Origin of the sequence: Pseudomonas poae (genome assembly GCA_028869255.1) — a bacterium.
Classification (GTDB): Bacteria; Pseudomonadota; Gammaproteobacteria; order Pseudomonadales; family Pseudomonadaceae; genus Aquipseudomonas; species Aquipseudomonas poae_C.
In genome coordinates this window covers 3,917,492-4,148,177 of sequence record CP110972.1, presented here as the reverse complement: position 1 = coordinate 4,148,177, position 230,686 = coordinate 3,917,492, and the positions used below count along the sequence as shown (strand labels likewise).

Genomic DNA, 230,686 nt, shown 5'->3' with positions numbered 1-230,686 from the left:
GGGATTGGTGGTCAGTTCCAGCTTCAGCGCGATATGTTCGCCGATGGTGCGCACCAGCAGTTCCTCCAGCGAGCGGATATGCGCGTTGATATCGATCGGCCGGGTGTCCAACGGTTGCTGGCGGGCAAAGGCCAGCAGGCGGTTGGTCAGGCCAGCGGCGCTGAGGGCCGAGCTTAGTGCCGCATCGGCGTAGCCCACGACTTTGTCGGTGCGCTGGGTTTCGATGCGTTTTTTGATCAGCTCCAGGCTGGTGATAATCCCGGTCAGCAGGTTGTTGAAGTCGTGGGCGATGCCGCCGGTCAGCTTGCCCAGGGCGTCCATTTTCTGCGCCTGCAACAACTGCGCCTCGGTCCGTGCCAGCTGGTTGGTGGCGTTGGCCAGCTCGGCCTGTTGGTGGCGTTCGCGGTGACGGTGCTCGGTGACATCCTCCACAAACACCAGGCTCAATTCGGCGCGACGATAGGGCGAAATCTGCCATTCGGTCTCGCGCAGTTGGCCGTCGACCTTCATTTGCAGCGTGCCCTTCCAGCGTTCACCGGCCGCCAGGCGCTGGCACAGCTCCTGGATGACGGTGAGCTGATCGGCGGCAAAGCACTCGAGCAGGGCATCGGGGTTGAGGTTGTCGTGAATCAGCTGGGCGAAGGCGTGATTGCATTCGTGGACCTTGAGCTGTGCATCCATCACCGCAATCGGCGCGCTGATATTGAAGAAAATCTCGCGAAAGCGCGCCTCGCTTTCACGCAACGCATATTCGGTGTCGCGCACGCGCAGCAAGGTGCGCAGGGTCGCCAGCAGCACATCGGGGTCGACCGGGTGGATCAGGTAGGCATCGGCACCGGCGTCCAGGCCGGTGATGATATCGCCGGTCTCGATCGAGGCCGCCGACACATGCACCACCGGCAGCAGGGCCGTGATCGGATCGGCGCGCAACACGCGCACGATGTCGAAGCCGCTCATGTCCGGCAGGTTGACGTCGAGGATCAGCCCATCGATTTTTTCGCTGGCGATCAGGTCCAGCCCCTCCTGCCCGGTGCCGGCTTCGAGCACGTGGTAGTGATGGCTCTCCAGGCGGCGGCGCAGGGCATAGCGGGTGGCGGCGTTGTCGTCGACGATCAGCAGTTGGATGTCACGATTCATCAACAGGCCCGCCATTAATGGAAAGAGGAATGATCACAAAGAACATCGAGCCCACGCCAGGGGTGCTTTCCACGCCGACCTGACCGCCGAGCAGCTCGGCAAAGCGTTTGCACAGCGACAGCCCCAGGCCGGTACCGCGCAGGCGTTTTTGCAACGGTGAGTCGATTTGGGAAAAATCCTCAAACAGGTTGTTGTGCAGTTCGGCAGGGATGCCCAGGCCGGTATCGTGCACGGCAAAGCGGATTTCCTGCTCGCCGACCCTGTGCGCCGAAACCCGCACTTCACCTTGCACCGTGAATTTCAGGGCGTTGGAGATGAAGTTGCGCAGGATCTGCGCCAGCTTCTTGTCATCGGTGTAGAGCTTGGGCAAGCCGACCGGTTCTTCGAAGATCAAGTCCACCGACGAGGCGTCGACAATCGGCCGGAACATCCCGCGCAACGCCGAGAACAGGTCGAACATGTCAAACCAGGCCGGTGAGATGGTGATGCGCCCGGCCTCGATCTTGGCCAGGTCCAGCAAGTCGTCGACCATTTCGCGCAGCTCGCGTGCCGAACTGCGGATAAACCCCACCTGGGTGTGTTGCTCCGCGCTCAACGGGCCGTCGAGCTCATCGGCGAGCAAGCTGGTGATGCTCAGGATCGAGCCCAAGGGGGTGCGGAACTCATGGCTCATGTACGACAGGAAGCGGCTTTTCAGGTCCGACGCCTGGCGCAGTTGGTCGGCCTGCATGTCAAGCTCGGCATACAGCGCCAATACGCCCTGGTTGGTTTCGTCCAGTTCGGCGCGCAGCGCATCGGCTTCCTGGTGCAGCCGTTGCACCTGCTCTTCGAGGGGGACAGTGGTTTCAGCCATCGATGGCCTCCAGGGCAATCACGAACACGGTGACGTCATCCCGGCCGCGACAGAAATCACGGTGCAAGATGGCGGCGATCAGGGCGGGGTGGCGGTGGGAGAGCCCGGGGTAGTCGGCCAGGTTCCAGCGTGACTGCAGGCCGTCGCTGTAGAGGATCAGCAGCTGGCCGGTGACCTGAGCGTAGTCGAAGGGCTGCGCCTTGCGAAACTGCACGCCGACGATGCCCGGGTGGGAGGCCAGCCCGCGTGACTTGCCGAGGCCGATCAGGCTGGCGCCGATATTGCCCACCCCGGTAAAGCGCAGGCTGTCGGCCGTGGCGTCGTACTGAGCCACGGCCACGGCGGCGCCGCGGGTGCCGGTCATGCCGATATGCAGGTCGTTGAACAACACCTGCGCGTCCTGAAAGGCATCAGCGGCAAATACGGTTTCACCGGCGTGCGCCGCACGCTCGGCTTCGCTGCCATGGCCCAGGCCGTCAGCCACCATCACGCTGAAGCGGCCGGGTTCGATTGCCAGGTGCCAGGCGTCCCCGCAGGCCGGGTCGTGGTGCAGGGAATGCTGGCTGACGCCGTAGCGGATATCCTTCGCGGCCGATGACCGGGGGTACAGGCGGGCCAGCATCGCCGTACCGCGCTGATCGGCGAACACATCGAACACCTGGGCCACGCGGGCGATTGCGCCCATACCGATACCCTGGGTGCCACCGGTGGAAAAGCCGTCCACCAGGCAACTGTCCAGATCAAAACCCTGGCCACGGTCCACGGCAATCATCTCTACACCCTGGTTGCCGGTGGCGCGCAGGTGCAGTTCGCCGTGGGCGGCGTGCTTGAGGATATTGCTGGCAAGCTCGGTGGCCACCAGCGCCACGCGCCCGGCGTCGGTTTCGTCAAACCCCAATTGCTCGGCAAGCTGTTGCGCGGTGCGCCGGGCATGGCCGATCTGGCTGACATCTTCGATCAACAGCACCTGGGTCAAGGCGCTGGGAATATTCACGTCCATCGGGTGATCGTCACGCGGGTGCCCTTGCCGGGTGCGGTATCCAGTTCAAACTCGTTCACCAGGCGCTTGGCGCCGGTCAAACCCAGGCCCAGGCCGCTGCCGGAGGTCCAGCCGTCGGTCATCGCCAACTTGAGGTCGGGGATGCCCGGCCCTTCATCGCGAAAGGTCAGGCGCAGGCCGGGTCGGTGGTCTTTCTCGACCACCGCCCAATCCATATAGCCACCGCCGCCGTACACCACGGTGTTGCGCGCCAGCTCACTGACGGCGGTCACCAGCTTGGTCAGGTCGATCAGGCGCATGCCGCAGTCCTGGGCCAGCTTGCGCACCAATTGTCGGGCCAGCACCACGTCCTGTTCGATGAGCACTGGGTGAGTGCCACTGCTGGCCTGGGTCATGAGTGGTCTACCCGGTCACGCAGCAGTTTCATGCCGCGCTCCACGTTCAGCGCGGTCGCTACGCCAGGCAGGGTCATGCCCAGTTCCACCAGGGTAATGGCCACCGCCGGTTGCATGCCCACCAGCACGGTCTGCGCATCCATGATGCGCGACAGGCCGGAAATGGTGCCGATCATGCGGCCGATAAACGAGTCGACCATGTCCAGTGCCGAGATATCGATCAATACACCGCGCGCCGAGGTGCGGCTGATGCGTTCGGACAGGTCGTCCTGCAAGGTCAGCGCGAGTTGGTCATGCATGTCGACCTGGATGGTCACCAGCAGGAATTCGCCCATCTGCAAAATAGGGATGCGTTCCATGCTTAAACAGCCTTGCTGACGCTGACGCCCAGGCGTTTGAGGGCCAGCGCCAGGGCGTCCGCCAGGTTGGCCTTGGTCACCACGCCTTGCAGGTCCAGCCCCAGGTGCACGATGGTCTGGGCGATTTGCGGGCGCACGCCGCTGATGATGCAGTCAGCGCCCATCAGGCGGATGGCGGTCACGGTTTTCAGCAGGTGCTGGGCCACCAGGGTGTCCACGGTCGGCACACCGGTGATGTCGATGATGGCGATTTCCGAGCCAGTGTCGACGATGCGTTGCAGCAGCGATTCCATGACCACCTGGGTGCGTTGCGAATCCAGGGTGCCGATCATCGGCAGTGCCAGCACGCCGTCCCACAGCTTGACCACGGGGGTGGACAGTTCCAGCAGCTCTTCCTGCTGGCGCTTGATCACCGACTCTCGGGATTTCTGGAAGGTACGGATGGTGTGCATGCCCAGCGCATCAAGCAGCTCGGAGATTTCCCACAGCTGTTCGGCCAGTTGCGCCGGTTGCTCGGCGTATTCACGCTGCAGCAAGGCGAACAGCGGGCCCTTGAGGGCGAAGATAAAGCTGGCGGTCTGTTGCGAGTCCTGGCCGATCAGCGCTCGGCTGTGGGAGAGTTTTTCCAGAAACACCCGGGTCTCGGCCCAGACTTCCTGGCCGACCTGCTGGGAGCCGCCGTGCTGGAGTGCGGCGATCATCAGGTTGAGGAAGTCGCCGGCCTGCTGCCTGGCGTCCTCGGCCTTGAGGTTGCGTGTGGCCCCTGAAGCTTCGAGGCTGGCAACCCATTCAGTCAACAGGGAAGGGCGATGGGTGTGCAGTGCCTGGATGGTATGAGCTTGCAGAGTTGCCACAGGTAGCCTCCTTGGATGTCTTGAATGAATGACAGTCAATTTATACTAAATTGAGCGATTTAGAATTGTTTCGGCGGATTTCGTTCATTCGCCGTAAGCCGCCTGTGGCGGGCGCTTCAGGCGAATTTACGGTTCGCCTGCCCTGTTTAGTTAGCGTGCACTCAACAGCCAGAGGATAATGCCGCCCATTCCCGACTCAACTGGCTCCCCCCGTGATCATCAACTTCGACCTCAACGACCTCCAAGCCTTCCGCGCCGTGGTAGACAAGGGCAGTTTTCGCGGCGCCGCCGAGGCCATCCGTATCTCGCAGCCGGCCCTCAGCCGGCGTATCGAAAAGCTTGAATCGGCGCTGGATGTGAAGCTCTTTGAACGCACCACACGGCGGGTCAGCCTGACCATGGTAGGCCGCGCCTTCCTGCCGCAGGTCGAGCGCATGCTCGACGACCTCGACATTGCCTTGATGGGCATCAGTAATGTCGCGTCCACCCGCATGGGCAACGTGACCATTGCCTGCGTGCCGTCCACTGCGTACTACTTCATGCCCCACGTGATCTCCGAATTCCACAAGCTGTACCCGAAGATTCGCCTGCGAGTGCTGGATGCGAGTGCCGGTGAGGTGTGCAATGCGGTGGAAAGTGGCGAGGCGGATTTTGGCGTGAGCTTCAGCGGCAGCCTGGCCGATGAAGTGGAGTTCGAGCTGCTGTTGCAGGAGCGCTACGTGCTGGCGTGTCGGCGCGATCACCCGTTGGCCGGGCGCGAGAGCGTGACCTGGGCCGAGGCCTATGAGCACGACTACATCACCGTGGATAAAACCTCGGGCAACCGCTTCCTGCTGGACCAGGCGTTACGTGGCGTGCGGGTGAAAAAACCGAGTATCTGCGAGACGCACCACGTGACCACGATGATCGGGCTGGTGGAGGCGGGGTTGGGCGTGGCGATGGTGCCGTCGATTGCCATGCCGGCGTGCGATCACCCGATCCTGCTGAGCGTGCCGCTGGTGGAGCCGCAGGTGATGCGCAATGTGGGCTTGATCAAGCGCCGCGGGCGGACATTGCCACCGGCGGCGCTGGAGCTGGAGCGGTTGGTGCGGGAGATGCCGTTCCGGTCAGCGTGACACCGAGTCCAGGCCGGTGGATTGCACCACCCGTTGCGCCTCGGGCGAGGCCAGGAACTGCAGCAGCGCCTTGGCCTGCGCCGGGTGTTCGGCGTTGACCGGTATGCCCGCGGCAAAGCGCGTTACCGATTGCACGTCTTCCGGGATCTTGCCGACGTAAGTCACACCCTTCACCGGCAACAACTCCGCCACTTGCTGCAAGCCCACCTCGTAGTCACCCTTGGCGACCTGCTCGGCCACCGGGATGCGTTCGATCATGGTGCCCTTGGCGGGCATTCCGAGTTTCTTGAACAACTCCTTCTCGACGTACACGCCGCTGGCGCTGTCCGAGTACGCCACAGACTTGGCTTTACTCAGCACGGCTTTCAGTTCGGCGTCGGTGCCGATCGCAGGCTTTGCCGCGCCTTCCTTCACCACCAGGCCAATGCGCGAGTCCGCCAGTTCCACGCGGGAGGCGGGGTCGACCTTGCCCTGTTTGATCAACTCATCCAGCGCGTAGCCGACCATGATCACCACGTCGGCGTGTTCGCCACGGGCCAGGCGGTTGGGAATCGCTTCCGGCGCCTTGCCCATCGACGGGCCGAGGATCGTATCCAGGCTGTCGCCGCTGTGCTGGGCGTATTGCGGGCCGAGCAATTTATACGCGGCGGTGAAACCACCGGAGGTCATCACCTTGAGCTGTTCGGCCTGGGCCGTCAGCGCCAGGGCGCCGAGGGCCAGGGCCGTCAGGGTCTTGAACAGCACCTTCATTGTGCGGCTCCCTGCATCACCTGCCCGCGAGCGTTAGCGCGGCGGTAGAGCGCCAGGGTCGAGCACAGGGCGCACAGCGCGGCGAACATCATCCAGTAGGCCGGCGAGGCTTTGTCTTCGGTGATGTGGATAAACCAGGTGGAAATCGCCGGGGTAAAACCACCGAAGATCGCAGTCGCCAGGCTGTAGGCCAGGGAGAAGCCCGCCACACGCACTTCAACCGGCATGATTTCGGTCAGGGCCGGGATCATCGCGCCGTTGTACATGCCATAGAGGAAGGAGAACCACAGCAGGGTTTCCAGCATATGGCCGAAGCTTGGGGCGTTTACTACGTAGGACAGCGCCGGGTAAGCCGTGAGAACGGTCAACACGGTCATGGCGACCAGCACCGGCTTGCGGCCGAAACGGTCGCTCAAGGTGCCACCGATCGGCAGCCACACAAAGTTCGACACGGCCACCAGCAAGGTCACCAGCAGTGCATCGGAGGTGCTCAGTTGCAGCACGGTTTTGCCGAAGGTCGGGGCGTAGACGGTGATCAGGTAGAACGCGGTGGTCGTCATCGCCACCATCAGCATGCCGCCGATCACCACGGTCCAGTTTTTGACCAGGGTCGCCAGCACTTCGCGCATGGTCGGGCGATGTTTGCGGTTGGCGAACTCTTCGGTTTCTTGCAGGTTGCGACGCAGGATGAAGATGAACGGGATGATCACGCAACCGATGGCAAACGGAATGCGCCAGCCCCAATCGGCCACCACGGCCGGTTCCATCCACACGTTCAGGCCATAGCCGAGTGCGGCGGCGACCACGATGGAGATCTGCTGGCTGCCGGATTGCCAGCTGGTATAGAAACCCTTGCGGCCGGGGGTGGCCATTTCGGACAGGTACACCGACACACCGCCGAGTTCCGCACCGGCCGAGAAGCCTTGCAGCAAGCGGCCCAACAGCACCAGCAACGGCGCCCACAGGCCAATGGTGTGATAGCCCGGCACCAGCACGATCAGCAGCGTGCCGCTGGCCATGATCGACAGGGTCACGATCAGCCCTTTGCGGCGACCGACATCGTCGATGTAGGCACCCAGAATAATCGCGCCCAGTGGACGCATCAGGAAGCCCGCGCCGAACACGGCGAAGGTCATCATTAATGACGCAAACTCATTAGCGGCAGGGAAGAAGGCGGCAGCGATGTAGGTGGCGTAGAAACCGAACAGAAAGAAGTCGAACTGTTCGAGGAAGTTGCCCGAAGTAACGCGGAATACCGCACCAACTTTCGAACGGGCAGAGTCGGGCCGGGTAGGGCTAGTCATGGTTTTGTGTCTCCAGCGTTCTTTTTAAAGTGCTTGTTTCGCTTAAGACCTGGAATAGTGGCTGACACATTTAGAAATGATAAGTGACAAATTTGGATGGATTGATGTGCATTGGCTATCAATCGACCGCTTAGTCGAAGACGCATACGGTCAAACTGTGGGAGCGGGCTTGCCCGCGAAGGCGGCGTGTCAGTCAACCAAGGTGTTGGCCGGCCCACCGCCTTCGCGAGCAAGCCCGCTCCCACCGTTGTTTTGGTGCGCCATCAGCATTGGGAAACTATTTGACATATTTGATTTGTGATCACATATTGAAGCCATAAGAACGACAACACAGGTTTTGCCTCATGACAGATGGTCCGCTCCTCCTGCCCACCCTGCGCCAGGTGTCCCGCGATACCTTGCAAGACCAGGTCTATCGCCAGATCCGCGAAGCCCTGATGAGTGGCCGTTTCCAGCCCGGCCAGAAACTCACCATTCGCGGCCTCGCCGAAGCCCTCGGTTCCAGCCCTATGCCGGTGCGCGAAGCCCTGCAGCGCCTCAGCGCCGAAAACGCCTTTGAAGTCACCGAAACCTCCCGTCTGCGAGTACGCCTGATGACGGTCGACCGTTTGCGCGAAATTCGCGATGCGCGGGTCGCCCTTGAAGGCTTGCTGGCGGAAAAAGCCGTGCTGCGCCTGCAAAAGGCCGACCTCGACGAAATCACCGAGCTGTGCCGGCAGATGCAGCACGCGGCGGATGAAGTCGACGTGTCCCGCTACCTGTGGACCAACTTCGCCTTCCACCGGCGTATCTACGCGGTGGCCCAAGCCGAGTTGACCATGGCCGCCGTGGAAAACTTCTGGCTGCACATGGGCCCGTGCTTTGCGCTGGTCGCCCCGGATAAAGCTCACCTGCAACGCTCGATGGAGGCGCATACGCGCATCGTCGAAGCCCTGGCCGCCCGCGATGGCGCCGGTGCCCGTGCGGCGGTGACCGATGACATCATGCAGGCCGCCGATTCCCTGGCGCGCCTGCTCGTCAAGAGCGACCGTGCGCGGTCGTCTGCTTCAGGAGGTAAACGTGCATGAGTGTCCTACAACGGCTGCAGCCCTATCCTGGGTTACGTGTGTTGATTTCCGGCGGGGCTGCCGGCATCGGTGAAGTGTTGGCGGCGGCGTATCTGGAGGCCGGCGCCCAAGTGCATGTCTGCGATGTGAGCGAGCCGGCGCTGGCGGCGTTTCGCGATAAATACCCGGGCACCCTCGCCACGCGTGCCGACGTCAGTGATGCGGCGCAGGTCGAGGCGGTGTTCCAGGCGCAGCGCGAGCATTTCGGCGGCCTTGATGTGCTGGTCAACAACGCCGGGATCGCCGGGCCCACCGGCGGTATCGATGCGATCAGCGACGCCGAATGGCAGGCCACCATCGCTATCAACCTGACCGCGCAATACCGCTTCGCCCACCACGCGGTGCCGATGCTCAAGGAATCGTCCCACGCCCATCTGCTGCATATCGCCTCGGTGGCGGGGCGTCTCGGCTACGCCTGGCGTACGCCGTATGCAGCGACCAAATGGGCGATTGTCGGCCTGATGAAATCCCTGGCGGCGGAACTCGGCGAAAGCGATATCCGCGTGAACGCCGTGCTGCCCGGCATCGTTGAAGGCCCGCGCATGGACGGTGTGATTCGCGCCCGTGCCGAACAGGTCGGCGTGCCCGAGGCCGAGATGCGCCAGGAATACCTCAACAAGATTTCCCTAAAGCGCATGGTCACCGCCGAAGACGTCGCGGCCATGGCGTTGTTCCTCTGTTCGCCCGCCGCCCACAACGTGACCGGCCAGGCGATCAGCGTCGACGGTAACGTCGAGTACCTGTAAGCCACGGAAGAACACACAGCGCTGGACCCAGGATTTTTTTCATAAGAATAAAAGTCGGAGAATCGTCATGTCCAAAAAACGCCCCGTGATCATCACCTGCGCCGTCACCGGTGCGATTCATACGCCGTCGATGTCGCCGCATTTGCCGATCACTGCCCAGGAAATCGCCGACGCCGCCATCGGTGCGGCCGAGGCCGGCGCGGCTATCGTCCACCTGCATGCCCGCGACCCGATTGACGGCCGCCCCAGTCAGGACCCGGCGCTGTTTGCCGAATTCCTGCCGCACATCAAGGCTGCCAGTGACGTGGTGATTAACATCACCACCGGCGGCGCTCCGACCATGGGTGTGGAAGAGCGCCTGCAGCCGGTGATGCAGTTCAAGCCCGAACTGGCCTCGCTGAACATGGGCTCGATGAACTTCGGCCTGTACGAAATGCTGAACCGCTTTAACGAGTTCAAGCACGATTGGGAGCGCCCGTACCTGGAAGAGAGCGACGATCGGATCTTCCGCAATACCTTCCGCGACATTACCCACATCCTCAATTCGTGCGCCGAGAACCGCACCCGTTTTGAGATCGAGTGCTACGACATCGGCCACCTGTACACCGCCGCGCACTTCCTGGAACGCGGCCTGCTCAAGCCGCCGCTGTTTATCCAGTCGGTGTTCGGCCTGCGTGGCGGCATCGGCGGGCATCCGGAAGATTTGGCGCACATGCGTCGCACCGCCGACCGCCTGTTTGGCGACGACTACGTGTGGTCGATCCTCGGTGCCGGGCGTGGGCAGATTCCGCTGGCGACCATGGGCCTGTCCATGGGCAGCAATGCGCGGGTCGGCCTGGAGGATTCGCTGTGGGACGGTCCGGGCAAGCTGGCGGCGTCGAATGCCGACCAGGTACGGCGCATTCGCACGGTGATCGAAGCCCTCGGCCATCGGGTCGCCACGCCGGATGAAGCGCGGGAAATCCTCGGGCTCAAGGGGCGTGACCACGTCAATTTCTGACGATATCAGAGGCCGCTTCATTCATGGCGCGGCCCGCATCCCGCACAACAACAATAAGGGGATAACACCATGCGTATCGAAGTGCTGGTAGACGTCAAGACCACCCTGGGCGAAGGCCCGGTATGGGACGTCGAACAACAACGGCTGTACTGGATCGACAGCGCCGACGGCCGGGTGCTGCGCTGCACCGATGACGGTCGCGAACTGCGCGCCTGGGACGTGGGCCAGAAAATCGGCTCCATGGCCCTGCGCCACAACGGTGAGTCGGCCATCGTCGCGCTGCAAAATGGCCTGCACAGCCTGGAGCTGGCCACTGGCGAGTTGGACCTGATCGAGGACCCGGAACCGCACCTGCCGAACAACCGCCTCAATGACGGCAAGGTCGACCGCCAGGGCCGCTTTGTCTTCGGCTCGATGGACACCCTGGAAGACCGCGCCAGCGCAAAGCTCTATCGCCTGGACGCCGACCTCAGCCTGCACACCCTGGACGAAGGCATCATCGTGTCCAACGGCCCGTGCTGGAGCCCGTCGGGAGAAACCCTGTACTTCTGCGACACCTGGTCCGGCGAGATCTGGGCCTACGACTACGACCTGGCCAGCGGCGATGTGAGTAACCGCCGAGTGTTCGCCAAGGTCGACACCTCCAGCGGCGGCGCCGCCGACGGCTGCACCGTGGATGCCGAAGGCTGCCTGTGGCAAGCGCTGGTCTACGCCGGGAAACTGGTGCGTTACAGCCCCGACGGCCAGGTCGATCGGATCATTCAAATGCCGGTAAAAAAGGTCACCAGCCTGACCTTCGGCGGGCCGAACCTCGACACCCTGTTTGTGACCTCAATGGCCAAGCCGCCGCTCCCGCGTTTTCCGGCCGACGGCCAGCAGCGGGGCGCGCTGTTCGCCATTACCGGGTTGGGCGTGCAAGGAATAGCCGAGCGACGTTTCGCCCGCTAGCGCGTTTGTTTGACAAGGCACCTTCCTTCGCAACCTTGTGTCAGTGCGCGCCCTCGCGCGCCTGGAGAGGCCCATGGCAACTTTAAAAAAAGCGTCGCTGCGTAATATTCACCGGCATTCCTGGGTGTCGCTGCTGGTCTGCTGGATGATCTGGATTCTTAACGCCTACGACCGAGAGATTGTGTTGCGCCTGGGGCCGACCATCTCCAAGCATTTCGATTTGTCCGCCGACCAGTGGGGCACCGTGGCCACGGTGGTCATGCTGGCCCTGGCCGTGCTGGATATTCCCGGCTCGATGTGGAGCGACCGCTACGGTGGCGGCTGGAAACGCGCACGCTTTCAGGTGCCGCTGGTACTGGGCTACACGGCGATTTCGTTTTTGTCCGGCTTCAAGGCGTTGAGCGGCAACCTCGCGACGTTTATCGCCTTGCGCGTCGGCGTCAACCTGGGTGCGGGCTGGGGCGAGCCGGTGGGCGTGAGCAACACCGCCGAATGGTGGCCGGTGGAGCGTCGCGGGTTTGCCCTGGGCGCGCACCACACCGGTTACCCGATCGGTGCGATGCTCAGCGGCATTGTCGCCAGTTTTGTGATCACCGTGTTTGGCGAGGACAACTGGCGCTACGTGTTCTTCTTCGCCTTCGTGGTGGCGCTGCCGCTGATGATTTTCTGGGCGCGTTATTCCACCGCCGAGCGGATTACCGCGCTGTACGTCGACATCGCCGCCAAAGGCATGACCCCGCCGGACAGCGCCCCGGCCAGCGCCGTGAAGGGCGAAGCCTGGCGCACCTTTATCGCCACGTTGCGCAACCGCAATATCGCGCTCACGGCGGGCAACACGATGCTCACGCAAGTGGTGTACATGGGCGTGAATATCGTGCTGCCGGCCTACCTCTACAACATCGCCGGGCTGTCGCTGGCGGAGTCGGCGGGGATGAGCGTGGTGTTCACCCTCACCGGCATTCTCGGGCAACTGGTGTGGCCGTCGCTGTCGGACATCATCGGCAGGCGCACCACCCTGATCATCTGCGGGGTGTGGATGGCGGCGAGTGTCGGCGCGTTCTACTTCGCCAATACCCTGACCTTGATCGTGGTGGTGCAACTGCTGTTCGGCCTGGTAGCGAATGCGGTGTGGCCGATCTACTACGCGGTGGCCTGCGACTCGGCCGAACCGTCGGCGACCTCCACGGCCAACGGCATCATCACCACCGCGATGTTCATCGGCGGCGGCCTGGCGCCGGTGCTGATGGGCAGCCTGATCGCCATGGGCGGCGGCTGGACCACCTTGCATGGCTACACCGTGTGCTTCTTCGTGATGGCCGGCTGCGCCTGGGCGGCGCGCTGCTGCAACTGTTTTCCCATCGCCCGCCGGCGTTGGTTGTGCAACTCGACTCCTAGAACAACACCGATGCGCCCCCCAGCCTGGCTGGCGGGGCGCCCAGAGGAATTGCCGATGACTACCGCCACCCACGCCCGCGAGCCGCAGGCGTTGAACAAACTGATGTTCGCCAAGCTGATGCCCTTGCTGATCATCGCCTACATCCTGAGCTTTCTGGACCGCACCAACATTGCCCTGGCCAAGCATCATCTGGACGTCGACCTGGGCATTTCCGCTGCGGCGTACGGGCTGGGCGCCGGCTTGTTTTTCCTGACGTATGCGCTGTCGGAGATCCCCAGCAACCTGATCATGCACAAGGTCGGCGCACGCTTCTGGATCGCCCGCATCATGGTGACCTGGGGCCTGATCTCGGCGGCCATGGCCTTTGTGCAGGGCGAGACCTCGTTCTACGTGCTGCGCCTGTTGCTGGGCATCGCCGAGGCGGGGCTGTTTCCCGGTGTGATGTTGTACCTGACCTACTGGTTCAACCGTGAACAACGGGCGCGGGCCACCGGTTACTTCCTGCTCGGCGTGTGCTTTGCCAACATCATCGGCGGCCCGGTGGGCGCGGCCTTGATGCGCATGGATGGTCTGCTTGGCTGGCACGGCTGGCAATGGATGTTCCTGCTTGAAGGCTTGCCGGCCGTGGCCTTTGCCTGGGTGGTGTGGCGCAAGTTGCCGGATCGCCCGAGCAAGGCGCCGTGGTTGTCGGCCGAAGAAGCACGCGGGATCGAACAGCGCATTGCGCAAGAAACCGAGGAAGGTGCCGGGGAGGGCGGGCACTCGTTGAAAAACTGGCTGACCCCGCAAATCCTGCTGGCGATCTTGGTGTACTTTTGCCACCAGATCACCGTCTACACCGTGATTTTTTTCCTGCCGAGCATCATCAGCAAGTACGGCGAGCTGAGCACCATGAGCGTCGGCCTGCTGACCTCGCTGCCGTGGATTGCGGCGGCACTCGGCGCCGTATTGATTCCACGGTTTGCGACCACGCCCGGGCGTTGCCGCCGATTGCTGGTCACCGGCTTGCTGACCATGGCGCTGGGGTTGGGCATCGCTTCGGTGTCGGGGCCGGTGTTCAGCCTGCTGGGCTTTTGCCTGTCGGCGGTGATGTTCTTTGTGGTGCAGTCGATCGTGTTTCTTTACCCGGCCTCGCGCCTCAAGGGCGTGGCGCTGGCAGGCGGGCTGGGCTTCGTCAACGCGTGCGGGCTGCTGGGCGGGTTCGTCGGGCCTTCGGTGATGGGCGCCATCGAGATGAGCACCGGCAATGCGATGAATGGCCTCAAAGTGATTGCCGTGGTGCTGGTGATCGCCGCGCTGGCGGCCCTGCGTTTGCGCCAGGGCCAGGAACAGGCGCCGACTTCGCAGGGGGTTATGAAACCAGCAACGAAATAGGAAACCCTGACGCCAGCACCAGGTACGCCCCCACCGCCGCCAGGCACAGGCCCACAAACACCCGCAACAAGGTGCGGGCGGTGGGGTGGGCGATAAAGCGGATAACCCAGAGACAGAACCCGGCCACGATAATGGCCAAGGCGAGAATGACCAGCACGATGGTGTTCCTGCGACCTTGAAGAGCTGATTTATAGTCCCAAAGCTGCCCGATGAACAGTGCGCACATAGACGCAGCCCCTGGGGCTTTCTAAACTGCGGCTAGTCTTGGGAATGGGCAGGCGCCGATGAATCGCAATGAATTACGCAAGGCCGACATCAACCTGATGGTGGTGTTCGAGGCGCTGATGCTGGAGCGCAACGTGACGCGGGTGGCGGAGAAGCTGTTTCTCGGCCAGCCCACCATCAGTTCAGCCCTCAACCGTTTGCGCACCTTGTTCAATGACCCGCTGTTTATTCGCGTCGGCCACCGCATGGAGCCCACCGCCCGCGCCGAAGAAATCATCCAGCACCTGTCGCCGGCCCTCGATTCATTATCGTCGGCCTTGAGCCTGACCCACGATTTCGACCCCTCCATCAGCACCATGACCTTTCGCATCGGCCTGTCGGATGATGTCGAGTTCGGCCTGTTGCCGCCGCTGCTGCGTGCCCTGCGCCAGGAAGCGCCGCAAGTGGTGTTCGTGGTGCAACACGTGGACTATTGGCGGATTCCCGATCTATTGGCCTCCGGGGATATCACCGTCGGCATCACCCAGACCCGTGGTCTACCGGCTAATGCCAAGCGCAAATTGTTGCGCCATATCCGCCCCCGGTTATTGCGCGCCGACGCCAGCGACACGCCGCTGACCCTCGACGAATATTGCTCACGCCCGCATGTGCTGGTGTCCCACACCGCCAACGTGGCCGGGTTCGCCGATGAGTGGCTGGCGGAAATCGGCCGCAAGCGCCACGTGGTGTTGTCGGTGCCGCAATACAGCGCGCTGCCGGCGTTGCTGGCCGGCACCGACCTGATCGCCAGCCTGCCGGACTACACCGCCGAGGCCATGGCAGTGTCGGGCAACCTGTTCTGTGAGCCGTTCCCGTTCGAGACGCCCACCCTGGATTTATCCATGGTCTGGCTCAGCCATGTGGACACCGACCCGGCCGAGCGCTGGGTGCGTTCGCGCCTGGAGGCATTCATGAGTGACCGTGGCCTGGCGGGCAAACCCTGACTGACAGAGCTTTCATGCCTGGGGCGGAGTGCCTCGTGCTATATATCTACGACTCTTCCTACTACAAACCTGGAGAAACCCATGCCGCACCTGCACCTGGAATACACCGCCAACCTGACGGGCCTCGCCGTCGAGAAAACCTTGTTGCGGCTCAACAACGTGCTGATGGCATCCGGGCAGTTTGGCTCCGAGTTCGATATCAAAAGCCGCGCAATCAAACTCGAGAGTTTCCAGGTGGGCACCTCCCTCAACCCACGCGCCTTTATCGCGGTGAAGCTGTCGCTGCTCAGCGGGCGTTCACCGCAGGTCAAGCAGCAGTTGTCGCAAAGCCTGTTGGCGGCATTGCAGGATATGGGCGATTGGCCGGCGGACGTGCAGGTTCAACTGAGTGTCCTGCTGGTAGACATGGACCGCGACTCCTACAGCAAAGTCGCCATCGGCTGACGCGCAATACGCTGTGGGGTTATAACAGCCCTTGATCCGCGCACACCTTCACCACCTGCTCACGAAACCAGGTATTGGCACTGTCCTGTTCACTGGTTTCATTCCACTGCATATCCAGGGTAAACCCCGGCAACCCGTTCGGTGCTTCGCAATGGCCGAACACCGTGGCCGGGGCCAGCAGCTTTTGCACGCGGCGCGGCAGAGTGACGATAAAGTCGGTACCGGTAATCATCTTCAGCGCCGCGCTGTAGCTATTGGCCCGGGCAATCACCTGGCGCTTGTGAGCCTGGCGCGCCAGCCAGCCGTCGACCATGTTGGTGTCGGAGGTCCAGGGCGTGGGGAACACATGGCGCCGTTCGACGAAGGCTTGCAGGCTGAACACCGACTCGCGAGGCGCCGAGCGTTTGTCGAAGACGCACACCAGGTCGTCCTCCAGCAACATCTGGGTTTTGAAGTCCTTGTGGGCCCGGTGAAAGTGCGGGCCGAAGCAGATCACCAGGTCCAGGCGGCCTTCGCGCAGGTCGTCGGCGGGGATGTCGGTTTCCAGCTTCTGCACATTGACGATCACCGGCAAGTCGGCACGGTCGAAGTTTTTCAACAGGCGCGGCAGGATCAACTGTTCGAAGTATTCCGGCGCGCACACGTTGAACGTCACGGCCTTCTGGGTCGGGTCGAACGCCTGGCCACCGGCGTGGCAGAGGTTGATGCTTTCGAGGATTTTCTGCACATGGCCGTACATGGTCGTGGCCTTGTACGTAGGGCGCATGCCCGCCCGCGTGTTGATAAACAGCTCATCCTCGAAACTGGTGCGCAGCTTCTTCAGGCTGTAGCTCACGGTGGACTGGCTGACGAACAGCGTTTCTGACACCTCGGTAACGCTGCTCTGGTCGTAGACGGCGATAAACACCATCAAGTCCTGCATATCGAGCTTTCTGAGCAAGTTACTGTTTAGCATCCATTCCGTCCGATAAGCCTTGCGCGACAAGCACAAAAGCTTAACGGAACGGACGTGCCAATAGAAAGCTCTGTAGGGCGTTTCTATGTTTTGAGTGGGACAAATACTGTTTGCAACACGACGTCAGCGAATATGCTGCGTGTAATAGCGTGGATTGAAGCGCGTGACGATCAACAGCATTACCACCACCACGGCGGTCAGCGCCCACCAAGCCCATTCGAAGCTGCCCAGTTGGTCACGGATGATTCCGGCAATCAGTGGCGACAGGCCGGCGATCAGGTAGCCGATGCCTTGCACAAAGGCGGTGAGGCCACCGGCGCGGCGCGGGTTGTCCAGGTGGTCGAGGGACAAGATCAGGCTCATCGGGAACAGCCCGCCGATGCCCAGGCCCAGCAGGCACGGCCACAGCAGGCTCAAGTGTTGCGGGATGAGAATCAGGCCGCAGAACCCGGCGATGATCAGCACCAGCAACACCGCGACCACACCGCGTTTATCCTGACGGCGGTTGGCGATGGCTGGGGTGACCAGGCCGGAGACCACTTCCATCGCCGTGAGAAAGCCCAGCAGCAAACCGGCGTTCTGTTCACTCCAGCCCAACTCCACGTAGTACGGCGCCAGCCACGCCAGCACACAGGTATAGGACGCGGTGCCGAGGCCAAAAAAGATCGCCAGCAACCAGGCACGGCGATTACCGAAAAACCACTCCTGTGGGCCGGAGCCGGCGTGCGGCAACGGCGGCAATACCGAGCGCTGGGCGTACCAGAACACCAGGGCCAGCAGCGCGAGGGCGGCCCAGATCGCCAGGCCGATGCGCCAGCTGCCGGTCTGCACCTGCACGAACGGTGCGAAGGACGCCGCCAACGCGGCGCCGCCCATGATCGCGGTGACGTACAGCCCCATAAACAGCGAAACGTTGTCGCTGAACCGCGACTTGATCAACGCCGGCATCACTGCCTGGATCAGCGCAATCCCGACACCGGCTGCGATTGCGCTGACAATCAGCTCCAGTGCCGAGTCCAGAAACAACCGCGATAGCGTGGCCAGGCCGATCACCAGCAGTGACACCACGATGCTGCGGTGCTCGCCGAAGCGCTTGGCCAGGCCCATGCCAAAGAACATCGCCAGGCCCATGGCCATGACCGGCAACATGGTCAGCAACGCCGCGCTGCTGAAGCTCAACGGCACGTCGCCGCGAATCGATGACAACAGCGGGCCAACGGCAGCCATCGATGGGCGCAGGTTAAGGGCGACCAGTACAACGCTGATCATCAGCCAGAGGGCGGTGGTGGGTTTTGCGTGAACGTTTTCCATGGGCAAGCCTTGAATGAACAAGGGCGAATCAGGCCATGGGCGGGGAGGGGGGCAAATGAGAAAGTCGCAGGGGCTATCTAAAAAATACAGATCACTGCCAGTGGGCTTTGTGTGGCGAGCGGGCTTGCCCGCGTTGGGCTGCGAAGCAGCCCTGAAAACCATACGAAGAGAAATGTCTGATACACCACATTCCTGCGCACTGGGGCCGCTTCGCGCCCCAACGCGGGCAAGCCCGCTCGCCACAAAAAACCAGTTGCCACAAAACGAGGTGATCAGTTCGCCCGGATCACATGCTTGATCTCCTGAAACGCCGCCAACCCCCATGGCCCCAGCTCACGGCCGAGGCTGCTCTGCTTGTAACCGCCCCACGCCGTCTGCGCGAAGATCACCTGCGGGGCGTTGATCCACACCATACCGGCCTGCAAGGCATTGGCCACGCGCTCGGCGGTTTCGGCGCTGGCACTGACCACACTGGCCACCAGGCCGAAATCGCTGTCGTTGGCCAGGGCGATGGCCTCGGCCTCCGAGGCGAAACGCCTTACACACAGCACCGGGCCGAAGATTTCCTGGTTCCACAATGCGCTGTCCAGCGGCACCTCGGTGAACACCGTGGGGCGGATGAAAAAGCCCTTGGGCAAGTCTGCCGGACGCTCCCCGCCACACAGCAAACGTGCGCCATCCGCAATGCCACGCTGGATATGCCCCAGCACCCGCTGGTACTGCGTACGGTTGATCAGCGCGCCCATTTCCACATCGTCGGCAAACGGGTCAGCCACGCGAATCCCTTCAGTCCGCGCCTGCAAGCGCCGCAGGAATTCATCGGCCAGGCGGTCGGCCACCAACACGCGACTGGTGGCCGAACACATTTGCCCGGCGTTGAAAAAACCACCGCCACACGCCAGCTCCACGGCCAGGTCGAGGTCGGCATCGGCCAGCACCAGCAACGAGGATTTACCGCCCAGTTCCAGGCTTACACCCTTGATGGTTTCTGCGGCGCGTTGCATCACCTGCACCCCCACGGCGTTGCTGCCGGTGAAGGAAATCTTCGCCACCCGGCTGTCCGCCGCCAGCGGTGCGCCAACGGCCAGGCCCGTGCCGCACACCAGATTGAATACGCCGGCCGGGAAGCCTGCATCGGCAATGATCCGCGCCAACTGCAGCTCCGCCAGCGGCGTGACCTCCGACGGCTTGAGCACCACGCAGCAACCGGCGGCGAGGGCCGGGGCGAGTTTCCAGGCGGTGGTCACCATCGGGAAGTTCCACGGCACGATCAGCCCCACCACGCCGCAGGGTTCGCGGCGCAGGCGGGCGCTGAAAGCCTCGCTGGGCAGCTCCACCGCCTGGTCTTGCGCGGCGTCCATCTGTTCGGCAAGGCCGGCGTAGTACTCGAAGGTGGCGATCACGTCGTCCACGTCGATACCCGCTTCAAACAGCGGCTTGCCGTTGTTGCTCGACTGCAACCGCATCAGTTGTTCGCGTTGCTCGCTCACACCGTGGGCGACCTTGCGCAACAGCGCGCCACGATCACGGCCGGTGCTTTTCGACCAGTCGCCAAAGGCCGCGCCGGCGGCGTCGACCGCCTGGGTCACGGTGCTCGCATCGCCAACGCTGACCCGGGCCAGCGCCTGCTCGGTGGCCGGGTTGATCACCTCCAGCACCTCATGGCCTGCCCGCCAGCTACCGCCGATGTACACACCGTTCAATACTGTGCTCATAGCGCGACCTCCTTCATCCAAAGTCCCTGGTCGATTTCAATCAGCGTCGGCCCCTGGCGATCAGCAGCGGCGCGCAATGCGCTGCGCAACTGGTCTACGCCGTGCACGCTTTCAGCTGCCGCCCCCAGTGCCTGGGCCACGCCGATAAAGTCCGGGGTGTAGATGTCCACGCCGACCGGCTCGATGGCGCGGTTGAGCATGTACTTTTTAATCTCTTCGTAGCCCTGGTTATTCCACAGCAACACGATGATCGGCGTGCGCGCTTCCACCGCGCTGGCCAGTTCCGGCAGGGTGAATTGCAGCCCGCCGTCGCCGATCAGGCACACCACCGGTTGCCCATCCCCACGCCCCAGCCAGGCGCCGATCGCGGCCGGCAACGCGTAGCCCAGGGTGCCGTAGCCGGTGGACGAGTTGAACCAGCGGCGCGGGTGATCGAGGTTCAGCGTGAGGTTGCCGCTGTACACCGGCTGGGTCGAATCGCCCACCAGTACGGCGTTGGGCAACGTTTGCAGTACGGTGTTGAGGAACAGGGTTTGTGCGCGGGTCGCGGCGTCCCAGGCGGGCGTCAATTCGGCCCACAAACGGGCCACGCGGTGCGCGCCCCAATCGCCGGTCCGAGCGGCCAAGGGCATGCTGTTCAGCTCAGCCAGCAAGGCCTCGGCGGCGATCTGTGCGTCCGCCACCAGCGCGACCTGGGGCGGGTAGTTGCGCACGGTCTGGTCCGGGTCGATATCGATGCGCAGCAGCGCGCCGGGGATTTCAAAGCCGCCGGCAAAGGTCACGTCATAGTCGGTTTCCGCCAGCTCAGTACCAATCGCCAGCACCACGTCGGCTTCGGCGACCAACGCACGCGTGGCGACCAGGGTCTGGGTCGAGCCGATCAGCAACGGGTGGCTGGAGGGCAGCATGCCCTTGGCGTTGATGGTCAGGGCCACCGGTGCGCCGAGGGTTTCCGCCAGGCGTGTCAGCGCCGGGGCTGCATCGATGGCACCGCCACCGGCGAGGATCAGCGGCCGCTTGGCGGCGGCGAGCAACTGGCTCATCTGCTTGACCGCCGACGGCGCCGCACCGGCCCGGGCCACACTCACGGGCTCACTGGCGAGCAACGCATCGGCGTTTTCCACCAGCACGTCCAGCGGGATCTCGATGTGCACCGGGCGCGGTCGCCCCGCCTGAAACAGCGCAAACGCCCGCGCCAGCACGCCCGGCAACTCCGCCGCCGACATCAGGGTGTGCGAGAACGCGGCCACGCCGGCCATCATCGCGCCCTGGTTCGGCAGCTCATGCAGCTTGCCGCGCCCGCCGCCCAGTTGGCTGCGCGATTGCACGCTGGAAATCACCAGCATCGGGATCGAATCGGCGTAGGCCTGGCCCATGGCCGTGGTGATATTGGTCATGCCGGGGCCGGTGATGATGAAGCACACGCCGGGTTTGCCGCTGGTGCGCGCATAGCCGTCGGCCATAAAACCGGCGCCCTGTTCGTGGCGCGGGGTCACGTGCCGGATGCTCGAGCGGGCCAGGCCGCGATACAGCTCCACGGTGTGCACGCCGGGGATGCCGAACACTTGGTCCACGCCGTAGCTTTCCAGGAGGTTGACCAATACTTCGCCGCAGGTCGCCATACATGTCGCTCTTGTTATGGATTCAAGGCGCTATTGGAGCGGCTGGCCCGTAGCGGCAACAATCGATAAAAAGTCATACTAGCCATGTCCTCACGTCATGGCTCGCCCCTTATGAAACGCCTTCCGCCATTGCCTGCATTGCACACGTTCTGGGTCACGGCCCAGTGCTGCAATTTCACCCGTGCCGCCGAGCAACTGCACATCACCCAGGGCGCGGTGAGCCGGCAGGTCGCCGGGCTGGAAAGCCACTTGGGCTATGCCTTGTTCCAGCGCCAGGCGCGGGGGTTGAGGCTGACCGAGGAGGGCCGTGAATGGTCGCTGCGGGCGCAGCACGTGTTTGGCCTGCTCGGCGACGCGGTGGAGCAGATCGGCAGCCGCCGCGAAACCCTGCAACTCAAGGCGTCCACCTGCGTGATGCGCTGGCTGCTGCCGCGCTTGATGCAGTGGCAGAAGGAGCGGCCGGACGTGCCGGTGGAACTCACCACCACCGTGGCCTACACCGTGGACTTTCGCCGTGAGCAATTCGACGCGGCGGTGATCTATGCGCCCATCGCCGAGCAGTCGGTCGAAGCGCGGCATTTGTTTGATGAGCAACTCACGCCGGTCTGCGCACCGGTTTTGCTCGAGCGCTTGCGCACACCGGCGGATCTGCAACAACAGGTGCTGCTGCACCACGCGGGACGAGCGGGATTGGGCGTTGTGGCTTAAGGCGGCGAACACACGCTTGAGCAACCTGGCCCAGGGGCATCATTTCGAAACCCTGGATCTGGCGATGACGGTGGCGTCGCAAGGTTCAGGCGTGGCGATTGGCGACAGTGCGTTGATTGGCGAGGACCTGAAGGCCGGGCGGTTGGCGACGCCGTTTGAACTGCGGGTGCCGACGGGGATGGGGTATTACCTGGTGTACCCGTCGGGGACTGAGCCTTCGGCGGGCCTTGAAGCCTTGATGGCGTGGCTGGTGGGCCAGGCGCAACAGCCCTGACGCCGAAGATCAAAATGTGGGAGGGGCTTGCCCCCGATGAGGGTGTGTCAGCCAAAACTGTTCCAACTGACCCACCGCCATCGGGGGCAAGCCCTCCCACATTTTTGACCGCGCAGGGTCAGTAACCCACGGTAAAGCGCTGGCGCGAGTGCTTCGGTGTTTCCACTTCGTCGATCAAGGCAATGGCATAGTCGGCGAAGCTGATCCAGCTGCGGCCCTCGCTGCTTACCAGCAAGTCATCCTGGCCCAGGCGGAATTGACCGGTGCGCTCGGTTTCAACGAACTCGGCCGACGGCGACAGGAAGGTCCAATCCAGCTCTTTTTCCTGACGCAGCACGTCGAGGAACGCAGCACCGGCACTCGCTTCGGTTTTGTATTCGGCAGGGAAGCCTTCACTGTCGATCACCCGACCGCCGCCCGGCAGCAGCAACGAACCGGCGCCGCCTACCACCAGCAGGCGTTTGACCCCGGCTTTTTTCACCGGGCCGATCACCGCAGCAGCCGGCAGGGTGGCAAAGTGCGCCGCACTGATCACCACATCACTGCCGCTGATGGCCTGTTGCAGTTGGTCGGCGTTCAACGCATCGACCTGTTTGGCGGTCACACCCGGCTTTGCGCCAATGGATTCAATATTGCGTGCGATGGCCACAACGCTATGCCCACGACGCAGTGCTTCTTCCAGCAGTTGGCTACCGGCGCGGCCGGTGGCACCAATGATTGCGATCTTGCTCATGACGTTCTCCAATACGTTAAGGTTTAAAACCATTCACCACTTCATTTCGCCCTTGGCGACTTTGGCACTCAGTTCCAGCGAGCTTTCGTCGGCGAGGGTGGGGTAACGCTTTTTCATGGCTGCGATCAGGGCGGCGGAGTCTTTGGTCTTGGCGGTCTCGTCGTCGAAGGCTTGGATGTAACCGGCAGTAAAGGTCACGGATTCAAGCGTCGGCGTGCCCAGGTAGTGACCCGGAACCACGGTGCGCGGTTTCAGGTTTTCGATGCGTTGCAGGGTAGCCAGCCAATCCTTGTGGGATTTCGCGGTTTGGGTGTCGGCCATCCACAGATGGATGTTTTCCGAGACCACCACACCACCGACCACCGCCTTGATCGACGGGATCCAGACGAAGCTGCGATCCGGCTGCGGGCCGTCCAGGCCGATCACCTCCAACGACTGGCCTTCCAGGCTCAGGCTACGGCCTTGCAGCACTTGCGGCAGGATGGTTTTGCCCGGCTTGTCGGCGCCCATTTTCGGGCCCCAGAACGCGAGTTTGCCGGCCACGGTGGCCTTGATATGGTCGACCACCGGTTGTGGGGCCACGACCTTGGCGTCGGGGAACGCGGCGGTCAGGGTGTCGAGGCCGAAGTAGTAGTCCGGGTCGCCGTGGCTGATGTAGATGGTGGTCAGGTGCTTGCCGCTGGCACGGATCTTCTGCACCAACTGCTCGGCCTGGCCCTTGCCGAATTGCGCGTCGACCAGGATCGCATCCTTGGCACCGCTGACCAGCACCGAGCTGACCGGGAAGATCGCCGCTTCGCCCGGGTTGTACACGTCAAGGGTCAGGTCGGCCGCCGCCGCGTGGGCGGCGAAGGCCAGGGCGGCGGTGGCCAGGGTCAAGCGCTTGAGGGTCGAAAACATCGGGCAGCTCCAGCAGTGATTAAAAGATGCCCAGAGCTTAGTTGCACCAAACACAACTAAAAATGCGATGCTGGAACATAGTTTGTTTCTGAAAGCGTGCAAATCATGGATCGTCTTCAAGCAATGCGGGTGTTTGTAACGGTGGTGGACCTGGGCAGCCAGTCGGCCGCCGCCGATCAACTGGAGCTGTCGCGGCCGGTGGTGTCACGCTATCTGGCGGAGCTTGAGGATTGGGTCGGCGCCCGCCTGATGCACCGCACCACGCGCAAGCTCAGCCTCACGGCGGCCGGCATCGAAATGCTGCCCCGCTGTCGGCAGATGCTGGAGTTGTGCACCGACATGCAAGCGGCCGTCCGCGAGCCCGATGAAGCGCCGCGTGGCCAGTTACGGCTGAGTGTCAGCAGCTCGTTCGGCCAGGCGCAGTTGGCGGATGCCGTGGCCGAGTACGTCAAGCGCTACCCGTTGGTGAGTATCGACATGCAGATGCTCGACCGCACGGTGAACCTGGTGGATGAGCGTATCGACCTGGCCATCCGCACCAGTTTTGAGCTGGACCCCAACCTGATCGCCCGCAAGCTCACGCTCTGCCGCTCGGTAATCTGCGCATCGCCGGCGTACCTGCTGGAGCACGCGCCACCTCGGCAGGTGCAGGACCTGGTGGGGCACAATTGCCTGACCCACTCGTACTTCGGCAAAAGCCTTTGGCATTTCACCGAGCAGGGCGAACCGGTGTCGGTCGCGGTGCAGGGCAATATCAGCGCCAATGAGGCGACCACGCTGTTGCGGGCGACATTGGCGGGGGCGGGGGTGGCACGGCTGCCCAGCTATCAGGCGGGTGACTATATCCGCAGCGGCGAATTGATCCGCTTGCTGGCGGACGCCGAGCCGCAGCAAATGAATGTTTACGCGGTGTACGCCTCGCGCAAGCACATGTCGTTGGCGCTGCGCAGCCTGCTGGATTTTCTGGTGGTGAGGTTCCCGCAAGAGCCGGTGTGGGATATCGGTCTCTAAGCCGACATAAGCCTGTTGAATGGCGACCAATAATGGCAACTCGGCCTGACTGACCTATGCTTTAAACAGCACCTGTGTAGATCCGTTCAGAGGTCTGTGCCATGACTCTAAAAATCAGAAAGTACCTGATGATTTTCCTGTTATCCGCCCTGGCCACCGCGCTGTATGGCACGGCCGCCTACCGCGTTGAACAGACCCGTATGCAGCCGAGCTTCGCGATCAGTTGCCATCAGGATCAATGCGTTCCACACACTGGTAGTTTCAGCGCGCTACGCTGACGGCGTTCCAGTGTGGGAGCAGGCTTGCCCGCGGGTTCGCGAGCAAGCCCGCCTTTAAACCAGCGGTGTGTCTGTTTTCAGTTGTTCACGGAACGCCTTGGGCGAAAACCCGACCCGTCGACGAAACAGCCGAGAGAAATTGGTTGGGTCGGAAAACCCCAGCACCTCTGACATTTCATTGATGGTCATGCTGGTGTAGGTCAGCAGGCGCTTGGCTTCGAGCAATTGACGGTCATGCATGATCTGCAGCGCAGGCTGCCCGCCCAATTCGCGACACGTCCCGTTCAGGTGTGAGACCGAGATCCCCAGTTTGTGGGCCAAGTCCTCAATCTTCGGGTGTTCACGGTAATGCTGTTCGACCAACTGGGTGAAGCGCCGGAAGTACTCATGGCCCCTCGGCGCCCGTGGATGATGCCGCTGGGCTGCCTGGCGGCTGATCCATACCAGCAACACGCTGACCAGCGCGTGCATCATCATGTCCCGGGCCGGTTGCTCATCGGCGTATTCGTCCTGCAAACGGGCGAACAGGCTGTTGAGGTAGTCGCTGTCCTTGCCCGCGGGGTAGCTGCCCCGTGTACGCAAGCCATCTACCGTCGCGCCCAGTTGCGCTTGCAAATGGCTGACCAGCGGGGCCGCCAGCGTCACCACGTAGCCTTCGACATCTTCGGCAAACCGAAAGCCATGCACACACAGCGGCGGCAGCACCTGCAAGGTGGCTTCGCTGAGGGTGGTGCGTTGGCCTTCGATCTCCAGCTGTGCCTGGCCTTTGTGCACGTACAGCAATTGGCACAGATCCGCGTGCCGGTGGGGCTGGATTTCCCACTGGTATTCCCGACTGCGCCGGGAAATGGTTTCACAGTGCAACAAATCGGGGGTCGGCCATTGTTGGCTTTCCCCGTAAAGCTTGAAGACCGGAATCGCGGTTTTGGTCATGGTTTCAATCCGATACTCAGAAGAGTGGTGCGGTAATCGCCCCGATTGGCAAAAAGCGCAGGCTTTGGCTCAGTTTTCACCTTCTTATGCCGGCCACTCAAGTGAAAAATGTCAGCAACAACACCAATGACAACTCTTTCACTCGATCCGTTCGGGTGGAACTTGCGGGGCATAACAATAATGAAAATCCTGAAAACCCAAGTCGCCATTATCGGCGCCGGCCCATCCGGGCTGTTGCTCGGTCAACTGTTACACAACGCCGGTATTCAAACCTTGATTCTTGAGCGCCAGACGGCCGACTACGTGCAAGGCCGCATCCGTGCCGGGGTGCTGGAGCAAGGCATGGTCGACCTGCTGCGCCAGGCCGGCGTCAGTCAGCGCATGGACACCGAAGGGCTGGTGCACGATGGCTTTGAGCTGGCGTTGAATGGCCAGCTCACCCATATCGACCTCAAGGCCCTGACGGGCGGCCAGTCAGTGATGATCTACGGCCAGACCGAAGTCACCCGCGACCTGATGGCCGCCCGCGCCGCCGTCGGTGCCACCACCTTGTATGAGGCGCGCAATGTGCAGCCTCACGGTCTGAAAAGTGATCGACCCTGGCTGACCTTCGAGCATCAGGGCGAGGCGTTTCACCTGGAGTGCGACTACATCGCCGGGTGTGACGGTTTCCACGGTATTTCCCGCCAGTCGATACCGGCTGAGTCGCTGGAGGTTTTCGAGCGCGTCTATCCCTTCGGCTGGCTCGGTATTCTTGCCGACACGCCGCCCGTGCACGCTGAACTGGTGTACGCCAAGCACTCACGTGGTTTTGCCCTGTGCAGCATGCGCTCGCCGACCCGCAGCCGTTATTACCTGCAAGTACCGGTTGAAGAGCCGCTGGATGAATGGCCGGACGAGCGTTTCTGGGATGAACTGAAAAGCCGTCTGCCCGGCCCCCTTGCCGAACAGCTGGTGACCGGCCCGTCGATTGAAAAAAGCATCGCGCCACTGCGCAGCTTTGTGGTGGAACCGATGCAGTACGGGCGCCTGTTTTTGCTGGGGGACGCGGCGCATATCGTGCCGCCCACCGGGGCCAAGGGCTTGAACCTGGCGGCCAGCGATGTGAGCACGCTGTTTCGGATTTTGCTCAAGGTGTACCGCGAGGGGCGGGTGGACTTGCTGGAAAAATACTCGGCGATCTGCCTGCGCCGCGTGTGGAAGGCCGAGCGTTTTTCGTGGTGGATGACCTCGATGCTGCACCAGTTCCCGGAGGCGGATGGCTTCAGCCAGCGCATTGCCGAAAGTGAACTGGCGTATTTCGTCAGCTCCGAAGCCGGTCGCAAAACCATTGCAGAAAATTACGTCGGCCTTCCTTACGAGGCTATTGAATAGCCTGCTATCGTATTGAGCATTCCCGTGGGCCCTCTTTTCCCATGGGCCCTGCTCGAAGGTTCTGCCGTGACTCAGCTCAGTCAGCCCGCTCCACCTCTGCCCGCCGTACGCAGCGTCCTCGCTTCATTGATGATGGCGATCTTCCTTGGCGCCCTGGACCAGACCATCGTCGCGGTGTCCATGCCGGCCATTTCCGCGCAGTTCCACGACGTCAACCTGCTGGCCTGGGTGATCTCCGGCTACATGGTGGCGATGACGGTGGCGGTGCCGATCTACGGCAAGCTCGGCGACCTCTACGGGCGGCGGCCGATGATGCTGATCGGCATGGGCCTGTTCACGTTGGCCTCGCTGTTCTGCGGCATGGCGCAAAGCATGGAGCAACTGGTGCTGGCGCGGGTGCTGCAGGGCATCGGCGCCGGCGGCATGATTTCGGTGAGCCAGGCGATTATCGGCGACATCATCGCGCCCCGTGAGCGCGGCCGCTATCAGGGCTATTTCAGCAGCATGTACGCGGTGGCCAGCGTGGCCGGGCCGGTACTGGGCGGCTACATGACCGAATACCTGTCGTGGCGCTGGGTATTTTTGATCAACCTGCCCTTGGGCGCGGGCGCCTGGTACGTGGCCCATCGCACTCTGGTGGGGTTGCCGGTACCGCAACGCAAGCCGGTGATCGACTACCTCGGCACTGTGCTGATGATCATCGGTTTGACCGCCTTGTTGCTGGGCATTACCGAAATCGGCCAGGGCCATGATTGGCGCGACAACGCAGTGCTGGGGCTGCTGGCCTGTGCGCTGGTGGCGCTGACGGTGTTTGTCTGGCATGAGCGCCGTGCCCGCGAGCCGTTGTTGCCGATGCACTTGTTCGTCAACCGCAGCGCGGTGTTGTGTTGGTGCACGGTATTTTTCACCAGCTTCCAGGCGATTTCCCTGACCGTGCTGATGCCGCTGCGCTTTCAGACAGTCACCGGCGCCGGTGCCGACAGCGCCGCCTTGCACCTGTTGCCCCTGGCGATTGGCCTGCCCATCGGCGCTTATTCCGCGGGGCGCATGACCTCGGTGACCGGGCGCTATAAACCGATGATCCTCAGCGGCGCACTCTTGAGCCCGCTGGCGATTCTCGGCATGGCCTTCAGCGCGCCGCAGGATGTGCTGCTCACCGGCGTGTTCATGCTGCTGTGCGGGATCGCAGGCGGCATGCAGTTCCCGACGTCGCTGGTGGGTTCGCAAAACTCGGTGGAGCAACGCGACATCGGCGTCGCCACCAGCACCACCAACCTGTTCCGCTCCCTCGGCGGGGCGGTGGGGGTGGCGTGCATGTCGGCATTTCTGCTGGCGTTGTTGCAGGATTCGAGTTTCGCGCATTTGGCCAGTGGGGCGTTGGGCGGCGAGGGCAGTTCCGGCAATGTGTTGCTCGATGGCCTGAACGCCGCGCCAGGCCCGGCGCAGGATGCGCTGCGCGGCGAGCTGGCGCTGACGTTCCGGCATTTGCTGATCGTCAGCGCGGCGGTGTCGCTACTGGGGCTGGCGGCGGCGATCGCGATGCCCAATCGGCTGTTGCGCGGGCGAGAGGACAAGGCTCAATAACTGGCACGACAAAGGTCAAAAAATGTGGGAGCTGGCTTGCCTGCGATAGCGGTGGTTCAGCTCGCACATCTGCCACTGAAACACCGCTATCGCAGGCAAGCCAGCTCCCACAGTTAATTGCATTGCAATCCGGATCAGGGGCTGTAGTACCCGACCGCCACCATGAAATGCTCGGCCTTGCGCACATACGCATGTTTGTTCTCAACCTTGTCGGTCACCGGGTTTTTCCAGCGGTACTTGTATTCACCCTGGTCCTGTTCGGCCATCAGCTTGAGGATCGGCTCGCCCACTGGCTTGCCGTCGGGGTCCTTGATCTTGCTGAAGTCAGTGTTGACCAAGCGCAGGTTAGTGCCGTGGGCCACATAGCGTTGGGTGTTGAGGTCCACCACAAACACGTAGAGGTCATCCTGCAGGAAGCCGCCCTGCAATGAATTGATGGCTTTGAGCGTGCCCGTTTCATCCTTGAGCAGCGCGTTCACCGCCTTGTTGCGCAGTGCCCGGGCCTGTTCCGGGGTGGCTCGCGGCAGGTAATAACCGACCGCCAGGATCCTTTCGCCAACGCGCTGGAAAAACACATGCTTGTGTTCGACCTTGCCGTCGTTCCAGTTCTGCCAGCGGTAATCGGCCTGCTGGATGCCCTGGTCTTGCGGCACCTTGAGTGCGTCCTTGAAGGACTGGCGCAACTCCGGCCCCAGTACCTCGGACACATCGCGACCGATCAGCGCGGAAGACGGTCCGCCGCTGGCCAGCAGTACGCCCTGGGTGTCGACCACAAACACATAGCGGTCCTGGTCGATAAACTCGCCCTGACGGCTGAAGGCGGCAAACGCTTTGTCGCCGTTGGTCTGGTAGTAGGCCAGGGCTTTTTCCAGCAACGCCTTCGCCGCCTGGGCCTCTTGATCCTGAGTCGTCGCGGCGTGCACCTGGCCGAAACACAACAACAGCAGCAGCCCGCTGATTCGGAGCAGTCCCTTCATGTCCCGTCCCTCATTATTATTGATGTGAGCAGAGCTTAGACGGCTGTGGCTCAAGGCGCTGCCAACCATTGATTGACGATGCCGTCGTACACCCCGGTCGCCACGCTCAGGTGTAACCACTGGTCGACGTAGCTTTTCCATGCCACATCATCGCGTGGCAGCAAGAAAGCTTTTTCGCTGTACTGCATCTGCCGCTCCGGGTTGACCGCGCACAGCCCAGGCTTGAGCTTTTGCTGGTAACGCGCTTCGCTGGCGTCGGTGATCATCACATCGGCCTTGCCCGCCAGCAATTCGTCGAAAATGGTCACGTTGTCATGCAGGCGGATTTGCGCCTGGCCCAGGTGTGTCCGGGCAAACACTTCGTTGGTGCCGCCTGCCGGTTCGATCACCCGCACCTGAGGCTGGTTGATCTGCTCGACCGTCTGGTAGCGCTGCACATCGGCGCAGCGCACCAGCGGGATCTTGCCGTCGACCCCCAGGGACTGGCTGAAGAAGGCTTTTTTCTGACGCTCCAGAGACACCGAAATACCGCCCACGGCGATGTCGCAGCGCTGGGCCAGGAAGTCCGGCATCAGGGTTTTCCAGGTGGTGGGCACCCATTGGATGTTTGCGTTGAGGCTCTTGGCCAGGGACTCGGCCATGGCAATGTCGATGCCTTCGTAGCGGCCATCGGCGCGCAGCGAGGTGTAGGGCTTGTAGTCGCCGGTGGTGCAGACGCTGAGCGTGCCGCGCTGCAGCACTTCGTCCAGGCGCGAGGGCGTGGGGTCGGCCAGTGCAGTGGTTGCCAGGCTCGCCAGCACGCACAGGGTTATTGTTGTTTTCATGCGATCGAGTCCTTGGGGCATGCTCGGGGGCGGTCATTATTTCCAGCACGGCGGCCAGCTGGCAAGGGCCATGAATGTTTAGCCAAGTGGCAACCAAACTCCATCAACCCTGAATTTAACCCCCTATGCAGGCATGTGACGCTGGCGGTTATCTCTGGCACTGTGATTCCCACATGCACGGCTCCTGCGACACTCACCCTGCGACACTGCCGTCCGATCTCGCGTTCTGGGCCCTGTTCCATTGCCGACACGCACGCCCACCAGATACCTCATTCCTGCGTTGATCCATCTCCTGGATGGCGCGCACCTGCGCGCCTGCCCGACACAAACGTATGAGAATGCCCATGAGTGTTTTTGCCTGCCTGCACGAAGCCCACACCTTCCTTGAACAGCACCCGGACATCGAGATGTTCGAGCTGTTTATCCTCGACAACAATGGCGTGCCCCGTGGCAAGTTGCTGCACCGCGACGAACTGCTGGCGGTGTATGAGAGCGGGCGGCCGTTGCCCAGCACCCTCCTCGGCCTGACCATCAATGGCGATGACGTGGAAAACTCCGGGCTGGTGTGGGAGGTGGGTGATATCGACTGCCGTGCCTACCCGATCAGCGGCAGTTTGCAGCGCATGCCGTGGCGCCTGATCCCGACGGCGGCGGTGCAAGTCAGCATGCACCCCACCGAGGGCTTGCCCGCCACCGTGGCCGACCCTCGGCATTTGCTCGCCAGGGTCATCGACGGCTTGAAAGCCGACGGTTATTACCCGGTGATGGCGGCGGAGCTGGAGTTTTACTTGCTTGACCAGAAGCCCGACAGCAATGGCCGGCCACAACCGGCACGGGATGTGGACGGAATCGCCCGCGCTCGACCCAGGTCTACGGCCTGCGCGAGCTGGAGCAGATCGAGCCGTTTCTCGCGGATTTGTACAGCGCCTGCAAACTGCAAGGCATCCCGGCGCGCACGGCGATTTCCGAATACGCCCCGGGCCAGGTGGAGATCACCCTGGAGCATCGCGCCGATGCCTTGCAGGCGATGGACGAAGCCGTGCGCTACAAGCGCCTGGTCAAGGGCGTGGCGCATAAACACGGAATGACCGCGTGCTTTATGGCCAAGCCGTTCGATGACCTGGCGGGCACCGGTATGCATATGCACGTGAGCCTGGCGGACGCCCAGGGCAATAACCTGTTCGCCAGCGAAGCCGCCGACGGCACGCCGTTGCTGCGCCAGGCGGTGGGCGGCATGCTCAGTACCTTGCTCGATTCGTTGCTGCTGTTCTGCCCCAACGCCAACTCCTATCGCCGGTTCCAGACCAACAGTTACGCGCCGCTGGCCGCCACCTGGGGTGTCGACAACCGCACCGTCAGCCTGCGCGTGCCCGGCGGCCCGGCCTATTCGCGGCATATCGAACACCGCATTTGCGGCGCCGACGCCAACCCCTATCTCGCAGCGGCCGCGATCCTCGCCGGTATCCACCGGGGCATCCGCGAGCAACTCGACCCCGGCGCCCCGGTGGAAGGCAACGGTTACGCCCAGGCCACGGCATTGCTGCCCACCGACTGGCTGACCACCCTGCGTGCGCTGGAAGCCTCAGACTGGGCGCCAGGGGCTTTCGGCGCCGAGTTTCTCGCTGTGTATTTGGCGGTGAAACGTGCCGAATACCGGCAGTTCATGGGCGAGGTGGGCGAGCAGGATTGGCGCTGGTACTTGCATCAGGCGTAAATGAACCGAACGGTGTGGCGAGCGGGCTGTGGCGAGCGGGCTTGCCCGCGTTGGGTGGCGGAGCCGCCCCAATAAGGCCGGCCCCATCCGTTCAGACAGAATGCGGTGAATGTTTTTAGGGCAGCTTCGCGCCCCAACGCGGGCAAGCCCGCTCGCCACAGCCCGCTCGCCACAGCCCGCTCGCCACAACACGCCCGCTCACTGCAGCGAGGCGGGCGTGAGGGCTTCGACCTTTTTTTCACGTTGTAGTGGTTAAGCTGCGAATCAAGGTCATTCACCACCGTTTAACTCCTATGAGCCCGTGATGTCGCCACAACCTCCTTCCTCTATAGAGATTGAATTCGCCGAACGCTGTGACCGTGAGCATGCCAGGGTCTGCGGCGATACACGCCCGCCGGGGACGCTTGAGCGCCTGGCGGCGTGGCGCGATGAACGGTTGGTGCGCCACGCCTTGAAAGTGGCCGGCGAACCGGGGCTGATCCTTGATCTGGCCTGTGGCTCGGGGCGCTTCTGGCCGGTGTTGGCGGAACACGTCAACCGGGTGATTCTGGCGTCGGACAATTCCCAGACCATGCTCGACCATGCCGTTACCCATCATCCGGCGGCCTTGCTCAAGCGGGTCAAGACGTTTCAAGGCTCGGCATTTTCCATCGGCTTGTCGGCGAATGCGGTGGACTGCATTTTCTGCCTGGAATTGTTTCGTCATGTGCCCAGCAGCGAAGGGCGCCTGGCGTTGCTGCGCGAGTTTCACCGGGTCAGCCGTGACACGGTGATCGTGTCGGTGCAGTCGCGTACCCCGGTGGAGGAGGAGTTTCGTCAGGCCGGCTTCAAAATCCTCAAACACCAGGAGTTCATGCCGGGCTCGCACCTGTGGCGGGTCTACGTTCTGCGTAAGAGAGGATAACTCCCGCCTGTCGGACTATTCTCTATGTCTGTCGGAGTTTTCATGGTGGCCTGTGCACTGCGGGTGCTCGCAAGTCCCTTTCGCGATATATACTGCGCGCCATTCTTCAAGGGAGAGCCGTGTGGCCATCGATATTCACTGGATCTGCGACAACGATAGCCTCGGCCAGCATTGCGCCGAATGGCAGCAGTTGCCATTCGTCGCCCTCGACACCGAATTCATGCGGGTCGACACCTTTATCCCATTGCCGGGCTGATCCAGATCGGCGATGGCGTACGCGCTTACCTGATCGACCCCCTGACCATCGACAACTGGCAACCCTTGGCCGCTTTGCTGGAAAACCCGGCGGTGATCAAGGTGGTGCACGCCTGCAGCGAAGACCTGGAAGTGCTGTTGCGCCTGACCGGCAGCCTGCCGGTGCCGCTGTTCGACACGCAATTGGCCGCCGCTTACCTGAACCTCGGTTTCTCCATGGGCTATTCGCGTCTGGTGCAGGCCGTGCTGGATATCGAGCTGCCCAAGGGCGAGACCCGCTCCGACTGGCTGCAGCGGCCGTTGTCCGAGACGCAAATCAGCTACGCCGCCGAAGACGCCGTGCACCTGGCCGAGGTCTACACCCGGCTGCGCCCGCGTCTGTCGGAGGATAAATACGCCTGGGTGCTGGAAGACGGCGCCGAACTGGTGGCCAACCTGCGCCGCGAGGTCGACCCGTACGAGGTGTACCGCGACGCCAAGCTGGCGTGGAAGCTCTCGCGTGCCCAGCTCGCCGTATTGCGTGAGCTGTGCGCCTGGCGCGAGCAGCAGGCGCGTGCCCGTGACCTGCCGCGCAACCGCATCATTCGTGAACACTCGTTATGGCCCCTGGCCAAATCCCAGCCGGATAACCTCGCCGCCCTGGGCAAGATCGAAGACATGCACCCGCGCACCGTGCGTCAGGATGGCCAGTTTCTGCTGGACCTGATCAAGCGCGCCGGCAGTGTCTCGATCGACCAATGGCCGCCTGCGGTGGCCGAACCGCTGCCGGTGGACGCCGCCACGCTGATCAAGCAACTGCGTGCCCTGGGCCAGACGTTCGCCGAGCGCCTCGACATGGCGCCCGAACTGATGCTGCGCAAGAAAACCCTCGAAGCCCTGGTTAAAAGTGGCTACCCCGATGGGCCTTACCAATTGCCAGACTCGCTGCGTGGCTGGCGCCGCGAGTTGATGGGCCAGGCGCTGCTCGACAGCCTGGCCACTGCCGGAGAACAGCCTTGAAACGTATTTGCTCCATCTATCGCAGCAAGAAAAAAGACGGGATGTACCTCTACGTGCTCAAAAGCGATGCCCTGGAGCGCGTACCGGAGCCGCTGATGGACGCCTTCGGCAAGGCCCATCACGCGTTTGACATGGTGCTGACGCCGGAGCGCAAGCTGTCCCGCGAGGACATCACCGTGGTCCTGGAAAACCTCGACAAGCAGGGCTACCACCTGCAAATGCCGCCGGCCGAAGACGAGTACATCGAGCACTTGCCTGAAGAGCTGCTGCGCCGCAACGACCCGATGTGATCGGGCAGTGCCCTGTTCGGGGCACTTTTTTCAACGCAATTGTATGAGTGGGCGGTGGCCGTAAGGATGCGGGCGGCCGTTTGCACTGTTTTTGAAAGGTTTGAACCATGCGTGTTCTGATTGCTGAACAGGATTACCCGCTTTACGCCCAACTGCTGAACGAGGCGGCGCCGGACCTTGAGGTGCTGACCAGCGGCGACTCGGCCGAACTGTCGCGTCTGGCCGCAGACTGCCCGGTCTGGCTGGGCCAGCCGGATCTGCTGGCGACCCTGTTGCGCCAGGGTCATCAGCCGCAATGGCTGCAATCGACCTGGGCGGGTATCACGCCGCTGCTGGCCGAGGGTTTGCCGCGTGACTACCGCCTGACCCGTGCGGTCGGCATCTTTGGCCAGGTCATGGCCGAGTTTGTCCTTACCTATATGCTCGGCCACGAGCGCGAAGTGCTGGCGCGGCTGGTCAGCCAGGTGGAACGCAAGTGGGACAGCCGCATGGGCCAGAGCCTGGCGGGGCGCAAAGCGTTGATCGTGGGCACCGGTGATATCGGCCAGCGTGTTGCCGAATTCCTGCTGCCGTTTGGCGTGAAGCTATATGGCATCGCCAGCACGGCACGCGAGCAGGCGCCGTTTATCGAGGTTGCCGGGCTCGATCAACTGGGCCGGCTGGTGGGGGAGGTGGACTACGTGATCAACCTGCTGCCCAACACGCCCAATACCCATGACCTGTACGACGCGGCACTGTTCAAGCAATTCAAGCCGACCGGGTTGTTTATCAATGTCGGGCGCGGTGTGGCCGTGGTGGATGCCGACTTGGTCGAGGCGTTGAAAGAAGGGCACCTGGCCGGTGCGGTAATCGACGTATGTCGTCAGGAGCCATTGCCGCAGCGCCATCCGTTCTGGACTGCGTGGGGGCTGCTGTTGACCGGGCACAGCTCGGCACCGACTTCGCCTGCAATGATGGTGGAATTGTTTGTGCAAAATCTGCGGGCGTATGAAGCCAAGGAAGTTTTGCGCGGAGAGGTCAGCTTCGAACGCGGTTATTGACGGTACGCCGGCGGGCGTATTTGTTCACATTTGGTCATGTACACATATCCTGACAGTCAAGTTGGAACCTCCCAGGCAGGACTTTCCACAAAGTGACCGCAGAGGACGCAAGGTTGCGCCCTGTGGTTCCACTTGACTAAGGACAGGTTCCAGCATGACGACTCTTGCTTCGCCCGCGATTCATCCGCGCCCGATGGCGCACCTTGTTACACACGATAACGCACAGCTTCAAACTCTCGCCGGCCAACCCAACCCCCTGGCACAGCCGCCTGCCTCGGCCCTGACGCTTGCACTGGGGGACCGCTGCAACCAACGAAACCCTGGTCGAAAAACTCCAGGGCATCACCCGCACACTTCCCGCGCAACGGGTGCCCGATGCGTCGTTGACCATGAGCAACGCCAGGGCCCAGATGGAAACTGCGCTGGCCTCGCACTTGAAAAGCACCATGATGTACGTGTGCGAAGACTCCTCCTTTCCGGCACTCCAGCCGCTGCCTGCCAACCGCTTGATCAGTCTTGAGGCGTTTATCCTCGCCAGCGGTATGCCTGTCCCGAAAACCCTGAAAGCCCTGTCTGATCTAACCGAGGAGCTTGCCCTGCAAGCGCGGGCCCATCCCCTGGGCAACCTCAGTGGCGGGCAGCCCTCCACTCAGGATCAGGACAGCATCCTCGACGTGATGCACAGCAACACCAGCGGCTTGCCCGGCCTGCCTTTGGTCGACAGCGCGAAGGGCGCCCTGGGGTATTTGCTCAGCGGCAGCTCGGTACTTGAGGCCGATCTGAAAACGCCGGTCAAGGCGATGGAGAAATTGCTCGGCTCCCCCAAGGCACAGGCGTTGGGGCAGGCCATCCAGACCCGGCTGGGCATCGCCGCCACTGAGGGCGCCGGCCATGACTCTGTGATGACGGCCATCCATCTGGGCCTTGATCCGCAACCCCTGACGACGGCCACCCGCACGCATGTCGCCGGTTTTGACTTGGCGCAGAGTCAGCATTGGGGGCAGCCCGCTTCGGTGGTAATCGAAGAGCTGGCCAGGCACCTGATCGAAACAGGCCGCGCCAGTGAGCAAACCGCGAATCTGGCAGCGTATCTGCTGTTGGCCAAAACCGCGCCGCAATACCTGGTCAAGGACATTCCGGCTCGCGTGACCTACGCCAGCGTGCTCTGGGCACAATTGGCGATGGCCGTGGCCAGGATCGAAGCGCACACCCCAGGCGCTACGCTTGGCATGGGCTATGCCGAGATTTTGCTGGCTGGCGAACAGCTCAATGCCGACCCGGACTTCAGCCAGCAAATGGCCTATCAGGTGCTGAAGGAATGGGGCATCGCCAACGGATTTATCGCCAGCGCCGAGCAGGCGCCCTCAGCGAGTGATATGGAGCGGGTCAGGGCTGCCTATAACGGCCATCTGAGCACATTGAAAAGCACCAGCACCTTGTTGCAAACGCCCATTCCCAGTCGGGAATCGATGGCGCTGGCCCAGCTTGAAGCGGCTTTTCCTGAGCTGGATGCCAGCCTGTTCAAGCTGCGTAACCTGCAGAAGGCCCGGTTGAAAGAAGGCCGGCCCGGTCTTTACCCCGGCATGCGCTCGATGCTGGATATCGTCATGGAAGGGGGCAAGCTGGGGGCGAAGACCATTGGATCACCAACGATAAGCGCCTTCCCATCAGCCGATTCTGCGACCTGTACACCGCCGGTAAACTGGGGGTGGCTGCGTCGTTCAAAGCCGCGTACGACAACGCCATCAAAGCCCACGAAGAGGGCAGCACGGTGCGGCCCGTAACCTGATTTGCACCTTGCCAATGGAGGACCGCAAGAACCTGGAGTTCGGCAAGCTGGAATTCTTCCATACCAACCAATACAAGATCGGCGTTGACCTGTTGGCCCAGCCTGCTCTGCACCTTAGAGGGCATACATTGGAGGTGAAAACCACGAGAAACGGGCAAGTCAATTTCTATGTCATCGACACGCGACGCGGCACCCTCGAGAAGCAAAACTTCCTGATTGCCAGCCGCACCGAGCCTTATACCGCCCAGAAACTTGAGACGCGCAACGCGAATATCCTGTCGCGCACCGTGCTGGTTGCGCCCGATAGCACAGCATCTTTCCAAGAGCGACCGGAGGCGGCAGGCCAGCCTGATAGTTTTAACTCCAGGCGCAGCCACGCCATCGCTGACGTGTTCGTGAAGTCCCTCGACCTGCATAACGACGACCTGCTGAGTGCGGCCAGGGGCGTCACGGCCGATGATCAGGACAGTGCGCGCAATACGGCGATTTCCGAGTTCTTTCTAAATCTCATCCCGCTACGCTCGGCCATCGTCAATTTTCAACATGGCAACGTCGGCCAAGGCCTTTTTGACCTGGGCCTGGATGTCGTCGGCCTGGTGACGGTGGGCGCCGGCAAGGCTGCGCAGGCAGGCAAGGTCTTGAGCAAGGCGGTGTCGTCGGTGGGGCATGCGGCCAAGGCGGCGAGGTTTGTCGGGGCGAGCATGGTTGAAGCCTTCAACCCCTTGAGTGGAGTGGGGGATTTGTTGGCAAGCGGCGGCAGGTTGGCGGTTAAAGGAGGGCGTTATGCTGTGGGGAAAGTGGCCGGGCGGCTCAATACTTCCGTGCCGGATGGCGAACTGAGTAACGCGCTGTTTCGCCAATTCAACGTGCCCGAGTCGAAAGTCGCCGGGCTCTCACGTAACAGCCAGGGCGTGTATGTCGGCGCCGATGGGCATCTGTCGCATATCCGTCATACCGACAGTGCGGGTCACACCGCCATTTACGAAGTGCGCCAGGTTGTGCGTAACGCGCAGGGGAAGGTGCAGGCGCGGGTGTATCACAACAATCGGCAGACATCGCTGCTGGTCGAGCAGGTCGAGGGTGATCAATGGCGGCGGCTGGGGCTTCTGGGCGGCACTCCACCTTCGATCAAAAACGACCTTGGGCCCGTGATCGGCCAAGGTGGCGAGGGAATTGTTTACGCAAGCCTTGATGGGAAACGAGCCTACAAGGATTTTGGGCCTACCTCGTCAACCGTCGACAACGTTCACGAGCTTTCCGAAGTTGAATACCTCAACAAATATTATGGCGACGGGTTTGCCCGTACGGCTGTTGAAGACGGCCGCCTGTATTTGGTGATGGGGCGTATAGACGGGGTGGATCTTTCTTACTTAAAACGAGGCACTTTGCCGCCTGAGGCGCGCCCATTGCTGGCGGATGCATTTGCACAAATGGAGGCTAAGAATATCTACCATAACGATATGCAGCTGAAGAACTACATGTACTCAGCCAAGGACAATAAGGTTTACCCGGTCGACCTGGATGCAATGCAGGCTGAATGGATGCCGCCGTTTTTAATGCAGATGTACGAAAGAAATAAGCAAAAAGTCCTCAGCGAATATGCCGCGCTTTTCGCATAGGCGCCTTGAGCCGCTGGCGTGTAACCCTGCATGAGTTGCCCCGTACTAAGGGGCAACTCATGGTGGGCGGTCAAAGGCTGAAATCACCTTCCGAGACCAGCTCGCTCAACGGTTTGCGCGGGCTTGGCGTTTCACGACCTTGCAGGTATTCCGGCAGGGTCGATTTGTCCCCCAGCTTGCCGACGGCCACGGCTGCGTGCAGCGCATACCCTTCTGGAATCTTCAGCTCTTTGCGCGTCAGCTCCTGATCGAAGCCGGCCATGCCGTGGGTGTGCCAGCCGCTGATGCTGGCTTGCAGTGCCAGGTGGCCCCAGGCGGAACCGGTGTCGAAGGTGTGCCACAGCGCCGGGGTTTCTTCGGTGGCGCCGGGGGCGATGAAGTCGGTTTTCGAGGCGATGATCACCAGGGCCGACGCATGCTGCGCCCAGTTACGGTTGAATTCATTCAGCAGGCCCAGGAAGCGCTCCCAGTCCGGCGTGTCACGGCGTGCGTAGAGAAAACGCCAAGGCTGCGAGTTGTAGGCCGACGGTGCCCAGCGCGCAGCTTCGAAGAAGCTCAGCAGGGTTTCCTGCGGGATGCTCTCGCCGGTAAAGGCGCGAGGCGACCAGCGGTCGGTGAACTGGGTGTGGATCGGATAGTCGGCAACACGGGTCATGAGCAGTTCCTGATCGTCAATTCGGCGTTCAAAGCTACTGCGCGGCCGCTAGACTGACAAGTGTTGTTACACCGCCAGTCGTAAGCGCTTGGTTATAAGGGACTAGGGCACTAGACTGGCGGCCTTTTAATATACCGCTACCGATGCAGAGCCATGGCCGCCAAAGTCGAACCTTTCTGGATACGCAAAACCCTTGAACACCTCGACTGGGAGGAGTGGGAGTCGTTATGCGACGGCTGTGGCCTGTGCTGCCTGCAAAAGCTTGAGGATGAAGACGACAACAGCGTCTATTACACGCGCATCGCCTGCAAGCTGCTGGACCTGAAAACCTGCCAGTGCACCGACTACCCCAACCGCCGCGCCTCGGTGCCCGACTGCATCCAGCTCACCCCTGGCCAGGCCGATCAGTTCAAATGGCTGCCGCCGACCTGCGGCTACCGCTTGGTCAGCGAGCGCAAGGACCTGCCGTTGTGGCACCACCTGGTTTGCGGCGACCGCGACGCTGTGCACCATGAACGCATTTCCCAGTCCGGGCGCATGCTCAGCGAAGGCAGCGTGCCCGAAGATGACTGGGAGGATTACCTGATTTTCCGCGCGGGTTGAAACGGAGTGTGTATGAGGGTGGGAATCAAGCTGGCGGCAAGCCTGGTGTTGCTGACGCTGAGCCAGACAGGTTGGTGCGCGAACAAAGTCGACCTGGATTATCACGTCAAATTCCTGCCCCAGAGTGATCAGGCCGAGGTGCGGGTGAGCCTGTCCCAGGGCTCGGCGGTGCGCAGCCTGAACTTCGACCTGGGCCACGACGGCGACTACAGCGACTTCAAGGCCGATGGCCAGTGGAGCGTCAAAGACCACCGTGGCCTGTGGCAGCCCGGCGCCAGCAAGGCCAGCCTGACCTATCGCGTACGGCTCACCCATGCACGCAAGCCGGGTATTTATGAAGCGCGGATGACCCCGAGTTGGGCGCTGTTTCGCGGCGAAGACCTGGTGCCGCCCGCACGCCTGGACCAGCAGGACGGCGTCGAGCTGGTCTCGCGCCTGGTGTTCGAATTGCCGGCGGGCTGGAGAAGCATCGAAACCGCCTGGCCGCGCATCGGCAAAAACAAGTTCCGGATCGACAACGTTTCGCGCTTGTTCGACCGGCCCACCGGCTGGATGCTCGCCGGCAACCTCGGCAGCCGTCGAGTGCGCCTGGGCGAAAGCGAGGTGACGGTGGCCTCGCCCAAAGGCCAGGCCATGCGCCGCATGGATGTGCTGACCTTGCTGACCTTTGTCTGGCCGCAAATTGAAGCGGCGTTCCCGCGTCACCCGGCCAAGCTGTTGGTGGTGGGCGCCAGCGACCCGATGCGCCGTGGCGCCTTCTCGGCACGGGACTCGATCTACCTCAACAGCCGCACGCCGCTGGTCAGTGAAAACGGCAGCAGCCCGCTGATCCGCGAAGTGGTGCAGGCGATTGGCCGCTTCAACGATCACGACACCAGTGACTGGATCAGCGAGGGCCTGGGCGAGTATTACGCCATCGAGCTACTGCGCCGTGCCGGTGGGATCACCGATGAGCGGTATCAGGCGATACAGGCGCGATTGACCCGGGAAGGCAAGGACGTGACCAGCCTGCGCGGCGAGCACATCAGCGGCGCGACGCTGTCACGGGCGGTGCTGGTGCTGCAGGAACTGGACCGCGAGATCCGCGTGAAAACCCACAACAAGCGTTCCCTGGATGATCTTGCGCAGGCGGTGATGCGGGCCAACAGCATTACTACGGCGGAATTTGTGCAACTGGCCGAGAGCATCCTTGGCGAGTCGTCGGTGGTGCTGGACTCAAAACTGCTGCGCTGATCCGAAACCATGCACCAAGCCAAAATGTGGGAGGGGGCTTGCTCCCACATTTGATTGGGTTCAGCCGAACTATTTGGTGGCTTTCTCGGCCGCCACTTCGGCTTTGGTCTTCAAGTTCTTCAACTCGGCACCTGCGCGTTCGATCTTTGTGCGCACGCTGTTCATTTCCTGGCGACCCTGTTCCAGCTTGTCCTTGAGCGAGCTGTGCCCGGTAAAGCCACGGGCCAGGGCCACACCGCCGATCGCCACCTGAATCAGGCCGAAAATCCCGCCACGGCGCAGGCCTTTGCCCACCATCATCACGCCACCGGCGACGGAGCCGATGCGTTCCCAGCCATGTACGTTCTGGGTGGGCCGGGTTTCAAACGGGGTGTGCTCGATGATAGGTCGCAAGGTTTTGCTGTCGCTCATGATCCGTCTCCAACAAGGGCAAATGTAAATAGCTGACTGTTTGTGGGCACCGGATGTTCCAAAAATATCAGTACTTGGGGCCCGAACGGGTGTTGTTGCCCTTGGCCAGGCGGTCGTAGAGCACCACGTTGACGGTGGCGGCGAGGTTCATGCAGCCGGTGGTCGGGATGTACACCACGTCTTCACACCAGTCGCGGATCTCTTTATCCAGCGAGCCGTCTTCGGGGCCGAAGATATACAGCGCACGGTCCGGGTGGGTGTATTCGGGCAGCGGGCGGGCGCCTTCCACCAATTCTACGGCGACCGGGATGCAGCCCAGCGGCAGGATCTTTTTCAGGTCGTCGATGCCGATCAGCGGAATGTCGTGGTGGACTTTCTTGGTGTCGGTGATGAAGTCCCGCGCACGCTCGTAACGCACCCCGGTGTAGAACACCGAGGCCACGCCGTAGCAACCGGCGGCACGCATGACCGAGCCGACGTTTTCGGGGGATTTGGGGTTATACAGACCGATGCAGCTGTAGCGTTTATTGCCCACGGGGAAGGGTGCCTTGGAGAAAAACGGCGATTATACGGTGATTAGGCGGGGTGCGGTGTTGTCTGGGCGCTCGCTATCGCGGGCAAGCCCGGCTCCCACAGGAGAATGCATTCCACCTGTGGGAGCTGGCTTGCCTGCGATGAGGCCGGAACAGCCAGCGACGAACGTCAGTCGTCTTTTTTCATCAACCCCGCCAACGCCGCGAACGGGTTGTGCGTGGCCTTGGCAATCGTCGGGCTGCTGGTGGAGCCTTCGCCGAAGTACTGCTGGTCGGTATAGCGCGAGTGTTCGTTGTCGTGGCAGTACAGGCACAGCAACTCCCAGTTGGAACCGTCCTGGGGGTTGTCATCATGATTGTGATTTCGATGGTGTACCGTAAGTTCGCTCAAGCGTTTGCCGGCGAATTCACGGGCGCAGCGGCCGCAGACATGGGGGTACATCTTCAAGGCTTTGTCGCGGTAGCCCATTTCCCGATCACGCTGGGCATCGGCAAGGATGCGGTCCAGCTTGGCGGTGTGGGAGGGCGGGTTGGTCGAGCTCATCATGGCTCCTGGCTATTTGGTGGTCACGGATAAGGTTGATTCTAGCCGCTCGCGCTGTAAATGACCGCTGGCTTTTTCAGCAACGGTACAGCCCGGCACCGGCAATCGTTTGTAGTATCGGCTCATTCAATTTCATAAGGATCTGAAACCTATGCGTTTACCTACATGGACAGTTGCACTGCTATTCAGCGTACTGACGGCTCAGGCCCAGGCGTTCTCGACACCCCAGCCCGGCCAGGTGATCGAGGTGGCCCTCGACCAGTTGCACCCGACCCAGGCGGTGATCGGGTTCGACCAGATTTACTACAGCCTGGGGTTGTTCGCCGACAAGCCTTCGAAAGTCTTCGATGACTACTGCGAAACCAATGGCCAGGGCGAAGCTGACAAGGTGCCTAACGGGGCCGACCTGCACAAACCGTCGAGTTTCACCTGCAAGGCGCCGGTGGGCACTCACCCCGAAGACATGAAAACCGTGGTCGTCGGCCCTGCCGGCCAGTTGTACCTGACCGACGGTCATCACAGTTTCACTACCTTGTGGGAAGCCACCGGAGGCGGGCCACGCTTGAAAATGTGGGTCAAGGTGACCGACGACTTCAGCAACAGCCCGGACCTCGCCACGTTCTGGCGGCGTATGGAGGCGGCCCGCAAGGTTTGGCTCAAGGACAATCAGGGCCAGACCCTGTCGCCGAACGAACTGCCGGCTCAGTTGGGCTTCAAGAATTTGCAGGACGACATGTTTCGCAGCCTGGTGTATTTCACACGCAAGGCGGCTTATGCCAAGCCGGATGATGGCTCGGTGGCGCCGGAGTTTTTGGAGTTCTACTGGGGGAACTGGTTGCGTACGCAGGTTGATTTGGGGCAGTACAACCTGAACAAGAAAGGCGGTTACAAGGATGCCATTGAAGCTGTGGCCAAGCGTATGGTCAGTCTGGCGCCGGGTTCACAGGTGGGGGACAGTGGTTTTACTGCGCATCAACTGGGGGGATGACCCAGCTGGATCGCGATGAGCTGGAGAAGACCTTCGACAAAAAAGTGCCGTATGTGATTGATTATCGGAATTCCCGCCGTTAGTGCGGTGGGATGGGCATTTTTATGGTTTTAGGGGGGAGGTGGGGGTGTTGGGGGCATATCCGTTGCTGCGGTTATGGCTGAGTATGGTTCCGCTCTTACAGCGGGTCACTTTTGGAAGGACCCAAAAGTAACCAAAAGGTCCTCGCCCCATCACTCGGCACCTCGCCTCCGGCTCGGTGTGCCCGAACGCAGGCTTGAATCCGTGGGCCGCCGCGATGGGCCATCCTTGGCCCAGCGCGGCTAACCCGGCTCCTGCCGGGTTGCCCACGGATTCAAGCCTGCGTTCGGCCATCGTGATTGACGGGGCGTCTCAGATCAACGTCAAAAGCAGAGCACGGCGGCCTGGTAGCCGACCTGAGTGGTGTAGATCAAGAGCGGGATCCCAGTGGATTGGCTTTTCTGTGGGAGCTGGCTTGTCGGGTCGCCGCATCGCTGCGATGCAGACACCTCGGTACATCAGGCAAACCCATTTGATGCCATCGCAGGCAAGCCAGCTCCCACATTTGTCCGAGGTCGGCTGTCAGGCCGCCGTGCTTTGCTTTGTTTTTGATCTGGCCCTTACATCCTTTGCGCTGACGAAGTCAGCGATCTTTTGCGCTTTTGATCTTGATCTTGATCCTTGGCGCCCCGTTAAACACGCTGGCCGCACGCAGGCTTGAATCCGTGGGCAACCCGGCAGGACGCCGGGTTAGCCGCGCTGGGCCAAGGATGGCCCATCGCGGCGGCCCACGGATTCAAGTCTGCGTGCGGGCACACCGAGCCGGAGGCGAGGTGCCGAGTGTTGGGGCAAGAGCCCTTTGGTTACTTTTGGGGCTCTTTTCCAAAAGTGACCCGCTGTAAGAGCGGAACCATAAGCAGCCGTTACCCAAATAACGGATATTCACCCCCCAACAGCAACTAACCCGCGCGCAGTCACCCATACTCAGCCCTTGAGCTTTTCCGCAATCCAGATGGTATGCCGCGTCCCCTTATTGCCATGCGCAAACACCTGCACCTCTTCGGCCTTGAACCCAGCCTTACGCAGTTTGTCGCTAAACAACTTGTCAGCGCTGGCAGACCACACCGCCAGCACCCCTTTGGGCCGCAAAGCCTTGGCGCAGGCAGCCAGGCCACCGGCGGAGTAGAGCCAGCTGTTGGCCTTTTGCGTCAGGCCCTCGGGCCCGTTGTCCACGTCCAGCATGATCGCGTCAAAGCCCTGGGGTTCGGCCTGCAGCACCTTGGCCACGTCTTCCATACGGATCACCGTGCGTGGGTCCAGCAGCGGGCGGCCGGATTTTTCGCCCAGCGGGCCACGGTTCCACTCCACCACGCCAGGCACCAGTTCGGCCACGACCACCTCGGCGGTCTTGCCCAAGTGCTTGAGCGCCGAGGCCAGGGTAAAGCCCATGCCCAGCCCGCCGATCAATACGCGTGAGCCCGGCCGACCCGCGACCTTGCGACAGGGTATTTCCGCCAGGGCGTCTTCGGAACCGTGCATGCGGGTGTTCATCAACTGGCCGCCATCACCGCCCTGGATCTTGATGACAAAATCCTCACCGTATTCGAACAGGCACAAGGCACCGCCGTTGTCGGGGATCGGGGTGGTGTCGAGCAGAACGAAACGTTTCATGGAAATCTCATTGGGAAGGGCATTCTTGCGCGGTTGGGAGTAGCCTTACGACATTCCGGTCAGGCCATGGAGCCATCGATGAAGTGCAGCATTCTAACGGTCATTGTGCTTGGCGCGCTCACATTGGGTGCGGCGCAGGCGCAGGAGTTGCAAACCGTGCCGGTCGCGCCCGACCCAACCCCAGGCGCGCCGGGTACCCCGACACCGACGCTGTACCCGCAAGTCACGCCACCTGCCGTGCCCAAGACCAACGGCTCGCCACCCTTGGTGCCGATTGTGTTGCCGACGCCGCCGAAGGACCAGACGGTGCCCGGCCTGCAGCAAAACGACAACAAACCGAAGACCCCGGGCGGCTAGAACTGTTGGTTGAGTAGTTGCCCGTCCGCCATGCGCAGGCGTTTGGACAGAGCGATGGCAATCGCACGGATGATCTTGGCGGCCACCCTGGGTGCTTCGTTGAGCATTTTTTCCAGGGAGTCCTTGCCCAGGTTCAGCAGCACGCAGTCACTGGCGGCCACGCAACTGGCCGAGCGCCGCTCGCCGTCAAGCACCGCCATTTCGCCAAAGGCCCGGCCACTGCGCAGGGTGGCAATGGTCAGGCGCTGGCCGCCAGGGTTGGTTTTTTGCACCGCCACCTGGCCGCTGTGGATGATGCACATAAAGGTGCCGGCGTCGCCCTCGAGAAAAATTACCTCGCCCTTGGCAATGCTGCTGATATTGAAGTAGCCGGCGGCCACGTGAAAATCTTCCGGCAGCAGCGGATCGAACAGGCCGCAGTCCATCAGCATGTCGCGAATTTCGTTATTCAATAAAGTCGGTTGGGACATGGCTGCAATCTTGGTCCATCAATCAAGTAGGCGGTCCTGTGTTCAGACAGGGCCGCCACACTAAGTTCCTTAAACCAGGCCCAGCGCCTTGAACACAAATGCATATTCGAGCGCTACGTCACGTAATCCCTGATAACGCCCGCTCATGCCGCCGTGGCCGGCACCCAGCTCGGTCTTGAGCAGCAGCAGGTTGTCGTCGGTCTTGGTATCGCGCAACTTGGCCACCCATTTGGCCGCTTCCCAGTACTGCACTCGGCTGTCGTTGTAGCCGGCGATCACCAGCGTGGCCGGGTAGGCCTGGGCGCTGACGTTCTCGTACGGCGCATAGGCTTTGATGCGCTCGTACACCTCTGGCTCTTCGGGGTTGCCCCACTCGTCGTACTCGGTGATGGTCAGCGGCAGCTCCGGGTCGAGCATGGTGTTGAGCACGTCGACGAACGGCACTTCGGCAATCGCTGCCTGGAATAGCTCCGGGCGCTGGTTGAGCACCGCACCGATCAACAGGCCGCCGGCACTGCCGCCGCTGATCGCCAGTTGCCCGGCGGTGGTCAGGCCGTCGGCGATCAGGTGTTCGGCGCAGGCGATAAAGTCGCTGAAGGTGTTCTGCTTGTGCTCCTGCTTGCCGTTGCGGTACCAGGCTTCGCCCAGCTCGCCGCCGCCGCGTACATGTGCGATGGCGAATGCCACGCCGCGGTCCAGCAGGCTCAGGCGCGCATGCGAGAACCATGGGTCAAGGCTGTGGCCGTAGGCGCCGTAGCCATACAGGTACAAAGGCACAGGCTTGCCGAGCTGGTCGCGCTTGACCACCAGGCTGATCGGCACCTGGGTGCCGTCGGCGGAGGTGGCCCACAGGCGCTGGCTGACATAGTCGTCGGCGTTGAACACGCCCAGTACCGGGGTTTCCTTGAGCACCAGTTGCTCGCCTTTAGCCAATTCAAGCTGGCGCACCTGGGCCGGACGGTTTAGTGCTTCATAACGCAGGCGGATCTTGTTGCTGGCAAACTCCAGGCTGTTCTGTACGTAAAGACTGTAGGCGGCGTCAGGCAGTTCCACGCGATAGGCCGGCAAGCCCTCGGGGTGCACTTCGATCACCGGCAGGCCGCCGATGCGCAGGCTCAAGGTCATGGCGCCGGCATTCAGGCTTACGCCGTCGAGCATCACCTCATCGCTGTGGGGGATCAGGTTCTGCCACTCACTCTCGGCCGGCACGTCGCCGATGTCGGTAGCCACGAACAGTGCGTAGTTGATGCCGTCACGGTTGCTGCGGATAAACCAGGTCCACGCGCCATTGAGCTGGCCGTGGTCGACATCGTATTCATGGTCTTCGACACGTGGCGCCAGGCAAGTGAAATCCAGGTGCGGCTGGTTGGCGTCCAGCGCCCAGATTTCGCTGGTGGTCTTGCTGCCCAGGGCCAGCAGCAACTGGCGCTCGGAGCTGGAACGGTAGCAATGCAGGAAGAATCGGCCGTCGGGCTCGTGGAACACTTCCTGCGCCGCTGTACCGTCCAGGCGGTAGCGATACAGCTTGTGCGGGCGGTGGGTGTCGTCCAGTTCGCCGAAGAACAGCGTCAGGCTGTCATTGGCCCAGGTCATGCTGCCGTCGCAGTTCTCGAACGCCAGTTCGCTGACCTTGTCGGTGGCCAATTCCTTCACGTACAGGGTGTAGATCTCTTCGCCACTGGTGTCCAGGCTGTAGGCCAGGCGCTGGTGGTCGGGGCTGATGCTGAACGCGCCCAGGGAGAAAAAGCCGCCATTGGCCAGCACGTTAGGGTCGAGAAGCAGTTCTTCGCTGCTCTCATCCACCGCGTTACTGTCATCCGCCGGGCGGTGGCAGCGGTAGTGGCGGGCATATTCGTCACCGGCGGTGGTGCGCGTGTAATACAGGTACGGGCCCCACGGGGAGGGCAGGGACAGGTCGGTTTCGAGGATGCGGCCCTTGATCTCTTCGAACAAGGTTTCGCGCAGCGCCTGCTGGTCGGCCAGTTGGGCTTCCTGCCAGGCGTTTTCGGCCTTGAGGTAATCGAGGACTTCAGTGCTGTCACGCTCTTGCAGCCAGGCGTACGGGTCCTGGCCTGGCGCTTTGCGGGCAATCGGGGCGTTAGATGACGGCATGGATCACTCTCTGTCTGGCGGACGGTGGCAGGCATTGCAGCCGCGACACGCAAAAGCCGTTATCATAGCCGCCTGTTTGCCTACCTTGCCATGGACACCATGACCGAGAACGATTATCTGACCGCTTGGGGCCTTTACGCCTTCGCCGCTTTGGGCTGCTTGTTGGTGTGGTGGCGCATGACCCGCTGGATCTGGCGCTGGTTGCGCGAGCCGCTGCAATTGCTGATGGCGGTGCTGCTGTTCAGCCCGACCATCGTTGATCCGGTCAAGACTCAATTCGCACCCGCCGTGGCCATCACCGCGCTGGACCTGGTGCTCAAGGTCGGCAATAACGCCTGGCGGGCCATCTCCGATCTGTTTATGTACACCATGATCGCGTTTGGTGTGTACCTGGTGATCGTGCTGATCCGCTGGCCCATCGAACGTGCCGCCAACGCCCGCCGTGAGCGCAAGGCTGCGGTTGATGCGGCCCTGGCGGCCGAGCCGCAGGATGAGGACGATGAGCTTTACCGCCGTCCCGCGCCTGTGAGCGGTATGCGGGTCGAACCGCGCCTTTAACGTTGTCCGCCCTGCAGCGAGAGCCCTGGCATGTGTGAATTATTGGGCATGAGTGCCAACGTCCCCACCGATATCGTGTTCAGCTTTACCGGGCTGATGCAGCGCGGTGGGCGTACCGGCCCCCACCGCGACGGTTGGGGGATCGCCTTCTACGAGGGCCGCGGCCTGCGCCTGTTTCAGGACCCGGCCGCCAGCAGTGAGTCGGAAGTCGCCCTGCTGGTGCAGCGCTACCCGATCAAAAGTGAAGTGGTGATCGGCCATATCCGCCAGGCCAATGTGGGCAAGGTGAGCCTGGCCAATACCCACCCGTTCGTACGCGAACTGTGGGGCCGCAACTGGTGTTTTGCCCATAATGGCCAGTTGGCGGACTTCCACCCCCGCGCCACCTTCTACCGGCCGGTGGGCGATACCGACAGTGAAGCGGCGTTCTGTGACCTGCTCAACCGTGTGCGCGAAGCCTTCCCGGAGCCGGTGGACATCGAGCAGATGCTGCCGGACCTGATCGCCGCCTGCGCCGAATACCGCAGCAAGGGCGTGTTCAACTGCCTGCTCAGCGATGGCGACTGGCTGTTTTGCTACTGTTCGACCAAGTTGGCGCAGATTACCCGGCGCGCACCGTTTGGCCCGGCACGCCTGAAAGATGTCGACGTGATCGTCGATTTTCAGGCCGAAACTACGCCCAATGATGTGGTGACGGTGATCGCTACCGAACCGTTGACCGACAACGAAAACTGGACCCGCTACGAACCGGGCCAATGGAGCCTGTGGCGACGCGGTGAATGCGTCAGCCAGGGCGTTACCGAGTAAGGATAGTGACCATGTTGCTCAGTTATCTGCGGTTGGTGCTGTTTGCCATTGGCTTGTTGGTCGGTGTGCAAGTGCCGGGGTTTATCAATGACTACGCCAAGCGCGTTGAAGCCCACCTGATCGAAGCCCAGACCGGCTTGCGCGGGTTTGAATCGACTGCGCAGCAGTTCTTCAAGGGTGACTTGCAGGCGCTGGTCGCCCATTACCGCGCCAGCGACGACCCGGTATTCCAGAGCGACGCCAACAGCCTGGGCGCCATGCTCGATCGCCAGGTGGCATTGGATAAACAATTCCAGGCCATGCAAGGCCCTTGGTACATCCGCGCCCTGCAAGTGGCCGTGGCGGCCGACCCGGATATCCGCCTGGAGACCTGGAATGGCTACAGCTACCAGATCCTGCTGACCCCCGAGGCCATGGGCTGGGGCCTGGGCGGGGCGATGCTGTTGTCGTTCGGCATCGAGTGCCTGTTCCGGCTGATCGACTGGGTGGTGCTCGGCGGCAAGCGCTTGCGCCAGAGCCGGCCGATTGAAGAGCGAGACCTGAAGGGCCTCTAAAATGTGCGAGCTGGCTTGCCTGCGATAGCGGTGAGTCAGCTTGCACAGTTGCCACTGATGCACCGCTATCGCAGGCAATCCAGCTCCCACAGGTTTAACCCGATTTTGTCAGCACCATTCGCTCCTCACCGACCTCTTCGGCATACCGCGCCACCACCTTCTGGCACAGCCCGACTATCTCCTCCACCAATTCCACCCCCACGCGCCACGACACCACCACCTGCAAGTTCGGCAGTTTCTGCGCCATCGGCAGCATCACCAACTCGCCACGCGCCAGTTCTTCGATGACCAGCACTGGTGGCAGCGCGCCCACCCCGAACCCGTCGCGCAGCAAGCGGGTAATCGCCGACACCGAATTCACACAGTTCATGCGTGGCGCGGCCACGCCGTTGGCCTGCATCAGGCTCAGCACGTCCTGGTGCGGGTGGGAGTTTTTCGAGTAAGTAATGATGCGCTCCTGGGCCAGCTCGGCGAGGGAGGCATAGTCGCGGTTGTAGATCGACTGGCTGGCGACGATCCACGCCATGGGGTGGCTGGCCAGTTCCAGGCTGCGCACGGTTTCGAGGCGCAGCAGGTCGGTTTGCAGGATCAGGTCGAGGAAGCCTTTTTGCAGCTGATCGCTGAGGTTCAGTGCGGTATCGGCGACCAACTCGATTTCTACCAGCGGGAAATGGTCCATCAGTTCCGCCACCAATGGGCTGAGCCAGGTATGGATAACGGTGTCCATCGCGCCGATACGAATGCGCCCGACCTTGCTGCTGGTGGTCTCCAGGGATTGCTTCAACCCCTGCATGGTCACCATCATCTGCTCAGCATAATCGAGCACCTTGAGGCCTTCCGGCGTCAGGCTCACGCCCCGTGAATCACGCAGAAACAGCTTCACCCCCAACTCGCTTTCAAGCACCGCGATGCGGCTGGAGATCGAGGCCTGGGTGGTGAACAGTTTCTCGGCGGTCAGGCGAAAGCTCTTGAGCTTGGCCACCCAGACGAAGGTTTCGAGGAACTTCAAATTCATGGGATCAACTTTTTCTTATGCATGGATCGGTTTTTATTAGTTGGACGCCGTACCGGGCCAGCGCCAAAAATCGAGCTATTCCACGATAAGCGTCGTTGGGGTGTCAGGACAAGTTGCGAGTTCTGCGTAAAAAATCCCACACTACAAAAAAACAAAGCCTACAGGAGCGCCCACCGTGAGCCGTCTGCTACTCAATTGCGATATCGGCGAAAGCTTTGGTAACTGGACCATGGGTCTGGACGCCGAGGTCATGCCGTTCATTGATTGCGCCAACGTGGCCTGCGGCTTCCATGCCGGCGACCCGAGCATCATGCGCAAGACCGTCAGCCTGGCCCTCAAGCACGGCGTACAGGTCGGCGCGCACCCGGCGTACCAAGACCTGCAAGGTTTCGGCCGCCGTTCCATGGCCTACACGCCCGAGGAAATCCAGGACCTGTTGCACTATCAGATCGGCGCCCTCGACGGCATCTGTCGCGCCCAGGGCGGGCGGGTCAGCTACGTCAAACCCCATGGCGCGATGTACAACGACATGATGGCCAACCCCGCACAACTGCGCGCAGTGATCCGGGCCGTGGCGGCTTACGGCGAGCTGCCGCTGATGCTGCTGGCGACCCGCGACAACAGCGCAGCGCAGGCCCTGGGCGACGAATACGGCGTAACCCTCTGGTTTGAAGCCTTCGCCGACCGTGCCTATGACCCCAAGGGGCATCTGGTTTCGCGCCAGTTGCCGGGTGCGGTGCACCATGATCCCGAGACCATCGTGCAGCAAGCCCTGACCCTTTCGCGTGGCCACGCGCTGACCGCCAGCGACGGCAGCCCGCTGGTCCTGCAGGCCAATACCCTGTGCGTGCATGGCGACAATGCCAGCTCGATCGCCGCGGTGCAGCGCATCCGCGAGGCGTTGAGGCCAGCATGAAACCACGGATTGAAGTGGTTGCCATCGACTGTTTGATGGTGCGTCTGTTTGAGGTGATCGCCGAAGCGAATATGCCGTGGATGCTCGCCGCTACCCAGCGTTTGCGCAGCGGTTTTGGCGCGGCGCTGGTGGACCTGGTGCCGTCCTACACCACCTTGATGGTGCATTACGACCTCACTGCGTTGAACCCGGCCCAAGCCCGCGAACTGATCGACCAGGCCCTCACCGACCTGCAACCCCAGGCCCAGGGCGGCGGCCAATGCCATGTGCTGCCCGTGTGGTACGACCTGAGCGTCGGCCCTGAATTGAGCTTGCTCAGCCAGCGCAGCGGCTTGGCCGTGGACGACGTGATTCGCCGTCACAGCGCTCACCCCTACCAGGTGTTCGCCCTCGGTTTCGCCCCCGGTTTCGCCTTTATGGGCCTGGTGGATGAAAGCCTCGCCACCCCCGCCTGAAGACCCCACGCAAACGCGTGGCGGCCGGCAGCGTCGGCCTTGCCGAACGGCAAACGGCCGCGTACCCGGTGGTGTCGCCGGGCGGCTGGAACCTGATCGGCCGTACCCCGGCCAAACTCTTCGACCGCGAGCGCGACGGTTACAGCCTGATGCAACCGGGCGACACGGTGCGTTTCGAAGCGGTTGATCACGCCGAATTCATCAAACTGGGTGGCGATGACACGCCGTTGGAGGCGCAGGCATGAGCCGCTTGTTGATCGAGGCCAGCACGCCGCTGTGCCTGTTGCAGGACGCCGGTCGTTTTGGCGTGCGCCACTTGGGCGTGACCCAGGGCGGCGCGCTGGACTGGGTGTCGATGTCCTGGGCCAACTGGCTGTTGGGCAATGCGCTGGACGCGCCGGTGGTGGAAATTACCCTCGGCGGCTTTACCGTGCAGGCCGAGGATTACTGCCTGCTGGCCCTTGCCGGTGCGGACCTGGGCGCGTATATCGACGAACGCGCCATCAGCCCCGGCCGCAGTTTTATCCTGCAAAAGGGCCAGCGTTTGCGCTTTACCCAGCCATTCAACGGGGCGCGGGCTTACCTGGCGGCACCGGGCGGGTTTGATGCGCCGCAGGTGCTGGGCAGTTGCGCCACGGTGGTACGTGAGGAACTGGGCGGGCTTGATGGTTTCGGCAAAGTGCTGGCTGAAGGCGGGCGGTTGGCGTATTCCGGTACGGGCGGGGCGATGAAAGTGCTGGCTGACCCAGGGTTGCAATCGGCAGCATCACTGGACGTGATTGTCGGCGCACAAATCGGCCAGTTCAGTGGGCAAAGCCTGTTCGATGCCTTCAACACCGAGTGGGCGCTGGACAGCCGCGCCGACCGCATGGGTATGCGCCTGTTGGGCACGCCGTTGCAGTATCAGGGGCCGTCGTTGATCTCCGAAGGAATTCCTCTGGGGGCGATCCAGGTGCCGCCGGATGGGCAGCCGATTGTGTTGCTCAATGATCGGCAGACCATTGGTGGTTACCCGCGTCTAGGTGCGCTGACACCATTGGCGCTGGCGCGGCTGGCGCAGTGTCTGCCGGGGGAGAAGGTTCGGTTGGCGCCGGTGGTGCAGGAGACGGCGCATCGGCAGCATATCGAGTATTTGCAGCGGTTAACCACGGGCTAAACCACGCTGCAATCCAGAAGGTGGGAGCGGGCTTGCTCGCGAAAGCGGTGGGTCAGTTGCCTGATAGGTTGGCTGACACTGCGCATTCGCGAGCAAGCCCGCTCCCACATTTGGATCTGCGTTTATTTGGAGAGAAAGCGCATGCCTTCTTCCAACCCGCGCAACGTCAGCGGGTACATCTGATCCTCCACCAACTCCCGCACAATCCCGGTCGAGGCGGTGTACCCCCACGTGTCCTTGGGATACGGGTTAATCCAGATCAACTTCTTGTACTTGGCCATGAAACGCTGCATCCACACATACCCCGGCTCCTCGTTCCAGTGCTCAACACTGCCGCCGGCCTGGGTTATTTCATACGGCGCCATCGACGCATCGCCGATAAAGATCACTTTGTAATCGGCGCCGTATTTGTGCAGCAAATCCTGGGTCGAGGTGCGTTCCGAGGTGCGGCGCTGGTTGTTTTTCCACACCGACTCGTACACGAAGTTGTGGAAGTAGAAGTACTCCAGGTGCTTGAACTCGGTCTTGCACGCCGAAAATAACTCTTCGCAGATTTTGACGTGGGCATCCATCGAGCCGCCGATGTCGAACAGCAACAGCAGCTTGATGGTGTTACGCCGCTCCGGGCGCATCTGGATATTCAGCAACCCGGCATCGCGGGCGGTGTGGTCGATGGTGCCGTCGATATCCAGCTCTTCGGCCGCACCCTGGCGCGCAAACTTGCGCAGGCGGCGCAGGGCGATCTTGATAGTGCGCGTGCCCAGCTCAACCTGGTCGTCGAGGTTCTTGTACTCGCGCTGGTCCCAGACCTTTACCGCCTTGCCCTGGCGTTTGCCGGCGTCACCCACGCGAATGCCTTCCGGGTTGTAGCCGCCGGAACCGAACGGGCTGGTGCCGCCGGTGCCGATCCACTTGTTGCCGCCGGCGTGGCGTTCCTTCTGTTCTTCCAGGCGCTTCTTGAATTCTTCGATCAGCTTGTCCAGGCCGCCGAGGGACTGGATCTGCGCACGCTCTTCATCGCTCAGCGAGCGTTCGAACTCCTTGCGCAGCCACTCCTCGGGGATCAACGCCTGCAGGTGGTCGTCGAGCTTTTCCAGGCCGTTGAAGTAGGCGCTGAACGCCCGGTCGAACTTGTCGTAATGCCGCTCGTCCTTGACCAGAATCGCCCGGGCCAAGTAGTAAAACTCGTCCATGTCGGCGAAGGTCACGCGCTGTTTCAGGGCGTTGATCAGGTCAAGCAGCTCGCGCACCGACACCGGCACCTTGGCCGCGCGCATTTCATTGAACAGGTTGAGCAACATCAGCGATTACCGCGACGGCTCATGAACGCCAGTCGCTCCAGCAGTTGCACATCTTGCTCGTTCTTCACCAGCGCACCGGCCAGGGGCGGGATGGCCTTGGTCGGGTCGCGCTCGCGCAGCACGGCCTCGCCGATATTGTCGGCCATCAGCAATTTGAGCCAGTCGACCAGCTCGGAGGTGGACGGCTTTTTCTTCAGGCCCGGCACTTTGCGCACGTCGAAGAATACGTCCAGGGCTTCGCTGACCAGGTCCTTCTTGATGTCCGGGTAGTGCACATCCACGATTTTTTGCAGGGTGGTGCGGTCGGGGAAAGCGATGTAGTGGAAGAAGCAGCGGCGCAGGAACGCGTCCGGCAGCTCTTTTTCGTTGTTGGAGGTAATGATGATGATCGGGCGTTTCTTGGCCTTGATGGTCTCGTCGATTTCGTAGACGTAGAACTCCATCTTGTCGAGTTCTTGCAGCAGGTCGTTGGGGAACTCGATATCGGCCTTGTCGATTTCATCGATCAGCAGAATCACCCGCTCTTCGGACTCGAACGCTTCCCAGAGCTTGCCTTTTTTCAGGTAATTGCGCACATCGTGCACTTTATCCACGCCCAACTGCGAGTCACGCAGGCGGCTAACCGCGTCGTACTCGTAGAGGCCCTGATGCGCCTTGGTGGTGGACTTGATGTGCCAGGTAATCAGTTTGGCGCCGAAGGATTCGGCCAGTTGCTCGGCGAGCATAGTCTTGCCGGTGCCCGGTTCGCCCTTGACCAGCAATGGCCGCTCCAGGGTGATGGCGGCGTTGACGGCCAATTTCAGGTCATCGGTAGCCACATAGGCCTGGGTGCCTTCGAACTTCATCGGTCATTCCTCGAATTCATCAATGCCCGGACTATACCGCGCAGCCCCGGCGACTGTGAACGCAGACGGGTTATTCAGTCTCTGAATGGCCGGTCACGACACAACCTTCACGCTGCACCGCTCCCCCAGTTAATCTGCGCTGGGCTTGGGTTGCTCGTAACGGGCATTGAACGCCTGGATAAACCCATTACGCAAAATCGCCAAAAATGCAGAGAACGCGCTGACATTTTGCTGATGCACGCTGCCACTCAGCTCCACGCGGGTGGCGAACTGGTTCTTGGACTGGTTTTTCAACACGGTCTCGCTGGCGCCGACCACGGCCTCCCAGATCGAACGGAAGATGTTTTTGTCCTTGTTTTCCACGTCCTGCTGCCAGTCGAACACCTCGACATCGCGCAGCAGCGGCTTGATGTAACCGGTCAGTTGGCCTTTTTCCGCCTGGGCTTCGATCACCACATCGCCGGTACCGGCCTTGAAATCGAACTTGCCGTAGGCCGAGGCGAAGTCATTCATGCGCTTGAGCTGCAAATCCTTGGCGCGAAAGCGGAATTCGAAGTTTTCGAAATTGCTCAGCGGGTCAAAGGTGGCGGTGGCCTCCAGCGGTGCCTGGCCTTGCAGCAGGGCCTTGCCTTCGAAGCGTGCATCGCGCTTGCCTTTGACGTCGACCACGTTGGTCAGGTTGTAGAAGCTGGCATTCACCGAGGTGGCGTTGATATTCACCGGGGGCTTGGAGCTGAAGTTATGGAAAGCGATCTTGCCCTCCTGGATGCGCACTTCATCGAGGGTGATCGGTGCCAGTTTGCTCAGTTGCTCGCGCCAGTCGGTGCCTTTACCGGTCTGGGATGCCTGCTGGTTGGCGCCGCCGTCGACAAAGTTCACCTCGGGGTTGATGAACAGCACCTTGGCCACCACCGCATGGTCGTACCACAACGAATGCCAGCTCACCGCGAGGTCGATCAGCGGCGCCTTGACGAACGGTACAGGCACCTTGCCGTCGACCTTGACGATCTGCAGGCCGTTGATGCGGTACGCGCCGCGCCACAGTGCCAGGTCCACGTCGGTGACCTGGCCACGGTAGTCGCCCATGTCGGCGAGCTTGTCGTTGAGGTAGTTACGCACCAGATAGGGCAGGGCGACACTGATGGCAACCAGCAATACCAGCACTCCGGCGACGGTCCATAGTGGCCAGCTGTAGCGACGTTTCATGGCGGTTCTCCTTGCATGTAGGAGATGGACTGTGCGGACGCGCCCAACGTTCCTCCGACTGGACGCTTTGCAGCACGAGGCATACCCTTGTGGCCTTCTTGATATTGCCTAAAGGACCCGTCATGAGCCGCATTTTTGCAGACAACGCGCACTCCATCGGTAACACGCCCCTGGTGCAGATCAACCGCATCGCCCCGCGTGGCGTGACCATCCTGGCCAAGATTGAAGGGCGCAACCCAGGCTATTCGGTGAAGTGCCGCATTGGCGCAAACATGATCTGGGACGCCGAAAGCTCCGGCAAACTCAAGCCGGGCATGACCATCGTCGAACCTACCTCCGGCAACACCGGTATCGGCCTGGCCTTCGTCGCCGCGGCCCGTGGCTACAAGCTGCTGCTGACCATGCCGGCCTCCATGAGTATTGAGCGGCGCAAGGTGCTCAAGGCCCTCGGCGCCGAGTTGGTGCTGACCGAGCCGGCCAAAGGCATGAAAGGGGCTATCGACAAGGCGGCTGAAATCGTCGCCGGCGACCCGGCCACCTACTTTATGCCGGCCCAGTTTGAAAACCCGGCCAACCCGGCGATCCACGAGAAAACCACCGGCCCGGAAATCTGGAACGACACCGATGGCGCGGTGGACGTACTGGTCGCGGGCGTGGGCACCGGCGGCACCATCACCGGTGTGTCGCGCTACATCAAAAACATCCAGGGCAAACCGATATTGTCGGTGGCGGTAGAGCCGATCGTGTCGCCGGTGATCACCCAGGCACTGGCTGGTGAAGAGATCAAGCCCAGCCCGCACAAAATCCAGGGCATCGGCGCCGGTTTCGTGCCGAAAAACCTCGATTTGTCGATGGTCGACCGCGTAGAGCTGGTGACCGATGACGAGTCCAAGGCCATGGCCCTGCGCCTGATGCAGGAAGAGGGGATTCTGTGCGGCATCTCCTGCGGTGCCGCGATGGCGGTGGCCGTGCGCCTGGCCGAGAAGCCGGAAATGCAGGGCAAGACCATCGTAGTGATTCTGCCGGACTCCGGTGAGCGCTACCTGTCGAGCATGCTCTTCAGCGATCTGTTTACCGAACAAGAAACCCAGGCTTGATATATGCCTGTGTTGAGCAGGCTCGCTGTGGCGAGCAGGCTTGTTGTGGCGAGCGGGCTTGCCCGCGTTGGGCTGCGCAGCAGCCCCAATGGCCCACGCCGCATTTCTGCAGAGCTAAACACGGTGACTGGTTTTAGGGCCGCTCCGCGCCCCAACGCGGGCAAGCCCGCTCGCCACAGAAAGCAGGCTCGCCACAATGCGATGTTTGATTTGTGTCAGCCGGTCAGCTCGGGCCTTCTGCATAATGGCTCAACTGTTTATCATGGCCGGCTGCTACGTCTGCTGTTGGCCAGGCGATTATTTCAGGAGTTGCTGCATGACCTTTTCTTTGGCCGCCAAACTGTCGGTACTGGCGTTGTTTATCGGCAGCACGCTGTATGTGCACCTGCGCGGCAAGGCGCGTTTGCCGATGTTGCGCCAGTTCGTCAACCATTCGGCGCTGTTCGCCCCCTATAACGCCTTGATGTACCTGTTTTCGGCCGTGCCGTCCAAGCCGTACCTGGACCGCAGCAAGTTTCCCGAACTGGACGTGCTCAAGGACAACTGGGAAGTGATCCGCGAAGAGGCCATGCACCTGTTCGACGAGGGCTACATCCGCGCCGCCGAAAAGAACAACGACGCCGGTTTCGGGTCGTTCTTCAAAAAGGGCTGGAAGCGTTTTTACCTCAAGTGGTATGACAAACCCCTGCCATCGGCCGAGGCGCTCTGCCCGAAAACCGTGGCGCTGGTGAGCAGCATCCCCAACGTCAAGGGCGCGATGTTCGCCCTGTTGCCGGGCGGCAGCCACCTCAACCCGCACCGCGACCCGTTTGCCGGTTCCCTGCGGTACCACCTGGGCCTGTCCACGCCGAATTCCGACGACTGCCGGATCTTCGTCGACGGCCAGGTTTACGCCTGGCGCGACGGTGAGGACGTGATGTTCGACGAAACCTACGTGCACTGGGTCAAGAACGAAACCGAGCAGACCCGCGTGATTCTGTTCTGCGACATCGAACGCCCGCTGAGCAACCGTGTAATGACCCGCATCAACCGCTGGGTCAGCAAGCAATTGGGCCGCGCTACGGCGCCGCAGAACCTCGACGACGAACGCGTGGGCGGCATCAACCAGGCATATGCGTGGAGCAAGACCTTCAGCGACAAGTTCAGTGGTGTGGTCAAACAGTGGAAGCGCAAGCATCCGAAGGCGTACCGCATTGCGCGGCCGATTCTGGCGGTGGTGGTGTTGGTGCTGTTGTGGAAGTGGTTGTTCGGCTGATCTGAAACGCGGTCAAAAATGTGGGAGCGGGCTTGCTCGCGAATGCACAGTGTCAGTCGATACATATTTGACTGATCCACCGTATTCGCGAGCAAGCCCACTCCCACATTTGATCTGCGTCGTGCTTAAGAGGCGATCAACTGCCGCAGTACATAGTGCAGAATCCCGCCCGACTTGAAGTATTCCACTTCATTGAGCGTGTCGATCCGGCACAGCACCTCGACCTTCTCGCTGCTGCCATCCTCCCGCGTAATCACCAGCGTCAAGTTCATGCGCGGGGTGATCTCCACGTCGGTCAGACCGAGAATGTCGATTTTCTCCTTGCCGGTCAGCTTGAGCGCCTTGCGGTTCTGGTCCAGCTTGAACTGCAACGGCAGCACGCCCATGCCTACCAGGTTGGAGCGGTGAATCCGCTCGAAGCTCTCGGCGATCACCGCCTTGACCCCCAGCAGGTTGGTGCCCTTGGCCGCCCAGTCACGGCTTGACCCGGTGCCGTATTCCTGGCCTGCGATCACCACCAGCGGCGTGCCAGAAGCCTGGTATTGCATGGCTGCGTCATAGATCGGCATTTTCTCGCCGGTAGGGATGTAGAGCGTGTTGCCACCCTCCTCGCCGCCGAGCATCTCATTGCGGATGCGGATATTGGCGAACGTGCCGCGCATCATCACTTCATGGTTGCCGCGGCGTGAGCCGTAGGAGTTGAAGTCCCGCGGTTCCACGCCTTGCTCGCGCAGGTAGCGGCCAGCCGGGCTGTCGGTCTTGATATTGCCGGCGGGGGAGATGTGGTCGGTGGTCACCGAATCGCCCAGCAGGGCCAGTACATTGGCGCCTTTGACATCCTTGATCACCGGTAAGGGGCCGGCGATGTCATCGAAAAACGGCGGATGCTGGATGTAGGTAGAGTCTTTCTGCCACACGTAAGTCGCGGCCTGCGGCACTTCAATGGCTTGCCACTGCGCGTCACCGGCAAACACCTCGGCGTATTCCTTGTGGAACATACCGGTGCTGACCTGTGCCACCGCGTCAGCAATCTCTTTGCTGCTCGGCCAGATGTCCTTGAGGTACACCGGCTTGCCGTCCTGATCGTTCCCCAGCGGCTCGCTGCTGATATCGATACGCACGGTGCCGGCCAGCGCATAGGCGACCACCAGCGGCGGCGAGGCCAGCCAGTTGGTTTTCACCAGCGGGTGCACGCGACCCTCAAAGTTACGGTTGCCGGACAGCACCGAAGCGACGGCCAGATCGGCCTTCTGGATGGCTTTTTCGATCGGCTCGGGCAAGGGGCCGGAGTTGCCGATACAGGTGGTGCAGCCATAGCCCACCAGGTCGAAACCGAGCTGGTCGAGGTACTGGGTAAGACCCGCCGCCTTGTAGTAGTCGGTGACCACTTTGGAACCTGGAGCCAGGGAGGTCTTGACCCAGGGTTTGCGGGTCAGGCCTTTTTCCACGGCTTTTTCGCCACCAGGCCGGCCGCCATCATCACGCTCGGGTTGGAGGTGTTGGTGCAGGAGGTGATCGCGGCGATCACCACGGCGCCGTTTTTCAGGCGATAGGTCTGGCCGTCGTATTCATAGTCGGTCTCACCCACCAGGTCGGCGTTGCCCACGGCCACACCGCCACCGCCTTCACTTTCCAGGCGGCCTTCTTCCTTGTTGGTCGGTTTGAATTGCAGATCGAGGAAATCGCTGAACGCTTGGCCGACATTCGGCAGCGACACGCGGTCCTGCGGGCGTTTCGGCCCGGCGAGGCTGGCTTCGACGCTGCCCATGTCCAGGGCCAGGCTGTCGGTGAACACCGGTTCCTGGCCTGCGTTGCGCCATAAGCCTTGCGCCTTGGTGTAAGCCTCCACCAGCTTCACGGTTGCTGCCGGACGGCCGGACAGGCGCAGGTAGTCCAGCGTTACGTCGTCCACCGGGAAAAAACCACAGGTAGCGCCGTATTCCGGGGCCATGTTGGCGATGGTGGCGCGGTCGGCCAGGGGCAGGTCGGCCAAGCCGTCGCCATAGAATTCGACGAACTTACCCACCACGCCTTTTTTACGCAGCATCTGCGTGACGGTCAGCACCAGGTCGGTGGCGGTAATGCCTTCTTTCAATTTACCGGTGAGCTTGAAGCCGATCACTTCCGGAATCAGCATCGACACCGGCTGGCCGAGCATCGCCGCTTCCGCTTCGATACCGCCCACGCCCCAGCCGAGTACGCCGAGACCGTTGATCATGGTGGTGTGCGAATCGGTGCCCACCAGGGTGTCGGGGAACGCGTAGGTGCGGCCGTCTTCATCCTTGGTCCACACGGTGCGGCCGAGGTATTCGAGGTTGACCTGGTGGCAGATGCCGGTGCCCGGTGGCACGACGCTGAAGTTATCGAAGGCACTTTGGCCCCAGCGCAGGAAGGCGTAGCGTTCGCCGTTGCGCTGCATTTCGATGTCGACGTTCTGCTCAAACGCGCTGGTGGTGCCGAATTTGTCGACCATCACCGAGTGGTCGATCACCAGGTCCACCGGGGACAGCGGGTTGATGCGCTGCGGGTCGCCACCGGCCTTGGCCACGGCGGCGCGCATGGCGGCCAGGTCGACCACGGCGGGCACCCCGGTAAAGTCTTGCATCAATACCCGGGCGGGGCGGTACTGGATCTCGCGGTCGGACTGGCGCTCTTTGAGCCAGGCGGCGATCGCCTTGAGGTCGGCGCCGGTGACGGTCTTGTCGTCTTCCCAGCGCAGCAGGTTTTCCAGCAGCACCTTGAGGGACATCGGCAGCTTATCCAGGTCACCCAGGCTCTTGGCGGCTTCGGGCAGGCTGAAGTAGTGGTAGGTTTTGTCGTCTATCTGCAGGGTTTTAAGGGTTCTCAGGCTATCAAGGGATGACATTACATGACTCCTTATGGTCCGCACGGCTACGGACCTGACGGGACGAACAGAGCTTTCAACTTAGCCCTGTTTTCATTAGCAGGCTAATAACTGGACTCTATCGTTAAGTCCAAGGTTCCGAACTCGGCTATCATGCGCGCGTTTTCATGACAGGCATTGCGCTACAGCAAGCCGGTTGCCAGGAGATTCAATGAACACCCTTTTTATGCACTGCCGCCCGGGTTTTGAAGGCGAAGTCTGTTCCGAGATCGCGGAACACGCCGCGCGCCTGAACGTTTCCGGCTACGCCAAGACCAAGACCGGCAGCGCCTGCGCCGAATTTGTCTGCACCGAAGAAGACGGCGCCCAGCGTCTGATGCACGGTCAGCGCTTTGCCGAGCTGATCTTCCCGCGGCAGTGGGCACGCGGGGTGTTTATCGACCTGCCGGAAACCGACCGTATCAGCGTGATCCTCAACCACCTGCAGGGCTTCCCGGTGTGCGGCAGCCTGTGGCTGGAGATGGTCGACACCAACGACGGCAAGGAGCTGTCGAACTTCTGCAAGAAATTCGAAGTGCACCTGCGCAAAGCCCTGCTCAACGCCGGCAAACTGGTGGACGACCCGAGCCAGCCGCGCCTGCTGCTGACGTTCAAAAGCGGCCGCGAAGTATTCATGGGCCTGGCCGAGTCGAACAACTCCGCCATGTGGCCGATGGGCATCCCGCGTTTGAAATTCCCGCGTGACGCGCCAAGCCGTTCGACCCTGAAGCTGGAAGAGGCCTGGCACCACTTTATCCCCCGCGACCAGTGGGACGAGCGCCTGCACGGCGACATGACCGGCGTCGACCTCGGTGCAGCCCCTGGCGGCTGGACCTGGCAACTGGTCAACCGGGGCATGCTGGTGACCGCCATCGACAACGGCCCCATGGCCGAAAGCCTGATGGACACCGGCCTGGTGCAGCACTTGATGGCTGACGGCTTCACCTTTGTGCCCAAGCAGCCGGTGGACTGGATGGTCTGCGATATCGTCGAAAAACCGGCGCGCAACGCCGCGCTGCTGGAAACCTGGATCGGCGAGGGCTATTGCCGTGAGGCGGTGGTGAACCTGAAATTGCCGATGAAGCAGCGTTACGCCGAGGTCAAGCGTCTGCTGGAGCGCATCGAAGAAGGGTTCAAGGCGCGTGGGATTCGGGTCGAGATCGGCTGCAAGCAGCTGTACCACGACCGCGAGGAAGTGACCTGCCACCTGCGTCGGCTGGTGGATGTGAAGAAAGCCAAAAAACACTGATATCAACTGTGGGAGCTGGCTTGCCTGCGATAGCGGTATAACTGTAGAAATCTATGTTGAATGTGCCCCCGTCATCGCGGGCAAGCCCGCTCCCACAGGAGAACGGGTCTGTTTTAGGAGTGAAGTATGAGTCAGTCTCTGGATTTGCCCGTCGACGGCACCCTTGACGCCACCGGCCTCAACTGCCCGGAGCCGGTGATGATGTTGCACCAGCACATCCGCGACCTGCCGCCCGGCGGCTTGCTCAAGGTGATCGCCACCGACCCGTCGACGCGCCGCGATATCCCCAAGTTCTGCGTGTTCCTTGACCACGAACTGGTGGATCAGCAGGAGCAGGCCGGCACGTACCTGTACTGGATCCGCAAGAAGGTCGATTAAACCCTTAAAACACTGCAGTTGTGGCGAGCGGGCTGGCCCGCGTTGGACTGCGTAGCAGGCCCATTTTTGGGGCCGCTTCGCGACCCAACGCGGGCAAGCCCGCTCGCCACAGGTTCTGCCTCAGGTGTTGTCACAGGGCCGGATGGAGGCGCCTCGTCTTGTCCACACGAATGCGTCGGCGTGCACTGCGCGCCAAGCGCACCAGCAACATCCCCGCCGCACAGCTCAGGCCCACGATCAGGCCCTGCCACAAACCGCTCGGGCCGCTCGGTTCGCCGAGCCAGTCGGTCAGCCCCAGCGCGTAACCCACCGGCAGGCCCACGCCCCAATAGGCAAACAGGGTCAGCACCATGGTCACGCGGGTATCCTGATAGCCGCGCAGGGCACCGGCGGCGGTGACCTGGATCGAGTCGCTGAACTGGAACAGCGCCGAGAACACGATCAGCGTCGACGCCAAGTGAATCACGATCGGGTCCGGGGTGTAGATCGCCGCAATCTGCTCGCGAAACACCAGCATCAGGCTGCAGGACAGGCAGGCATACGCCAGCGCGGTGCCCATGCCGACCCCGGCGGCGAAACGCGCTTCACGCGGCTCGCCTCGCCCCAGCGCCTGGCCCACACGCACGGTGACCGCCATGCTCAGGGAGTAGGGGATCATGAAAACCAGGGAGCTGACGTTCAGCGCAATCTGATGCCCGGACACCACCGTGGCGCCCAGGCCGCCGAGCAACAGGGCGATCACCGCAAAGATGCTCGATTCGGCAAAGATCGCGATGCCGATGGGCAGGCCAATCCCCAGGACACGCTTGATCACCGCCCATTGCGGCCAGTCGAAACGCTTGAACAGTTCGCTGCTCTGGTAGGCCGGGCCCCAGCGGGTCCAGCCGGCCAGGCCGAGCATCATCACCCACATCGCAATCGCGGTGGCCCAGCCGCAGCCCACGCCGCCCATGGCTGGCACGCCGAGGTGGCCATAGATGAAGATGTAGTTCAGCGGAATATTCAGCGCCAGCCCGCACAGGCCCATGACCATGCTCGGCCGCGTGCGGCCCAGGCCGTCACTGAAACAGCGCAGTACGTAATACAACGCAATCGCCGGCATGCCGGCGGCGATGCCGTGCAGGTAGCCCATTGAGGGTTTGATCAGGTCAGGCTCGACTTTCATCGCATGCAGGATCGGTTCGGCGCACAGCAGCAACAGTGCCGCACTGATCCCGACCACCACCGCCAGCCACAAGGACTGGCGCACCAGCGGGCCGATCTCGCTGAACTGCCCGGCACCGTAGCGCTGGGCGACTTTCGGCGTGGTGGCCAGCAGGGTGCCGGTCATCAGCAGGTACACCGGGATCCAGATCGAATTGCCCAGGCCCACGGCCGCCAGGTCCTGGGGGCTGACGCGCCCGGCCATTACCGCATCGACAAAGCTCATCGCGGTGGTGGCCAGTTGGCCAATCATGATCGGCAGGGCCAGGGTCAGCAGGTCGCGCACTTCCCGGCTGATGCGGGCGGGGCGGGTGAGGGTGGCGGTGGCAGTGTTCACGTACAGGTGTCCAGTAAAGAGCAGCGCAGGGACGGCGGATTCTACGCTTTGACGCAACGGTCAGGAAAAAACCAGTGTTGCTGATTTGTAATGCGCTCTACCAACAGGCGCTGAACCCCTGTGGGAGCTGGCTTGCCTGCGATGGCAGCACCTCGGTTCGGGCGATCCACCGAGTCGCCCGCATCGCAGGCAAGCCAGCTCCCACTCAAGCCCTGTACACTGCTGTTCCGCGAAAGGAGCCTGCCATGTTGATTGTTGCCGACGAAAATATTCCGCTACTCGATGCCTTCTTCGAAGGGTTTGGCGAGATTCGCCGGGTGCCCGGGCGCGCCATCGACCGCGCCACGCTGGAGCAGGCGGACGTGCTGCTGGTGCGCTCGGTCACCAACGTGAACCGCGCCTTGCTGGACGGCACATCGGTGCGTTTTGTCGGCACTTGCACCATCGGCACTGACCACCTCGACCTCGATTACTTCAAGCAGGCCGGTATCCAATGGTCCAGCGCTCCCGGCTGCAATGCGCGGGGCGTGGTCGACTATGTGCTGGGCAGCCTGCAAACCCTGGCCGAGCTCGAAGGCGCCGACCTCAACCAGCGCACGTATGGCGTGGTGGGCGCCGGTGAAGTCGGCGGGCGGCTGGTCAAGGTGCTCAAGGGCCTGGGCTGGAACGTGCTGGTGTGTGACCCGCCGCGGCAGATCGCCGAAGACGGCGATTACGTGAGCCTGGAGCAGATTATCGAGCAATGCGACGTGATCAGCCTGCACACCCCGTTGACCAAATCCGGCAACGGTTCCACCTGGCACCTGTTTGACCGCCAGCGCCTCAACCAGCTCAAGCCCGGCACCTGGCTGATCAACGCCAGCCGTGGCGCGGTGGTGGATAACGCTGCCCTGCGCGAGGTGCTGCTGGACCGCGAAGACCTGCAAGCGGTGCTGGATGTGTGGGAAGGCGAGCCGCAGGTGGATGTCGACCTGGCAGACCTGTGCGTACTGGCTACGCCGCATATCGCCGGTTACAGCCTGGATGGCCGGCAGCGTGGCACGGCGCAGATTTATCAGGCGTTCTGCGCCTACCTGGGCCAGGCGCCTGCGATTCAATTGAGCGATCTGTTGCCGGAGCCGTGGCTGGCCGAAGTGCAGCTGAATGCCTCGACCGACCCCGCCTGGGCGCTGGCCACCCTGTGTCGCAGCGTGTACGACCCGCGCCGTGATGATGCGGATTTCCGCCGTAGCCTTGTGGGAACCGTGGAACAACAGCGCAAGGCTTTCGACCTGTTGCGCAAGGGCTACCCGGCACGCCGCGAGATTGACGGCTTGAGGGTGCGGATCAATGGGGAGTCGACGGTGTTGGCAAACATCGTCACCGCCCTGGGCGCTCAAGCGGTTTAAAGCCAGCCTATAAAAAACCCGGCCACCTGGGCCGGGTTTGAAAGTGCGTGGGCGCTTCAGCCCTGGGCAGGCTTGACCAGCCGCTGCTCCAGCTCGCTGCACGCCTGCTGGATCATCTCTTCGGTGATCTGCACTTCGCGGCCCTTGGCGTCGATGTACGAGCAAGGCAACTGCTGCGGTTGGCGAATCACTTCAATTTTGGCATCGCTGCTATCTTGCAAGGTCATGGCCTGTCTCCTCATCAGGTTGTGTACCTACTGTGAACCCCCCGCGTGACTGCGCCGTTACAACTCCTTGCACATTCATCGGTTCGAATACTCAGTCCACCAGAAACCATTACGAATTTCCAGCCGGGCATTAGACCGATAGCCTCTAGGGGCCAGCATCGGCGGGCATAATTAATCCGACTCATTGTTATTTACCCAGGTTCCCCCCATGTAAGGGCGGTAGATACTTATCTCCCTTACGCAGGTGATGCCCTCCATGTTCTCAGTCCGTCAACGCCGTGCGATCCGCCTGGCCAGCCGCTTTATTGCGCCCTACCGCTGGCAGGCGCTGGGTGCGCTGTTGGCGCTGATCGTCACCGCTGGCATCACGTTGTCCATGGGGCAGGGCATCCGCCTGCTGGTGGACCAGGGCTTCATGACCCAGTCACCGCACCTGCTCAACCAGTCCATCGGCCTGTTTATGGTGTTGGTGTTGGGCCTGGCCGTGGGTACGTTTGCGCGGTTTTACCTGGTGTCGTGGATTGGCGAGCGGGTGGTGGCGGATATTCGGCGGCAGGTGTTCAACCACCTGATCTACCTGCACCCCGGGTTCTACGAGAACAATCGCAGCTCGGAAATCCAGTCGCGACTGACCACCGACACCACCTTGCTGCAATCGGTGATCGGCTCTTCGCTGTCGCTGTTCCTGCGCAATGCCTTGATGGTGATCGGCGGTATCGTGCTGCTGTTTATCACGAACCCCAAGCTCACCAGCATTGTGGTGGTGGCGCTGCCGCTGGTACTGGCGCCGATCCTGATTTTCGGCCGCCGCGTGCGCAGCTTGTCGCGCTTGAGCCAGGACCGTATCGCCGATGTGGGCAGCTACGTGTCCGAGACCCTCGGCCAGATCAAGACCGTGCAAGCCTATAACCACCAGGTGCAGGACGAGAAGCGCTTCGCCGTGACCGTGGAAGACGCCTTTACCACCGCGCGCAAACGCATCGTGCAGCGTGCCTGGCTGATTACCCTGGTGATCATGCTGGTGCTCGGCGCCGTGGGCGTGATGCTCTGGGTTGGCGGCATGGATGTGATCGGTGGGCGGATTTCCGGCGGTGAGCTGGCGGCGTTTGTGTTCTATAGCTTGATCGTCGGCAGCGCCGTCGGCACCCTCAGCGAAGTGCTTGGTGAGCTGCAACGGGCTGCCGGTGCGGCGGAGCGGATCGGTGAATTGCTGCAGTCGAGCAACGAGATCCAGGCACCTGCCACCGGCACCGTGCAGTTGCCCGAGCGCGTCAGCGGCCGTATGGAGCTGCAGGACCTGCGCTTTTCCTATCCGTCACGGCCGGACAGCTATGCCATTGACGGCCTGAACCTGACTGTCAACCCCGGCGAGACCCTGGCGCTGGTCGGCCCGTCCGGTGCGGGCAAATCGACGATTTTCGATTTGCTGCTGCGCTTCTATGACCCGCAACAGGGGCGCATCCTGCTCGAAGGCCAGCCGCTGACCGACCTCGACCCGCTGGACCTGCGCCGCCACTTCGCCCTGGTGTCCCAGAGCCCGGCGCTGTTTTTTGGCAGCGTCGAAGAAAACATCCGCTACGGCAACCCGTCCGCCACCCGCGAACAGGTCGAAGCCGCCGCACGTATTGCCCATGCCCACGACTTTATCCTGCAAATGCCCGACGGCTACCAGACCCACCTCGGTGACGGCGGCATGGGCCTTTCCGGCGGCCAACGCCAACGCCTGGCCATCGCCCGTGCGTTGCTGGTGGACGCCCCGATCCTGCTGCTGGACGAAGCCACCAGCGCCCTGGATGCGCAGAGTGAACACTTGATCCAGCAAGCCTTGCCGCAACTGATGCAGGGCCGCACCACGCTGGTGATCGCGCATCGGCTGGCAACGGTGAAGCATGCCGACCGAATTGCCGTGATGGACCAGGGCAAACTGGTGGCGGTGGGCACGCATCAGCAGTTGATCGCGAGCAATCCGCTGTATGCGCGGTTGGCGGCGTTGCAGTTCAGTGATGGGGATGCCGGTTAAACGCTAACCCTGTGCCTTGTGGGCTTGTTGTGGCGAGCGGGCTTGCCCGCGTTGGAGTGCGAAGCGCTCCCACTCCAGCCGCCGCAGTTCTGCTGGTAGACCGACCGTGTTGACTGGTTTTGGGGCTGCTGCGCAGCCCAACGCGGGCAAGCCCGTTCTCCATAACAAGCCTGCTGCCACACGTTATGCGTTACTGATCGTCGAAGTACCGCTCATGCCAGTCCACCAGCGGCTGTGGGGAGTTGAGCTTTTGCCCGTAGATCACCGAATAAGACAGCACGTTCTGCACGTACTGGCGGGTTTCGTCGAACGGGATGCTTTCCACCCACACGTCGAAACTCAGGTGGTCTGCACCGCGCAGCCATTGGCGCACGCGGCCGGGGCCTGCGTTGTAGGCGGCGGAAGCGAGTACGCGGTTGCCGTTGAACTGGCTATGCACCTGGCTCAGGTAGGCCGCGCCAAGCTGGATATTTTTGTCCGGGTCCAGCACCTGGGCCGGGGAGGCCAGCGGGATGCTGAACTTGCGTGCGGTTTCCTTGGCGGTGCCGGGCATCAATTGCATCAGGCCGCTGGCGCCGACGCCGGAGCGAGCGTCGTCCATAAAGGCGCTTTCCTGGCGGGTGATAGCGAACACCCAGCTTGAATGCAGGCCACGCACCTTGGCTTCGCGCACCAGGGTGTCGCGGTGGGCCATCGGAAAGCGGATATCCAGGTCATCCCAGTACTGCGCCTGACTGATGGTGCGGATCGCCGGGAAGTACCACTTCATGTCATAGGCCAGCTTGGCCTGGGCGACCATTTCGTCGCGGTTGAAGTGGCGGCTGACGTGATACCACTCACGGCGGCCATCGACGATCTGGCCACGTGCATAGAACTCCAGGGCACGTCGCACGCCCGGGGTGTTACGCACCTTGTTGACCAGCGCCTGGCTCATCAGCAGCGGTTTGTTTTTCAGCTGGTACGGGGCCTTGGAGCGGTCGGCGGCGAGGAAACCGTAAAAATCACGTTCCTGCGCGAGGTTTTTGTACAGCACCAGCGGCTGCGGGTTTTTCGGCTCGGCCAGCTCCAGGCTGCGCGCCTGCCAGTAGCGCCAGCGGTTGGTGGTGGCCAGGTCTTGTGGGAGTTTACGGGTCAACTGGTAGGCATCTTCCCAGCGCGCCAGGCGCAACAGCAGGCGCAGGCGCCATTCGGAGACAGTGTTGTCGCGCAGCTCGGGGTCGTACTTGGTCATCACGTCCAGCGCACGCGGGTCGTAGCGGCGGGCGAGGGTCAGCCCGATCTCCCGGGCGATCGACACTTTTTCGTCACGCGAGAAGTGCATGCTGCTGGCGTAGCCGTCGAGCAAGGCCATGGCCTTGTCCGGGGCCTGGCGCGCCAGGCGGCGCAGGCCCAGGCCGACGGCGTCAGACATGGCCTCGTTGGCCGGCAGGAAGCGTGACGGGTCGCTCAGCATGTCGGGCTTTTGCGCCACGTCCACCATCAGGCGGCCGGTGGCGCCGAGGGTCGGCAAGGTTTTCACCAGGCTGTTGGCCAGCGCGTAATTGCGCGCTTCGGCCGCGAGCTTGGCGCGGTCCCAGATTTTTTGTTCGGTGAGCTGGCCGTCGGCGGCCCACTGGCCGAAGGTCGCATCACAGGCGGCCGGTTGGGATTTACCGGTCAGCCAGAGTTTTTCGGTGGTCTTGTAACCTTCAGCTTTCAGGTTATGGGTGAGCTGGAACTGAGCATGCAGGCAGTCCAGCTCGACGAAATTGAGTTTGGGGTCGTAGTACTTTTCAAAGGTCTGCCAGTCGCCACGCTCGGCCAGCCAGCGCAACCAGCGCAGCTTCATCCAGTTGGCCTGGGGCAGGTCGCCGTTTTTGGCGAGGAACTGTTCGATTTCCTCGTTGCTGGCGGTTTTCAAGCGAGCGGTCAGCTCGTCATAGGCCAGGTACGGCGTAAGCGGGTAATCGGCGAGGGCCTGGCTGTATTGCATATAGGGGCCGGTATCGCCCTTGGCCAAGGCGCGTTTGGCTTCATCGTAGTATTGACGTTGGGTGGTGAGGTCCACGGCCTGGGCGGATTGAACGGCGGTGGCGGAAAGAAGCAGACAAGATAAAAAGTTGAAAAGGCGACTGCGCATGAGACGTCCGTGCAGAGAAATCACGACTAGCACCGGCACCGCCGACACTGATTGCCCCTAGCTTAGCCTTTTGCCAGCGGCCGGCGAAAGCTTTGCCGGCCGGTTGGTTCAAGTTGCTGGGAAATGTCCTTCAGAACGTGTCTATAGCGAAAATGCCGACCGCATCCAAGCCTCAAGTCAGGTAGAATGCGCGCCCAGTTTTTGGAGAAGCGTATGACCCTGCTCAAATTCAGCGATGTGTCCCTTGCTTTCGGCGCTATGCCGTTGTTGGACAAGGTGTCCTGGCAGATCGCCCGTGGTGAGCGGGTGTGCATCATCGGCCGAAACGGCACCGGCAAGTCCAGCATGATGAAGCTGGTTAAAGGCGACCAGAAGCCCGACGACGGCTCTGTATGGCGCGCCCCGGGCCTCAAGATTGGCGAATTGCCGCAGGAATTGCCGGTGGCCGACGGACGGACAGTGTTCGACGTGGTTGCCGAAGGCCTGGATGGCGTGGGCGAGTTGCTCGCGCAATACCATCACCTGGCGCAGAACTGCGTCACCGAAGAAGACCTGGACAAGCTGATGCATGTCCAGCAAGACCTCGAAGCCCGTGACGGCTGGCGCTTGCAGCAACTGGTCGACAGCACCCTGAGCCGCCTGCAACTGCCGGCCGACAAGACCCTCGCCGAGTTGTCCGGCGGCTGGCGTCGCCGTGTGTTGCTGGCCCAGGCGCTGGTGTCCGAGCCGGACCTGCTGCTGCTCGACGAACCAACCAACCACCTGGACATCGGTGCGATCGCCTGGCTCGAAGAAGCCCTGAAGGATTTCCAGGGCGCCGTGCTGTTTATCACGCACGACCGTTCCTTCCTGCAAAACCTGGCCACGCGCATCCTCGAACTGGACCGTGGCGGCCTGATCGACTGGAACGGCGACTACGCCAGCTTCCTGGTGCACAAAGAGGCCACACTGGCGGCTGAAGAAACCGCGAACGCGCTGTTCGACAAGAAACTGGCCCAGGAAGAAGTCTGGATCCGCCAGGGCATCAAGGCGCGCCGCACCCGTAACGAAGGCCGCGTACGCGCCCTGAAAGCCCTGCGTGTTGAGCGCAGCGAGCGTCGCGAGCGCACAGGCAAGGCCAATATCCAGCTCGATACCGCCGACAAATCGGGCAAGCAGGTGATGGTGCTGGAGAATGTCAGCTTCCATCACCCCGACGGCCCGTTCCTGATCAAGGACTTCTCCATGGTCCTGCAGCGCGGCGACCGTATCGGGCTGCTGGGCGCCAACGGCACCGGCAAGACCACCTTGCTCAAGCTGATGCTCAACGGCCTGCAGCCGACCAGTGGCACCGTGGAAGAGGGCACGCGCATCGACGTGGCCTACTTCGACCAGTTGCGTCACCAGTTGGACCTGGAAAAAACCGTGATCGACAACGTGGCCGAAGGCCGCGACTTTATCGACATCGACGGCCAGAGCCGCCACGTGCTGAGCTACCTCGGCGACTTCCTGTTCAGCCCGCAGCGCGCACGTACGCCGGTCAAAGCCTTGTCCGGTGGTGAGCGCGCGCGCCTGCTGCTGGCCAAGCTGTTCAGCAAACCGGCCAACCTGCTGGTGCTCGACGAACCGACCAACGACCTCGACGTCGAAACCCTTGAACTGCTGGAGGAGGTGCTGCTGACCTTCAACGGCACCGTGCTGATGGTCAGCCACGACCGGGCATTCCTCGACAACGTGGTCACCAGCACCCTGGTCTTCGAAGGTGAAGGCAAGGTGCGTGAATACGTCGGTGGTTACCAGGACTGGCTGCGCCAGGGCGGCTCGCCGCGCCTGCTGGGCGTGACCGAGAGCAAGTCCGGCAAGGCCGACTTGACCTCGGCAGTCGTTGCCCCGGTGGCCGCCGCTGCACCTGTGCAGGAAGCCGCTCCGGCTGCCAAGAAGAAACTCAGCTACAAGCTGCAGCGCGAGCTGGAAGCCTTGCCGGGCGATATCGACGCCAAGGAACAGCAGATCGCCGCCGTAGAAGCGGAGATGGCTGACGCGGGTTTCTACCTGCGCCCGGCGGCGGAAACCGCCAAGGTCATTGCTTCCCTGGAGACGTTGAACCAGGAGCTGGAAGTGCTGATGGAGCGTTGGGCTGAGCTGGATGCCTGAGTGATCCGCAAGCAATAAAAAAACCCGGTGTTCATTTGATGAATGCCGGGTTTTTTATATGAAATGCGGTTCAAATGTGGGAGAGCTTGTGTGGGAGCAGGCTTGCCTGCGATAGCCTCACTGAGGTTGGACTGACAGACCGAGGTGCCGTTATCGCAGGCAAGCCAGCTCCCACACAAGCTAGCTCCTGCATTGGATATTCATCAGTCTTACTTACTGGTGTCTTTGACCAATTTAACGGCCAGCACATCACACGGCGCGCCGTGCAGCACATCATTGGCGGTGGAGCCCAGCAGCAGCGCCAGGCCGTGACGGCCATGGCTGCCGACCACGATCAGGTCGCAATGCTGTTCCTTGGCCAGGTGGTGGATCTCCTGGCGAGGTTGGCCGTAAGTGAGGTGGGAGTTTTCCTTGGTCACTTCCGGGTATTTGAGGATCAACCGGTCCAGGCGCTCTTTGGCCTGATCAAACTGCTGTTGCTGCAGTTGGGAAAGGTCCATCGGCACGTCGCCACCAAAGGCCATGGCCATAGGCTCGACAATGTGCACCAGTGACAGTTTGGCGTTGCTGGCGACCGCGAAGGCGCGGGCGCGCTTGATCACTGGATCGCACTCTTCGGTCAGGTCTACCGCGACCAGAATATGTTCGTAGGACATGGGGCGTTCCTCCAGGGGACTGCAATAGATTCAGTATGGCTGCTTTCAAGCGGATAGGGTTGCGTCAGATCAAATCCGCTCATCTGGAAATTCGGGAGTACACATATGACGGTCTGGATAGTGGTGTCAATCCTTGTGGTGGTTCTGAGCCCTCTGGCATGGCTGCGCCCCTCGCGCCATCAGAGCGGGCGCATGGCCCTGCGCATGGAGGCGCGCCGCATCGGCCTGGCCATGCAACTGGCGCCCCAGGAGTGGCCGCACTGGCTCAAGCAGGAGCCGCCGAGCCCGTGTGCGCAGTACTGCCGGCCACGGCGCGGGAGTGCGCCGGCGACCTGGAGCTACTGGCAGCTGGAACCGGGAGTCTGGGTCAATCAGTGGCGTGAGGTGTGCGTCGATGAAAAGTTGTTGCCGCATTTTGCAACGCTGCCGGCCAACGTCTACAAGGTCGAAGCCGACAAGCAAATGATCGCCCTGTACTGGGGCGAGAAGGGTGAGGCAAGCGTGTTGAACGCTATAGACGCGTTGCTCAAGGCCCTGGCTTGATGCCCGTGGATAAAAGCCAGGCAATAAAAAGCCCGACATCATCATCGGGCTGGGTTGGCCAGGCAGGCCGGTAAATCTGTATTTCCCGCGTCGGATGTTCATCCGCACGCGTTACGGTTGTCGCTAGCCTAGCGGTATATCCGGTTCTGTACAGTCTTTTCCCTCATCTTTTCTATTATTGATCCTGTGAATCTTTGAATATTGACGGAGCGCACGCCCGTGGCCGGGGTTCTGAAATGACTGGAAAGTCGCGTTTTTCCTAGCCCTTCGAGCGATTGACAATTGCCCTGAATTGGATGAAGGTGGCGTACCCAAATCAAACGGGCGTATGAATTGAGCGTTTGTCTGTCAGAACGCTCATACAGAATCCCGACTATCGCATTGGCGGGTGTGCCTGGCGGATTGGCATGAGCATTGACGCAACTATCAATGTCCAGCCAGAGGCCAGCGTCCAATGTGTACTGTTCAGCTTCCATATCGTGGAGATCAGTTGATGATTTACGAAGGTAAAGCCATCACGGTTAAGGCTCTTGAAAGTGGCATCGTCGAACTGAAATTCGACCTCAAGGGTGAGTCCGTCAACAAGTTCAACCGTCTAACCCTGAACGAACTGCGTCAGGCCGTAGACGCCATCAAAGCAGATGCTTCGGTCAAGGGCGTGATCGTTTCCAGCGGCAAGGACGTGTTTATCGTCGGCGCTGACATCACCGAATTCGTCGACAACTTCAAGCTGCCCGATGCCGAGCTGGTGGCTGGCAACCTCGAAGCCAACAAGATCTTCAGCGATTTCGAAGACCTCAACGTGCCGACCGTTGCCGCTATCAATGGCATCGCGTTGGGCGGCGGCCTGGAAATGTGCCTGGCCGCAGACTTCCGTGTCATGTCGGCGACCGCCAAAATCGGCCTGCCTGAAGTCAAGCTGGGCATCTACCCGGGCTTTGGTGGCACCGTGCGCCTGCCGCGCCTGATCGGTGCCGACAACGCCATCGAGTGGATTGCCGCCGGTAAGGAAAACAAGGCCGAAGACGCGCTGAAAGTCGGCGCCGTCGATGCTGTGGTTGCCCCGGACAAACTGGCAGAAGCCGCATTGAACCTGATCAAGGGCGCCATCAGCGGCGAATTTGACTACAAGGCCAAGCGTCAGCCGAAGCTGGAAAAACTCAAGCTCAACGCCATCGAACAAATGATGTCGTTCGAAACCGCCAAGGGTTTCGTGGCTGGCCAGGCCGGCCCGAACTACCCGGCGCCGGTTGAGGCGATCAAAACCATCCAGAAGGCCGCGAACTTCGGTCGCGACAAAGCCCTGGAAGTGGAAGCGGCAGGCTTCGTCAAACTGGCGAAAACCTCGGCTGCCCAGAGCCTGATCGGCTTGTTCCTGAACGATCAGGAACTGAAGAAAAAGGCCAAGGCCTACGACGAGATTGCCCGCGACGTGAAACAGGCTGCCGTACTCGGCGCCGGTATCATGGGCGGCGGTATCGCCTATCAGTCGGCGTCCAAAGGCACGCCGATCCTGATGAAAGACATCAACGAGCACGGCATTGAGCAGGGCCTGGCGGAAGCCGCCAAGCTGCTGGTGGGCCGCGTTGATAAAGGTCGCATGACCGCTGCGAAAATGGCTGAAGTGCTTAACGGCATTCGTCCTACGCTGTCCTACGGCGATTTCGGCCACGTCGACCTGGTTGTCGAAGCCGTTGTCGAAAACCCGAAGGTCAAGCAGGCCGTACTGGCCGAAGTGGAAGCCCAGGTTAAAGAAGACACTATCCTGGCCTCGAACACCTCGACCATTTCCATCTCGCTGCTGGCCAAGGCCCTCAAGCGTCCGGAAAACTTCGTCGGCATGCACTTCTTCAACCCGGTGCACATGATGCCGCTGGTGGAAGTAATCCGTGGCGAGAAGTCCAGCGAGCTGGCCGTTGCCACCACCGTTGCCTACGCCAAGAAAATGGGCAAGAACCCGATCGTGGTCAATGACTGCCCGGGCTTCCTGGTCAACCGCGTGCTGTTCCCGTACTTCGGCGGTTTCGCCAAGCTGGTCAGCGCCGGTGTGGACTTCGTGCGCATCGACAAAGTCATGGAAAAATTCGGCTGGCCAATGGGCCCGGCGTACCTGATGGACGTGGTCGGTATCGACACCGGCCACCACGGCCGCGACGTGATGGCTGAAGGCTTCCCGGACCGCATGAAAGACGACCGCCGCTCGGCGATCGACGCGCTCTACGAGGCCAAGCGCCTGGGCCAGAAGAACGGCAAGGGCTTCTATGCCTACGAGGCCGACAAGAAGGGCAAGCAGAAGAAAGTCGCCGACCCGTCGGTACATGAAGTGCTCGCGCCAGTCATCTACGAGCAGCGTGAGGTGTCCGACGAGGACATCATCAACTGGATGATGATCGCCCTGTGCCTGGAAACCGTGCGTTGCCTGGAAGACGGCATTGTCGAAACCGCCGCTGAAGCCGATATGGGCCTGGTGTACGGTATTGGTTTCCCTCCATTCCGTGGTGGTGCGCTGCGTTACATCGACTCGATCGGTGTGGCTGAGTTCGTTGCCCTGGCTGACAAATACGCTGATTTGGGCCCGCTGTACCACCCGACCGCGAAGCTGCGTGAGATGGCCAAAAACGGCCAGCGCTTCTTCGGTTAAGCGACCCTGACACTTGAGCGAGAATATTTATGAGCTTGAATCCAAGAGACGTGGTGATTGTCGACTTCGGTCGCACGCCGATGGGCCGCTCCAAGGGCGGCATGCACCGCAACACCCGTGCCGAAGACATGTCGGCGCACCTGATCAGCAAACTGCTGGAACGTAACGTCAAGGTCGACCCGAACGAAGTCGAAGACGTGATCTGGGGCTGCGTCAACCAGACCCTGGAGCAGGGCTGGAACATCGCGCGCATGGCGTCGTTGATGACCCAGATCCCGCACACCGCTGCCGGGCAGACCGTGAGCCGTCTGTGCGGTTCGTCGATGAGTGCGCTGCACACCGCCGCCCAGGCGATCATGACCGGTAACGGCGATGTGTTCGTGGTCGGTGGCGTGGAGCACATGGGCCACGTCAGCATGATGCATGGCGTTGATCCTAACCCGCACATGTCGCTGTACGCGGCAAAAGCCTCGGGCATGATGGGCCTCACCGCAGAAATGCTCGGCAAAATGCACGGCATTACCCGCGAAGCTCAGGACGCCTTCGGCCTGCGCTCCCACCAGCTTGCCCACAAGGCGACCGTGGAAGGCAAGTTCAAGGATGAAATCATCCCGATGAACGGCTACGACGAGAACGGTTTTCTGAAACTGTTCGACTACGACGAAACCATTCGTCCGGATACCACCCTGGAAAGCTTGGCGGCCCTCAAGCCGGCCTTCAATCCAAAGGGCGGCACCGTGACAGCCGGTACTTCGTCGCAAATCACCGACGGTGCTTCGTGCATGATCGTGATGTCGGCGCAGCGTGCCCAGGACCTGGGTATCCAGCCGCTGGCCGTGATTCGTTCGATGGCTGTGGCGGGTGTGGACCCGGCGATCATGGGCTATGGTCCAGTACCGGCCACACAAAAAGCCTTGAAGCGCGCGGGCCTGACCATCTCTGATATCGACTTCTTCGAGCTCAACGAAGCTTTCGCCGCACAGGCCTTGCCAGTGCTGAAAGATCTGAAAGTGCTCGACAAGATGAATGAGAAGGTTAACCTGCACGGCGGCGCGATTGCCCTGGGCCACCCATTCGGTTGCTCCGGTGCGCGTATCTCCGGCACTTTGCTTAACGTGATGAAGCAAAATGGCGGCAACCTTGGGGTTGCAACCATGTGCATTGGTCTCGGCCAAGGCATCTCCACCGTCTTCGAACGTATCTAATCGTTTCGTCGACGGAAGCCGGGGCCCAGTGCCCCGGTTTTTGTTTTTTGGAATTTTTAATATTTTTTTTAACAAATTTTGTAAGAGGGCCAGAGCATGAAAGTCGAACCAGGGCTCTACCAACATTATAAAGGTCCGCAGTACCGGGTTTTTAACGTGGCACGGCACTCCGAGACCGAAGAAGAAGTGGTGTTTTACCAAGCACTGTATGGCGATTACGGCTTTTGGGTACGCCCAGTGAGCATGTTCCTGGAGACTGTCGAAGTTGACGGCGAGCAGGTCCCGCGCTTTGCTTTGGTCCAGGCCGAACCCAGTCTTTTTTCAGGGCAATAACGGCAGGCCGCGCAGAATGCTGCGCTTGACCTCACCTTGTTGCCACTATATATAGCGTTGCCGCGACAGGCGCCAACTGCCTTTCACTTCTCGAATTCAGGAATTTTCCGATCCATGGGCAAATCGCTGGTCATTGTGGAATCCCCGGCTAAGGCCAAGACCATCAACAAGTACTTGGGCAACGAGTACGTGGTGAAGTCGAGTATCGGCCATATCCGAGACCTGCCCACCAGCGGTTCGGCTAGCGCCAGCAAGGAGCCTGCCGCCAAACGCGGCAAGGCGGCTGCGGGCGAAGGTCCGGTGCTCAGCCCTAAAGAGAAAGCGCGCAAGCAGCTGGTCTCGCGTATGGGGGTGGACCCGGATCATGGCTGGAAGGCCAAGTACGAAATCCTTCCAGGCAAGGAAAAGGTCATTGAAGAGCTGCGCCGGCTCGCCAAAGATGCTGACACCATCTATCTCGCGACGGACTTGGACCGCGAAGGGGAAGCCATTGCCTGGCACCTGCGGGAAGCCATCGGCGGTGATGACAGCCGCTACAAGCGCGTGGTGTTCAACGAAATCACCAAAAAAGCTATCCAGGAAGCCTTCTCCAAGCCGGGCGAACTGGACATCGACCGTGTTAACGCCCAGCAGGCCCGGCGTTTCCTCGACCGCGTTGTGGGTTACATGGTCTCGCCGCTGCTGTGGGCCAAGATCGCCCGTGGCCTGTCCGCCGGCCGTGTGCAATCGGTCGCGGTAAAGCTGGTGGTGGAGCGTGAGCGCGAGATCCGTGCGTTCAACCCCGAAGAATACTGGGAAGTCCACGCCGACCTGGGCACTGCCAAAGGCGCCAACGTGCGCTTTGAAGTGGCCCGCGAAAAAGGCGAGGCGTTCAAGCCGCTGAACGAAGCCCAGGCCATGGCCGCGCTGGAGAAGCTCAAGGCTTCCAGCTACAGCATCGTCAAGCGCGAAGACAAACCGACCAGCAGCAAGCCGTCGGCGCCGTTCATCACCTCCACCCTGCAACAGGCCGCGAGTAACCGCCTGGGCTTCGGTGTGAAGAAAACCATGATGATGGCCCAGCGCTTGTATGAAGCCGGCTACATCACGTACATGCGTACCGACTCCACCAACCTGTCGGTGGACGCGGTGGCGATGGCGCGTACTTATATTGAAAGCGAATTCGGCAAGAAGTACCTGCCGGAGAAGCCAAACGTCTACAGCAGCAAAGAGGGCGCCCAGGAGGCTCACGAAGCGATTCGTCCTTCCGATGCCAACACCGAGCCAAGCAAGCTCAGTGGCATGGAGCGTGACGCTGAGCGCCTCTACGAGCTGATCTGGCGCCAGTTCCTGGCCTGCCAGATGCTGCCGGCGCAATACCTGTCTACCACCGTGAGCGTGGGCGCTGGCGACTTCGAGCTGCGTGCCAAGGGCCGTATCCTCAAGTTCGATGGCTACACCCGCGTAATGCCGCAAATCGCCAAGCCAGGTGATGACGACGTGCTGCCGGACATGGCCCAGGGCGACACGTTGAAGCTGATCAAGCTCGACCCGTCCCAGCACTTTACCAAGCCGCCGGCGCGTTATTCGGAAGCGAGCCTGGTGAAAGAGATGGAAAAACGCGGCATTGGCCGTCCTTCGACCTACGCGGCGATCATCTCGACCATCCAGGACCGTGGCTACGTGGCGCTGCACAACCGTCGTTTCTATTCGGAAAAGATGGGTGACATCGTTACCGAGCGCCTGTCCGAGAGCTTTTCCAACCTGATGGACTACGGCTTCACCGCCGGCATGGAAGAGAACCTCGATGACGTGGCCCAGGGCGAGCGCGACTGGAAAAACGTGCTCGACGAGTTCTACGGCGACTTCAAGAAAAAACTCGAAGTGGCCGAAAGCCCTGAAAGCGGCATGCGCGCCAACCAGCCGGTGATGACTGACATCCCGTGCCTGACCTGCGGCCGTCCGATGCAGATTCGTACCGCGTCTACCGGTGTGTTCCTCGGTTGCTCGGGCTACAGCCTGCCGCCGAAAGAGCGCTGCAAGGCCACCGTCAACCTGGTGCCGGGCGATGAAATTGCCGCGGACGACGAGGGTGAATCCGAGTCGCTGGTACTGCGTGGCAAGCACCGCTGCCCGATCTGCAGCACGGCGATGGATGCCTACCTGCTCGACGAGAAGCACAAATTGCACATCTGCGGTAACAACCCGGATTGCGACGGCTACGAGATCGAAGAGGGCAGTTACCGGATCAAGGGCTATGAAGGCCCGAGCCTGGAATGCGACAAGTGCGGCAGCGAGATGCAGCTCAAGACCGGCCGTTTCGGCAAGTTCTTCGGCTGCACCAACCCGACGTGCAAGAACACCCGCAAACTGCTGAAAAGCGGTGACGCAGCGCCGCCGAAGATGGACCCGGTGAAGATGCCTGAACTCAAGTGCGAGAAGGTCAACGACACCTACATCCTGCGTGATGGCGCTTCGGGGCTGTTCCTGGCCGCCAGCCAGTTCCCGAAAAACCGCGAGACCCGTGCGCCGTTGGTGCTGGAGATCGTGCCGCACAAAGACGAGATCGATCCGAAGTACCACTTCCTGTGTGAAGCGCCGAAGAAGGATCCTGACGGTCGCCCGGCCGTGATCCGCTACAGCCGCAAGACCAAGGAGCAGTACGTGCAATCGGAAGTGGATGGCAAGCCTACCGGCTGGAAAGCGTTCTACGACGGTGGCAAGTGGAAGGTCGAGGACAAGCGCCAGGGCGCTTGATCGTCTAATCTGCGAAATATAAAGGCCGCCTGCACAGGCGGCCTTTTTTTGCGCTTGCAGTAGTCTCGGCTGATCCGTGACACTGTTAAGCCAGCATCACGCCTATTCGTTGTGGAGACTGCCGTTATGGCCAACGAACTCTATACCCGTACCAATCAGAAAATTTACTTCGCGGGTTTGTCCCTGGAAGCCCTTGGCCGCGCCGAGGAAGGGAAGGAGATGAATGCCATCGCGTTGGTCCAGGCGGGGCGTGAGGCGGCGTTGTTCCACCTGTATGGTGCGTTGCTGGGGCTGTGTCATGAGATCGCCGGGTTCTACCGCTTGCCCCAGGCTGGCTCGCCGCGGGCGGAAATGATCATGAACCACGAAGTGCTGGACAGCATGGCGATTCCCGAGTTGGCTGAGCTGGTGGAAATGGCGCAGAGCCCGGACAGTTGGATCGCACGCTTGCTCAAGGCGCATGCTGACATGTTCCAGCCGCCACGCGTGCCGCATGTGCCCAAGGGGGATGTGACACAGCCGCTGATCGTCGCTGTTGCACTGGAAGAGGATGAGCCCAAGCCCTTGAGCCGTGAAGAACTGGAGAGCTGGCGGCAGGAGCTGAAGAAGATGGCGCTGCGGTTTCGGGAAGGCTTGAACGAGTGCTGAGGCCTTTGCGCCTATTAAATGTGGGAGCTGGCTTGCCTGCGATGGCATCCATTGAGTGTGTCTGATACACCGAGGTGTCGGTATCGCAGGCAAGCCAGCTCCCACCCGGATCCCGGTAGTTCTCGTGAGCACCGTTCATCAAGCCGTAAAGAAACCTCTTCAGATCCTCAGCGATGCCGGGTGGATGACTGATATAATCCCGGCCTTTCGTGGAGAACAGACTTTTATGCCGACGTCCTTTCTGGAAATTGTTGAACTGCCTGACGGTCGAATCGAACTGCGCCGGGCTGAGGACGAGGGTTCTCTGGTTATTCTGGATTTTTCCGAGGACGCCAAAGCGTTCCTGCAAGGCCAGCACGTAGAAGTGGCAAAAGCCATGTTGAGCGTGGGTGTGCAGATGGCAGGTCGCCTGGCAGAAGGCGAGCCGGAGAAAGAAGATGGGCCGCGGGTTCTTCATTGATCTCCAGGGTGAAAGGGGCTGTCGTGGTGCGCAGGCTTGTGTAGTGAGCGGGCGTACGTGACGAGCGAGCTTCTGTGGCGAGCGAGCTTGCTCGCGTTGGGCTGCGAAGCGGCCCTAAAACCAAGCGCCGTGGCATAACGGATATACCGCATTAATCTATTTAGGACTGCTTCGCAGTCCAACGCGAGCAAGCTCGCTCGCCACACAAGCTCGTTCACCACATAAGCCCGCTCGCTACACAAGCCCTTACACACAAGCCCCACACACAAGCTTGCTTATCAAAACAAGCTCGTTCCGCGCTTACCCCAATCGAATATTCAAGCTCTGTGCATCGCCCGTACGTGCGGCGCTGATCAGCTGTTGCTTGGCGGTCGCATTCAGCGGGTTCAGCCAGCTCACCACCGTATGGCTGCGGCCCAGGCGCAGGGCTTCGCAGGTCAACTGCTGGGCACTTTGTGTGCCGCGTGGTTGCAGCAACAGGATGCGCTCGCGGTTGAGGCCGGCGTCCCGAAGCCATGCCTGGGTCAGGCTGGCAGGCGGGGCGATCAGCGTCAGCCAGCGGGCGTTCTGTTCTTCGCTCAATTCGCGAAGGATCGGCGCCAGCAGGCTCAGGCAGCTCCCAGCTGCACCGCGCAACGACAATTCACTGAACACCTCGGGTTCGGCGCCCCAGGGCGCCTCGACCGTTTCCTTGAGTAGCGGCGCAAGGGGTTGGGCCATAAAGGCCTCGAACAGCGACAGTTGTGTGTGTTGGGGGGTGTGCACGAGCTGCATGATGTCTCCTTTAGCGGCGAATGACGCCGACACTCAAGCCTTCGATCACCAGGTCCTGATCTTTCAGGTTCACTTCAATCGGGGCGAACTCAGGGTTCTCGGCCAGAAGCCAGACCTTGCTGCCTTCGCGTTTGAAGCGTTTGACGGTGACTTCATCGCCGATACGCGCCACGACGATCTGGCCATTGCGGGCTTCGCGGGTGGTGTGGACGGCCAGCAGGTCGCCATCGAAAATACCCACGTCCTTCATACTCATGCCGTGGACCCGTAGCAGGTAGTCGGCGCGCGGATGGAAGAAGGTAGGGTTGATGTTGCAGGACTCTTCGACGTGCTGCTGCGCCAGGATCGGCGCACCGGCGGCGACGCGGCCAATGATCGGCAGTGTCGATTCGTCGGCCTTGGCTTCGAAGCCAGGGATGCGAATACCGCGTGAAGCACCCGGGGTCATCTCGATCGCGCCTTTGCGGGCGAGGGCCTTGAGGTGTTCTTCGGCGGCGTTGGGGGACTTGAACCCCAGTTCCAGCGCAATTTCCGCTCGCGTCGGCGGGTAGCCGTTGTCATCGAGGCAGCGCTTGATAAAAGCCAGAATCTCAGCTTGGCGTGGCGTCAGTTTTAGCATGTTGATCGCTCTGTCTTTTTATACAGTGACTGGGATTATATACAGTGAACTGCGCTTGGCAATCATCCTTTTCAGGCACTCCGCTGGACGGTCATTCGCCACCCGTCCTACAGGGCGCGGAGAGCGCTGCCTACAGACCCGTATGGATGTGATTAAATAGCAACGAAATAGATGACTGCCCGGCCGGAAAACGGACTCGCAGGCTTGACAAGACACAACCTGAAACGTATGTTTCAAACAAGTGTTTGTCAGGCGGAGTAGCCATGGCCCAGTCGGAAACCGTTGAACGCATTCTCGATGCTGCCGAGCAATTGTTCGCGGAAAAAGGATTTGCTGAAACTTCATTGCGGCTGATCACCAGCAAGGCAGGGGTCAACCTTGCTGCGGTGAACTACCATTTCGGCTCGAAAAAAGCCCTGATCCAGGCGGTATTCTCGCGCTTTCTGGGGCCGTTCTGTGCCAGCCTCGATCGTGAGCTTGAGCGCCGCCAGGCCAAGGCAGACCACAAGCCGAGCCTGGAAGACCTGCTGGAAATCCTCGTGGAGCAAGCGCTGGTGGTTCAACCGCGCAGCGGCAACGACCTGTCGATCTTCATGCGCCTCTTGGGCTTGGCGTTCAGCCAGAGCCAGGGCCACCTGCGGCGTTATCTTGAAGATATGTACGGCAAGGTATTTCGCCGCTATATGTTGCTGGTCAACGAAGCCGCGCCGCGTATCCCGCCTATCGAGCTGTTCTGGCGTGTGCACTTCATGCTGGGTGCGGCGGCATTCAGCATGTCCGGGATCAAGGCGTTGCGTGCGATTGCCGAGACCGATTTCGGCGTCAACACCTCCATTGAGCAGGTGATGCGCCTGATGGTGCCGTTCCTGGCTGCTGGCATGCGTGCTGAAAGCGGCGTGACCGACCAGGCCATGGCCGCCGCCCAGTTGCGCCCACGCAACAAATCGACACCCAGCGCCGCCAAGGTTTGACTGCCCCGGGTGTGCGCGGCCGCTTGCATCCGCTAAGCTAGCCGCCATGCCGATTTCAGCTATTTACTCGCAACCCGTTGTGCTCACCGCGCCAATCGCGCCGGGTGAGTGCGACGGGTTGTGTGCGTTATTTAAGGAAGGTTTATGACTGCTGCGCTGCAAGGTTCTTTGATGGTCGACGTTGCCGGTACCTGGCTCACGGCCGAGGATCGCCATCTGTTGCGTCAGCCTGAGGTGGGCGGCCTGATCATTTTTGCGCGCAATATCGAGCACCCACGGCAAGTGCGCGAATTGAGCGCAGCGATTCGTGCCGTGCGCCCGGACCTGCTGCTGGCGGTCGACCAGGAAGGCGGGCGCGTGCAGCGTCTGCGCCAGGGTTTTGTGCGCTTGCCCGCGATGCGTGCGTTGGCGGATAACCCCAATGCCGAGTACCTGGCCGAGCAGTGCGGCTGGCTCATGGCCACAGAAGTGCTCGCCGTGGGCCTGGACCTGAGCTTCGCCCCGGTGCTGGACCTCGACTATCAACGCAGCGCCGTGGTCGGCACCCGTTCTTTTGAAGGCAACCCCGAGCGCGCCGCCGTGCTCGCCGGCGCCTTTATTCGCGGCATGAACAGCGCCGGCATGGCCGCCACCGGTAAACACTTCCCGGGCCACGGCTGGGCCGAGGCCGATTCCCACGTCGCGATCCCTAATGACGAACGCAGCCTGGAACAGATTCGCGCCAATGACCTGGTGCCTTTCGCACGGCTGAGCAAGCAGTTGGCGGCGGTAATGCCGGCCCACGTCATCTACCCGCAGGTGGATGCGCAGCCCGCCGGCTTCTCGCGCCGCTGGTTGCAGGACATCCTGCGCGGCGAGTTGCAGTTTGATGGGGTGATTTTCAGCGACGACCTGTCGATGGCCGGTGCTCATGTGGTGGGTGATGCGGCCAGCCGGATTGAGGCGGCGCTGACGGCGGGTTGCGATATGGGGCTGGTGTGCAATGACCGTGCGGCAGCCGAGTTGGCGTTGAGCGCGGCGCAGCGGATGAAGGTGACACCTTCGGCGCGGATTGCGCGGATGCGGGGGCAGGCGATTGCTTCGACGGAGTACAAGCAGGATCCGCGCTGGTTGGCGGCGGTTACGGCGTTGCGGGATGCTCAACTGATCGACTGAAAACTGCGGCGCGCCTATCGCAGGCAAGCCAGCTCCCACCTTTGATGTGTGAATGCATTCAAGGGTGGGAGCTGGCTTGCCTGCGATAGCGATCTAACAGTTAACGCTTCTCTTGTTTGTGCGGCAATGGCGCAAACAACGCCTCTATATCGTCGTTACCCAACTGCCAATCCCCGGTCGTACGCCCATCCAGCACGCCCGCCGCCAGGTCGGACTTTTCCTTCTGCAGGTGCTGGATTTTCTCCTCCACCGTACCGCGGGCAATCATCTTGTAGACGAACACCGGTTTCTCCTGGCCGATGCGATAGGCGCGGTCGGTCGCCTGGTTTTCCGTAGCCGGATTCCACCATGGGTCGTAGTGAATCACGGTGTCGGCTTCGGTCAGGTTCAAGCCCACGCCGCCGGCCTTCAGGCTGATCAGAAAAATCTGCAGCTTGCCGCTCTGGAAATCCTTCACTGGCGTGCGCCGATCGCGGGTCTGGCCGGTCAACAGGGCGTAGGCAACGCCGCGCCTTTTAAGCTCGACTTCGATCAGGCTCAGCATTGAGGTGAACTGGGAAAACAGCAGGATTCGACGCCCCTCGGCAAACAGCTCCTCAAGCATCTCCATCAGGCTGTCGAGCTTGCCCGAGCTGCTGCCACGGGCGGGTAGGGTGGCGTCGTTGACCAGCCGCAGGTCGCAGCACACCTGGCGCAGCTTGAGCAGCGCCTCAAGGATGATGATCTGGCTGCGCGCCACACCTTTGCGGGTGATTTCGTCGCGGACCTTCTTGTCCATGGCCAGGCGCATGGTTTCGTACACGTCGCGCTGGGCCTCATTGAGGTCGACCCAGTGGATGATCTCGGTTTTGGGCGGCAATTCCGTAGCGACCTGTTCCTTGGTGCGGCGCAGCAGGAAGGGTTTTATCCGACCGTTGAGGTGCTGCAATCGCACATCACTGGCGCGCTTTTCGATGGGCACGCGGTAATCGCGGTTAAAGCTTTTTACATCGCCCAGCCAGCCCGGCAGCAGGAAGTGGAACAGCGACCACAGCTCGCCCAGGTGGTTTTCCAGCGGCGTGCCACTCAGGCACAGGCGCTGGCGGGCATTCAGCACGCGGGCCGCCTGGGCTGCCTTGCTGTTGGGGTTCTTGATGTATTGGGCTTCGTCGAGGATCAGCACATGCAAGGGCAGGGCGGCGAGCTGTTCGATGTCTTTGGGCAGCAGCGCGTAAGTGGTCAGCAGCAGGTCGTAGTCCTGCAGGTTGGCGAAGTGCTTTTTACGTGTCGCGCCGTATAGCGCCAGTACTTTGAGTTGCGGCGTAAAGTGCGCCGCCTCGTCGAGCCAGTTGGGGATCAAGCTGGTGGGCATCACCACCATGCAGGGTCGGTCCAGGCGCCCGGCGGCTTTCTCGCTGAGAATATGCGCCAGGGTCTGTAGAGTTTTGCCCAAGCCCATGTCATCCGCAAGAATCCCGCCGACGTCCAGTTGGCGCAACGACTGCATCCAGCTCAACCCTTCGAGCTGATAGGGGCGCAAGGTCGCGTTCAAGCCTTCGGGCGCCACACAGGTGAAGTCCTTGATGTCGCGCAGGCGCTGGGCGAAATTGCGGATTTTTTCGCCGCCCTCCCATTGCAGCGGCAGGTCTTCCAGCGGGTTGAGGCGAATCGCATCCGCCTTGGCCAGGCGCAAGCTGGTGGTGCCGGTTTCCTGCAGGTAAAACTCGCCAAGGGTGGCCAGCACCGGTTTCAGCCGGCCGTAGGGCAGTGCCACTTGCAGCGGGCCGTGGCCATTGGGCAGGCCGGGGATATTCACCAGGATCAGTTCTTCATCACGGCGCCGGGCGAGTTTTTCCGGGTTGAGGATCTCGGTGTGCGAGCGCATCAGGTTGAGCAGGATCGGCAGCAGGCTCAATCGCTCGCCATTGACGATGATCCCCAGTTCAAGGTCGAACCAGTCGCGTTCCGGGCCGTCATCGACGGTGGCATACCAGTCGTCGACGGCGCTGAGGTCGAAGCCGAAGTCTTCATCGATCTGCAGCTCCCAACCCTCGGCCCGCAAAGTCGGCGATGCATTGAGGGTAAAGTTCAGCCAGGCGCTGTCATTGACCATCTCGAACAGCTCGCCGGCACTTTCCGGCAGGGCTTTGCTCTGGCGTGTGGCGATCTTGAAGCCGAGCAGGCGCAGTTGCTCGCGATACGGTTGCTCCAGCTCCGGATGGCGTTTGATGCGCAGGCTCTGGGTTTCCTGGCGTACGATGATGTCGGCGTTTTTCTGCCCGCTGACATAGTTGCCCAGGTAGTTGAACGACAGCGCCGCCCGATGCTGGATATAGCGCTGCATCTTGCCGTTGCGCGGTTCAAACGCGCTGAACTCGACACTCGCCAGCCACAGGCGTGGCACGGGCCGCACCTCTTCCATCACCACTTGGGGCAGCGCCACGCGGTTATCCAGCACCGCCTGGAGTTTTTCCAGCAGCTCGGCATCCTGGGCGGCGGCCGGGTAGGCCAGGGTTTCCTGGACCTTGAGCAGCACCGCCGCAATATGTTTGCAGTTGGTGTGCACCGGGCAGGTACAGCGGCTGTCCACCAGGATCAGCATGCCCTTGGCTGATTCGCGCAGCGAAATGGTCTGCCGATAGACGTTGCCGCCCGAGCCCTCGCAACTGGCAACGATCGTGCTATCGCCGGACTCGACGATGCGCACACGGTTTTCCAGGGCATAGCGCCGCCCGCGCTCAAGGCTTTGCTCTTTAAAGCGATTGGCCCACGAAGGGGCCAGGGGTTTGGTCAACGACGACGTCAGGGGCATGGCGCTGGATCAGTCCTGGATGTCGGGCGGTGGTGCGCTGGGGGGCTTGGCGGTCAGCGAAGTGATCTTGATCAGCAGCGCCAAGTGGCCGCCGTCGAGGTAGTTGAGTTGATTGTTCTTGGTGCGCACGTCTTTTTGCGCCAGGTGTTCGCTGGCGATCACGCTGCCATTACTGTCGAACTGGTTGATCCAGAAATCGGCGTCGATATCGGTGAAACGCCCCAGTTGCAGGCTCAACACGCCCTCGATGGGGAACTGGCCGAATTGCTCCGGGCCGTCGGTGATCGCGATTTTTACCGGTTGCTCACCGAGGTTCTGTTCCCAGGCTTTGTGTGCCAGCACGGTATAGCTGTTATCGGCGCGAAGCTTGTCGACGATATTGCTCAGGCGCGGCGGGCTCATTTTTTCGCCCAGGCGCATGGCGCCGGCATCCCAGTTTTCCGGCGCGGCGCGGCTATTGATCACCGGCTCCGCGTTCTGGCGCACCAGGATCATCTCCACCTGGTACGGGCTGTCGGCAAATGCCGAAGGTGCAACGACCACCAAAATCAGGCTCAAAATGCGGAACAGGCGCATTGGGGCGTCCTTCAAGCAGTTTTCGGGATGAGGCGCTCGAACAACGCCTCCAATGTATTAAAGCGTTCTTCGGCACGTTCCATCGGCACCATGAACTTGAACAGCGTAGCCCTTCGAACTTGTAGCGGTTGGGCTGGCCCTGGATCAGCTTGATCAGCACCAACGGGTCTACCGGCGTCTGCGCTTCAAACTCGATACGCCCGCCCTGCGGTCCGGCGTCGACTTTCTTGATGCCCAACTGTTCGGCCTGCAATTTGAGCAGGGTCAGGCGCACCAGGTTCTTGGTCGGTTCCGGCAACAGGCCGAAGCGGTCGATCATCTCCACTTGCAGGTCCTTGAGACCGTCTTCGTCGGTGGCCGACGCGATGCGCTTGTACAGGATCAGCCGCGCATGCACGTCCGGCAGGTAGTCCTCGGGGATCAACGCCGGCAAGCGCAGGTTGATTTCCGGACCGCCGCCCAGGGGTTGATCGAGGTTCGGTTGCTCGCCCTTGCGAATGGCTTTCACCGCACGCTCAAGCATCTCCATGTACAGGGTGAAGCCCACGGCCTGGATCTGCCCGCTCTGGCCGTCGCCCAGCAGCTCGCCGGCGCCACGGATTTCCAGGTCGTTGGTGGCCAGTACAAAACCGGCGCCCAGGTCCTGGGTGTTGGCGATGGCTTCCAGGCGCTTTTCCGCATCCCCGGTGATCTGTTGGCGTGGCGGCGTCAGCAGGTACGCATACGCCTGGTGGTGACTACGCCCGACGCGGCCGCGCAGCTGATGCAGCTGGGCCAGGCCGAATTTGTCGGCACGCTCGATGATGATGGTGTTGGCGCTCGGCACGTCGATGCCGGTCTCGATGATGGTCGAGGCGATCAGCACGTTGAAGCGCTTGTGGTAGAAGTCGCTCATCACCTGTTCGAGTTCACGTTCGCGCATCTGCCCATGGCCGATGGCGATGCGGGCTTCCGGCACCAGTTCGGCGAGGTCGGCGGCGCACTTCTCGATGGTTTTCACATCGTTGTGCAGGTAGTAAACCTGGCCACCGCGCAGCAATTCGCGCAGCAGCGCCTCCTTGACCGTGCTTTTGTTCTGCTCCATCACAAAGGTGCGCACCGACAACCGGCGCGCCGGTGGCGTGGCGATGATCGACAGGTCGCGCATGCCCGACACCGCCATGTTCAGCGTGCGCGGAATCGGTGTGGCGGTGAGGGTGAGGATATCGACTTCGCTGCGCAGGGCCTTGAGCTGTTCTTTCTGACGCACGCCAAAACGGTGTTCTTCGTCGATGATCACCAGGCCGAGGTTCTTGATCTTCACGTCGTCCGACAGCAGCTTGTGCGTACCGATCACGATGTCGATCTTGCCTTCGGCCAAATCAGCGACGGCGGCATTCACTTCCTTGGCGGACTTGAAACGGCTCATCACCTCCACGCTCACCGGCCAGTCGGCGAAGCGGTCGCGGAAGCTGTTGTAGTGCTGCTGGGCGAGCAGGGTGGTGGGCACCAGAATCGCCACCTGCTTGCCGCCATGCACGGCAATAAAGGCGGCGCGCATCGCCACTTCGGTTTTGCCGAAGCCCACGTCGCCGCACACCAGGCGGTCCATCGGCTTGGGCGCGAGCATGTCGGCGCGTACGGCTTCGATGGTGGTTTGCTGGTCCGGGGTTTCTTCGAAGGCAAAGCCGGCGCTAAAGGTCGCGTAGTCAGTTTTGGGGTCGGCGAAGGCATACCCTTCGCGGGCGGCGCGGCGGGCATAGATGTCGAGCAGTTCGGCCGCCACATCGCGTACCTGTTCGGCGGCCTTGCGCTTGGCTTTCTGCCAAGTCTCCGAGCCCAGGCGGTGCAACGGCGCCAGGGCGTCATCGCTGCCGGTGTAGCGGGCGATCAAGTGCAGGCTGGCCACCGGCACATACAGCTTGGCGCCCTCGGCGTATTCCATGGTGAGGAATTCGGCGGCCTGGTTGTCGATCTCCAGGGTTTGCAGGCCCAGGTAGCGGCCCACACCGTGGTCGATATGCACCACCGGCGCGCCTTCGCGCAGTTCGGTGAGGTTCTTGATCACCGCGTCGTTGTTGGCGTCTGCGCGCTTTTCACGGCGCCGGCGCTGCATCACACGTTGGCCGAACAGCGGGCTTTCGGCGATCAATGCCAGGGCCGGGTCGTCCAGCAGCAAGCCTTCATCCAGCGGCGCGATGGTGATCGCCAGGCGCTCTTTGCTCGCGATGAAGTCCGGCCAACTGTCGACGGTTTTCGGGCGCAGCTTCAGGCGTTCGAGCAATTCCAGCAGCACTTCGCGACGCCCCGCCGATTCGGCGGTAAACAGCACGCGGCCGGGGAAGTCGCCGAGGAAGTTGGACAGTGCTTCCAGCGGCTGCGTGGCTTTGGCCTGAATCGCCAGGTCCGGCAGCGTGCCTGCCGGGAAGCGTTCGCGGCCGCTGCCGGCGTCCACGTCCTGCTGGCTGGCGACCACCCGTGGCCAGTTTTTCAGGCGGGCGAAGCAGTCTTCCACCGGCAGGAACAACTCAGCAGGCGGCAATAAAGGACGTGAAGGATCAACGCGGCGCTCTTCATAGCGGTTGCGCACATCGTTCCAGAAGTTTTCCGCCGCTTGCTCGATGCCCGGCAGCGAGAACACTTGGGTGTCCAGGGGCAGGTAATCGAACAGGGTGGAGGTTTCGTCGAAGAACAGCGGCAAGTAGTACTCGATACCGGCCGGTGTAATCCCGCTGCTTAAATCCTGAAAGATCGGGCAGCGGCGGAAGTCCACATCGAAGCGTTCGCGAAAGCGTGCCTTGAAGCGCGTGACCGCATCTTTTTGCAGCGGGAATTCCCGTGCCGGCAGCAGCTTGATCGACTCTACTTTATCGATGGAGCGCTGGTTGTCCGGGTCGAAGGTGCGCAGGGTCTCGATTTCGTCATCGAACAAGTCGATGCGATACGGCAATTTGCTGCCCATCGGGAACAGGTCGATCAGCGCACCGCGCACCGCGAACTCACCGTGTTCGTACACCGTGTCGACGCAGCGGTAGCCGCTGGCTTCAAGGCGCGTGCGCATCTGCTCGACGTCAAGCTTCTGGCCGACATCCAGCACCAAGCTGCTGCCCAGCAGGAACTTGGTCGGCGCCAAGCGGTGCAGGGCCGTGGTAATCGGCACCACCAGCACGCCGTGGGCCAGTTCCGGCAAGCGGTAGAGGCTGGCGATGCGCTGGGAGATGATGTCCTGGTGCGGCGAGAACAGGTCGTAGGGCAGGGTTTCCCAGTCGGGAAAATGCAGCACCGGCAAATCGGGGGCGAAGAAGCTCAGCTCCTGCTCCAGCCGCTCGGCACTTTGGCTGTCGGCGGTAAGCAGCAGGGTAAAGCGCTTGGCTGCGCTGGCAGCCTCGGCGATGGCCAGGCTCAGGGCGGCACCGGGCAGGTTGCCCCAGTGCTGTTTACCTGCCGCGGCAGGGAGAAGCGGTAGACGCAGAACGGGCACGGAAGGTTGAGCTCCAAGCGTTGCGACAAAGTCGGTAATTGTAACGGCCCGAGGTGCCGCCTGTCAGTTGCTGACTGAGCCTATTACGGTTTGTAGGAAATGTAGTGGCTAAGACAAACAATGGCGTGTTTTGACTCAATATGTAGTGCCATTTTGCGCGGATGTTTCGGAGAGTTACGGACAAGTCGGCGTAGGCGCTTGACTAGTGGCCTTCTGGAACCCGCGTATTTACTGGGCTGCAGCGCAGTGTTGTTTTTTGGCAAGGGGTTTTTGTTGTGGGTCGCGCATTGCTCCGAGGGCGGTCGGGCGGCATAATGTAGCCCCTTTTTTCAGCCCCTACATGTGGAAGGTTCCCGTGACTCAGAAGCCCGACCAGTGTCTTGGTGAATGGATCGACCGTGAAGCACTCGCAGAAGCGATGATCCCGCTTATCGGTCAGCTGTACCGCAATAACAATGTGGTGAGCTCGATCTATGGCCGCAGCCTGATCAACCAGTCAGTCATCGCGATTCTCAAGGCGCATCGCTTTGCTCGCCATCGTTCTGCCGACGATAGCGAACTCTCCGTCCACGAAACATTCCCTCTGCTTAAGGCCATGAGCGAGCTCAAGCTCGGCGCGGCTTCGGTAGACCTGGGCAAACTGGCCTACAAATTCCGCAAGGAAGGCGCTGGCCGCACCGCCGAGCAGTTCGTGCGTGAAGAAATGGCCGATGTGGTCGGCCAGCAAAACGCCGCCGCCCGCAAAGGCACCGACGTTGTGCTGTACGGCTTCGGTCGTATCGGCCGCCTGCTGGCGCGCATCCTGATCGAGAAAACCGGTGGCGGCGACGGCCTGCGCCTGCGTGCCATCGTGGTGCGCAAAGGCGCCGAAAACGACCTGACCAAGCGCGCCAGCCTGTTGCGTCGCGATTCGGTACACGGTCCGTTCAACGGCACCATCGTCATCGACGAAGAAAACAACACCATCACCGCCAACGGTAACCTGATCCAGGTGATCTACGCGAAGAACCCGGCCGAGGTGGATTACACCCAGTACGGCATCAAGGACGCGCTGCTGGTGGACAACACCGGTGTGTGGCGTGATGCCGAAGGTCTGGGCCAGCACCTGGCCTGCCCGGGTGTCGACCGCGTTGTGTTGACCGCGCCTGGCAAGGGCAAGCTGAAGAACATCGTGCACGGCATCAACCACGGCGAAATCACCGCTGACGATAAGATCGTGTCCGCTGCGTCCTGCACCACCAATGCCATCGTGCCGGTGCTGAAGGCGGTAAATGACAAGTTCGGCATCGTTAACGGGCACGTTGAAACCGTTCACTCGTACACCAACGACCAGAACCTGATCGACAACTTCCACAAAGGCGATCGCCGTGGCCGCAGCGCCGCGTTGAACATGGTGATCACCGAGACCGGTGCTGCCACCGCCGCTGCCAAGGCTCTGCCTGAGCTGGCTGGCAAGCTGACCGGTAACGCGATCCGCGTGCCGACGCCGAACGTGTCGATGGCCATTCTCAACCTGAACCTTGAGAACGCCGCCACCCGTGAAGAGATGAACGAGTACCTGCGCTACATGGCGCTGCACTCCGATCTGCATAAGCAAATCGACTTCGTTAATTCGCAGGAAGTGGTCTCCACCGACTTCGTGGGCTCGCGCCACGCTGGTGTGGTGGATGCCGAGGCAACCATTAGCCAGGACAACCGCGTTGTGCTGTACGTTTGGTACGACAACGAGTTCGGTTACAGCTGCCAGGTGGTTCGCGTGATGGAAGACATGGCCGGGGTCAACCCGCCTGCGTTCCCGCGCTAAGCGTTTGCGCTGAATGAAAAAGCCCCGACTGGTTCGGGGCTTTTTTGTGCCTGGGTTTTGTGGTGGTAGGGGAGGGCCTCATCGCAGGCAAGCCAGCTCCCACATTTTGATTTGCGAACACATTCAAATGTGGGAGCTGGCTTGCCTGCGATGGGGCCATCAGTCCAAAAGCTTGCTGCGCAGGCTGTCGGACAACCCCTTGGGCGCCAGCCAGATCCCCAGGTAGGCCCTGGCCAGTTCATCATCCCGACTGCTGAACACCACCTGCCCATTGATCTCCAGGTTCAAGCCACGGCCTGGGTGAAAGTCCAGGGCATATCGATCACCGCTACGGATGTTGCGAAAGCTGGCATGCAGCTTGTCTATCTCGGGCTTCAGTCGGGCGCTGGCTTGCTGGCGTTCCAGCGTGGCAGTGGCGGCCTTGATCACATCATTGCGGTCGATGTCGCGAAAGTAATACAGCACCAGACGCAGCGCTTTGCGCTGGTCCCAGGCTTGTTTGGCGCCCAGTTCCTGCGGGGCATACAGCGCGGCCGCGTACACATCCGCCCAGAGATAGGTGAGCACCGCCTGGTTTTTCAGGGCCAGTGCCTGGACCTGTGCCGGGAAGTCGGCCTGCTTGAGTCGATCCGCTTCATTGGCTTGCGCCGTGAGCGACAACATCAGCAATAAACCGATAAATACATGCCGCATAATGGTTCGTCCTGAAAAGGGGGCGTGTATACAGGTTAATTGAATTTCCGGTAGTGGTAGGGTTTCGCGATAATCTGCGGGGGTGTAGTAAAGGCAAGACTGGCCTACGACGCGACCAAGGGTTAATGTGCGCGGCGTTGAGCCTTATATAGACTGTGCCCCGGTTCACACACTTGAGCCGAATTGTCCTTCATGACCGCTGGCCGCGGCATGATTTAGCCAGGCGTTCAACCGTGCGCCTGGCCTGTTCTGAGGAGTACGCATGGCTGTCTACAACTACGACGTGGTGGTACTGGGTTCCGGCCCGGCTGGAGAAGGTGCGGCGATGAACGCCGCGAAGGCAGGGCGCAAGGTGGCGATGGTCGATAGCCGTCGCCAGGTCGGCGGTAACTGCACCCACCTGGGCACCATCCCGTCCAAGGCCTTGCGTCACTCGGTGCGCCAGATCATGCAGTTCAACACCAACCCGATGTTCCGGGCGATTGGTGAGCCGCGCTGGTTTTCGTTCCCGGACGTACTGAAAAGCGCCGAGAAGGTGATTTCCAAGCAAGTGGCGTCGCGCACCGGTTACTACGCCCGTAACCGTGTCGACCTGTTCTTCGGCACCGGCAGCTTCGCCGACGAGCAAACCATCGAAGTGGTCTGCCCCAACGGCGTGGTCGAGAAGCTGGTGGCCAAGCACATCATCATCGCCACCGGTTCGCGCCCGTATCGCCCGGCGGATATCGATTTCCACCACCCGCGTATCTACGATAGCGACACCATCCTGAGCCTGGGTCACACCCCGCGCAAACTGATCATCTATGGCGCCGGCGTGATCGGCTGTGAATACGCCTCGATCTTCAGCGGCCTGGGTGTACTGGTGGAGCTGGTGGATAACCGCGACCAGTTGCTGAGCTTCCTCGACTCGGAAATTTCCCAGGCGTTGAGCTACCACTTCAGCAACAACAACATCACCGTGCGCCACAACGAAGAGTACGAGCGGGTCGAGGGCCTGGATAACGGGGTGATCCTGCACCTCAAGTCCGGCAAGAAGATCAAGGCCGATGCCTTGCTGTGGTGCAACGGCCGTACCGGCAACACCGACAAGCTGGGCATGGAAAACATCGGGGTCAAGGTCAACAGCCGTGGCCAGATCGAAGTGGACGAGAACTACCGCACCTGCGTGACGAATATCTACGGTGCCGGTGACGTGATCGGTTGGCCAAGCCTGGCGAGTGCCGCACATGACCAGGGCCGCTCGGCGGCTGGCAGCATTATCGACAATGGCAGTTGGCGTTATGTGAACGACGTGCCGACCGGGATCTACACCATTCCGGAGATCAGCTCGATCGGCAAGAACGAACACGAACTGACCAAGGCCAAGGTGCCTTACGAAGTGGGCAAGGCGTTCTTCAAGAGCATGGCGCGTGCGCAGATCGCCGGTGAGCCGCAAGGCATGCTGAAGATTCTGTTCCACCGCGAGACCCTGGAAGTCCTCGGCGTGCATTGTTTCGGCTACCAGGCGTCGGAAATCGTGCACATCGGCCAGGCCATCATGAACCAGCCGGGTGAGCTCAATACGCTGAAGTATTTTGTTAACACTACGTTCAACTACCCGACCATGGCTGAAGCCTATCGGGTAGCGGCCTACGACGGCCTCAACCGGCTTTTTTGAGCGGCTCCGGCCGGTGGCCTGAGCCGGCCGGGGAGACCGATTTCAGTAATTCTCGAGGGTGGCAGTGGCCAAACCGGGAAAGTCTGTAATCAGGCTATCTACGCCGAAGTCGGCGAGCCTGCGCATCAGCGCAGGTTCGTTGACTGTCCACACGGACACGTGCAAACCCTGGCGCTGGGCTTTTTCCAGACGTTCAGGGGTGCACAACGTCCAGTTCAACGCCAAGTACTCACAGCCATAGTTCTGCGCGACCTTCAACGGGTCGAGCCAGGCGTATTCGGCGACCAGGCCGCGTGACAGGTCCGGGGTGAGTTCCACGGCGGCTTTTAATACTTCCCGCGAGCTTGAGGTCACGGTGACCTTGTCCATCAGGCCGTGACGCACAGCCATCTCACGAATCGCCAGCACGGTCGTCGCAGCGCGGGTGCGCGAAGCGCTTTTGACTTCCAGTTGCCAGTGATCGAAGTCGCATTGCTCAAACAGCTCCTCCAGACGCGGGATCGGGCAGGGCTTGACCCAGCCCGGGCCGCCTTTGCGCGCGTCCATCTTCACCAGGTCCGCCGCCGAATACTCGACGACTTTGCCACGCCGGTCGGTGGTGCGTTTCAGGGTCGGGTCGTGGATGACCATCAACTCACCGTCCATGGACAGGTGCAAATCCAGTTCGCAACGGCGTACACCGTGCTTGAGGCACTCCTGGAAGCTGGTCAGGGTGTTTTCCGGTGCTTCGCCTTTGGCACCGCGGTGGCCGTAAATCAGGGTCACAGTTGCTCCTTTGCGCCAGGCTGGCTGGCGTGGTCAATACGCATTCAGATGTCGTCGCTTTGTTCTCGCGCCAGGCGGCGTTCCTGGGCTTGTTTCTGCAGGATGTAGCGCGCCAGCAGTTGGCGTTGGGCATCAGTCATGGATTCGAATTCCGTGCCCACGTCGAACCCATTGCCCCTGGCATCGCAATGGGTGACCCGCGCCCGCAGCAGCAGGCCGAGCGCCTGGGGCATCAGCACCAGCTTGACCGCCAGGTGCGCGCCGGGCGGCAAGGGCGTGGCATGCTGGAAGTCGATGCCGCCTTCGGAAATGATCACCGGCTGCGGGGCGCCGACCTCATCCAGCAGGCCGCGTGCCATGATCTGGCTGAGCAGGTCCAGGCGTTTGTTCTGCACGCGCAGGAACGCGGCGAGGGTGCGATCCTTCTCGCTGAGCTGGCGCAGCAGGTGCTGGGCTTCGAATTCACTCAGGTGCAGTTCACTGAGCAGATTGAACAGCGGGGAATCATCCAGCAACACTTCCTTGCTCGCCGCTTCGGGGGCAGACAGGCTTTTGATTTGAAGTGCGATCATGTCGTCGATACGGTAGTATTCGCGGCGCTCTTCTTCATCTAATGTCGACATGGCGAACCCCAGGTAACGGTAATGGTCTGAGTGTAAAGCTGCTTACCAGACCCCGCCACCGGGACGTCTTCTTTTCCTCCGAACAAGCCCCGACATGTTCAGACCTCTCTTCGTATTTATCGGCACGCGTTATACCCGTGCAAAGCGTCGCAATCATTTTGTGTCGTTCATTTCCCTCACCTCGATGATCGGGCTCGCCTTGGGCGTGGTCGTGATGATCGTGGTGCTGTCGGTGATGAACGGCTTCGATCATGAGATGCGCACCCGCGTGCTGGGCATGGTGCCCCACGCGACCATCGAGGGCGATGCGCCCATCAGCGACTGGCAAAGCCTGGCCGCCAAGGTCAAGCAGAACCCCAAAGTGGTGGCCGTTGCGCCATTTACCCAGATGCAGGGGTTGCTGACCAACGACGGCAAGGTGCAGAAAATCCTGCTTAATGCCATCGACCCGGCCCAGGAACGCAACGTCTCGATCATCGACAAGTTCATGCTGCAGGGCAAACTTGACGACCTGGCGCCCGGCAGCTTCGGCATCGTGATCGGCGACAAGGCCGCAGCCAAGCTCGGCGTGGGTATCGGCGACAAGCTGACCTTCGTCGCCCCGGAAGTCACCGTGACCCCGGCCGGTATGTTCCCGCGCATGAAGCGCTTTACCGTGGTCGGCACCTTCCACGTCGGCGCCGGCGAAATCGACGGCTACCTGGGCCTGACCAACCTCACCGACCTGGCGCGCCTGCATCGCTGGCAGCCGGATCAGGTGCAGGGCCTGCGCCTGAAGTTCAACGACCTGTTCGATGCCCCGCGCGGCGCCTGGGAAATCGCCCAGCACCTGGGTGAAAGCCAGTACTACGCCCGTGACTGGACCCGTACCCACGGCAACCTGTACCAAGCCATCCGCATGGAGAAAGCCATGATCGGCCTGCTGTTACTGCTGATCGTCGCCGTGGCCGCGTTCAATATCATTTCCACGCTGGTGATGGTGGTGAATGACAAGAAGGGCGATATCGCCATCCTGCGTACCCTCGGCGCCACGCCGGGGCAGATCATGGCGATCTTCATGGTGCAAGGCACCGTGATCGGCGTGGTCGGCACCTTGATCGGCACCGCCGTCGGTATTCTGGCCGCACTGAACGTCAGCGCTGCGATTGCCGCGCTGGAAAAAATCCTCGGCCACAAGTTCCTCAACGCCGACGTCTACTTCATCGACTACTTGCCGTCCCAGGTTCAGGCCCAGGACGTGTTGATGGTGGGCGGCGCTGCGTTGGTCCTGAGCTTCCTTGCCACCCTGTATCCAGCCTGGCGCGCGGCACGTACCCAGCCAGCACAGGCCTTACGTTATGAGTGAATCGGGCATGAGTGAAAAAGCAATCCTGAGCTGCCGCAACCTGGGCAAATCCTACGAGGAAGGCCCGGAATCGGTTGTGGTGCTGTCCAACCTGCAGCTGGAACTGCACCCCGGCGAGCGCGTGGCGATCGTCGGCAGCTCCGGTTCCGGCAAAAGTACCTTGCTGAACCTGTTGGGCGGCCTTGATACGCCGTCCCAGGGCAGCGTCTGGCTGGCCGGCGAAGAGTTGTCGGCCCTCGGTGAGAAGGCCCGTGGCCAACTGCGCAACCGCTCGTTGGGCTTTGTGTACCAGTTTCACCACCTGCTGCCGGAGTTCACCGCCCTGGAAAACGTGTGCATGCCGCTGTTGATCGGCAAGACCGCGATTCCGGAGGCCCGCCAACGCGCCAAAGCGCTGCTCGAGCGCGTCGGCCTCGGCCATCGTCTGGAGCACAAACCGGCCGAACTGTCCGGCGGTGAGCGCCAGCGTGTGGCAATCGCCCGTGCTCTGGTGAACAACCCGGGCCTGGTGATGCTCGATGAGCCCACCGGCAACCTCGACTCCCACACCGCCCAGGGCATCAAGGACTTGATGCTGGAGCTGAGCACCCAGATGCGCACCGCGTTCCTGGTGGTGACCCATGACATGAGCATGGCCCGCCAGATGGACCGTGTGCTGCACCTGCAGGAAGGTCATCTGGTCGCCATCTGACCCGTTTCAAGCCCGGCGCCTGGCGTTCGGGCTTTTTCATTTTTTCAACGGTGCCCGCGAATGTTCAGACCGTTATCGATTTTTATCGGCACGCGCTATACCCGCGCCAAGCGCCGCAACCGTTTTGTCTCGTTTATCTCGATGACCTCGATGATCGGCCTCGCCCTGGGCGTGCTCGCGATGATCGTGGTGCTGTCGGTGATGAACGGCTTCCAGCGCGAAATGAGCTCGCGCATCCTCGGTATGGTGCCCCACGCCACCATCGTCGGCGTAAACCCGATTGATGATTGGCAGCCGGTGGCCGCCGCCGCGATGAAGAACCCGGAAGTCACCGCCGCCGTGCCCTTCACACAGATGGACGGCATGTTCTCCTACAAGGGCGCCATGCAGCCGATCGAGATCAGCGGCGTTGACCCGGCCCAGGAAGGCAAGGTGTCAATCGTGGCCCAGCACATCGTGCAGGGCAAACTGCAAGACCTGAAGCCCGGCGAGTTCGGCGTGGTGGTCGGTGAAATCACCGCCCGGCGTTTCCGCCTGAGCGTGGGCGACAAGCTGACCCTGATCGTGCCGGAAATCAGCAGCGCACCGGGCGGTATCACCCCGCGCATGCAGCGCTTGAACGTGGTGGGTATTTTCAAGGTCGGCGCCGAGCTGGATGGCTCCATGGCCCTGATCCATATGGCCGATGCGGCAGAAATCCAGCATTGGCAGCCGAACCAGGTGCAAAGCGTGCGCCTGGCGGTGAAGGATTTGTACGCAGCGCCCAAAGTCTCTGCGGATATCGCCGCCAGCCTCGGCGCGGCCTACAAGCCGGATGACTGGACTCACACCCAGGGCAGCCTGTTCAGCGCGATGAAGATGGAAAAGACCATGATCGGCCTGCTGTTGCTGATGATCGTCGCGGTAGCCGCATTCAACATCATCGCCACCCTGATCATGGTGGTGAACGACAAGGGCGCGGATATCGCGATCCTGCGTACCATCGGCGCCACGCCTCGGCAGATCATGGCGATCTTCATGGTGCAGGGCACCGTGATCGGCATTGTCGGCACCCTGATCGGTGGCGTGCTGGGAGTGATTGCCGCGCTGAACGTGAGTGAGCTGGTGGGCTGGCTGGAGCGGGTGACCGGGCAGCATATCTTCAGTTCGGATGTGTATTTCGTCAGCAACCTGCCGTCGGAGCTGCAAAGTGGGGACGTGGTGTTGATCTGCACGGCCGGGTTTGTGTTGAGCTTTCTGGCGACGATTTACCCGGCGTATCGGGCGGCGAAGATTGAGCCGGCGCATGCCCTGAGATATTCGTAATATTCAAGATTGCCATCGCAGGCAAGCCAGCTCCCACATTTTGAAGGTGTTCACCTATCAAAACTGTGGGAGCCGGGCTTGCCCGCGATGAGGCCGGCCCAGCTTGCATCAATCTTCTTAGGGCAACTCAATCACAAACCGGGTCCACCTCTCGCCAGACTCACAAAAAATCCGCCCCCCATGCGCCCGCACAATCGACTGGGTAATCGCCAACCCCAGCCCCGCATGCTCGCTGCTGCCTTCATGGCGCGCCGGGTCGGCCCGGTAGAACCGGTCGAACAACCTGGGCAGCAACTCTGGCGCAATGCCTTCCCCGCTGTTCTCCACCGTGAGCGTGACCCCGCGTAGGCCTTGCGTGATCTTTACGCGTACTTCGCCGCCCGCCGGGGTAAACCGCAGCGCGTTATCCAGCAAGTTCGACAAGGCCCGACGCAACATGCCGCGATCGCCTGCCGTGTGGGCCGTGCCCTCGCGTACCAGGCTGATGTGTGCGTCCTCTGCCAGCAGTGCGAAGAACTCCAGCAGGGCCTCGACTTCATCCTCCAGCGCCAACGCTTCGCGCTTGGGCATCAGCAAGCCGTGGTCGGCCTTGGCCAGGTACAACATGTCATTCACCAACTGCGCCATCCACTGCAATTCTTCCAGATTGCTGTGCAGGGCCTCGCGGTAGTCCTCCAGCGGGCGCGGCTGGGTGAGGATGACTTGGGTGTGGGTCAGCAGGTTCGACAGCGGCGTGCGCAGTTCATGTGCGATGTCGGCGGAGAAGGCTGACAGACGCTGGAAGGCATCGTCCAAGCGGCCGAGCATGGCGTTGAAGGCCTGGGCCAGTTCGGCCAGTTCCGCGGGCATCTGCTGCTGTGGCAGGCGCTGGGTCAGGGAGTGGGCGGACACACTGGCGGCCACCTCACTCATGCGCCGCAACGGCCGCAGACCGCTGCGTGCGGCCCAGGCACCGAGCAAGGCGGTGGCCAGGGCCGAGAGGCCGACGGTCAGCCAGATCAGGTGCTGCATACGTTGCAGGAAGTGTTGGTGATGGGTGATGTCGAGCACCAGGCTCAACTGTGGCGAGCCGGGTTGGTCGGGCTGCAGGGGCACGTTGTACACGCGGTAGTCGGTGCCGGCGTTTTGCAGGCTGTGCAGGCCCGGCGCCTCAGGCAATGCAACGCCCGGTGCACCGTCAAGCCAGCGCTGGCCGGCGGCGCTGATGCGAAGCGCCAGGTCGGGCTGGCGATTGAGTTCGGTGCGCAATTGCGCTTCGCGTTGGGCAAATAATTGCGGCGTGTCGACACCCTGCAAGGTGCTGCGCAAGGCCGTCAGCTTGCCGTCGAGCAACTGTTGGTCCAGTTCAATGAAGTGCGCCTCACTGGCCTGGTTGAACAACACGCCCGCGATCAACGAGACCACCGCCGTACACGCCGCAAACAGCAGGGCCAGGCGGCTGGCCAGGGACAGGCGCCGGATCAATTGCACCGCTCCTCCAATACATACCCCATGCCGCGCACGGTGTGGATCAGCTTGGTGGGGTAGTTATCATCGACTTTCAGGCGCAGGCGGCGGATGGCGACTTCGATGATATTGGTGTCGCTGTCAAAGTTCATGTCCCACACCTGCGAGGCGATCAGCGACTTGGGCAGCACTTCGCCCTGGCGGCGCAGCAGCAGTTCCAGCAGGGAGAACTCCTTGGCGGTGAGGTCGATGCGCTGGCCATCGCGTTCGACGCGGCGACGAATCAGGTCCAGGCGCAGGTCGGCCAGTTGCAGCGCGGTTTCCTGCGGTGCGCTGCTGCCACGGCGCAACAGGCTGCGCACCCGGGCCAGCAGCTCGGAGAACGCAAAGGGCTTGACCAGGTAATCGTCGGCGCCCAGTTCCAGGCCGTGCACGCGGTCTTCCACGGCGTCGCGTGCGGTGAGGAACAGTACCGGGATGTCCAGGCCGGCACTGCGCACGGCCTGCAGGATTTGCCAGCCGTCGCGCCCGGGCAGCATCACGTCGAGGATCAGCAAGTCGTAGTCGCCGGTCAGCGCCAGGTGCTGCCCGTTGGTGCCGTCGGCCACCAACTCGGTAGTAAAGCCCGCCTCAGCCAGGCCCTGGCGCAAGTATTGGCCGGTTTTCGGTTGGTCTTCGACAATCAACAGTTTCATGGGCAGCTCTGGGTAACGGGGCACGACCGGCTTTATACCGTGGGGCGCAGGGTAGGGGCGCAACCTGACAAACTTGTAATCTAGCAGTCAGCTGGCTGGCAGCGGTGCCATCTTAGAGTGCTGACCAAGCTGTTCACACACTTTTGGAGACGAGCGATGGCGTTGCGTACACCTCTGATATTGGCGGGTTGCCTGTTGGCATTGAGTTTTGATGCCGTGGCTGACACGGCCCACACGTTCGCTTTCGGCCAGCCGGCGCCGGCGGATAAGGCCACGCGCACCGTGGAAGTGACCCTGCAGGACATTGCCTTTTCGCCCAAGTCGCTCGACGTAAAAGCCGGTGAGACGGTGCGCTTTGTACTGGTCAACAAAGGCCGGTTGCTGCATGAGTTCAACCTGGGTGACGCAGCGATGCACGCCGCACACCAGACGGAAATGCTGCAGATGCAGGCCAGCGGCATGCTCACCGCGACCGGCATGGGCAAGATGGACCACAGCGCCATGGGGCATGGCGATAGGGGCGGCATGAAACACGACGATCCCAATAGTGTGCTGGTGGAGCCCGGCAAAACCGCTGAGCTGACCTGGACCTTCACCCAGGCCACCGGCCTGGAGTTTGCCTGCAACCTTCCCGGGCATTATCAGGCGGGCATGGTCGGCAAACTGAACGTTGAGTGAGGCGTTTCTTAAGAGCGGGGGCAAAGGCTGGTAGACTGGCGGGGTTTATTTAGCCAGGTTTCCGCCATGCATCCCGCAGCCGAACATTCGCCGCTGGGCAAGTCCAGTGAATACATTTCCACCTACACCCCTTCGTTGCTGTTCCCGATTCCGCGTGCCGCCAAATGGGCCGAGCTGGGTCTGAGTGCCGAGACCCTGCCTTACAAGGGCGTGGATTTCTGGAACTGCTTCGAGTTGTCCTGGCTGCTGCCTTCGGGCAAGCCGGTGGTGGCCATCGGTGAATTCAGCATCCCAGCCGATTCGCCGAACATCATCGAATCCAAGTCATTCAAGCTGTACCTCAACTCGCTCAACCAGAGCGCATTTGCCGATGTGCAAAGTCTGGAAACGACCCTGCGCACCGACCTCAGTGCGGCTGCCGGCAAGCCGGTCAACGTGCGTATCCGCAGCTTGGCCGAGGTTGAGGCCGAGGGTGTGCAGGCGTTGCCGGGTGTGTGCATTGACGACCTGGAGATCAGCGTCAGCAACTATGAGCACCCGCGCCCGGAGCTGCTACGGTGCGATGAGTCGCGCACCGTCGAGGAGAGCGTGCACAGCCATTTGCTCAAATCCAACTGCCCGGTCACCAGTCAGCCGGACTGGGGCAGCGTGGTGGTGGAATACCGTGGTTCGGCGCTGGATCACGCCAGCCTGCTGGAATATATCGTGAGCTTTCGCCAACACTCGGACTTCCATGAGCAATGCGTGGAGCGGATCTTCCTGGACCTGCAGCGCTTGCTCAAGCCGGAAAAGTTGACGGTGTATGCGCGGTACGTGCGGCGGGGCGGGCTGGATATCAACCCGTATCGCAGTACTGAGGCTACGCAGTTCCAGAACCTGCGCCTGGCGCGTCAGTAGCCGTTAGATGAAACAAATGTGGGAGCTGGCTTGCCTGCGATAGCGATCATGCAGTCATACATCAGTTGACTGATACATCGTCATCGCAGGCAAGCCAGCTCCCACATTGGGTTCTGCACTTGGCTTGGGCTTGGGTCAGATCCCGATATTGCCCAGGGTAATCACAATATTGCGTAACGTCCCGGCAATACCCGGGTGGTCCAGTTCGAAGCCCTCTACCGCCCGGTTCACATCGTCAGCGATGCTCGGGGTTTGGGTGGCCGGCTCCAGTTGCAGTTGCACTTCAAACTTGGCGATCAACTCTTCCAGTGCTTCACGTTTTTCTGCGGGCAGCTCTGGATGATTCTGCAGCTGCTCACGCACAATATCGGCCTGCTGTTGTAACTTTTCGCGATCAGGCATGACGTTCTTCCTTTTATCGATAGGCACTGGCATAGACCACGGCACGCCGAGAAAGGTCTACGGGCTGACCTGTAGATTAATCCACCGGCACCGACTGTGCATGATCTCAATCAGGGCTTCTCGCCTTTAAGCTGACGCAGGCTGATGTCGGCCAGGCAGCTGCCGAGCTCGCCCAGGTGATCGATCACCGAGTGCACGCCCAGCCCGTACAACGCCACGGTGGCCTTGCCGCGCTTGTGCTCGCGCTCCTGCTCGCTCAGCGCCAGCCATTGTTCGGGGGCCATGCCGCACAGTGAGCCGCAGGAGGCCAGGCCGATGGTCCACAGCCCGGCGTTCAGCCCGGATTGCAACAGTCGCGGTTCGCCGCTGACCAGCACGCAGCCTTCCAGGCGTTCGATGTTCAGTTCCATCAAGGCTTGCCAGCAGGCATGGGGCGCGGGCCAGCGGATCGAGGAGGGCGATGCGGCCTTGAGCCAGGTGGGGAGTGCGGCGGCCAGCGGGGTGGTCACTGCGGGGGCAGTTCATCCAGCCAGGCGCAGGGCACGCCTTGTTCCTTCAGGCTGCGCAGAATTTTCAGCGCGCCCGGTGTGGCCTGGGAATCAGGGGCGGCGGAATCGGTGCGGGCCTGGGAACCAAAGTCCACCAGGCAGCCACTCAGTCCGAACAAAACAGCCGTCAAGGCAGGCGCGCTGGCAATGGCAATCTCGGCGTGAGGCATGTCGACATCCCTGAAATAGCTTCGACGCTATCGGGGCTGGATGACAAACCGATGACAAGACTGTGATAGGCGGGCAATTGTAGGAATTTTGTGCATTTTATGGATGACATTTCCTGTGGGATGCCTAATTCAACACTTCCGTCATATACTGGCGGCTTCATTCAGGGCATAGCGCCCATGACAGACCATTCAAGGAGCTAAAGCTATGCGCTGGAGCCACTACTTCGCTCAGCTGTCGGTGTGTGCCACCGTCCTGTTGGCCCCGTTCGCCGCTCAGGCTGCGTCGGAAGATGACCCATGGGAAAGCGTCAACCGCCCGATCTTCACCTTCAACGACACCGTTGACACCTATGCCCTCAAGCCATTGGCACAGGGCTATCAGTTTGTGACCCCGCAATTCGTGCAGGACGGCGTCCACAACTTCTTCCGCAATATCGGCGATGTCGGCAACCTGGCCAACAACGTGCTGCAGCTCAAGCCCTACAACGCTGGCGTCGACACGGCCCGTTTGTTGGTCAACACCACGTTCGGCGTGCTGGGCCTGGTTGATGTCGGCACCAAAATGGGGCTGCAACGTAACGATGAAGACTTCGGCCAGACCCTGGGTTACTGGGGTGTAGGCAGTGGCCCTTATGTGATGATCCCGCTGCTGGGCCCAAGCACGTTGCGTGATGCGCCGTCCAAATACGTGGACAGCTACACCCAGCCTTACCGTTACATGGACGACGTTTCCCTGCGCAATAGCGTGATGGGCCTGGGCATTGTCGACACCCGCGCCAGCCTGCTCGACAGCGAGAAGCTGATCACCGGTGACAAATACACCTTCATTCGCAACGCTTACCTGCAGAACCGCGAGTTCAAGGTCAAGGACGGCAAGGTCGTCGACGACTTTTAAGCTGTAACGTCCCGAAACGAAAAAGGCGACCCTGAGGTCGCCTTTTTTGTGCGCGGCTTTCAGCGCATTTTCAGGATCTTGAGGCCCAGGTGCTGATCTTCGCCGCTGGTTTTGGTCCATACCACTTCAGTATCCGCCTCCAGGCCCTTGAGGGCGGCGTGCTCCGAATCGATGCGCACGGTCAGCAGGTCACCCACCTGAAACTGGCGAGGCGCCTGCACCTGCATGCCGGAGCTGGAAAGGTCCACGCAAACCCCGGCAATCTCCTGGCCGGCGTGGATCAAAGACACATCCGCATCCACTCGCATGCGGATGAAATCGCGTTTTTCGGCGTAGTCGCGCTCGTGTTCGCTCACAGGTTCCATCCTTACTTTGTGTTGTGGTCGTGCCTGTTCTTATAACTCCCGGTGATTTGCGATGTAAAGACGCCCGGCGACCATCGGCATGAGCTTGAAACCCCTGGCGGATGGGAGTACCGTCTGCGCCTTAGAAGGGCACCTCTGCTTTACCGTTGTGCATGGGGAAAAAACCCATGTTTTGTAGGACAGAGAGGCTAGAAAGCGAATCCAGTACGTGAGCCCGGCCATTGCCGAGCCGCCTACGCCAACCTAATTCTGGCGCCGTTTGCCCACATGCAAAAAACCAGTGCCACGCTGCTGATAATCGATGACGACGAAGTAGTGCGCGCGAGCCTCGCGGCCTATTTGGAAGACAGTGGCTTCAGCGTCCTGCAGGCCGGCAACGGCCAACAGGGTCTCCAGGTGTTCGAGCGCGACCAGCCCGACCTAGTGATCTGCGACCTGCGCATGCCCCAGATGGGTGGCCTGGAGCTGATTCGCCAGGTGACCGAGCGTGCGCCGCAGACGCCGGTGATTGTCGTATCCGGTGCCGGGGTGATGAACGATGCCGTCGAGGCCCTGCGCCTGGGCGCCGCCGACTACCTGATCAAACCCCTGGAAGACCTGGCAGTGCTGGAGCACTCGGTGCGCCGTGCCCTGGATCGGGCCCGCCTGCTGGTAGAAAACCAGCGCTACCGCGAAAAGCTCGAAACCGCCAACCGCGAACTCGAAGCCAGCCTGAACCTGCTCCAGGAAGACCAGAACGCCGGTCGCCAGGTGCAGATGAACATGCTGCCGGTGAGCCCCTGGAGCATCGACGAGTTCAAGTTTGCACACCAGATCATCCCGTCGTTGTACCTGTCGGGGGATTTTGTCGACTACTTCCGCGTTGATGAGCGGCGCGTCGCGTTCTACCTGGCTGACGTATCCGGCCACGGCGCTTCTTCTGCTTTTGTGACCGTGTTGTTGAAGTTCATGACCACACGGCTGTTGTTCGAATCCAAGCGCAACGGCACCTTGCCGGAGTTTACCCCCTCCGAGGTGCTGGGCCACATCAACCGGGGCCTGATCAGCTGCAAGCTGGGCAAGCACGTGACGATGGTGGGCGGCGTGATCGATGAAGAAACCGGTCTTTTGACCTACAGCATTGGCGGTCACCTGCCGATGCCGGTTTTGTACACTCCAGACAGTGTGCGCTACCTGGAAGGACGTGGTCTGCCCGTAGGCTTGTTCAATGAAGCCACCTACGAAGATCACATTCTGGAGCTGCCGCCGACGTTCAGCCTGACGCTGATGTCCGACGGCATCCTGGACCTTCTTCCAGAGCCTACACTCAAAGAGAAAGAAGCCGCCTTGCCCCAAAAGGTCAAGTCGGCGGGCGGCAGCCTGGATGGCCTGCGGCAAGTTTTTGGATTGGCCACGCTAGGGGAGATGCCGGATGATATCGCCCTATTGGTGTTGAGCAGGAATCTTTGATGAGTACCGGAAGAATCCAATTCGCCGAGCAAGACGGGACCTTCGTCCTGAAGTTTGTCGGTGAAGTGCGCCTGACCTTGTGTTCGGCGCTGGATGCGACGATTGAGCGGATTTTCACAGCGTTGAATTTCTCGGCGATCGTGATCGATCTGACCGAAACCCGCAGCATCGATAGCACCACCCTTGGGCTGTTGGCCAAGTTGTCCATTCTGTCTCGGCAGAAGGTCGGCCTGTTGCCGACTGTCGTCACCACCCACGAAGACATTACCCGTCTGCTGCAGTCCATGGGCTTTGACCAGGTGTTCAACATCGTTGACCGCCCGATCCCGTGCCCGGAATGCCTGACCGACCTGCCTTCGCAAGACCAGTCCGAAGAAGTGGTACGGGTCAAGGTGCTGGAAGCGCACAAGATCCTGATGGGCTTGAACGAGTCCAACCGCGAAGCCTTCCACGACCTCGTGAATGCGCTGGAACGCCACTAAGCCTCACTTGAAACACACTCCAATGTGGGAGCGGGCTTGCTCGCGAATGCGGTGTGTCAGTCAGCCAATTCATAACTGACCCACCGCATTCGCGAGCAAGCCCGCTCCCACATGTTGTACTGAGTTCTGCTTGAGAACAGCGAAACATAAAAAAGGGCGACACCCGCGAGGTTGCCGCCCTTTTTGCTGCAGCCTGCCTTACAGCTTGGCAGTCAGCAACGCCTCCAACTTCTCCTGGTCCCGAGCAAACTGACGAATCCCCTCCGCCAGCTTCTCAGTCGCCATCGCGTCCTCATTGGATTCCCAACGGAACTGCGCTTCAGTCAAATGCACCCGCGCTTCACCGGCATGCCCTGGCGACAGCTTGCGCTCCAGCTTGCCTTCATCCGCCGCCAGCTTCTCCAGCAGGTCCGGGCTGATGGTCAGGCGATCACAGCCGGCCAGCTCTTCAATCTGGCTCAGGTTGCGGAAGCTGGCACCCATCACCACAGTCTTGTAGCCATTGGCCTTGTAGTAGTTGTAGATGCGCGTTACCGACTGCACACCTGGGTCATCGGAACCGGTGTAGTCGTTGCCGTTGGCCTTCTTGTACCAGTCGTAGATACGGCCCACGAATGGCGAAATCAGGAACACACCGGCTTCTGCACAAGCCACGGCCTGGGCAAAAGAGAACAGCAGGGTCAGGTTAGTCTGGATGCCTTCTTTTTCCAGCTTCTCCGCGGCGCGGATGCCTTCCCAGGTGGAGGCGATCTTGATCAGCACACGGTCACGGCTTACGCCGGCCTTGTCGTACAGGTCGATCAGACGATGCGCACGCTTGAGAATAGCGGCTTCGTCAAATGACAGGCGGGCATCCACCTCGGTCGAAATACGCCCCGGCACCACTTTGAGGATCTCTTGACCGACCGCCACCGCAAAACGGTCGCTGGCCAGGCCCACGTCACCGTTGCAGTCCGTCACGCACTCATCCAACAGCTTGGCATAGCCTGGGATCGAAGCGGCTTTGAGCAGCAGGGAAGGGTTGGTGGTGGCGTCTTGCGGCTTGAGCTTGGCGAGGGTTGAAAAATCGCCGGTATCGGCTACGACGGTGGTGAACTGCTTGAGTTGTTCCAGCTTGGAAGTCATGGGCGTGCTCTGTCCTATGGGTCTGAAGACATTACCCGAGCGCCGGCAGGCGCTCAAGGGCGCAAATGCGATCGATCGTTTGCGAGGGCAATAACCTGAAAACAGCCGTTTGAATGACTGATCTTGCTGGTAAATAGGAGGGCAAAGAGACCGGCAGGTTCAACCCAACTGCCATATGAGCACCGCAATCAGACGGTGGGAGCTGGCTTGCCTGCGATGGCGGCCCAAAATGTGGGAGGGGCTTGCTCCCGAAAGCGCCAGATCGGCCAGCTCATGCCTCAACAGGCACTCAACGCCCCTCCAGCAACGCCCCTGCCTGATCCAGCAACGCCAGCGGGTCCGCAGCCTTATGAATATCCACCGACAACAACTGCCGAAACTTGCGCGCACCCGCAAACCCCGTCCCCAACCCCAACACATGCCGCGTAATGTGATGCATCGTCCCGCCACTGGCCAAATGCTCAGCAATATAAGGCCGCAACTGCGCCAACGCCTCGGCCCGGCTGATCACCGGCTGGGTGCTGCCAAACAACTGCTGATCCACCTCTGCCAGCAAATACGGGTTGTGATAAGCCTCACGGCCCAGCATCACCCCGTCAAACGCCTGCAAATGCTCATGGCACTGCTCCAGCGTCTTGATCCCGCCGTTGAGAATAATCTCCAGCTCGGCAAAATCGCGCTTCAACTGCGCCGCCACGTCATAACGCAGCGGCGGAATGTCGCGATTCTCCTTCGGCGACAACCCCTCCAGAATCGCAATCCGCGCATGCACGGTAAAACTGGTGCACCCCGCGTCCTTCACAGTCCCGACAAAATCACACAGCTCGGCATAACTGTCCCGACCATTGATCCCGATACGATGCTTCACCGTCACCGGAATCGAAACCGCATCGCGCATCGCCTTCACGCAATCGGCCACCAGTGCTGGATGCGCCATCAAGATCGCGCCGATCATATTGTTCTGCACCCGGTCGCTGGGGCAGCCGACGTTCAGGTTCACCTCGTCGTAGCCCGCCGCCTCGGCCATGCGCGCACAGGCAGCCAGATCCGCCGGAACACTGCCACCCAGTTGGAGCGCAAGTGGGTGCTCGGCTTCGTTGTGGCGCAGGAAACGCTCGTGGTCGCCATGCAGGATCGCGCCGGTGGTGACCATCTCGGTGTAGAGCAGGGCGTGCTTGGAGAGCAGACGCAGGAAGAACCGGCAGTGGCGGTCGGTCCAATCCATCATGGGTGCTACAGAAAATTTACGATTCATAAAGCCTTGTATTTAAAGGCCTTCAGCAGGTTTTTGTGCTATCGTTCGTGTACATTTCAGGGGCCAAAATCACGGTTTTGGTACACCTGGAGTACACGCCGTGTGCATCAAAGGTATGCATCGGGTATGGATAAATGAACACTGAGTGAACACGACCATGGCTTCAATCCAAAAGCTCCCAAGCGGCAACTGGCGTGTGCTGATTCGATCAAAGGGTCACAAGGCGATCAGTGAAACGTTCACGACAGAGAAGCTTGCAAAGGCGTTTGCAAAGGAAAAAGCACGTCAGCTTGAAGAGATCAAAGCCACCGGCAGGGCCGCTGCTCCCAAGGGTTCAACTGTCGCGCATTATATCGATGACTACCTCGATTACATACAGCAGGGCCGTACCCTTCAGCGGAGCGCACTGTTCATCTACAAAGCTCTGAAGAAACGCCTGGGCAATATCGGGATCGAACGGCTTTCGAAGAGTCACCTGGAGTCGTTCATTGATGCCAGGAAAAAGAGGGCGTTCAGGGTCAAACAATTGCTGGTGATCTCTCATTGCTGTCATCTGTGCTTCGCTATTGCTATGACACCAAGCACCTTGATATTGACCCAGATCTGGCCGACAAGGCGCGTAAGGGGCTGAAGACAAGTCACAAAATGAGAATCAAAAGTCGCGAAGTGGAGTGTGTACCAACACAGCAGGAAATCGACGCTATCACTGCTGTCTTTGCTACAAAAACCCGTCAGCAGATCGACATGCCGCAGGTGATCCGATTCAGTCTCTACACATCTATGCGACAAGCAGAGATCTGCAGAATCAGAATTGAAGACTTGGACAGGGAGAATAAGACAGTCATTATTCGTGACCGAAAGCATCCTGACTTAAAGGAAGGTAACGATGAGACTGTTCCACTGCTGCCTTCAGCCTGGGAACTTGTAGAGAGCTTTATCGGGGGGCGGAAATCCGGCTGCATTTTTCCCTACAATCCGAAGTCCGTTTGTACTGCGTTCACACGCGCACGGGCGGAAGCTGGAGTGTCTAGACCAGTTCGCTTTCACGATCTTCGGCACAAAGCGATCACTGACTTTTTCGGCATTGGCCTGAACGTTCCCCAAGTCGCGCTGATGAGCGGCCACCGTGATTGGCAGACTTTGAAACGATACACACACGTCAAAGCGACTGATGTCCACACTGCTTACAACGCGCTGAACATCAAGCAACAGGACGCTAAAAATATCGACGGACAACTCGCCCTGATTTTGCAGCAACTTGGTGAACTCAAAAGCGCCTAGGCATGAAAAAAGGGGCCAGTTGGCCCCTTCATTTTAAATGCAGCGTCTAATGAACTCGTCCGAATCGGATTCCATCAGACTGCCGATGAATTCCATCACAGCGTTTTTGGATACAAGTAAGCAGAGCCAAAGCGGATAGGTTTCGGCCCCTTGCCGTGCTTTCTCCAGTACGCCAAAGTATCAAGGTTGACCTTAGCGAGTTCACTGATATCTTCGGCGGTGTAGCAGTTGATCTCGTGAGCAATCTTACTTCTGATGTCGCTCATGTCAGATCGCTCCGCCGTGAGTGAAAACGAAGCCCTTGAGCCTCAACATCGGGAGCGTGCTTACTCCGTCCGCAGGATAAAAGAAGCTATTCCCTACATATGCGTAAGCCGGGCCATAGCTATTTCCTCTCCAGTAGTCGAGTGTAGACTTGCTCACGTTATATAGGTGGGCTACGTCATCTTCAGTCAGAAAACCCACTTCCTGCGCGATTCCTTTTTGCATTTTTCTGTCCCGAAAGCACCCGCCATCATGACCGTCAGTGCTCCCTGAGCTCTCAAAAAAAACGGTGTCGTACCGTTGCTTTGTCAATATATGGAATATGTTTTTCCAGATGCCGTCAAGGCGCAGGGCAAATTTTTTAAACAGTCTACGTAGGGCATACCGTTAGCTAGAGTATGCTAAAAATATACTTTGGTAGTCTTAACCAAAAGGCCACTTGTATAAAAAGACGCCGGAGATTGGCCGTACAGACTAGGGGTATGCCCAGAAGAAACGGAAAGTAAACTTCGAGACGCTACTTCTTATGTTGTATTCTTTAATGTGTGTATGGCTTGTTGTCAAAATACTAAACAAGAGATTTCGTTCTGTGCATGGGATCCATTAGTTCCGGAGATTGTTTGATTCTTGCTAGGACTATATGGCCTTCAATTTCAACTAATTCCCTAAGCTGTCGCATGTGGGCTTTTGTGACTTTTGCAATATTATCTTGAGCAGGTTCGGTGATTTTTATTGCTGTTGAGCGATTGCCATAACTCAATGAACTTGTCCCTTGAGAGGCCGTGCTCAGGTTGGAAAAGCGTGTTCGAGCTTTTGCGACTGCTCTGTTACAAGTCCATGCCTTGGGGGGAAGCGGAGCGATCATCAACTAATGTGACGCCCTCCTGCGCGCAATAATTGCCAGCGGGCCGTCTCCGCCACGGGCGCAGTCCGTAGCCAATAAGTTACCAGGGCGAATAGGGCGTGGAATCCGGTGTGACCTGCACATACCATCTAGGCACTTTTAACTCCGTCGCGACAATGCTTGATGATGTGCTCACGCGCCCCCGGTGCGACCTCTTCAATCTGAGGATTATCCGGGCTTCCACTAAGCTCTCTTCAGAGTATGCCGACCGGGGCATCTGCATGGCTCCGATGACATGGATTACTCGATTGGGTGATCCAGCTGCTTGACCAAAAGGGCGGGACGCTGCGCCCAGGATGTCTTCTGGATGCTTACTAAGGCTGGGTTTTGCCTGTGCAATATAGAGCGAGATCGGGTGATCAAAAAAATATTTTCGCTACCCCCCTTGAAATCATTTTTCAAAACCGGAGATGTTATATTTGAGGACAAAAGAAAAGCAGCGATCCCGACAGCCTCGCTTTTTTGGTTTTTCCACGAGCTTTTAAGGCAATCGACTCGATTGCTTTGCTGTTGCTTTGGTTTTTAGGCTGTTTTCCCTGTCTACTTTTAAATGATGGCTGTTGCACAGCTTAACCTGCGGTGTTGGATATAGGCCCGTAGGGCAGTGAGATGTCGCCTCTTTGCGCCGTAAGGCGCTGCTATTTTTTGATTTCAAAAAGAAGCAAAAAAGCCAGAAATTGTGAGGGATAGCTCCGTCTGAGAATCTTAGGAGGTCTAACATCCGTTACGAGCTGGCACAGCAGGGGAGGTATTTGATTGGTCATCAGTGCTAAGTGCCTCAACCCACATCACTTCCGGACTCCCTTCCTACTGCTATCTATCAGCTACCAAGGCTCGCCCCGCTCTCGGGTATCAACCTGCGTCAGCCCTATCGCGACCTCAGTCGCTGAAGTGCAATTCTGTCTGCCGGGAAGGACTGAATGCCGCTTTCCTAAGGAGAAGTTTTGCGATCCTCCTGGGCACTCTTGTAACGGCTTTGAAATCAATCGCGAGATCTTTGAGCATATCCTTTGATCAGGCAGTAGAAATTGTTACAGACGCTCCCCAATACGACTGGGAGCTCTTCTGTGATCTCGCCTACGACGATGGGCACTGGCCCAGAATCGTTCGTAATTTTCCTACTGACGCAACAATGCTTTCTCAGACTAGCGAGGGTGAAGAGCTGCCCCACCATGCGTTGCTCGACGCCAGGATTATCGCAGGCATGTTCGCGCCAGTGTGCGGAGGCAGCGGATTATCCTAATCAGATGAATTGATCAGCAATCTGGATTGGCCTGTCGAGCGGAGCAAGTTACGAAATGCAACGCACGCACGTCGAGGCGAATCGCGGAGTTAATCAGTGTTGACAAATGGAAGGCTATTTCCGCTATCAGGACTGATATTCATTCCTTTGGTGGTTGGTGCCACAACCGGCGCAACGTCGATTCCGGCAGCCCTAGCTGTCTCGCTGCCTCACTCTGGCTAAGCCCTTTCGTCTTAAGCTCCTGCACGGCCAACCATTTCCTCTGAGCCTCCAACTCTCGAGGCGGATTGATGGCTTTCGGTTCGGTTGGAAGCGGTCTATCTGCCAGCCCTAGCGCCTCAGCCTCAGCTAGCGACGCCAGAAGAACTTCGCGCATTGAGCGTTTTTCATGGGATGCAACAGTTAGTGCCAGCAGTGTGATCGGCTCTACGTTCAGCGCTAAGGCGAGACGTGCACTCATATCGACGGTCGCTGAGCTCCTTCCTTGCTCTAGCTCGCTGACGTGCGCTTGCGTGACGAAGCCCGAAAGACCTGCCTGAGATAGACCTTTCTGAGTGCGAAGCAGTTGAACTACTGCTGCATAAGATTTGCGCAGCGACATTTCACTATCCCGATAAAAGGAAACGGTATGTCGCATTTGCCTGCCGCCACACAAACAGATATATTGGTGGATGTGGCGGTATTGTGCCTCAGTTACTAATTATTGGATATTGACAGAGAGGGCTTGGGCGATGGATGGGATCATCGAAGACGGTCTGCTAGGTGATCTTGGTATCCGATTAATGGGCTCCGCACTTTCCCTTGATGAAGCCGTCGCAGTGGCCAGAAAACGCTACAAATGGATGCCCCTATGCGCCGTCGAGGAATGGATCATCCTAGACGCCATCGTCACCGACGCCGAGCGAGCCAAAGTAGCCGCCGCAGGCTGCCAACCAATGTTTATGTTTGCCCACAAAGTTGTGGACGACGAGCAGAGGCGTTTCGAGCCAGGCCATTGGGTGCGCTCAAGCATGGGCACCGCTTTCAAGGAAGGCTACCTATTCGAAACACGCAACACGGTCTACGTATTGCTCGGGCCAGGCCATCGTAAGTCTGCTTCTATCGAAGCGATATTTTCCCTTTTCTGATTACCCACCGGTTCTGCTGGGCAACTGACGTGCTCCAGCAGTTTGAGGCGACACATGTTCAGAACCTTAGACAACGACCTAATAGGCGTCCCAGGAATGTTCGGGGAGGGCGTGTCCCATTGGCGTGGAGTCTCAAGGCTGCTCCGAACGCCTTGGTATCACTTAACCCTTAGCGTCGAAAACGAGGGTCGGTTCAGCGAGTGCGTGATGATGATTGACGACACCCACCAGCTTCAAAAAATGTTGGTAAGCCAAGGTGCGGATTTAGCTATCACCGAGATTATGGCTGTGACGCCATCTTGGATGAATAAGTCCAGAGGCTGGCAGATGGAGCGGTTAACCAGAGTAACCGTAGGTGAGGACAGGTCTGGTTCTGAGGTTTGCTTGCTGGAAGTGGCTCAGGGGGCGGTGTATCACACCTCACACCAGCGAGACTTCCAGATTGAAGCGCTGGCCAACCTGAGGCCCGTCTTTCTCTCAACCATGATTCGATCTGCGTGAAATTTACCAAGAATTCCGCACGATACCAGCACCTCTGGTTGCGTGGGAAATTCCTGATAACGTCATATGGACTGCCCATTGGAGCGCAAAGATGCTAGACACACTAGATGTGAATTTTCACGGCAAACGCCATACAGATTTTGATCTCAAGCGAATCATCAGAGTCCAAGAACAAGGCTTCGATGTGCCAGTGACCGCCTATCTATGCGGTGTTTCCATCAGGTCACGAGCAGGTATCGGTGTGGTATTTGGCCACAAACGTAAAGACCAGTATGGGCGGTTTGGTGATGGCCACCTAATCAGGACTTCTGACGTGTTGAAAGTCGAACGCGAGGGGAGGTTTTGGGTGATGACAACGAAGAACTCCAGGTACGTGCTTGCGACATTTCAGCGTGGAAATGGACGAGCCAGTCTGCGCGAGTTTCTGGGCTTAGCAAAGCGTCAGCTCCTCTTCACACCATGCATCCTTCAGTGAATATGAGTTTGGCCGTGTAGCTATCGAAGTTAGGTAAAATCAGATTAGGGCCATGATAGTAAAAGCAGGCGCAGTCATTCGCGTAACCTCGGGCATTTTCGGAAGCTGCGCGCTCGGGTGCTTTGTAACGATGAATGATTTCCGGTCTTGATCCAATTGTTGCAAAGGCAATGAGCTCTCACCTAAGCATGGCAGGCCGCAGCCTTTAGATGAACTCAATGAGCTTCTCCAATTCGACTGTTGGCCGAGGTTCCTTGCAGGATTACCTAGCTTTGAGCGATGGGTGACGTAGACTTACGATGGAAGAGTTTGATTGTTAGTAAACGACTACAGAGGTGGATAAGACGCCGATCTAGGTACGGCAGCGTTGTGCAAGGTAATGAAGCGCTAAGAACGCGTGCGATTTGCCTAGGATTGATTGGTTACAGCGGTGCATTGCGTCAGCCGAAGGTCAATTTAAGTCCGTTCTCGCTATCCCCATAGCTCGTAACATAGCCAAATTGCTTACACCACTCATCGTTTTTCCATCTCTCATTTATCTCGCTTTGGACGTTGAACCCGATACATGCGGGGCGCACAGTGCTGTGGTAGATAAGCTTTGCTACTGCCTCATCATCGGGATGTCGAAAACGATTGCCCTCTGTGGAAATGATCCAATGATCGCACACAACGCTTTTAATTAGCTTGTTGGAAAGATTTTTACTGCTCCCGTGATGCGGTACTTTAAACACATCAAGTCTCATTGGTTTCGTCGAATCTATACTTTCGATTGCCTCTACTAAATCGGACGCATACGCATCGCCGCTCAACAATATGCGACTCCCTTGATACTCAACAAGCAAAGCAATGCTGCTACCGTTTGCACGGCTTTTATCGGTAAGGGTTGGTTTAGTGGCGAGCTGTATTAAATCTTGCATATTTCTCAAGGTAAGTTGCTGAGATGCACCTAGAGCTTCAAGCTCGTCATCTTCACCCCTATCTTCGTATTTGGCCAATGCCTCACGCCATTCCTTTTGCCAAGTTGGCAAAAGTTGTTTGAGGCGCTGCGGCGTGGGCCCTAGTACCGTGATTCGCAACCCATCAGCAAGTTCTATCACTGGAGCTGGCTTGCTAGGATCTCTAAATACCGGCCCGCCATTAAAATGATGATTCCATGGTTTATCTTTGAGCCATTCGCTGAGCATCTCACCTTTGACTGCACCTAATTCCTCAAGTGCGTCTGAATTTGGATTGTAATCGAGATGAGCTAAGCCATTGAACCAGAAGTCCTTTACTGTCACACCTGGAATAGGTGCGTTGTCAACCAGCGCTGAAAGAGCACCATTGATGTGGTCACAATCGATATGGGTGACGACAATCAGCTCAAATTTGCGCCCGTTTTCAGGAAGGGCTTCTAACCGCTTACGAAGCGCAAGTCCTGTTTGCACCGTTCCCATATCAATCAGCATTTGGAAAGCCAAATCCTTTCCCCATCGTAGCCAAATCGAGTCGCCTTCGCGCGCCGGGAGGAACTGTATTTCAAGCATTGCTGTTTTCCGTCGAGGTTCTACACAGGTAAATCGAATTCCAATCTACATCTGGCGCGATCTTAGCAATGTTCGTTAGCGCTTTTTGGCAAAGAGCAACATTATCAGCTTCGGGTGCGTAACGAAGCAGACTCATCAGCATGGAGAATGATTCGGTATAGAGGATTCGTTCCTGGCTCGCTTCATAAGCCAGTTGAATTGCTCTTTTGCGCTCGTTAGGTTGTGCCATCAAAATGCTGGCAAGCAGTATTTTAGCGTCTGGTAACCAAGGGAAATCAGTGCTGAGCTTTTCTAGCTGCTTGAGGTATGCACCAAGCCTTCCAGTTTTTTTAAGTATAAGGGCTGCGAGGATCACCCCGGTGGGGTCGACGTATATATTCATCAGAGTGTGAATTGCCCTACCTGCAAGCTTTGCTGCAGGGCCAATTTGCCCTGAGATGAACAAGCTTTCCAAGGCTGCCGATAAACTCCTACTTTGAGAAATGCTGATTTGTAGGTGGCTCTTCGGGCGTTCTGAAGAGGTTTTGATGTGGCAAGTAACGGATAGGCGATGACCGCCAGCACTGATAGGAAGACTAACTTCGAACAGTTCATGACCTTTTCGAATAATCGCGTAAGCGACATGCTCCATTTCCTGACGGTGACGGACAATCCAAAAGCCATCCTCAGGATAGATGGTGACATTACTGCTTGCGCCAATTAGCTTAAAATCTTGTGTAGGAGTTTCAAGGCTTTGTATCTGTTCAGCGGACAGGAATTTGAACGCTAATTCTGGCGCCTGCGGCTGAGTTGGCAGCTTTGGTTCGAGCGACACATTAGCAGTTTCTGACTCGGTTACTTTGACTGTTTGTTTCTGTCGTTTTCCATCTTCAAGGACGGCGCTTATTTCGTAAATGCCTACAGGGAGTTCAAATATTCGCTTACTGCTCGTGGAAATGATAAGAATAAGATCGTCATTTCTAATCTCGATTGGTGTCGCAGCCCCACCAAAATTGACCCTGGACTTAACTTGGACTTTCAGTTGGCCGTGCTTTGTATTCTCAGGAATCATTTTAGTGGTAGCTCCATCTCGCTAGTGGGAGGTTCGATGCTGAAGCAATCCACTTGAGAATCTGGAGGGGTGACTGTAGTGACCTCAACTACATAGATGCCCGCACGGACTTTCGTTCTAGCTGGCCACTTAGTCAGAGTATTTCCGACCTTTTTGCCTTTCAGCTTAAGATCTGCTGAGTAATTGTCAGGATCTTGAGTTGGGCAGACGGTAACTATAAGGTTTACGTCAGGCGGAGACAGGCACTCATGTAAACACGCTTTGATTGGACGGCCACCGACATCTACTTTTTGTTTTTTTCCTTTCGCTGAGGCGATAGCCTCTACTGCGGGCGTCAAGTAATCGATGAGGCTAGTGGTGGTCACACGCCATGTAGGGTCGTTCGCTACGTCGGTTTTCGCAGCATAACCTTCTCTGAGACCAGCCATTAACACTTCATTAAAAAGCGTGACTTTATTAGGCGTCCCGTAGGCGGTCTGTCCACTGGAGGAGGAGAAAAACATCGGAGAGGCGACAGTCGATTCGGATCGGCTGACGTCGAACTCCAAGATTCCAGCCAGTTTATCGTAATCCTCTTTGTCTGGTGCAAGGCCGCGACATAAATCCAGAAACCAGAACTGCGCGTGTGCGGAGCCCTCATTGTCCATGGCCTTATTTAAGGCGGTCATGTCAACAGCGCCGGTATATTTCTTCCGGTTGTGAAGTGGATTTCCAAAGTCACTCAGAAGTAAAACAGCACCGTCTTTGGTGAATTGCACTCCATGTCCAGCGACGTAGACAACTGCGATGTTTTCAGGATGCTGCTCGGAGGCATCCATGAAATCGAGAAAGGCCTGTTCGACGTTCGCGCGGGTCGGTGTGTGATCGCCTTTCATCAGGCTTTGAACCGCAGGGTGGATGACTTCACTCGGCGATTCAGCAAGGAGCACTCTCAGGCTGCGCAGAGGAAGTCCTGGCAGATTATGGCCATCCATAAGCCAAGCGGCGAATTCCGATGCCGATCGAGCGGCAGATGATAACTGCTTCAACCCTAGGTGTAGGGTATCGGGGTTTTCATCGTGGCCACCCTCCAGAAACTGGTATGCACTGATGCCGATGACAAAAGCGTGGGTGCCAGGCTCCGTCAGATCCTCAGGTAATAACAACGGCATGTAGAAGCTCACTCATCCTAGGATGCCTCAAACCTCTATCATATCAAACAGCTAGCATCAGTAGCGGTTCCGCTAGTATTTCTCAGTAGCACTTGTGCCGCATGGAACGAGGGCTCAAAGCTTTGGCACGCTTGGCCGCGACACAGGTGCCCATTGCGGCAAGTTTAAGACAGCCAAATCAGGCGCCGCCGGCGAGCTGGCCAGCCGAAGAACACCCTTTCCCCGACGGTCTTGATCTCATGCAGGATGGTCATCACTTTGTCCGCCGTAACTGGCTGAGAATGTGCAAACAGGTCATCAGTGAATTCGCCCGGCTGTCGCAAATCCATCAGCAGAGCCTCGGCCTTGCTGTACTTGAAACCCGGTCGAAAAAGACGATTGACCGCTTCGGTCGCAGACTTGGCCATGAGTCGAACGTCGTTTGTCAGGTATACGCTGATGTATTGATCTAGATACCCAGATCAGGGGCTTGCCTTTCAAGCTGCGCGGAGGTTTCCCAGTAGGTATCGCCCGCAACCGCTTAACCGAACTCACTATTGCCCTGGTTGCATACGCTAAACGCGCCTCGTCCATCACGTGGAACTGGTCGCAGTTGGCAGAAAGCGCTAGCTTTGGCATTCGACAGCCACGTACTGTCGTGTTGCTATCAGTCAGGCTTCTTTCCGGAGCGTGGCTACTGCATTCAAATGGAGTGTTGATATGCCATTGACCGCCTTCTCCGCCTCTCGCCAAATGGAATTGGATGTAGATCAACTCCTGCAATATCTCGCCGATAGTCATCAGCGGGGTAAGTTGAAATCAAGGGAGCCGATTCCGGATACTTGGAAGCAGACAATTCATAGTGATCTCGAATGCCCTGCGTGTTTTGTGAAGGGGGCGGAGGTCGTCAGAGCTTCGAGCTCGAAGGTAACTGGGGAGGCAATAAAGCAGGCGTACTTCCGTTTTCCTGGAGGGCACCACCCATTTTGCGGCTTTGCCATTTTGCCGCCTGGCGAAGCGCCGCAAGGGTTAGTGCAACTGATCTCGACTGCACGTGACGGGATATCTAGGACGATACGAGATTTGGTTTGCAAAGGAATTCAGATCGGCGCGCTGGATCAAGTCAAGATCAGGAGCATGCGTGAGTGGTTCCACCACAAAAAACTCAGCTCACAGTTCGACGTAAATCTGGATCAGCAGGTTCTGCAATGGGTCGCTGCGGTGCAGGCCGGAGCTTGGCCGGTTAAGTACCAGCCTCAGTGGCTGACGGTTAACCAGGAGCTCCTGAGTATTCCTGGTTTTGATCTCGGGACGGCCACGAAAGTGATGCTGGCCCGCCGTCACGAGTCGCTGCTCACGTATCTTTTCGAGCGTACCGGCATGATCAGGCCGTTGGTTTCTCGAATCGCAAAGCTCGCGAGTGATCATCAGGGCCAGCCAGCTTTTGACCCAACTACACTAAAGGTGGAGTACGACGCCACGCTTGCACTGGCGCAATTCATATCACATCACTACGAGCCACTGCGCAGAGCAATGGGCAGGGGGTATGGTGCCATGCAGGGAAGTAAACCCTTGATGGCGTTTACCGCGCTGTTGCTCTTTCTCAACGATTGGAATCTGAATCAGGCTGCGGCGTTTTTTTGCTCGGATCGCCAGTTACCAAGGGTATGTCGATCAGAGCCTCGGTAATGTCATGGGGCTTAACCCGTTTCATGACTATGAGGCGTGGTCGGCGCTCAAAGTTATCCAAGAAACACCAGCGTCTGACATCGGCCCCTATAACCTGGCACATGGCTGGAAGGAGTGGAGCGAAGAAACAGCTGCTGCCCTCCGAAACGGGCAGACCTTCTGAGGCTCAGAGGGGAGAATGATGGCTCACCGATCTTGAGCTGATAGCTGCTGGGTATCACCGCATAATTTTAAGAAATGGATTCTTTAAGCCTGGCCCACTGCATCGCATTTCAATGACAGGAAGACATGGATGTATTTGTCAGCACTCAAAATTCAAAATTTTCGGCAGTTTGGCGCAGACCAAGACAGTTTGGTCATCGAATTCAATAAGGGCGTTACTGCGCTCGTTGGCGAGAACGATGCAGGTAAGTCTTCGGTTATCGATGCTCTGCGACTCGTCCTCCAGACCCGAGACGGCGAATATGTTCGCCTGCAGCCGGAGGATTTTTTCATCGCTCGTGACGGGAATCAGGCCCATCAGATCTTCATTGTTGCGAAGTTTTCAGATCTCACTACATCTGATCAGGGGCTTTTTCAGAGTACGTGACATTCAAAGACGGCAAGGCTGTTGTGTACGTCCATTGGGCTGCACGTCGAATCAGTGATGATGCGCTGGCACGACGCTGGGTAGATATTGCAGTACGAAGCGGCCACAACGGTGGTGGGCCGAGTCTCGATAATAATGTACGGCAGTTGTTAGCCGCAGCCTATTTGCGACCACTGCGCGATGCTGCGCGTGAGATGTCCCCTGGACGGAGCTCACGGCTGTCACAAGTATTGAAAAATTTTCCAGATATCAAGAGCGGCAGCGATTTCGATAGTACGCAGCCCATTGCGGATCTGGATCCTGCTTCATTAAGCCTCGCGGGTTTGGCCGAATATCTTCGCCATCTGGTTAACCTTCACCAGGGAATTAAGACAGCTCAGGACTCGGTCAACAACGACTACCTATCGCATTTAGCCCTTGAGGGCGACGAACTGCAAGGCCAAATCAACTTTGTCGAGGGGGGCTCAGAACCGGCGCGCTTGAGGCAGATTCTTGAGCGCTTGGAGTTGAGCTTGCTCGACTAAGAGTCGGGGGATCCCCGGGGCAAGTATGGGCTTGGTTCCAATAATTTGCTGTTCATGGCATGCGAACTGCTACTGCTCGGGCGAGAGCCAGATGGGCTACCTTTGCTTTTGATCGAAGAGCCCGAAGCTCACCTTCACCCTCAGCGACAGTTACGCCTGATGGAGTTTTTGAGCGTTGCTGCAGGGCCTGAGAATTCCTCCCAGAAAAAAGTTGAAATCTCGATAGAGTGCGACAGTCAGGAACATGCTGGTACTCAACACCGATCCTATAGCTGGGCGGATGCTAAGGTCGCTACAGCAGTGCTGCCTCCTGAACCAGCGGAGCAGCCCTCAGATGACTCAGAGAGCAAAAAACAATCTCGACCCGTTCAGATCATCTTAACGACACACAGTCCCAACCTTAGCTCAAAGATTCCGCTGGATAATCTGGTGCTCATGCATCGCCACAAAGCGTACTCGCTCAGCAAGCAGCACACAAAGTTGGATACCAGTGACTACAGATTTCTGGCGCGTTTTCTGGACGTGACTAAGGCCAACCTATTCTTCGCGCGTGGTGTGCTTATCGTGGAAGGTGATGGTGAGACTATCTTGCTGCCGGCGTTGGCGAAACTCTTGGGCAGAGACTTCACGCGATATGGTGTGTCGGTGGTAAACGTAGGAAGCACCGGCTTGGGGCGTTACTCGCGAATCCTTCAAAGAGCGAATCCGGAGAAAGGGATATTGGCTTTACCGGTTGCCTGTCTGGCTGATATGGATGTCATGCCAGATTGTGCACCGGTCATCTTGGGACGAGTGAAGGATGATGATGACGCTGCATGGGCTTCTACGTCGCGTCGCTGGAAGGCTATCAGGGACTTTGGGGATGATGAAAATACTCAGCAGGTCGCGTTGGAAAAGCGGCGGCAACAACTCAAGTCCCACGACGGGCAAAACGTTAAGACTTTCGTTGCTGGTCAATGGACGCTTGAGTATGACCTCGCGTTCGCGGGCCTTGCCCGGGAGGTTCTCATTGCTGCCAGGCTGGCAGAAAACGATGACGCGCTCAACGAAGAGAAGAAAGAACCTGAAGAAATCATCCAGAGTGCTGAGGCGGAGTTTCACACACTGAAAGATTCGGCTGAATCCATGGCACACCTGTGCTCTCACATTTATGCGTTGTTCCACCGCAAGAAAGCGTCCAAGGCGATCACGGCGCAGTATCTGGTGGACTTGCTTGAGGGGCGACTAGGTTTCAAAGCGCCACCCCAAGAGCAACTCGTGCAAGCCTTGCCGACCTACCTTACCGAAGCCATCACCTACGTGACCTCCGGCCTGGAAGCGACCCAGCCGGCGAGACCTGATCAATGATTGGGTTCAAGGATCTGGTGCCCCAGATCACCGACGAAGATATCTCCTGGGTTGTCGATCTGCTGAGCCTCAAGGAGCTTGATGAGCGACGGCTGGCTTTCCTTAGATCAAGAGAGACCTTGGACATCTCGGCCTGTCCTGGAAGCGGCAAAACTACTTTGGTGGTCGCTAAGCTTGCAATCCTTGCGCGCAAATGGACGAGCCGAACCCGGGGCATTTGTGTGCTGTCACACACCAACGTCGCACGCCAAGAAATTGAGCATCGATTAGGCGGTACGGAGGTGGGCAGGCGCCTTCTTAGCTATCCCCATTACATCGATACGATCCATGGTTTCGTGAGCCGTTTTCTAGCTACCCCATGGCTGCTTTCCGCCCAATACAGGTTCACCGCCATTGATGATGAACTGACACACCGGATGAGATTCAACTGCATGAACAGCGCGGATAGACGGGCATTTCGCGATTTTCTTGGCTACCGGAAGTTTGATACCAAGAAGCTTCGCCTTAAAAGCGCAGATTTCCATACCCCCGTAATCGATGGCAAGTTTCCAAGCGGGCCAACGACTCGCATGTACAAAATCATGTCATCTGCCATGGGAGAGGCTGCCAAGCGAGGATACTTCTGCTATGACGAGATCTTCGTATTAGGAAAAGCCCAATTAACAGAAAGACCAAGCGTAGCAGAAGGGCTCCGGCATCGCTTTCCCTGCGTAATCATCGATGAAATGCAGGACACGTCGGCGATGCAAAACGAATACCTGAGCACGATCTTTCCTCGCCACAACCCAGCAATCTGTGTGACTCGTGTGGGTGATCCTAACCAGGCGATCTTCGATTCTGACGTCCATTCCAAAGGCAGTGATTTTCCGGATTCCACACGCTCGATTGATATCGCCAGTAGCTTCCGTTTCGATCCTTCGATCGCATCTCTCGCCGATACGTTTGCCTTCTTTCCAGTTGCTGGCAGCCTTTGCGGGTTGCGAGAGCGAGATCACGATCCGCTCCCGCACACCATATTTGTTTTCCCAGATGGTGACTGCAGTGGTGTGCTTGATGCGTATGCCCAGCTTGTTCTGGATCACCTGCCGGCAACATTGCTTTCAAAGGCTAAGGTCGCCGCGCTGGGATACACGCACAAGGAAATTGATCCCGATGGAGATCCTGAACATTACCCCAAGACAGTAGGGCATTACTGGGAACCCTACGAACGCAACGCTGGCCGCACTGGATACAGGCCGTCGACTCTCGTGGAGCGAGTGCGTCTTGCTAGGCGACACATTTCGAAAGGCGAGACTGCGCATTACGGAGTGGAGGAGATTGCCAGAGCATTACTCCATCTTGTGAACCTTTCAAATCTGTCCACCAAGTTCAAGGTCGGTGCTCGGCAACACGTACAGGTTCAGCAGCTATTCACCGAAGCGAAAGACCTGGAGCGTTACCAGCAGCTTGTTGTTGAGGTTCTATTTAAGGGGGATGTGCTTAGTTGCGAGCGTTGGTTGATTCTTTCTCAACGCTTTTGGGATCTTACGAAAATTCTAGCCTGTACGAATGATAAAACCGAAGCAGCCCAAGACTACCTGGGATGGGTCGTGGAGAACTAGTAAGGACTACAAGAGCGCGTAGTCGGCTTGTCTGTAAACACATATCGAAGTGTTCATGAGAGGGGCGCCGTCGACATCAAGCTTGGCTCCATTCATTCGGTAAAGGGGCAGACTCACACCGCGACGCTTGTGCTTGAAACCTTCAGTCATGAGCCGTTTCTCGACAGCTTAATGCCCTGGGTTTTGAGGAAGCGTGTACATGGCCATAAAAGGCTTGGGGTGCGAGATACGCAGCGGCTCCTTGCGATGTACGTGGCAATGACTCGACCGACACATTTACTTTGCTTGGCAATCAGCAATCGAACGTTGGTAGGGGATGAACAATTTCAGCCTAACTGTCAGGCACTCATTGATCTTGGGTGGAACGTCCAGCATCTCTGACGATCAATGGCGCCATCGCGACGCGTCTGCTGAGCTGTTGATGCGCGCCATACTCCTCGGGATAGACGCGTTGTGGCAGAGCAGTGGTGTGAATCTGGACTCTTGCTACCATCGTGAAAGCCCAAGGGCATTGGGCATTGGGAATTTTCGGCATTATCTGCAGCATCTAAAGTGAGATAGAAAAATGCAGTCCAATGATCACGCACATCCAGACGTCGTCCTCGACCCTGCTCAGTTGAAGCGGATTGAAGCCGTTCATAAAGGATTTCTGTACCAACACTTGTACGCCGTAGGTTGCCTTTTTCTGGCACAGGCTTCCGGGGTGCGTGAGGTGCTGGTCGAATTGGATGAGGACGTCGAGCTCAGCTTAGATTCCGGGCGAGTGTATGTGCAGGTGAAAACGCGCTCGCGCGGGATCATGCCTGGCGACGTCTCAGGCGCTCTGGAGCGATTCGACCTCATCAGGCAGGAACATATCTCGAACCGACGCACCGGGGCGGCTCAATTTGTCATCGTCGCGAATCAGGCGCTTGGGGAGACGCTTCAGTCGGAGGTGGATAAGGGTAGCGTGCCTGCTGATCTGCTGTACGTCTACCCGGAAGCTAAACTCAATCGACCAGAGTGGCTTCCTCCCGCTTGGAAAGACGTTTCGGAGGCTGCGCAGTGGTGTATGGCACAAGCCGAGAAGCTTCACTTTTCCCTGTTATCACCAGCCTCGTTGACGTGGAAAATGGCAGGATTGGTGATGCTTGCCTCGGCTGCCGGGAACGGAAACTCGAGGCATGCGTTCCTCAGCTCGGAGCTGTCTGATCTGTTCGAACAAGTAATTGTTCAACTTCAGGATTTTCCTTCGCCTCCCCAATCTTATAGGCCTCAGCAGGACGAGCCCTCTCTCGATTCTCAGGAGCGGGTTCGGATAATTTGCGGATTGTCTGGTGCGGGTAAAACTACCTGGGCCTCGCATGCGGCCTTGCATAGTGTTGAGCGGTGCGCCTATTACGATGTTGGCGATCTTCCTGGCCCTTCCATCGCAGGCTCTATTGTGCGTGAGCTGGTCTCGAAATACGCGAAGGGTGATCCGGACAAGGTAAGGCAGATACTCATGCCGGGGGCTAGCGGCTACGAAGCAATGCGAGTCTTCGACCGTTTCCTCGAACAGGATGGGATGGGCCTAGTCGTTGTGGTAGACAATGCTCATCGTGTCCCTGTCGCCAACTTGCGTGACCTGTTGAGCGCGACTCGGCACGTTCGTTTTGTTCTCTTGTGTCAGCCTCATGAAAATGTCCGTGAGCTCGAAGCAGTCATGGGGCTGAATAGAGAGAATCTGCTCGGCTGGGATCTCGATACCGTGGCTCGTGCGGTCAGTGATGCGGGGGGCGCCGGTAGTCCACAAGCACTTGATCGGCTGCGGGCTTACTCGGGTGGGCTACCTCTGTATGTAGATAGCGCAGCAAAAATTGCTGTCTCCGAATACGGAGGGAGTATTGATGCGCTGTGTGCTGATCTTGAACAGCAACTCAACGTTGTGGAGACAGCGCAGGAGGTCATCCTCACGCGTGTCTTTGAAGGCTATGACGAGGTTACTAAAAATGCATTGGCTGTCATCAGTCTTGCCGACGTGGGGCTTACGCAGGAAGAGGTTATTCGCCTGCTGACAGCCACCCTTGACCTAACGAAGATTGGTGCAGCTGTTGTGATCAAAAAGATCCAGGCCACGGGTACGGTTGAGGTCTTTGGCGCCAAAAGTCTCAAAGTCCATGATTCTGTCCGGGCGATAGGCCTCCGACACCTAGAGCTCATGGGGGCATCCCTGGTAAATACGGCTCTACTGACCTTGAAAGAGATTTTGGTCGCGGGACTGGAGAAGGATCGGGATACCTCCAGGTTTTCACTTCTGACCCAAGTGTTCATCAAGCTTGATGACGTTATGACCCTCATTGGACTGTCCGGAGAGGAGGTGTTCTATGAGATGGGTATAGCGGTAGATATTCTTTCCAGGCTTGAGCAGGCGGTGGATTCAGGAAGTTTGAACCCTCATCAGGCTTTCTGGGCTCTTGACGGAGTAGTCTTCTCTCACATGCGATCAGGTCGATTTGATGGGGTGCCGAATCGTCTGGCCCAAATGGAGGCGCTTCTTGTCGAGCATGAGTTCGAATACCGCGAGCAGATAGCTTGGGCAATGAAAAAAGTTATTTTTGCCTCGGAGCAGGGGAATGAGGAAGAGGTAAGGCGAGCAATCGAGTATGCCACTCCCAAAATACCTGATGCCAAAAATAGAAGGGTCTTTGAGTACAACCATGCAATTGGGCTCTGGAAGCTGAAGCGTCATAAGCAATCCGAAAATCTATGCCGAAAAGTAATTGATGAATATTACGATTTGCTTGGACTCAGTCCAAAGGACGTAATTGGTAAAAATTCCGATGTACTTTGGACGATCATCAAGCGGCCTCCAGATGTTCATGAGGATCTGAAACATATTGCTGACGCCTTGGAGTTGTACGCTATAACGAGAGAGGCCCAAGGACTCCACACTCCTTTCGCTCGAATTCACTCCATGAAGTTCTATGGAATGATTGGTGCCTATGACTCAATTGTGAGGGTCGGCCAAGACTTAGCCGATGAGTTTGTCGGATTGAAAGACTACGAGGGTGCGCGAGAGGTCATGGAGCAGCATGTTCTGCCTATGGTCTCGAAGGCGAAACTTGTTACGAGAATGGTTCAGTGCAGAAGTCAGTATGCCGTGATCCTCGCGCACGCTGGCGATCATAGAGGTGCCGTTGCTGAGATCCAGCGGTTGAGGCCGTATTTGGATGGGGTTAGCGAAAGTCAAAGAGCGGAGGTCGAGCATCAGACTGCCTTCATAGCCCATATCATCGATGAAGCCGACCGGGCAGCGGTTAGAGCTTCGATAGGGAACGTGGGTCGCAATGAACGTTGCCCCTGCGGTTCTGGACTGAAATATAAAAAGTGCCATGGCACTTGATGTGCTGAGGCGGGCTAAGACTGCGTTAGGCGGGTTTGCAGCCAAAGACCCAATGAATTTTGAGGATGGAAATGGTTGGCAAGAAGTCTGGGGGTACCACCTTAATAGTGGTGAATGGATGGACTTACGACTCTCGAAAGTCCCTTGGCAGCGGAGGAAACGGTGACGTCTTCCGTGCAGAAAAAGATGGAAAGGTTGGCGCGCTTAAACTGCTCAAAATCAACCCGAAAAAACTCAAGTCGCGAGGCACACAGAAACGGGTCGACCGTTTTCATGACGAAGTGGATGCGCTCAAAAGATGTGCCGATATTCCGGGTGTTATACCAGTTTTTGAGGCCGATACCGCCCCTAAGCCCGATCAACAACCTTGGGTGGTGATGGGACTCGCTATCCCACTTGCCAAGCAACTTGGCAAATCACCGTCACTCAGAGACGTCGTTCAAGCATTTCACGAAATCTCAATGGTGCTTGAAACTATGCATGAGCGCGGGTTTTCCCATCGTGATATCAAACCCGAGAATCTCTTCTACTACCAAGGTCAATGGACGGTGGGTGACTTTGGGCTTGTTAGTTTTGAAGGCAAGACAGGCATAACCGAGCCAAATGAGAGAATAGGCCCTCTGTTCTACAGTGCTCCTGAGATGCTCAATACCGCAATAGAAGCCGATGGCAAGCCTGCCGATGTTTTTTCGATCGCGAAAACTATTTGGGTGCTTGCTACCGGACAGCGATTTGCTTTGCCAGGCGCTTACGATTTAAATCATGAGGCTTTTCAAATTGGCACTTATCTACCTGCCGCCGAAAACACAGCCCCATTAGATATGCTGATTGCTAGTGCGACAGCCTTTACGCCAGAGAATCGGCCAACCATGAGCCAAGTGCGCGCCGAGTTGGACGCTTGGTTGAGCCCTAGTAAGGAGCAAGATTTGGCAATCAAATTTGATACCAGCAAGTTCAATGCTCAGATTGACCGAAATCTTAGGTCTATGGACTTAGAGGCGAGCAGAGAGACCCAGAGACACGCGCAGCTAGCGAGTGCCGCACAAAGAGTCAAAGAGTCACTGTCTACCTTCACGGAAGATGTGGTGACTGGGCTGAAGGACGCAAAGCTTCATACCGTTACCCAAGCATGGAACAATAATGATCATTCTCTGACGATTCGAGGCAGCATTCCTGGTATCACTCACTGCGGCCTCGTACTGCGGATTGGTGTTGATGATCTCCAACCTCCGAACCTAAAGGTCACCGGACGTACCCTGCTCGAGTGGAAAGGAGCACCGGCAGCCCAATTGCTGCTGTGGAATGAGGAGGAACAATTTTTGGAGGCCGGGAGTGAGGAGCCACTGGCAATTGAACGGCTTCAATTGAGTGCTATTGCTGCGCTCCAGTCAGGATTGGAGCAGGCATTCACAATGTCATTGGCCCAGCTCACTTCCATTCCCCAAACACAGAGTTACGCTTTCAACATCATTGATAGTGAAGGGTTGCCATTGGCTGGCGCTCATGTTTGCCTAGTCAACAGCGACGGTGCCCCGTTCAGTGACCGTACAGATGAGCAAGGACGCGTCGTGATAGGCCCGTATCCTCTAATTGCCCCTATTGCATTTATTGCTCACCCATTCCATCGAGGTGCTGTGCTTTGGAGTCTCCTAGAAGACAATAAGGTCGAGCTATCCTCTTCATTAGGTAGTGGTTCTTTTATCTCTTTCGGCGCTGGGAATTATTGGCCTGAGCTCAAGACAAGGCTTGAGCTTATTCATCAGGAGCTCAATCGTTCATACATGTACGCGTCAGATGGCGTGATCGATCATGGTGTCCACCAGCCTGGATATATTGCAATAGGTCGCCATACGCACATCAAAGATAAACCCGGTAACGCCGTATCTATATGTCCCCAGGCTGTTCGAGGTAAAGTCTTCCTAGTGAATCTTATGAGGCTATCAGCTTGACCGCAGCTTTAGGCAGGGCACTGTACGTAAATGAGAAGCGCACTTTTTGGTGTATTGTTGAGAGACTTACCACATAGGGATTTAACATGTCCAAACTCGCAGAATTTCGCCAGCTCGAAAAACACCTCGCCGAACAGCTCCAAGCTCTCGAAGCCCTTAAGGGTGATGCTGGCCTCAAGAAAGAAATTGAATTCGAAACGAAGCTGCGCGATTTGCTCGCAAAATATGGCTACAGCCTTAAGGACGTGATCAACCTGCTTGATCCGCAAGCGGGTCGACGCGCTCCTGTCGCCGCGCCGAAAGCGGGCACGCGCAAGGCCCGCCAAGTGAAAGTCTACAAGAACCCGCACACCGGCGAGATTATCGAAACGAAAGGCGGCAATCACAAAGGTTTGAAAGAGTGGAAAGGTGAACACGGCTCAGCGACTGTAGAGTCTTGGCTGACCAAGTGATTTTGGTTTGAGTACAAGAAAAGGCCCATCAGGGCCTTTTTTTGTTATCGATTTACAGTCAGTCTGAGCGTGTTTGGAATTTCCAATTACCACGTTAAATTTGTTAGAGTGCCGCCTCCGGATTCCGCCCAAATACTCGGCTGTATTCGGCCTTCGCAGTCTGTTCGGTAAACTCCCCCGACCACTTCGATACCACCACGGTCGCTACGCTATTGCCGATGGTGTTGCAGGTGGCGATGGCCATGGACATGAAGCGGTATACCCCGAACAGCAGCGCCAAGCCTTCCACAGGCAGCACGCCAATCGCTGTCACGGTGGCGGCGAACACCACGAAGCTGCCACCGGAAACCGCTGCCGCACCTTTGGAGGTCACCAGCATGATGGCGATGGTGCCGAGTTGTTGCTCCCAGCTCATCGGTACGCCGTAGGCATTGGCGATGAACAGCACGCAGAGCGACATGTAGATGGAAGTGCCATCCAGGTTGAAAGCATAACCGGTTGGCAGTACCAGACCTACGCTCTGCTTCGAGCAACCGAATTTCTCCAGTTTCTGCAGCAGGCGTGGCAGGGCGCTTTCCGAGGACGCGGTGCCCAGCACGATGAAGATCTCATCCTTGATGTACTTGAGGAATCGCCAGAGGCTGAAGCCTGAAATACGGCAGACCGCGCCCAGCACCACGAAGATGAAGAACGCGATGCAGACGTAGAACATCAGCACCAGATTTGCCAATGACATCAACACGGCGGTGCCATTGCTACCAACGGCATAGGCTACCGACCCGAAGGCGCCGAGCGGGGCGAACTTCATGATCAGGTTGATGAATTCGAAGAAGCATTCCGAAACTCGGCTCAAGCCATCCTCGATGACACTGCGCCGTTCGGGTTTCAGAGCGAGTAGGGCAAAGCCGAACAGCACCGAGATCACCAGCACTTGCAACAATTGGCCACCGGCGAACGCGCCGACGAAGTTGTCCGGGAAAATCCCGTAGATGAAGTCCATCGTCGAGGCCGGGGCGTGACCCTTCGCGACTGCCGCGCTGGCAGCTGCCGCAGCAGCACTGCTCGGATGAGCATCGTGCATGCCCGAGCCGATATTCAGCAGATTGCCCCACAACAGGCCGATGGCCAGAGCGATGGTGGATACGATTTCGAAGTAGATCAATGCGCGCAAGCCGACCTTGCCAACCCGCTTGATATCGCCTGCCGAGGCGATGCCATGAACAACGGTGAAAAACACCAAGGGGGCAACGGCAGTCTTGATCAGCTTGAGGAAGATATCACCGAGAATCTTGAACTTGGCAGCCAGTTCCGGAGCAAGGAAGCCGAAGGCAATACCCAGCACCATGGCAGCGATGACCTGGAAGGTCAGGTCTTTGTAGAACGGCTTTTTGTTGATAGTGGTCATGTCTGCGATCTCGTTGTTTTTATTGGCGAGCAAAATGCAGAAAGGGGGCCGGCTATGGACGAGCCCCGTGAAATTAGCGCTTAACAGCACCCTCACGAGACAGCGCTATATCCACCATTTGAGGAGCAAGGCCCAAATAGTTAGACGGGTCGGTCAGGCGCTTGAGTTCCTCGATATCCAGTTGCGCGGTGGCTTCGCCCTGAGCGAGTAAGGCGTCGAGCAGACTGGTGCCTTCATCGTTCGCCATACGGCAGGCCGCATAAACCACGTCGTGTGCCACCTGGCGACCGAGCGCTGGGGCCAGGCCCATCATCACTGCCTCAGCCACGATCAGGCCTTGCGTCATGTCGAGGTTTTTGCGCATGCGCTCCTCGCGGACTTCCAATCCGGCGAGCATGAATTTCGCTTGGCCAAGAGAGGCGGCGCTCAAAGCGAAGGCTTCAGGAATGGCGATCCATTCGGCCTGCCAAGGGCCGGTAGAGCGCTCGAAGTCCTGAATCATTGCATCGAGCATCAGACCGGCGTGCTGGCGGACGCCTTTGGCAGCGGCGTACATCAATTCGCAGGAAATCGGGTTGCGCTTCTGCGGCATGGTGCTGCTTGCGCCACGACCTTTGACGAAGGGTTCGTACACTTCGCCCAGCTCGCTGGTCATCATCATCATCACATCCAAGGCGACTTTGCCGAGGGAACCAGTGACCAAGCCGAGGAAATTCAGGGTTTCAGCCAGACCGTCCCGTGCAACGTGCCAAGTCGCTTGTGGCACGCCCAGACCCAATTCAGCCATCAGGGCCTCCTGGACTTTCAGGCCTTTGTCGCCTAATGACGCCAAGGTGCCTGCCGCACCGGCGAACTGACCGATCTCGACCCGAGGGCGCAATTCCACCAGGCGCTCGGCGTGACGGTCGAACATGCTCAGCCACACCGCACATTTGTAGCCGAAGGTGATTGGCAGGGCATGTTGCAGGTGAGTACGACCCGCCATAGGGGTGTCGCGATAGCGCTTGGCCAAATCGGCGAGCAGGCCACGTATCGCCTGGATATCGCGCTCGACCAGAGCCAGCGCAGAACGGACTTGCAGCACAACAGCGGTGTCCATGATGTCCTGGGTAGTAGCCCCCCAGTGAACGTAGCGTCCGGCTTCACCACAAATTTTCGACAGCTGTTCAACCAGCGGCAGGATCGGGTAACCGACGATTTCGGTTTCGTGCTGCATCAGCGCCAGATCGAGAGAGGCATAGGTAGCGAGTTCGGCGATTTCTTCGGCGGCCTCAATCGGGATTACGCCACAGCGGGCTTCGGCGCGGGCCAGCGCCACTTCCACTTCGATATAGCGTTCGATCAGGGCTTTGTCGGAAAACACACCACGCATCTCGGCGGTGCCGAACATGTCGCGAAAGAGGGCGGAGTCGAAGACAGTGCTGGACATGAGGTAATCCTGATATGTTTGTTATTGATCGGACATATTTAATATGTACGTACATAATTCTTGCGTGCTCACTGATACACTGTCAACTCGGGAAACGCTCGGGACTGATGAAAGGTATGAACCAGACGCGCTATGCGGTCGTTGCAAAGGACTTGATGGAGGGGATTTCCAGCGGACGATTCCCGGTCGGGTCGTTGCTGCCAACAGAATTCGAGCTGTGCGAGTTGTATGACGTGAGCCGACATACGGTACGTGCCGCCATCACTCAGTTGCAGAATCAGGGGCTGGTGTCACGGCGCAAACGGGTGGGCACGCGAGTCGAGTCCGCCACACCCAAGGAGGGCTATTCGCAGTCGCTGGCCTCGGTATCCGATCTGGTTCATCTGGCCGAAACTCAAGTGCGCAGCATTCAGAACGTGCAGCACTTCGTTGCTGACATCGCGCTGGCCAAGCGATTGGGGTTGGAGCCCGGCGAGCATTACTTTTGCGTTTCCAGCATCCGTGTTGATCAAGAGAACCTGCGAGCGCCACTCTGCTGGACTGACGTTTACGCCCAGGACATTTATTCAGATGTTATCGAGCTGGCCGAGCAGCATCCTGACGAGCTGATTGCCGCTTTGATTGAGCGACACTTTGGTCGGCATATCGAAGTGGTGGATCAGCAAGTGCGTGCGGTTCTGTTGTCGCCCGAGATTTCCAAGAGCCTTAATGCTGAAGCCGGTTCGCCTGGTTTGAACATTCTTCGCCAGTATCGTGACGAGGAGGGGGCGGTGATGGTGGTGTCGGAAACCACCCATCCTCAGGATAGATTTACCCTGGTTTCGCAGATGAGAAGAGAAAGGAATCTATCCACGTAAAGGGTAGATTTTGACCACAAAATTTGACGCTTCAGTTTTATGAAGGGCGGCATGCCAAGTAGCGGATCTCATGATCAATTTTTGATGCGACTCCGCGACTGTTGAGTCCTGGCTGAACAAGTGATTTTAGTTTGAGTACAAAAGGGCCCTTCGAGGGCCCTTTTTTTGGTCAGTTTTTGTTGCGCCGGCAGCGCTCCGAGCAGTAGCGCACTTCCTCCCAACAGCGTGCCCATTTTTTTCTCCAGATGAAGGGAAGGCCGCAGGTCACGCAGGCTTTTACGGGAAGCTCACTCTTTTTTCACAGATATAACTACCGGCTGGATCTGTCTGTAGATGACTTCGACAAGAAGCGTGCAGTGGCGCGCAGCGGGAGGCTGTAAACCCAAATCTCAGAATCCGAAGCGTACTTCCTGCACCCTTGCTTTCAATTCAGCGACTTTACTGCGAGCTGAGCCGAGCCTGGGCTTTGTGCAGACTGCCGATCTCGACACTGCAATGCTCAGCGTGGATTAACGCCATGATGAGCCTTCAACCGGCCACAGAACAGCCACGGCTATCCTCTACCTATTTACTCTGGTTTGCTCTGCCGTAACCGGCAGAGCAACAGTCACCATTATTAGAGCTTGAACTCGATGAGGTCGCCGAGTTCTTGAACCATCAAGGCCACATGCACGGTCGTTTCTTTGTAAACCCCAAGCGAATCCATCACTCCTTTGATCTGGTTCCAAGCGATGTTCTCGGCTTCATTTCGCTTCTGCGTGATGGTCGTTTCACTCAGATGAACAACGCCTTTAAAAGCCGTTTCGACAGTTTCGAGTTTGACCCAATCCTCGATCTCGACGCGGTTCAATTTCTGACGCAAGCGAGCTGCTTGATTTTGATGCACCCGATCAGTTTCTGTGTACGGGGAGACGCTGTAAGTCAGCAGGAAGGAATAACTAGCCATGAGAGTCCTTTCAATGGAATGTGGAAGTGTACGAGTTGCAGGTTGCCCGCGATCGCCTTGTGGAACAACCGGCTCAAAGTAGGAGTGTGTGCCTACTTTATAGTGTTTTGTTGTGAGGTAGTCACTGTCATGAGGTAGGCATTATATCTGTTCGAAATTTAGGAGTTGGACATGCGTATTTTGTACATGGCGGAGCCCAGCAGTGCATCTGAATGGCGTGAAGAATTTTCAAAGCAGGCCCCCGACATTGAGTTTCGTGAGTGGCCGGATATTGGCGATCCATCTGAGGTTCGCTACATAATCGCCTGGGAACCGATTCCGGATCTCATGCAGCGATTCCCAAACCTCAAAGCGTTGTATTCAGCTGGAGCCGGCGTCGATCAGTTCGATTTGTCCCAGCTACCTAGTCACGTTTCGATGGTACGGCTCATTGAAACTTCAATGGCCGATATCATGGCCGAGTACGTTGTGTTTGGTGTTCTCACCCTACACCGCGATATTTTCGACTACCAGATCAGGCAGCGGGAACGATGCTGGATGCCATTTCCCGTCATTCCCGCTTGCGAACGTCGAGTTGGGGTTATGGGAGCAGGCAGGCTAGGGCTGGCCGCTCTAGAGCGATTGCGACCCTTCGGGTTCCAGTTAAGCGCGTGGAATCGCTCGCCCAAGGATGTGCCGGGAGGACGTTGTTACGTGGGGGGGCAACAACTGCATGAGTTTTTGGGACAATGCGACGTTCTAGTTAACCTTCTCCCCCTTACTCCTGAAACTCAAGGGATTCTGAACGCGGCCAATCTAAGCCTTTTGCCGCATGGGGCTGGGCTCGTCAATGTTGCTCGCGGTGCGCACGTTGTCGAAGAAGATCTCTTGCGGTCACTGAACAGCGGAAGAATCGGAGGAGCGGTTCTAGATGTGTTCAACCAAGAGCCGCCTTCGCCCGATCATCCGTTCTGGAGTCATCCCAGAGTGTTGATCACTCCACATATTGCCAGCAACGTACAAGTGAAAGGAGCCGTAGACCTAATAATGAGAAATCTATATCGAGAGCGGAGGGGGTTGCCGCTGCTTAACGTGGTTGATCGTTCGAAGGGCTATTGAGCCGAAGAAAATTTTGGGTGTGGGGGGCTCTTGAAGAGCCACCCAGAATGGATTTAGTGGCCGCCCAGATAGGCCTCTCGTACCTCTTGATTTCCTAGTAGCTCCTCACCTGTTCCTGTCATCCTGATTTCGCCGGTAACCATCACATAAGCCCTGTCGCTGAGGCGCAGCGCGTGGTTGGCATTTTGTTCGACCAGGAAGATGGTCATCCCTGTTTGAGCGAGTTCTCGCAGCGTGGCAAAGATTTGCTTCACGACGATTGGAGCTAGGCCGAGAGAGGGTTCGTCGAGGAGCAGGAGCTTGGGCCGGCTCATCAGTGCCCTAGCGATGGCAAGCATTTGCTGCTCGCCACCAGACATTGTCATTGCCCGCTGGTTTCGCCGCTCTCTGAGGCGCGGAAACAGATTGAACATTTGTTCTCGATCTTCCTCCGCGTGATTCATTCCTACGGGGATGGTACCCATCAGAAGGTTCTCTTCGACCGTCATGTCCGGAAAAACGCGGCGTCCTTCAGGCGACTGAGCGATGCCGTTGGATGCCACGAAATGGGTGCTCTTCCGGGTGATGTCCTGCCCTTGGTAAATGATCTGCCCGTTAGTAGCTCGTGGCTGTCCAAAAATCGACATCAACAGTGTCGATTTGCCTGCCCCATTTGCCCCGATCAGGCTCACGGTTTCTCCAGAGTTGATATGGAGATTTACTTTCCTTAGGGCCTGAATGGGGCCGTAGTGAACATCTACGTCTTTGAACGCGAGAATCTGAGTGCTCATGCTACTTCCTCCTCTTCAGCGCCGAGGTAAGCAGCGATTACCTTCTGGTCGCATTTGATCGAATTTGGTGTGCCCTGAGCGATTACAAGCCCATGATCCAGAACGATGATGTGATCAGAAATGCTCATGACCATCCCCATATCATGCTCAATCAACAATACGGTAAGTTGATGGTCATCTCGGAGTTTGCGGATGATGCCGCTGAGAGTAATTGTCTCTGCTGGATTTAGGCCTGCTGCGGGCTCGTCAAGGCAGATCAACTCCGGGCCGGTACACATCGCCCTAGCGATCTCTAAACGCCTTTGCTGACCGTATGAGAGTTCTCCCGCGAGCCTGTTGCAGTGCTCCACCAGGTACGACTACTTCAAGCCAGTAGAAAGCGGTATTGAGCAATTTGTTTTCCGTGCTCCGGTACCCTGGTGTATTGAGAATCCCGGCCACCAGGTTGCGCTGTGCGAGCATGTGCTGAGCAACCAGCAGATTCTCAAGCACCGTCATTTCTTTGAACAGGCGGATATTCTGGAAGGTGCGAGCCAGTCCAGACCTGTTCACCAGGTGAGTACCGCCAAACATCTTGTACCAAAGTCGAGAAGCGAATTGCTTCGGGCTAACGAAGTCATGAGCCTTGAAGGGCTCCCCCAGAACCTGAATGACGTCTGTTTGCTTGCCCTGTGCGTTCAACAAAATCTTCCCGCCCGTGGCGGAGTAGAAGCCTGTTAGGCAGTTAAATACGGTGGTCTTGCCGGCGCCGTTGGGGCCGATCAAAGCTGAAATTGAATGCCGTTTGATGGCGAAATTGACATCATTGAGGGCCTTGATGCCACCGAAGTGCATCATGAGACTGTCCACCGTGAGGATGTTGTCTTTCATGGGGCTACTCCCTTGCGTGGTGCGATGCCGATACGGTTGATCCTAATCAGGCCGCGTGGCCGCCAGATCATCATGAGCACCATCAGCATGCCGAACATGAGAACCCGGTAGTCGGCAAAGCTGCGCAGCAGCTCAGGAGCAATGGTCAGGACGAATGCTGCAATAACGACTCCTACGGTAGAGCCCATGCCACCGAGTACAACAATCGCGAGAATCAGGGCCGACTCGAAGAAGGTGAATGAAGTCGGGTTCACGAAGCCTTGGTAGGTGGCGAAGAAAACTCCCGCGATGCCGGCAGTTGATGCACCAATCATGAAAGCCGAGAGCTTGACCAGAACATGGTTGAGCCCCATGGAGCGGCAGGCAATCTCGTCTTCACGGAGCGCCTCCCAAGCTCTTCCGACGGGCATACGTGTGAGTCGATGTTTGATGTAGAGCACTGACATCACGACCAGCAGAAGCACCGTGTAGATGAAGATGAACTTCATGTTGGAGTTGTAGGTGAGCCCCAGAAACTCGTGATAGGGAACTCCGCCATCTTTGGCGCGGCGAGCGAACTCGAGTCCAAAGAAAGTCGGAGAGGGAGCGGTCATACCGTTGGGCCCGTTGGTGAATGAAACCCAGTTGGTTAACACTAAGCGGATGATTTCCCCGAAGCCCAGCGTGACGATAGCCAGGTAGTCGCCGTGCATTCGTAGCACCGGGAACCCGAGCAGCATGCCCGCGAATGCGGCCATTACTGCGGCGAGTGGCAGCATGCTCCAAAACCCAAGGCCCAGATACTCGTAGCCCAGAGTCAGTCCGTAAGCACCAATTGCGTAGAAACCGACAAACCCGAGATCGAGCAGCCCGGCCAAGCCCACCACGATGTTGAGACCCAAGCCGAGCAGCACGTAGATCAATCCGAGGATAACCACGGTCAGTACATACTTGTTTGCACAGAATGGCAGGATGAACGCTAATACGAGCAGCACCGGAATGACCCAGCGCATCTGGGATTTGTTGCCCGGTAGCTGAACGCCAACACCACCGCCTGTACGATCAAAGCGCTCCAAAAGCGAATGGCCCCGGGCTGTCTGGAGAAACAGGCTGAGGGCGAGGCGACCTGCCATTACCGTCCCGACGAGCCAGGCGACTCGGTCGAATCGAGGTGTGAAGTCATAGCCCTGCAAGACGACGCCAACAATAGGGCCGAAGACGATCAATGCGATCAGGCCGGCCATGACAGTGTCGATCAAGCTTTTCTTGATGTCGGTTTTATAGATTTTATCGCTCACGGCTTCATACCTTGGTTACTTGAGGTCGGCCAAGGAGTCCTTGGGGGCGGAAAATGAGGATCAGCACGAGTAGGGAGAAGCTAAAGACATCTTTGTAGTCTGAGTTAACGACACCTGAGAACTGAGCTTCAGCAACACCCAAAATCAACCCACCAAGCATGGCGCCGGGCAACGAACCGATGCCGCCGAGGACTGCTGCAGTGAAGGCCTTGATACCGATGATGAAGCCTGCGTAGAAGTCGAAGGTTCCGTAGTTGAGGGTGATGAGCACCCCTGCTAGGGCGCCCATAGACGCGCCGATCACGAAGACATAAGAGATGATGCGATCAGTGTTGATGCCCAAGATTTGCGCCATTTTTCGATCTTGTTGTGTGGCGCGGCACATTCTGCCGAGACGGGTATTTTTGATCACGAAGGTCAAGGCAAGCATACCTATCACTGCTGCTGCCAAAATGAACAGCTTTGTATGGGTGATCATTACGAAGCCTTCTCCAACCGAGAAACGTAGCGTTCCTTCGAGCATGGTTGGAATACCTTGCTGCCTCGCACCCTGACTGATTTGTACATAGTTCTGAAGTATGAGTGAAATGCCAATAGCCGAGATTAGAGGAGCAAGACGGGTTGAGTTTCGGAGAGGTTTGTACGCAATTCGCTCAATTGCGAAACCATAAACTCCGGTTACTACGATCGTGAATATTAAAGTGCCCAAAATTATCAGAGGGAAGGAGTCAATGCCGAAGAACGTGAGCACTGCAATCGAAATCGCGGCCAGGTAAGCAGAGACCATATAAACTTCGCCATGAGCGAAGTTGATCATGCCGATGATGCCGTAAACCATTGTGTAGCCAATGGCGATCAGTCCATAGACCGAGCCCAGCGTTAGTCCATTGACTAGCTGTTGAATAAATGTGTCCACAAGGAAATCCCCCAAACGGGCGGTAGAAGTGCAGACTGGAATCAGCCTGCACGGTACTCAGGAAAAGTTATAGTTGGCTGAACTTTCCGTCTGCATCCCATTTGTACATCACATAGGGAGACTCTTTTAGATCACCTTTGTCGTTCCAGCTTTTGTTGCCAAGGACAGTGTCGACCGTATGTGACTTGAGCCACTCGCTGGCTTTTTTGCCATCTGTGCCACCTGTTGCGCTGAAGGCTGCGGCCAATGCTTGCAGAGATGCGTAGGAGAAGAGGGTGTAGCTTTCGGGCTCATACCCAACATCCCGGAACTCCTTGACCACCGCCTTGCCGGTATCCAGATTCCTTGGGTCTGGATAGAAGGTCATCAGCACGCCGTCAGTGTATTTTTTGCCACCTGCGGTAGTAACCAATTGATCGGTCACGGTGCAGTCGGTGGTTACGAAGGGAATAGTGAGACCCTGCTCACGCATTTGACGAACCAGAGGGCCGGCTTCAGGGTGACACCCCCGAAGTAAACGACTTCAGCTTTAGAAGATCGAATCTTGGTCACGACGGCGTTGAAGTCCTTTTCGCCTCGGGTCAGTCCCTCGTAAAGCACCGTCTCGACCCCTTCCGCCTTGAGGGAAGTCTTCGTTGTGTCCGCAACACCCTGGCCGAAGGTGTCCTTGTCGTGTATGACCGCAACAGTTTTGGCTTTGAGGTTCTTCGCGATGTAATCAGCTGCTACCTGACCTTGCTGATCGTCGCGCCCGGCCATGCGGAACATACCTACCAAGCCACGTTCAGTGATAATCGGCGCGGAGGAGGCTGGAGTAATAGTGACGATCTCCGCTTCATCGTAGATTTCGGAGGCGGGAATGGTCGAGGAGGAGCAGTAGTGGCCGATGACTGCTACAACCTTCTCTGCGTCGACCATCTGGTTCGCAGCGGATACTGCTTGCTTGGGTTCACATGCGTCATCGCCTTTGACCAAGACGATCTTCTGACCGTTAATTCCGCCCTTGGCATTGATATCTTTTGCGGCTTGCTCGGCACCACGCCATATTTGTTCACCGAAAGCAGCGTTAGGGCCAGTCAGCGGTGCGCCGACACCGATCTTAATGTCGGCCATCGCTGTCATCGAAAGCGCCATGGAAATAGCGGCGGAAAGGGGGATTGATGCCTTAAAGATCATTTTCATGCTCGTGCCTCTTTATTATTTGCTTTTTAAGCTTATCCAGGCAGCAGGAATAAATTAAACTTTTTGAGTGTTTAAGTGTGTAGCTGCTCTGGTTCGTGTTGGCAGTTTTTGAGTTATGAGAGCTTTGGTTTTTTGGCTGTTTTTATTGTTTTTGAGTTTTCGAACAAGGTGTCCTTAGATTAGGTGGGGATGGGCGTTTTTTTAGTTGAAAGTTTGCGTAAATGATCACGCTGCTCGCATTTAGCGCGGGCAGAACCCTCAGCATTCATATGTATTGAAGATTCATGTCATAACCGAGGTTGATCAATTAGCGCTCACTTTGGTCAAATCCTATCTGCGAACAGCGCAGCATTCCATCTACCTGGGATAGGTTTTTGTCGAGAGCAATTCCAGCTTCTCATAGGAATTTTTCCAATTCAGGATTCGCTGAATGGATACTTAGTTTTGTGCTGAGCGCATGAGGCAATGAGTGAGAAGGCGACTTGGGAGATAAGGGGGAGGATCTACGGCTTCGAGATCTCCGCCAACGCTCCTTCATTGTTCAGCTGGCTTCTTGCTCCCACTTTATAGAAAGGCTGGACGGAATCCTTGTCAGCTCATGCAATTCGCAGTCTTGGGTGATGAAGATAGCCACGGATCGACCTCCAGACTTTTTGCGAAGTAGCCGTGGAGCGGAAAAAGCTGTGCCGACTGTCTGCATCAGCAAATCCCTCTCTGGTGTACAGATTAGCGCTTTGCTTCTCAGCAGTTTCTCCCCGAGACAGCCCGTGACATTTTCAAGCCAGTCGATGGCATCGCCCAGGTCTGGCTCATTTAGCTGAGCTTGATATACGTGTATGCGAGGGTGAGCGATGGCTTGAACAAGCTTACGGTGGGGGAGGGTGTGATCAAGTGGGCGAAGGGCCGCGTTTAGAAAGGCTTGATGGCTCCTTTTGGCCTGCGATGTTTCTTCGACAATTGTTGCGAACGGGTTGATTCGCTCCGCTGTTGCCATTGCAGCGCACAGTTCCGACTGTGACGCTGAATCGATCTTGGTGAGCACTACGGTTTGAGCTGCACTAAGTTGAGCTGCCGCCGCATCAAATTGGGAGCTTAGTAGGGAGGGCCTGGTGCAGTCGTAGGTGCAGATGATCGAAACGGCCATCTGCAGGTGGGCTAAGCCAGCCAGAGAACGCACTACTTCACCTGGCATGGACAGCCCGCTGCATTCCAGGATGATTCGTTCAAATGGAGGTAAATCCATCCGCGCCCTAGATTCGATTAGATGTTGCACTGTTCTGACCAAATCATTGCTAAGGCTGCAGCAGACGCATCCATTGCTGAGTGTTTCGATAACCAGCCCATCGGTCGAATCGAAGAGTACCGCGCCGTCGATGTTGACGGCGCCGGCCTCATTAACAATTACTGCTGTGCCGGTGCTGTCTTCTACTGAGTAAAGGAGCTGTTCCAGCAGGGTTGTTTTGCCGCTGCCCAGCGGGCCAGTCAAGATGAAGAAGTCGATACCCTTTGAGGGAGAAATCATATCTGTCTCCTACATCGATGGCTTTTGTTCGCCGTTCCAAGTTTCGTCAACCATCTCGCGGACATCGGCGAGCAGTTCCTCAGTATCAAAAATGACGCCGCCCTTGATGGTGTAATCAAGGCAGCGCTTACGTTCGGCTACGTTGGTGTCATCGTTGAGTCGCACTGCACCAGTCCCGTAAAGCAGCTTAAAGTCCGACAGGGGGTTCTGGTTGTGAATAAGAATGTCGGCCTCTTTTCCGACCTCCAGGGTGCCAGTCTTGTGCTCAATACCAAGCAGTTCGGCCCCTTGCAGGGTGGCAGCACGCAGCACCTCCTGTGGTGTGAACCCTGCCTCCTGAAGAAGCTCAAGCTCACGTACGTAGCCGAAGCCATAGACTTGGAACATGAATCCGGAATCGCTACCAGGGCATACCCGGCCCCCTCGATTTTTGTACTCATTCAAAAACTGCATCCAGATCCTGAAACTTTCCTTCCACTCCACTTCATTCTTGGTTGACCAGCGAAAGAAGTAGGCGCCGTGACCACCTCGTTGAGGCTGGAAGTAGTTCCAGGAGGTGCTGTCGGTGTACTCCTGATGCCAGTCAGCACGACGAGCTCGCATTACGTCACGGTTACTGTCGTAGACATTCATCGTCGGAACAAAGGTGTGGCCTACCTCAAGGAATGCTTCGAGTACCTCATTCCACTTCTGGCTACCTGGTTTTGTCGCCTGCAGGAATGTTCTGCCGGCAGTGGCGAAGCGGATGTACTCGTCGTTGTAGTTGTAGTCGTCATCAATGAACTGGAGGGTACTGCCTTCCATTAGTGCTTCTGGGAGGCCGTAGGAGTGCTCTGTACTGGTCAGCCCCCACTTGGCTGTTTTGAGCGCGTTCATGCGTCCGACTGAAAGCTGGGCATGGTGGCAACAGGTTTTGAGACCGAGGTTTCGGCACTCGTCCAAAGCGGCTTCCATAATGGCCGGTGGAGAGCCAAAAAATTTCACACCACAGGCGCCTTTCTCGCGCACCTGACGCAACCATTCACGTCCTTGCTCTGGGCTGTAGATCACCTTTAGGTAATCATTCACAGCAGGGAAGTAGACGTACGGGTAGAGATTAGGCGCTCCTATGGCGTGATCGGCTGACGCACGTTGCTGCTCGCATGTCCAGGCGAGCCCGTTCATGCAGCCGGCCTCTCGCACGGAGGTGACCCCATGGGCCAGCCAGAGCTTGTATACGTAATCGGCTGGAAGCATCTCACCGCTTTCTGCGTGAAAGGGCGTGCCGACGTGAGCGTGACAATCAATGAAGCCTGGCGTAGCGAACTTGCCATGGCAGTCGATCTCGCGAGAGCCGTTCGCGGGGCGGCGAGCGGGGTTTATCGGAAGCCCGGGGACGCCAACCGCTGCAATTTCAGTGATGAGGCCATTTTCTATAACGATATCGGCGGGCCCCCAAGGTGGGGCGCCGGTACCGTCAATGACAGTGATGCCTCGAAGCACCAGGCGGGAGTGTGGCCCATTGCCGCGATCATTGCTGGTGGAGGGTTTGACTTGGCCAAGGCCTTTCTTGGCGAAACCGGTGACCATTTCTTCGCCTACCTCAATTGAAGTAGCAGAGCTCGTCTTCACATAGCCTCCTGTTGTTTTAATTACCGACCAGCGACGGCTTTGCGGCTGGTCTGTTGGAGTTGAACATGATGGGCTCACAGCATTTTAGATGCTGATGTTGAGCCACTCAGGGGGTGGGATTACCACAACACCCTAGGCAGATGGGCAGTAAGAAAGTCGGCCTGAATCGGGTGGTCTTTGTGACCTTTGCTCAGGCTCTACAGGGTCTATCTCAGCCATCTGGTGGCGCGGCTTGGATGTACGGCTGGATGGTTTGCCCTTACATTCATCCTATCCCTGAAGCGCCCGCGTTTCTTAGTGGCTGGAGTCGAATCTAAGACTTTTAAATTCCGACTCGAAATAGGTTGAAGTGCTCGAAATAGGATTTATTTGCCTTAAATTCCTATTTTTGTGCGGTAGAAGCGCGTCGTTCTCAGGCGCTCAATTGACGAACCCTACAACAACGACAAAAGGCGCGGCTTTCACAGAAGGCTCGAGGGGATCTGAAAATGAGTGCAATTAGTTTGGAAGTTGGTCGTGCAGTGGATACGAGCGCAATGCGGCGCAAAGCTATCATCGCCACTGTTCTTGGGAATGGATTCGAGTGGTTTGACTTCATGGTGTATGGCTTTTTTGCCATTATCATCGGGAAGCTATTTTTCCTACTGGAGATGACTTGACGTCTCTGATGCTTTCGGCGGCAACCTTTGGTGTGGGTTTTTTGGTGCGGCCTGTAGGTGGTGTGCTGATCGGTATCTACTCTGATCGTTATGGCCGAAAGGGGGCGTTGTCTCTCACCATCATCTTGATGGGGGCTGGTACGGCTCTGATCGGCTTGGCTCCAACCTATGAGCAGGCAGGTATGCTCGCTCCATGTGTCATCGTATTTGCGCGGCTTCTCCAGGGTATCTCTGCGGGTGGTGAGATGGGTGCCGCCACGGCCTATTTGACTGAACAAGCGCCTGAAGGAAAGAAGGCTTATTACTCAAGCTGGATCCAGACGAGTATCGGCTTTGCAGTTCTGCTCGGTGCTTGTTTCGGTACCGGCATTACACTTGGTTTGAGTCCGGAGGACGTTGAGAGCTGGGGTTGGCGAATTCCATTCCTGTTCGGCATCCTGATTGGCCCTATCGGATTCTTCATTCGCCGCAACCTGCATGAGTCACCGGTGTTTGAGGAGTCTTCCGAACTGACTGAGACGCCGCTGCGAGACGTCCTTCGCGAGTACCCACGGCAGGCGGTCGCTAGCTTCGCCATGATCGTTCTTTGGACGGTGTGCATCTATGTCATTCTGTTTTATATGCCAACCTACTCCGTGAAGGTGCTCAAGCTTCCTCAGTCTGCATCCTTCATTGCCGCTATGGTGGGCGGTGGCGTAATTGCGTTCTGCTCTCCAATCACTGGTTACATTTCTGACAAGGTCGGTCGGAAGTACCTGCTAGCTGGAGCCTCGGCGGTGATACTTCTTGTGGCTTGGCCGATGTTCAATATGATCGCCAGTTCGCCCTCGCTTTACACACTCTGCATCTTCCAAGCGGTGTTTGGTGTTCTGATTGCTGTTTACACTGGCCCGATACTGGCTGCGCTTTCGGAGACCTTTCCCACCAAGGTGCTTTCAACGGGCCTGTCCTTGGCCTACAACCTTGCAGTGATGACTTTTGGTGGGTTCGCTTCTTTGATCCTCACCTGGCTCATCAGTGTTACCGGCTCGGTTACTGCTCCAGCTTTCTATGTGATGATCGCGGCAGCGTTCAGTCTTCTAGGTGTAATGCTCGGTTATCGACAGCCTGATCGTCGCTGATTGATGAAGCGCTGGGATCGCTTACGCGATACCCGGCGTTTTTGCAGTGTATTGGGTGATCTCATCTCAATTTTATCTTTTCTTAATTCCTATTTTGAGAATGATAAAATGATTACTTTATCCTGTTTTGAGTTGGTAGAGCTGCGCGCTTTCTCGGCTTACAGTACCTAACCTCCGTCGCTCTACCTCGGGTCATCCGCGTAGGGCTTCACGTTGTGTTCCCGTGCTGCTGATCGAGACCAGGCTTTTCCAAATGACAAAAAATAATCCTATCCCGTTCGACCTCAATGTCCTCATGAGTCTCCGCTCCAAGCTGGAGGCTGAAACATCGGCGGAGGTGAGGTTCGACGCAGCGACTCGTGCGATCTACGCCTCTGAGGCATCGAACTACCGTCAACTGCCAATCGGTATCGTGATCCCTAGAAGCATCGACGACATCGTCGCCACTGTGCGAGTTTGCAGGGATTCTGGGATTCCGATTCTTCCTCGTGGTGCTGGTACCTCGATGTGTGGCCAAGCCGTCAACGCTGCGGTTGTTATTGATGCTTCGAAATATCTGAATGCAATTCATGAGATCGATCCGGGCCGACGCCTGGCTAGGGTTGAGCCAGGCGTTATTTGCGATCAACTGAAAGGCGAAGCAGCAAAGGTGGGCTTGACCTTCGGCCCGGATCCGGCGACTCATAGCCGTTGTACCCTTGGCGGTATGATTGGGAACAACTCCTGCGGCGCTCACTCGGTAATGGCTGGCAAGACGGTAGAGAACGTGGAGCGGCTGGAAATTCTCACATACGACGGTGAGCGTTTTTGGGTCGGGCCCACCGATGAAGTGGCGTATCAGGATCATATTAGTGCTGGTGGCCGTCGCGCTGAAATCGTTCGTTCTCTCAAAGAATTGGTAGATCGGAACGAGGAGCAAATTCGTCAAGGCTTCCCTAAGCTAAAGCGTCGAGTCTCGGGCTATAACCTGGATCAGTTGTTGCCGGAGAATGGCTTCAATATTGCCCGAGCACTGGTAGGTGTGGAGGGTACCTGCGTGACAGTTCTCCAGGCCGAAACCCTCTTGGTGAAAAATCCGACTCACCGTGTCCTTTTGGTATTGGGTTACGAGGAGATCTACTACGCTGCCGATTCGGTACCTCAATTGCTACCGCTCAATCCTATCGCCATGGAGGGTCTGGACGACGGCATTATCGAGGGGCTCAAAGAGCGCGGTATGAAGCTCGCTGACATTGCTGAGCTGCCTTCTGGCAATGCCTGGTTGATGATTGAGTTCGGAGCGCTCTCAACCGAAGACGCAATCGCTTTCGCTCAGAAAGCCGTCGATATAGCGCCAGAGCTGCCAGGGCGTCCAAGCGTCCGGCTTGTTACTGATGCCGGCTTGATGAACCGGATTTGGACAATTCGTGAGACCGGGGCTTCGGCTACTTCCCTGGGGTTGGATCCCAACGAACCTGATCCTGTCGTGGGTTGGGAAGATGCGGCGGTTGAGCCAGAGCACTTGGGTAAGTACCTGCGCGAGTTCAAGAGCCTGGTTAGCAGCTATGGCTACAAAACGAATCTCTACGGTCACTTCGGCGATGGCTGCATCCACTCTCGGATCACCTTCGATTTGAAGTCTCAAGATGGCCTAGACAACTGGCGGGCGTTTCTCGACGAGGCTGCACACTTGGTTGTCCGTTACGGCGGTTCTTTGTCCGGGGAGCACGGCGATGGCCAGGCAAAGGGTGAGTACCTGCGCATCATGTACTCCGACGAGATAATGAATGCCTTTGCCGAGTTCAAGGCTATCTGGGATCCGCTCAACAAAATGAACCCAGGCAAGCTGATCCATGCAATGCCTGTCGATGCCAATCTCCGTTTGGGCCTAGATTACAAGCGTCGAGAAATCCCAAGCCAGTTCACATATGACCCTCGTCTCGGCGACAAAGGTCTGGCTCGTGAATCCGAGCGCTGCATTGGAATGGGTAAGTGCCGCTCGCTGGATGGTGGAACCATGTGCCCGAGTTTTAGGGCTACACGCGAGGAAAAATACTCAACGCGAGGTCGTGCTCGTCTGTTCTTCGAACTACTAAAGGGTGAGGTGATTGAAGATGGCTGGCAGAACGAAGAGGTCAAAGACTCGCTTGATTTGTGCTTGAGCTGTAAAGGTTGCAAGACCGACTGCCCTACCAATGTGAACATCGCGCGATATAAAACCGAATTTCTCAATCGTTACTACAGCGAGAAGCGTCGCCCGGTCATGGATGCGATGATTGGCCGAATTGGTGAATGGCTGCCTCATGCCACCAAGTTTTCACCTGTTCTCAATTACGCCATGGGTAACCCGCTGGTTCGCACAGCAGGTTCATATTTCGGCTTGGCGCGCTACGCCAAGTTTCCAAAGATCGCGGCGAAGAGCTTTCGCAGTAGTGTCACAGCCAAACGAATCCTGAAAAACGAAGGCCAGCGTACAGGCACTGAAGTGCTGTTGTGGGTAGATAGCTTCAATAACGGATTCACGCCTAAGGTGTTAGAGGCGGGTGTGACTGTCCTAGAAACTCTCGGCTTCAATGTGAAGCTGATGAAGCGTCATGTGTGCTGTGGCCGTCCTTACTACGACGTAGGGATGATTGATCAGGCGAAGGCCAATCTGGAGCAGATACTCACTCAGTTAGAGCCAGTATTGGAGGAGCGGATGCCTGTCATTGTTCTGGAGCCAAGCTGTCTTTCCGTATTCCGAGACGAAATGCCAAGCTTGTTCCCGACAGACCAGCGTGCAAAGCAACTCGAGAAGTCGATCATGACCCTTAGTGAGTTCATTAAGAGTCGTGGCTTGCAATTGCCTCTCATTGATGAAGATGTCCGGATTCATGGTCATTGTCATCAGAAGTCTTGTGGTGGCATGGAGGGCGAGCAAGGCGTCCTGGAGAAGCTCGGTGGTAAAGGTCAGGTGATCAATTCCGGTTGCTGTGGTGTTGCTGGAGCCTACGCCTACCACAGCAAAACGGCTCCGATAGCCAAGATCATCGGTGAAAAAGAGTTCAAGCCACATATCGATAAGATCCCACAGGACACTCCGGTGGTCGCAGATGGATTCAGCTGCCGGGGTCAGATCCGAAACGTGAGTGGTCGAGAGGCCATGCACTTGGCTGAGTATCTCGCGAAAATTCTGGGCTAGTCGCGCCAGGCACGGCATTCTCATGCATTTGGCTGCTGGGGCCCGCGTCCTGGCAGTCAGTGGATGCCAGCGTGTAGGTACTTATGGAGTGGAGTAGGTTGGTCATGAAGCTCGATACTGCGATTGAAAACACTGTGTTGCGCGAAGCCTCTGTTGTTGCAGGGGTAAATGCCATGGATCGCGAAATAACTTGGGTTCATATCGTCGATCACCCTGAGATCACTAATTGGTTGAAACCAGGCGAGCTGCTGTTGACCACCGGTTACAACTGGCCGGTTGATGACGATGAAAGCCGAAGCATGGTGCGTCGCCTCAGTCAGATCGGCTTGGCAGGAGTCGTTCTTGCAGTTCCTCATTTTCGGGAGCATTTCACTGAAGCGGCAATCGAAGAGGCCAACCTCTGCAATCTACCTCTGCTTGAATTGCCTTGGGAAATTCCGTTCAGCGACATCATGCACGATGTGTTGGCACGGATCATCAATATCCAGGCCGAGACGATTCGGCGCTCTGACCACATCCATCGCACATTGACGGAAGCTGCCCTCGAGGGGAAAACCTTGAGGGGCTAGCTAAGGCTTTGAAAGCTGCACTCGACAAATCGGCTACCGTCGTTTCCGTGGACGGGACGATATTGGGGGCGTCCGATCCCAGCGCAGATGAAGCGCGCGAACGACTGCTTGTTAAAAAACTCACCGAGATGGAGCCTCTCACAGCATTTTTCGAGTCCAATGCCCCTAAAGTGGTTTCGGAGTGGGTGACGAAGCCTAGGTTGGGTGGAGCCATCCGGTTGAGGGATGAGGTGATTGGGGTCGTGTGGCTGGAGAGTGATGAGGGCGAGTTTGGAGAGCTAGACTCCCGTGCCTTGGAGCATGCTGCAGTTATTGCAGCTCTCCACCTGACCTATCAGCGAGAGCTGTCTGATCAAGAAACTCGCTTGGGTTACGCATTCGTAGCGGGATTGTTGGAGGGGAAATTTTCGGCCACGCCTAGCGCTATCGAGCGAGCTCAAGCTTCGGGTTGGAGCGAAAATAGAAATTACAGGGTTTGCCTGGTGCTTTTGAATGAGCCGATTCCGCTTTCTATCGAGGGTTTCACTCGGCGTTCAAGAACTGCGGATCGAATCTCGCAAGCAATGCTGAGCATGGGTGTGGCGCCGCTTATGTCTGTGTCTTTGAACCAGGTGAGCTTCTTGTTGCCGTCGGAAATTGCGCCCGACTCGGTATGGCGGGCTGTGCGCACCGAGGGCTGCGCAATGGCGGTTAGTCGAACTCATCAGGGAGTGATCGGTATGGCTCATGGTGCAGAGGATGTATCTGCGCTTCTTCCTTTGCTCAAGCCAGGTAAGTTGCATGATTTTGATGAGGTTCTATTTCCCAGGGCGCTTATGGGCGATTCGGATGCTCGACGCTTGCTGGTTGAGAAAATGATTGCGCCGCTGGGCAATCCTAAGCGTGGTAATGCGCTCATCGAAACGGCCCTTACGTTGGCCAAGGAAGGCTTCCAATTATTGAATACCTCCAAGGCGCTAGATATCCATATTAGTACGTTGCGCTATAGGGTAGAGCGTATTGAGACGATGTTGAGTATTTCGCTCGATAACCCTGATGACAAATTCAAGCTTCAAGTGGCTGCTCAAATGTATGTTTTGGCCGCTGACGAGAATTCTTAGAAAGTATTAAATGCGGGGGGGCGCTTGTAGTGCTGGATGCCCCGTGGGAGGCTTTGTGTCTAGGCGTGTTACGAAAACTTCATGCGGGCTGCATTTAGTGTCTCAGTCTGAAAATACTCTTTTTGACCTAAAAGGCAGGGTCGTGCAGTCTGAGCTAGTTGAACTGGCCAGAACTGCTATTAGTTTAAAGAGTTCTGGTAATAGCGTTGTCGTCGCTATTGGTGAGCGTTGTTCTGCTGGTGCTGGCTGTTTAGGAGGAGAGGTCTATCGAGCAGGCTATGCTGCGATGGTTGTATCTCAGACTAAACTCATGGCTGAGTGGGAGAAGTGTTGCAGCAACGGTGGTGAATTGTCAGCTCAAGTTCTAGTAGATGCGGTAGTTTTTCACAACGAGCTCAGAGGCCAGCAGTTGGCAGGCGTCTTGTGTGAGTTGACCGATATGGGGGTGGTTCCTATCGTGGGGCTGAGTGCAGGTAGTCGTGGAGCCTGCACTACATTGTTGGATTCTTTCCTGCTGACATTGCTGGATGATCACAAGAAAAGGATCCTGCAAAAAGTAGCTGTCTAATCATTTTGTCCTCTATTACGGCTTTGTGCTACCAGTCGACCAAAAAAACGATCGTGAATTCGTTTGTTGAGTAGGTAGTTCCTATCGTCCTCCTCCTGTTCAATGAGTCCTATAAGTCCCATGGAATGGGCCTGCCGGTCGTGCGAAACCGAGTAGTTAGATCCAGATGTTGTACGCCTGCCTAATAATAACTCGAGGCTTTTCAAGATGTCCCAAACATCTCATTCAGTCCATTCAGCTATCGCTGAAGGATCAAACCTTTCCACTGGTTTAAAACAGCGCCACGTCACTATGCTCTCGATTGCGGGTGTAATCGGGGCGGGTTTGTTTGTTGGCTCTGGTCATGCAATCGCTGCTGCTGGCCCGGCGGTTCTTCTTTCGTATATCGCAGCCGGTACTCTAGTTGTGCTGGTGATGCGAATGCTCGGCGAAATGGCTGTAGCATCTCCCGATACCGGATCATTCTCCACCTATGCGAACAGAGCCATCGGTCAATGGGCTGGATTCTCAATCGGTTGGCTGTATTGGTGGTTCTGGGTTCTGGTTATCCCCTTAGAGGCAATTGCAGCAGCTGCGATTTTGAACACATGGTTCCCGGTTATTGATACCTTGGTTGTTCGCGTTGGCGATCACTGCGCTTCTGACCATTTCAAATCTTTTCAGCGTCGCTAAATACGGCGAGTTTGAGTTCTGGTTTGCGTTGTCGAAAGTGATCGCCATCATGGCATTCATCATCTTGGTTGCAGTCGCTCTTGTGGGAGGGCTGCCAGGTCGGGAGGTTGAGGGCTTCGTAGCTACCATGCACGCAAATGGCGGTTTCGCCCCGAATGGCTATGGGCCGGTGCTTGGTGCCTTGCTGACTACCATGTTCAGCTTCATGGGTACCGAAATCGTCACGATCGCTGCAGCAGAATCGAAAAACCCATCTCAGCAGATCGCCAGGGCTACCAACTCTGTTATTTGGCGAATCGGTATTTTCTACATCGTTTCCATCTTTATGGTGGTTTCCATCGTGCCATGGAACGACGCCCAGCTCTCCGTGGTTGGTTCGTACCAGCGTGCGTTGGAGTTACTGCAAATTCCCCACGCCAAGCTGATCGTCGATATCGTGGTTCTCGTCGCTGTAGCGAGCTGTCTCAACTCGGCCATCTACACCGCTTCTAGGATGATGTTCTCCCTGGCCAAGCGTGGTGATGCGCCAAAAGCGCTCAAGGCTACGACTGTCTCAAATGTCCCGCGCAGGGCAGTCTTGGCCAGTACGGCTATCGGCTTCGTTACTACAGCCATTAACTACTTTGCCCCTGAGAAAGTTTTTGCATTCCTACTGGCAACCTCGGGGGCTGTTGCATTGTTGGTCTACTTGGTTATCGCAGTTTCGCAGTTGCGCATGCGCAAGCAGTTGATAGCTAACGGCCAGGAGTTGGACTTCAAGATGTGGCTTTACCCTTGGCTGACCTGGCTTGTGATCATTTTCATTGCTGCCGCACTGTGCCTGATGCTGACTCTCCCCAAACACACTTATGAGGTGGCGTCGACGGCGGTGCTGGCACTCATGATCGTTGCCACTGGTGTTTACACCAAGCGCCGAAGCAATGCGGCGAATTGGTCTCAGGGTCTCGTCAGTAATACCCATCGCTGACCCCCATCAGATCTAGGTTCTTCAAGAAGGGGTGGGGGCGTTGGTTCGCGCCCCCCCCCCCCCCTCATTCTTGGTTGACCAGTTGCCAGCAAAATATTTGGGTTCGGATTGTTGCTGTCTGTCTTTCCTGCCCTGAATCCCAACTTTTCTGTATCTACTTTTAGTACGAAAAAATCAGTCAATCTTCCTATCTTTCGCACGTATTTAGAGTGCGAGGGCGTAGTTACGATTGCCACACTGACACACAAAGGTGAATACCATGTCTTCTCAACAAAAAATGTCCGTATCGCCTCGCGCACAACACGTATCCAATGGTGTTGCGGTTGCTCACCCGATCATCGTGAGCCGCGCTGCAGGCGCTTACCTCTGGGATGACCAAGGTAAGAAATACTTGGACTTCGTTGGTGGTATCGGCGTGCTGAACGTCGGCCACAACCACCCACGCGTAGTCGAAGCAGTACGTAAGCAGTTGGATACCTTCTCGCACATCTGCTTCCAGGTAGCCGCTTACAACCAATACACCGACCTCGCCGCGAAGCTGAACAATCTTGTTGGTGGCTCGGAACACTACAAGTCAGTATTCCTGACTACCGGTGCCGAAGCTGTTGAGAATGCCATTAAGATCGCGCGTGGCCATACGAATCGTCCGGGTGTGATTGCATTCCGTGGCGGTTTCCACGGTCGTACCTTGATGGGTATGACCCTGACCGGCATGAGCCAGCCTTACCGCCAGAATTTCGGCCCATACGCCCCGGATATCTACCATACGCCGTATCCGAACGAGTACCGTGGTGTGACCACAGAGAAAGCCCTGGCCGCTCTGCAGGAGGTATTTGACACTCAAATCGCTGCTGATCGCGTCGCTGCAATCATCATTGAGCCCGTCCAAGGTGATGGTGGGTTTATCGCCGCTCCGGTCGAGTTCATGCGTGCTCTGCGCAAAAAAACTCAAGAGCTGGGCATCGTTCTGATCTGTGACGAAATTCAGACCGGCTTTGGTCGTACCGGTAAGATGTTCGGCTTCGAGCACTCCGGCATCCAGCCTGACTTGGTAACTGTTGCCAAGAGTATGGCCGGCGGTCTGCCGATCTCTGGTGTCGTGGGTCGTGCCGCAATCATGGATGCCCCACAGCCAGGTGGTTTGGGTGGCACATATGGTGGCAATCCGCTCGGTTGCGCTGCTGCGTTAGAGGTCATCAAAATCTTCGAATCGGAGAACCTGACAGAGCGCAGCCGCGCGATCGGAGCCCAGCTTCTGGAAGGCTTCAAATCCCTAGAAGGCCGCTTCAAAGGCATCGGTCACGTGCGTGCGATTGGCGCAATGGCAGCCGTTGAGTTCGTTTCTGATCGTGAGTCAAAAGAGCCAGATCCCGCTCTGGCGCAACGGATCATCGATGCTGCCCGTGAAGAGGGGTTGCTGGTGATCAAATGTGGTGTCTACCGCAACGTTGTACGCTTCATCTGCCCACTGGTCATTTCTGAGCAGGATGTGGCTGAAGCCCTGGGCATGTTCGAGCGAGCGATGGTTACCGCCGGAGCATAAGGCTGACGTTTATCGATTTACATCGCAATAACTCTGGAGTGGTTATGTCCCCGTTTGAAGCGTTCAGTGAAGTTGACATTCGTATCGGCGAGGTCGTGCGAGTGGAGCTCAATGAAAAAGCAAACAAGCCAGCTTATAAGTTCTGGATCAATTTTGGTGAGTTGGGCGAGAAAACCACCAGCGCGCAGTACACCAAGCTCTACAGCCCTGAAGAGCTTATCGGTAAGCAGGTTGTTTGCGCTGTCAATCTGGGCTCAAGGAAGATTGCTGGCTTTACCTCCGAAGTATTGATGTTGGGTGTTGATCGTGAGCCTGGTGAGGTTGTTTACCTGACCACAGAGCGCTCTGTTCCACTCGGCAGCAAGATTTTTTAACCCTCTAGCCGCTGTGCTGCGATACAGCGGCTGGCTCAAAACAAGTAAACCTAAAGTAGGATATCAAGATGCAACTGACCGACTTCAAAGCGCTGACCTTCGACTGCTACGGCACCCTGATCGACTGGGAGACCGGCATCGTCAACGCCCTTCAACCACTGGCCAAGCGTACTGGCAAGTCCTTCATTTCTGACGAGCTGCTGGAAGTGTTTGGTCGTAACGAGTCGCCTCAGCAAACCGAAACCCCTGATGCTCTTTATCAGGACATTCTGCGCGCTGTATATGATCGCATCGCCAAAGAATGGGGCTTGAAGCCCGACGCTGCTGAGCGCGAAGAGTTTGGCACCTCCGTGAAGAACTGGCCTGCATTCCCGGATACGGTGGAAGCTTTGCAGTATCTTAAGAACCACTACAAGCTGGTCATCCTGTCCAACATCGACCGCAACGAGTTCAAACTGAGCAATGCCAAGCTGGGTGTAGAGTTCGACCACATTATCACCGCTCAGGATGTGGGTTCGTACAAACCAAACCCAAACAACTTTACCTTCATGATCGATGCGCTGGCTAAAGCTGGCATCGAGAAGGGCGATATTCTGCACACCGCAGAAAGCCTTTATCACGACCACATCCCAGCCAACGACGCAGGTCTAGTTTCGGCTTGGATCTATCGTCGTCACGGTAAAGAAGGCTACGGCGCCACTCACGTTCCGTCCCGTATGCCAAACATCGATTTCCGCTTCAACAGCATGGGCGAGATGGCTGAAGCGCATAAGCAAGCGCTGAAGGGTTGATACAAATGCCGGCGGCTATGCATGCCGCCGGTTTTTTCGCTGAGTTTGAACTAACAGTGAGACTGCCATGAGTTCTTATGATTCGACTGTCTCGAGATCTCAGTTCGGGATTATCCCAGCGGTAGTCTCAGTGATCATCTGGAGCACCTTGGCAGTGAGTGTTACCTACTGCCAAAACGTGTCTCCCATGTTTATTACGGGTGCTGCGCTGTTTATTGGTGGGCTCATAGGCCTTCCTTGGTTCAGGCTATGGGCTATGCCACGCAGGCTTTTTGTGTTGGGCACATTCTGCATGTTGGCCTACCACGTCATTTATTTTTACGCGCTTCAACTTGCTGATCCGATCGGCGTCAGTCTGCTGCACTACCTTTGGCCTGTGCTGATCGTGGTGATGGCCCCACTGTTTGTGTCGAGCGGGCGGCTCACTACAAGATCGATTTTGGCCGGGCTTGTAGGTTTTGTTGGAGCAGTAATCAGCTGTAATCCGGATCACTCTCTGGGTGAGGGCAACTGGCTTGGATATGGCCTGGCATTTATCTCGGCCATCCTGTGGGCAGCTTACTCGCTACTTGCCAAGCAATATACGGGTGTTCGTAGTGCATCGGTTGGGCTGTTCTGCCTAGTGTCGGGCGCTGCGTGCCTGTTGGTTTATCGCGCAGGCTCGCAGTGGCCTTCGCTTACCCCTAGTGAGACCTGGGCAATCGTTTATATGGGGTTGGGGCCTATGGGTGGAGCCTTTTACCTTTGGGACTATGCAATGAAAAAGGCCAATCATGAGCAGGTAGCTGTCCTCAGTTATGCTACTCCTGTGCTGTCTACAGCATTCTTGGCTATCTACCTGCAGGTCGGAATGCAGTGGTACATCTGGGTAGGTGCGGCCTTAGTTGTTTGCTCGATGATAATGTCGAAAAGAGCGACTGGGTAATAATTATTTAGTTTGTGCTTGTGTCAAATAAGGCGAAGGAATAGAGCTGGTCATTCTATCCATGATCGCCGAATTAACCTTGCCCCCTTCATGCTGGGGGCTTTTTATATGTATTAACTATTGAATTAGAGCGTCCAAGTGCGCAGTGTCGCATATTTTGGCTGAGATGTTGTTCGTAGAAATAGAGGTGACTCGATGATTGAAACAAATATAAGTGTCGAAAACCCGAAGACTCAAGATGGTCAACTCAAGGCGGGGCTAAAGTCCAGGCATCTAACCATGATGTCTATCGCGGGGGTCATTGGTGGCTCTCTGTTCGTAGGGTCAGCAAGTATTATCCATAGTGCAGGGCCAGCTGCGGTTTTGGCATTTCTGGTAGGTGGTATTCTAATGATGCTTATCATGAGAATGCTGGGCGAGATGGCGACGTCCTCTCCTGATACTGGATCTTTCTCAACTTACGCCGATCGGGCGATTGGTCGTTGGGCCGGTTTTACCATTGGCTGGCTTTATTGGGGATACTGGGTATGCCTCATGGCTTGGGAGGCTTACGTTGCAGGCAAGATCCTTAATGGCTGGTTTCCATCGATCAGTATCAATGTCTTCGTTCTGGCAACGACGCTGGTACTGATCAGCATCAACTTCTTCAACGTGAAAAACTATGGCGAATTTGAGTTCTGGTTTGCACTGATCAAAGTGGTGGCGATTTTCTGCTTCTTGATAGTGTGTGGCCTCGCTGTAGCCAATATATGGACGCTGGGGGAGGTTAGGGGGATCACCAATTTGACGGCGCACGGTTTCATGCCGAACGGAATAGACCCTGTCGTCGGCGCTATGCTCGGGGTGATGTTTGCGTTCTTGGGGGCAGAGATCGCGACTATTGCCGCTTCTGAGTCTGCGAACCCATCCCAGCAGATCATAAAGACGACCAAGTCAGTCGTTTGGCGCGTAGGGTTGTTTTACGTGGGCTCGATTTTCCTGATTGTTTGCTTGGTGCCATGGAATGACCCCATGCTCGGTGTGTCAGGCTATGGGGCTTACCGACGCACGCTGGAGCTGCTTGGGGTGCCTGGTGCAGAAGTGCTGATGAATTTCGTGGTGCTGACGTCGGTGAGCAGCTGCTTGATTTCTGCGCACTACACAGCCTCGCGCATGCTCTATTCATTGGCTAGCCGTGGCGACGCTCCGTCGTTTTTCAAGTTTACAAAACAAGAAACTGGGGTTCCGCTTTACGCCATCATTGGTTCCTGTCTGGTGGCTGTGATTCTGGCACTTATCAATTTCAGTGAGGCACTGAGACCCAAGGATGTGCTCGATACACTGATGAACATGACCGGTACTATCGCGCTTCTGGTTTATCTGGTTATCGCGTGCTCTCAGCTGAAAATGCGTCGCAAGCTGGAGATGAAGGGCAGTGAAATCCCGCTAAAAATGTGGCTGTTTCCTTGGCTGACCTGGGCGGTGATCATCTTCATCGTGGCTTGCTTGGCAGTAATGTCGTTCATGGCTGAGTATCAGGTTCTGGTAGTGTCGACGGGCAGTGCGGGCCTCGCTTTGGTACTGATCGGAATCGTGCATCAGCTACGTTGTAACCGATTGAAGCGCTAGGAACGTAAGAGTGGGACTTTGACCGAAAGCTCAGGCTCAGTAGCTCACGCTGCATTTTGGGTTTATCAGAATAAAGCCACCATTTGCAAACAGATGGTGGCTACTGACACTAACCCCCCTCAAAACAGCAATTACCAGTTTAGTTATCATTCGGCTAATCGTAAAATGAACCTCTGAATTACTAAATATAGTGCAGGTGTTAAATGAATAAAAATAATAGTTTTTTTATCAGTATGCTAGTCGCCATCCGAGATTTTTGTTTGGGAAGGAATGTTGAACAGAAAGATGGCGAAGTGAGGGTGGCTCGCCCGTGCCCTCATATTCATATTGAAGTATATCCCAGTTCTCGAAACCACTAGGTAGCACTTCAAGGCTCAAAGCCCTTGCTTTGTTCAGGTGGTCTCCAGGCAGGTTGTCGCAGTCGAAGACCGTTTCGTGCGACTCCTTCCGAGCGTGCACTAGCCTAGCTCAGGCGTTTACAAGGCAGCGGAGGCTTAGACGATTCATTCGCAGTAACCATCCGACACTCGCCATCCTCACGCCAGTATTCCAGTAGTTGTGCTTTGATCGGTGGAGGATGCAGCCCTGGATTGCCATTAGGGTAATCCAAGGTTGCACTGTTTGAGGGGCTACTGCACGACTATGAATCAGGTGTCGATGTATTTATACGCTGTGGCAGTGGTTGTTCATGGTTAGTGGGCTGCTGCACGAGCACGTAAAGGCAACTGACAATCAGGGCCGCGCCTGTCCAGCCCACTGGTGACAGCTGCTCTCCGATGACAACCGCAGCGAGCAGTGCTGCCACGACGGGTTCAATCAATGAAAGGGTCGTGGCGGTGCTTGCTGAAACTTTTGCAAGGCCCTTCCCAAATAGCACGTAGCCTAGGCACATTGGAACCAAGGCCATGTAAAAACCAACCATAGCATTCGTCCAGGTTTCAATAAGTGGTGCGCCCGTGACCAGCAGCACAGGCAGGAGCACCAGTCCACCCAAACCAAACGTTGCGCCCATTGCGGCAGATGACGAAATGTTCTTCTGGATTAGCCGATGTGCTGTCCAAGAGTAAAGGGCATAAGTCGCGCCTGCGACCAAGCCAAGCAGAATCCCGAACATGCTACGAATATCTGAAGCCCCTGCGACATTATCTGTGTGCCCTTGGGCTTTAGCCACGCATAACATCACTGTGCCCAGCAGTCCCAGTCCCGCTCCGATTGCCCAACGTCCAGTTAGCGGCTTGTTATCGAATATCCGCTCAATGACGGCGCTCAACAGTGGTGCTGAGCCGATAGTGACTACGGTGCCAATAGTCACACCTGCCATGTGCATGGAGGTATAAAAGGCTAGGGGATAGACGGCTACGGCAGATGCGCCGATCAGCACATAACTGGACTGTAATTTCAGTCTTGCCCAATCGATGCCGATCTGGCGAATGGCGATAAGCATCTGTAGCAGCCCACCAACGCCCATTGCAGCTGCACCAATTGCAAGCGGGCTGACGCTTGGGGCGAATGTGGCAGCTGTGCCCGTCGTACCCCAGAGGATGGATGCCATCAAGACAAATATCACGCCTATTGTCTTGCTATTGTTTGTTGTTAATACAGAACGGGTCATGTCACATCGCCTCCAAAAGCGAAGCAGCGATACGGCGAGCTTGCTGGACGCGAGCATCATTGCCTTCCAGGCCGGCCCGAGACATTGCGCCTTCCAGCAGATATGAAAGATGGGAAGCCTTTTCGGTGACGGACTCAATATTTCCAGGCGAAATTGCCCTTAGGTGTTCAAGCAACAATCCTTCAACATGCTCTTTATGGCGACGCACTGCATCGCGGCCAGCATCGCCTGCGGGTAATTCCGCCGCAGCGTTAAGTAGTCCGCATCCGCGAAACCCGCTCTCATACGCGCAATTGGCGTGGTCTGCATACGCGTCGAAAACAGCCAGTATCATGTCTCGGGCAGTAGCAGCTTGCTGAGCCCGCGCATCATAAAGGGCAAGCCACTCAGCATGCCTGGCCTCAATGAAGGCGGCGACTAGGTCAGCCTTGGAGTCGAAGTTGTTGTACAAACTCATCTTGGCGACACCAGCCTTGGCGGTGATGGTATCGATGCCAGTGGCGGTGATTCCGTCGTTGTAGAAAAGCGATGCTGCAGCTTCGAGAAGACGGGCTCTCGCAGCTTTAGGTTTCAAGGGCTTCAAAGCGATGGGTTCCTAACTAGGTAGGTCAGTCTATCTAGTTGCGCGCGCCCCTGCACGCGTCTTCGATAACTGGTAGCGAAACGAAAGAAGTCGGTGGTGATGCAGGGTACCGAGAACGATGAGTTTCGAGAGAGCACCACGGATAATGGCCACCGCTCTGCAGGTGTGACCTATAAATACATCGCAGTTCAGACTTCCTATTTTAATTCAGTCGTCCTTCACCGTTTAATACTTTAAATACTAAAAACACCCATCTTTGTCCTGTTCAGACCATGTAGATGATATCGGGTTCGTTGCTTAGGATTTAGCCAAGATGAATGGTTGAAGTTACGCCTCCAAAAGACTGCCTGCAGGCGTAGTGAATTGAGCCATAGCTCTAAGTGCTTAGTCATCGGCGGTACTCTGGAATACCTGTTCCTTCGTGGTGTAGCTACGAAGGTATTTTCTTCTAATTTTTTTACGAATCTCTTTGGAGGTTTTATGAGTTTTAAGCTGCAGCGCGAAGAGTTGATAATCACCAAGAACTTTATCGCTGGTGTGTGGCAGGACGCGGTCTCTGGCGCAACCCTCCCAGTCAACAACCCAGCTTCAGGAGAGCGCGTCACGCTCGTTGCAGATAGCGACGAAAAGGATGCAAAGGCTGCAGTTGAAGCTGCAGTCGAAGCGTTTGAAGCTTGGCGCTCTACTCCGGCCAAGCAGCGAGCTGTGATCTTGAAGCGCTGGAATGACTTAATCATGGCTAATGCTGAAGACTTGGGTAAGATCATTTCCACTGAGCAAGGTAAGCCCCTTGCCGAAGCTGTTGGCGAAATTGCCTACGCCGCAAGCTATGTGGAGTGGTTTGCTGAGGAAGCCACCCGGGCGAATGGTGACATCATTCCTCAAGCCGTGCGTGGACGTAAAATGGCTGCTTATAGGGAGCCTGTAGGCGTTGTAGCGGCCATCACGCCTTGGAACTTCCCCGCAGCGATGATCGCTCGGAAAATCGCCCCTGCTCTGGCTGCAGGTTGTACTGTCGTTTGCAAGCCAGCGGCGGAAACACCTCTCACTGCCTTGGCACTGGTTAAGCTTGCCGAGGAGGCGGGCGTCCCAGCTGGCGTCTTGAACATCGTCAACACTTCCGCATCGAAGACGGTAGCGGACGTATGGTTGGATGATCCACGTGTTCGCAAAATCACCTTCACAGGATCGACGCCGGTCGGTAAGCACCTGGCCCACGAATCATCGCGCACCCTGAAGAAATTGGCGCTGGAGCTGGGCGGTAATGCGCCATTCATCGTGTTTGAGGACGCCGACATCGATGCCGCAGTAGAAGGTTTGATGGTGGCTAAATTCCGTAACGGCGGCCAGACCTGCGTGTGTCCAAACCGTGTGTACGTTCAGTCGAAGATCTACGGCAATTTCCTAGAGAAACTCAGCGCTCGCGTGTCGGCCCTCGTCGTGGGCCCTGCCAGCGATTCGAAGTCGCAGATTGGCCCTATGATCAACGCGAAAGCGATCGCCAAGATTGAAGAGCACGTCAATGATGCAGTCGCTCGTGGTGCTCGAGTCCTCGCGGGTGGCAAGCGTCTTTTCACCGAGCAGCGTGCTGAGTCCACGTACTACGCTCCAACCGTCCTGGCGGACGTAGATCCTTCCTCTAAATGCTTCCATGAGGAAACATTCGGGCCGGTTGCACCGATCACCCGGTTTGAAACCGAGGAAGAGGTCATCAAGATGGCCAATGACTCGCCATTCGGATTGGCATCTTACTTTTATACCAACGACATGCGCCGTGTGCATCGGGTTGTTGATGCGCTCGAGTGTGGCATTGTCGGAGTGAACGAAGGTGCTATAGCTGCCGAGGCAGCTCCGTTTGGGGGAGTGAAGGATTCTGGATATGGCCGAGAAGGCTCCGTACATGGCCTAGAGGAATACATGCACATCAAATATGTCTGCCAAGGCGGCTTGGATTAACACCCCTAATTTGATGAGTGAGCTCTTTACTCAAATCTGTTTGAGGCAGAGGGAATCCGCTAAGCGTGTTTTATTGAGAGATCGTATGAACAACCTTCAGAAAAAAGATCAACACTGGGTTCACCCTGTGACTGCCCTGATGGATCACCAGGCAAAGGGCGTATGTGCCTGGAAAAGTGCGGACGGGATTCACCTTGTGGATGTGAACGGTCATCGGGTTCAAGATGCCTTCTCGGGCCTCTGGTGTGTGAACGCCGGTTACGGGCAGCCGACGATCATTGAGGCCGCAAGGAAGCAGCTTGAAGTCCTACCTTACGCGACCGGTTATTTCGGTTTCGGTAGCGAGCCTGCAATTGAGCTAGCCCATCGTTTAGCAAGCCTGGCGCCTTCTGGCTTGAACCACGTTATTTTCGGGCAGGGCGGTTCAGATGCTGTAGACACAGCGATCCGAACGGTACGCTATTACTTCAATGCGATCGGAAAACCTGAAAAAAAGCACTTCATTGCAGTGCAGCGTGGCTATCACGGCTCCTCAGCCTTGGGCAGCGGACTTACCGCACTTCCAGTATTCCATCGCTATTTTGATGTACCTGCTCCTACCCAGCATCACATTGAAGCGCCTTACACTTACCGACATAGTGCCGGCCCAGATGAGGTATCGGTACTGCAAGCGACCGTTGCGGCACTTGAGAGCAAAGTGCGAGAAATTGGCAAAGAAAAAGTGGCCGCGTTCATCTGCGAGCCCATCATTGGCTCTGGTGGGGTGATTGTTCCTCCTACTGGTTATCTGAAAGCAGTGCGCGAGACCTGTGACAAACTCGGCATCCTGATGATCGTTGATGAGGTGATTACTGGATTTGGTCGTACTGGCCCAATGTTCGCTTGCGAGCATGAAGGTGTTAGTCCAGATATCTTGACACTCGCGAAAGGCCTGACCTCAGGGTACGCGCCCATGGGCGCAACTATCATCTCCGATAGTATCTATGCCGCAATCGCGGAGGCTGGCTCTGACGGTACGCCGTTTGGTCATGGCCAAACCTACGCCGGACATCCTGTCAGCGCGGCAATTGCCAACGCCACGCTGGATTTGTACGAAACCGGTCTCTTGGAAAATGGCAAAGCTGTTGGTGAGTATTTCCAGGAAAGACTGCGTAGCCTCGACGCGCTAGCCGTAGTAGGGCAGGTGCGGGGGCAGGGCATGCTGGCGGGCGTAGAGCTTGTTGCAGACAAGCAGACACGAGCCAAGCCAGACCCGAGCTTGAAAATCGGGCAGAAGATCTTGGCCCACGCGTTTAGCGAGGGGCTTGTATTCCGTGCTTTTGCCGACGATATCCTCGGCTTTGCTCCCTCACTGAATTACACCAATGCTGACGTCGACAAGCTGATTGAGATTCTTACCTTTTCTATCGAGAAGGTGATCGGCGCTAAATGGGTTTGATTGCTTCCCGCTGCGCGATTTAGCACTGCGTTTAAGGTCTTCTTTCAGAAGACCTTCTTTTTATGATAGCTATGAGCCTGTTTAATCTTTCAGCTTATCTTTGCTATTGATCCTTCATGCTTTCATCTTCCCTGAGTTGGTAACTCATGGCGTCACAGCTATCTGACCAGCACGTAAGCCATTTAGGCATATCTGGAGACTTTTCGGCTAGCCTCAACTCTTGAACGAATTCGACTGGTGAAATATTACCTTTCGCTGATCGAAATAGACCGCGCATCACCACTACACCGATCACTTTGCCTTTGCTGATAAACCGATGCTCCATGAAAATCCATTTCTCGTCCCACCCCAGCATCTTGGTATGGATTTCAAAAACTTCAAAAAGTCTGAGCTCTCTTCGAAATTTCCCCCAGGCATCCCCTACGATTGGTAGAGATTTTGTTTTAATAGCTACCCGGTATGCTCCAGTTCGCAAAACGAAATCCATGCGTCCGACATCTGCCAGTGTGAAATATCTTCCGTTAGTAACGTGCTGATTAAAGTCCAGATCCAGAGGCCAAACACGCATTCGGATGAATGTTGATTCAAGTGCTTGTACTGGGCGACGCCAAGGTCGGCGCAGCAGCATGAGAAGGAGTCGAAACCAGAGATTCATAAAAACGCCGATAGGTAAATAGTTGATGCACTCTATAGTTTTAGGCTCGTGTTTGGTATGTCTCGAAATGACAGAGTTTTCTTAATGTGTATTTTTCGATTATTAAAGGTCAGCCGGGCCGGTAATAATGCTGTCATTGAGCTCGCTAAGAGCTTTCAGTCGAACGTTAATCGTGCGTGAACTTGCACCGCTACAATTCATCGCCTTTTATGGTGTGGTTTGAGAGAAGACTCGGCTGTACAATTTCCTTTAGTTTGCGTCCTTCAGCGTGCGCTGCCACAAAACCGTAGACGATAAGGAGTTGCTGCATGGAGGATCGTCTATCCTGCAAAACAGAATTCTCCCTGCTGTGCGTTCGTCACTGAGCGATTTCCTGATGGCTTAGTAGAGGGGCGTGGCACTAGCAATTCATCACACGACGAAATTGCCAGGTTTTTGAGAACTCCTTCATTGGCGAGATTCGAGAGTTCCTCTTGTGTACGACGTAGCAAAGCGCTAACTGATTGCCCTGACTCGGCACAAAGAGTAATGGCTACTAAAGTCAGAGGGTTCACGTCGAGTGGCCCACTTAGCGCGGTGATCATCTCTAAAGTTGGACTTGATTGAGCGCGTTCTAGTTTCGAGACATATGTCCGACTGCTGACTTCTGCCAGGTTTTTCTGGGTCAGCCCCCGACCAGCGCGCATCGCTTTAAGCACAGCAGCGAAAGCTTTTTTGAGCGACATATACGCGTTCCTGATTTGAGTCAGTCCCTGTGAGTTTGCATACGTTGGGACGAGCAATTCTAGCCAAATCGAAGCCTATCACGGTATGCCTGGGTTTCATGCTCTAGAGACTCCGAGATGAACCTTGTAGCTCGCTGGAACTATGCGCACTGAGTTGGGCTACGTACTCTAACGCTACCGGGACTGCTGTGATTTCCATCTGCCGTCTTGATTGATCTATTGCGAGCTTAGCCAGGCCTCCACTTGTTTCAGCATACCTAGCTCGAAGAGCTTTTGCTTTCCCATCTCAAGAGTTACGAGCAGCAGCTGTTTTTCTACTTTGGTTGGAAACCATTCAGCTACCTCGACATTGCAGTGCCTGGAACCGCTCATTGCCCACTTCACGATCATGTCGGAAGCCGCTCGGTAATGATCGGCCACGAAGAGGCGTTTGCCTTCTGATGCCCATCCTAGCCTCGCCAACTGGTCGGTAACGTCGCATATTCCAGCGTCACCAAAGAAGTCGGTGGTATCAGGATAGTGAATACCTGCAAGCGACACTTTTGCCACGCCTGAATCCCGGTCGAAGTAGGACAGAAAATGCGACCCACCTGTAGTGCTTCTAGCGTGCGGAAAGTTGATCGCGGCCTTGCCAGTGATGTAGTGCGTGCGGGAAATGCGTTTGAGATCAAAATCAAAGAGCGGCGGGGTCATTGGAGCTTTTTTAGCCGGGCGAGCCCCTGCTTGATGTGGCCCGCATTGTCGCCGATTGTCTCCAGAGCACCACGTACATTATTTCCTACATCCGCGTGTCCGTGGGCTTCTACGTGGAGGGTCAGCTCCATCAGGGCGGCCTCCAGAGCGAGCTGGTTTTGATACATCCGCTCCAGTACATCCGACAGCGAATATTCCTTTGGCATTGACTTGATCTCCTTCAGGGACGCTCAGCATAGCGCAGCACAAGAAATGGTTAGGTGCTTTGTGGACAAATCCAGATGCTCATCAACTTTGAACTTATCATTACGCCCGTCCCCCTAACTCTGTGCAGGTTGCTTCAAGCCCAGGTTTTTCTGGGTTACTCAATCACACACGAAGGTTTGGTGAATCATGAAGAGCGAACAAGTTGAAGGCGTTGTAGAAAAGGTTGCCGGCAAAGCGCAGAGCGCAGTCGGAAAACTGTTTGGTGATTCGAAGCTGGAAGCTGAAGGTGCCGGGCGTCAAGCTGCTGGTCAGTTGACTCAAACCTATGGCGATGCGCTGGACAGCGTATCTGCGTTCGTCAAAGAGAAGCCAGTTGCTGCAATCGCGATTGGTGCAATTGCTCTGCTGGTTCTAGACCGTCTCTTTCGCCGCTGAGTAAGGAAAAGGACGTTTCGACAGGGTTGCTCCCTTTAACGTTTATCGCCTCCTTCTCCTAGAACTGTCCTGTACGACAGCCGTCCTCGTAGAGGCCCGCTCGAACTTGGCTCCCTAGAGCGCTTTCAGGAGACGCTCGAGCGTCTGATGCTCCCATGTGCTGAGCAACGCAATGGGATCCGCTCCAAATCGATCCCCTGCGTCAAACAACCATCGCCGTCCTTCCGGACTTACGCATTCTGCGCAGTAGTCGAGCGTGTCACAGTCGTTGTAGATCGATATCCGCCAACCTTCTACGCTGACAACGAAATGGCCCGCATAAATCTCATCCCAAGAAGTCTGACTCACCTTGGTCATTATCCGTCGCTGGAAGGTGACCTCTCGCAATATTTGGCATACCTCTCTCGCTGAGAGCTCAGCCGCAGTGTCATTGCTGACGCTACCTACCTGGGATGAACGAGCTGCCGCTCTGGCCTCTTCCAGCCTTTGCTCAGCGTACATAGCCGGATCATCATCTGGCAGCGGATAGCCTGCAGCTGAGAGAGCTTCGGCGCGCTTTTCAATGAGCAAACGCTCGGGATCGCGAACTGCTTGGTAGGCTCTGCCTGGCACGCGCCAAGTGGCATCCATTCGTGGCTCCTCAGTGGCTGACCGGCTTACTCTCCAGCCGGCTTCCTCCGGATCTTTCGAAAGCAGGCACCCACCACAATTGGGCACGTGGTTCGCGATCTCATACTCACGCCAGTTCACCATAGCTCCGGCATCAATGCCGAGCGTCTTGCGCTCTATCAGCCAGGCTACAGCGTTAATGAACTGGCCATGAGAGTACGCAACGATGTCTTGGGCGGGATGCTCTGCAAGACACACCAAGAAAGACTGAGCTCTAGCTATGAAATCTAGAAATGACTCAGCGCCTTCACCATCCGTGAAACCAGGATCGGCTTTGGCCCAATACGCCTCCACCCATTCACGCCGATCAGCGACGGTTGTGTTGATACACCGTGCGGGCTCAAGATAGGTAAATTCGTGGATGGGCCAGGTTTCAAATGGTACTGAAGAGAAAGCAGCCACTGTCTTCATTGCAGTTGCTTGGGCTCGGGAGAACGGCGAGGCAACGATCAGATCTGGGGCCTGGACGAATGACCCGGCCACTAGGCACGCTTGTTCAACACCCTTTGGCGTAAGAGGGATGCTCGCGTGATCCAGGCTGGCTTCGCCGGCGTTAGCAGCACTCTCTCCGTGTCGTATTAGTCTTACATGCTTCATTTACGAACTACTCGTACAGATTGGGCCACTATTTCTCTTAGATCCCCAAGGTTACCGGTACCCAACCTTCAATCAAGAAGTCTCGACAGCAGTCCCTCTATCTGGGTGCCTGCATGCTTGAATTTCAGCTCTTCCAGCTTAGCTGCTCTTCGTTCGCCGGTGAGCAAGCTTAGTCCGTGAAGCGCGTTAAGTAACTTCTGGACATCGCTAATTTCCGAACGCAAGGTCAGCCAGGTAGTGTTCACTCGACGAGCTAACTCGTCGGCCTCATGGCTCAAGCGTTGTGACTCAATTAGCTTGTTAGCGTTGGTGGTGGCCTTAAGATGACCTAAAGCCTGCTCAAGTTCGTCCAGTAGCTCGGTAACAGCCTCCGATTGGTCAAGTGACACGGGGCGCCCCTCCACATAAATCGTGTCCGCCTGAACGCAATAGACAGCTAGTGGCCCTTCACCCCCTCCAGTGCAATCAAGTGCAAGAACGTTCCCTAGCCGAACAGGCTCTGGAATCCAGGTGTGCCCCGTGCACACACGCCAGACCCCTTTGACACCTTCTCGATGGTGCTTTTTGATCCGCTCGCGCCCCCCATAGCGCGATCTCTTCTACAACAGGGATTGATATGTCTCGGGTGAACTCGACCCATGACATCCCGGCAGGGACATCAGCATGAACAACGCCAACCAAACCGCGAGGGGACTCGATTTCTATGACTGTGGGAAGGCTCTCGAGCTTCCCAATGACCATCTCTTTCGATTCGTCAGCGATGGCCGACCACCAGCCTGCACCATGAGCTACATAACGAGCGCTGGGGTTTGCCCTGTAAGCCTTGATAAGCATCTGCTCATGGTTACCTTGAACGGTGAAGAACCACGGCTCACCAAGAAGCTTCAGACCGTTGAGGACTCCAGGCCCGCGATCTATGAGATCACCCACCCCAATGACTCGGTCGATAGTTTTGTCGAAACCTAGCTTCATTAATCCTTTGTATAGATCAATCGACTTGAAGTGAATGTCACCGATAACGAAGTCGCGACCGACCTCGTTCCGTAGAAGCCTCAGGACTTTCTGACTCATGCGCGGGGTTCCTTCCTCAATGCCCACCTTCCAGGCTACCAAAACCGTATTGTCCCCCGGCAACCGCACCTTCCAACAGAAATATGACCAAGCAGGATGACTACGCTCCATTGCTTTCGGGCAAGCGGAGCGCGCAGGCCAGTAGGCCGGAGGCGCGAGGATGGAAGCCCAAAGGGCCATGACTTGGCGTCAGCCATGGCATGGTTTACGACAGCCGACCCGATAGGGCGCGCCATAAACCGCGATTTGCTCAGATTGTCTTCAGCAGTCGCTCGAGTGTCTGGGCTTTACGTAAACGGACGGAACCGGCTGATAGCTGCCTGGCGCTAGACTTCTATCAGGCCACCTGAATCGCATAGGAATGGGCCCTGCAGATCCAAAAGCAGCTACGTCGGATTGCACTTTTCTCCGGCCTTATTTGCCTTGGAAGCGGCTTTCACTGCTTCGCTGACCAGCTTTCCATTTTGAGGGTTCATTGACTTATCCGGGCCATGCAACTCGTAATAGCCAGCAGGGCCATCCGGCATCAATTCTCTGCTGTAGCTCTTGAACACATTACAGGAAGTGGTTGCGCCGCAGTTCTGAGTAGAAAGTGAAGCGATACAGCTTTCGGCAAGCTGCTTCAGCTTTGTCATCTCCGCTTCCACAGTCTGTGCCTGCGCATCCGCCACAATTAGCAGCAAAGCTACGCCAAAGACTTTTTTCATCAAAACACCTGCTCTCTTCTTTAGTTGAGGGCAGACCTTACCTCTGCGAAGTTAGAGCAACCACTCAAAACCGCGTCAGAAACTGCATGAGCGAATGCAGGAGAAACGGTTGGTCGAGTGGGATGGTTACGCCAGGGTGAGTCAAGGATCGCTGATGTTCTGGGGGCTCAGGTATTCCAATATTTTTGGACTGTGCTTCTGGCAACGCCGAGCTTTTCGGCGATTGTTTTCCTGTCGAAACCTTGCGCTTTCAAGGCTCGAATGTATTCCGCATTAAGCGGCTGCTTTGGCTTTCCCTGTGAGCGCTTGATGAGCTTTCCATCACGGAATTGCTCCTCTACTAACTGCCACCCTCCAGACAACTCGAATTCCCTGATTCGCAGGGCAGTACGGTGCAAAGCCTCGGAAGGAAGTTCGTCACCCTGCGCAGCAATGGCAAGAGTGACCATAGTTAAAAGGTCGAGACCTAAGTAGTCAGCGATCTCGTCCAGTTTCTCCAACGTCGCGTTCGCTCGGGCCTGCTCAAGCTTCCCCACGTACGTTCTGTGCGTTGCCCCCGCCAACTCTTCGTAATTCAAACCCTGATGAGCACGAGCTCCGCGCAATGCTCCTGCCAGCGCTTCTTTCAGATGCATGAGTCGGATCCTCAAAACTGAGGATAGAGCCACGGCAAGCGTGTTTCGATAAACAGACCATAGTGATATTATCGTGGCATATGGTTTGCCAGGCAGTCGTTTGATCATAGCGGCGGGATGTTTGGATTGGTGATGGATTGGTCATGAGAGCAGCACCTAAGACACGGCCAGTGACGTCTCGATGGGAGACGCGCTCGTCAAGTCCGACGTTTATGGCCCGCGTAGGCCTGCCTGCAATCGTCACTGAGCGACGTCTTGGCAAGAACCAGATCCACTTTTTTAAGCGAAGGCAGGGATAGTGAGTGATGAAGTTCGATTGCGTGAAAGTTTCAGGAAAAGTTGACTACGTTCGATCTATTGATCGAATGAACGGCGGACATAAAGCTAAAGTCAGCATTGACGGTGCAGTTATCCCGAATTTGCAAGTGTCGAACAAGCTTTACGAAGAGCTAGAGGTCGGCGAGAGTGTAACTTTGTATGGCTTGTTTAAAAGAAACAATGACAAAGAAAAAAACACAGGCATCTTGTACGGCCTGGCGAAGCAAAACGGCGAGAAATCATTTGCAACCCAGTATAGATATCAAGTTCCGATTTTCCTGATGGTCACTGCAGCCATCGCATTTTGCTTAACTTTCGTCGCCGGGTGGATCGCCTCTTTATTTCCAGTGCTTTTCTTATTTGGAGAAAATTCAGATTATATGTATACCACCACGGTATTTGCAGTAATTGAGTCGAGCTTGGTTGCGGCCTTTTTCCTGTGGAGGGCATTGGTGATGTTCAACGCTACGTCTGATCCTGAAGCTTGGGAAACTACCGAAGCTGCAGTGCTATCGAGTCGCTTCAGTAAGCTGCATAAGTAATAGTCCTGTACGTAGGGCCCGGCCTCAGGATCGCTGCGCCAGACTGACCTTTTCTTGCGAGTATCGGGCAAGCGGAGCGCGCAGGCGTGCTGGATGAGCGCCCAACGGGCTGAGACGCGGCGCAGCCGTGGCTCAGTTCTCGCCAGCCTTCCGCCGCAGGCGGCACGCCATAGCTACTGCCCGATATCAAATCAACAAGGATGCAGCTGAAATGACCCACGATGAACTCCGTCAGCTTGAGGGCGCTAGGCGAAGGACTCTGTGGGCCCTTGCATGCCTCCGTCCTGGCGATCCCACTGCATCCGACCTCCTTGCCATCCTCAATGATCTCGACGACCAAGAGCGAAACGACACCCCCTGTAGCGATAGGCCACTCGACCTCATTGAGGTTCGTAACTCTATCTCGGTGATGCGTCATAACTCCGGCATCGACATCATTTTGGAGCAGACTATTCCGCAGCCCTGGCGAGAACGCTTTCTGCAAGCGAGCATCGGATCAACCAGGTTGGTTGATGGGCATTACGGTGCAGACTGGGATAAGTTTCTGACTGAATGGGAGCGTGAGATGCAGCATCTAAAAAATCACCGAGCTGCGCAGGCTCCTACCAGCTAGAGCGGCTGATTCGAGCGATGGCGGCGCAAGCACACAAGCAGTCGGTGGAGCCGCTGAAAATCGCAGCCTTCAAGCAGGAGCAGCAAGGTGGAACGGCCTTCGTTTTTTATTGATTTTGAAGCCTCTGGAATAGCTCCTGATAGCTATCCTATCGAGGTTGCCGTCGTGTCGAGTGAGATATCCTTCAGCTCGCTGATCAAACCAGCCCGTTACTGGACGCACTGGTCGTTCGATGCGCAAGACATGCACGGTCTCACTCAAGATCAGGTACATCAGGAAGGTGGTACCCCAGTCGCTGTAGCGAGAAGTATGAATCAGCTGTTTTCAGGCCAGGTGCTTTGCAGCGACTCACCTCAAGACAGTTTTTGGCTCGATGTGCTTTTCGAGGCCGCAGATCTGATGCCCACCTTCGAGTTGAAGCCTTTGGAGGTTTTTGTGGGCCGGGAGGCTGCCAGTGAAATCTACCGGCGACTGCCGACAGCCAGGCACCACCGAGCTCTAAATGACGCAACTGCTTTGATGAACGCCTGCCGTGTTTTTTTCGAAGCTTGAACTATCAGAGGGGGGATACCGACCCTCAGCTAGAGATTGCGATAGCAACAAAGCCGGTTACAACTGCGTTGATTCAATCCACGAGTCTCACAAAAAAATATGGCCATTAGACCGATTGCAGCTGAGTATTGGTCTCGCTGCACGCGGGCTTGCTGGAACTAACATGCGAGATAGGCGATGGAAGCTCAGAACTCACAGGTTGTGAACCAGAACAGCCAAGGAATATTTCGCTTCTCGAATTGGAAGAAGGAGGGCGATGGCCTGTTGATTGCAGCTAAGGCATTGAGAGAGCAGTGGCTGCGCAACAAGGACGAGGTTAGGCAGATCATTACTGATCAGGTTCCTCGTTCCCCTGAGGTGTTTACAAAAGATCATGCGCTCGCCCGGTCGTCCATGCTGCTACTGGGGTATGCCGTCGAGATGTACCTGAAGGGCGGTCTAGTGAAACTTTATAGATATTGCCCTGAGAAGCTGGTTGAGCGAGAACTGAGGGTGTATGGGCATCAATACGAGCTTTTGGCTAAACGGTTAGGGGCTCCGATAGCTGAAAGCCAATATCTTCAGTTGAAAGGACTGGCAAAAAGCGTTGTGGATGAGGCGAGGTACCCTGTCACTCCCACCATTGATGGAAACTTCTTCGATAAGCTCAATTCAATTACGCGCCGCAATCAGGGCCAGTCTAGTTTTGAGAGTCTGATTGGCTTGGTAGAGAGGATTCGCGATTTTGTGACTCGGATTGACACCGATTCCGACAATCCTTCTAGCATTCAACCCCGAGAGACGCTGTGGGGCTACTATGTCGTACGCTACGGTGGTCATTTGGCACCCTCAATCGTCTTTCGGTGTGCGGATCCGATGACTTTGCTTGGATTGCGAAATGAGATAGAGGCTCAAGTGACCTTACCTGGCGGCTGGGAAGAGTATGAGGTTTATCAGGACACAGGCAGCGGTCATAAACGAAAGTGTGAGCGCAGGGTCTGAAATTTGTGAAGGTCTGCGTCCTATTTCTGAGTTGCTACCCAAGGTGGTTCGTTGCTCCGCCTGTAGGCACGCCGGGCGCCACGCCTAGCTGAAGGCTTGCGTACGCAGCCACGCTTCCACTTTTGGCCATCGGCCAACCTTGGAAAGCTGTGGCCTTGCTGTATCTAGAATCTCAAGCAGTCGCTGTCTCTCCGCACGAGAGGGGAACCAATCATCAATCTCGACGCTGCAGTGGTTGGACTCGCTCAGAGCCCATCTTACGACCATATCCGCAGCGGCTCTGTAGTGATCGGCCATGAACAGGCGATGGCCATCCACAGACCAGCCGCGCTCCGCCAGCTCATCGGTCACGTCGATGATGCCAAGGTCATCAAAGTAGGCTGTGGTATCAGGATAATGAATGCCTGCTAACGACACCTTAGCCACGCCGGATTCCCGATCAAAATATGCAAGGAAATGCCATCCACCCGTGGTGCTTCCTGGATGTGGAAAATTGATGGCGGCTTTCCCTGTTATGTAGTTTTCGCGGGATGCGCGTTTGAGGTCAAAGTCGAACAGAGGCTGCTTCATGTGCGTTTCCATAACGAACCGGCTCGGACTCAGATTTGAAGGATCAAACACTCGAGGAAAAGATGCTCTTCAGACATCTCAAGCTTTACGGGCTTAGCTCGCAGCGAGAACGTGGGGCAAAAAATAACTGAGCCAAACAGCGCCCACCGGTTCAAGGGAGCGCGTAAGCCGATTACGGTTGAAGGCGTGATCCGCGATGTGCAGACGACGCACTTCGCCTGGCTCTATGTGGCTGGAGTGGCTGAAGCCGTAATGGCTTCTTCATCCTTTTTAATGATTGCTTCGGCGTTTTTAACGAACACACCGCACGCGATCAACGATTTCACTTCTTCGTGCTTCCCATAAAGTGAAGCTTGAATCCCATGGAGCAGAACTTGGGCGTATCTTGCATCCTCAATCCTTGTGTCCATGTCGCCGGAGATCTTTATCTCTCGTGAACTCCACTGTTTGACTGCAGATAGGGTGAACGGCTGCTGCGGTTCTTCCATTCTGTACTGGTGGCGTTGCTTGAGGAGGTCACTCAGTTCCCGAGCGTCGCTCAGCATCTGATCTGAAACTCCCCGTCGGTTGCTTTGTCGAGCCGCTACCAGCACGTTGGCCTGCATCGACTGAAGTCCAGGAAGAATGAAATCGCGCAGGATGAAATAGAACTCGAGTTGCCGATTCATCGCATCATCGGCGGGCTTGCGCAGCCCTTTCAGGATTTCCGTAGACGCATCAGAGTTGTTGGGAGTGCACAATGCCTTCTGGCTATCAATGATCCCCTGCTCAAAAAAACCAACCATTTGATTGGCGATCAAACCCTGGCGATAGTCCTCCCTCAAGAGATCAAGCAGCACGTCCAGTTGGTTGATGGCCGCAGGATCAATCTTCATACTTGCGTGTTGAACCTGATGCTCCATGGCGTTCAGGGTTCGCTCCACTGGGACTATGCAGAACTGTTGGAAAGAATACGAAAAGGCGAAGGTACCTTTGTCAAGCATCCCAAGACAGCCATCATAGATAGAGATCAAACGATCATTAAGACTCATGTACTCAGCGAGGCCTTGGATTGTCGCCTCATTCATTTGAGCTGAGTCTGCTTGATACGCGAGATACCTGTGAACCCCGACAAAGCAGGATATCGCCAAGCAGCTCGCCAAACCTACCCTCAAGATCCATCCGCGAAGAGAAATTTTGGGTTTGTACTCGGAATAGAACGAATCCTGCAGAGAGGCATTCTCTCGGATGATATTTTCAAGCGATTCCCAGCCCCAGACTTCTACCGACCCTTTTCCGACAAGGGCTCGTTGTTCCGTCAGCTCCAATGCACGGTTGGTTAATGCGGCATCATGTGGACTGGTGGTGAGGATGAAAAAGCGGTCGATCTTGACGAGAAAGCTTTCGGTATCCTGCACAGCCTTATCGACCTCTGCGACTGTCAGCTTCTTCCCAAGGTTGCCGTTCCGACCTTTGCACTGGACGGCGATGATGGAGCCATCTTTGAGGCGGCAGTAGAGGTCGACTCCATCCTGTCGTTGGCCTTCACGGCCATACTGATCGAAGCGGCTGCCAAATACGCAGCTCATAAGGGCTATCGAAAGACGCTCGAATTGCTTCCAGTCTGCGGGGCGTGGATAGTTTGCTGCGTGTGGTGCGGTCATAGCCTAAAAATTAACTCCATTGAGCGATGTATCCCGCTTGCACGGGTCTAGGTAGGAATGGAGTCTTACAGACGAGCCGATCCCGTCTCGTTTATCGACCGAGAACCAGCATGCCTTAGCAAATACCAGCAGGATTTACACCAAATCAGCGAGGGAACTGGTTGGCAAGGCGGGTGTGATTGATCGAGTGGGACGGCCTTCAGAACTACCAAGTGACTACAATCAAAAAAATGATGAGATCGGATAGGCCGAGGAAGACGTGCAGAGGTTTGAACCCCTCAGCGATTACGACTAGATCCGCTAAGGGGGTATTAGAGATCAGAGAGGAGATGCGACATGTCAGGGGTACGACAGCACTTCATTCCAAAGTTTTTGCAAAAAGGGTTCAGATCTCCAGGTAACGGCAAAATCGTTCGGTGCTGGGTGTATGAACAGAATAAGCCCGCCAGATCTGCGAACATTCAAAATGTAGGCCTTGAAAGGCATTTCTACGCTATCGACCGCGAGCCTGATCTGGACGTTCAGATCACCAACGAAGAGCAAATTTATGCACCATTAATAGAGAGCCTACGTGCCGGCGACCTGAGTGGAGCAGTGGTCGAGAGAATTCCACAATTGTTAGCTCATCTAGAAACCAGAAGCCGCCACGTTCGCCAGAATATGCAGTCAATGGTCGAGGGGTGTGCCATTGGCGTTTTTGGGTATCTATCAGACCCCGCCAACCTCAGAGTGTTGGTAAAAAATCACTTCAAACCAGGCTCTCCAGCCTTTGAGCGCGCTTTAGCAGAACGGGGTGTTAATCCGCAGCAAGTTCAGGCTTTGCTCTCTACTGATGAATCACTCCTCGACCAGATGATCAATCCGCTTGTTGCGATTTTTGCCACCCAGATGCCTGCCCTGCTGGAACGTATCAAGTCTTCAATCCCGAGCTTGGTCAGAAACAGTCATGTTCGTGTGCTCAGTGAATCCGTATCGCCAGCTGCCCGTGCTCACCGCTTCAGTGCTCTCCACTATTCTGTTCAGAAATTCGCGCCTGGCGACCTGCCGCTTGGGGATTCCGTCGTACTGTTCCAAGTGCGAGGCGAGCGCTCCTTCAAGCCGTTCATGGATAAGGATGATGAGCTCGTGCACGTGATTCTGCCGCTGGCGTCGGACAGATATCTTCTTGGTGCTACGAATACCCCCTTGTCATCGCCTCTACAGAACCTGCCGCTTGAGATCGCCAAGTGCTCTATGGGGTATTTCATCTGCGCCCAACCGAGTGAGCGTGCTGCCGATCTTCAGTTGCAGATAGGAAGTAATTCCAGCTGGCTTTCAACACGAGAAATGAGCGCGTTACTTGGTGAGGTTTTTTCAGGGTTTATGGGGCTGAAGCAAACCTGACACGTAACTGTTAAAGCTAGGGTGCGAGGGGGTCATTTGCTGACTACCTGTCGCTATCCAACCCTTATGACAGTGTCTTTAATAGCTGATCGAGTGTCAGAAGTTCCCACGTGCTGAGCAGAGCTACCGGGTCAGTCCCATATCGATCACCCGAATTGAACGACCAAAGCTGTCCATCCGGGCTCACGCACTGCTCGCAGTAATCAAGTTCATCACAGTCGTTGAAGATCGTAATCCTCCATCCCTCGATGTCGACCATCAACATCCCGGCTTAAAGCTCGTCCCAAGTCTGTGCGCACACTCTCACCATCGTGCGCCGCCCGAAGATGGCATCGCGCAGCACCTGGCAAACCTCCCTTGCCGTGAGTGAAGGCATAGACTCGTCAGGACAATCAGTTAAAGTCATAGAAGAAACCAGTCGGCTTTAATCGTGTTGCCAAAAGTACACCGGAGTCATGACCAAGTATTCATAGGGAGGAGGGGATGAAGCTATTTTTGGACTGCGAGTTCACTCGGCTCAATCGAGACACGAAGTTGATTTCGCTGGCACTCGTGTCCGAAGCCGGGCACGAATACTACGTCGAGCTCACAGACACGTACGTGACTCAGGACTGCAGCGACTTTGTGATTCAAAATGTCCTGCCACAGCTCAACCTGGCTGCACACGGGCAAACCTTGGTCGAAGCTCAATCCTCACTACTTGCTTTCCTGAGCAACCTGAAAGGCCCCCTCGAGGTTTGCTCGGACGCGCCGGATTGGGATCTCTTCTGCCAACTGGCCTACGTGAATCATCGTTGGCCAGATAACGTTGCCAATCGCGCGACTAACCTGATCCTGATATTCAGGCATCTCGAAGCGGATGATATCGGCGACGTGGTGCTGCCAGAACTTCCACACCACGCACTGTTGGATGCTCGCCTCCTGGCCGACCTTTATCGTCGGCTGGCAACTGGTTCAAATCGAGGCACTGAAAATGGATGATGATCTGGCATACGCGTGAGTAGGCGCAGAAGACCACCGTGAAGGTGGCCAGCCGACCTTCGGAACGTTTCTTTAATCCATTTCCAGCACGTAGCGACAATGGCCGCACAGCAGATCCGAATAAATGCCCTCAATGCCCACATCGTCATCAAGTGTCGCCCCGCATTGCCTACATTCGGGGACTTTGGGCCCCTCCCCACAAATGGCGCAGCGCTGTTCCTCGACAACGTATGATTCATGTTCACAGTGATCACATAGCTCCAATGGGCTCTCTCCGCCCTGCGTGGCGGCGATGTATAAGTCCGCGTAATATCGCTCAACGAGCACAGCGTCAACCACATCACCAAACTGCGATACTGCTCCGCAACGGGTGCAGTGAAAACTCGTTTGCGGGAGTGATTTGAGGTTCCCCAAAGCCTTCATGAGCTTGGCTTTACAGTGCGGGCAGCTAATGTGCTCCAAGGCGCCGGCAAGGATGTCGGTTGGCCAGCGAACTTGGCTGAGTGACTCTAGGCAAGCTTTCCGCTCACGCCCGTAGAATGCCTCGTGCTCAGTCAGGAATGACCAAATATCTGCTCCCAGCAGGCTGGCGGGGCTGATCTCGAGATACCTGGGCACGAACTGCTGTATCAGGTGGAAGCAGTTCGCTACGGTCTCCAGCAGTACGGAGGTGGGCCGGGTGCTGTGGTAATGCTCTACCTCATTTCTAATATCGGTGAGCGCCTTCAGTAATTTCCATTCGACTCCGTCGACACCTAGCCCCTCCAGCCGGGAAATTATCGTCACGACATCGACGGTCTTGGTGCCGCTACCGACCCAAATGATCTGGTCGTCAACTCCTTGAGTTGGAGCCACCCTCTCTTTGAGTAGTGCCTCATTTGAACCTGGTGGGCTCATAGCCTGCAGCTTGACTTTGAAGAGCAACAGTAGACCCGAGGTCAGATTTCGAATAGAGGAGAGGGCTCGGGCTTCATCGTGTTCCGCAGCTTTGAAATCCTCCACCCCGAGTCGGATGGAAGCTACAGCATTATCTTGCATTGACATCCCTTTCTCCTGGTTGAGAGAGCCGAATCAGGCGGCTCCAATTGAGCACGTCTGTCCCGTTCGGTCTGCGCTTTTGATCCAGCGCACCGCCAAGAATGTTCCAAGGCCGGAGACATCCTGAAGCGCATGGGTGCAGTTCAACCCAAAGGCACCTAGGGGGCACCCTTTACGTCCCATGGTTCCAGCTCATTGCATGCTGTCGTCACGTTGCAGCAGAGCGTGTCCCGGTTCCTGCGATTCTGAAATGGTCGATGGTCAAGCGATGTTGCTGTGTATTCATACAGCGCTGCATGATTTTAGCTACGGAGAGCAGGCAAAATTGCAGAGTGCCATCATTCTCTTCTCCGTAGGTTGCATTCTTCATATACTCTCATACGCCAGGGAGGGGGGCGTAGAGCATGAATCGAGTTGATTATCAGAAAAAAATAATTAAATGGCTAGGTTGGCTCAAAAATGAAGTCGAGCTTAACAATAGCCTTAGTTTGACGGATATCAACAGGGGAGCCGAAGATTTCTACTGCGGCCTCTTGAATTTGGTTTATGGGTATAACCTCAAGAATATTAACATCCTTGACCTCAATGCCGCCGCGATAGATCTTGGCGATAGTGAGAAGAGGATCGCGATACAGGTGACATCCACTTCGGCACTAGCCAAGACAAAGTATACTGTTGAAAAATTTATAGAAAAAAATCTCTATGAACAGTTTGATAAGCTGCTCATCCTGAATATAGTTAGAAAATCCAATCATGAGGCACCCACCGTTGGCGGGGTTGAGTATTTTCTCGATACCAAAACTGACATCATTGATGTTGAGGATCTAATCAAGAAAATCACCAGTGATCCTGATTTGCAAAGGCTAAAAGCGATTGTAGACTTCATGGACGCTGAGATTGCGCCTCCGGCACAAAAGAGCCTTGCCAACGAGGTTATGACGATACTTGGAATAATCGAATATATCAGTGACGAGAAGCATGAAGATGCCGGTAATGGGTATCTTGAAGAGCCCATTCCAGAGGAGAAGATCTATCAACGCTTCGCTGATCATGCCGACTTCCTCGTCGATATGTATAGCGATGGTTATATCGAGTACGGTGCTATTTTAGAAGCCGTTAAGAAAGAAGCTGATTTTGGGCAGGTTAAAATTCGCCGAGCTGCTACCTACCTAAAGAGGCGCAGTGACGCCATACTCAAGGAGTGCTGCGGTAATCCCAAGCAGGCGTTGGATCAGCTGATCGCAGGCTTCAGCGATCTACTTGAAAAAAACGGCTACACCTTCGATAGAGGGGCAGGTGAGTTTTTCGTAATCGACCAGTTGATGAAATGCAATGTCTTCCCCTACAAGGACACTGCACTTGTCTAATCTATTTTCTAAAGATGATGACCTGAGAAAGTCGGCTCCTATGCTCGGCTTTGAGATTCTGAAACTCCTACAAGAATCAGGAGAGGCTCGGGTTAGCATATTTGATGTGGCAAAAAAAATTACAAAGCCTGGTGGGGTCAGTGCTAGAAGCATCTATTACGCGATAATTTTCTTGTATTCTCTTGATGTCATAGATTTCCAAGAGCCATATTTGGTAGCGAAATGCTAAGAATTAGAAAGCTATACAGTGAGCCTCGGGTTTTCGATCCAATTACTTTTGTTGATGGAATAAACCTTATCCTAGGCGAGACGACTAAAGACAACGTCAAGACAAACGGTGTCGGTAAGTCGATGGCCGTAGAGTTCATAAACTACGGTTTACTTAAGCGGTACGAGGAAAGTCGTGTTTCGCTGATTCCAGATGAAGCCTTCCCACACAGCACCCTAATCTGTATAGATATAGAAATTAACAATACGCCAATCACGATCAAGCGAAGCATCGAGAATCATAAGTCTCCAACTCTCATCATAGATGGAAATATCGTTCCCATCATTGAAATTGAGGATGCGACTAGCTATCTGACGAGTCTTCTTTATGGTGCTAGTGACAATGAAAGCATCCCATCTTTTCGTTCATTGATGGGGCCGATCATTCGGGATGAACGGTCGGAGTTTAAATCTATTGTAAAATGCTTTGATACCAATCGAAATATTCCGGCGGACTACACGCCGCACCTATTTCTGCTTGGGATTGATCCTAAACCATACAGGCAGGCAAAATCTTTATCGAACGAAATAGATAAGCTCGCTAAAGCGATCTCCAAGTCCAAAGAAAACATAGTATCAATCACTGGCAAAAATATATCTGAAGCCAAGGCGGACTTGAACGAACTGACCAGTCAGGTCGGCAGAATCCATCGCGAGATGGAACAGCTAGAAAATATCGAAGGTTACAACATTGTTAGGGATGAGGTAGTTGAGATTGAAACGCAGATTGAAGAGTTTAGATCTCGCCAGACTGTCATAAAGTCCGAGCTTTCGAAAATCAAGATGTTTCGCGGTGATAACTACATTGATGAAGTAGAGGTGGCGGAACTCTACAATCAGTTTAAGGTAGGTCTGGGAGACCTTATCAAGAAGCAGCTTGAAGAGGTTACTGCGTTCAAGAAGAAAATCGATAATTTTCAGAGAACTTTGATTGAAGGTCGTCGAGAAGAGCTGGAGAGTACACTTAAATTAATTGAAGATAATATTATCCGTCTTGATCGATTGTATCGAGAAAAGCTGATATTGATTGATCATAAGGGTGCATTAAAAAACCTTCGTCAGACTATCGCAACCTACCAGAAAAAATTGGAAGATCATGCTTCGCTGTCTGCTTTTATAAGAAAGCATTCAGAGTACGAGCGAGAAAAGAAGGACAAGAGCAACGAGCGTTATGGCTTGATATTTCTGCTCGATAGTTTCGTGGCAAACGCATCTAACGTTATCAAGTCTCTCGAGCAGACAATTCTTGATGTGCACGAGGTTGTCGCGGGGAATCGACATGGCTCCTTTGAAGTGGAAATCACGAAGAAAAAAGAAGTCGTCAATTTCGATTTGCGAATTTATGATGATGGTAGCCATAGCAACGAGCGCGAAAAAGTATTCTTGTATGACATCGGCCTGCTGACATGCTCTGAAATTGATAAGAGGCATCCAGGTATGCTGATTCATGACAACATCTTCGATGTTGATTACGACACTCTTTTGAAAAGCCTGAACTATCTCAGTGATAATGTTGAAACGCTTAAAAATCGACAATACATTCTGACGTTGAATAGTGACAAGATCTACGAGGCAGATCTCAACTCTCGCTTGAGATTGGATCTTGAAGGCTTGAAACGTGCAGCCTTCACAAAGGCCGACAGGTTTCTCAAGGTTGGTTATCAAGAGCGTTCCAAGTGATGGCCCCCGTAAATGTTCACCACGGCCAGTTCCCCGAGGCCAGGTAGGTGATAAGAATCTTTAGATATCCTCGGCGGAATCATCCCTTAGCGGGATTGGAAAGCCCATTTGGCACCTTGTCTATGCCAACGCCCTGCGATGATAGGCCGGTGCTTAGTGCTTAGTGCTTAGTGCTTAGTGCTTAGTGCTTAGTGCTCAAGTGCTCAATGGCGTGTGGATGGTCGATTTCCTCAAGGTGGGTAGATTGAAAGCGAAACCTAAAAAGACAGAATGGTTGCTGCCGATTGATTTCCCAGTGGGCGACCTGTTTGATGTCAGCGGGGTACTGAAAACGGCAGGTATGTTGATACCCGGTTACCTTGCTCCCGACGCAGGTATTTACGAGCCAGCAGTTTATTTTTATGCCCAAGACCAAGGCATACGTACGATCATTTTGCCGGATCGGAACGTCGCCTCTCGTATCGCGCAATTGGTGAAGGGGAAAGAAACGGCCAATGACAAGCAACTCAAGCTTTCAGCCGCACTGCTAGGATTTGCTCAGCTTCTAAATATCGATTTTGAACCAAGTGTTTCCTTCCATGAGCTGGCTCACCGATGTGGTAACACCAGCGCAGCGGATGAACTTGGTTGGTTCAGGGCAGCTGACAACGCCCCTCCACAGGATATGCTGAACGTAGCGCTCGGTAGGACAAATCGTGTTTCCCGCAGTTATACCCCACTCGAGGCACCGAACCTCAATCTAGAGCTGCCATTGAAACGCTGGAATCGAAATTACATCACCGCACTCAAAATACTGGAGCTAGACCTTGCCCCGGGTAAGCAAGTCGACAAGATGCTTCGTCTTCTAGATTGGATGAGTACGAGTCTTGTATTCGCGGGGCCGGCTCTGATGCTCGCGTGTGTGTACCTCGGAACTCATTCGCCTGCTCGCAAGAATGTGTTCAAAAACAGCAGGTCTACTGATCGGATGGCGGCGATCGCTGGGGTGAGAAACGCTGCATGGGATATCACTCATCTGAGTGATTTTATTCTTCGCTCAAACGAGAGCGCCGATTTCGGGAACGTTCAATATTTGCTTGCTAGCTTCGATGCACATTTGAAGCTAACGACGAACCTCCTGATGACAGTAGGCCGTGAAGGAAGCGATGCGTCGCTTATTGCAGCTGCGCTTGCCCAGTGGTGGGGGACAAAGGACGCTCAGCGCATTGCACATGAAGTAGTCATTCAGCTCCGACGAATCAATAGCGACTCGCACGTTCCCAAAACATCTGACGATCCCGATTACATTTCCAAGCTGAAATTGCTCGGCGAGCGCCTGGTGAAGGAGGGCATTTAGCGCTCAGATCAACGTATGTGTTTATGCGCTACGTTATGTCTAGAGCCTAGACGGTTGGGTTATGCCCAGCCTTTACCTTGCAAGCGGAGCTCGCAGGTTGGTCAGGCTGGAAGTTTTAAGGATGGAAGCCGGCAGGGCAGGCGTAGGGCGGTACCTCAGAGGAGCACGCCCTTCAGAGCTATGGTCGTTCAAATGTTTGGTGTTTCATCTGGCTAAGCGGTGCTATGGGATCTGATCAGAACGATCTCCTGAATCATATTCGTGATTACAAGGTTCTGAGGCATACAGTGCTGAAGATTTGCGACAAGCATGGTAAACGCGGAAGACTGTCTGTCTTTACTCGAGGAGAGCCGATTGACAGCACTTGAAAGCTCACCGCTTGGCCATCTCGATATAATTCCAGAAAACACCTCAAGTTTTTCGAGACGCATCCGTTTCTAGTTCTAAGAGCAAAAATTCTAGGGTGCTTCGATGAGCATTTACCAGACTTCAAAAGATTCCTCTGATTTTCGTGTTTCTAAAGAATTCGTTTCGTGGCGTGGACTGGATTCTGATGAAACGTATACATGCGCTATCGAACTGCTTCCGACTGCGCGAGTCATGATTGAGCTAGACATTGTAAAGTTCAGCGTCACTCCTGAAGTCGCACTAGAGATTTCATCATGCCTCAGAGAAGCACTGGCAATTGATGGTGACGAGGAAAGTGATCAATCCGACGGAGAAAATCGACCGACTGGATTGTTCAGGGTTCGCAGGACGACTGGAATACGCGGCCTTCAGTATTAGGCTTCTGGCGAGATTACGATTGAAGACGCGACCGATGACGTCTGTGAAGGTTCACCTTCAGGCACCACGTCAATTGTGGCCTGCACAATTGACGGCGGAGGTTTTGAGTTGGTCTTTCCCTTTATGGGTTACTCGTTCACTGAAGATGATGCGGTCTGGCTGAGCGAGCAGTTATTTAGAGCCTGCCAATAAATATCGAAATATCAAATTGAGGGGCGGGCCGCACCTCTATCGCTGCCACGTCATGTGGTCGAACAGACCGCTTAGGAATGACTCCTATCCATGCTGACTGGATGCAATCCATGAGGGGTATGCGTCTAGCGCATTAATAAGGAAGCTGCTCCGTAGCTGTACTGGAGCCTCCTTTATATATTGGTTGGTGCTGGCGATAAGAAGGTGCTCGACCACTCCTAGGCTAAAGCAAGCGGAGCGACGCCGCCAAGTTATCGGCCCTCGAGAAAGTACAATCAGCAGGGCGGGGTGGGGCAAAGAGGTCGTTTTACGCCGGTTGAGGCTCCGATTTGGTTGGCCTTTCGGTATCGCTATTTTTTAACCAGGTGTTTGTATAGCTCTCGGGCTTCAAGGATCTGATCCCTGATCTCCTCGGGATCTATGCGCATGCCACCGCGAGGCGTTACCTGGAGCGATTTTAGACTGTTCGCAGCCTTGATGAATTTCTGTTCTTCCGCCTGAATCCACGCGGGGCGCTTGTCTTTCCAAAAGAGCCAACCCATTTGTCCGGCCTCATCTTTGATTGGATGCTCAGCAGTATGTGGGAGCGGTGGCCAATGTCCAAGCAAGAAGGTGAGTCGGATCGCTCTGCAAGCGGAGCGCGCAGACCAAGATGGTCGTAGAGCGGAAGGATGGTAGCCCGTAGGGCCGAGACCCGTCGTAGCGGGGCTCGGTTCACGACAGCCGGCGCCGAAGGGGGCCGCCCGTCTACTGGCAACGCAAATGTTACCGAACAGCTCGTTGATGAAATGACCGAGGCACTACGCCCAGCGCGCAAAGATCGTATGTCCCGCGCAATGCCACCTCGTCACCAGACGACACCCTGACATGGGTAAAGATCGTCGACAGGAAGCGCTTCCTTTCGCCGTTGCCGAGCTCAGACCAAATCCTCGGCTGTCCTTGTGCATCAGGGATCGCCAGACGGTCGAGGAAATACTCTTCCAGGCTGTGCAGACGTTGTTGGCCATCAATCAAAACTTCACTGTTCTCGGCCAATGCCCTGTTACCGATCACAGGCTCGTACCAGTCATTCGTGAGGTAGCTCCCCAGATCCGCGCCTGACCACACAGCAGAGATAAAGCGAGCCTTTTGCCCTAGGTTCCACTCCAGCCCGCGCGCCCACGATGGAATGGGCATGCCCATAACGAATCGCGCCGCCCACGGAAACTGCTCACGCACGGAGGAGGGGTCTACCAGATACTTTTCCCAATGGCCGACTAAGACCTCGAGGGGAGAATGACTGACGGTCGTGGGCAGAAGACGCTGCGGCATATGGATGTGCATGTCTGATGTTCCGCCGTCGGCGTAACGTTTAAAAAGCGAAGTCATAGTTTTCCTGGGTAGCTCAGGTTGGTCGAAGTATTCGGGTAAGTACGGGCGCATCGCCATGCATCCACCGTTGCAATGATCAGCAGATCCCGATTTGTGGAGATATCAATCTGACCGCTATCGGTCAATGCATGTGCATAGCCCTCAGCGTAGGCCGCCGCTTTGTCGAATTCGGATGTGCAGGTTGACGATTCGATGTAGCTGATCAGCCGTTCCCATGTGCGCCGTTGTCGGTTGCCGAGAATCGTGAAGGGGAGCGACAAGGCACCGCTCAGGCGCTGTGCGAAGTCATGTGTAGAGAGGGTCAAAGCCATCGCTCAAAAAAGGTACTTATCCATCACAAACGGTTAGTTTCGGAAAACCTTGAGCCTGAAGCGATGTTTTTGAAGAAATACATGTTTGTCCAAATGCTGCAGCTGGGACTGATGTGTTACTGGACTGTCACGCCAGGCAAGCGGAGCGCGCAGGCACAAAGATGGAAGCCCGGAGGGGCAAGATAGCCATTGAAAATGGCTGGCTTGATTCACGACAGCTGGCCCGAAGGGCGCGCCAAACGCCGGTCTGCAGGAATAAGCCGTCTGACTGAATTTTGCATGCAGTCAGCATTACTCAAACACCCTATTCCAGTCCCGTTTATTGAGCTCGTTGCAGACATCTGGTGAGCCACCGAATACACGTCCAGCTACCCTTTAAGCGCCAATATCTTCTAAGCCATAGAGTCCAAGATAGAAGGCGCAGTAAAGGAAGGCTGACTCAGCCCTCCAGCGTACTAACTGACTAACGAGATCTTATAGCGCTGGAGCCTGTTCCTCTTCTAGCTCCAGCGGCTGGCCTGGTATGTACTCTATGTAACTGCGCATCAACCTGCACTCCCTTGGCTTAAATAGCTCATCAAAAATAGCATCCAGCAGCTCAAGAACCTCCTGAATCATTTTCTGGACTTCATAGTCCCTGGCTGTAAACCTGACGTAGATCGGGCTTCTTCTCTTTCCTGAAGTTGAAACAAATTCAAAGTAATAGATTCGAGCTCTTTCTTGTTCTTCGCTATCTCTTCTCGCAATGTCATCCTGAAGTTCACGAATGGTTTTGGGGTCATAATGTATTCCTTCCTGCGTAGTTAGTTTGTGCCATGTGAGTCTTGAGCGCTTGAGCTGTCTGCCACTTATATATTTGCCGTCAAACTCAAACGATATTCCTTTTGGTTGGCCGTCCTCGTTGAGGGTCAGGTTGATATAGACCTTTTGCTTCCTGAGTAGCCGGGTGAACGTGAACATATCGCCATCGACGGCGTTGGTGGCTTCGATAGCGCCTGCGATCTTCGCGATCATCTTGTGCTTCAACGGCAGGTCGCCGTCGCGGATCGAGGCTTGGAGCTCTTCGTGAGTGATCGAGGCGCCCCATGTGTCCTCGGGCTTCGGTGCTTTGGTGAGGCCGAAGCGATCTTCTATGCCCGACACTGAGTCGAGGCTGATGCTTCGCTCGTTGCTGTCTTTGACCATGGAGAAGTCATCGTTGAGCCTGATCCTGTTGGCGACGATGTGGACGTGTTGGTGTTCTTTGTCTTGGTGCATTACAGCGACGTACTGGTTGGTCTCGTTGAAGCCCAGGTCTGTCATGTAGGTCTGGACGGCTGTGCGCCACTGTGCGGTCGTCAGGGACTCTCCGGGCCGAAGGGACAGTATTGCGTGGAAGACTGGCTTGATGGCTTTATCAGAGTCGATTGAGAAGCGGCGAAGGGTCTCAATCTGGTCGAACTCCTTGATCATCTCCGCGAGGTCTGCTTCGTTACCCTGAACGACGCCTGGCAGCGGATCTTTGCTCATAGTGTTGTGGCTGATCGTCCGGATTCCGCTGATTTCGTGATCGTGCTTGGTGCAGCCAAAAATGTACCGAATCCGGTTCTTAAACGAGCCTACTGACTTAGGAAAAATCTTGCCGATCATGCAACACCCCCAAAGTTGACTTGGGCGATGTACTTCACTTTCTCAAGCAGTGCGGAGCCTGGACGGTCTGCGTTGATCATCGAGGCGAGGTTCATGAGCTCACGGGCGATCTGAACAATGTCCTGGGTGACTTTGGGCTTCAACTGCCCATTGGCAACGTAGTCACGGATAAACGCTCCAGCGGACTTATAGCCTGCTTCAGCCATCTTTGCATTCAGGATATCTAACTCAGACTTGTTAAGCCTGAAAGTGATCCTAGTCTCTTTATTCTGCTTCTCAGTGTTCTTCATCTTGACTCACTTTATTTTTTTATTTGTCGAGGCAATCACGCAACACCCGGAGGGATGTGAGTATCTAGTCCTGCTTGTCTGACACAGACACAACTGGCTAAAAAGAAGCTCTAGATCTATTGTGCAAAAGGAGTTTTAGGTGGGTCTAGTGGTTTTGCTAATTATTTTGATTTATTTGCTTGTATACCGAAACTTTCGCAAGGTGTGAATGCGAAATCGTAGTATTGGAGTGCGAAATCACTCTGGTCGAGTGCGGTTTTACTTTAGGTAGGTGCGGGGCTCGCAAGGGATGAGTGCGAAATCGCAGTATGGTCTTGCGACTTCGCTTTGACAGTAAGCAATATGGAAGGTATATCAGTTGTAGAAGGTTATACTTGGGAATATACCAGTCTCTTTACCTTCTTCAACGATACTGTCAAATGGATCAAAGAACTTCTCTGGTGTACTGAGCTTTGCTGTCCATGTCACAAGCTCTGGATATCCCATTACGTAACATGAAGAATTCATTTCTTTGCCCAGCCCAAGAACTCGTTCCGAGTAGCTCTCCCATTCATTGATGAAAGTTTCCTGGACGACTATAAGGTTTCGGATCACTTTGTCGTGCGTTTCAATCTCAAAGATATCTTCGCCAAAGTGAAACTGCAGGTTCTCACCACGTCTGAGGTACTTAATCGCTCCTCTCGTTTGATCAATAGCTTTATCAAGAGCCTTTGAAACTGTCGAGATCTTTCTTTTTAGAGTTCGATCTAAGGACTTTTCCGTGTTTGGGCTGTCCTTGGCCTGAGTCAGCAGCAGATATTCATCGGAGGCAACTAAAACGTCGACGAACTCTTCATTGTTATCTGTGCGAAGTGGGTTCAGGAATATTGAGTCTTCATGAAATACTTTCTGAAGTAGCTTAACAATATCCATCTCTTGAAAGCTACCTGGCTCTAGCCTCTCAAGGGTCGAGTGGCTCACAGGTGGGCCTTTTTGAAACAGATTGTTCATGGGTACTGCGTCTAGAATGAATAAATCCTCGATCATTAGTGGTTCAAGGAAATTAACCTTAATCGAGTTCTTATCATCCTGAAGCGATCTGCGCATGAACCAGTGATTAGTTAAGTCACGAATTTCATAAGCAGCCTCAAGGCTTGATGGGGCAAGCTTGTATTGGCTTTTGTCGAACTCTGCGAACTTTGTGTTCTGCGACCTGTAGCCAAGAAGTTCGCGATTGTTGTCGTCAAAGAAATGAATGTCGAAGCTTTCCGATGAAAGCAGGTCAAATATGGAGTGTCCCATTTCATCGTCTAGCAGGGGAGTAACAACCATCAGTGGGTTGAGCTCATCATCTTCATATGTAGTGACCAGACCGTGGTAAGTCTCTCCGTTCATCCGACATGGGGCTAGATAGAACCCGATGCGCTGCTTGGCTTTTGCGGCTAGTACGGCCTCCTTGGGCACTTTGATTATGAGGAGGAGCGTACCTTCCTTGTCGTTTGCAATCGTACTTATCCCGTGATGTAGGTCTCTCACGTGCTGCATCAGATGTGGATAGCGGATGGTCAGCATTGTGTCTCCATGAGGCTGGCATAGATCAATGTGCCACTACTCATAGCATGAAAGTGGCAGCTATTCACTGTGCAGGAGAGGGGAAAAGTAGGTAGTGCCAGTCGGTAGTGCTATGGCTGGAGGCACTGGCGCTCAGCGTGGAGTCCAATCGGTCTGTCCAATATTTTCGCTGTCAGGGTAGGAGGGCGGTATCGATGTCTGCACACAGGATGTACACGATCACAGCAAACCCAAATGAATTAGGGCTTTGGTGATCCAATCCATCATGGGTGCGACGGAGAAGCGGCGGGAGAGGGGAGCAGTTTGTAGGGGCATTGGGGAATCTGAGTCGATGAGGCGAATGGTGCAGTTTATCAGGGATGCTTCCTGGGTGTCGGGGAGGTGTGTGGCGCCTTTCACCACTTATATGCCTTAAGAATTTTCCCACGGTTTTCCCAGCTTGCCCCTCAGACCTCCCATCGCTAACCTCCTCCAGCCGCTACAAACCCCGCGGCCAGAGGTGGAAGTCCGTATTGCTAAGGCGTTTTAACTCCCGAAAATATTGGAGCGTCGCCCATGCACAACAAAACACGCAATCCGTATGCTGACCACAACGCTGCACCCGTCGATACCAAACTTCACGCAGCCGCCAAGCGCGCGATTGAGCATTACCTACCCTCATCCGACGACGGTGCGCCCATCGAGCGCCCAAGCAACAACGTGTTCTTCGTCAGCCCCAACATAGACACCGAAACCCTCCTGGCCAACGCTGCCGAGAACCTGGAATCCGCCAACCAAATGGCCTCAAACCTGGCATTCGAAGTTGATGAGCCCCACCGCGCCATCGTCCTGGGCATTCAACAGCTAATCGAATTAAGCGCTCTACTCGTCGACCGAGCCCAAGAGCAGCTAGCCCCTGCAATCCGCTGACAACTAACCTCCCCGCCGCCTAACCCAAAAGGCGGCAACCTGAACCAGCCCTGTCATCCCACAAAGTTTCATAATTCCCTGCGCCTTTGAGGTCTACCATCCTCCCTATCAGAGAGGCCCCCGCACCTCCCACCCACAGAGCACTGATAAATGATCTCGAACCTCGCCAAAGTCGTGATGATCACCGGCACGCTGCTGCTGTCCGCTTGTTCCGGCATGAGCAGCAGTACGTGTTTCTCTGAGGGTTGCCAGTCGTTTGACGGGCACGGCGCAAACAACAATGCCACCAAAGTAAATTTTGGTGGCAGTGCCATCGGCAGCAGCTTTAGTCAGTACAGCTCGGGGTTGCTGCACGACGATTGATAGTGAGTACGGCGCCTATGACTGTTGCTCATTCCAGGCTGTGCCCTGCACACGCTCGCCGTTGAAGGTGCCGCTGGCCTTGGCCACGCCTTCGTAGGTGTCACGGCCCTTGGACGTGTCGCCAGGGAGGGGTGGGAAGGGAAAGTCTTGCGCATCCATCAGGCTTTCTACATGAATTACGGCGTCGAACGCTGGAATTTCGACCTTGAATTCCATGTAGAACAACACGCCAGTCGGGCCGGTCCAGGTTCTTCCTGTGGGGGTCATCACGCAGTCAGTCTGGTAGTAAGTCGTCCCATCGGGAAACTCAATGGTCGCATTGCTCTGCACCGGCTTATCGAGCGACGGCGGGGCGCCGCTGAAGGTGGTGTAGTGCGAAATGTGGATGCCGTTGTCCAGTTGCATTGTCTGCAGGAACCATAGGGCCGGGTCCTTGGCGCTACCGAAGTAGCCGTACTCGTGATCCATCCATGTCAGCCCCTGCACTGCAAACTCTGCATCGCCGAGGGTGAGTGTGCCCTCTGTGTGCACCCGCGTCAGTGAGTAGTAATAGTTGTTGGTGGTGAGGCCACCCTGTTTTTCCGGATGGTCCAGCACACCACGGCCCCATACATACAGCGGGCGCCCTTGCTGGGACATCGTCAGCGAAAACTTCACTACCGTCGGGGTATCGGTGTCGACCATCACCGCGTCTATCTGCATGTTTTTGGTCGGGTCTGCCTGGGGGCTTTCATCGACACATACGACTTCTTGTCGGCGCTTTCCTGTTTCACCCACCAGTCTTTGCTCGGGTCGCTTTCTGCCCAATCCGTGATACCCAGGGTCATGGAGGTCAGCTGATAGTGCTTCTGGTTTTCGACATCCGTCAGCATCATTTGAAAGAAGCCCAGCGGGTAGAACGCAGCAGCGTTGATCTCAAAGCCGAACACACGCCCACCTGCCTTGAGTGTGCCGGTATGCCACCACCATTCCGTGGGCGCGCCGACGTGCAGGTAATGGTCCTTGGGGAGGTGAAGGACCACCTCGGACGAGGGAACGGGAACAGGAGCCTGCGAAAGCTGCGATGACTTCACGGTGTCGCCTCTCTATAAGAACCAGTTTTTTTGGGGGGGGGCGGGCGGGGAAGGGGTTTACTGGCGGTGAGAGGGGCTGGCCATGTAGTTCTTCCATGAAGGAGCCGCAGCGGGGCTGGGGCTTCAAATGTCCTGGGCGAAGGCTAGCTGACAATTCTGAAGCTGCAATGTCAATTTGATGGCATTGGTTGTTCGGGAAGAAGGTTGAGCGGGCTTGAAGGGGGAGGGGCTGCTGCGCAGCCCAACGGGAGCAAGCTCCCTCGCCACAGCGCGGGGTTAGCCCGTAACCACTGTGCCCTTATGAAAAATCTCCCGCCGTGCCCGGCGGCTGATGTTTTCATGCTTGCTGGCCGCGTACATCTCGGCAAAACGCTCGCGGTCGATGCCTTCATAGTGGGCCAGTTCTTCCATCACCAGATGGTCGTACTCTTTCTCGATCACGAACCGGAAAATCTCGCGTCGGTAGTAGAAGCCGAATTGAAACGCCAGCACCTCGGTCAGGTAGTCCGAAGGGGTGAGGAAGCAGTTTTCCAGGTCGATGGCCTTGGCGGCTGTTGGCCGCTTGGGGTCGATCATCACGTTGTTGGCCCAGAAATCCATGTGTACCACGCCCTTGCCGTGCAGGGAGCGCAGCAGTTTGAACGACACATTGATCAAGCCGTGAATGTCACGCGTTTGGTTGAGCCAGTCCAGGCCGCTGACGTAGCCGTCGAGCATTTCGGTGAAGATGAAGAATTCCTGGATCAGGCCAAGCGCCGACTTTCTATAGCCGAACCCGTACAAGCCGGCCACTGGGGCGCCACGCTTCTGGGCGCCGAGGGTGTTGATGACTTCTTCGACCGGCCAGTCGAACGTGCCGTCGCGTTTTGCGCGGCCGAACGTAACTCTTAATTTGGGCCTGAGGCTGTCGAGGGGTTGGGATTTGGCGAACAGGTCGTTCTCCATCCCTTTCAGGGGGCGCTGACGCGGTCTTTTAGCTCAAGGCGCGTGTCGATCAGGTCCTGAATCGCCTGCTGGGCACTCGCGTCGGTGCCGTGCGTGGTGTAAACCGTAGCGTTGCGATGGCTCAGTGTCGCCGGAAAACTTTGCAGCACGCTGCTGTCAGGAAAGCTCAAAACACGTCCTTGTATTATCAGAAAAATACTACAGACATGTTACATGTTGAGTGCATTGGATCCAACCTGAACCTAACCTGTACGAAAATGAAATTTCTGTCAGAAAGCGGAGTTGGCGGCTTTTTAAGGTTGATGGCTGTGGATTTTTGTGAGCTTTTTCGAGGGGTGGGGCAGGCTTCCCTGCCCCTGTCATTTAATGCCCGCCCTGCATCCGTCGTGCTATCAGGTAAACCCCTAGGCCGACCAAGGCCGTGGCCGCGCCGATGTACCCGGTGCTGGTCCAGCCCAGCCCTGCCGTAATCGCCATCCCGCCAAACCATGGGCCCAGCGCGTTAGCCAGGTTGAAGGCGGCGTGGTTGGAGGCTGCCGCGAGGCTGGGTGCTTCGTGGGCGATGTCCATCAGGCGGATTTGCAGCGGAGCGGCCAACGACACCATGGTGCCGACCAGGCCAATGCCCAGCAGCACGCCCCAGAGTGACCCGGCGGCGAAGGGGAAGAACACCAGGACTGCCATCGACCACACCAGGATCAAGCCCACCGCCCGAAATTGCAGGCGATCAAACAGCTTGCCGCCGGCAATGTTGCCGATGATCCCGCCCACGCCAAACGCCGCCAGCCCGAACGGGATCCATTGCGGCGACACCTTGGTCACTTCCAGCATGGTCGGGGCCAGGTAGCTGAACACGCAGAACATCCCGGCAAACCCGATGGCGCCGATGGCCAGCGCCATCCACACCTGGGGTTTGGTGAAGGCGCGCAGTTCCTTGCGCGGGTCGCTGCGCGGTTCATCGCGGCGGTCGGGGACGTAGCGCCACACCAGCGCGATAGTGCACAGGGCGATCACGCTGACCAGTGCAAACGCCGAGCGCCAGCCCAGGTACTGCCCGAGGGAGGTGGCAATCGGGTTACCCAGCAGCATCGCCAGCGTTAGCCCCATCATCACGCGGGCTACCGCGCCGGCGCGTTTGTCGTTCGCCACCATGCTCGACGCCACCACGGCGGCAATCCCGAAGTAGGCGCCATGGGGCAGGCCGCTGATAAAGCGGAAAGCCACCAATGAACCGAAGGTTGGGGTGAACGCGGTGGCCAGGTTGCCCAGGGCATACAGCCCCATTAACAGCAGCAACATATGTTTGCGCAGCAGTTTGGCGCCGAGGATCGCCAACAGCGGCGCGCCGACCATCACGCCCAGCGCGTAGGCACTGATGGCGTGGCCCACTTGGGGTTCGCTGAGGTTGAGGTTGTGGGCGATGTCCGGCATCAGGCCCATGATGGCGAACTCGCCGGTGCCGATAGCGAAAGCGCCCACGGCCATGGCAGCTTCCATTTTCGCAGCGCTGCGCGCGGGCAGCACGTGCCCGGGTGTTTGGTGGATAGACATGGATCGCCTGTTTGGATGGATTGCACAAAGGACAGCCGCCGATGCTACGCAGCCGGCGGCGAATGTGTCTAGAACAGCCTTTTCCCACAGAGTTCAACGGCCCTTTGAGATCCGTCTTATTCTCCGGCTCCCTTGAGCCCCTTACGCTTGCAGCGATGAAACTCAAACATTTCCTGCAACCGCTCGACTCGTCCTTCTCCACGCCCAAGGCTGCCCGCAAGCTGCTGCGCCTGTTTGCCCTGGCGCTGGTGCTGGGTGTGTATGCAGGCGCCTACAGCTACCTGCGCGCCGCGTTCAGCGAAGAAATTTCGTTGCGGCGCAGCTATATGAATGAGGCGGTCTCCGATGCGCAGAGTTTTTTCGTCAGCCGCCAGACGCTGCTGAAAAGCCTCGGCCTGTCGACGGTGCGGCATATGACGGCGCCGGTGGGCAACCTCAATGAAGTGCCGGCCGAAGAAGTGCATATCACCCTGGGCGAGGCGGGCAATATCTGGAGCCTGTGGCTGACCCGACGCATGCTCGATTACCTGCAGGTTAACCAGGTCAACCTGATCTACGTGGCCCAGCGTGCAGCGCCTGCGGTGGAGCGCCTGTTTACGGTGGGCGTTGCGCCGGGTGAGGTGCCGCAAACGGTGTTGCAACGGTTGATGGCGGTGGACACCGGCAAGGTGTCGGTCAGCGATGAGTTGTGGCTCACCGAACAAAGCCGCCTGGATTCGCCGCTGTACATCTTCACCCGCCTGGATGAACGCAGCCCGACCTCGGGCTGGCTCGGCCTGGAGGTTGACGGGCCGGACCTGATCAACGCCCTGCAGCATGAAAAGGCCGGCGACTTCATGCTGCTCGATGGCGCCGGCCAGCTGATTTTCAGCAGTGCGCCGCATCAACCGACGGCGGCGCAGGTGCTGCGTCAGTACCATTCCACGGCCAGTTTCGGCTGGGAGGGCAGCCGCTGGTTGCCCGACCGCCTGGCCATCCGCAAACACCTGGGTTACTCCCATTGGCAGATTGTCTACAGCCTGGAGTTGCGCTCGCTGCTGCCGAGCCTGGCACTGCCGTTGCTGGTGTGCCTGCTGCTGTGTGCGCTGGCGAGCGTGTTGATGGTGCGGCTGGTACGCCGCATCGATCAGCGCCTGATTATCCCGGCGGCCAATCGCATCGAGGCGCTGGTGGAAAGCGAGGCGTTCAGCAGTGCGGTGATTCGTATCGCGCCGGTGGCGCTGTGCGTGCTGCGGCGCAGCGACGGCGGCGTGGTGCTGGAGAATCCCTTGTCCCGCCAATGGCTGGGCAACGGGCAGGAGCGCGAGCAACTGTGCCACGACTGGATTCGCCGTGCCTTCCACGACGCCGAACAAAGCAGCACCGATGAGCTGCAAACGGCCGATGGTCGGCACCTGTTCCTGAGCTTTGCGCCTACGCGTTATCAGCGGGAAGAGGTGTTGATTTGCGCCTTCAGCGACATCAGTGAGCGCAAGCAGGTGGAACTCGCTCTGGAGCAGGCGCGCACCCTGGCGGACGCGGCCAATGAGGCCAAGACGCTGTTCCTGGCGACCATGAGCCATGAAATCCGCACGCCGCTGTACGGCGTGCTCGGCACCCTGGAATTGCTCGCCCGCACCGACCTCAACAGCCAGCAGCGCGGCTACCTGAATGCCATCGAAGGCTCGTCGGCCAACTTGCTGCAACTGATCTGCGATGTGCTGGATGTGTCGAAGATCGAGGCCGGGCAACTGTCCCTCGAACTCACGGTATTTTCCCCGCTGGAGTTGGTACAAGAGGTGCTCCAGGGCTACGCCGGCGCCGCGCAGAGCAAGGGCTTGCAGCTGTTTACCTGCCTCGACCCGCAGTTGCCCGATCGGGTGCGCGGCGATGTCACGCGTATCCGCCAGATCCTCAACAACCTGCTCAACAATGCGCTGAAGTTCACCGAGAGTGGGCGGATCGTCTTGCGCTTGCGCCTGGAAAGCCGCGAGGGCGAACGCGCCATGCTGCAATGGCAAGTCGTCGACACCGGCAAGGGCATTGCCGCGCACGACCAGCAGTACCTGTTTGAACCGTTCTTCCAGGCCAGCGGCAATGCCAATGTGGTGGCGGGCACCGGGCTCGGGCTGTCGATCTGCAAGCGCCTGGTGCACTTGATGAACGGTACGCTGCGGGTGGTCAGCGAGCCGGGCCTGGGCAGCAGTTTTACCTTCACCTTGCCGCTGGAGCAGGTCAGCGAACACGACGGCGAGCCTTGGGCCCTGCCGCTGTTGGGCGAGCGCGTGTATGTGGTGTCGCCGGTGCGTGAGCTGGCGGAAAGCATCGGTGGCTGGCTGCGGCGCTGGGGCGCACGGGCGCAATTGGGGGTGCCCGAGTCGGTCGAGGCGGACCCCGGCGCGGTGCTGGTGGAACTTTATCCCGGCCCGGCCGAACTCAGCCAGCGGCTGCGTTGGTCGGGGCCGCGGGTCATGGCGGCGGCCGATGAGCATGCCGCGTACCCGGGCCCCGGCGCGTGCTGGCAGATCGGCTTGAACAACCTGCACGCCCTTAATCGTGCGGTCAGCCGTGCCCAGGGCATCGAGGAACACCTGTCGCCCACGCCCAGTGAGGCACCGGCCTCGCTCAACCTGAACCTGCGCCTGCTGGTGGCCGAAGACAACCTGATCAACCAGTTGATCCTGCGCGACCAACTCGAGGAACTCGGCTGCACCGTGGTGCTGGCCGCCGATGGCATCGAGGCGCTGTCGCTGTGGGGCGAAACCTCGTTCGACATGATCCTCACCGACGTCAACATGCCGCGCATGAACGGCTACGAACTCACCGAGCACTTGCGCCGCCAAGGCTGCTCGCTGCCGATCATCGGCGCCACGGCCAACGCCATGCTCGACGAAGCGGAGCGTTGCCTCAGCGCCGGCATGGATCACTGCCTGGTCAAGCCCTTCACCTTGCGGGCCCTCTATCAGTGCCTGCAGCGCTACCAGAGGAGCGTGCTTTGAGTGGCTATCGCGTGCTCATTGTGGAAGATCATCCCTTTCAGCATGAGTACCTGATCAACGTATTTCAGGCCATCGGCGGCTTTGAGGTCGAGGTGGTCTGGGACGGCGCGAGCGCGTTGCAGCGCCTGGCCCGCCAGCGCTACGACCTGTTGCTCAGCGACCTGATGATGCCGGGGATGGACGGTGTGCAACTGATCCAGCAACTGGCACGCCTGCCCGCACCGCCGGCCCTGGCGCTGATGAGCGTGGCCTCGCGGCGCATGCTGGTAGGCGCCGGGCAAGTGGCGGGCAACCTGGGCTTGACCGTGGCCGGGCTGATTTCCAAGCCGGTGTGCGAGCCGCAAGTGCGGACCCTGCGCGGCTGCCTCGACAAACTCGCCGAGCAGGCCCGTGCACCTTGCTGTCATCGCGGTATCAAGCTGGTGCGGGACAACCTTGTGCGCGCCTTGGCCAACGGTGAAATCCAGGCCTGGTTCCAGCCCAAGAAATCCTTGCGTGACGGGCGCATCGTCGGCGCCGAAGCGCTGGCCCGCTGGGTGCATCCGGTGGAAGGGCTGTTGATGCCCGGTGAGTTCCTTGGTGAAATCGAGCGCCTGGGTTTGGAAATACACCTGTTGACCTGCATCCTCGCCCAGACCCTGACCGCCCAGGCCCAGTGGGCGCAGCTGGGTTACCGGCTGCCGGTGTCGATCAACCTGCCCACCCATCTGCTTGACCAGAGCGACCTGGTCGACCGCCTGCTGGCCCAGGTGCAGCAGGGCGATGCCGAGCCCCGGCAGATCACCTTTGAGCTGATGGAAAGCTCCACCACACAGTTGCCCAGCAACTACTACGCTGGAGCATGCCGCCTGCGCATGATGGGCTTCGGACTGGCGCAGGATGATTTCGGCAAGGGTTTCAGTTCCTACTTCAACCTGGTCTCCACGCCGTTCAACGAAGTGAAGATCGACCGCTCGCTGGTGCATGGCTGTGCCGAGAACGAGAGCCTGGCCTCGGCCTTGCAAAGCATCGTCGAGCTGGGCCGCAAGCTGGGGCTGACCACCATTGCCGAAGGTGCCGAGACCCAGGCCGAGTTGGCGGTACTGCGGCGTATCCGCTGCGACCAGGTGCAAGGCTTCCTGATCTCACAGGGGGTGGCAGCAGACAAGTTCAGTGCGTTGCTGATAGAAGATGGCCCTGCGCCAGCACTTATCTGAGCGGCCAGGGTCACACAGTCAAGAAGCCCGAAGGAAGGGTCGCCCGGTTCGCCGGGCGTTATTGGCCAATGCCGGGATCAAGCATAGGCCCCACATCCTGATTCAGGCTTTCGCGGTACTGACGATGAAACATGCAAGCCTGCGCCTGGACAAACTGGCGCAAAGTTCACAGCGCCTGAACAAAGCCCTGTTGCTGCTCACGGGGCTCGCCTTGTTGCTGTCCAGCAGTTGCTACTGGGCGGTGTCGCGGCTGCTCGATGCCGAGCAGGAAAAGGTCCAGTTTCACTTTGCCCGTGTCGTGGAAATCATCCATGAACATGAGGCGTTTCTGCGCAACGTGGCCGTGGGTTACAGCCGCAGCAATGCGCCGCCGCTGCCGGCGGTGCAGTCCACCTCGGTGGTGGAGCTGCAGCGCGATGCCGGCCAGGTGGTATTGCAGGCCAAGGGTTTTGCCTTGTCGTTGCCGTTCACGTTGGCCCATGACGCGAGGTTTTCGGCGGATGACACACGCCGTGCGCTGGCGTTCGGCGTGCAACTCACTGACTACTACGGCGGCTATTGGGCCAGCTCGTTTTACGCCTCGCCGCAACTGTTTGTGCTGACCCCCAATAATGTCGCCAGCCTGGCGGTGCCCGGCATCGGCGGCTTGCGCCAGCACCAGCCGTTATTGCGCGAGCAGTACCGCGAGGTGGTGAGCCGCTTGCAGCAATTGCAGCAAAGCCAGCAGACCTTGTTGACCGACACGCGTGTGCGCTGGATGCGCGCCCCATTGCGCCTGTATCAGAACAGCCGCAACGTGGTCGCGATGATCGGCCTCGATGCGCCCGCTGCCGTACTGCCGGCCAGTCAGCCCCAGGGCCTGCTGACCCTGGCGGCCGTGGTGGATACGTCCCAAGTGGATGAATTCGAGCGGGTGCTGCAACTCTCGGTGTACAACCAGTTCACCCTGATCTCGCCCGAGGGCGAGGTGTTGCTGGGTAGCCTTGGCGACGAGCACATGGCGCCGCTGGGCTTGAGTTTCAACCGCCAGGGCCTGCGCTTCAAGATGGTCAGCGAAAGCGGTGAGCGCTGGACCGGTTTGTATGCGATCAGCTACCAGGATTTCCTGCGCTACGCCAAATGGCCGCTGCTGGGCCTGGGCCTGACCTTTATTGCGGCGCTGCTGCTGGGCTGGTGGATCAACCATTGGTACAAGACCCGCATCGTAAGCCCGGCCCAGCGCGCCCAGGAGCGCTTGTTCGAGAGCGAAGCCTTCAACCGCATCATGTTGCAGAACGCCCCGGCGGGTCTGTGCGTGGTGCGGCGCAGCGACCGCCAATTGCTCCTGGAAAACCAGCGCGCCCTGCACCTGGGCGGCACGGCGTCGCTGGTGGAAGTGCTCAAGGCCAACGATGGCCCGGACACCCCCGGCGAGATGTGCCTGGCGGTGCAGGGCCGCTATCTGCAGGTTGTGGTGGTGGCGGCGCGGTACGAAGGCGAAGACGTGTTTCTGTGTGGCTGCAACGACATCACCCGGCATGTGGATGAGACCCTGTTGCTGAACCAGGCCCGCCAGGAAGCCACCGCCGCCAACGAGGCCAAGACCGTATTCCTGGCCACCATGAGCCACGAGATCCGCACGCCGCTGTATGGGGTGCTGGGCAACCTGGAACTGATGGCCCTGACCGACCTGAGCGAGCGCCAGCGCCAGTACCTGGAGATTATCCAGGGCTCCTCCACCGTGCTGTTCCAGCTGATCAGCAACGTACTGGACGTGTCGAAGATCGAGTCCGGGCAAATGGCCGTGGAAGCGGCGCCGTTCAATCCGCGGCAACTGGTGGAGGAATCGGTGCTCGGCTTTACCGCCACGGCGCGTAACAAAGGCTTGCAGATTGACGCGGAAATCGACCCGCAAGTGCCGCAGCAACTGCAGGGCGACGCGGTGCGGATCCGCCAGATCCTGCATAACCTGTTGGGCAATGCGATCAAGTTCACCGAGTCGGGGCGCGTGCGTTTGCGCTTGACCGTGCAGGAACTGCTTGAGGGGGAGGTTGCCCTGCAATGGCAGGTCACCGATACCGGCGTGGGCATTCCGGAGAAGGCCCTGGACCAGTTGTTCAAACCGTTTTATCAAGTGGCCGGCGGCCAGGACGGCAGTGGAGCGGGCCTGGGCCTGTCGATCTGCTCACGTTTGAGCGAGTTGATGGGCGGGCACATGCGCGTGGTCAGTGAGCCGGGGCTGGGCAGCAGTTTTTCGCTGTTTATCACCTTGCCGATCCTCAGCGACGCCTTGTCCGCAGCCGGCCCGGTGCTGGCCGAGCCGTGCCTGGACGCGCCCTGCCTGAACGTGCGCGTGCTGGTGGCCGAAGACAACCCGGTCAGCCAGGCCGTGCTGCAGGAACAACTCGAAGCCCTCGGCGCCCAGGCCACGGTGGCGCGGGACGGCGAGCACGCGCTGCAGATCTGGGGCTCGCAGCCCTTTGACCTGGTGATCACCGACATCAACATGCCGCGCCTCAACGGCTACGACCTGGCCCGCGCCTTGCGTGAACAAGGCGTGCAGGTGCCGATTATCGGCGTTACTGCCAACGCGCTGCGCGAAGAGGGCGAGCGCTGCCTGGCGGTGGGCATGAACGCGTGGGTGGTCAAGCCGCTGAGCATGGGCATGCTGCGCCAGGCCCTGATGGCGCACTGTCGTCGCGCCACCGCCCTGGCGGTGCCGCAGGTGGACCGCGACCGCGAAGGCTGGATTGCATTGTCACCGGCCATGCGCCAATTGATGGGCGACACGTTGCTGGTCGACGTGCAACACATCGAGCAGGGCCTGGTCGCCGGCGATGCAGAGCGGGTTCGCCAACGCCTGCACAGCCTTAACGGTGCGCTGGCCAGCGTGCGGGCCACAGCCTTGTCCAGCGCGTGTCAGGCATGGGAAAACACGCTGTATGACGGCCCCCTGGATAGTCACGGCACTGCCCAGATCCGGGTGTTGTGCGCGAGGCTGACGGCGGTCGCGCAGTGCTTGCTGGCAGAGTCAACGGCTCACTACAAGGAAGATAAATAATGCGAGACATGAACGTTGTTATCGCCGATGACCACCCGATCGTCTTGGTGGGCGTGCGCGAGATCGTGCAGCGCGATTCACGCTATCGCCTGGTGGGCGAGGCCGTCAGTTCCAGCCAGCTCATCGAGTTGTTGCGCAGCCATCGGCCGCAGGTCCTGATCACTGATTTCAACATGCCCGGTGACGACACCTATGGCGATGGCCTGAAGCTGATCGAGTACATCCTGCGCCACTTCCCCGACACCCAGGTGCTGGTGCTGACCATGATTTCCAACAACCTGATCCTCACCCGTTTGCAGGAACTGGGCGTGGCCGGGGTGATCCAGAAAAACCATCTGCATGGCGAAATCGAAAAAGCCCTGGGCGCCATCAGTGCCCAGCGCAGTTACCAGGCGCCGGAGCCGGCGGCGACTTCGGTGGTCGGTAACCCGTACCAGGTGCAGGAGCGGTTCCAGAGCCTGTCGCCGCGTGAGATGGAAGTGCTGCGTTTATTTGTGACGGGCATGAGCGTCAGCGATATTGCGCGGCAATTGAGCCGCAGCAACAAGACCGTCAGCGCGCAGAAAATCTCGGCCATGCGCAAGCTCGATGTGGACAGTGACCAGGCGTTGCTGACCTATTGCATCGAGGCCCGGCAATTCCAGTAGGTGGCTCAGCGGTAGGTCATCTGCATCAACAGCATTGCGCTGTAGCTGCCCGCTTCGGGCAGTTCGCCCACCGACACGGGCTTGACCCGCAGGGTGAGTTCCAGCGGCCCGTCCGCCACTGGCCAGGTGCCGGTTTCGCCCAGGCTGAAGTCGGCCTTGGCGCTTTTATTCAAGAGCCCCAAACGCAAACCCAGGCCTGCACGATTAGTGAGCAGGGTCTGGTTATCGGCGCTGCCCAGCCCCGCCGAAAGCGTCAGGCTCACGCGGCTATCGGCCTGGCAATCGAAGACCAGCGGCACATCGGTGGCGGCGGCGCTGTCGTCGACCAGTTGGTTAAGGTTGACCTGGCCCAGGTCCACCTGTTGCGTACTGGGAAAACGCGCCGTGCACGGCGGTGCGATCAGCTTGCCGGTGACGTCGATCTGCGCGTGCTCCGCCGATTGCGCAAAGGCGGTGCCGGCCACCGCCAGCAGCATCCAGGCGAGCGCTTTCATAGGTAATTGATGGTCATGACCATGGACGAACTGAATGCTCCCGGCGCCAGCGTGCCGCGTGCCACCAGTTGCGCCTTGAGGCTGATATCCACGGCACCGCTGAGGTTCGTGTAGCTCTTGGTGGTGCCGTTGAGGTTCGCCGCGGTGTTGTCTGCCCACAGCAACGACACGCCGAGGTTGTCTGCCGTGGTCTTGGCGACGGTGGCGGTGTGCGTGCCGTTGTTGGCGGTGAAGCTCACATTCAGCGATGACCCTGCTGGGCAGGTCATGCGCACCGGCACCGGCACGGTTTCGGTCGTGGCCACCTGGTCGGTACGCACATTGCCGAATGCGGCGGTGAGGGTGGTGTTGCTGCTGAGCACACACGGCGGGCGGGTGAGGGTGCCGCTGACGGTGATGTTCACCGTGTCGGCGGCCTGGGCGGTGGCGCTGAGCAGCGCCAGGGCGAACAACGAAGATTTCATGGCGATGGCCTCAGCGGTAATTGATGGTGAGGGTGTATTGGCTCTGGAAGGCGCCGGTGGGCGACTGCCCGGCCACCAGTTGCGGTTTGAAACTCAGGTTTATAGCGTTGCTGCCGGTCTTCAGTTGCAGGTTGCGTGGGCTGGTGAAGTTCACCGGGTTGTAGGAGTCGGTCCAGATTGCCTGCATGTTCAGGCCGGCCAGTGTGGTGCGCGACACGCCGGTGGTGGCGCTGACCACTGCCTGGCTCGGCACCAGGGTGGCAGTGGCTTGCACGGCGGCGGCGCAGGTTACCGAGACCGAGGTCGATTGCACCTGGCTGCTGACGTCGGCATTGCTGATGGTGCCGAAGCGCAGGTTGACCGCGCTGGGGGAACTCAGCGTGCATGCCGGGGTGTAGACGGTGTACACAAACGGCATATCCAGGAACCACTCGGCCCACGCCAAGTAGTTAAGGGAGGTCACCCCAATTCGCACCTGCACATTGCGCGTGCCGGTGGTGCGGGGCGCGGTGCCCACCAGGTTGTAGCGGTAGCGCACCACGGTATTGATGGGTAAGCGTTGGCACGTGCCACCCAGGCAGACACCACTGAACTGGCCGATGTCGAGCAGCGGCACATAGGTCCAGCTGGAGGGGTCCACAAATTGCAGCGCGGCGTGGTTGTAGCCGCTTCCGTAGGTGACGCTGGTGTTCACGCCGGCGGCATAGGGGAAGGCACGGCGAATCGTGCACGTAGCGCTGTACTCGACGTTGATCGCTTCCCCCGGCTGGAAACGGTAGCCGAAGGTCGGGTAGCCGGGCGTTCCGCAATCGACGTTGCCGCCGATCAGCGCCTGCGCCTGAAACGACAGCCCACACAGTAAGCCGGCCAACAGCGCCAGCGTCAGCCGGCGGGGTATGTTCATGTTCATGCTCACGAATCCTTGGCGCCCGACCCACCGGCCGCACGCTCGCATTGAATGTTCAGTTGCGTAATCCCGCCCTCGGCAGGCCCGTCGTCGTTCAGGTTCAATTCGCGGCTGCACCATGGCTGCCCGTCCACGCTGATCAGCAAGCGCGCCTGGGGCGGCACGCCGGTCAGGAAGGCGCGGCCTTTGTCCGCCACCAAGGTGTTGCCCAGCGAACGGCCGTCCGCTGCGAACAGTTCTGCACGGGCCGCAAACGGCGCTGCTTCGCCCTGTGTATCGCGGATGCGAAACAGAATGCGTTTGCCGCGTCGGGTGTCGAAGTCGGCCAGTACAAAGGCGCCGCGATTGGGCGTGACCTCTTGCACCGGCTCGGCGATGTCGACGTCGGCGGACATCGATTGGGTGTCCAGTGACACGCGGTTCTTGCGGTAAGGCAGGGCGGACGGCATCACCGTGTAGCCATTGGCGTTGGTGCGCACCCCGCGCTTGTTGGTGATCGCCACATCAGCGGCGCCGGGCGTCGCAATGATCACGTTGGTTTCACCCAGTGGTTGGCTGAAAATCAGGTTGCTGTCGTACGCCACCACCGAGCCTTCCATGCCCAGGTCCAGTTGGCGGTTGCCGGCGGACTCGTTGTAGGCGCCGCGCACAATCGCGCCGGGTGCGTCGTACTGCGCGGCGAAGGTGCCGCCGGCCTGGCGTTGAGCGCCGTTGACTTGCTGCGACACGCCTGCGCTGTAGGCCAGGGTGTTGTCTTGCAGCGCGTTGCCGCTGAGGGTCGCAGTGCGTGACGCCGAACTGCGCGCGCTCTGGTTCATGTTGGCCGTGACTCGCTGGTTGCGCGTGCTGCCCAACGGCATGCTGACGCTCAGGGACAGGCTGCGATCTTCGCTGTTGGCGCCTTTGTTCAGGGCCAGCCCGAGGGAGTAGGAAATCTCCCCGACGCTGGCGCTGTAGCCCAGTTGGATCGAAGTGTCGGCCTTGCTCTTGTCCCAGTAGGCGGTTTTCGACACGTTGGCGTACACCCCGCCGTAGCCGCCCAATTGCTGGGACACGTTGGCGGTGAAGTTGCTCTTCATATGGCCATTGCGATAGGTGTCCAGGCCCATATCGTTGCTGCGACTGTTGAGCGCCTCATTGAACGAGTAGTAGCCGCCGGTGGAGTAGCGGTAGCCGATCAGGCTGAAATTGGTGTCGGTGGCCGCCAGGGATTTGGAGTAGCGAAAGCGAAACGATTGGCCGCTGGCGCTGGTTTTGTCATGGCCCATGGCGTCGCTGCGGGCGTGGGTCACGTCCACCGAAATCGCACCGAAACCGGCAAAATCATGGGCAAAGCCCAGCAGGCCGGCGTTGTATTGATCACTGAGCAGGCTGCCACCGAACAACGTGGTGCCGCCGCTCAAGCCCCGGCGCAGGGACGCCTGGATGAAGCGTGGGGTTTGCTGGGCAAAGGCCGATTGCGCCGGGCGGTACTGGCCGGCGAATACCGAATAACTTTGCTGGCCTTCGCGCAGCATGTAAGGCACCGACGAAAACGACTGGGTGTAGACCTGGCGCTGGCCGTCCGGGCCTTCTACGGTGACTTCAATGTCGCCGTTGCTGGCGGTGGGGTACAGGTCGGTCAAGGCGAACGGCCCCGAGGGCACCCATTGCTCATGGATCACGTAGCCACGCTGGCGGATGATCACCCGCGAGCGGCCATTGGCGATGCCGCGAATCACCGGCGCAAACTGGCGGGCCTGGTCGGGCAGCATGTCCAGGTCCGAGGCGATGCCCAGCCCGCGATAGGGGATGGCGTCGAACAGGTCGCCTTCGGTGGTGGCGTCGCCGAGCGTGGCGATCGCCATCAGGTTGCCCATGTCGCGCTGGGCGTAGGTTTCCAGCGACTCCCAGCGCCCGCTGTCGCCGGTGCCTTTCTGCCACGTCGAGAAGTTACGCAGGCGCCAGGCCCCGGCGTTGAGGCCGCTGCGCAGGCTGCCGAACTGGTTCTGGCGGCGGCCGGTGTCCGACTCCGCCGTACTGCCGGTGAAGCTGTAATTGGTGAACGCCACTTGCTCGCCGTTGCTCCACTGCCGGCGGCGTACTTCAAACGGGATGCTGCCCAGGTAAGCCTGGGGGATTTCAATCGAGAGTATCTGGCGGTTGAAGTCGTAGTCGTAACTCACGCCGGCCAGCCCTTGGTCGAAGCCAATACATGTGGCGTCGGCGTCGTTACGGTTTTGCAGGGCGCTATCGGCCACGCCCTGGGCGCGGAAAAACTCGGCGTCCAGGCAGGGAAACAGGCCGGTGGACGAGCTGTCCTGCGCGCCGGTGGCGCGAATAAAGCGCACATCACGCTGCTCGACCGAACGTTGATTGAGCACTACATCCACGCGATAAATCCCGGGTAACTGGCCGCCGCTCATGGCGCTGACCTGTTGTTTCACCGCGGCCGAACTCTGCCCGCCGCCGATCTCGAGGAACGACGCATCGAACTCGTAACCGGCCTGTGCGGGGGCCATGTACAAGGCCAAGGCCGCTGCAAGCGGGCAGCCGAGGGCCTTCACGGCGCGACGGCGCATGAATGGGCGTGAACGGGGCATGGGCGTTCCTGGAGGGGGCGTGCGCGTTTATCAGTGAATGCGGATAACGGGGGCGTCCACGGTGCTGCCGTAGTCGTCGATGTAGCTGAGCGACACTTGATCGCCCGCCTTGGCCTGGATCGGCAGTTCGCGCTGCTCAAAGGGGCGCAGCACATCCGGTGCCTGGGTGATCGGCAGGCCGTTGAGCTTCAGTTCGCTGACCACCACGTGGAGCTTGGAGGGGTTGTTGAACGTCAATGCACCGGCCTGCGTCTTCCAGTTCACCTGCGCCACCGCGTCCTTGAGCGAGCTGTTCAGGCCGGCCGGGCGGTAGAACAGCTTGATGGTGGTCTTGAGGGCGATCTGCAACACGTTCTTGCCTTTTTGCTCATCGCTCATGGCCGGGATCGCCTTGACGTTCATCAGGAACAGGCTTTCGCGGTCCTGTGGCACCTCGGGACCGCCGGTAAAGATGATGCGCAGGATGTTTTCCTTGTTGGCATCAAGGCGGAACAGCGGCGGCGTGACGATAAAGTTATCGACGCTTTCGTCATTACCGCCGCCGAAGCGGCTGACCCAGGACTGCACCAGGTAGGGCGAGGTGTCTTCGCGATTGCTCACGGTCAGGTTGGCTTCGTTGGAAGCGCCGTCGTAGATCAGCCGCGTGGCGCCGACGGTGACGGCGGCGTGGGCTGCCGCGCTATGCCAGAGTGGCAGCAGGGCGAGCAGAAAATACAGTTTCAAACGCATGATGAGGGACCTTTGCAAGCCCGTGGGCTGGCGCACGCGCGCCAGGCCCACGGTGTTGACGAGCAATTACTTGTAGGTAACGTCGAAGCTGGCCAGTGCGTGCACCTGACCGGTGCCGATACCGGACGTGGTCTCGGCCGTTTCGCCTTCGCCGGTGGTCACGTCGGCCACGGTGCGCACGTAGGCGGCGGTGAAGTCAAAGGTGTTGGACTGTGCACGCAGGTCGTAATCGGCCGTTGGCGTGTTCAGTGGCAGCTTGTTGCCGGTACGCGAGTCGGCGATCTGGATCGCGATGCCGCGCACCTGGTTTTCCCCGGTCAGGCCCAGCAGGGTCGAATCGGTGGCGTCCTGCTGACCACTGAAGGTAATCGCAGCGTTCTTGCGGGTCGCGGTGCTGCAGTTGTCCAGGCTGATGGAGAACGCCTTGGGCTTGGCGGTGGAACCTACGGTAGGCGCGAAGTCGGCGATGCGCACCGCGTCCAGGGTCACGGATTTGTTCACGTCGCCGGTGGTGATGGTGCACGCGTTGTCGGTGACGGAGCCGGTGAATTCGATCTGCCCGTCCGCAGCCTGTGCAGTGCCAGCCAGCAGCCAGCAAGCGCCGCAAGCAAGGGTGAGTTGGCTCAGTTTGTTCAGCATTGCAATGCCTCTTTTGAGAGATGGAAGGTTGTCTGCTACCCGTTGGGTAAGCCAATCCATAGTGCAATCCTGCGATTTAGAGGCACATGAGACAGATCTTAAAAATGGCGAACTGATGGCCCGGCGACGGGTGAGTCCATATCCGACGCCGGGCGTGATATTCTGCGCGCCATCTTGGTCTAGTCTCTCTACGGCACGTACACCCGTATACGTCCCCGCGATTGGCTGTCGCCCAGGTAGCTGAAGCCAATAATGATAAGAAGTCAGCGCAGAAGGGACATAAAAGTGAGGTCGTTACGTCGGCCTTGTGTGCCCACCCTGCGGCCCTCGGATAAATCTGCACACCCCACGGTGCGTTGCCTGGCGCAACGTGATTGAGGGGTGCCGATGATCTGGGGCGGTGGGGCGGACGGCGTTTTATCATAGGTGCTACTGATGTTTAAAAAAGTAAACACTGCCCTGCTGGGGCTGGCTTTGTCGCTGGGGATCACGTCCGTTCACGCGGAAGAGGCAAAGAAAGTCGATGTGCTGCTGATCGGCGGCGGCATCATGAGTGCAACCCTGGGTGTATGGCTCAACGAGCTGCAGCCGGATTGGTCGATGGAGATGGTCGAGCGCCTGGATGGCGTGGCCGAAGAAAGCTCCAACGGCTGGAACAACGCCGGTACCGGTCACTCGGCCCTGGCTGAGCTGAACTACACCCCGGAAGACAAGAACGGCAACGTTGAGATCCCGAAAGCGGTCGAAATCAACGAAGCGTTCCAGATCTCCCGTCAGTTCTGGTCCTGGCAGGTGCAGCAGGGCGTCCTGAAGAACCCACGTTCGTTCATCAACTCCACGCCGCACATGAGCTTCGTGTGGGGTGATGACAACATCAAGTTCCTCAAAAAACGCTACGAAGCCCTGAAGGCCAGCCCGCTGTTCGCTGGCATGCAGTACTCCGAAGACCCGGCGCAGATCGCCAAGTGGGTCCCGCTGATGATGGAAGGGCGTGACCCGAACCAGAAAATCGCGGCCACCTGGAGCCCGCTGGGTACCGACATGAACTTCGGCGAGATCACCCGTCAGTTCGTCGCGCACCTGCAAACCACCCCTAAGTTCGACCTGAAACTGTCGAGCGAAGTGCAGGACATCACCAAGAACGCCGACGGTTCGTGGCGTGTGAGCTACAAAAACCTGAAAGACGGCACCAAGACTGAAACCGACGCCAAGTTCGTGTTCATCGGCGCCGGCGGCGGTGCTCTGCACCTGCTGCAGAAGTCGGGCATTCCTGAAGCCAAGGAATACGCTGGCTTCCCGGTAGGCGGCTCGTTCCTGGTGACCGATAACCCAACGGTGGCCGAACAGCACCTGGCCAAGGCCTACGGTAAGGCTTCGGTTGGCGCACCCCCGATGTCGGTTCCGCACCTGGACACCCGCGTGCTGGATGGCAAGCGCGTAATCCTGTTTGGCCCATTCGCAACCTTCTCGACCAAGTTCCTGAAAGAGGGCTCGTACCTGGACCTGCTGACCAGCACCACCACCCACAACATCTGGCCAATGACCAAAGTCGGTATTCGTGAATACCCACTGGTCGAGTACCTCGCCGGTCAACTGATGCTGTCGGACGACGACCGCTTCAAGGCGCTGCAAGAGTACTTCCCGAACGCCAAGCAATCCGACTGGCGCCTGTGGCAAGCCGGTCAGCGCGTGCAGATCATCAAGCGTGACGAAGAGCAGGGCGGCGTCCTGAAACTCGGTACCGAAGTGGTCAGCTCCGCCGACAACACCATTGCAGGCCTGTTGGGTGCATCGCCAGGCGCGTCCACCGCGGCTCCGATCATGCTGACCGTGCTGCAGAAAGTGTTCAAGGACAAGGTTGCGACCCCTGAGTGGCAGGCAAAACTGCATCAGATCGTACCGAGCTACGGCACCAAGCTGAACGACAACCCTGAGGCTGTTGCCAAGGAATGGGCCTACACCGCCAACATCCTTCAGCTGCCGACACCGCCCGTGATTCCACAGGGCGTTGCTCCAAAGGCTACCGAGGCTGCCAAGCCTGCGGCTGAGCCGAGCAAGCCGGCGTCTGATCTGGCGCTGTAAGTAACCTCCGTAAAAAGCCCGCTGAACCGGTAACGGTCAGCGGGCTTTTTTATGCCGGGGTGTTTATGCGCGGCGTTGGGTTCGCGAGACGGGAGGCAGTTCAACCGTGCGCTCGGCCGCTGCCAGCGCGGCCTTCAAGCCGGCCTGGTCCAGCGCGACGCAATAGGCGGGCTTGGCCCGTTCAAACCGCCAACTTTCATCCAGCCCACCCGCATCCACGGCATCGAAGCCCAGTTCGTCGAGCAATGTGATCACCTGCGCCTTCGCCGCTGCGTCATCCGCCGCCACCGGCAGTGCCCGGCGATCCGCTGCGCCGTGGGGGCGGGCATCCTCGGTCAGATCGGGCGCGAAGATCGCGTTGAACACTTTCACCACGTGCGCGTGCGGCAAATGTTCGGCAAGCAGCCGGCTGGTGGTGGTTTCAAAGCGGTCCAGCGCCGGGATATGCCCATCGCGCTCGGGGTAGTAATTGTTGGCGTCCATCACCGTCTTACCCTCAAGCCATTGCGCGGGCACGCTGCGGTAATGTGCCAGGGGGATAGCCACCAGCACCACATCGCCAAACTTGGCTGCGTCTGCTGCGCTGCCCACCTTGACCCCGAGAATGCCGCTTACCACGCTGCTCATGGTCTGCGGCCCGCGGGAGTTGCTTAACATCACCTCGTGCCCGGCGGCCAGCGCCAGTTGCGCCACGGCACGCCCGATAAAGCCTGCGCCTATCACACCAATCTTCATGGCCTTGCTCCTGTTGGATGGGGAAGCCGCTATGATGATTGGCAACCAATTGGCGATAAATAAGTGTTCTTGCGTGGGTGTTGTTACTGGGAGTAGAGAATCATGGACCGTTTATCCAGCATGAGTGCCTTTGTGATGGCGGCTGAGTTGGGCTCCTATGCCCGTGCCGCCGAGCGCTTGAACATGTCGGCGCAAATGGTCGCCAAACATGTCAGCGCGTTGGAGCAGCGCCTGGGCGCACGTTTGCTCAACCGCACCACGCGCAGGCAAAGCCTGACGGAGTTGGGTAATGCGTACTACGAGCGTTGCAAGCACATACTGACGGAGGCCGAGGCGGCCGACTCGCTCGCGCAGATCATGAACGACACCCCCGCGTGGCAAATTGAAAATCACCGCCCCGGTGACGTTCGGCTCCTACAGCCTGATGCCGTTGATTACCGGGTTTCTGCGGGACAACCCGGAGGTGGAAATCGACCTGCACCTGACCGATCGTTTCGTCGACCTGGTGGAGGAGGGCTATGAAGCGGCCTTTCGTATCGGCCCCCTCGCAGCCAGTGGCCTCACCGCCCGGCCGCTGGCGCCTTATCGCCTGGTGGTCTGCGCCGCGCCGGCATACCTGGCGGCACGCGGTACGCCGCAGACGCCGGCCGACCTTGAGCACCACGAATGCCTGGGCTACGCCTTCTGGTCGCGCCCGGCGGACCGTGAATGGGTGCTTTTCGAAGGGGCGACGCCACATAAGGTGCAGGTGGCCAGCCGTTTGCAGATCAACGAAAGCCGCGCCTTGATGTCGGCCGCACTGGACGGTTTTGGCATCGTCCTGGGCCCCGAAGACTTTCTGCGCACGGCGCTGGCCAAGGGCGAGCTGGTGCGGGTGCTGCCGGGTTTTGATTCGCCGAGCCGGCAGATGCACCTCGTCTACACGGCGAACCGGCAGCGCACCGCCAAGCTGCGGCGCTTTGTCGAAGCGGTGCTGGGGCGTTTTGGCCCGGCGTGAGCGCTCAAATATGGAACCCGTGTTTGACTTGCTCGTACAAGTGCAAGGCCAGCGCATTGCTGGTATCGCACAGCAGGTACAGGTGGTGAACCGGCAGCGGCGGTAACGCAAAACCTGCAATAGTTTGTGTCAGCCCTTCGCCCATGCGGCTTTCCTCGATCAACCCCACCGCCACTCCGCTGCGGATACACGCCTCGACCGCTGTAGAGTTGGGGCTTTCGAGCAATATCCGGTGATAAATCCCGTGGTCTTTCAGGGTCTGCAGCGCGGCTGCGCGATACGGGCACCCAGCGACCGGCACGGTGATGGGCAGTGCGCCATTGGCTGCGCAACTGAAGTGCTCGGCCGCGACCCACAGCGGCTGCACAGGCCCCAGGCGCTCGCCTTGTGCCAAGGGCTGTGCGGTAACGGTGATCGCCAGGTCCAGCCGATTTGCCATAAACAAATTCAGCAGCTCACCGCTGGTGCGCGCTTCGACTTCCAGTTCCAGCAGCGGGTTGTCGGCGATCAACTGCGGCAGACATTCCTGCATGAAGGCGGCGGCATAGGTGTCCGGCACGCCCAGGCGGATCTTGCCCTGCATGCGCTGGGGCATCAGTGAGATCAGCAGGCGGTCGTGGCTTTTGAGGAATTCGGTGGTTTCGCCCAGCAACTTGTTGCCATACAGCGTCAGCTCCACGCCCTGGTTGCTGCGGCTGAACAGGCGTTGGCCGACCTGGTCTTCCAGCTTCTGGATTTGCGTGGTCACGGTGGACGCGCTGCGGTGCACGTGTTCGGCAGCCTCGTTGAACCGACGAAAGCGCGCCACGGCGTGGAAGGTACGCAACAATTCGATATTCAGTTGTTTGGCCATGATTCCACTTTTTCGGACTTGTGATACAGCTTATTCAAATATACAGAATCATGCGCGGCCCTTAGCCTGACCGTCAACGTACAACGGCGGGAGGCTGCATGAAGCGATCAACCCTGGGGCGGCTGCTGTTGCAAGCTGCATTCGTCCTGTCGTGGAGCTCCGGCTATATCGGCGCCAAACTCGGGACTCAAGGGGGTGGGGCGTTCAACCTGCTGTTCTGGCGCTTCCTGTTGGTCTCGGTGTGCCTGGGGCTATTTTTGAATCTGAGCTTGCTGAAGGTTTCATGGGCCCTGATTCGCCATTACGCCGTGATCGGCTTTCTGTCGCAGTTCCTGTACCTGAGTTGCCTCTATGTCGCGATCCAGAATGGCTTGCCGCCCGGCATCGCGGCAATTATCGCGGCGCTGCAGCCCTTGATGACTGCGGCGTTGTCCACGGGAAACGCTGCCGAGCGCAGTGGCGGCTGGCAGTGGCTGGGGCTGACGATCAGCTTTGCCGGTGTGTCGATGGTGATCGCCGGGCAGTACGGCAGCGGCAGCCAAGGTGTTGGCCTGGTGATGTACCTGTTGCCCCTGGCCGCTGCGCTTGGGCTGACACTGGCAACCTTGTACGAGCGCCGCACCGTGCAGCACCAGGATGTGGGCCTGGTGTTGCCGCTGTTTATCCAGTCGGTGCTGACCTTGATCGGGTTTACCGGGGCTGTGCTCTACACCGATACCCTGAGCATTCCGAGTGACCCGGATGTGCTGATCTCGATTGTCTGGCTGACGGTGTTCTCCACGTTTATCGCCTACCTGAGCCTGTGGATGCTGCTGCGGGTGATGACCGCCACTCGCGTGGCAGCACTGGTTTACCTGGAGCCGCCGGTGACCCTTGCGTGGGCCGCACTGATGTTTGGCGACGTGATTCACCCATCCACCTATGCCGGCGTTGCCGTGGTGGTCGCGGGGCTGCTGCTGGTGCGCCTGAAGCGACCGACCGTCGCGTGCGCTTCTTGAGGGCGGAGGGTTCAGCAAGCTGACAGACATCACCTGTTAAAACTTACCCAGGCCAAGCAGGAGCATGGCTGAAACAAGGGGGGATTTTTACAGTTGCAAGTGTTGGGCGTCAGCGCCCGAGGGTCTTTGTATGTTGCTACGTTATGCAGCATTGGCGGCCATGGTCGTCGCGGCATCCGGATGTGTGCAAGAGCGCGTCGTGCATGAGCGCAGGCCGGTGCAACGTGAGTATGTGGAAGTCGTCGCGCCGCAACCGCCGCCGGTGCAGGTGATCGAAGTCGAGCCGCCCGTGCGGTATGGCTATGTCTGGTCACGTGGTTACTGGCGTTGGGAAGGCGGGCGCTACGTCGCGGTACATGGCCATTGGGAGCCGGTGCGCGAGGGCTATCGCTATGTGCACCCGCACTGGGTGCAGCACAGTGATGGTTACCACTGGCAGGCGGGTGGTTGGGTTCGTTGAACCTTGGCTAGATCGGCTTTTGGGTACCCAGCAGCCGAACCTCGCGTAACAACGCGGCACCGAGCTGATCGGTGCCCAGCTCCCGATAACCCACGGCCTTGATCTCGCCGTTCTCTTCCGCCTGGATGATGATCACCGGTGTTTCTTTGCCGCTGGTTTCGTCGACGTGCATTGCGTACTGGGGAATATCCAGCTTGATCGGCGTGCCCGCCGCCTGCCCTTTCACATTGATCAGAAACGCCGCGCAACCCGTGTCGACATCCGTACTGGTGGCGGAGCGGCCGCTGACGAAGCAGGTTTGCGGCAGGTCGGGCCAAGTGATGGCCTCGGCCAGGGTGAGGGTCGGCGTCATGGCCAGGGCTACGAGAAGAAGCGTGCGCACGTGAGTCTTTCTCTCGATCAAAGGTAAATGCGGTTTTTATCAAAGCTTGCCCGTTGCCGCAACGCGGTGGCTCACGTCAGTCGCTGCATCCCCGCCGACTTGACCGCGTTGAGATCGAAGGTCGCGGTGTATTCGCACCCGGCTGCGTGGGCGCAGCGCTCTATCAGGCAGTCGGCGAAGTCGGCTTTATTGGCAGAGAATCGCCGAAGCGCCTGCCAGATAACCTCCGCATGCTCGATGGTCAATTCACGGGTGCGCAACAGTGTTTCCAGCACCGTCACCACCTCGCTCTTGGCCGACTGGTAGCAGCTTTGTAAAACCCAGACCAGCTCCACCACGGATACCAGGCTGACAAAGCCGGGTGAAAAAGTGCTGAGCGATTCGATCAGCTCGTTGGCTTTGGGGGATTGCACGGGATCATCCTGGGTGACATAGCGCACCAGCACATTGGTATCCAGACCGATCATCCAGCCTTCGCTCCCTGTGCTGCGATGGCGCGGTTCATGTCCTCAATGGAGACAGCCTGCGCAGGCTTGCGGATCAGCCCTTTAAGGTCGTGAACGGTTTTGCTCGCGGCGATCATGGAAAACGTGCCGTCTTGCATTTCGACAAATTCAACCCGGTCCCCGGTTTCCAGGCCCAGGGCAGTCCTGACCTGAACGGGAATGGTGATTTGCCCTTTTGAGGTGAGTGTGGCGGTTGCCATAGTTAAAATCTCCATCGTGATATTCCTTACCTTAGGGTAAGGACTAGTGGAGGACAAGATCCGTTGGTCCATAGGTCGCTCATCTGGTGTGGGTTGGAGGGAACAGGTAAAAAGATAGCCCGTTTCTTCCCGTCGACACGCCGCAAAGTACCTGAAAAGAGATACTGCATATGACTGACCGCCACCTGATCATCCCGCCCGCCATGCTCCCGATTGTCGAGCGCGCGGGCTATGTGCCCGCCGTCAAGGTCGGCAAGACGCTCTACTGCGCAGGGCAAGTTGGCCGCACGCAGGCACTGGCGGTGATCGAAGACCCCGAGGCGCAATTCATTGCCGCCTGGGACAACCTGCGGGTGGTATTGGAAGAGGGGGGTGCACCTTTGAAGACGTGGTGGACATGACCACCTACCACGTGAACATGCGCCAACACATGGCGGTTTTTCGCGAGGTGAAAAACCGCCTGTTCCCACGCGGGCATTGCGCCTGGACCACGATTGGCGTGTCCGAACTGGCGCATCCCGGTTTGCTGGTGGAAATCAAATGTGTGGCAGTACAGCGCTGACTGATTACTGCACCACCCGGTAACACGGCACATACGCCGCGCCGCCCGGCAACTTCATGCGATGCTGGGCGACGAAGGCCTGCAGCAGTTCGTCCAGCGGCTTCATGATGGCCGGATCACCGTGGATTTCGTACGGGCCGTGCTGTTCGATCAGTCGTATGCCCATGTCCTTGACGTTACCCGCCACGATGCCCGAGAACGCACGGCGCAGGTTGGCTGCCAACTCATGGGGCGGCAGTGCGTGGCTCAGTTGCAGGCTGGCCATGTTCTCGTGGGTCGGGTCGAACGGGCGCTGGAAACCCTCGTCGATTTTCAGCAGCCAGTTGAAGTGGAACGCGTCGTTGCGCTCGCGGCGGAACTGCTTCACCGCCTTGAGCCCGGCGGTCATCTGGCGCGCCACTTCGGCCGGATCGTCGATGATGATCTGGTAGTGCGCCTGTGCGGCCTCGCCCAGGGTGGCGCCGACGAACGCGTGCAATTGTTGCAGGTACGGCGCGGCGTGTTTCGGCCCGGTGAGGATGACCGGGAACGGCAGGTCACGGTTGTCCGGGTGCATCAGGATGCCCAGCAGGTACAGGAACTCTTCGGCCGTACCGGCGCCGCCCGGGAAGATGATGATGCCGTGGCCGACGCGCACGAAGGCTTCCAGGCGTTTCTCGATATCCGGCAGGATCACCAGCTCGTTGACGATCGGGTTGGGTGCTTCGGCAGCGATGATGCCCGGCTCGGTCAGGCCCAGGTAGCGGCCGCCGGTAATGCGTTGCTTTGCGTGGGAAATGGTCGCGCCTTTCATCGGACCTTTCATCACGCCAGGGCCGCAACCGGTGCACACGTCGAGGCTGCGCAGGCCCAGTTCGTGGCCGACTTTCTTGGTGTATTTGTATTCTTCGGTATTGATCGAGTGCCCGCCCCAGCACACCACGATTTTCGGCTCGACGCCCGGGCGCAGCGTGCGGGCGTTGCGCAGCAGGTGGAATACGTAGTCGGTGATGCCCTGGGAGTTGCTCAGGTCGATGCGCTGGCTGTCCAGTTCGTTCTCGGTGTAGACGATGTCGCGCAGGGCGCTGAACAGCATCTCACGGGTGCTGGCGATCATTTCGCCATCAACGAAGGCGTCGGCCGGTGCGTTCAGCAACTCCAGGCGTACGCCGCGATCCTGCTGGTGGATACGCACTTCAAAGTCTTTGTAGGCGTCGAGGATGGTCTTGGCGTTGTCGATATGCGCGCCGGTGTTGAGGATCGCCAGTGCGCACTGACGAAACAGGGTGTAGATGCTGCCGGAACCGGCTTCACTCAGTTGCTGGACTTCACGTTGGGACAGCGTTTCGAGGCTGCCCTTGGGGCTGACGGAGGCATTGATGACTTGACGTTGGGGCATTCTGATTCCTTGAAAGCGCAGCCAGCGCGCCCCTTGAGGCGCAATGGCTTGAGAATGGTGGCGCCGAATTCGGTCGCACGAGACAGTTATTTACCTCAGGCGCAACGCCGAGTGCAAATACCGTCTCGCACCATCATGCCGCAGAACTTACTGAATCAGCTTCCAGTTTTTGTAGAAAACCCGACGCAGGGTAAAGACCATGCCGGCAAACCCCGCGATCACGGCGTTGAGCACCGCAGGCAGCGGGGTCGGGCGTACGATGTCGATAAACAGGCAGTAGCGTTTCGCATCGTTTTTATTGAAGGAGGCGTGCATCAGCGTGTCATCGAAAATAAACAGCGGGTCGTCGTGCCAGTAGTGCTTGTGCTTGCCCACCTGAATGTACACACCCTCGTGATGGGGCGCCGGGGCCATGTTGTAGAGCACGCGGAACATCATGCGCAGCGGGCCGAAGTGGAACGAGGTCGAACGGTTTTCATTGAACACCGACACGCCGATGGTCTTCACGAACGGCAGTTTTTCCCGCAGTTTCGGAATGTCCAGCGTGGTCTCGATCGGCCGTCCATACCATTGGAAAAACAGCATGCCGCGCTTCTTCTCGGCCATGCGTTCGTCCAGGTAACCGATGATTTCATCCTTATGGGCCATGGCATCCTTGATCACCTGTTGCAGGTCTGCACGCCAGGCGGGTGGCAGGTCGTGCAGCGTATAAACGTGACGATTACGCGAGCTCAGCAGGTCGAACACGGTGTTGAATGGTGCCAGCAGCCAAGTGTTGCGGCCGCTGCCGATGAAGTATTTCTTGATCGTGGGCGCGTCATACAGGCCGTTGCGCAGGAAATCGTAAATGCCGCAGACCAGCACCAGGCCCAGGAACACCAGTGTGGTTTCGGGGAACACATCGATAATCAGCAGTACGCCGAATACCCAGGCGACCGAAATCGCTTTTTTACGCAAGCCAGACTTGTTCATGACACTCAGCTCCAACAGGACGCCATTCGACAGGTCCGGGTCCTTGGCTGCGAGTGGTGGGGGTTTTGAAACATATTGAAACAACTACGCCATGATAAGGCGTTCAGCGGCGGATGGGCGTTTTAAATAGTGCGAAATTGTGAAGGCTTTACACCGTTTTTAACCCTTGCCACGCTGGTGTGGATTGGATTTTGTAAACGGAAGATTTGCGTCTATCGTGACGCTTCGGTTTTTCAGACGTCATAGACCGGTACGATTGAAGTTGAATGGCCACCATTGGCCTTCGGCACCTTGGAAGAGGCAGAATTTTTATGATCATCAAACCGCGGGTTCGTGGCTTTATCTGTGTGACCGCTCACCCTGTTGGCTGTGAAGCGAACGTCAAGGAACAGATTGACTACGTGACTCAACACGGCGCCATCGAAGGCGGCCCAAAGAAGGTGCTGGTCCTCGGCGCTTCCACTGGCTACGGCCTGGCCGCGCGCATCAGTGCTGCGTTTGGCTGCGGCGCCGACACCCTGGGCGTGTTTTTTGAGAAAGAAGGCGAAGAAGGCAAGTTGAGCTCCGCCGGTTGGTACAACAGCGCCGCGTTCGAGAAGTTTGCCGTCGAAAAAGGCCTGTACGCCAAGAGCATCAACGGCGACGCGTTCTCCGACGAGATCAAGCGCCTGACTATCGAAACCATCAAGAAAGACCTGGGCAAGATCGACCTGGTGGTCTACAGCCTGGCCGCGCCACGCCGTACCGACCCGCAAGGCGTGGTGCATACCTCCACCCTCAAGCCGATCGGCAAGGCCGTGACCCTGCGCGGTATCAACACCGACAAGGGCGTTGTAGTCGACACCACCCTTGAGCCCGCAACCCAGGAAGAAATCGACGGCACCGTGAAAGTCATGGGTGGCGAAGACTGGCAGCTGTGGATCGACGCCCTGCGTGACGCCGACGTACTGGCCGAAGGCGCCAAGACCACCGCGTTCACCTACCTCGGCGAGAAACTGACCCAGGATATCTACTGGAACGGCTCCATCGGCGAAGCCAAGAAAGACCTGGACAAAAAAGTCCTGACCCTGCGCGACAACCTCGCTGCGCTGAAGGGCGACGCCCGTGTGTCGGTGCTCAAGGCTGTGGTCACCCAGGCCAGCTCGGCGATCCCGATCATGCCGCTGTACCTGTCGCTGCTGTTCAAAGTGATGAAAGAGCAGGGCACCCACGAAGGTTGCATCGAGCAGGTCTACGGCCTGTTCAAGGACAGCCTGTATGGCACAGAGCCCAAGCTTGACGCCGACGGCCGCCTGCGTGCCGACCTGGCCGAGCTGGAGCCGAAGGTCCAGGACGCCGTGGCGGCCCTGTGGAACCAGGTCACCGACGACAACGTCAACGAGATCAGCGATTTCGCCGGCTACAAGGCTGAATTCCTGCGCTTGTTCGGCTTTGAAATCGACGGCGTGGACTACGACGCTGACGTGAACCCGACTGTGAAGATCAATGGTTTAGTCCAAGCCTAAACACGGTCAAAAAATGTGGGAGCGGGCTTGCCCGCGAATACGGAGTGTCAGGCACCCAATGTGTTGGCTGACCCACCGCTTTCGCGGGCAAGCCCGCTCCCACAGTTGTTTTGCGTGACTCCGGCTCCCACTCTACCCGCCTATCTGCCAGACTCTTCGCGTTCAAACCACGCTAACGGAGGATCTGATGACGATTCGTGCTGTAGTTTTTGATTTCGGCGGTGTGCTGTTCGATTGGAACCCCCAGCACCTGTACCGCAAGCTGATTGCCGACGATCACGAGCGGCAGTGGTTCCTCGATAACATCTGCACCCAGGCCTGGAACACCGAGCAGGACGCCGGACGTGCCCTGGCCGATGGCACGCGCAGCCTGATCGCCGAATACCCGCATCACGAAGCCTTGATTCAGGCCTATTACGACCGTTGGCACGAAATGCTGCGCGGCCCGCTGCCCGAAGGCGTGGCGATTCTGGAGGCGCTGCATCGGGCCGAGATGCCACTGTTCGGGCTCACCAACTGGTCCGCCGAAACCTTTCCCTACGCACGCGCCAATTACCCGTTCCTCCAGTGTTTGCGCGACATCGTGGTGTCCGGCGAGCTGAAGCTGATCAAGCCGGATGCGGCGATCTACCACGCCAGCCTGGCTCAGGTACGCGCCCACCTGCCGGATATCCAGCCGGCGCAAGTGGTGTTTATCGACGATGTTGTCGGCAATATCGAAGCCGCTGCTGCCCTTGGCTGGCAAGGCATTCACCATGTATCGGCCGAGCGCACTGCTGCACGCTTGCGCGAGTTGGGTGTGAGCTTTTAGCGCGCCCATTTTTCCATGGCGAAATTCACGAATGCGCGCAGTTTGGGCAAGCGGTAGCGATCCTGCCTGTAGAGCAGATGCATGGGGCGGCTGGGCAGTTGATAGGTGGTTAACAAGGCCACCAGTTTGCCGCTCTCCAGGTCCGGTTGCACCAGAGCATCGGCCAGCATGATGATGCCCATGCCGTTTACGGCCGCCTGGCGCAAGCCTTGCGAGCTATTGATGGTCAATGAACCGGACACCGGAACCTCTACCTCGCCTTCATCGCCGGTCATGCGCCAGAGTTTGTCGGTGTCACGCCAGTTGTCGGTCGCAGGGTAAGCGAACGCCAGGCAGTCGTGATGCTGCAGGTCATCGGGCGTTTGCGGAGTGCCACGTCGTGCCAGGTAGGCAGGTGATGCGCAGAGGGTGAGGGTGTAGGCCTGCATGGGCCTGGCGATCAGGTTGGAGGTTTCCAGTTCGCCGAGCCGGATCGCCACGTCGAACCCGCTGTCGACCAGGTCCACTCGCTCATTGCTCAGCTCTACGTACAGGTTGATCTGCGGGTAACGCTGGGAAAATTCGCTCAGGGCGGGTGTCAGGCGTTCGGTGCCGAATACCGGTGGGGCGGTGATGCGCAGGGTACCCCTGGGCACGTCGCTGTGGGCTTGTTCGGCGAGTTGCTCGGAGTCGGCCACCAGCCCCAGCACTTCCAGGCAGCGCTGGTAATACTGCCCGCCGAACTCGGTGAGGCTTTGCTTGCGCGTGGTGCGCTTGAGCAGGCTGACGCCCAATCGTTGCTCCAGGGCGCGCAAGTGATTGCCGACCATGGTGGTCGACATCCCACAGGCCTGGGCGGCGGCGGTCATGCTGCCGGTCTCCACTACCTTTACGTACACCGACATCGCCTGGAATAAGTCCATTATCAAGCTCTGATTTAAAGTCATTGCAGTAAAGCGAAGTTTATCCAGCTTGAGTGGCTAACGATACTGCAGCCATCATAACGATGCACTGGAGCCCGCCACCATGACCGCCGCCTGCCTGATGACCACTTACCAACCCCTGGCCTTGAGTTTTACCCGTGGCCTGGGCACGCGCCTGTGGGACCAGCAGGGCCGCGAATACCTGGACGCGGTGGCCGGTGTGGCGGTGACCAATGTCGGGCATTCCCACCCCCGGTTGGTGACCGCCATCAGCGAGCAGGCCGGCTTGCTATTGCACACCTCCAACCTCTACAGCATCGACTGGCAACAGCGCCTGGCCCAGCGCCTGACACAGTTATCCGGCCTGGACCGCGCCTTTTTCAACAACTCTGGCGCCGAGGCCAACGAGACGGCGCTGAAGCTGGCGCGGTTGCACGGCTGGAAAAAAGGCGTTGAGCAGCCGTTGGTGGTGGTGATGGAAAATGCCTTTCATGGCCGCACGCTGGGCACCATGGCAGCCAGCGATGGCCCTTCGGTGCGGTTGGGGTTCCAGCGCTTGCCGGGGGATTTTCTCAAGGTCGGTTTTGGCGATCTGGCGGCACTGGAGGCGATTACCGTGCAATTCGGCCCGCGGATCGCCGCGGTGTTGCTGGAGCCGATCCAGGGCGAAAGTGGCGTGCTGCCCGCACCGGCCGGTTATTTGAAGGCCCTGCGCGAGCACTGCACCCGCCACGGCTGGCTGATGATGCTCGACGAGATCCAGACCGGCATCGGCCGCACCGGCGCCTGGTTTGCCTTCCAGCATGAAGGCATCGTGCCGGACGTGATGACCCTGGCCAAAGGCCTCGGCAATGGCGTGCCCATCGGCGCCTGCCTAGCCCGGGCCGCCGTGGCCCAGCTGTTTACCCCCGGCAGCCACGGCAGCACCTTTGGCGGCAACCCGCTGGCGTGCCGGGTGGGCTGCACCGTGCTGGAGATTATCGAAGAGCAAGGTTTGCTGCACAACGCTGCCGTTCAGGGCGAGCGTTTGCTGGCGCGGTTGCGGGTCGAGTTGAGCGAGCACCCGCAGGTGCTGGCGATTCGCGGGCGGGGCTTGATGATCGGTATCGAGTTGGCCCGCCCGTACCGCGACCTGGCGCAGCGTGCTGCCCAGGAGCATGGACTGTTGATCAATGTCACGCGGGGCAAGGTCATTCGCCTGCTGCCGCCGCTGACGCTGGATCCCAAGGAAGTCGAGATGATCGTCAGGGCCATCACCCGGCTACTGGATTGAAACCCGATCAACATGTGGGGTTTTCAGCGATCGGGGCCATTCAGCCACTCCTGATTCAGGGTTGGCGTATCCCCCAGATACTCCAGCAACCATGCCATCGCCGGGGACAGTTTGTTCTGCGCCCACGCCACGCATGACGGGCTGGCGGGGAAGGGGCGCGACAGTTGCAACGCCACCAGCTCGCCGCGCTCGATCCACGGCAGCACCTGATGCGCCGGTGCCATGCCGACGCACAGGCCATCACGCAAGCAGTCGATGGCCGAGGCCCAGTTGGGCACTACCAGCCGGCGCTGGTTATCCAGGGTCCAGGTGTCACGCTTGGGCAGGTTGCGTGAGGTGTCGGTCATGCACAGCGAGGCGAAGGGGCGCAGTTGGTCATCACTGAGCAAGCCGTCCACACTCGCCAACGGGTGCCGTGCACTGACCACGCACAGCCAGTTCAACAGGCCCATATCGCGAAAGGTGAAGTGGCTGGCGACCGGCACCGCGCTGGTGGCGCCGATCACGATATCGGTGCGTTCATCCGCCAGGGCATCCCACACGCCGTTATACACCTCGTACTCCAGCAACAATTCCACCTCGGGAAACTGCCGATAGAAATCCAGCACCAACTGCCGGCAGCGCTGGGGTTTGACGATGGAGTCCACCGCCACCTTCAACTGGCCGCTCCAGCCATTGGCCACCTGCTGGCACAAGCGCCGTGTGCCGAGCATTTTTTTCATCACGCCACGGGCTTCGTCGATAAACAGGCGCCCGGCCGGGGTCAACTCCACATCGCGGTGGCGCCGCACGAACAGCGGCACAGCCAGCCACTCTTCCAGCTGACGCACCGTATAGCTGATGGCCGACGGCACGCGGTGCAATTCCTGGGCGGCGGCGCTGAAGCTGCCGTGGCGCGCTACCGCATCGACCACATCCAAGGAGTATTCGGACCACATGACGGTTGCCTTCAAAATATTTGATCAGAGTGTCCAATTATTATCGCTTCACACCAAATCTGTCAGCTTCATAATGGGCGCCAGTCAGCAAATAGTTTGATGGCAGGATCTACAAGGCTTCAATGAAAAATTCTTTTGGTTTTACCTGGTATCTGGCAGGGCTGAGCATGCTCGGTTATCTCGCCATGGACATGTACTTGCCGGCGTTCGGCGCCATGGGCGAGCAGTTGCAGATTGGCGCAGGCGCGGTGGGCGCCAGCTTGAGTATTTTTCTCGCAGGTTTTGCCGTGGGGCAGTTGCTGTGGGGGCCGTTGTCCGATCGCCTGGGGCGCAAGCCGATCCTGCTCGCGGGCCTTAGCCTGTTCGTGCTCGGCTGCGCCGGGATGTTCTGGGTCGAGACCGCGCCGCAGTTGCTGGCCTTGCGCTTTATGCAAGCGATTGGCGTGTGTTCCGCCGCCGTGAGCTGGCAGGCGCTGGTGATCGACCGTTACCCGGCCGACAAGGCACATCGTGTATTCGCCAGCATCATGCCATTGATGTCGCTCTCGCCCGCGTTGGCGCCGTTGTTGGGGGCGATGGTGCTGAACCATTTCGGCTGGCAGGCGATTTTCGGTGTATTGCTGGGAGTATCGCTGGTGTTGCTGTTGCCGACCTTGTTCCTGCGCAAGCTGCCGAAACGTCCGGCAGGGGAGGACGAACCTTCGCGCCTTGGTTATGGGCAGTTGCTCACCTCGCGAGTGTTCACCGGCAATGTGATGATCTTCGCCGCGTGCTCGGCCAGTTTCTTCGCCTGGCTCACCGCCTCGCCGTTCATCCTGGGCGATATGGGCTACAGCCCGAATGACATCGGCCTGAGCTACGTGCTGCCGACCCTGGCGTTTCTGGTGGGCGGCTACAGCTGCCGCAGCGCCTTGCAGCATTTTCAGGGCAAGACCTTGCTGCCCTGGTTGCTGCTGGCCTATTGCGTGAGCATGGTGGCGTTGTACCTGGTGGCGACCTTGACCGTGCCGACCCTCACCACCTTGTTGATTCCGTTCTGCCTGATGGCCCTGGTCAATGGCGCCAGCTACCCGATTGTGGTGGCGAATGCGTTGATGCCGTTTGCAGAAAATTCCGGCAAGGCGGCGGCGCTGCAAAACACCCTGCAACTGGGCCTGTGCTTTCTCAGCAGCCTGTTGGTGTCGTCGATGCTCGAGCAGCCGCTGCTGATTACCGTGATCGTGATGCTGGCGACCGCGCCGTTGGCGGTGTTGGGTTACTGGCTGGCGCGGCCGAAGGCTGACCGTAGCGAACTGGCAACGAATCTGAAGTGACAGTCCGGTCAAAAATGTGGGAGCTGGCTTGCCTGCGATAGCATCGCTTCGGTGTAGCTGATACACCGAGTTGCCTGCATCGCAGGCAAGCCAGCTCCCACAGTTGGATTGGGTTTCTTCAGGGGTTAAAAGGTTATTTCCATGTTCACCGTCGGGGTTGATGTACGGGTACCCCGGCCCCCGTCCACGCCGAATTTGTTATGCCAGTACTCGTAACCCACCCCGAGATACAGGTTTGGCTTCACGCTTTTACCCGGCCGCACCGCCACCATCAGCGCGGTGCGCATCAGCGCTTCCGGTGCGGTGTCACGGCCATGGTAGTCCTCGCCCTTTTCCCCGACGTAATTGATAAAACCCTGGAATTTCGCCGCATGGTTGGCGATCTCGAACGAGCGCATCCACGTCAGGTTAAGCAGGTAGGTGTCGTCAAAGGTGTGGTTCGACTCCTGCGCACCCGGGATACCGGTGTGGTTGCGTTCCTTGTAGTACATAAGGCTCAGGTCCAGCACACCGACGGTGTTGAATTTCAGCGTCGGGCCGATCACCAGGGCGCGCTTTTTCGCCGACGCAACGTTGTTGTTGCGGTTGGCGTCGAAGCCCAGGGTCAGCGCGTAATCCTTGATCAGGCCGGTGCCCAGCGGCATATCGAACACGCGTGAGGCGTACAGCTGGTGCCGATACACCGCGTATACCTCACTGCCGCCGTGGTCGGTGCCCTTGCGCGGGTCGCGGCTGTCGGAGAGGAACACATCGAGGTTCAGAAAATTGCTGCCGTACCGGTAACCGCTGGCGTGGGTGAAGCTGTAGATGCGCTTGCTGAATTCATCGGGGTTGTTGGGGTTGGTGAACTGCTGCCCGTAACGAAACCCTACGCTGTTGTTCATCCATTCCACCGCGACAGCCTCCCCGCCGCCGAGCAGGGTGAGGGCGACGGTGGCTCCCTGTAATACTTTTTTCATTTTTATAGGTCCTTTGGCGTCCTGGCTCATTGCGGCCGGATTATTTTTGTAACGCCAGCGGAGGGTATCTTGTTCGATTGATTGTATACAACTCTATGGACATCCAGTCCAAACATTGCATACAGTGTTCGCACAACAAAAACAGAGAACCCCTCACCATGACTATCCCGAAGGCGTCACCGCAGCGGCCAGAAGATGAGAATCTCGGCGTCGCCGCCAACATGGCTTACGGCCTGCAGCATGTGCTCACCATGTACGGCGGCATCGTCGCGGTACCGTTGATCGTCGGCCAGGCGGCCGGGTTGTCGCCTGCGGATATCGGCTTGCTGATCGCCGCGTCGCTGTTTGCCGGTGGCCTCGCCACGCTGCTGCAAACCCTTGGCCTGCCGTTTTTCGGCTGCCAATTGCCGCTGGTGCAGGGCGTGTCGTTTGCCGGTGTGGCAACCATGGTGGCGATTGTCGGCAGCGACGGCGCCGGCGGGTTGCCGGCGATTCTGGGAGCGGTGATGGCCGCGTCGCTGATCGGGCTGCTGATCACCCCGGTATTTTCGCGGATCACCAAGTTCTTCCCACCGTTGGTCACCGGCATCGTGATTACCACCATCGGCCTGACCTTGATGCCCGTAGCGGCGCGCTGGGCCATGG

201 protein-coding genes and 20 pseudogenes (2 of these 221 cut by a window edge) are annotated in these 230,686 nt (G+C 58.1%); 113 read left to right on the top strand and 108 right to left on the bottom strand.

Features of this window, described 5'->3' with window-relative positions:
- The 6 genes in view from LRS56_18740 to LRS56_18715 are tightly spaced (at most 2 nt apart) and all read right to left on the bottom strand, a layout consistent with a single transcriptional unit that may run on beyond the window.
- On the bottom strand, positions 1–1,137 hold the 5' portion of the coding sequence (locus LRS56_18740) for a response regulator (protein WDU60886.1). The gene continues 798 nt to the left of window position 1, outside the view; 1,137 of the gene's 1,935 nt are visible here — the first part of the coding sequence; the start codon lies at positions 1,135–1,137; the stop codon falls past the left edge of the window.
- Entirely contained in the window at positions 1,127–1,990 is an 864-nt protein-coding gene (locus LRS56_18735; protein WDU60885.1) for an ATP-binding protein, read from the bottom strand. The genes LRS56_18740 and LRS56_18735 overlap by 11 nt, the downstream gene beginning before the upstream one ends.
- Positions 1,983–2,990 (bottom strand): ATP-binding protein, encoded by a 1,008-nt coding sequence (locus LRS56_18730; GenBank protein WDU60884.1) that lies wholly within the window; start codon positions 2,988–2,990, stop codon positions 1,983–1,985. The genes LRS56_18735 and LRS56_18730 overlap by 8 nt, the downstream gene beginning before the upstream one ends.
- On the bottom strand, positions 2,981–3,385 hold the full coding sequence (locus LRS56_18725; protein WDU60883.1) for an ATP-binding protein: 405 nt from the start codon (positions 3,383–3,385) through the stop codon (positions 2,981–2,983). Before LRS56_18725 ends, LRS56_18730 begins: the two co-directional genes overlap by 10 nt.
- Positions 3,382–3,744, bottom strand: a complete 363-nt coding sequence (locus tag LRS56_18720) for an STAS domain-containing protein (protein ID WDU60882.1) — start codon at positions 3,742–3,744, stop codon at positions 3,382–3,384. The genes LRS56_18725 and LRS56_18720 overlap by 4 nt, the downstream gene beginning before the upstream one ends.
- A 2-nt stretch (positions 3,745–3,746) precedes the next feature.
- Complete coding sequence (locus tag LRS56_18715; protein ID WDU60881.1) at positions 3,747–4,598, bottom strand: STAS domain-containing protein; 852 nt, start codon at positions 4,596–4,598, stop codon at positions 3,747–3,749.
- A gap of 212 nt (positions 4,599–4,810) precedes the next feature.
- On the opposite strand from LRS56_18715, the gene LRS56_18710 reads away from it, so the two are divergent.
- Entirely contained in the window at positions 4,811–5,713 is a 903-nt protein-coding gene (locus tag LRS56_18710) for a LysR family transcriptional regulator (protein ID WDU60880.1), read from the top strand.
- Here LRS56_18710 and LRS56_18705 read toward each other — a convergent pair.
- Positions 5,705–6,463, bottom strand: coding sequence for a substrate-binding domain-containing protein (locus LRS56_18705; protein WDU60879.1), 759 nt, complete (start codon positions 6,461–6,463; stop codon positions 5,705–5,707). The genes LRS56_18710 and LRS56_18705 overlap by 9 nt on opposite strands.
- Positions 6,460–7,767, bottom strand: coding sequence for an MFS transporter (locus tag LRS56_18700; GenBank protein ID WDU60878.1), 1,308 nt, complete (start codon positions 7,765–7,767; stop codon positions 6,460–6,462). The genes LRS56_18705 and LRS56_18700 overlap by 4 nt, the downstream gene beginning before the upstream one ends.
- A gap of 344 nt (positions 7,768–8,111) precedes the next feature.
- Between LRS56_18700 and LRS56_18695 the strand changes: the two genes are divergently transcribed.
- The 6 genes and pseudogenes from LRS56_18695 to LRS56_18670 all read left to right on the top strand — a co-directional run bounded on the left by LRS56_18695 (position 8,112) and on the right by LRS56_18670 (position 14,337).
- The gene (locus LRS56_18695) at positions 8,112–8,834 is read left to right on the top strand and encodes a GntR family transcriptional regulator (protein WDU60877.1); all 723 of its coding nucleotides are present in this window, start codon (positions 8,112–8,114) and stop codon (positions 8,832–8,834) included.
- Complete coding sequence (locus LRS56_18690) at positions 8,831–9,619, top strand: SDR family oxidoreductase (protein WDU60876.1); 789 nt, start codon at positions 8,831–8,833, stop codon at positions 9,617–9,619. The genes LRS56_18695 and LRS56_18690 overlap by 4 nt, the downstream gene beginning before the upstream one ends.
- A 67-nt stretch (positions 9,620–9,686) precedes the next feature.
- Positions 9,687–10,619, top strand: a complete 933-nt coding sequence (locus tag LRS56_18685; GenBank protein ID WDU60875.1) for a 3-keto-5-aminohexanoate cleavage protein — start codon at positions 9,687–9,689, stop codon at positions 10,617–10,619.
- A gap of 69 nt (positions 10,620–10,688) precedes the next feature.
- On the top strand, positions 10,689–11,567 hold the full coding sequence (locus tag LRS56_18680) for an SMP-30/gluconolactonase/LRE family protein (protein ID WDU60874.1): 879 nt from the start codon (positions 10,689–10,691) through the stop codon (positions 11,565–11,567).
- A 73-nt stretch (positions 11,568–11,640) separates the two neighbouring features.
- A pseudogene (locus LRS56_18675) lies at positions 11,641–12,962 on the top strand (MFS transporter).
- A gap of 55 nt (positions 12,963–13,017) precedes the next feature.
- Positions 13,018–14,337: an MFS transporter gene (locus LRS56_18670; protein ID WDU60873.1), complete on the top strand. Its 1,320-nt coding sequence runs from the start codon at positions 13,018–13,020 to the stop codon at positions 14,335–14,337.
- On the opposite strand, the gene LRS56_18665 is transcribed toward LRS56_18670, so the two are convergent.
- A complete protein-coding gene (locus LRS56_18665) occupies positions 14,315–14,494 on the bottom strand; it encodes a hypothetical protein (protein ID WDU60872.1) in 180 nt (59 codons plus the stop codon). The two genes, LRS56_18670 and LRS56_18665, sit on opposite strands and share 23 nt — an antisense overlap.
- A 127-nt stretch (positions 14,495–14,621) precedes the next feature.
- Here LRS56_18665 and LRS56_18660 point away from each other — a divergent pair, with 127 nt between their 5' ends.
- Both LRS56_18660 and LRS56_18655 read left to right on the top strand, forming a co-directional pair.
- On the top strand, positions 14,622–15,545 hold the full coding sequence (locus tag LRS56_18660; protein WDU60871.1) for a LysR substrate-binding domain-containing protein: 924 nt from the start codon (positions 14,622–14,624) through the stop codon (positions 15,543–15,545).
- Between the two features lie 81 nt (positions 15,546–15,626).
- Positions 15,627–15,989: a 5-carboxymethyl-2-hydroxymuconate Delta-isomerase gene (locus LRS56_18655; GenBank protein ID WDU60870.1), complete on the top strand. Its 363-nt coding sequence runs from the start codon at positions 15,627–15,629 to the stop codon at positions 15,987–15,989.
- A gap of 19 nt (positions 15,990–16,008) precedes the next feature.
- On the opposite strand, the gene LRS56_18650 is transcribed toward LRS56_18655, so the two are convergent.
- From LRS56_18650 to LRS56_18635, 4 genes are all read right to left on the bottom strand, one after another.
- Complete coding sequence (locus LRS56_18650) at positions 16,009–16,944, bottom strand: LysR family transcriptional regulator (protein WDU60869.1); 936 nt, start codon at positions 16,942–16,944, stop codon at positions 16,009–16,011.
- 123 nt (positions 16,945–17,067) lie between these two features.
- Complete coding sequence (locus LRS56_18645; GenBank protein ID WDU60868.1) at positions 17,068–18,255, bottom strand: cyanate transporter; 1,188 nt, start codon at positions 18,253–18,255, stop codon at positions 17,068–17,070.
- Positions 18,256–18,527: 272 nt separating this feature from the next.
- Positions 18,528–19,970 (bottom strand): aldehyde dehydrogenase family protein, encoded by a 1,443-nt coding sequence (locus LRS56_18640; protein ID WDU60867.1) that lies wholly within the window; start codon positions 19,968–19,970, stop codon positions 18,528–18,530.
- On the bottom strand, positions 19,967–21,592 hold the full coding sequence (locus tag LRS56_18635; GenBank protein WDU60866.1) for a 5-guanidino-2-oxopentanoate decarboxylase: 1,626 nt from the start codon (positions 21,590–21,592) through the stop codon (positions 19,967–19,969). The genes LRS56_18640 and LRS56_18635 overlap by 4 nt, the downstream gene beginning before the upstream one ends.
- 111 nt (positions 21,593–21,703) lie before the next feature.
- On the opposite strand from LRS56_18635, the pseudogene LRS56_18630 reads away from it, so the two are divergent.
- Positions 21,704–22,574, top strand: a pseudogene (locus tag LRS56_18630) (LysR substrate-binding domain-containing protein).
- Between the two features lie 118 nt (positions 22,575–22,692).
- Here the strand turns inward: LRS56_18630 and LRS56_18625 are convergent.
- Both LRS56_18625 and LRS56_18620 read right to left on the bottom strand, forming a co-directional pair.
- Complete coding sequence (locus LRS56_18625) at positions 22,693–23,307, bottom strand: NAD(P)-dependent oxidoreductase (GenBank protein WDU60865.1); 615 nt, start codon at positions 23,305–23,307, stop codon at positions 22,693–22,695.
- Positions 23,308–23,340: 33 nt separating this feature from the next.
- Positions 23,341–24,207: an MBL fold metallo-hydrolase gene (locus LRS56_18620; GenBank protein ID WDU60864.1), complete on the bottom strand. Its 867-nt coding sequence runs from the start codon at positions 24,205–24,207 to the stop codon at positions 23,341–23,343.
- A gap of 105 nt (positions 24,208–24,312) precedes the next feature.
- On the opposite strand from LRS56_18620, the gene LRS56_18615 reads away from it, so the two are divergent.
- Positions 24,313–25,218, top strand: coding sequence for a LysR family transcriptional regulator (locus LRS56_18615; GenBank protein WDU60863.1), 906 nt, complete (start codon positions 24,313–24,315; stop codon positions 25,216–25,218).
- Positions 25,219–25,319: 101 nt separating this feature from the next.
- Positions 25,320–25,496 carry a hypothetical protein gene (locus LRS56_18610; GenBank protein ID WDU60862.1) on the top strand — a complete coding sequence of 59 codons (177 nt, stop codon included), beginning with the start codon at positions 25,320–25,322 and terminating at the stop codon, positions 25,494–25,496.
- Between the two features lie 54 nt (positions 25,497–25,550).
- Here the strand turns inward: LRS56_18610 and LRS56_18605 are convergent, their stop codons facing one another.
- Complete coding sequence (locus LRS56_18605; GenBank protein WDU60861.1) at positions 25,551–26,429, bottom strand: helix-turn-helix domain-containing protein; 879 nt, start codon at positions 26,427–26,429, stop codon at positions 25,551–25,553.
- A gap of 189 nt (positions 26,430–26,618) precedes the next feature.
- Between LRS56_18605 and pobA the strand changes: the two genes are divergently transcribed.
- Both pobA and LRS56_18595 read left to right on the top strand, forming a co-directional pair.
- Complete coding sequence (pobA, locus tag LRS56_18600; protein WDU65776.1) at positions 26,619–27,803, top strand: 4-hydroxybenzoate 3-monooxygenase; 1,185 nt, start codon at positions 26,619–26,621, stop codon at positions 27,801–27,803.
- 66 nt (positions 27,804–27,869) lie between these two features.
- Positions 27,870–29,387, top strand: coding sequence for an MDR family MFS transporter (locus tag LRS56_18595; GenBank protein WDU60860.1), 1,518 nt, complete (start codon positions 27,870–27,872; stop codon positions 29,385–29,387).
- Positions 29,388–29,521: 134 nt separating this feature from the next.
- On the opposite strand, the gene LRS56_18590 is transcribed toward LRS56_18595, so the two are convergent.
- Positions 29,522–30,364 (bottom strand): cache domain-containing protein, encoded by an 843-nt coding sequence (locus tag LRS56_18590; protein ID WDU60859.1) that lies wholly within the window; start codon positions 30,362–30,364, stop codon positions 29,522–29,524.
- A 50-nt stretch (positions 30,365–30,414) separates the two neighbouring features.
- Complete coding sequence (locus LRS56_18585) at positions 30,415–31,188, bottom strand: transporter substrate-binding domain-containing protein (GenBank protein WDU60858.1); 774 nt, start codon at positions 31,186–31,188, stop codon at positions 30,415–30,417.
- 344 nt (positions 31,189–31,532) lie between these two features.
- On the opposite strand from LRS56_18585, the pseudogene LRS56_18580 reads away from it, so the two are divergent.
- The 7 genes and pseudogenes from LRS56_18580 (at position 31,533) to LRS56_18550 (ending at position 39,798) form a co-directional block, all read left to right on the top strand.
- Positions 31,533–32,902, top strand: a pseudogene (locus tag LRS56_18580) (glutamine synthetase family protein).
- A gap of 304 nt (positions 32,903–33,206) precedes the next feature.
- The gene (locus LRS56_18575; GenBank protein ID WDU60857.1) at positions 33,207–33,806 is read left to right on the top strand and encodes a class I SAM-dependent methyltransferase; all 600 of its coding nucleotides are present in this window, start codon (positions 33,207–33,209) and stop codon (positions 33,804–33,806) included.
- A gap of 121 nt (positions 33,807–33,927) precedes the next feature.
- Positions 33,928–35,060: pseudogene (gene rnd / locus LRS56_18570) on the top strand (ribonuclease D).
- The gene (locus LRS56_18565; GenBank protein WDU60856.1) at positions 35,057–35,350 is read left to right on the top strand and encodes a YcgL domain-containing protein; all 294 of its coding nucleotides are present in this window, start codon (positions 35,057–35,059) and stop codon (positions 35,348–35,350) included. The pseudogene rnd and the gene LRS56_18565 overlap by 4 nt, the downstream one beginning before the upstream one ends.
- A 107-nt stretch (positions 35,351–35,457) precedes the next feature.
- The gene (locus LRS56_18560; protein WDU60855.1) at positions 35,458–36,390 is read left to right on the top strand and encodes a D-2-hydroxyacid dehydrogenase; all 933 of its coding nucleotides are present in this window, start codon (positions 35,458–35,460) and stop codon (positions 36,388–36,390) included.
- A 287-nt stretch (positions 36,391–36,677) separates the two neighbouring features.
- A complete protein-coding gene (locus LRS56_18555; GenBank protein ID WDU60854.1) occupies positions 36,678–38,174 on the top strand; it encodes a hypothetical protein in 1,497 nt (498 codons plus the stop codon).
- 19 nt (positions 38,175–38,193) lie between these two features.
- Positions 38,194–39,798, top strand: coding sequence for a hypothetical protein (locus LRS56_18550; protein WDU60853.1), 1,605 nt, complete (start codon positions 38,194–38,196; stop codon positions 39,796–39,798).
- A 70-nt stretch (positions 39,799–39,868) separates the two neighbouring features.
- Here LRS56_18550 and LRS56_18545 read toward each other — a convergent pair whose 3' ends face one another.
- The gene (locus LRS56_18545; protein WDU60852.1) at positions 39,869–40,453 is read right to left on the bottom strand and encodes a nitroreductase family protein; all 585 of its coding nucleotides are present in this window, start codon (positions 40,451–40,453) and stop codon (positions 39,869–39,871) included.
- Between the two features lie 153 nt (positions 40,454–40,606).
- Between LRS56_18545 and LRS56_18540 the strand changes: the two genes are divergently transcribed.
- Both LRS56_18540 and LRS56_18535 read left to right on the top strand, forming a co-directional pair.
- Positions 40,607–41,056 (top strand): YcgN family cysteine cluster protein, encoded by a 450-nt coding sequence (locus LRS56_18540; protein WDU60851.1) that lies wholly within the window; start codon positions 40,607–40,609, stop codon positions 41,054–41,056.
- Between the two features lie 12 nt (positions 41,057–41,068).
- On the top strand, positions 41,069–42,289 hold the full coding sequence (locus LRS56_18535; protein ID WDU60850.1) for a hypothetical protein: 1,221 nt from the start codon (positions 41,069–41,071) through the stop codon (positions 42,287–42,289).
- A 69-nt stretch (positions 42,290–42,358) separates the two neighbouring features.
- On the opposite strand, the gene LRS56_18530 is transcribed toward LRS56_18535, so the two are convergent.
- From LRS56_18530 to LRS56_18520, 3 genes are all read right to left on the bottom strand, one after another.
- Entirely contained in the window at positions 42,359–42,700 is a 342-nt protein-coding gene (locus LRS56_18530; protein WDU60849.1) for a DUF2892 domain-containing protein, read from the bottom strand.
- Between the two features lie 67 nt (positions 42,701–42,767).
- Positions 42,768–43,235: an RNA methyltransferase gene (locus tag LRS56_18525; GenBank protein ID WDU60848.1), complete on the bottom strand. Its 468-nt coding sequence runs from the start codon at positions 43,233–43,235 to the stop codon at positions 42,768–42,770.
- Between the two features lie 167 nt (positions 43,236–43,402).
- Positions 43,403–43,777: a YajD family HNH nuclease gene (locus tag LRS56_18520; GenBank protein ID WDU60847.1), complete on the bottom strand. Its 375-nt coding sequence runs from the start codon at positions 43,775–43,777 to the stop codon at positions 43,403–43,405.
- Positions 43,778–43,928: 151 nt separating this feature from the next.
- Between LRS56_18520 and LRS56_18515 the strand changes: the two are divergent.
- Positions 43,929–44,848, top strand: a pseudogene (locus tag LRS56_18515) (ParB/Srx family N-terminal domain-containing protein).
- A gap of 922 nt (positions 44,849–45,770) precedes the next feature.
- Here LRS56_18515 and LRS56_18510 read toward each other — a convergent pair.
- Entirely contained in the window at positions 45,771–46,457 is a 687-nt protein-coding gene (locus LRS56_18510) for a hypothetical protein (protein WDU60846.1), read from the bottom strand.
- A gap of 78 nt (positions 46,458–46,535) precedes the next feature.
- Between LRS56_18510 and LRS56_18505 the strand changes: the two genes are divergently transcribed.
- Positions 46,536–46,814, top strand: coding sequence for a hypothetical protein (locus LRS56_18505; GenBank protein WDU60845.1), 279 nt, complete (start codon positions 46,536–46,538; stop codon positions 46,812–46,814).
- Here the strand turns inward: LRS56_18505 and LRS56_18500 are convergent.
- Both LRS56_18500 and LRS56_18495 read right to left on the bottom strand, forming a co-directional pair.
- Positions 46,811–47,284 carry a cyclic nucleotide-binding domain-containing protein gene (locus LRS56_18500; protein WDU60844.1) on the bottom strand — a complete coding sequence of 158 codons (474 nt, stop codon included), beginning with the start codon at positions 47,282–47,284 and terminating at the stop codon, positions 46,811–46,813. The two genes, LRS56_18505 and LRS56_18500, sit on opposite strands and share 4 nt — an antisense overlap.
- A gap of 69 nt (positions 47,285–47,353) precedes the next feature.
- Entirely contained in the window at positions 47,354–49,396 is a 2,043-nt protein-coding gene (locus LRS56_18495) for a S9 family peptidase (GenBank protein WDU60843.1), read from the bottom strand.
- A gap of 24 nt (positions 49,397–49,420) precedes the next feature.
- Here LRS56_18495 and LRS56_18490 point away from each other — a divergent pair, with 24 nt between their 5' ends.
- The 3 genes from LRS56_18490 to LRS56_18480 are packed head-to-tail and all read left to right on the top strand — an operon-like array spanning position 49,421 to position 51,315.
- On the top strand, positions 49,421–49,954 hold the full coding sequence (locus tag LRS56_18490) for an MFS transporter (GenBank protein ID WDU60842.1): 534 nt from the start codon (positions 49,421–49,423) through the stop codon (positions 49,952–49,954).
- A 30-nt stretch (positions 49,955–49,984) separates the two neighbouring features.
- A complete protein-coding gene (locus LRS56_18485) occupies positions 49,985–50,761 on the top strand; it encodes a class II glutamine amidotransferase (protein ID WDU60841.1) in 777 nt (258 codons plus the stop codon).
- Between the two features lie 11 nt (positions 50,762–50,772).
- Complete coding sequence (locus LRS56_18480) at positions 50,773–51,315, top strand: DUF2937 family protein (protein WDU60840.1); 543 nt, start codon at positions 50,773–50,775, stop codon at positions 51,313–51,315.
- A gap of 94 nt (positions 51,316–51,409) precedes the next feature.
- Here the strand turns inward: LRS56_18480 and LRS56_18475 are convergent, their stop codons facing one another.
- Complete coding sequence (locus LRS56_18475) at positions 51,410–52,330, bottom strand: LysR family transcriptional regulator (GenBank protein WDU60839.1); 921 nt, start codon at positions 52,328–52,330, stop codon at positions 51,410–51,412.
- Between the two features lie 175 nt (positions 52,331–52,505).
- Here LRS56_18475 and LRS56_18470 point away from each other — a divergent pair, with 175 nt between their 5' ends.
- The 3 genes and pseudogenes from LRS56_18470 (at position 52,506) to LRS56_18460 (ending at position 54,857) form a co-directional block, all read left to right on the top strand.
- Positions 52,506–53,246 (top strand): LamB/YcsF family protein, encoded by a 741-nt coding sequence (locus tag LRS56_18470; GenBank protein WDU60838.1) that lies wholly within the window; start codon positions 52,506–52,508, stop codon positions 53,244–53,246.
- Positions 53,243–53,946: pseudogene (locus tag LRS56_18465) on the top strand (allophanate hydrolase subunit 1). The gene LRS56_18470 and the pseudogene LRS56_18465 overlap by 4 nt, the downstream one beginning before the upstream one ends.
- Positions 53,943–54,857, top strand: coding sequence for a biotin-dependent carboxyltransferase family protein (locus tag LRS56_18460; GenBank protein WDU60837.1), 915 nt, complete (start codon positions 53,943–53,945; stop codon positions 54,855–54,857). Before LRS56_18465 ends, LRS56_18460 begins: the two are co-directional and overlap by 4 nt.
- Before the next feature lie 122 nt (positions 54,858–54,979).
- On the opposite strand, the gene LRS56_18455 is transcribed toward LRS56_18460, so the two are convergent.
- The 3 genes from LRS56_18455 to LRS56_18445 form a co-directional block, all read right to left on the bottom strand.
- Positions 54,980–56,158 carry a VWA domain-containing protein gene (locus LRS56_18455; GenBank protein ID WDU60836.1) on the bottom strand — a complete coding sequence of 393 codons (1,179 nt, stop codon included), beginning with the start codon at positions 56,156–56,158 and terminating at the stop codon, positions 54,980–54,982.
- Positions 56,158–57,003 carry a MoxR family ATPase gene (locus LRS56_18450; GenBank protein ID WDU60835.1) on the bottom strand — a complete coding sequence of 282 codons (846 nt, stop codon included), beginning with the start codon at positions 57,001–57,003 and terminating at the stop codon, positions 56,158–56,160. The genes LRS56_18455 and LRS56_18450 overlap by 1 nt, the downstream gene beginning before the upstream one ends.
- A 129-nt stretch (positions 57,004–57,132) precedes the next feature.
- Positions 57,133–58,209, bottom strand: coding sequence for a DUF748 domain-containing protein (locus LRS56_18445; protein ID WDU60834.1), 1,077 nt, complete (start codon positions 58,207–58,209; stop codon positions 57,133–57,135).
- 122 nt (positions 58,210–58,331) lie between these two features.
- Between LRS56_18445 and cysK the strand changes: the two genes are divergently transcribed.
- Positions 58,332–59,306: a cysteine synthase A gene (cysK, locus tag LRS56_18440; GenBank protein WDU60833.1), complete on the top strand. Its 975-nt coding sequence runs from the start codon at positions 58,332–58,334 to the stop codon at positions 59,304–59,306.
- A gap of 316 nt (positions 59,307–59,622) precedes the next feature.
- Positions 59,623–60,561 carry an aspartyl/asparaginyl beta-hydroxylase domain-containing protein gene (locus LRS56_18435; GenBank protein WDU60832.1) on the top strand — a complete coding sequence of 313 codons (939 nt, stop codon included), beginning with the start codon at positions 59,623–59,625 and terminating at the stop codon, positions 60,559–60,561.
- Between the two features lie 125 nt (positions 60,562–60,686).
- On the opposite strand, the pseudogene acnA reads toward LRS56_18435, so the two are convergent.
- A pseudogene (acnA, locus tag LRS56_18430) lies at positions 60,687–63,427 on the bottom strand (aconitate hydratase AcnA).
- A gap of 190 nt (positions 63,428–63,617) precedes the next feature.
- Between acnA and rlmM the strand changes: the two are divergent.
- Together rlmM and tusA are read left to right on the top strand one after the other, a co-directional pair.
- Positions 63,618–64,694, top strand: a complete 1,077-nt coding sequence (gene rlmM, locus LRS56_18425) for a 23S rRNA (cytidine(2498)-2'-O)-methyltransferase RlmM (GenBank protein ID WDU60831.1) — start codon at positions 63,618–63,620, stop codon at positions 64,692–64,694.
- Positions 64,695–64,820: 126 nt separating this feature from the next.
- The gene (tusA, locus tag LRS56_18420) at positions 64,821–65,072 is read left to right on the top strand and encodes a sulfurtransferase TusA (protein ID WDU60830.1); all 252 of its coding nucleotides are present in this window, start codon (positions 64,821–64,823) and stop codon (positions 65,070–65,072) included.
- A 130-nt stretch (positions 65,073–65,202) separates the two neighbouring features.
- Here the strand turns inward: tusA and LRS56_18415 are convergent, their stop codons facing one another.
- Positions 65,203–66,612 carry an MATE family efflux transporter gene (locus tag LRS56_18415; GenBank protein ID WDU60829.1) on the bottom strand — a complete coding sequence of 470 codons (1,410 nt, stop codon included), beginning with the start codon at positions 66,610–66,612 and terminating at the stop codon, positions 65,203–65,205.
- Positions 66,613–66,857: 245 nt separating this feature from the next.
- On the opposite strand from LRS56_18415, the gene pdxB reads away from it, so the two are divergent.
- Complete coding sequence (gene pdxB, locus LRS56_18410) at positions 66,858–68,000, top strand: 4-phosphoerythronate dehydrogenase PdxB (GenBank protein WDU60828.1); 1,143 nt, start codon at positions 66,858–66,860, stop codon at positions 67,998–68,000.
- 56 nt (positions 68,001–68,056) lie between these two features.
- On the opposite strand, the gene LRS56_18405 is transcribed toward pdxB, so the two are convergent.
- Positions 68,057–68,227, bottom strand: a complete 171-nt coding sequence (locus LRS56_18405) for a hypothetical protein (protein ID WDU60827.1) — start codon at positions 68,225–68,227, stop codon at positions 68,057–68,059.
- Between the two features lie 247 nt (positions 68,228–68,474).
- On the opposite strand from LRS56_18405, the gene LRS56_18400 reads away from it, so the two are divergent.
- Positions 68,475–70,247, top strand: coding sequence for an ABC transporter transmembrane domain-containing protein (locus tag LRS56_18400; protein WDU60826.1), 1,773 nt, complete (start codon positions 68,475–68,477; stop codon positions 70,245–70,247).
- Positions 70,248–70,437: 190 nt separating this feature from the next.
- On the opposite strand, the gene LRS56_18395 is transcribed toward LRS56_18400, so the two are convergent.
- Complete coding sequence (locus tag LRS56_18395; GenBank protein ID WDU60825.1) at positions 70,438–72,366, bottom strand: transglycosylase SLT domain-containing protein; 1,929 nt, start codon at positions 72,364–72,366, stop codon at positions 70,438–70,440.
- Between the two features lie 213 nt (positions 72,367–72,579).
- On the opposite strand from LRS56_18395, the gene LRS56_18390 reads away from it, so the two are divergent.
- The gene (locus tag LRS56_18390; GenBank protein WDU60824.1) at positions 72,580–74,499 is read left to right on the top strand and encodes an ATP-binding cassette domain-containing protein; all 1,920 of its coding nucleotides are present in this window, start codon (positions 72,580–72,582) and stop codon (positions 74,497–74,499) included.
- A 209-nt stretch (positions 74,500–74,708) separates the two neighbouring features.
- Here LRS56_18390 and LRS56_18385 read toward each other — a convergent pair whose 3' ends face one another.
- A complete protein-coding gene (locus tag LRS56_18385) occupies positions 74,709–75,155 on the bottom strand; it encodes a universal stress protein (protein WDU60823.1) in 447 nt (148 codons plus the stop codon).
- Between the two features lie 105 nt (positions 75,156–75,260).
- Here LRS56_18385 and LRS56_18380 point away from each other — a divergent pair, with 105 nt between their 5' ends.
- The 7 genes from LRS56_18380 (at position 75,261) to LRS56_18350 (ending at position 83,721) form a co-directional block, all read left to right on the top strand.
- Entirely contained in the window at positions 75,261–75,698 is a 438-nt protein-coding gene (locus LRS56_18380) for a hypothetical protein (protein ID WDU60822.1), read from the top strand.
- 493 nt (positions 75,699–76,191) lie between these two features.
- The gene (gene fadB, locus LRS56_18375) at positions 76,192–78,339 is read left to right on the top strand and encodes a fatty acid oxidation complex subunit alpha FadB (GenBank protein WDU60821.1); all 2,148 of its coding nucleotides are present in this window, start codon (positions 76,192–76,194) and stop codon (positions 78,337–78,339) included.
- Positions 78,340–78,368: 29 nt separating this feature from the next.
- Positions 78,369–79,544 (top strand): acetyl-CoA C-acyltransferase FadA, encoded by a 1,176-nt coding sequence (gene fadA / locus LRS56_18370; GenBank protein WDU60820.1) that lies wholly within the window; start codon positions 78,369–78,371, stop codon positions 79,542–79,544.
- Between the two features lie 96 nt (positions 79,545–79,640).
- A complete protein-coding gene (locus LRS56_18365) occupies positions 79,641–79,877 on the top strand; it encodes a DUF1653 domain-containing protein (GenBank protein ID WDU60819.1) in 237 nt (78 codons plus the stop codon).
- 114 nt (positions 79,878–79,991) lie between these two features.
- A complete protein-coding gene (topA, locus tag LRS56_18360) occupies positions 79,992–82,613 on the top strand; it encodes a type I DNA topoisomerase (protein ID WDU60818.1) in 2,622 nt (873 codons plus the stop codon).
- A gap of 126 nt (positions 82,614–82,739) precedes the next feature.
- Positions 82,740–83,261, top strand: a complete 522-nt coding sequence (locus tag LRS56_18355) for a PasA protein (GenBank protein ID WDU60817.1) — start codon at positions 82,740–82,742, stop codon at positions 83,259–83,261.
- Between the two features lie 226 nt (positions 83,262–83,487).
- Entirely contained in the window at positions 83,488–83,721 is a 234-nt protein-coding gene (locus LRS56_18350; GenBank protein WDU65775.1) for a hypothetical protein, read from the top strand.
- 300 nt (positions 83,722–84,021) lie between these two features.
- On the opposite strand, the gene LRS56_18345 is transcribed toward LRS56_18350, so the two are convergent.
- Both LRS56_18345 and lexA read right to left on the bottom strand, forming a co-directional pair.
- Positions 84,022–84,495: a SulA-like leucine-rich domain-containing protein gene (locus LRS56_18345; GenBank protein ID WDU60816.1), complete on the bottom strand. Its 474-nt coding sequence runs from the start codon at positions 84,493–84,495 to the stop codon at positions 84,022–84,024.
- A 10-nt stretch (positions 84,496–84,505) separates the two neighbouring features.
- The gene (gene lexA / locus LRS56_18340; protein WDU60815.1) at positions 84,506–85,114 is read right to left on the bottom strand and encodes a transcriptional repressor LexA; all 609 of its coding nucleotides are present in this window, start codon (positions 85,112–85,114) and stop codon (positions 84,506–84,508) included.
- 263 nt (positions 85,115–85,377) lie between these two features.
- Here lexA and LRS56_18335 point away from each other — a divergent pair, with 263 nt between their 5' ends.
- The gene (locus LRS56_18335) at positions 85,378–86,085 is read left to right on the top strand and encodes a TetR family transcriptional regulator (protein WDU60814.1); all 708 of its coding nucleotides are present in this window, start codon (positions 85,378–85,380) and stop codon (positions 86,083–86,085) included.
- Between the two features lie 144 nt (positions 86,086–86,229).
- Entirely contained in the window at positions 86,230–87,240 is a 1,011-nt protein-coding gene (gene nagZ / locus LRS56_18330; GenBank protein WDU60813.1) for a beta-N-acetylhexosaminidase, read from the top strand.
- A 100-nt stretch (positions 87,241–87,340) separates the two neighbouring features.
- Here nagZ and LRS56_18325 read toward each other — a convergent pair whose 3' ends face one another.
- The 3 genes and pseudogenes from LRS56_18325 to mfd form a co-directional block, all read right to left on the bottom strand.
- Positions 87,341–90,031: a DEAD/DEAH box helicase gene (locus LRS56_18325; protein WDU60812.1), complete on the bottom strand. Its 2,691-nt coding sequence runs from the start codon at positions 90,029–90,031 to the stop codon at positions 87,341–87,343.
- 9 nt (positions 90,032–90,040) lie between these two features.
- On the bottom strand, positions 90,041–90,607 hold the full coding sequence (locus tag LRS56_18320; protein WDU60811.1) for a CsiV family protein: 567 nt from the start codon (positions 90,605–90,607) through the stop codon (positions 90,041–90,043).
- 11 nt (positions 90,608–90,618) lie between these two features.
- Positions 90,619–94,067, bottom strand: a pseudogene (gene mfd, locus LRS56_18315) (transcription-repair coupling factor).
- Positions 94,068–94,407: 340 nt separating this feature from the next.
- Between mfd and LRS56_18310 the strand changes: the two are divergent.
- Complete coding sequence (locus LRS56_18310; protein WDU60810.1) at positions 94,408–95,871, top strand: glyceraldehyde-3-phosphate dehydrogenase; 1,464 nt, start codon at positions 94,408–94,410, stop codon at positions 95,869–95,871.
- Between the two features lie 159 nt (positions 95,872–96,030).
- Here LRS56_18310 and LRS56_18305 read toward each other — a convergent pair whose 3' ends face one another.
- Positions 96,031–96,564, bottom strand: a complete 534-nt coding sequence (locus tag LRS56_18305; protein WDU60809.1) for a chalcone isomerase family protein — start codon at positions 96,562–96,564, stop codon at positions 96,031–96,033.
- Positions 96,565–96,826: 262 nt separating this feature from the next.
- Here LRS56_18305 and sthA point away from each other — a divergent pair, with 262 nt between their 5' ends.
- The gene (gene sthA / locus LRS56_18300) at positions 96,827–98,221 is read left to right on the top strand and encodes a Si-specific NAD(P)(+) transhydrogenase (GenBank protein WDU60808.1); all 1,395 of its coding nucleotides are present in this window, start codon (positions 96,827–96,829) and stop codon (positions 98,219–98,221) included.
- Between the two features lie 42 nt (positions 98,222–98,263).
- Here the strand turns inward: sthA and LRS56_18295 are convergent, their stop codons facing one another.
- Positions 98,264–98,986, bottom strand: a complete 723-nt coding sequence (locus tag LRS56_18295; GenBank protein ID WDU60807.1) for a glycerophosphodiester phosphodiesterase family protein — start codon at positions 98,984–98,986, stop codon at positions 98,264–98,266.
- Between the two features lie 44 nt (positions 98,987–99,030).
- On the bottom strand, positions 99,031–99,609 hold the full coding sequence (locus tag LRS56_18290; protein ID WDU60806.1) for a PilZ domain-containing protein: 579 nt from the start codon (positions 99,607–99,609) through the stop codon (positions 99,031–99,033).
- A 94-nt stretch (positions 99,610–99,703) separates the two neighbouring features.
- Between LRS56_18290 and LRS56_18285 the strand changes: the two genes are divergently transcribed.
- The 3 genes from LRS56_18285 to LRS56_18275 are packed head-to-tail and all read left to right on the top strand — an operon-like array spanning position 99,704 to position 102,950.
- Positions 99,704–100,954, top strand: a complete 1,251-nt coding sequence (locus LRS56_18285; GenBank protein ID WDU60805.1) for a lipoprotein-releasing ABC transporter permease subunit — start codon at positions 99,704–99,706, stop codon at positions 100,952–100,954.
- Positions 100,955–100,961: 7 nt separating this feature from the next.
- Positions 100,962–101,645: a lipoprotein-releasing ABC transporter ATP-binding protein LolD gene (gene lolD / locus LRS56_18280; GenBank protein WDU60804.1), complete on the top strand. Its 684-nt coding sequence runs from the start codon at positions 100,962–100,964 to the stop codon at positions 101,643–101,645.
- Positions 101,646–101,705: 60 nt separating this feature from the next.
- On the top strand, positions 101,706–102,950 hold the full coding sequence (locus tag LRS56_18275) for a lipoprotein-releasing ABC transporter permease subunit (protein WDU60803.1): 1,245 nt from the start codon (positions 101,706–101,708) through the stop codon (positions 102,948–102,950).
- Positions 102,951–103,067: 117 nt separating this feature from the next.
- Here LRS56_18275 and LRS56_18270 read toward each other — a convergent pair whose 3' ends face one another.
- Together LRS56_18270 and LRS56_18265 are read right to left on the bottom strand one after the other, a co-directional pair.
- A complete protein-coding gene (locus LRS56_18270; GenBank protein WDU65774.1) occupies positions 103,068–104,414 on the bottom strand; it encodes a heavy metal sensor histidine kinase in 1,347 nt (448 codons plus the stop codon).
- A complete protein-coding gene (locus tag LRS56_18265) occupies positions 104,411–105,091 on the bottom strand; it encodes a heavy metal response regulator transcription factor (protein ID WDU60802.1) in 681 nt (226 codons plus the stop codon). The genes LRS56_18270 and LRS56_18265 overlap by 4 nt, the downstream gene beginning before the upstream one ends.
- A gap of 156 nt (positions 105,092–105,247) precedes the next feature.
- On the opposite strand from LRS56_18265, the gene LRS56_18260 reads away from it, so the two are divergent.
- Together LRS56_18260 and queF are read left to right on the top strand one after the other, a co-directional pair.
- Positions 105,248–105,769 (top strand): cupredoxin family protein, encoded by a 522-nt coding sequence (locus LRS56_18260; GenBank protein ID WDU60801.1) that lies wholly within the window; start codon positions 105,248–105,250, stop codon positions 105,767–105,769.
- Between the two features lie 66 nt (positions 105,770–105,835).
- Positions 105,836–106,666, top strand: coding sequence for an NADPH-dependent 7-cyano-7-deazaguanine reductase QueF (gene queF / locus LRS56_18255; GenBank protein ID WDU60800.1), 831 nt, complete (start codon positions 105,836–105,838; stop codon positions 106,664–106,666).
- A gap of 135 nt (positions 106,667–106,801) precedes the next feature.
- Here queF and LRS56_18250 read toward each other — a convergent pair whose 3' ends face one another.
- Entirely contained in the window at positions 106,802–107,068 is a 267-nt protein-coding gene (locus tag LRS56_18250; protein ID WDU60799.1) for a DUF4404 family protein, read from the bottom strand.
- 110 nt (positions 107,069–107,178) lie between these two features.
- A pseudogene (locus LRS56_18245) lies at positions 107,179–107,786 on the bottom strand (HAD family phosphatase).
- Positions 107,787–107,991: 205 nt separating this feature from the next.
- On the opposite strand from LRS56_18245, the gene LRS56_18240 reads away from it, so the two are divergent.
- Positions 107,992–108,681 (top strand): VacJ family lipoprotein, encoded by a 690-nt coding sequence (locus LRS56_18240; protein ID WDU60798.1) that lies wholly within the window; start codon positions 107,992–107,994, stop codon positions 108,679–108,681.
- Between the two features lie 59 nt (positions 108,682–108,740).
- Here the strand turns inward: LRS56_18240 and LRS56_18235 are convergent, their stop codons facing one another.
- The gene (locus LRS56_18235; protein WDU60797.1) at positions 108,741–109,037 is read right to left on the bottom strand and encodes a PilZ domain-containing protein; all 297 of its coding nucleotides are present in this window, start codon (positions 109,035–109,037) and stop codon (positions 108,741–108,743) included.
- Between the two features lie 276 nt (positions 109,038–109,313).
- Here LRS56_18235 and LRS56_18230 point away from each other — a divergent pair, with 276 nt between their 5' ends.
- Both LRS56_18230 and LRS56_18225 read left to right on the top strand, forming a co-directional pair.
- Positions 109,314–110,495, top strand: coding sequence for a SpoIIE family protein phosphatase (locus tag LRS56_18230; GenBank protein WDU60796.1), 1,182 nt, complete (start codon positions 109,314–109,316; stop codon positions 110,493–110,495).
- Positions 110,495–110,977 carry an STAS domain-containing protein gene (locus tag LRS56_18225; protein WDU60795.1) on the top strand — a complete coding sequence of 161 codons (483 nt, stop codon included), beginning with the start codon at positions 110,495–110,497 and terminating at the stop codon, positions 110,975–110,977. Before LRS56_18230 ends, LRS56_18225 begins: the two co-directional genes overlap by 1 nt.
- Positions 110,978–111,175: 198 nt before the next feature.
- Here the strand turns inward: LRS56_18225 and tal are convergent, their stop codons facing one another.
- The gene (gene tal / locus LRS56_18220; GenBank protein WDU60794.1) at positions 111,176–112,102 is read right to left on the bottom strand and encodes a transaldolase; all 927 of its coding nucleotides are present in this window, start codon (positions 112,100–112,102) and stop codon (positions 111,176–111,178) included.
- Positions 112,103–112,391: 289 nt separating this feature from the next.
- Positions 112,392–113,357 carry a tRNA dihydrouridine(20/20a) synthase DusA gene (gene dusA / locus LRS56_18215; GenBank protein WDU60793.1) on the bottom strand — a complete coding sequence of 322 codons (966 nt, stop codon included), beginning with the start codon at positions 113,355–113,357 and terminating at the stop codon, positions 112,392–112,394.
- A gap of 145 nt (positions 113,358–113,502) precedes the next feature.
- Here dusA and LRS56_18210 point away from each other — a divergent pair, with 145 nt between their 5' ends.
- Both LRS56_18210 and LRS56_18205 read left to right on the top strand, forming a co-directional pair.
- On the top strand, positions 113,503–113,988 hold the full coding sequence (locus LRS56_18210) for a hypothetical protein (GenBank protein WDU60792.1): 486 nt from the start codon (positions 113,503–113,505) through the stop codon (positions 113,986–113,988).
- A 14-nt stretch (positions 113,989–114,002) separates the two neighbouring features.
- Complete coding sequence (locus tag LRS56_18205; protein WDU60791.1) at positions 114,003–114,638, top strand: site-specific integrase; 636 nt, start codon at positions 114,003–114,005, stop codon at positions 114,636–114,638.
- A gap of 95 nt (positions 114,639–114,733) precedes the next feature.
- On the opposite strand, the gene LRS56_18200 is transcribed toward LRS56_18205, so the two are convergent.
- Complete coding sequence (locus LRS56_18200) at positions 114,734–114,904, bottom strand: hypothetical protein (protein ID WDU60790.1); 171 nt, start codon at positions 114,902–114,904, stop codon at positions 114,734–114,736.
- Between the two features lie 1,866 nt (positions 114,905–116,770).
- Between LRS56_18200 and LRS56_18195 the strand changes: the two are divergent.
- Positions 116,771–117,049 (top strand): annotated as a pseudogene (locus LRS56_18195) (hypothetical protein).
- Positions 117,050–117,188: 139 nt separating this feature from the next.
- Here LRS56_18195 and LRS56_18190 read toward each other — a convergent pair.
- Entirely contained in the window at positions 117,189–117,650 is a 462-nt protein-coding gene (locus tag LRS56_18190; protein WDU60789.1) for a helix-turn-helix transcriptional regulator, read from the bottom strand.
- Positions 117,651–117,780: 130 nt separating this feature from the next.
- Between LRS56_18190 and LRS56_18185 the strand changes: the two genes are divergently transcribed.
- The 3 genes from LRS56_18185 to LRS56_18175 all read left to right on the top strand — a co-directional run bounded on the left by LRS56_18185 (position 117,781) and on the right by LRS56_18175 (position 119,152).
- On the top strand, positions 117,781–118,176 hold the full coding sequence (locus LRS56_18185) for a hypothetical protein (protein WDU60788.1): 396 nt from the start codon (positions 117,781–117,783) through the stop codon (positions 118,174–118,176).
- 207 nt (positions 118,177–118,383) lie between these two features.
- A complete protein-coding gene (locus tag LRS56_18180; GenBank protein ID WDU60787.1) occupies positions 118,384–118,677 on the top strand; it encodes a hypothetical protein in 294 nt (97 codons plus the stop codon).
- Positions 118,678–118,768: 91 nt separating this feature from the next.
- The gene (locus LRS56_18175; GenBank protein WDU60786.1) at positions 118,769–119,152 is read left to right on the top strand and encodes a hypothetical protein; all 384 of its coding nucleotides are present in this window, start codon (positions 118,769–118,771) and stop codon (positions 119,150–119,152) included.
- 440 nt (positions 119,153–119,592) lie between these two features.
- Here LRS56_18175 and LRS56_18170 read toward each other — a convergent pair whose 3' ends face one another.
- From LRS56_18170 to LRS56_18155, 4 genes and pseudogenes are all read right to left on the bottom strand, one after another.
- Complete coding sequence (locus LRS56_18170) at positions 119,593–120,678, bottom strand: hypothetical protein (protein WDU60785.1); 1,086 nt, start codon at positions 120,676–120,678, stop codon at positions 119,593–119,595.
- Positions 120,671–121,729 (bottom strand): hypothetical protein, encoded by a 1,059-nt coding sequence (locus LRS56_18165; GenBank protein WDU60784.1) that lies wholly within the window; start codon positions 121,727–121,729, stop codon positions 120,671–120,673. The genes LRS56_18170 and LRS56_18165 overlap by 8 nt, the downstream gene beginning before the upstream one ends.
- Positions 121,726–122,880 (bottom strand): caspase family protein, encoded by a 1,155-nt coding sequence (locus LRS56_18160; GenBank protein WDU60783.1) that lies wholly within the window; start codon positions 122,878–122,880, stop codon positions 121,726–121,728. Before LRS56_18160 ends, LRS56_18165 begins: the two co-directional genes overlap by 4 nt.
- Before the next feature lie 168 nt (positions 122,881–123,048).
- Positions 123,049–123,305, bottom strand: a pseudogene (locus LRS56_18155) (DNA polymerase V subunit UmuC).
- Positions 123,306–123,579: 274 nt separating this feature from the next.
- Here LRS56_18155 and LRS56_18150 point away from each other — a divergent pair.
- The 8 genes from LRS56_18150 (at position 123,580) to LRS56_18115 (ending at position 134,374) form a co-directional block, all read left to right on the top strand.
- Entirely contained in the window at positions 123,580–124,548 is a 969-nt protein-coding gene (locus LRS56_18150) for a hypothetical protein (protein WDU60782.1), read from the top strand.
- A 292-nt stretch (positions 124,549–124,840) separates the two neighbouring features.
- Positions 124,841–125,137, top strand: coding sequence for an AAA family ATPase (locus LRS56_18145; protein ID WDU60781.1), 297 nt, complete (start codon positions 124,841–124,843; stop codon positions 125,135–125,137).
- Positions 125,134–125,661 (top strand): hypothetical protein, encoded by a 528-nt coding sequence (locus tag LRS56_18140; GenBank protein WDU60780.1) that lies wholly within the window; start codon positions 125,134–125,136, stop codon positions 125,659–125,661. The genes LRS56_18145 and LRS56_18140 overlap by 4 nt, the downstream gene beginning before the upstream one ends.
- A 102-nt stretch (positions 125,662–125,763) precedes the next feature.
- Positions 125,764–127,008, top strand: a complete 1,245-nt coding sequence (locus tag LRS56_18135; GenBank protein ID WDU60779.1) for an AAA family ATPase — start codon at positions 125,764–125,766, stop codon at positions 127,006–127,008.
- The gene (locus LRS56_18130) at positions 127,005–128,609 is read left to right on the top strand and encodes a UvrD-helicase domain-containing protein (protein ID WDU60778.1); all 1,605 of its coding nucleotides are present in this window, start codon (positions 127,005–127,007) and stop codon (positions 128,607–128,609) included. The genes LRS56_18135 and LRS56_18130 overlap by 4 nt, the downstream gene beginning before the upstream one ends.
- Positions 128,610–129,174: 565 nt before the next feature.
- On the top strand, positions 129,175–131,973 hold the full coding sequence (locus LRS56_18125) for an SEC-C metal-binding domain-containing protein (protein WDU60777.1): 2,799 nt from the start codon (positions 129,175–129,177) through the stop codon (positions 131,971–131,973).
- A gap of 65 nt (positions 131,974–132,038) precedes the next feature.
- Positions 132,039–133,922: a protein kinase gene (locus tag LRS56_18120; protein ID WDU60776.1), complete on the top strand. Its 1,884-nt coding sequence runs from the start codon at positions 132,039–132,041 to the stop codon at positions 133,920–133,922.
- An 86-nt stretch (positions 133,923–134,008) separates the two neighbouring features.
- Positions 134,009–134,374: a DNA binding protein gene (locus tag LRS56_18115; GenBank protein WDU60775.1), complete on the top strand. Its 366-nt coding sequence runs from the start codon at positions 134,009–134,011 to the stop codon at positions 134,372–134,374.
- Positions 134,375–134,477: 103 nt separating this feature from the next.
- Here LRS56_18115 and dctA read toward each other — a convergent pair whose 3' ends face one another.
- Positions 134,478–135,779 carry a C4-dicarboxylate transporter DctA gene (gene dctA / locus LRS56_18110; protein ID WDU60774.1) on the bottom strand — a complete coding sequence of 434 codons (1,302 nt, stop codon included), beginning with the start codon at positions 135,777–135,779 and terminating at the stop codon, positions 134,478–134,480.
- A 73-nt stretch (positions 135,780–135,852) separates the two neighbouring features.
- The gene (locus LRS56_18105; GenBank protein ID WDU60773.1) at positions 135,853–137,208 is read right to left on the bottom strand and encodes an adenylosuccinate lyase family protein; all 1,356 of its coding nucleotides are present in this window, start codon (positions 137,206–137,208) and stop codon (positions 135,853–135,855) included.
- Positions 137,209–137,324: 116 nt separating this feature from the next.
- On the opposite strand from LRS56_18105, the gene LRS56_18100 reads away from it, so the two are divergent.
- Positions 137,325–138,065 (top strand): GntR family transcriptional regulator, encoded by a 741-nt coding sequence (locus LRS56_18100; protein ID WDU60772.1) that lies wholly within the window; start codon positions 137,325–137,327, stop codon positions 138,063–138,065.
- 169 nt (positions 138,066–138,234) lie between these two features.
- Here LRS56_18100 and LRS56_18095 read toward each other — a convergent pair.
- Positions 138,235–138,363, bottom strand: a pseudogene (locus tag LRS56_18095) (DUF2256 domain-containing protein).
- A 318-nt stretch (positions 138,364–138,681) separates the two neighbouring features.
- Positions 138,682–139,011, bottom strand: coding sequence for a hypothetical protein (locus tag LRS56_18090; GenBank protein ID WDU60771.1), 330 nt, complete (start codon positions 139,009–139,011; stop codon positions 138,682–138,684).
- A gap of 171 nt (positions 139,012–139,182) precedes the next feature.
- On the opposite strand from LRS56_18090, the gene LRS56_18085 reads away from it, so the two are divergent.
- Positions 139,183–140,109 (top strand): glyoxylate/hydroxypyruvate reductase A, encoded by a 927-nt coding sequence (locus LRS56_18085; protein ID WDU60770.1) that lies wholly within the window; start codon positions 139,183–139,185, stop codon positions 140,107–140,109.
- Between the two features lie 53 nt (positions 140,110–140,162).
- Here the strand turns inward: LRS56_18085 and LRS56_18080 are convergent, their stop codons facing one another.
- The 7 genes and pseudogenes from LRS56_18080 to LRS56_18050 form a co-directional block, all read right to left on the bottom strand.
- On the bottom strand, positions 140,163–140,879 hold the full coding sequence (locus LRS56_18080; protein ID WDU60769.1) for an ABC transporter ATP-binding protein: 717 nt from the start codon (positions 140,877–140,879) through the stop codon (positions 140,163–140,165).
- Positions 140,876–141,749: pseudogene (locus LRS56_18075) on the bottom strand (ATP-binding cassette domain-containing protein). Before LRS56_18075 ends, LRS56_18080 begins: the two are co-directional and overlap by 4 nt.
- Positions 141,746–143,026, bottom strand: a complete 1,281-nt coding sequence (gene livM, locus LRS56_18070; GenBank protein ID WDU60768.1) for a high-affinity branched-chain amino acid ABC transporter permease LivM — start codon at positions 143,024–143,026, stop codon at positions 141,746–141,748. The pseudogene LRS56_18075 and the gene livM overlap by 4 nt, the downstream one beginning before the upstream one ends.
- Before the next feature lie 4 nt (positions 143,027–143,030).
- A complete protein-coding gene (locus tag LRS56_18065; GenBank protein ID WDU60767.1) occupies positions 143,031–143,957 on the bottom strand; it encodes a branched-chain amino acid ABC transporter permease LivH in 927 nt (308 codons plus the stop codon).
- Between the two features lie 52 nt (positions 143,958–144,009).
- Positions 144,010–145,124, bottom strand: a pseudogene (locus LRS56_18060) (branched-chain amino acid ABC transporter substrate-binding protein).
- A 541-nt stretch (positions 145,125–145,665) separates the two neighbouring features.
- Positions 145,666–146,646, bottom strand: coding sequence for a hypothetical protein (locus LRS56_18055; protein WDU60766.1), 981 nt, complete (start codon positions 146,644–146,646; stop codon positions 145,666–145,668).
- Positions 146,647–146,655: 9 nt separating this feature from the next.
- Complete coding sequence (locus tag LRS56_18050; protein ID WDU60765.1) at positions 146,656–147,810, bottom strand: amidohydrolase family protein; 1,155 nt, start codon at positions 147,808–147,810, stop codon at positions 146,656–146,658.
- A gap of 30 nt (positions 147,811–147,840) precedes the next feature.
- On the opposite strand from LRS56_18050, the gene LRS56_18045 reads away from it, so the two are divergent.
- The 12 genes and pseudogenes from LRS56_18045 (at position 147,841) to LRS56_17990 (ending at position 162,314) form a co-directional block, all read left to right on the top strand.
- The gene (locus LRS56_18045) at positions 147,841–148,236 is read left to right on the top strand and encodes a hypothetical protein (protein ID WDU60764.1); all 396 of its coding nucleotides are present in this window, start codon (positions 147,841–147,843) and stop codon (positions 148,234–148,236) included.
- Positions 148,237–148,793: 557 nt separating this feature from the next.
- Positions 148,794–150,037, top strand: a pseudogene (locus LRS56_18040) (MFS transporter).
- 253 nt (positions 150,038–150,290) lie between these two features.
- Positions 150,291–153,197, top strand: coding sequence for an FAD-binding and (Fe-S)-binding domain-containing protein (locus LRS56_18035; GenBank protein ID WDU65773.1), 2,907 nt, complete (start codon positions 150,291–150,293; stop codon positions 153,195–153,197).
- A 104-nt stretch (positions 153,198–153,301) separates the two neighbouring features.
- Complete coding sequence (locus LRS56_18030) at positions 153,302–153,766, top strand: PucR family transcriptional regulator ligand-binding domain-containing protein (protein WDU60763.1); 465 nt, start codon at positions 153,302–153,304, stop codon at positions 153,764–153,766.
- An 8-nt stretch (positions 153,767–153,774) separates the two neighbouring features.
- Complete coding sequence (locus LRS56_18025; GenBank protein ID WDU60762.1) at positions 153,775–154,866, top strand: helix-turn-helix domain-containing protein; 1,092 nt, start codon at positions 153,775–153,777, stop codon at positions 154,864–154,866.
- Between the two features lie 97 nt (positions 154,867–154,963).
- Positions 154,964–155,434 carry a hypothetical protein gene (locus LRS56_18020; protein ID WDU60761.1) on the top strand — a complete coding sequence of 157 codons (471 nt, stop codon included), beginning with the start codon at positions 154,964–154,966 and terminating at the stop codon, positions 155,432–155,434.
- 207 nt (positions 155,435–155,641) lie between these two features.
- A pseudogene (gene gabP, locus LRS56_18015) lies at positions 155,642–157,073 on the top strand (GABA permease).
- 259 nt (positions 157,074–157,332) lie between these two features.
- Complete coding sequence (gabT, locus tag LRS56_18010) at positions 157,333–158,616, top strand: 4-aminobutyrate--2-oxoglutarate transaminase (protein ID WDU60760.1); 1,284 nt, start codon at positions 157,333–157,335, stop codon at positions 158,614–158,616.
- A 44-nt stretch (positions 158,617–158,660) separates the two neighbouring features.
- Positions 158,661–158,990 (top strand): tRNA-binding protein, encoded by a 330-nt coding sequence (locus LRS56_18005; GenBank protein WDU60759.1) that lies wholly within the window; start codon positions 158,661–158,663, stop codon positions 158,988–158,990.
- 68 nt (positions 158,991–159,058) lie between these two features.
- Complete coding sequence (locus LRS56_18000; GenBank protein WDU60758.1) at positions 159,059–159,781, top strand: haloacid dehalogenase type II; 723 nt, start codon at positions 159,059–159,061, stop codon at positions 159,779–159,781.
- Positions 159,782–159,848: 67 nt separating this feature from the next.
- Positions 159,849–160,706 (top strand): EamA family transporter, encoded by an 858-nt coding sequence (locus tag LRS56_17995; GenBank protein WDU60757.1) that lies wholly within the window; start codon positions 159,849–159,851, stop codon positions 160,704–160,706.
- A 195-nt stretch (positions 160,707–160,901) separates the two neighbouring features.
- Positions 160,902–162,314 (top strand): amino acid permease, encoded by a 1,413-nt coding sequence (locus tag LRS56_17990; protein WDU60756.1) that lies wholly within the window; start codon positions 160,902–160,904, stop codon positions 162,312–162,314.
- A 640-nt stretch (positions 162,315–162,954) separates the two neighbouring features.
- On the opposite strand, the gene LRS56_17985 is transcribed toward LRS56_17990, so the two are convergent.
- Together LRS56_17985 and LRS56_17980 are read right to left on the bottom strand one after the other, a co-directional pair.
- A complete protein-coding gene (locus LRS56_17985) occupies positions 162,955–163,926 on the bottom strand; it encodes an EamA family transporter (protein ID WDU60755.1) in 972 nt (323 codons plus the stop codon).
- A 1-nt stretch (position 163,927) separates the two neighbouring features.
- Positions 163,928–164,509 carry a TetR/AcrR family transcriptional regulator gene (locus LRS56_17980; GenBank protein ID WDU60754.1) on the bottom strand — a complete coding sequence of 194 codons (582 nt, stop codon included), beginning with the start codon at positions 164,507–164,509 and terminating at the stop codon, positions 163,928–163,930.
- A gap of 480 nt (positions 164,510–164,989) precedes the next feature.
- Here LRS56_17980 and LRS56_17975 point away from each other — a divergent pair, with 480 nt between their 5' ends.
- Entirely contained in the window at positions 164,990–166,465 is a 1,476-nt protein-coding gene (locus tag LRS56_17975) for an NAD-dependent succinate-semialdehyde dehydrogenase (protein ID WDU60753.1), read from the top strand.
- Between the two features lie 85 nt (positions 166,466–166,550).
- Positions 166,551–167,903 carry an aminotransferase class III-fold pyridoxal phosphate-dependent enzyme gene (locus LRS56_17970; protein WDU60752.1) on the top strand — a complete coding sequence of 451 codons (1,353 nt, stop codon included), beginning with the start codon at positions 166,551–166,553 and terminating at the stop codon, positions 167,901–167,903.
- Positions 167,904–168,006: 103 nt separating this feature from the next.
- On the opposite strand, the gene LRS56_17965 is transcribed toward LRS56_17970, so the two are convergent.
- The 4 genes from LRS56_17965 to LRS56_17950 form a co-directional block, all read right to left on the bottom strand.
- On the bottom strand, positions 168,007–168,558 hold the full coding sequence (locus LRS56_17965) for a thioesterase family protein (protein WDU60751.1): 552 nt from the start codon (positions 168,556–168,558) through the stop codon (positions 168,007–168,009).
- Positions 168,559–168,878: 320 nt separating this feature from the next.
- On the bottom strand, positions 168,879–169,283 hold the full coding sequence (locus LRS56_17960) for a helix-turn-helix transcriptional regulator (GenBank protein WDU60750.1): 405 nt from the start codon (positions 169,281–169,283) through the stop codon (positions 168,879–168,881).
- A 216-nt stretch (positions 169,284–169,499) separates the two neighbouring features.
- Positions 169,500–169,976 (bottom strand): hypothetical protein, encoded by a 477-nt coding sequence (locus tag LRS56_17955; GenBank protein ID WDU60749.1) that lies wholly within the window; start codon positions 169,974–169,976, stop codon positions 169,500–169,502.
- Positions 169,973–170,182, bottom strand: a complete 210-nt coding sequence (locus LRS56_17950; protein WDU60748.1) for a hypothetical protein — start codon at positions 170,180–170,182, stop codon at positions 169,973–169,975. Before LRS56_17950 ends, LRS56_17955 begins: the two co-directional genes overlap by 4 nt.
- 187 nt (positions 170,183–170,369) lie before the next feature.
- Here LRS56_17950 and LRS56_17945 point away from each other — a divergent pair, with 187 nt between their 5' ends.
- Positions 170,370–170,618 (top strand): CsbD family protein, encoded by a 249-nt coding sequence (locus LRS56_17945; protein WDU60747.1) that lies wholly within the window; start codon positions 170,370–170,372, stop codon positions 170,616–170,618.
- A 114-nt stretch (positions 170,619–170,732) separates the two neighbouring features.
- On the opposite strand, the gene LRS56_17940 is transcribed toward LRS56_17945, so the two are convergent.
- The 6 genes and pseudogenes from LRS56_17940 to LRS56_17915 form a co-directional block, all read right to left on the bottom strand.
- The gene (locus LRS56_17940) at positions 170,733–170,975 is read right to left on the bottom strand and encodes a hypothetical protein (protein WDU65772.1); all 243 of its coding nucleotides are present in this window, start codon (positions 170,973–170,975) and stop codon (positions 170,733–170,735) included.
- A 300-nt stretch (positions 170,976–171,275) separates the two neighbouring features.
- Positions 171,276–171,884: pseudogene (locus tag LRS56_17935) on the bottom strand (histidine phosphatase family protein).
- Positions 171,885–171,952: 68 nt separating this feature from the next.
- Positions 171,953–172,273, bottom strand: coding sequence for a hypothetical protein (locus LRS56_17930; protein WDU60746.1), 321 nt, complete (start codon positions 172,271–172,273; stop codon positions 171,953–171,955).
- Between the two features lie 76 nt (positions 172,274–172,349).
- A complete protein-coding gene (locus tag LRS56_17925; protein ID WDU65771.1) occupies positions 172,350–172,856 on the bottom strand; it encodes a hypothetical protein in 507 nt (168 codons plus the stop codon).
- Between the two features lie 485 nt (positions 172,857–173,341).
- Positions 173,342–173,662, bottom strand: coding sequence for a hypothetical protein (locus LRS56_17920; GenBank protein WDU60745.1), 321 nt, complete (start codon positions 173,660–173,662; stop codon positions 173,342–173,344).
- A 167-nt stretch (positions 173,663–173,829) separates the two neighbouring features.
- Complete coding sequence (locus LRS56_17915) at positions 173,830–174,297, bottom strand: transcriptional regulator (protein WDU60744.1); 468 nt, start codon at positions 174,295–174,297, stop codon at positions 173,830–173,832.
- Positions 174,298–174,602: 305 nt separating this feature from the next.
- Here LRS56_17915 and LRS56_17910 point away from each other — a divergent pair, with 305 nt between their 5' ends.
- The 4 genes from LRS56_17910 (at position 174,603) to LRS56_17895 (ending at position 177,303) form a co-directional block, all read left to right on the top strand.
- A complete protein-coding gene (locus LRS56_17910; GenBank protein WDU65770.1) occupies positions 174,603–175,157 on the top strand; it encodes a hypothetical protein in 555 nt (184 codons plus the stop codon).
- Positions 175,158–175,368: 211 nt separating this feature from the next.
- On the top strand, positions 175,369–175,770 hold the full coding sequence (locus tag LRS56_17905; GenBank protein WDU60743.1) for a hypothetical protein: 402 nt from the start codon (positions 175,369–175,371) through the stop codon (positions 175,768–175,770).
- Positions 175,771–175,857: 87 nt separating this feature from the next.
- Positions 175,858–176,322, top strand: a complete 465-nt coding sequence (locus tag LRS56_17900) for a hypothetical protein (GenBank protein ID WDU60742.1) — start codon at positions 175,858–175,860, stop codon at positions 176,320–176,322.
- A 177-nt stretch (positions 176,323–176,499) separates the two neighbouring features.
- Complete coding sequence (locus LRS56_17895) at positions 176,500–177,303, top strand: hypothetical protein (protein ID WDU60741.1); 804 nt, start codon at positions 176,500–176,502, stop codon at positions 177,301–177,303.
- Positions 177,304–177,387: 84 nt separating this feature from the next.
- Here LRS56_17895 and LRS56_17890 read toward each other — a convergent pair whose 3' ends face one another.
- Together LRS56_17890 and LRS56_17885 are read right to left on the bottom strand one after the other, a co-directional pair.
- Positions 177,388–177,873, bottom strand: a complete 486-nt coding sequence (locus LRS56_17890) for a hypothetical protein (GenBank protein ID WDU60740.1) — start codon at positions 177,871–177,873, stop codon at positions 177,388–177,390.
- 224 nt (positions 177,874–178,097) lie between these two features.
- Positions 178,098–179,516: a hypothetical protein gene (locus tag LRS56_17885; protein WDU60739.1), complete on the bottom strand. Its 1,419-nt coding sequence runs from the start codon at positions 179,514–179,516 to the stop codon at positions 178,098–178,100.
- A 336-nt stretch (positions 179,517–179,852) separates the two neighbouring features.
- On the opposite strand from LRS56_17885, the gene LRS56_17880 reads away from it, so the two are divergent.
- The gene (locus LRS56_17880; GenBank protein WDU60738.1) at positions 179,853–180,899 is read left to right on the top strand and encodes a DUF4238 domain-containing protein; all 1,047 of its coding nucleotides are present in this window, start codon (positions 179,853–179,855) and stop codon (positions 180,897–180,899) included.
- A 64-nt stretch (positions 180,900–180,963) separates the two neighbouring features.
- Here the strand turns inward: LRS56_17880 and LRS56_17875 are convergent.
- Positions 180,964–181,305, bottom strand: a pseudogene (locus tag LRS56_17875) (hypothetical protein).
- Between the two features lie 77 nt (positions 181,306–181,382).
- Here LRS56_17875 and LRS56_17870 point away from each other — a divergent pair.
- A complete protein-coding gene (locus LRS56_17870) occupies positions 181,383–181,880 on the top strand; it encodes a 3'-5' exoribonuclease (GenBank protein WDU60737.1) in 498 nt (165 codons plus the stop codon).
- A 72-nt stretch (positions 181,881–181,952) separates the two neighbouring features.
- Here the strand turns inward: LRS56_17870 and LRS56_17865 are convergent, their stop codons facing one another.
- Positions 181,953–182,924: a hypothetical protein gene (locus LRS56_17865; GenBank protein WDU60736.1), complete on the bottom strand. Its 972-nt coding sequence runs from the start codon at positions 182,922–182,924 to the stop codon at positions 181,953–181,955.
- Positions 182,925–183,322: 398 nt separating this feature from the next.
- Between LRS56_17865 and LRS56_17860 the strand changes: the two genes are divergently transcribed.
- The 3 genes from LRS56_17860 (at position 183,323) to LRS56_17850 (ending at position 187,568) form a co-directional block, all read left to right on the top strand.
- On the top strand, positions 183,323–184,285 hold the full coding sequence (locus tag LRS56_17860; GenBank protein WDU60735.1) for an SMEK domain-containing protein: 963 nt from the start codon (positions 183,323–183,325) through the stop codon (positions 184,283–184,285).
- A gap of 351 nt (positions 184,286–184,636) precedes the next feature.
- On the top strand, positions 184,637–186,232 hold the full coding sequence (locus LRS56_17855) for a DUF2326 domain-containing protein (GenBank protein ID WDU60734.1): 1,596 nt from the start codon (positions 184,637–184,639) through the stop codon (positions 186,230–186,232).
- A 217-nt stretch (positions 186,233–186,449) separates the two neighbouring features.
- A complete protein-coding gene (locus LRS56_17850) occupies positions 186,450–187,568 on the top strand; it encodes a hypothetical protein (protein ID WDU60733.1) in 1,119 nt (372 codons plus the stop codon).
- Between the two features lie 1,743 nt (positions 187,569–189,311).
- Here LRS56_17850 and LRS56_17845 read toward each other — a convergent pair.
- From LRS56_17845 to LRS56_17825, 5 genes are all read right to left on the bottom strand, one after another.
- On the bottom strand, positions 189,312–189,914 hold the full coding sequence (locus LRS56_17845) for a hypothetical protein (GenBank protein WDU60732.1): 603 nt from the start codon (positions 189,912–189,914) through the stop codon (positions 189,312–189,314).
- On the bottom strand, positions 189,911–190,222 hold the full coding sequence (locus tag LRS56_17840; GenBank protein WDU60731.1) for a hypothetical protein: 312 nt from the start codon (positions 190,220–190,222) through the stop codon (positions 189,911–189,913). Before LRS56_17840 ends, LRS56_17845 begins: the two co-directional genes overlap by 4 nt.
- A 480-nt stretch (positions 190,223–190,702) precedes the next feature.
- Positions 190,703–191,857, bottom strand: a complete 1,155-nt coding sequence (locus tag LRS56_17835) for a relaxase/mobilization nuclease domain-containing protein (GenBank protein WDU60730.1) — start codon at positions 191,855–191,857, stop codon at positions 190,703–190,705.
- Positions 191,854–192,147 (bottom strand): hypothetical protein, encoded by a 294-nt coding sequence (locus tag LRS56_17830; GenBank protein ID WDU60729.1) that lies wholly within the window; start codon positions 192,145–192,147, stop codon positions 191,854–191,856. Before LRS56_17830 ends, LRS56_17835 begins: the two co-directional genes overlap by 4 nt.
- A 354-nt stretch (positions 192,148–192,501) precedes the next feature.
- Complete coding sequence (locus LRS56_17825; protein WDU60728.1) at positions 192,502–193,698, bottom strand: hypothetical protein; 1,197 nt, start codon at positions 193,696–193,698, stop codon at positions 192,502–192,504.
- Between the two features lie 555 nt (positions 193,699–194,253).
- On the opposite strand from LRS56_17825, the gene LRS56_17820 reads away from it, so the two are divergent.
- Positions 194,254–194,607, top strand: coding sequence for a DUF6124 family protein (locus tag LRS56_17820; protein WDU60727.1), 354 nt, complete (start codon positions 194,254–194,256; stop codon positions 194,605–194,607).
- Positions 194,608–194,757: 150 nt separating this feature from the next.
- Complete coding sequence (locus LRS56_17815) at positions 194,758–194,970, top strand: hypothetical protein (GenBank protein ID WDU60726.1); 213 nt, start codon at positions 194,758–194,760, stop codon at positions 194,968–194,970.
- 15 nt (positions 194,971–194,985) lie between these two features.
- Here the strand turns inward: LRS56_17815 and LRS56_17810 are convergent, their stop codons facing one another.
- The 5 genes from LRS56_17810 to LRS56_17790 form a co-directional block, all read right to left on the bottom strand.
- Complete coding sequence (locus LRS56_17810) at positions 194,986–195,672, bottom strand: hypothetical protein (protein ID WDU60725.1); 687 nt, start codon at positions 195,670–195,672, stop codon at positions 194,986–194,988.
- Positions 195,663–196,043, bottom strand: a complete 381-nt coding sequence (locus LRS56_17805; protein WDU60724.1) for a hypothetical protein — start codon at positions 196,041–196,043, stop codon at positions 195,663–195,665. Before LRS56_17805 ends, LRS56_17810 begins: the two co-directional genes overlap by 10 nt.
- A 276-nt stretch (positions 196,044–196,319) precedes the next feature.
- Positions 196,320–196,988: a hypothetical protein gene (locus LRS56_17800; protein ID WDU60723.1), complete on the bottom strand. Its 669-nt coding sequence runs from the start codon at positions 196,986–196,988 to the stop codon at positions 196,320–196,322.
- Between the two features lie 5 nt (positions 196,989–196,993).
- Positions 196,994–197,158, bottom strand: a complete 165-nt coding sequence (locus tag LRS56_17795; protein ID WDU60722.1) for a hypothetical protein — start codon at positions 197,156–197,158, stop codon at positions 196,994–196,996.
- A gap of 193 nt (positions 197,159–197,351) precedes the next feature.
- Positions 197,352–198,539, bottom strand: coding sequence for an MFS transporter (locus tag LRS56_17790; protein WDU60721.1), 1,188 nt, complete (start codon positions 198,537–198,539; stop codon positions 197,352–197,354).
- A 155-nt stretch (positions 198,540–198,694) separates the two neighbouring features.
- Here LRS56_17790 and LRS56_17785 point away from each other — a divergent pair, with 155 nt between their 5' ends.
- From LRS56_17785 to LRS56_17770, 4 genes are all read left to right on the top strand, one after another.
- Positions 198,695–201,517 carry an ATP-binding protein gene (locus LRS56_17785; GenBank protein WDU60720.1) on the top strand — a complete coding sequence of 941 codons (2,823 nt, stop codon included), beginning with the start codon at positions 198,695–198,697 and terminating at the stop codon, positions 201,515–201,517.
- Positions 201,514–202,713 carry an EAL domain-containing response regulator gene (locus LRS56_17780; protein WDU60719.1) on the top strand — a complete coding sequence of 400 codons (1,200 nt, stop codon included), beginning with the start codon at positions 201,514–201,516 and terminating at the stop codon, positions 202,711–202,713. The genes LRS56_17785 and LRS56_17780 overlap by 4 nt, the downstream gene beginning before the upstream one ends.
- Positions 202,714–202,837: 124 nt before the next feature.
- Entirely contained in the window at positions 202,838–205,753 is a 2,916-nt protein-coding gene (locus tag LRS56_17775; protein ID WDU60718.1) for an ATP-binding protein, read from the top strand.
- Positions 205,753–206,400, top strand: coding sequence for a response regulator (locus tag LRS56_17770; GenBank protein WDU60717.1), 648 nt, complete (start codon positions 205,753–205,755; stop codon positions 206,398–206,400). Before LRS56_17775 ends, LRS56_17770 begins: the two co-directional genes overlap by 1 nt.
- A 5-nt stretch (positions 206,401–206,405) precedes the next feature.
- Here the strand turns inward: LRS56_17770 and LRS56_17765 are convergent, their stop codons facing one another.
- From LRS56_17765 to LRS56_17740, 6 genes are all read right to left on the bottom strand, one after another.
- Entirely contained in the window at positions 206,406–206,894 is a 489-nt protein-coding gene (locus LRS56_17765; protein ID WDU60716.1) for a fimbrial protein, read from the bottom strand.
- Positions 206,891–207,358, bottom strand: a complete 468-nt coding sequence (locus LRS56_17760; GenBank protein ID WDU60715.1) for a type 1 fimbrial protein — start codon at positions 207,356–207,358, stop codon at positions 206,891–206,893. The genes LRS56_17765 and LRS56_17760 overlap by 4 nt, the downstream gene beginning before the upstream one ends.
- A gap of 10 nt (positions 207,359–207,368) precedes the next feature.
- Positions 207,369–208,268 carry a fimbrial protein gene (locus LRS56_17755; protein ID WDU60714.1) on the bottom strand — a complete coding sequence of 300 codons (900 nt, stop codon included), beginning with the start codon at positions 208,266–208,268 and terminating at the stop codon, positions 207,369–207,371.
- Between the two features lie 2 nt (positions 208,269–208,270).
- The gene (locus LRS56_17750) at positions 208,271–210,847 is read right to left on the bottom strand and encodes a fimbrial biogenesis outer membrane usher protein (protein WDU60713.1); all 2,577 of its coding nucleotides are present in this window, start codon (positions 210,845–210,847) and stop codon (positions 208,271–208,273) included.
- Between the two features lie 30 nt (positions 210,848–210,877).
- Positions 210,878–211,576: a molecular chaperone gene (locus tag LRS56_17745; GenBank protein ID WDU60712.1), complete on the bottom strand. Its 699-nt coding sequence runs from the start codon at positions 211,574–211,576 to the stop codon at positions 210,878–210,880.
- 66 nt (positions 211,577–211,642) lie between these two features.
- Positions 211,643–212,215, bottom strand: a complete 573-nt coding sequence (locus tag LRS56_17740) for a fimbrial protein (GenBank protein WDU60711.1) — start codon at positions 212,213–212,215, stop codon at positions 211,643–211,645.
- A gap of 435 nt (positions 212,216–212,650) precedes the next feature.
- Here LRS56_17740 and mqo point away from each other — a divergent pair, with 435 nt between their 5' ends.
- The gene (gene mqo / locus LRS56_17735) at positions 212,651–214,297 is read left to right on the top strand and encodes a malate dehydrogenase (quinone) (GenBank protein ID WDU60710.1); all 1,647 of its coding nucleotides are present in this window, start codon (positions 212,651–212,653) and stop codon (positions 214,295–214,297) included.
- A gap of 63 nt (positions 214,298–214,360) precedes the next feature.
- Here mqo and LRS56_17730 read toward each other — a convergent pair whose 3' ends face one another.
- Positions 214,361–215,065: an NAD(P)-binding domain-containing protein gene (locus LRS56_17730; protein WDU65769.1), complete on the bottom strand. Its 705-nt coding sequence runs from the start codon at positions 215,063–215,065 to the stop codon at positions 214,361–214,363.
- An 87-nt stretch (positions 215,066–215,152) separates the two neighbouring features.
- Between LRS56_17730 and LRS56_17725 the strand changes: the two are divergent.
- A pseudogene (locus tag LRS56_17725) lies at positions 215,153–216,029 on the top strand (LysR family transcriptional regulator).
- A 4-nt stretch (positions 216,030–216,033) separates the two neighbouring features.
- Here LRS56_17725 and LRS56_17720 read toward each other — a convergent pair.
- Entirely contained in the window at positions 216,034–216,882 is an 849-nt protein-coding gene (locus tag LRS56_17720; protein ID WDU60709.1) for a LysR family transcriptional regulator, read from the bottom strand.
- Between the two features lie 98 nt (positions 216,883–216,980).
- On the opposite strand from LRS56_17720, the gene LRS56_17715 reads away from it, so the two are divergent.
- Positions 216,981–217,880: a DMT family transporter gene (locus LRS56_17715; protein WDU60708.1), complete on the top strand. Its 900-nt coding sequence runs from the start codon at positions 216,981–216,983 to the stop codon at positions 217,878–217,880.
- A 130-nt stretch (positions 217,881–218,010) separates the two neighbouring features.
- A complete protein-coding gene (locus tag LRS56_17710) occupies positions 218,011–218,340 on the top strand; it encodes a hypothetical protein (GenBank protein ID WDU60707.1) in 330 nt (109 codons plus the stop codon).
- Between the two features lie 7 nt (positions 218,341–218,347).
- On the opposite strand, the gene LRS56_17705 is transcribed toward LRS56_17710, so the two are convergent.
- The 3 genes from LRS56_17705 to LRS56_17695 form a co-directional block, all read right to left on the bottom strand.
- The gene (locus LRS56_17705) at positions 218,348–218,722 is read right to left on the bottom strand and encodes a hypothetical protein (GenBank protein ID WDU60706.1); all 375 of its coding nucleotides are present in this window, start codon (positions 218,720–218,722) and stop codon (positions 218,348–218,350) included.
- Positions 218,723–218,793: 71 nt separating this feature from the next.
- Positions 218,794–219,189 (bottom strand): type II toxin-antitoxin system VapC family toxin, encoded by a 396-nt coding sequence (locus tag LRS56_17700; GenBank protein ID WDU60705.1) that lies wholly within the window; start codon positions 219,187–219,189, stop codon positions 218,794–218,796.
- Positions 219,186–219,443, bottom strand: a complete 258-nt coding sequence (locus LRS56_17695) for an AbrB/MazE/SpoVT family DNA-binding domain-containing protein (protein ID WDU60704.1) — start codon at positions 219,441–219,443, stop codon at positions 219,186–219,188. Before LRS56_17695 ends, LRS56_17700 begins: the two co-directional genes overlap by 4 nt.
- Before the next feature lie 155 nt (positions 219,444–219,598).
- On the opposite strand from LRS56_17695, the pseudogene LRS56_17690 reads away from it, so the two are divergent.
- A pseudogene (locus LRS56_17690) lies at positions 219,599–219,990 on the top strand (RidA family protein).
- Positions 219,991–219,994: 4 nt separating this feature from the next.
- On the opposite strand, the gene ppnN reads toward LRS56_17690, so the two are convergent.
- On the bottom strand, positions 219,995–221,368 hold the full coding sequence (ppnN, locus tag LRS56_17685; protein ID WDU60703.1) for a nucleotide 5'-monophosphate nucleosidase PpnN: 1,374 nt from the start codon (positions 221,366–221,368) through the stop codon (positions 219,995–219,997).
- A 147-nt stretch (positions 221,369–221,515) separates the two neighbouring features.
- On the bottom strand, positions 221,516–222,340 hold the full coding sequence (locus LRS56_17680; protein ID WDU60702.1) for an aspartyl/asparaginyl beta-hydroxylase domain-containing protein: 825 nt from the start codon (positions 222,338–222,340) through the stop codon (positions 221,516–221,518).
- Between the two features lie 311 nt (positions 222,341–222,651).
- Between LRS56_17680 and LRS56_17675 the strand changes: the two genes are divergently transcribed.
- Positions 222,652–223,845, top strand: a complete 1,194-nt coding sequence (locus LRS56_17675; protein ID WDU60701.1) for a trans-2-enoyl-CoA reductase family protein — start codon at positions 222,652–222,654, stop codon at positions 223,843–223,845.
- Between the two features lie 187 nt (positions 223,846–224,032).
- The gene (locus LRS56_17670; protein WDU60700.1) at positions 224,033–224,656 is read left to right on the top strand and encodes an HAD family phosphatase; all 624 of its coding nucleotides are present in this window, start codon (positions 224,033–224,035) and stop codon (positions 224,654–224,656) included.
- On the opposite strand, the gene LRS56_17665 is transcribed toward LRS56_17670, so the two are convergent.
- Positions 224,653–225,558, bottom strand: coding sequence for a LysR family transcriptional regulator (locus LRS56_17665; protein WDU60699.1), 906 nt, complete (start codon positions 225,556–225,558; stop codon positions 224,653–224,655). The genes LRS56_17670 and LRS56_17665 overlap by 4 nt on opposite strands.
- Positions 225,559–225,661: 103 nt before the next feature.
- Here LRS56_17665 and LRS56_17660 point away from each other — a divergent pair, with 103 nt between their 5' ends.
- Positions 225,662–226,831: an aspartate aminotransferase family protein gene (locus LRS56_17660; protein WDU60698.1), complete on the top strand. Its 1,170-nt coding sequence runs from the start codon at positions 225,662–225,664 to the stop codon at positions 226,829–226,831.
- Between the two features lie 23 nt (positions 226,832–226,854).
- On the opposite strand, the gene punR is transcribed toward LRS56_17660, so the two are convergent.
- On the bottom strand, positions 226,855–227,769 hold the full coding sequence (gene punR / locus LRS56_17655) for a DNA-binding transcriptional activator PunR (GenBank protein ID WDU60697.1): 915 nt from the start codon (positions 227,767–227,769) through the stop codon (positions 226,855–226,857).
- Positions 227,770–227,891: 122 nt separating this feature from the next.
- Here punR and punC point away from each other — a divergent pair, with 122 nt between their 5' ends.
- Positions 227,892–229,082: a purine nucleoside transporter PunC gene (gene punC / locus LRS56_17650; protein ID WDU60696.1), complete on the top strand. Its 1,191-nt coding sequence runs from the start codon at positions 227,892–227,894 to the stop codon at positions 229,080–229,082.
- A gap of 125 nt (positions 229,083–229,207) precedes the next feature.
- Here punC and LRS56_17645 read toward each other — a convergent pair whose 3' ends face one another.
- On the bottom strand, positions 229,208–230,041 hold the full coding sequence (locus tag LRS56_17645) for a nucleoside-binding protein (protein WDU60695.1): 834 nt from the start codon (positions 230,039–230,041) through the stop codon (positions 229,208–229,210).
- Positions 230,042–230,199: 158 nt separating this feature from the next.
- Between LRS56_17645 and LRS56_17640 the strand changes: the two genes are divergently transcribed.
- Positions 230,200–230,686 carry the start of a nucleobase:cation symporter-2 family protein gene (locus tag LRS56_17640; protein ID WDU60694.1) on the top strand. Its footprint extends 1,016 nt past the window's final position, so only the first 487 of its 1,503 coding nucleotides appear in the window; its start codon is at positions 230,200–230,202; the stop codon falls past the right edge of the window.

Coding starts and splice junctions, on each gene's coding strand:
- LRS56_18735 (WDU60885.1), bottom strand. CDS start 1,990: ATGGCTGAAACCACTGTCCCCCTCGAAGAGCAGGTGCAACGGCTGCAC.
- LRS56_18730 (WDU60884.1), bottom strand. CDS start 2,990: ATGGACGTGAATATTCCCAGCGCCTTGACCCAGGTGCTGTTGATCGAA.
- LRS56_18725 (WDU60883.1), bottom strand. CDS start 3,385: ATGACCCAGGCCAGCAGTGGCACTCACCCAGTGCTCATCGAACAGGAC.
- LRS56_18720 (WDU60882.1), bottom strand. CDS start 3,744: ATGGAACGCATCCCTATTTTGCAGATGGGCGAATTCCTGCTGGTGACC.
- LRS56_18705 (WDU60879.1), bottom strand. CDS start 6,463: ATGAAGGTGCTGTTCAAGACCCTGACGGCCCTGGCCCTCGGCGCCCTG.
- LRS56_18700 (WDU60878.1), bottom strand. CDS start 7,767: ATGACTAGCCCTACCCGGCCCGACTCTGCCCGTTCGAAAGTTGGTGCG.
- LRS56_18695 (WDU60877.1), top strand. CDS start 8,112: ATGACAGATGGTCCGCTCCTCCTGCCCACCCTGCGCCAGGTGTCCCGC.
- LRS56_18690 (WDU60876.1), top strand. CDS start 8,831: ATGAGTGTCCTACAACGGCTGCAGCCCTATCCTGGGTTACGTGTGTTG.
- LRS56_18685 (WDU60875.1), top strand. CDS start 9,687: ATGTCCAAAAAACGCCCCGTGATCATCACCTGCGCCGTCACCGGTGCG.
- LRS56_18680 (WDU60874.1), top strand. CDS start 10,689: ATGCGTATCGAAGTGCTGGTAGACGTCAAGACCACCCTGGGCGAAGGC.
- LRS56_18670 (WDU60873.1), top strand. CDS start 13,018: ATGACTACCGCCACCCACGCCCGCGAGCCGCAGGCGTTGAACAAACTG.
- LRS56_18660 (WDU60871.1), top strand. CDS start 14,622: ATGAATCGCAATGAATTACGCAAGGCCGACATCAACCTGATGGTGGTG.
- LRS56_18655 (WDU60870.1), top strand. CDS start 15,627: ATGCCGCACCTGCACCTGGAATACACCGCCAACCTGACGGGCCTCGCC.
- LRS56_18650 (WDU60869.1), bottom strand. CDS start 16,944: ATGCTAAACAGTAACTTGCTCAGAAAGCTCGATATGCAGGACTTGATG.
- LRS56_18645 (WDU60868.1), bottom strand. CDS start 18,255: ATGGAAAACGTTCACGCAAAACCCACCACCGCCCTCTGGCTGATGATC.
- LRS56_18640 (WDU60867.1), bottom strand. CDS start 19,970: ATGAGCACAGTATTGAACGGTGTGTACATCGGCGGTAGCTGGCGGGCA.
- LRS56_18635 (WDU60866.1), bottom strand. CDS start 21,592: ATGGCGACCTGCGGCGAAGTATTGGTCAACCTCCTGGAAAGCTACGGC.
- LRS56_18625 (WDU60865.1), bottom strand. CDS start 23,307: ATGAGCAAGATCGCAATCATTGGTGCCACCGGCCGCGCCGGTAGCCAA.
- LRS56_18620 (WDU60864.1), bottom strand. CDS start 24,207: ATGTTTTCGACCCTCAAGCGCTTGACCCTGGCCACCGCCGCCCTGGCC.
- LRS56_18615 (WDU60863.1), top strand. CDS start 24,313: ATGGATCGTCTTCAAGCAATGCGGGTGTTTGTAACGGTGGTGGACCTG.
- LRS56_18610 (WDU60862.1), top strand. CDS start 25,320: ATGACTCTAAAAATCAGAAAGTACCTGATGATTTTCCTGTTATCCGCC.
- LRS56_18605 (WDU60861.1), bottom strand. CDS start 26,429: ATGACCAAAACCGCGATTCCGGTCTTCAAGCTTTACGGGGAAAGCCAA.
- LRS56_18590 (WDU60859.1), bottom strand. CDS start 30,364: ATGAAGGGACTGCTCCGAATCAGCGGGCTGCTGCTGTTGTTGTGTTTC.
- LRS56_18585 (WDU60858.1), bottom strand. CDS start 31,188: ATGAAAACAACAATAACCCTGTGCGTGCTGGCGAGCCTGGCAACCACT.
- LRS56_18575 (WDU60857.1), top strand. CDS start 33,207: ATGTCGCCACAACCTCCTTCCTCTATAGAGATTGAATTCGCCGAACGC.
- LRS56_18560 (WDU60855.1), top strand. CDS start 35,458: ATGCGTGTTCTGATTGCTGAACAGGATTACCCGCTTTACGCCCAACTG.
- LRS56_18550 (WDU60853.1), top strand. CDS start 38,194: ATGGAGGACCGCAAGAACCTGGAGTTCGGCAAGCTGGAATTCTTCCAT.
- LRS56_18545 (WDU60852.1), bottom strand. CDS start 40,453: ATGACCCGTGTTGCCGACTATCCGATCCACACCCAGTTCACCGACCGC.
- LRS56_18540 (WDU60851.1), top strand. CDS start 40,607: ATGGCCGCCAAAGTCGAACCTTTCTGGATACGCAAAACCCTTGAACAC.
- LRS56_18535 (WDU60850.1), top strand. CDS start 41,069: ATGAGGGTGGGAATCAAGCTGGCGGCAAGCCTGGTGTTGCTGACGCTG.
- LRS56_18530 (WDU60849.1), bottom strand. CDS start 42,700: ATGAGCGACAGCAAAACCTTGCGACCTATCATCGAGCACACCCCGTTT.
- LRS56_18520 (WDU60847.1), bottom strand. CDS start 43,777: ATGAGCTCGACCAACCCGCCCTCCCACACCGCCAAGCTGGACCGCATC.
- LRS56_18510 (WDU60846.1), bottom strand. CDS start 46,457: ATGAAACGTTTCGTTCTGCTCGACACCACCCCGATCCCCGACAACGGC.
- LRS56_18505 (WDU60845.1), top strand. CDS start 46,536: ATGAAGTGCAGCATTCTAACGGTCATTGTGCTTGGCGCGCTCACATTG.
- LRS56_18500 (WDU60844.1), bottom strand. CDS start 47,284: ATGTCCCAACCGACTTTATTGAATAACGAAATTCGCGACATGCTGATG.
- LRS56_18495 (WDU60843.1), bottom strand. CDS start 49,396: ATGCCGTCATCTAACGCCCCGATTGCCCGCAAAGCGCCAGGCCAGGAC.
- LRS56_18485 (WDU60841.1), top strand. CDS start 49,985: ATGTGTGAATTATTGGGCATGAGTGCCAACGTCCCCACCGATATCGTG.
- LRS56_18480 (WDU60840.1), top strand. CDS start 50,773: ATGTTGCTCAGTTATCTGCGGTTGGTGCTGTTTGCCATTGGCTTGTTG.
- LRS56_18475 (WDU60839.1), bottom strand. CDS start 52,330: ATGAATTTGAAGTTCCTCGAAACCTTCGTCTGGGTGGCCAAGCTCAAG.
- LRS56_18460 (WDU60837.1), top strand. CDS start 53,943: ATGAGCCGCTTGTTGATCGAGGCCAGCACGCCGCTGTGCCTGTTGCAG.
- LRS56_18455 (WDU60836.1), bottom strand. CDS start 56,158: ATGTTGCTCAACCTGTTCAATGAAATGCGCGCGGCCAAGGTGCCGGTG.
- LRS56_18450 (WDU60835.1), bottom strand. CDS start 57,003: ATGAAGTTCGAAGGCACCCAGGCCTATGTGGCTACCGATGACCTGAAA.
- LRS56_18445 (WDU60834.1), bottom strand. CDS start 58,209: ATGAAACGTCGCTACAGCTGGCCACTATGGACCGTCGCCGGAGTGCTG.
- cysK (WDU60833.1), top strand. CDS start 58,332: ATGAGCCGCATTTTTGCAGACAACGCGCACTCCATCGGTAACACGCCC.
- LRS56_18435 (WDU60832.1), top strand. CDS start 59,623: ATGACCTTTTCTTTGGCCGCCAAACTGTCGGTACTGGCGTTGTTTATC.
- rlmM (WDU60831.1), top strand. CDS start 63,618: ATGAACACCCTTTTTATGCACTGCCGCCCGGGTTTTGAAGGCGAAGTC.
- tusA (WDU60830.1), top strand. CDS start 64,821: ATGAGTCAGTCTCTGGATTTGCCCGTCGACGGCACCCTTGACGCCACC.
- pdxB (WDU60828.1), top strand. CDS start 66,858: ATGTTGATTGTTGCCGACGAAAATATTCCGCTACTCGATGCCTTCTTC.
- LRS56_18405 (WDU60827.1), bottom strand. CDS start 68,227: ATGACCTTGCAAGATAGCAGCGATGCCAAAATTGAAGTGATTCGCCAA.
- LRS56_18400 (WDU60826.1), top strand. CDS start 68,475: ATGCCCTCCATGTTCTCAGTCCGTCAACGCCGTGCGATCCGCCTGGCC.
- LRS56_18395 (WDU60825.1), bottom strand. CDS start 72,366: ATGCGCAGTCGCCTTTTCAACTTTTTATCTTGTCTGCTTCTTTCCGCC.
- LRS56_18390 (WDU60824.1), top strand. CDS start 72,580: ATGACCCTGCTCAAATTCAGCGATGTGTCCCTTGCTTTCGGCGCTATG.
- LRS56_18385 (WDU60823.1), bottom strand. CDS start 75,155: ATGTCCTACGAACATATTCTGGTCGCGGTAGACCTGACCGAAGAGTGC.
- LRS56_18380 (WDU60822.1), top strand. CDS start 75,261: ATGACGGTCTGGATAGTGGTGTCAATCCTTGTGGTGGTTCTGAGCCCT.
- fadB (WDU60821.1), top strand. CDS start 76,192: ATGATTTACGAAGGTAAAGCCATCACGGTTAAGGCTCTTGAAAGTGGC.
- fadA (WDU60820.1), top strand. CDS start 78,369: ATGAGCTTGAATCCAAGAGACGTGGTGATTGTCGACTTCGGTCGCACG.
- LRS56_18365 (WDU60819.1), top strand. CDS start 79,641: ATGAAAGTCGAACCAGGGCTCTACCAACATTATAAAGGTCCGCAGTAC.
- topA (WDU60818.1), top strand. CDS start 79,992: ATGGGCAAATCGCTGGTCATTGTGGAATCCCCGGCTAAGGCCAAGACC.
- LRS56_18355 (WDU60817.1), top strand. CDS start 82,740: ATGGCCAACGAACTCTATACCCGTACCAATCAGAAAATTTACTTCGCG.
- LRS56_18350 (WDU65775.1), top strand. CDS start 83,488: ATGCCGACGTCCTTTCTGGAAATTGTTGAACTGCCTGACGGTCGAATC.
- LRS56_18345 (WDU60816.1), bottom strand. CDS start 84,495: ATGCAGCTCGTGCACACCCCCCAACACACACAACTGTCGCTGTTCGAG.
- lexA (WDU60815.1), bottom strand. CDS start 85,114: ATGCTAAAACTGACGCCACGCCAAGCTGAGATTCTGGCTTTTATCAAG.
- LRS56_18335 (WDU60814.1), top strand. CDS start 85,378: ATGGCCCAGTCGGAAACCGTTGAACGCATTCTCGATGCTGCCGAGCAA.
- nagZ (WDU60813.1), top strand. CDS start 86,230: ATGACTGCTGCGCTGCAAGGTTCTTTGATGGTCGACGTTGCCGGTACC.
- LRS56_18325 (WDU60812.1), bottom strand. CDS start 90,031: ATGCCCCTGACGTCGTCGTTGACCAAACCCCTGGCCCCTTCGTGGGCC.
- LRS56_18320 (WDU60811.1), bottom strand. CDS start 90,607: ATGCGCCTGTTCCGCATTTTGAGCCTGATTTTGGTGGTCGTTGCACCT.
- LRS56_18310 (WDU60810.1), top strand. CDS start 94,408: ATGTGGAAGGTTCCCGTGACTCAGAAGCCCGACCAGTGTCTTGGTGAA.
- LRS56_18305 (WDU60809.1), bottom strand. CDS start 96,564: ATGCGGCATGTATTTATCGGTTTATTGCTGATGTTGTCGCTCACGGCG.
- sthA (WDU60808.1), top strand. CDS start 96,827: ATGGCTGTCTACAACTACGACGTGGTGGTACTGGGTTCCGGCCCGGCT.
- LRS56_18290 (WDU60806.1), bottom strand. CDS start 99,609: ATGTCGACATTAGATGAAGAAGAGCGCCGCGAATACTACCGTATCGAC.
- LRS56_18285 (WDU60805.1), top strand. CDS start 99,704: ATGTTCAGACCTCTCTTCGTATTTATCGGCACGCGTTATACCCGTGCA.
- lolD (WDU60804.1), top strand. CDS start 100,962: ATGAGTGAAAAAGCAATCCTGAGCTGCCGCAACCTGGGCAAATCCTAC.
- LRS56_18275 (WDU60803.1), top strand. CDS start 101,706: ATGTTCAGACCGTTATCGATTTTTATCGGCACGCGCTATACCCGCGCC.
- LRS56_18265 (WDU60802.1), bottom strand. CDS start 105,091: ATGAAACTGTTGATTGTCGAAGACCAACCGAAAACCGGCCAATACTTG.
- LRS56_18260 (WDU60801.1), top strand. CDS start 105,248: ATGGCGTTGCGTACACCTCTGATATTGGCGGGTTGCCTGTTGGCATTG.
- queF (WDU60800.1), top strand. CDS start 105,836: ATGCATCCCGCAGCCGAACATTCGCCGCTGGGCAAGTCCAGTGAATAC.
- LRS56_18250 (WDU60799.1), bottom strand. CDS start 107,068: ATGCCTGATCGCGAAAAGTTACAACAGCAGGCCGATATTGTGCGTGAG.
- LRS56_18240 (WDU60798.1), top strand. CDS start 107,992: ATGCGCTGGAGCCACTACTTCGCTCAGCTGTCGGTGTGTGCCACCGTC.
- LRS56_18230 (WDU60796.1), top strand. CDS start 109,314: ATGCAAAAAACCAGTGCCACGCTGCTGATAATCGATGACGACGAAGTA.
- LRS56_18225 (WDU60795.1), top strand. CDS start 110,495: ATGAGTACCGGAAGAATCCAATTCGCCGAGCAAGACGGGACCTTCGTC.
- tal (WDU60794.1), bottom strand. CDS start 112,102: ATGACTTCCAAGCTGGAACAACTCAAGCAGTTCACCACCGTCGTAGCC.
- dusA (WDU60793.1), bottom strand. CDS start 113,357: ATGAATCGTAAATTTTCTGTAGCACCCATGATGGATTGGACCGACCGC.
- LRS56_18205 (WDU60791.1), top strand. CDS start 114,003: ATGAGAATCAAAAGTCGCGAAGTGGAGTGTGTACCAACACAGCAGGAA.
- LRS56_18200 (WDU60790.1), bottom strand. CDS start 114,904: ATGAGCGACATCAGAAGTAAGATTGCTCACGAGATCAACTGCTACACC.
- LRS56_18190 (WDU60789.1), bottom strand. CDS start 117,650: ATGTCGCTGCGCAAATCTTATGCAGCAGTAGTTCAACTGCTTCGCACT.
- LRS56_18185 (WDU60788.1), top strand. CDS start 117,781: ATGGATGGGATCATCGAAGACGGTCTGCTAGGTGATCTTGGTATCCGA.
- LRS56_18180 (WDU60787.1), top strand. CDS start 118,384: ATGATGATTGACGACACCCACCAGCTTCAAAAAATGTTGGTAAGCCAA.
- LRS56_18175 (WDU60786.1), top strand. CDS start 118,769: ATGCTAGACACACTAGATGTGAATTTTCACGGCAAACGCCATACAGAT.
- LRS56_18170 (WDU60785.1), bottom strand. CDS start 120,678: ATGCTTGAAATACAGTTCCTCCCGGCGCGCGAAGGCGACTCGATTTGG.
- LRS56_18165 (WDU60784.1), bottom strand. CDS start 121,729: ATGATTCCTGAGAATACAAAGCACGGCCAACTGAAAGTCCAAGTTAAG.
- LRS56_18160 (WDU60783.1), bottom strand. CDS start 122,880: ATGCCGTTGTTATTACCTGAGGATCTGACGGAGCCTGGCACCCACGCT.
- LRS56_18150 (WDU60782.1), top strand. CDS start 123,580: ATGCCATTGACCGCCTTCTCCGCCTCTCGCCAAATGGAATTGGATGTA.
- LRS56_18145 (WDU60781.1), top strand. CDS start 124,841: ATGTATTTGTCAGCACTCAAAATTCAAAATTTTCGGCAGTTTGGCGCA.
- LRS56_18130 (WDU60778.1), top strand. CDS start 127,005: ATGATTGGGTTCAAGGATCTGGTGCCCCAGATCACCGACGAAGATATC.
- LRS56_18125 (WDU60777.1), top strand. CDS start 129,175: ATGCAGTCCAATGATCACGCACATCCAGACGTCGTCCTCGACCCTGCT.
- LRS56_18120 (WDU60776.1), top strand. CDS start 132,039: ATGGAAATGGTTGGCAAGAAGTCTGGGGGTACCACCTTAATAGTGGTG.
- LRS56_18115 (WDU60775.1), top strand. CDS start 134,009: ATGTCCAAACTCGCAGAATTTCGCCAGCTCGAAAAACACCTCGCCGAA.
- dctA (WDU60774.1), bottom strand. CDS start 135,779: ATGACCACTATCAACAAAAAGCCGTTCTACAAAGACCTGACCTTCCAG.
- LRS56_18105 (WDU60773.1), bottom strand. CDS start 137,208: ATGTCCAGCACTGTCTTCGACTCCGCCCTCTTTCGCGACATGTTCGGC.
- LRS56_18100 (WDU60772.1), top strand. CDS start 137,325: ATGAACCAGACGCGCTATGCGGTCGTTGCAAAGGACTTGATGGAGGGG.
- LRS56_18090 (WDU60771.1), bottom strand. CDS start 139,011: ATGGCTAGTTATTCCTTCCTGCTGACTTACAGCGTCTCCCCGTACACA.
- LRS56_18085 (WDU60770.1), top strand. CDS start 139,183: ATGCGTATTTTGTACATGGCGGAGCCCAGCAGTGCATCTGAATGGCGT.
- LRS56_18080 (WDU60769.1), bottom strand. CDS start 140,879: ATGAGCACTCAGATTCTCGCGTTCAAAGACGTAGATGTTCACTACGGC.
- LRS56_18055 (WDU60766.1), bottom strand. CDS start 146,646: ATGATTTCTCCCTCAAAGGGTATCGACTTCTTCATCTTGACTGGCCCG.
- LRS56_18050 (WDU60765.1), bottom strand. CDS start 147,810: ATGAACGGGCTCGCCTGGACATGCGAGCAGCAACGTGCGTCAGCCGAT.
- LRS56_18045 (WDU60764.1), top strand. CDS start 147,841: ATGGGCCAGCCAGAGCTTGTATACGTAATCGGCTGGAAGCATCTCACC.
- LRS56_18035 (WDU65773.1), top strand. CDS start 150,291: ATGACAAAAAATAATCCTATCCCGTTCGACCTCAATGTCCTCATGAGT.
- LRS56_18030 (WDU60763.1), top strand. CDS start 153,302: ATGAAGCTCGATACTGCGATTGAAAACACTGTGTTGCGCGAAGCCTCT.
- gabT (WDU60760.1), top strand. CDS start 157,333: ATGTCTTCTCAACAAAAAATGTCCGTATCGCCTCGCGCACAACACGTA.
- LRS56_18005 (WDU60759.1), top strand. CDS start 158,661: ATGTCCCCGTTTGAAGCGTTCAGTGAAGTTGACATTCGTATCGGCGAG.
- LRS56_18000 (WDU60758.1), top strand. CDS start 159,059: ATGCAACTGACCGACTTCAAAGCGCTGACCTTCGACTGCTACGGCACC.
- LRS56_17995 (WDU60757.1), top strand. CDS start 159,849: ATGAGTTCTTATGATTCGACTGTCTCGAGATCTCAGTTCGGGATTATC.
- LRS56_17990 (WDU60756.1), top strand. CDS start 160,902: ATGATTGAAACAAATATAAGTGTCGAAAACCCGAAGACTCAAGATGGT.
- LRS56_17985 (WDU60755.1), bottom strand. CDS start 163,926: ATGACCCGTTCTGTATTAACAACAAACAATAGCAAGACAATAGGCGTG.
- LRS56_17975 (WDU60753.1), top strand. CDS start 164,990: ATGAGTTTTAAGCTGCAGCGCGAAGAGTTGATAATCACCAAGAACTTT.
- LRS56_17970 (WDU60752.1), top strand. CDS start 166,551: ATGAACAACCTTCAGAAAAAAGATCAACACTGGGTTCACCCTGTGACT.
- LRS56_17965 (WDU60751.1), bottom strand. CDS start 168,558: ATGAATCTCTGGTTTCGACTCCTTCTCATGCTGCTGCGCCGACCTTGG.
- LRS56_17960 (WDU60750.1), bottom strand. CDS start 169,283: ATGTCGCTCAAAAAAGCTTTCGCTGCTGTGCTTAAAGCGATGCGCGCT.
- LRS56_17955 (WDU60749.1), bottom strand. CDS start 169,976: ATGACCCCGCCGCTCTTTGATTTTGATCTCAAACGCATTTCCCGCACG.
- LRS56_17950 (WDU60748.1), bottom strand. CDS start 170,182: ATGCCAAAGGAATATTCGCTGTCGGATGTACTGGAGCGGATGTATCAA.
- LRS56_17945 (WDU60747.1), top strand. CDS start 170,370: ATGAAGAGCGAACAAGTTGAAGGCGTTGTAGAAAAGGTTGCCGGCAAA.
- LRS56_17940 (WDU65772.1), bottom strand. CDS start 170,975: ATGACCAAGGTGAGTCAGACTTCTTGGGATGAGATTTATGCGGGCCAT.
- LRS56_17925 (WDU65771.1), bottom strand. CDS start 172,856: ATGAAGCTAGGTTTCGACAAAACTATCGACCGAGTCATTGGGGTGGGT.
- LRS56_17920 (WDU60745.1), bottom strand. CDS start 173,662: ATGAAAAAAGTCTTTGGCGTAGCTTTGCTGCTAATTGTGGCGGATGCG.
- LRS56_17915 (WDU60744.1), bottom strand. CDS start 174,297: ATGCATCTGAAAGAAGCGCTGGCAGGAGCATTGCGCGGAGCTCGTGCT.
- LRS56_17910 (WDU65770.1), top strand. CDS start 174,603: ATGAAGTTCGATTGCGTGAAAGTTTCAGGAAAAGTTGACTACGTTCGA.
- LRS56_17905 (WDU60743.1), top strand. CDS start 175,369: ATGACCCACGATGAACTCCGTCAGCTTGAGGGCGCTAGGCGAAGGACT.
- LRS56_17895 (WDU60741.1), top strand. CDS start 176,500: ATGGAAGCTCAGAACTCACAGGTTGTGAACCAGAACAGCCAAGGAATA.
- LRS56_17890 (WDU60740.1), bottom strand. CDS start 177,873: ATGAAGCAGCCTCTGTTCGACTTTGACCTCAAACGCGCATCCCGCGAA.
- LRS56_17885 (WDU60739.1), bottom strand. CDS start 179,516: ATGACCGCACCACACGCAGCAAACTATCCACGCCCCGCAGACTGGAAG.
- LRS56_17880 (WDU60738.1), top strand. CDS start 179,853: ATGTCAGGGGTACGACAGCACTTCATTCCAAAGTTTTTGCAAAAAGGG.
- LRS56_17870 (WDU60737.1), top strand. CDS start 181,383: ATGAAGCTATTTTTGGACTGCGAGTTCACTCGGCTCAATCGAGACACG.
- LRS56_17865 (WDU60736.1), bottom strand. CDS start 182,924: ATGTCAATGCAAGATAATGCTGTAGCTTCCATCCGACTCGGGGTGGAG.
- LRS56_17860 (WDU60735.1), top strand. CDS start 183,323: ATGAATCGAGTTGATTATCAGAAAAAAATAATTAAATGGCTAGGTTGG.
- LRS56_17855 (WDU60734.1), top strand. CDS start 184,637: ATGGCCGTAGAGTTCATAAACTACGGTTTACTTAAGCGGTACGAGGAA.
- LRS56_17850 (WDU60733.1), top strand. CDS start 186,450: ATGGTCGATTTCCTCAAGGTGGGTAGATTGAAAGCGAAACCTAAAAAG.
- LRS56_17845 (WDU60732.1), bottom strand. CDS start 189,914: ATGACTTCGCTTTTTAAACGTTACGCCGACGGCGGAACATCAGACATG.
- LRS56_17835 (WDU60730.1), bottom strand. CDS start 191,857: ATGATCGGCAAGATTTTTCCTAAGTCAGTAGGCTCGTTTAAGAACCGG.
- LRS56_17830 (WDU60729.1), bottom strand. CDS start 192,147: ATGAAGAACACTGAGAAGCAGAATAAAGAGACTAGGATCACTTTCAGG.
- LRS56_17825 (WDU60728.1), bottom strand. CDS start 193,698: ATGCTGACCATCCGCTATCCACATCTGATGCAGCACGTGAGAGACCTA.
- LRS56_17820 (WDU60727.1), top strand. CDS start 194,254: ATGCACAACAAAACACGCAATCCGTATGCTGACCACAACGCTGCACCC.
- LRS56_17815 (WDU60726.1), top strand. CDS start 194,758: ATGATCTCGAACCTCGCCAAAGTCGTGATGATCACCGGCACGCTGCTG.
- LRS56_17810 (WDU60725.1), bottom strand. CDS start 195,672: ATGCAGATAGACGCGGTGATGGTCGACACCGATACCCCGACGGTAGTG.
- LRS56_17800 (WDU60723.1), bottom strand. CDS start 196,988: ATGGAGAACGACCTGTTCGCCAAATCCCAACCCCTCGACAGCCTCAGG.
- LRS56_17790 (WDU60721.1), bottom strand. CDS start 198,539: ATGTCTATCCACCAAACACCCGGGCACGTGCTGCCCGCGCGCAGCGCT.
- LRS56_17785 (WDU60720.1), top strand. CDS start 198,695: ATGAAACTCAAACATTTCCTGCAACCGCTCGACTCGTCCTTCTCCACG.
- LRS56_17775 (WDU60718.1), top strand. CDS start 202,838: ATGAAACATGCAAGCCTGCGCCTGGACAAACTGGCGCAAAGTTCACAG.
- LRS56_17770 (WDU60717.1), top strand. CDS start 205,753: ATGCGAGACATGAACGTTGTTATCGCCGATGACCACCCGATCGTCTTG.
- LRS56_17765 (WDU60716.1), bottom strand. CDS start 206,894: ATGAAAGCGCTCGCCTGGATGCTGCTGGCGGTGGCCGGCACCGCCTTT.
- LRS56_17760 (WDU60715.1), bottom strand. CDS start 207,358: ATGAAATCTTCGTTGTTCGCCCTGGCGCTGCTCAGCGCCACCGCCCAG.
- LRS56_17755 (WDU60714.1), bottom strand. CDS start 208,268: ATGAACATGAACATACCCCGCCGGCTGACGCTGGCGCTGTTGGCCGGC.
- LRS56_17750 (WDU60713.1), bottom strand. CDS start 210,847: ATGCCCCGTTCACGCCCATTCATGCGCCGTCGCGCCGTGAAGGCCCTC.
- LRS56_17745 (WDU60712.1), bottom strand. CDS start 211,576: ATGCGTTTGAAACTGTATTTTCTGCTCGCCCTGCTGCCACTCTGGCAT.
- LRS56_17740 (WDU60711.1), bottom strand. CDS start 212,215: ATGCTGAACAAACTGAGCCAACTCACCCTTGCTTGCGGCGCTTGCTGG.
- mqo (WDU60710.1), top strand. CDS start 212,651: ATGTTTAAAAAAGTAAACACTGCCCTGCTGGGGCTGGCTTTGTCGCTG.
- LRS56_17720 (WDU60709.1), bottom strand. CDS start 216,882: ATGGCCAAACAACTGAATATCGAATTGTTGCGTACCTTCCACGCCGTG.
- LRS56_17715 (WDU60708.1), top strand. CDS start 216,981: ATGAAGCGATCAACCCTGGGGCGGCTGCTGTTGCAAGCTGCATTCGTC.
- LRS56_17710 (WDU60707.1), top strand. CDS start 218,011: ATGTTGCTACGTTATGCAGCATTGGCGGCCATGGTCGTCGCGGCATCC.
- LRS56_17700 (WDU60705.1), bottom strand. CDS start 219,189: ATGATCGGTCTGGATACCAATGTGCTGGTGCGCTATGTCACCCAGGAT.
- LRS56_17695 (WDU60704.1), bottom strand. CDS start 219,443: ATGGAGATTTTAACTATGGCAACCGCCACACTCACCTCAAAAGGGCAA.
- ppnN (WDU60703.1), bottom strand. CDS start 221,368: ATGCCCCAACGTCAAGTCATCAATGCCTCCGTCAGCCCCAAGGGCAGC.
- LRS56_17680 (WDU60702.1), bottom strand. CDS start 222,340: ATGAACAAGTCTGGCTTGCGTAAAAAAGCGATTTCGGTCGCCTGGGTA.
- LRS56_17675 (WDU60701.1), top strand. CDS start 222,652: ATGATCATCAAACCGCGGGTTCGTGGCTTTATCTGTGTGACCGCTCAC.
- LRS56_17670 (WDU60700.1), top strand. CDS start 224,033: ATGACGATTCGTGCTGTAGTTTTTGATTTCGGCGGTGTGCTGTTCGAT.
- LRS56_17665 (WDU60699.1), bottom strand. CDS start 225,558: ATGGACTTATTCCAGGCGATGTCGGTGTACGTAAAGGTAGTGGAGACC.
- LRS56_17660 (WDU60698.1), top strand. CDS start 225,662: ATGACCGCCGCCTGCCTGATGACCACTTACCAACCCCTGGCCTTGAGT.
- punR (WDU60697.1), bottom strand. CDS start 227,769: ATGTGGTCCGAATACTCCTTGGATGTGGTCGATGCGGTAGCGCGCCAC.
- punC (WDU60696.1), top strand. CDS start 227,892: ATGAAAAATTCTTTTGGTTTTACCTGGTATCTGGCAGGGCTGAGCATG.
- LRS56_17645 (WDU60695.1), bottom strand. CDS start 230,041: ATGAAAAAAGTATTACAGGGAGCCACCGTCGCCCTCACCCTGCTCGGC.